This is a genomic window from Streptomyces venezuelae, assembly GCF_008642335.1.
GTDB classification, from domain to species: Bacteria; Actinomycetota; Actinomycetes; order Streptomycetales; family Streptomycetaceae; genus Streptomyces; species Streptomyces venezuelae_F.
In genome coordinates, this window is record NZ_CP029191.1 from 6,474,739 (window position 1) to 6,705,424 (window position 230,686).

The window sequence follows — 230,686 nt, forward strand, 5'->3', positions numbered from 1 at the left end:
GAGCGCTATCCGTTTCGGGTGGTCGGGTGCGCGGTTGAGCTTGGCTCGGACGTGGCGGAAATAATCGGTGGTGGGCCGGGCGGGGGTGTGGATAGGGTTCGGGTGTTCCCAGGCGGTCGTTCGGCCGTCGGGTCCGGCTGAGCAGATCAGCAGCAGTAGCGGTATCAGTAGCGGTATGGATCTGGAGGTGTTGACCGATGGCTGTCGTTGCGATGGGCGCTGCCCGCATCCGGAAGTTCATCAAGTCCACCTCCGTGGCCACCGGCTGATCCGACCTCTTTCTCTTTCCGTGCGCGCTGACGGCGTGCGCGGGTGCCGGGGCCGCCCTGTGAAGGGTTTCCCTTGTCTTCCTCTTCTCTCTCTCCGTTCTCTTCGGCTGCCTCCTCGCACCCCCTCGCCCCGTACGGCTGGGACGCGGACTGGGAAGCCGAGTTCGCGCCCTACGCGGCGCAAGGCCTCGTGGCCGGGCGCGTCGCCCGGGTCGACCGCGGGCAGTGCGACGTCATCACCGCCGAAGGCACCGTGCGCGCCGACACCGAGTTCGTCACCCCGCGCGACCCGCTGAAGGTCGTGTGCACCGGCGACTGGGTCGCCGTCGACGCGGACGGCGCCGACCCCCGGTACGTACAGACGTATCTGCCGCGGCGCACCTCCTTCGTGCGCTCCACCTCCTCCAAGCGGTCCGAGGGGCAGATCCTCGCGGCCAACGTCGACCACTCGATCATCGCGGTGTCGCTCGCCGCGGAGCTCGACCTCGCGCGGATCGAGCGGTTCCTCGCGCTCGGCTGGGAGTCCGGCGGGCAGCCGGTCGTCGTGCTCACCAAGGCCGACCTCGTGCCGGACGCCGCGACGCTCGGCCACCTCGTCGAGGACGTGGAGACCGCCGCGCCCGGCGTGCAGGTGCTGCCCGTCAGCGCCACGTCCGGGGACGGTGTCGACATCCTCGCCGCGGTCGTCTCCGGCGGTACGTCGGTGCTGCTCGGTCAGTCCGGCGCCGGCAAGTCGACGCTCGCCAACGCGCTCGCCGGGGCCGACGTCATGGAGGTCCAGGCCATCCGCGACGTCGACGGCAAGGGCCGGCACACGACGACCACGCGCAACCTCATCCCCCTCCCCGGGGGCGGGGTCCTCATCGATACGCCCGGGCTGCGCGGAGTGGGCCTGTGGGACGCCGAGAGCGGCGTCGGGCAGGTCTTCTCCGAGATCGAGGAACTGGCGGCGCGGTGCCGGTTCCACGACTGCGCGCACGGGGCGGAGCCGGGGTGTGCCGTGCTCGACGCGGTCGAGTCCGGCGTCCTTCCCGAGCGCCGCCTCGACAGCTACCGCAAGCTGATCCGCGAGAACCAGCGCATCGTCGCCAAGACGGACGCGCGGGCCCGCGCGGAGATGCGGCGGCAGTGGCGGTTGCGGGGGGCGGAGGGGCGGGCGGCGCTCGACATCAAGCGGGGGCGCGTGCGCTGAGCTTGGGGGGGTGGGGTGGGGGGCCCTCGGGGGTTGGTGGGGCCTCGGGGGTGTGGGGAGCTGCGGGTTCGTTGTGGCTGGGCGCGCAGTTCCCCGCGCCCCTGGGGCTGCGCCCCGCGCCCCCCTGGGGCTGCGCCCCGCGCCCCCTGGGGCTGCGCCCCTCGCCCCGCTGGGGCTGCGCCCCTCGCCCCGCTGGGGCTGCGCCCCTCGCCCCGCTGGGGCTGCGCCCCTCGCCCCGCTGGGGCTGCGCCCTCGCCCCGCTGGGGCTGCGCCCCTCGCCCCGGGGAGGTGGGGGGCACAGTCCCAGGGGGCCGGGACCTTCATGTCCGAATTCCGCCAGCCCCCGCCCTCCCCTCCACCCCACAATGGAGGCGTGATCGATGAAGAGACCAGGTACGAGGCCGTGCGCAGCCGGGACGCTCGGTTCGACGGTGCGTTCTTCTTCGCCGTCCGGACCACTGGCATCTACTGCCGTCCCAGCTGCCCCGCCGTCACCCCCAAGCGGCAGAACGTCCGCTTCTACACCACCGCTGCCGCCGCCCAGACCTCCGGCTTCCGTGCCTGTCGGCGGTGCAGGCCGGACGCCGTTCCCGGGTCCGCCGACTGGAACGTGCGCGCCGATGTCGTGGGCCGCGCCATGCGCATGATCGGGGACGGCGTCGTCGACCGCGAGGGCGTACCGGGGCTCGCCGTGCGGCTCGGGTACAGCGCCCGGCAGGTGCAGCGTCAGCTCACCGCCGAGCTCGGCGCGGGCCCCGTCGCCCTCGCGCGAGCGCAGCGCGCCCACACCGCCCGCGTACTGCTGCAGACCACGGACCTGCCCGTCACCGAGATCGCCTTCGCCGCCGGATTCGCCAGCGTGCGGCAGTTCAACGACACGATCAGGACGGTGTACGCGCTGACGCCGACCGCCCTGCGCGCCGCCGCCCCGCGCCGCGGCGCCGCCCGCGCCACTCCCGCCGCCGGCATCCCGCTCCGCCTCGCCCACCGTGGCCCCTACCGCGCCGACGCCGTCTTCGACCTGCTCGCCGAGGAGACCGTCACCGGCATCGAGGAGGTCACCGGCGAACGGGGTGCCCGCACCTACCGGCGTACGCTCCGGCTGCCGCACGGCACGGGCATCGTCGCCGTCGAGGAAACGCACCACGACACCACGACCGGCAGTGGCACCGGCACCGGCACCGGCGCGGGGTCGGCCGGCGAGGCCGTGCACCGGGGCGGCTGGCTCGACGCCCGGCTTCACCTCAGCGACCTGCGCGACCTCACCACGGCCGTGCAGCGCCTGCGGCGCCTCTTCGACCTGGACGCCGACCCGTACGCCGTGGACGCGCGGCTCGGCGCCGACCCCCGGCTCGCACCGCTCGTCACCGCCAGGCCCGGGCTGCGGTCGCCGGGCACCGCCGACCCCGACGAGTTCGCGGTGCGTGCGCTGGTGGGCAGGGAGGAGGCGGGACGCCTCGTCCGGGAGCACGGCACCGTGCTCGACGCGGCGTGCGGCGGACTCACCCACACGTTCCCGGCCCCCGCCGCGCTGGCCGCCGCACCGGGCACGCTCGGCGCGCTGGCCGCCGCACTCGCCGACGGTTCCCTGCGCCTGGACGCGGGCGCGGACCGCGACGACGCGGAGGCGGTGCTGCGGGCCCTCCCGGGCGTCGACGCACGAACGGCCGCGCTCATCCGAATGCGGGCACTGGGCGACCCGGACGTGGCGCTCCCGGGCGCCCCGGACCAGACCCTCGACGCGTGGCGTCCATGGCGGTCCTACGCGCTGCGCCACCTGGCCCTGGCAGGCGGCTCGTAGGCGGATGCTCGCGTGCGATCCGGGTGTGGCGCTGTCCGGTGGGCCGGACCGAACCCGCGACGGGTGGCGTCCGTGGCGGTCCTCATCACCGCCCCCGCTGAACCGCCCCTCACCCCCAGATCAACGCCCCCAACCACGCCCCCAGGATCAGCAGGCACGCGAACAGTTCCGTGAGCACGCTGCTTCCGCCCATGCGCAGGGCCGTCCGCGTCGCGGTCACCGCCTCGCCGTGGCCGCCCAGGCGCAGGCGTTCGCCGGTGTAGATCCCGGCGATGAAGCCGGGGATCGCGCCGATCACCGGCACGACGCAGAAGCCGAGCAGCGCGCCCGCCCCCGCGAAGACCGCCATGCGGCGTGTCGCGCCGCTCTCGCGCAGGCGGCGGGGCGGCAGCTGCCAGCGGACGGCCTGCGCCGCGAGGAGGACGAGCGTCGCGCCGACGAGGATGCCCCAGGCGAGCCCGTTCGGGTCCTGCAGCGTCCACCAGAGGACCGCGGCCCACACCAGCCACGCCCCCGGCACACCGGGCACCAAGACTCCGCACAGGCCGAGCAGCATGACCACGCCGACCAGCAGGAGTTCCCACGCTCCCATCTGTCCAGAGTGCCGCAGATCCGGTGAAACCGCAGGTCAGGTTAGTCCCGGGTGCGGAGTGAGGACACAGCGAGGACGCGGCGAGGACGCAGCAAGGGCACAGGGAGAGGGGGCAGGAAAGCGCTGGCGCTAGCGGCGTGCCACCCAGTTTCGTTCGTACGCGTGCCAGCCCAGCTGCAACCGCGTCGTCACCCCCGTCAGCTCCATCAGCCGCTTCACCCGGCGCTGCACCGTCCGCAGGCCCAGGTCCAGCTGTTTCGCGACGCTCGCGTCCGTCAGGCCGGCGAGCAGGAGGGACAGGATCTCCAGGTCCGTGCCGTCCGGGCCCTCCGGCGCGGCCTCGGACAGGGCGCCGCCGTTCTCGCCGATGCGCAGCGGCAACGCCTCCCGCCACACCGCCTCGAAGAGACCCGACAGGGACTCCAGCAGGCCGCTGGCGTGCACGACGAGTGCCGCGGGCTCCGCCGTGCGCGAGGTCAGCGGCACCATCGCGAGCGTGCCGTCGGCGATCACGAGTTTCGTGGGGACGCGGTCCACGACCCGTACCTGCTCGTCGCGTCCGATCGCCGCCGACAGCTCCGCGAGGCCCGTCGGGAGGTCGAGTACCGTGCGCTCGACCACGACGCGGTAGCGCACGCCGCGCCCCGTCGCCTGCTCCTCGGCGCTGTTCTCCGTACCCGTGATGGCGACGGGGCTGCCCGTGACGAGGGCGCACACCTCGTCACTCGCGCCCAGCTGCAGCTGGAGGAAGCGCTGGGAGACCGCGGCCGCGCCCGTGACCACCTCGACCAGGTCGTGGACGGTCGGCTCGGTGGCCTGCGCGCGGTACTCCTCCGCGAGCAGCGTCGCCGCCAGCTCGGCCTTCTCCAGCTCGTGCCGCTGCTGCGTGAGGAGCGCACCGAGCGCCACGCCGGGCGGTGCCGCCACCCAGCGGCCCGCCCTGCCGGACGCCTGCGCGGCTAGCCCGTGCCGCTCCAGGCGGCGCAGTGTCCGCTCGGTCTCCGGCTCGCCGAGGGTGAGCCTGCGCGCGAGGTCCGCGACGTCGGCGGCGCCCACCGACACCAGCGCCCGGTACGCCGACTCGTGCGTCTCGTCCAGACCTATCGCAGACAGCATGCGGCGACCGCCCCTCCCCAGTGCTCCGTTCCGGCGGCGCCGTGGCGGGAAACAGCCACGGCGTAAACCCGCCCGAGGACATCATCCCCGCACCGCGCGTCCCGATGACAAGGTGACGCCACCGCAGCACCAACCACGGTCACGTTCGCGGCCTTTGGGCCGTCTTGACCGCGGTCCAGTCCTGCGTGCCCGTCTGCATGCCCACCAACCCTGGGGAGAGCGATGCGCCTGATATCGCGTACGGCCTTGGGGGCGGCGTCCGCCGTCGCCCTCGCCGTCACCGCGGCCGTTCCGTCCGTGGCCGAGCCACGCGCGGACACGGCGGACGAGAGGCCACTGGTGGGCAGCGCCCTCCAGCGCGACGGCGGTGCCGTCGTCACCCTCGTCACCGGTGACCGCGTCCTGGTCAGATCCGACGGCAAGAGCGGGGGCGAGAGCCGCGGCAAAAGCAGCGCGGGGGCCGCCGCACTGCCCGGCGAGGACGGCACGACGCCGATGATCCAGACGCGGCAGTCCGGCAAGGACCTGTACGTCTACCCCGAAGGCGCCGTCCACGCCATCGCCGAGGGCCTCGTCGACGAGGAGCTCTTCAACGTCACCGGGCTCGTCCGCCAGGGCTACGACGACGCGCACTCCAAGAAGCTGCCGCTCATCGCCGTGTACGACACGTCCGTCGACGTCGCCCGCGCGGTGCCCGCCACCCCGCGCGGCGCCGAGCGCGGCCCCGTCCTCGAACCCGTCGACGGCGTCGCCCTGAAGGCCGACAAGAAGAAGGCCGGTGACTTCTGGGCGGACATCACCAACCCCCGGTCCCGTGCCGCGGGCGATCTGAAGAAACTGTGGCTCGACGCCAAGGTCGAGGCCACCCTCGAGAGGTCCACCAAGCAGGTGCACGCCCCCGAGGCCTGGGCCGCCGGATACGACGGCAAGGGCACCAAGGTCGCCGTCCTCGACACCGGCGCCGACGCCGGGCACCCCGACCTCAAGGGCCGCATCGGCGCGACGAGGAACTTCACCGACTCCCCGGACACCGAGGACCGGCAGGGCCACGGCACCCACACCACCTCCACCGTCGGCGGCTCCGGCGCGGCGAGCGGCGGCAAGAAGAAGGGCGTCGCACCCGGCACCGAGCTCCTGCACGGCAAGGTCCTGAACGACAGCGGGTCCGGCGCCACGTCCTGGATCATCGAGGGCATGCAGTGGGCCGTCGACCAGAAGGCCGACGTCGTCTCGATGAGCCTCGGCAACCCGGCGCGGACCGACTGCACCGACCCGATGAGCACGGCGACCGAGGAGCTCGCGCGGTCCGCGAAGGACACCCTCTTCGTCATCGCCGCCGGCAACACGGGGCCCTCCCTCAACTCCGTCTCCTCGCCCGGCTGCGCGCCCGGCGTCCTGACCGTCGGCGCCGTCGACCGCGACGACACCACGGCCCCCTTCTCCAGCCGCGGGCCCGCCTACGGCTCGCACACCCTCAAGCCGGAGATCGCCGCGCCCGGCGTCGGCATCTCCGCCGCGGCCGCGGGCGGCAGGGGCGTCCACGCGTACCGATCCATGAGCGGTACGTCGATGGCGACCCCGCACGTCGCGGGCGCCGCCGCCCTGGTCAAGCAGCGCCACCCCGACTGGAGCGCCCAGCGGATCAAGGCGGCCCTCGTGTCGTCCGCCGACAGCCGCGTGCCCGGCGACGCGCGCGAGACCGGCGGCGGACGCCTCGACGCCAAGGCGGCCGTCGACCAGAAGGTGCTCGGCTCACCCGCCGTGCAGGGCGGCAGCTTCGGCTGGCCGCAGGACTCCTCCGACCGCACCACGGTCGACGTGCCCTACACCAACACCACCGACAAGGCCGTCACGTTGCAGCTGGCCGTGGACGCGGTCACCGGCAACGACGGCTCCTCCGTCCGCTCCGGCGTCGCGCGGCTCGGCAAGCGCTCCGTGACCGTCCCGGCCGGGGCCACCGTACGGGTGCCGTTGAAGGTCACCCCGGACGCGGAGCTCAAGCGCGCCCAGTACGGCGACGTCACGGGACGCGTCCTCGCCACCGCGGCCGACGGCACCCGCGTCTCCACGCCCTTCTCCCTCTACGTCCAGCCGGAGACCGTCAGCCTCCGCGTGAAGCTGATCGACCGCCACGGCAGGGCCGCTGACGGAACGTCATCCGTCGACCTCATCGGCACCGACACCGCCACCGGCGAGCGGCGCTTCAACGAGGGCGCGAACGACCAGACGTACCAGGTCCGTCCCGGCTCCTACTTCCTGACCGGGTTCATCGACACGCGGGACACCGAAGGCGGCGGCGACAAGAAACTCACCGACTCCCTCACCCACATCGCCCGCCCGCAGGTCGAGGTCGAGAAGGACACCACGATCACGCTCGACGCCCGCAAGGCGCACCGCCTCACCGTCAGGACGGACAAGGCGTCCGAAGTGCGCGGCGCCACCCTCGCCTTCGCCCGCACCTGGGGCAAGGACAACTGGCTGCACGCCGGCACCGCCGCGGGACCGCGCACCATCCGCTCCTACTACCAGTCCGTCGAGGGCAGGCCGGCCGACGGCACCTTCGAATCCGGCAGCTACTGGCGTACCGCGGCACCCCAGATCACCGAACTCGCCGTGGTGGGCGACAAGAACCCGGACAAGAAGCTGCACCCTCTCACCGCCTCCCTCGGCTCCGCCAACCTCGACGGCACCGGCAAGGCCGCCGTCGTCGACGCCAAGTCCGGTACCGCGCAGGAGCTCGAAGCCGCGGGCGTCAAGGGCAGGATCGCACTGGTCGAGGCGCCTGACAGCGGTGACGTGGCGGCCGTGGCCGCCGAGGCGAAGAAGGCAGGCGCGGTCGCCGTCCTCGCCCACCGCGCGGCTCCCGGCCGCTGGTACCCGTCCGCCGGATTCACCGGATCGCCGCTGCCGGTCCTCGGCATCGAGCCGGACGACGCGGCGTACGTCCTGTCCCGACTGGCCTCGGGCCCCGTCGTCTTGCGGTGGAAGGCCACCGCGAACAGCCCCTACGTCTACAACCTCGCGTTCCCCGAGACCGGGCAGATCCGCGCCGACCGCACCTATCGCGTGCGGGACAAGGACCTCGCCGCGAACGAGGCGACGTACCGGGCGATGGGCCAGGCCACGGACTACGTGGACCTGCCCTCCGCGGTCCGTCCCACCGGCCTGGAGATCTACTTCGGCAACCTCGCGTCGGTCCCCGCCCCCGGCAAGCGCACCGAGTACTACTCGGCGGGCACGACCGGCTGGGGCCACCAGGTGTCCAGCAGCTTCCCGTACGGGGAGTTCATGATCGACCCGGTGCGCACGTACGAGAAGGGCGAGCGGCGCGAGGAGACCTGGTACGACGGGGTCCTCACGCCCGGCGCGCCCCGTGACGCCGCGGGCAGGCCCGCGCTCGCCGGTGAGCGGCAGGGGAACCTGATCGGGGTGGCCCCGGGCTTCTGGGCCGATGCCGAACACGGCGGGATCCAGGGCAGCTTCGGCGACATCGGTTCCGTGCGGCTCGAGCGGGACGGGGAGGTCGTGGGGGAGTCCGGCTGGCCGTCCGGGGTGTTCAGCGTCCCGGCGGAGGACTCCGCGTACGACCTCACCCTCTCCACGATGAAGCTCGGCTCCCGTGTGTGGCACCGGTCGACGTCGACGGAGACGACGTGGTCGTTCCGCTCGCACCTCGACGAGGACGCGGCCTCCCAGGGCATCCCGATGCTCTTCCCGAGGTACACCCTCGCCGAGGACGGCTTGAAAACCCTCCCCGCGAAGGACGGACAGCGGATTGAACTCGGCGTGACGGGGCACGCGGGGTACGAACCCGGCGCGCTCACCAAAGCGACGCTGTCGTACTCGTACGACGAGGGCCGGACGTGGACGGCGGCCAAGACCGCCGAACACGGCGGGAAGTGGAGTGCGACCGTGAACCACGCGGACGCCTCCGGCAAGCCGGTCCGGCTCAAAACCCGACTGACGGACGCTCACGGCAACTCCGTCACACAGACCGTGGCTCGCGCCTACGACGTGCGCTAGTCACACCGGTCCCGCCGGGCGGTCCTCCTGTGGGGGGTGGGCCCGCCCGGCGGCCCCTGTCGTCGCCGAGATGGCCGGAATTTCCGGATGCACCGTTTTCGTACGGCCGTCGCGGTGGAAAATTAGGGGCATGAGCCAGCAGGGGGACAGGCCCAGCGGTCGCGACGACGACTGGTGGGGACAGCTGTACGACGACGCCGCGCCGGACACGGGCCCGTCTTCGACGCCGGACACCCTGGACGACAGATACGCCTCGGCCTCGAACGCACTCCAGCCCCCCGTCCCACCCCAACGCCCACCCACGGACCCGTTTTCCACGGACCCCTCCGACGCCCACCCCGGCCCCCGCGACGACAACACCCCGCCCGCCGTGCCCGGCGAGCCGGGACCTCCTGGGCCTTTCGCCGCCCCCGGCCCCCGCGGAGCCGGGGCCCCGCCCGACGTGGCCGGCCGGCCGGGACGTCCAGGACCCTTCGCTGCCCACGACCCCCGCGACGACACCGACCCGCCCGACGCGGCAGGCCCGCCCTACGACCCGAGCGCCGGCCGCACCCCCGCCGGCCGGCCGGAACCCCCCGCGTCTCCCGCCCCCGAAGAACCCGCCGCGTCCCGCCCCCCGCGCACCCCGCCCACCTTCACCGCCCCGGCGCCCTGGGCGCCGCCTGCCGTGTCCGGTGGTCCTTCGACGTTTCCTGCCGGGGAGCGCGGGGGCGGTGGCGAGGGAGTCGGGTACTCCGGGGCGTCCACGGAAGGGCCCCGTGCCGGGGCGGCCGGTTCACGTCCGCCTGGCGTCCACGGTGCCTCTCCCCGTCCGCCCGGCGCCCACGGCGTGTCTCCGCGGTCGGCCGATGACGGAGTTCCCTACGTGGGGGACGGGCCGCCCACCTATGAAGCCGAGCCCAGCGCCTTGCCTGCCGCGGATCCCGATGATCTCGGGGAGCTCGTCGCCGACACCGTGCTGGACGGGGCCCGGTACGGGGCCAGTACGTTGCGGGCCGCCTCCGTGCGCGGGGATTCCGCCCGGTACCGGGGCGAGCCGCGCCGCGACGCGCTGCTCACCGCCCGCTTCGGGAGCGGCGAGGACGCCCTCGTGCTTGTCGCCATGGCCACCGGCGCCCGCGCCACGCCCGGCGCGCACCGCGCCGCCGCCGAGGCGTGCGACTGGATCGGGCGGGCCGTCGGACGCAGCCACGCGCGGCTCGCCGAGGACATCAGGGCCGCCCGGCGCGGCGACCTGAAGTCGGGCCTGCACCGCCTCACGGACCGCAGCCTCGGCAAGCTCCGCGCGCACGCCGCGGACCTGGGCATGGAACCGGACGAGTACGCCGCGTCCCTCAGGTGTCTTCTGCTGCCCGCCGACCCGTCGTGCCGTACGCGCGTGTTCTTCGGTGTCGGCGCGGGCGGCCTCTTCCGGCTGCGCGACGGCGCGTGGCAGGACATCGAACCGCGTGTCGCGGAGGCCACCGGTGAAGGAGTCGTCGGTTTCGGTTCGCCGCCTCCGCCGGGGCAGCCCGAGCAGGCGGAGGAGAGCGATCGGCTCACCATGGCGCTGGGGATCACCACGCCCCCGAGCCCGTACGAACCCGCCCCCGAGCCGCCCCGCGACCCCTTCCGCTTCCGCGCCTCCATCGCCCGCCCGGGTGACACGCTCGTCCTGTGCAGCGAAGGCCTCGCCGAGCCGCTGCGCGGTGAACCCGAGCTCGCCGAACACCTCACCCGCAGATGGGAGAAGGGCGGCCCCCCGGGGCTCGCCGCGTTCCTGGCCGACGTCCAGGTCCGGGTCAAGGGGTACGCCGACGACCGCACGGCCGCCGCCGTCTGGGAGGCATGACCGCCGCACCTGTGAATTCATGGACCAGAGGCGACCGGAAGGGCGACCAGAAGCTCCGGCTTCGTACGAGTGAAGTCCTGGTCCACGGGTCACACGGGGTGAATCACGGTTCACCAGCGTCGGAAGGTGCTACAGCATGGCCAAGCAGAACGTCGCCGAGCAGTTCGTCGACACCCTCGTCCGGGCGGGCGTCAAGCGCCTGTACGGAGTCGTCGGCGACAGTCTCAACCCGGTCGTGGACGCCATCCGACGCACCAAGGACATCGACTGGATCCAGGTGCGGCACGAGGAGACCGCCGCCTTCGCGGCCGGCGCCGAGGCCCAGATCACCGGGAACCTCGCCGCCTGCGCGGGCTCCTGCGGCCCCGGCAACCTCCACCTGATCAACGGCCTGTACGACGCGCACCGCTCCATGGCCCCGGTCCTCGCGCTCGCCGCGCAGATCCCGTCGAGCGAGATCGGCCTCGGGTACTTCCAGGAGACCCATCCGGACCAGCTGTTCCGCGAGTGCAGTCACTACAGCGAGCTGATCTCGACCCCGAAGCAGATGCCGCGGCTGCTGCAGACCGCGATCCAGAACGCCGTCGGGCAGGGCGGCGTGAGTGTGGTGTCCCTGCCCGGGGACATCGCGGGCGAGCCCGCGCCGGAGCAGGGCGGCGAGACCGCGCTGGTGACGTCGCGCCCCACCGTGCGGCCCGGCGACGCGGAGATCGAGCAGCTCGCCGCGATGATCGACGAGGCCGACAAGGTCACCCTGTTCTGCGGCAGCGGCACGGCAGGCGCACACGCCGAGGTGATGGAGTTCGCCGAGAAGGTGAAGTCCCCGGTGGGGCACGCGCTGCGCGGCAAGGAGTGGATCCAGTACGACAACCCGTACGACGTGGGCATGAGCGGCCTGCTGGGCTACGGCGCCGCCTATGAGGCCACACATGAATGCGACCTGCTGATCCTGCTCGGCACCGACTTCCCGTACAACGCCTTCCTGCCGGACGATGTCAAGATCGTCCAGGTCGATGTGCGTCCGGAGCGGCTCGGGCGCCGCTCGAAGCTCGACCTCGCCGTCTGGGGCGACGTGCGCGAGACGCTGCGCTGTCTGACCCCGCGCGTCTCACCGAAGTCGAACCGCAAGTTCCTCGACAAGATGCTCAAGAAGCACGCCGACGCGCTGGAAGGCGTGGTGAAGGCGTACACCCGCAAGGTCGAGAAGCACGTCCCGATCCACCCCGAGTACGTCGCGTCGGTCCTCGACGACCTCGCTGCCGACGACGCGGTGTTCACCGTCGACACCGGCATGTGCAACGTGTGGGCGGCCCGCTATCTCACCCCGAACGGCAAGCGCCGGATCATCGGCTCCTTCAGCCACGGCTCGATGGCGAACGCCCTGCCGCAGGCGATCGGCGCCCAGTTCGTCGACCGGAAGCGGCAGGTCGTGTCCATGTCGGGCGACGGCGGTTTCTCCATGCTGATGGGTGACTTCCTCACCCTCGTCCAGCACGATCTGCCCGTGAAGGTCGTGCTGTTCAACAACTCCTCGCTGGGCATGGTGGAGCTGGAGATGCTGGTCGCCGGGCTGCCCAACTACGGCACGGCCAACCACAACCCGGACTTCGCGGCCGTCGCCCGCGCGGCGGGTGCCTACGGCGTACGGGTGGAGAAGCCCAAGCAGCTCGCCGGTGCCCTCAAGGACGCCTTCGCGCACAAGGGCCCCGCCCTCGTCGACATCGTGACCGACCCGAACGCCCTCTCCATCCCGCCCAAGATCAGCTCGGACATGGTGACCGGCTTCGCCCTCTCCGCCAGCAAGATCGTCCTGGACGGCGGGGTGGGCCGGATGCTGCAGATGGCCCGCTCCAACCTGCGCAACGTGCCGAGGCCGTAGGAGCCTGCCCAGCCCCCCGGCCCCGGCACCGGAACGCGTCAGGCCGGGCGCAGCCGCAGCGTGACGATCTGGAACGGCCGCAGCGCGAGCGCGAGACCCGCCTCGCCCGTCCCCGCCTCGTGCAGCGGACGTTCCAGCAGGTCCGTCACCTCGGCCCGCGCGACGGGGAAAGACGTGCGGAGCGTGGCCGCCGCCCGGCCGCCGCGCGATTCGTAGAGCCGCACGATCACGTCGCCGCCGCGGTCGTCCGCGAGTTTCACCGACTCGACCGTGACCGCCGGGTGGTCGACGTCCACCAGGGAGGGGAGGACGGGGGAGTCGGTGACGCGCAGCGGCAGGTTGAGCGCGAGGCCCTCCGCCACCGCGTCGCCGGTCCCGGCCCCGGGCAGCAGCGCGTACGTGAAGCGGTGCCTGCCCTGGTCGGTCTCCGGGTCCGGGCTGTGCGGGGCCCGCAGCAGCGTGAGGCGGACCGTGGTGCCGAGCGTGTCGCCGTGCTCGGTGCGCGTCACGTCGTGGCCGTACGTCGCGTCGTTGAGCACCGCGACGCCGTACCCCTCCTCCGCCACCCGCAGCCAGCGGTGCGCGCAGATCTCGTAACGCGCCGCGTCCCAGCCCGTGTTGGCGTGCGTGGGCCGGTGCACATGGCCGAACTGGATCTCGGCGGCGGACCGCTCGGCGTGCACGTCGAGGGGGAAGGCCGCCTTGAGGACCTTCTCCGACTCCCGCCAGTCGACGTCCGTGACGACGTCCAGGCGCCTGCTGCCCGCCGCGAGCCGGATCTCCTGCGTGATCCGCGACGCCCCGAAGGTCCGCACGACCCGCACCGCGACCCGCAGCGGCCCGTCCTCGACGAGCTCGACGGAGTCGGCGTCCGTGAGGTCGGTGTGCCGGCGCCGGTAGTGCTTGTCGAGGTCCCACGCGTCGTAGTGCGTGGGATGGTCGGGGTGCAGCTGGAGGAGGTTGCCGGGGGCGGCGAGCACCTCGCGGCCCGCGTCCAGGTCCTTGACGGAGGCGAGAAGACCGGCGGCGTCGACGGTGACGCTCAGGTGCTCGTTGGTGAGCAGGATCGTCTCGCCGGTGGTGTGCGCGACCGCGCCCGTCCCGGCGTCCCGTGCCGCGTCGAGGCTCTGCGTGCCGAGCGCGGGCACGTCGACCCGCACCAGCATGCCGTCACCGGGGTCGACGACCTCGCTGCGCGCGTACGGCGAGGCGTTCAGCACCGCGGGCCCGCCCGCGCCGAGCGAACGCACGGCCGCCGAGGTGATCTCGTCGAGTTCGGCGAGGACCCGCTCGTAGGTGTCGCGGGCCTCCCGGTGCACCCAGGCGATCGACGAGCCGGGCAGGATGTCGTGGAACTGGTGCAGCAGCACCGTCTTCCACAGCCGGTCCAGCGTGTCGTACGGGTAGACGTACGCGGGATCGCGCACCGCGGCCGCCGTGCACCACAACTCGGCCTCACGCAAGGCGTGTTCGCTGCGGCGGTTGCCGCGCTTGGTGGCGGCCTGGGTGGTGTACGTGGCGCGGTGCAGCTCCAGGTAGAGCTCGCCGGACCAGACCGGGGCCTGCGCGCCGTACTCCTCCTCGGCCGCCGCGAAGAACGCCGAGGGCTTCTCGATCTCGACGCGCGGCGACCCCTCCAGAGAGCGCAGCCGCCGTGCCCGCTCCATCATCTCGCGGGTGGGACCGCCTCCTCCGTCGCCCCAGCCGAACGGCACCAGTGAGCGGGAGGCGCGCCCCTTGTCGGCGAAGTTCCGCTCGGCGTGCGCGAGTTCGGCGCCGTGGAGCTGCGAGTTGTACGTGTCCACGGGCGGGAAGTGGGTGAAGACGCGGGTCCCGTCGATGCCCTCCCACCAGAAGGTGTGGTGCGGCATCTTGTTGGACTGGTTCCAGCTCAGTTTCTGCGTGAGGAACCAGCGAACGCCCGCGAGCTTCGCCAGCTGCGGGAAGGCGGCGGTGTATCCGAAGGAGTCCGGCAGCCAGATCTCCTCCGTCTCGACGCCGAGCTCCTCGCGGAAGAACCGCATGCCGTGCGTGATCTGCCGGGCCAGCGCCTCGCCGCCCGGCATGTTGGCGTCCGACTCGACCCACATCGAGCCCACCGGCGCCCAGGTGCCGTCCGCGACCGCCTTCTTGATGCGCTCCCAGATGTGCGGCTGATGCTCCTTGACCCACGCGTACTGCTGGGCCTGCGAGCAGGCGAAGACCAGCTCCGGATACTCCTCGGCCAGCGCCGTCACGTTGGCAAAGGTCCGCGAGGCCTTGCGCACCGTCTCGCGCAGGGGCCACAGCCACGCCGAGTCGATATGCGCGTGTCCGGCTGCCGATACGCGGTGGGCGCTGGCGTGCGCGGGCCGCGCGAGGACGTCGGCGAGTTCGGCCCGCGCGGCGGCGGCCGTGCCCGGCACGTCGTGCAGATCGAGGGCGTCGAGCATGTCCTCCAGGGCGCGCAGGATCTCGTGCCGGCGCGGACGGTCGGCGTCCAGTTCCCGCATGAGCTCGGAGAGGACCTCGATGTCGAGGATCAGCTGCCAGACGTCCTCGTTCAGTACGGCGAGGTCGGCAGACGCGAATCGGTAGATCGGGGTATTGCCTGCGGTCAGTACGTCGCCCAACGGTGTCGGCACGAAGTCGTGCAGAACGGCCGGATTGGCCGCCGCTTCGAGAAGTAGGTGCACCGGTTCGCCGCCCTGAGCAGGGGAGGCCACCGGAATATGCCGATTGCGCGGGTGAACGCCTTTGAGGGGAACGCCCGCCGCGTCGTAGACGAGCCCCTCCGCCTGGAAGCCGGGCCCTTCACCGGTGAACCCGGGATCGATCACGGCCTCGACGCGGCGCCCCCGCCACTCGTCGGGCACCTGCCCTTGAATGCGGAACCAACTGGTCGACCAGGGATTTCCCCACTCGGTGCCGGTCTCGAAGGGCTCGTACTCCGCTTCGAGCGCGGTCCCGACGGGCACCGGCTCGCCCGGCGCGTGCCACACGGAGAGGGTCAGCGGCGTGCGCCGGGTGTACTGGGCGGGCCGGATGAACTGGCGCAGCGCCCGCTCCAGGCGGCCTTCCACCAGCAGTCTGTCGTCGTGCACTCGTGCTCCTCGGGACGCTCGACGGTGGGGTCCACCGCTTCACTTCCCCTGAACTCCCGGATGCACCCACCACCATTGATTGATGATTCGACAAGCGTGCCGTGACCCGCCCGGGGCATGCATCCCGTGAGGCTGTTCGAAAGGGAGGCAGAGACATCGCTTTGTGGGCGGGGGTCATGACGAGGCACTCACGAGGGGGCGGTCCCGGGAATCTCGGGGCCTCTTCACCGGAAATACAGGACGAGAGGACCGGTGAGACGCGGGGCGAGTCCGACAAGGGCCAACTCACGCGGCGGCTGGGGAGAGCGGATCTGCGCGCGGTGTCCGAGGTCAGGAAATCCCTGAGGGAACTTCTGCGGCACTGGGGAAAGCCGGGAAAGAGCGAGATAGCCGAACTCCTCACCAGTGAACTGGTCACGAACGCACTGGTGCACACCGATCACGAGGCGGTCGTCACGGCGACCGTCGGCCCGCACGGCCTGCGCGTGGAGGTGCGGGACTTCGTGGGCCACCGGCCCGAACCGCGGGTACCGAACGCCGACGACGGTACGAGCGGCAGGGGCCTGGTCCTGGTGCAGTCCCTCGCCGACGCCTGGGGAGTACGGGCGCACGGCGTGGGGAAGGCGGTCTGGTTCGAGCTGGACGGCGGCGGCGCGGCATGAGCACACCGCCGCCGTACGGCCCGTGGATCAGCCGAACTGCTGTTCCAGATCCTTCAGTTTCCGCTCCAGCGAGTCGAGCCGGGGCAGGGCCTGCGTGTCGTCCTCGGCCGTGAGGTCGACGGTGACGGGCGCGACGGGAGCCGCACCGTCAGGGCCGTTCCTGACGGCCTGGAGGGAGGGACGGGAGCGCACCGGCAGCTGTTCCTGCGCCGCTATGGCAGGGTCCGCGCCGACCTGCGCGGACCCGGCGGCCGGTGCGACGGCCTGTACGTCCACCTGACGGCCGCCGCCGCGGCCCTGCCAGTTGCGCTGGCCCCGGCTGAGGGCCTTGAGCTGGGCGCGCTCCAGCTTCTCCTGATCGCGCCTGCGCAGCCGCGTCTGCTCCTTCTCGCGGCGGTCCTCCCGGACCTCCTCGACGGCCTCGTCCAGGGTGCGTACGCCTTCGAGGAGCATCAGCGACCAGGCCCCGAAGGTCTCACGGGGCGCCCGCAGCCACCGCACGATGCGGATCTGCGGCAGCGGTCGCGGCACCAGACCCTGCTCGCGCAGCGCGGCCCTGCGGGTCTGCTTCAGCGCGCGGTCGAAGAGGACCGCCGCCGAGAGGGACATGCCCGCGAAGAACTGCGGGGCGCCCGCGTGGCCGAGACCCCGCGGCGCGTGCACCCAGTTGAACCAGGCGGCCGCGCCCGCGAACGTCCACACGAGCAGCCGCGAACCGAGGGCCGCGTCGCCGTGGCTCGCCTCGCGCACGGCGAGGACGGAGCAGAACATCGCCGCGCCGTCGAGGCCGAACGGGACCAGATACTCCCAGCCGCCGGAGAGGCTGAGGTTCTGCCGGCCGAAGCCGACCAGGCCGTGGAAGGAGAGCGCCGCGGCGACGGCCGCGCAGCAGAACAGGAGGACGTAGGACGCGGTTCCGTAGACGGCTTCCTTGCGTCTGCGGCGCTCCTCGCTGCGCTCCCACGACTCGTCGCTCGCGCTTCCCTTGGCTGCTTTGGCGTGGCCTCGCTTGCCGCGCGTGAGCACCGCAACCGCCACCAGCAGGCCCAGGAGCAGGACGCCACCCGGGAGCAGCCAGTCCAGCGATATGTCGGTCAGTCTCATCTGGGGGTCCCTTGCATTGCGGTAGGGCGTAACGGGCGCCATATTGACCCAACCCGGAGGGACCCCACGGGGTTTCGGCGCAAGAAGACGCCATGGGGGTGCGCGGGAGCACACACGGCGTACTTTTGCTCGAACTCGCGGTGCAATACCGGAAGTTGAGTTCGATTAAACGCGCTCGAAACGGTGGTTCGGACTGCGGCGGTGGTTCGGACCGAAGCGGTGGCTCAGGCGGAGGCGGTCGCCTCGGCGTCCGCGCTCAGCCGCGCGACGCGCTCCGCGTCGCAGGTGCGCGGGCAGGTGACGCAGGTGTCGTCGGGGCGCAGCGTGTAGAACATGCAGCAGCTCGCCCGGTCGCGGGTCGGCAGCGACTCGCCGTTCGGGCCCGTCAGCTCCCGGAAGCCGGCCGTGCCGACGTACGGCTTGGTGGCGCCGGGCAGCAGCCGCTCCAGCTCCGTCATCGCCCGCTGCTCCTCGCCGAGGAGGTGCGCCACGTACCAGAGACCCTCGACGATCTCGTCCGTGGCGACGCTCCACAGGGCGCGCGAGCGGCGTCGCATCCGCGGCCCGAAGCCGTCGAGCAGCGGACCCAGGTGTTCGGCGACCGAGGCCCGCACCTCCGCGCGCAGGGCCTCCTCGTCCGGTACGACGCGGGCGTCGGGCCGCGCCGCCGCCGGGTCGTCCGGCAGGCAGGCGAAGCCGTCCGCACGTACGGCCATGCGGCCGAGCGTGCGCTGGAAGGAGACGTCCGCGACCGGGAAGCGGGGGACGCGGCGCTGCAGGAACCAGGGGACCGTGATGAGCAGCGTGGCCGGCCAGGCGTAGCGGTGCAGGCCGAAGCTCGCGATCACGTCCGGGCGGGCCTGGGTGCCGTAGTCCTTGAGGACCTGTGCGTTGTCCCATGCCAGGAACGCGTCGAGGTCGGCCCCGCCCTCCGCGAGCCGGGCGGCGGTGACCCAGCCGCCGCCCTGTGGGGCCTGTTCCTCGTGACCGAGCTCGGTGATGTGCAGTCCGGAGTACACCTCGCCCAGACGGGCGTAGGAGTCCGCTACGGCACTGGGGGCGCCCTGGGCGGGTGCGGCCAACGTGGGTACGGACATGCGCGGGACCACCGAATCGCGATCGATAGCAGGTTAGCCTTACCTTACCCGACGTGATCGATGTTTCAACTCCGGCTCTGTCCGCCTAGGGTGCCTCTCGTACCTTTCAGAACGATCAGGGCGATCAGAGGCGGGCGGGACACGCGGTGGAGCAGACCGGAGCACGCGAGGGGAGTCCCCTCGCCGGGGCGCCGCGTGTCCGGGTGCCCGAACAGGCGGGAGCGCGTCAGGCCCGAGCGCGTCAGGCGGTCCGGCGCAGCTCCGTGCGCGGTCAGATCCTCGCCGCGCTGCGGGCCGCGCTCGTCGGCGGCGAGCTCGCGCCCGGCGAGGTCTACTCGGCACCGGCCCTCGCCGACCGCTTCGGCGTCTCCGCGACGCCCGTCCGCGAGGCGATGCAGCAGCTGGCCACCGAGGGCGCGGTGGAGGTCGTCCCCAACCGCGGCTTCCGCGTCGTCGAGCGCGGCGCGCGGGAACTGGCGGAGCTCGCCGAGGTGCGGGCCCTGATCGAGGTCCCGGTGATGCTGCGCCTTGCCCGCACGGTGCCCGCGGCGCGCTGGGCGGAACTGCGGCCGCTGGCCGAGGCGACCGCGACGGCGGCGGCGGGCGGCGACCTCGCCCGCTACGCCGAGTCCGACCGCGCCTTCCACGGCGCGGTCCTCTCCCTCTCCGGCAACCAGCAGCTGGTCCAGGTCGCGGAAGACCTGCACCGCCGCTCGCAGTGGCCCCTGTCGACCGGCCCCGTCGCGGCCCGCCGCGCCGACCTGATCGCCGACGCGGCCGAACACATGGCCCTCCTGGACGCCCTCACCACCCAGGACCTCCCGGTGGTCTCATCCCTGGTCCGCGAACACTTCACGGGGGCGTCGGGCTGAGGGTTCAGACCGCCGCGGCCGGTGGCTGCAGGTGCTGGGCCAGCCAGGACGGGACGCCGCCGAGGAGGCGGAAGAGGCGGGTGGCCTCGGCTCGGAGGCGGGTGGCTTCCGGTTCTGGTTCCGCGTCGGCCAGGGCGGCGAGCGCCGGGGCCGTGCCGACCAGGTAGCCGAGCTCCTCGCGGATGCGCAGGGACTCCGCGAAACCGTGCCGCGCCTCCGCCAACTCCCCGTCCCGCAGGGCGAGTCCGGCCAGATGGCGCCAGGTGAAGGAGAGGAGGAGCGGGTCGGAGTGGGCGGTGGCGCCCGCGTGGGCCCGCCGGTACGCCGCCTTCGCCGACTGCGGGGAGTCCGCGATGTGCTCCGCGATCAGACCGCGGCGGAAGTCGAGCAGCGGGCGCCCCGGTGCGTTCGGGGCGAGCAGCGCGGCCGCCCTGCCGAGCGCCGTACGCGCTTCGTCGGCCCGGTCGCGTACGTTCAAGACCGTGGAGGCGTACGCCAGTTGGCCCCGCTCGCAGGCCGCCGCGCCCCGGTCGTCGTCGTCCTCGGCGAGCGCCTCCGCGGTCCGCAGACCGTCCTCCGCCTCGCCCCAGCCGTCCCCGGTGAACAGGCACCGCTCGACGAGGAGCGCCGTCCTCTGAAGTGCCGCCGCAGCCCCCGCCCGTGAGGCGAGCAGCGCCGCAGCGTCGGTCCAGCAGCCGCGTGAGCGCAGCCGCCATACCGCGGTCTGGAGTGGATCGTGCTCTGCAGTCGTTCCGGTACCAGACATGGCGGTATGCGCCACGTTGCCCTCCCCGAGCACACCATTGAGCTGTTGAGTCGTGGGCGAATCTCAGCATGGATCGCGGCACCGGGCCAAGAGGCTGGGTGAAAGAATTCACAAAGGGCGGGCAAGGAAACGGGACGGGCCCGGCCGGCGGTTCGTCACCGCGGACCGGGCCCGTACCCGATGACCTCAGCTCATGCGCAGCGCGAGGAAGAAATCGAGCTTGTCCTCCAGGCGCGACAGGTCACGACCCGTCAACTGCTCGATACGGCCCACCCGGTAGCGCAGCGTGTTGACGTGGAGGTGCAGCCGCGCCGCGCAGCGCGTCCACGAGCCGTCGCTGTCGAGGAACGCCTCCAGGGTCGGGATGAGCTCCGCGCGGTGGCGCTGGTCGTACTCGCGCAGCGGGTCGAGGAGCCGCGCCGTGAACGCCCGGCGCACGTCGTCCGGCACGAACGGCAGCAGCAGCACGTGCGAGGCCAGCTCCTGGTGCCCGGCCGCGCAGACCCGCCCCGGGCGCGCCGCGGCGACCCGGCGGGCGTGCCGCGCCTCCTCCAGGGCGCCGCGCAGCCCCTCCGCCGAGTGAACGGACGCGCTGACGCCGAGCGTGAGGCGGCCGTCGCCGTCCAGGCCCGCCGCCAGCGGGTCGTGCACGGAGGCGAGGAGCGCGTCGGCGAGCAGGCCCGTCTCCGGGCCCTCGTGCTCGCCGGGGACCGCGGGCAGCGGCACGAGGGCGATCGCCTCGTCGCCGGTGTGGGCGACGGCGATCCGGTCGGACGGCTCGGGGCCCGACGCCGTCGGGTCGACGAGGATCTCCTCCAGGAGCGACTGGGCGACGGGACCGCCGTCGATCTCCCCGCCCTCCCACTCCACGCGCGCGACCACGACCTGCCAGTGCGGAGCCGTGCCGAGACCGGGCAGCAGCACCGGGGCGGCGACGCGCAGCCGGGCCGCGATCTCGGCGGGGGCGGCGCCGGTCTGCACCAGCTCCAGGACCTCCTGGGCCAGGCGGCGGCGCACCGTGCGGGCCGCGTCGCGCCGGTCGCGCTCCACCGCGATCAGCTGGGTCACGCCCTGGAGCAGGTCGAGCCGCTCCTCGGGCCAGTCGCCCGCGTCGGCCTCGACCGCGAGGACCCAGTCGGAGAGGACGGACTCGCGCACGTCGCGCGAGGCGCCGGCCGCTCCGCGCCCACTGGTCCGAATGGGGAACAGCGAGTACGTGACGGAGTCGACCGTCACGCGGTGCGGGCCGCGCCGCCCCGTCCTGACGGCCGCGAGGTGCTCCCCGGCGAGGCGGGCGCACAGCGGCGCGGGCAGGGCGTTTCCGGCCGCGGCCGATCCGGCGATCACGCGTCCCGCGGGGGACAGGACCCAGGCCCGCAGGTCCAGGTCGGTGCCGAGCAGGTCGAGGACGACGTCGGGGCCGCCGCCCGCGGGGCCCGAGGTCATCAGGCGGCGGTGCCGGTCGACGACGGCGGCCAGGTCCCCTGCGCGCTCGCCGGACACCTGGCGCACGACGTGTTCGGTGATCGTCGCGAAGGCCACGGACTCGTTGACCGCGAAGAGCGGAAGGCGGTGCCGGGCGCAGGCCTGCACGATGTCGTCGGGGATGTCGCCCAGCTCGGCCTCGCCGGCCGCCAGGGCGGCGACACCGGCGCTCGCGAGGATCCGTACGAAGGGCTCCGTGTCCGAGGCGTCGCGACGCCAGGCGAGGCCGGTGAGGACCAGCTCGCCGCCCGCCAGGTACCGGCTGGGGTCCCGCAGGTCCGTGGTCATCACACCGCGCACGGTGCGGTCCAGCTCGTCCTCACCGCCGAGCAGCCGCAGGCCCAGCGCGTCGGTGTCAAGGAGTGCGCGCAGCCGCATGGTGTCGTCGCCGCCGATCTGTCTCGAATGGTGTGTACAAACATGTGCGCTCTGTAGCGCCGGGGCCCCGCGCCTCCGTGAGTCCGGGGTTTCCGGGGGGAACCCGCGAGGTTACTGGGGCCCGTTCTTCATACGAATCTACAAGACGCGCGCCTTGGCCAGCCAACTCCTTCATGGTTTCGGTGACTGACCCCACCGGACGGGCGAGCGGTGTACTTGGCCCACTCCGCGTTAACAGCACATGAACGAGCAGTCGAGGGACCAACGGCCCGAGTGGCCGGAACGGAATGCTCCCGTCCCTCGAAGCGAAAGACCCTCGATACGAACAAGAAGAGAGCCTCATGGACTTCCTTCGCCCCGCCAGCTGGGAGGAGGCGCTCGCCGCCAAGGCCGAGCACCCCACGGCTGTGCCGATTGCGGGTGGCACCGACGTGATGGTCGAGATCAACTTCGACCACCGCCGTCCCGAGTACCTGCTTGACCTCAACCGCATCGGCGACCTGCGCGAGTGGGAGGTGGGCGAGGAGACCGTCCGGCTCGGTGCCTCCGTCCCGTACACCCAGATCATGGAGGAGCTCCGCACGGAGCTGCCCGGTCTGGCGCTCGCCTCGCACACGGTCGCCTCCCCGCAGATCCGCAACCGCGGCGGCGTCGGCGGCAACCTGGGCACGGCCTCCCCGGCCGGCGACGCCCACCCGGCCCTGCTGGCCGCCGACTGCGAGGTCGAGGTGGAGTCTGTGCGGGGCTCCCGCCTCATCCCGATCGACGAGTTCTACACCGGTGTGAAGCGCAACGCCCTCGCCCCGGACGAGCTCATCAAGTCCGTCCACATCAAGAAGGCGGAAGGACCGCAGCAGTACTCGAAGGTCGGCACGCGCAACGCGATGGTCATCGCCGTGTGCGCCTTCGGCATCGCGCTGCACCCCGAGACCCGGACCGTGCGGACCGGCATCGGCTCCGCCGCCCCCACGCCCATCCGGGCGAAGGCGGCCGAGGAGTTCCTGAACGCGGCGCTCGAAGAGGGCGGCTTCTGGGACAGCAAGAAGATCATCACCCCCTCGATCGCCAAGCAGTTCGCGGAGCTCGCCTCCGGAGCCGCCAACCCGATCGACGACGTGCGCGGAACGGCGAACTACCGCCGGCACGCCGTCGGGATCATGGCCCGCCGCACGCTCGGCTGGACCTGGGAGTCGTACCGCGGCGAGGGCCGCAGCACTGAGGGAGTCGCATGATGCGCGTGAACTTCACGGTCAACGGCCGCAAGCAGGAAGCCGACGACGTGTGGGAGGGCGAGTCCCTCCTGTACGTGCTGCGTGAGCGCATGGGGCTCCCGGGCTCCAAGAACGCCTGCGAGCAGGGCGAGTGCGGCTCCTGCACCGTCCGTCTCGACGGCGTGCCGGTCTGTGCGTGTCTCGTCGCGGCCGGACAGGTGGAGGGCCGCGAGGTCACCACCGTCGAGGGCCTCGCCGACTACGCCAAGCACCGCCAGGACGCCCACCCGGGCGGCGGCTGCGCCTCCGGCGCCTGCGGCACGTCCCTGCAGGACGCCCAGCAGTGGAAGGCTCATTCTGCCGGCGGGGCCACTGACTCCCAGACCGGCGAGGGCACCGAACTCTCCCCGATCCAGCAGGCGTTCATCGACGCGGGCGCCGTCCAGTGCGGCTTCTGCACCCCCGGTCTGCTCGTCGCCGCCGACGAGCTCCTGGAGCGCAACGACACCCCGTCGGACGCGGACATCCGCGAGGCGCTCTCGGGCAACCTGTGCCGCTGCACCGGTTACGAGAAGATCCTCGACGCGGTCCGCCTCGCGGCGGCCCGCCAGGGAGAGGTGGTCTGATCATGGCCGGCACCACCACAGGTATCCCCGCCAACGTCACCCAGGGTTCGCAGACGAAGGGCGGCGTCGGCGAGTCGATGCTCCGCCCCGACGGCACTCTGAAGGTCACCGGCGAGTTCGCGTACTCCTCGGACATGTGGCACGAGGAGATGCTCTGGGGCCAGGTCCTGCGCTCCACCGTCGCCCACGCCGAGATCGTGTCCATCGACACCTCCGAGGCCCTCGCCCTCTCCGGCGTCTACGCCGTCCTGACCGCCGACGACCTGCCGGCGGCGAAGAACTACGGCATGGAGTACCAGGACACCCCCGTCCTCGCGTACGGCAAGGTCCGCCACCACGGCGAGCCGGTGGCCCTCGTGGCCGCCGACCACCCGGAGACCGCGCGCCGCGCCGCCGCCAAGATCAAGGTCGAGTACAGGGAGCTGCCGGTCATCACGGACGAGGCGTCCGCGACCGCTCCCGACGCGATCCTGGTGCACGAGAACCGCGGCGACCACCACGCCGGGCACGTCCCGCACCCGAACATCGTGCACCGCCAGCCGATCATCCGCGGCAACGCCGACGAGGCCGCCAAGAAGGCCGACGTGATCGTCAAGGGCGAGTACACGTTCGGCATGCAGGACCAGGCCTTCCTCGGCCCGGAGTCCGGCCTCGCCGTGCCCTCCGAGGACGGCGGCGTCGACCTGTACGTGGCCACCCAGTGGCTGCACTCGGACCTCAAGCAGATCGCGCCCTGCCTCGGCCTGCCCGAGGAGAAGGTCCGCATGACGATGGCGGGCATCGGCGGCGCGTTCGGCGGCCGCGAGGACATCTCGATGCAGATCCTCGCCTCGGTCCTCGCCCTGCGCACCTCCAAGCCCGTCAAGATGGTCTACAACCGGTACGAGTCGTTCTTCGGCCACGTCCACCGGCACCCGGCGAAGCTCTACTACGAGCACGGCGCCACCAAGGACGGCAAGCTCACGCACATGAAGTGCAAGATCGTCCTGGACGGCGGCGCGTACATGTCCTCGACCCCCTCGGTCGTCGGCAACGCCTCGTCCCTCTCGGTCGGCCCGTACGTCGTCGACGACGTGGAGATCGAGGCGATCGGCCTCTACACCAACAACCCGCCCTGCGGCGCCATGCGCGGCTTCGGCGCGGTCCAGGCGTGCTTCGCCTACGAGGCCCAGATGGACAAGGTCGCCGCCAAGCTGGGCATGGACCCGGTGGCGTTCCGGCAGAAGAACGCGATGGAGCAGGGCACGATCATGCCGACCGGGCAGCCGGTCGACTCGCCCGCCCCCGTCGCCGAGCTGCTGCGCCGCGTCAAGGCCCGACCGCTGCCGCCCGTGCGCCAGTGGGAGTCCAGCGAGGGCGCCGACGTCCGCGCGCTGCCCGGCGGTCTGTCCAACACCACGCACGGCGAGGGCGTCGTCCGCGGTGTCGGCTACGCGGTCGGCATCAAGAACGTCGGCTTCTCCGAGGGCTTCGACGACTACTCGACCGCGAAGATCCGCATCGAGGTCATCAACGGCGAGGCCGTGGCCACCGTCCACACCGCCGCGGCCGAGGTCGGCCAGGGCGGCGTGACCATCCACGCGCAGATCGCCCGTACCGAGCTCGGTGTCCAGCAGGTCACCATCGCCCCCGCCGACACCCAGGTGGGCTCGGCAGGTTCGACCTCCGCGGGCCGCCAGACGTATATGACCGGCGGCGCCATCAAGAACTCCTGCGAGATCGTCCGCGAGAAGGTCCTGGAGATCGGCCGGCGCAAGTTCGGCTCGTACCACCCGGCGTGGGCCAACGCCGAGCTCCTCCTGGAGGGCGGCAAGGTCGTCACCGACGGCGGCGAGGTCCTCACCACCCTCGTGGAGGTCCTTGAGGACGAGGCCGTGGAGGTGGAGGAGGAGTTCAGGCACCGCCCCACCGAGGCCTTCGACCTGCGCACGGGACAGGGCAACGGCCACGTCCAGTACGCCTTCGCCGCGCACCGCGCGGTGGTCGAGGTCGACACCGAGCTCGGCCTCGTCAAGGTGATCGAGCTGGCCTGCGCCCAGGACGTCGGCAAGGCGGTCAACCCGCTCTCCGTCATCGGGCAGATCCAGGGCGGCACCACCCAGGGCCTCGGCGTCGCGGTGATGGAAGAGATCATCGTCGACCCGAAGACCGCGAAGGTGCGCAACCCCTCCTTCACGGACTACCTGCTCCCGACCATCCTCGACACGCCGACCATCCCGGTCGACTACCTCGAACTGGCCGACCCGAACGCGCCGTACGGCGTGCGCGGCATCGGCGAGGCACCGACCCTGTCGTCCACCCCGGCGGTCCTCGCGGCCATCAGGAACGCGACGGGTCTCGAGCTCAACAAGACGCCGGTACGTCCCGAACACCTCACCGGCACGTGATCCCTCACTGAGGGAGGGTCCCCCGCTCGGGGACCGGATCCCCCGCTCGGGGATCAGCAAGGTTCTCCGGGCGGTGCGCGGCTGCCAGGAACGTCACACTTCCGCCACCCGCACCGCCCGGAGCTCAACTCCCCGCTTCCTTCGAGGGAGATGTCGTTCGTCTCGGGCCGTCCCCCGGGTCGTGCAGCCAATGCACCATCCCAAATCCCGCGACTCCGCGGGTGCCCCTGTGAACCTTGGGAGTAGGCACCATGACCCAGTCGTCAGTGGAGCCCAAGACCACCGCAGAGGACGCGGGCCCCGGCTCGCGCGTCCCGGCCGGCAGGTCTTGGCTCGATCGGTACTTTCACATATCCCGGCGGGGATCCACGGTCGCGCGCGAGGTGCGCGGCGGTATCACCACCTTCATGGCGATGGCGTACATCGTCCTGCTCAACCCGCTGATCCTGTCCGGCAAGGACGCGGCGGGGGACACCATGGGCCAGAAGGCCCTGATCACGGCGACGGCGCTCGCCGCGGCGGTCACCACGCTCCTCATGGGCTTCGTCGGCAAGGTGCCGCTGGCCCTGGCCGCCGGACTCTCCGTGTCCGGTGTGATCTCCTCGCAGGTCGCGCCCGAGATGACCTGGCCGCAGGCCATGGGCATGTGCGTGATGTACGGCGTGGTGATCATGCTTCTGGTGGTCACCGGGCTCCGCGAGATGATCATGAACGCGATCCCGCTCGCCCTCAAGCACGGCATCACCATGGGCATCGGCCTGTTCATCGCCATCATCGGCCTGGTCAAGGGCGGCTTCGTGCACCCCGGCAAGGCCACCCCGCTCTCGCTCGGCCCCGCCGGTGAACTCTCCGGCTGGCCCGTGCTGCTCTTCGCGGGCACCCTGCTCCTCATCTTCATGCTCCAGGCGCGCAACACCCCCGGCGCGATCCTGATCGGCATCGTCACCGGCACCGTGATCGCCGTCGTGCTCAACGCGCTCGACGTGATCGACCCCAAGCAGTGGGCGAACGGCGCCCCCGAACTCCACGGCAGCGCGATCTCGTCGCCCGACTTCTCGCTCATCGGCGAGGTCGAGTTCGGCGGCTGGGGCGAGGTCGGCGCGATGACGGTCGGCATGATCGTCTTCACCCTGGTGCTCGCCGGGTTCTTCGACGCCATGGCCACCATCATCGGCGTCGGCACCGAGGCCAACCTCGCCGACGACAAGGGCCGCATGCCGGGCCTGTCCAAGGCGCTGTTCATCGACGGCGCGGGCGGTGCCATCGGCGGCGTGGCGGGCGGCTCCGGCCAGACCGTCTTCGTCGAGTCCGCCACCGGAGTCGGCGAGGGCGCCCGCACGGGCCTCGCCTCCGTCGTCACCGGCCTGTTCTTCGCGGCCTGCCTCTTCTTCACGCCGCTCACCGCGATCGTGCCGCAGGAGGTCGCCTCCGCCGCGCTCGTCGTCATCGGAGCGATGATGATGATGAACGCCCGGCACGTCGACTGGGCCGACCGCGCCACCGCCATCCCGGTCTTCCTGACCGTGGTGCTCATGCCCTTCACGTACACCATCACCACCGGTGTCGCGGCGGGCGTCATCTCCTGGGTCGCCATCAAGATCGCGCAGGGCAAGGCGCGCGAGATCGGCGCCTTCATGTGGGGGCTGACGGTGATCTTCATCGTCTACTTCGCCCTCAACCCCATCGAAGGATGGCTGGGCGTCCACTGAGGCGCTGAGCCCTCCGCACACCCGTAGCCCCGAAAGCCCCGAGGAGGCCGACATGCTGGACATCGCCGACGAGCTGAACCGGTGGGTCGAGCAGGGACGTGACTTCGCCGTCGCCACCGTGGTGGCGGTCGGCGGGAGCGCGCCCCGGCAGCCCGGCGCCGCGCTCGCCGTCGACAGCGAGGGCACGGCGATCGGCTCGGTCTCCGGCGGTTGTGTGGAGGGTGCTGTCTACGAACTGTGCCGGCAGTCCCTGGAGGACGGCGAGACCGTCCTCGAACGGTTCGGCTACAGCGACGACGACGCCTTCGCGGTGGGTCTGACCTGCGGCGGCATCATCGACATCCTCGTGACCCCGGTCCGCGCCGACTCCGTGTCCAGGCCGGTGTTCGCTGCCGCCCTGGCCGCGGCCTCCGCGGGGGAGGCGGCCGCCGTCGCCCGGGTCACGTCCGGGCCCGCCGAGCTCCTCGGCCGCGCTCTTCTCGTCCGTACGACGGACGGGGCAGGCGCGTACGAGGGCGGCCTCGGCGGCCACCCCGAGCTGGACCGCACGGTGGCGGGGGAGGCCCGCGCCCTGCTCGACGCCGGGCGCACCGCGACCGTGGAGATCGGCGCGGACGGCTCGCGGTGCGGTCAGCCGCTGGTGGTCCTCGTCGAGTCCAGCGTCCCGCCGCCCCGCATGATCGTGTTCGGCTCCATCGACTTCGCGTCCGCGCTGGTCCGCATGGGCAAGTTCCTCGGCTACCACGTCACCGTGTGCGACGCCCGGCCCGTCTTCGCCACCCCCACCCGCTTCCCCGACGCCGACGAGATCGTCGTCGAGTGGCCGCACCGCTACCTGGAGGGCACGGAGGTCGACGGCCGCACCGTGCTCTGCGTCCTCACCCACGACGCCAAGTTCGACGTGCCGCTCCTGGAGCTGGCCCTGCGCCTGCCCGTCGCCTACGTAGGGGCGATGGGCTCGCGCCGTACGCACGAGGACCGCAACGAGCGGCTTCGCGAGGTCGGGGTCACCGAGCTCGAGCTCGCGCGCCTGCGCTCGCCCATCGGCCTCGACCTGGGGGCCCGTACGCCCGAGGAGACCGCCGTGTCCATCGCGGCGGAGATCGTCGCCGCCCGCAGGGGCGGCAGCGGGGTCTCCCTCACCGGGGCGCACACCCCCATCCACCACGACGGCTCACGCGAGCTGTCCGGGCGTATCGGCTCGGTCGCCTGAGGGCCCTACGGCACCGGACTCATGCCGGACCGGCCGCGAGGAGCCGGTCCGCGGCCTGCCCGAACATCCGCCGCGCCACGGCCGACAGCGCCCCGTCGCAGAGCGCGGGCAGCCCCCGTACGCGCAGATCCTCGCGCCACACCATGGTGGAACCCGCGCCCGCGGTGGCCGGATAGACCTCGATCTCCGCCCAGCCCGTCACGAACGAGCCGCGCTTCTCCAGGCGGCACCGCCCCGGCGCGGCACCCTCCGGCGGACGCCACTCGACGACCTCCATCACGTCGTCGAAGCCGACGGGGCCCAGCGCGCTGCGCGCCACGAAGACCGTGCCCACGTGGGTGGGCGGGGGAGTGCCGACGGTGATGCGGGTGAGCGGGACGACGTCGCCGTGCCGCTCCCACGCGGTGAGCCTGCGCCACGCCTCGGCGGCGGGCAGGGCAGTGTCGCGGGTGATCTGGAAGTTGGCCACGCCTTCGAGCCTGCCAGAGGAACCCGCGACCGGCGGTATATGACTAGCGGTACACCTTGCCGGGTTCGGCCTTGCCGGGGGCGAGGAGCTGGGGGACCGTCACGAAGACGTAGCCGCGCTTCTTCAGGCCGTCGATGACGCCGGGGACGGCCGGCACGGTGCCCTTGTAGATGTCGTGCAGCAGGATGATGCCGTCCCGCTTCGTCTGGTCGAGGACGCGCTTCGTGATCAGCTTGGAGTCATTGGTCGTGTAGTCCTTCGCGGTGACGGACCACAGGATCTCCGAGAGGCCGAGCTCCTTGGAGAGCTTGTTGATGTCGTCGTTGGTGCGGCCCTGCGGCGGGCGCATCAGCGTCGGCTTCTTGCCTATGAGCTTCTCGATCGCCTTGTTGGGGCGCTCCAGCTCGCGGCGCGCCTCGTCCGCGTCGATCTTCGTCAGGATCTTGTGCGACCAGGTGTGGCTCGCGACCTCGTGGCCCTCGGCGTCCATCTGCTTCACGAGCTCGGGGTACTTCTCTATGTGGTTCTTGCCGAGCGTGAAGAACGTGGCCGGGACCTTCGCCTCCTTGAGGATCTTCAGGAGTCTCGGCGTGTTCTCGCTGGGGCCCGCGTCGAACGTCAGGGCCACGCACTTCGCCTTGCGGCAGTCGACGGTGCCGAACTTCCCCTGGTCCGCGGCCTTCGCCTCGGCCGCGTCCTTGCGCACGGTGCTGGGCGACGTGGTGTCGAGCTTGGTGCACCCGGTCAGCGCGAGGGTGAGGGCCGCCCCCGCCGCGAGGACGGGGGCGGTACGACGCAACCTCTTGGCCGCGTGCGTCGTCTTGCAGACAGATGGCGTGTTCATGGGGGGCATGCGCCCACTATACACAGGGCGTATACACCTTGTTCATAGCGCCATCTGTTAACGGAAACCGCAGGTCAGACCGGGATGACCCGGATCGAAGGGTGGATGGCCGTGTTCAGGTACAGCCGCTCCTTCTTGTTCTCCTGCTCCAGCTCCATCACGAGCCGGTACCGGTACAGGCCGGGCTTGGTCGTGCTCATCACCGTGCCCGCCCAGTAGTAGTAGACGGGCGTGAACTTGTCCCGCATCCGGTCGGGCATCCCGTAGATCTTCAGCTCGTTGAAGATGCGCCGCTCCGCCACGTCCTCCTCGTCACCCAGCTCGGTGTCGAGGAAGACGATGTTGTTGATCTTCGGCATGGGCGGCCACGTGCCGTCGAGCCGCTTCTCCATGTCGATCGGGCGCACGATCCAGTTGATGACCTGCCCCTGCTTGCACACCGTCTCCAGCGACGACGTGCCCTGCCCCTTGCCGCCGATGCTGTTGTCCATCATGTACATCGCGTCGCTCAGCGAACCCGTCGCCGTCGCCCGCTCCATGTTGATGAGCGTCACGATGTTGAGCTGGACCGAGTTCAGCTGACCGGGGTTCTGCTTCTCCGCGCTGTGCGCAGCAGTGCTCACCGTGCCTCCTTCGCGTACATCGTCATGACTGCCCGGTCCCTAGCCGACGAGGGACGACGACAGGGTGGTGGTGATCGGTTCGTCCCGCGTGCCGAGCTTGAACTTGATCTGGTACGTGATCGGGCCGGCGTCCTTCTTCACCGTCCCCGTCCAGTACGCGACGTCGGTGCCGGGATACACCTTCCGCACCGGCTCGCAGACGTCCCTGTCGATGATGATGTCGTCGATCGCGACGTACGCCTCGCACTCCAGCGCCAGACAGTTCCACAGGATCTGGTCCCCGCGCCGCGCCTTCGTCTGCAGCTCCTCGGTGCCGAACCCCGTGGACCCGCCCGACTTGTTCGTGTCGTACATGTACAGGTGGCCGTGCATGTTGCCGGCCGCGAGCGCGCCGACGGCGTCCACGACGGCGGTGATGGAGATCGGCCGCTTCACGGCGGCTTCCCGCCTCGGTTTGGTGGTCATCCGTTCCTCCTCGTCCGGGGGTGGCTCAGGCGCCGCGGCCGGGGCGCGCGGTCGACGGGATGGGCAGCGGGCCGATGCCGGCCTTGGTGAAGGCGTTGCGCCGCGGCTCGGAGGTGATCTTCAGCGCCGACGCGCACGTCAGGTTCACCGGGTCCCACCGGAGTTCACCGTTCGTCTGCACCAGCTTGTGCAGCTGGACGCGCATCATGTACGAGTACGTCCCCGGGCGCGACGTGTCGACCGTCGCCGACCAGTACCAGCCGTCGGTGACCATGTCGGGCGAGCCGTACTCCGCCGGATACATGATCTTCGACTCCACGGCCTCGCCGTAGATGTCGGTGATCACCGGCGCCGGGTAGCTCGCCGCGGCCGTCGCGTCCTCGGTGACGACCTGACCCGTGACGTCCACGATCTTCTGCCCGGACATCCGGCCCCGGGTGCGCCGCGTCGTCTTGACCCGGGTGCCCACGCTCCGCCGGATGCGGTTGAGTTCGGCCTCCGCGTCGGCGCTCGGCACGGTCGACTTGGCCGCGAGCTCCTGCAGCTCGGCGAGCGCCTGCTCGTCGGTCTGCCGGGCCCGCTCGACCTCGTAGCCGCGGGGCACGGTCGGCGGGATGGAACCGAGGCTGTACGGCAGCCAGTTGAGCACCTGCTCGCTGGCCTGGGAGCCGTCGCGCCAGTAGGAGCCGTTGATCGCGGTCACCAGCTCGCCGGTCCCCTGGTTCTCGGAGCCGTGCAGCTTCATGTTGTCGAACAGATAGGTGTTGCCTTCGAGCGTGCTGGACGCGAGCGCGTTGCCGACGTCCACGAGCACGATGATCGCCAACTGTTGGGGCATGATTCCGCCTTCGTCGTCGTTCCCGGCCTTGCCGTCGTCGTGCGGTCCGCTACTGGCACATCAACGCGGGTGAGTCGATGGACATGACGCTGTTGGACCCCTCGTACATCTGGAGTTCGAGGCGGTACTGGTACGGCACGCCCGGCGTCATCCAGTGCGGCACCACGCCGGTCCACACGTCGAGGTCGAGCTTGTCGCCCTCCGACTCCTCCTGGCCCTGACCGTGCGCCTGGCCCTGACCGTGCGCCTGGCCATGAGCCCCGCCGTTCGTGGTCCGGTGGGCACCGGGCGGGCTCATGGCGGGGCCCGACGCGGCCGCGCCGTTGTGCCCATTGGCCGGCTCGAACGAGATGTTCTTGATCTCGACCGGCGTCTGCAGGTCGAGGGCGAGCGCGGTCCAGGACACGACCTGGCCGGGCTTGACCACGGTGATGAGGTCCGCCGTGCCCTGGTGGGCGCTGTCGAACGCGCCGTCGTCGACCATGCAGAGGTTGCCGTCGAGCAGCGTCTTGACGGACAGCGCACCGATGACGTCCACGACGGCGATGATGTTCACCTGCGTTTTCATACCGCTCCTGTTCATTGCACTCCCTAGCCGCGGTCCCGGACCAGCGGGACCTTTCCGACGGCGGTCCGCTCGATCTCCGCGGACAGCCTGGGCACGAACTTGAGCTGGAGGGTGTATCCGGTCTTCTCGATCGACGCGGCGTTAGCCTCGCCGTGGTTGAAGAGCGAGAGGGCGCGCGGCAGCGCGTTCACGAACACCTGGTGGAGCCCGCACGGACCGAGCACGGTGTCCGCGCGATAGGTCAGCCCCATCACGTCGTCGACCGCCGCGTACAGGGTGATCGTCTTGCCCTCGCGGTGGTTGACGAACTGGACGTCGTGCGCCACCGCGTCCAGGTCCACCACCTCGGCCGCCTTCAGCTCGTCGCGCAGCGCCGCATAGGCCCGCGCCCCCGAGTACTGGCTGTCGTTGATGTGCAGTACGTCCCCGGTGCGGCCCGCGAACTCGAACTGCCGTGTCTTCAGGCCGGGGCCTTCCGTCCGGGGCCGGTGGATCATCCGGTCGCCCAGCTTCAGGCGCAGCAGCGGCGTCTCGTGCGCGTGCAGCCGCGTGACGACCAGCTCGCCCTCCTCGCCCTCGGGGACCTGGCGCCCCTCCTCGTCGACGATCTCGATGAAGTGCAGTCCCGGCACCGCCGACAGATACGGCGACGCGGCGTCCAGCTGCAGGCCGATCGTCTCCGCCTGGGTGGCGGCGAAGTAGCTGAGGATCGACAGGTTCGGATACAGCGCCTGGAGCTCCACCCGCTTGCGCTGCGGCAGCACACCGCTGCCGTACAGGGCGACACGGAAACTGTCGCGGTACTCCTGGCGCATGCCCGCGCCGAGCTCGGCCAGGATCGCGATGCCCGCCGAGATCCCCATCAGGGCCTTCGGGCCCCGGTAGGAGAACATGTGCTCAAGGACGGGAGCCGTGACGGGCCCCGCGCCGACATAGTTGACGCCCGGCACGTGCTGCAGCACGCCGCCGACCATGGTGCCGCTGCTCCACATCTGGTAGTCGGCCAACGTGGTGAACAGCCACTTCGGGTCGCTGCCCGCGAGGTGCCCCGCGAGCTGGTAGGCCCCCATGAAGCGGCCCGCGATCTCATAGGTGTCCTTCAACTCCCGCAAGGAGTACACGACTTCGAGCGGGCTGCCGCCGCTGGTGCCCCCGCTCGCGACGATCTCGAACTCGCCGCGGGTGAGGGGCACCACCATGCCGGGCCGGGCGTCCATGAAGAAGTCGCGCTGGACGTCCTTGTCCGACAGTGGAATGCGCTGCCACTCCTCGTACGTCTCGGGGGCGTGCCCGATGCCGGCGCCGCGCAGCCGCTCGCGCCACAGCGGGTTGAGCAGCACGGTGTTCACCATCTGCTGGAGACGGCGGAGCACGACCGCGTCCTGGATCTCGTGGGGGATCTCGCTGTACAGCGTCTGGCAGACCCGCTCGCACTCGCGCATCTTGCTCGCGAACGAGGGGAGCACGGTGACGGCTTCGACGGATTCCGGCTGCAGCTCCCAGTCGGGGATGAGCCAGTTGGCCAGTTCGCGGGCGCCGCCGGGGGCCGGGGCGGGCGATGGGATGTGAGGTGCCTGAGGTGGAACGTGCGGTGCTTGAGGTTGAACGTGAGGTGCCTGTGGAGCATGAGATGTACTCAACATCCGTCCCCTCTACGCTTTTTCTGTTCCCTCTTCTCCGTCGAGCAGGTCCTGCGCCGTCCTCTTGATTTCGGACAGCAGCATCCTGAAGTGCTCGCCGGTGATCTGGTGGTTCATCATGACCACGCGCAGTGCGGCCACCCCGTCGACGTTCACCTTCGAGATGAAGAAGTTCCCCTCGAATTTGATGCGGTTCCTGATGGCGATCTGCAGGTGATGCACGTCTTTCTTCTCGACCCGCCTGCCGAGTCTGCTTTCGAGGCCGGCCGGATGGTAGCGGAAGCAGAGAATGTTCGCTTCCGGGCGGTGCAGGGTCTCGAAGTCAGGATCGGCCCGCACCACGCCGTACGCTTCCTCTGTCAACTGACACAGATACTCGATTTTCTCCGCGAACAGGGCCCGCCCGTAAATGGCCCACAGTGCCCACAGCGTCATGATCATGGGGCGCTTCGTGCACTCGAAGTTCTTTCCGCCGCTGTCATAGGCGGTATAGACGTCCGGCTCCTCGTCGAAGACGTAGCTCGCCTTCTGCCGGAATGCCGAGAGCGCGGTCTCCTTGTTCCGGTAGAAGAGCATCGTGCAGGGCGCGGGCACGAACATCATCTTGTGCGCGTCCCAGGTCAGGGAGTCCGCCTTCTCGATGCCCCGCAGCCTGTCGCGGAGCACGTCCGACACGAGCAGGCTCGCGCCGTGCGCACCGTCGATGTGCAGCCAGACGCCCTTCTCCCGGGCCACCTCGGCGAGTTCGTCGATCGGGTCGAACGCGCCCACCGAGGTGCTGCCGGCCGAGGCCACCATGCAGAACACCTTGAGGTTCTGCCGTTCGGCCGCCTCCAGGGTGGCGCGCACCTCGCCGGGGCAGATCTGCTGCTGTCGGTTGAGCGGCAGCCGGACGAGCTGTGCGTCGCCGATGCCGAGCACACCGGCCGCTCGCGCCACGCTGTAGTGCACGTCCGCGCCGACCGCGATGGCGGGCCGGGGCTGGCCGCGCACCGCGGAACCGCCCTGTGACCAGTAGCCGGGCAGCTTCTCGTTCCTGGCCGCGAGCAGCGCGGTCAGATTGGCGAGCGAGCCGCCGGACGTGGTGATCATGGTGAAGCGCTCGGGGTCCCACCCGATGAAACGGTTCAGCTCGTCGGCCATGATCCGCTCGACGGCGTTGGGCAGCTGGCCCGCCTCGTAGAACGACGACGGCTGGTTGACCACGGAGCTCACGAAGTCGATGACGCCGGCGAGCGGTACGACCCCGGAGAACTGCCGCCCCATGTACCCGGGGGAGTGGACCTGGATCCCCGTGCGGACGTACAGGTCGATGATGCCCGCGAGGCGCTCCTCGTCGAACGCCGCGATCTTGTCGTGCTCGGTCGTCATGAGGTCCCTCGCGGCCTGGGTGAGCCTGAGCGGTTCGATCAGTTCGAGACCTCTGATCGAGATGTCCGACAGGTGTTTCTCCAGCTTGGCGAGAGCTGTTTCCGAGTTCTCCCTGAACTGCTGCGGATCAAAAGCCTCGAGCAGCAATCCGCTCCGATCCGACGCTGAGCCACTCCGTTCCGATCCGGGATCACTCGAGCGAGATTCCGTCACTAGGGTCCCCCCTTGGAAAGCCCCCGTGTACCCGACATGGATGGTCCGGTGCGCGCGACCGGGCAGAGGCAGGACTTTCCGCTGACGCCACAGCAAAGGCTTGCCGTCCGGCTGATCAAACCGGACGGCACTTCCTTTTCCGGCGGCGCGCGTTCAGCGCAGCCCGCACGGACTCCCCCCTCGAAGAGTTCTGCGCAGCGGTCATCCCCCCGGCATGGTCAGTGCCTGCCCCCACAGCGACCACCGTAGGCGTCGTCGATAAAACGAGAAATCGAAACCACGAGTTCTGTCCGAAAGGGAGCGCGGACCATCTGATGGTTTGTCACTCAACATTTGTCACACCCGCAACCGGAGCGTTCCACGGCTTCAGGGCGGCTCCCCGCTTTTCGGACACCATGCCGTGGGCATGTGCGCGGCGGATAGGCAAAGCGGCAGCACCGGGAGCGGCTGCGGGGTGATGCAAGGGGTTTTCTGCCAATCTGGCTGCTCATCGCGGGGATCTTCTCGTCCCTTCAGCGGGGTGCCGCGATCGAGGCGGATATTTCCCGCTCCGTCACGACGATCCGGCCACGATGGCGGTGCGGTCGGCGGCTGTTCGAATGAAGGGGGAAGGGTTACCGGGGGTACGGGGATCTGGTGTCCGGTGGGAGGTCTCGGGTACGGGGTGCGGTGGCCGCGCCGACGGTTGCCCGTCGGGACGGCCACCGCTCCTCCCCCGGTCGGTGGGTGCGTCGGTCCGCGCCGCTTCTCGCCGGTTCAGTGGCTCGTGGCGTCGGACGGTTCGCAGCGGTACAGGGTCTGTGCGGGCGCCTTGTCGCTGCCGCGGCCGGTCGCTCCGTACGCCCGCGGGTCGACCTCGGCGCAGGCGGACGCGACCCAGGAGCTGATCTTCGACGTCTGCCTCCCCGCCTCGGTGACCAGGGCGAAGCGGAGGTCGCCGGTGGCGACGAGGTGCCGGTACTCGGGGAGGGTGAGGGGGTCGGCGTGCAGTCCGGTGAGCGGCAGGACCGGCGCGCCCGTCGCGTAGACGTAGGGCGCCGACGTCTCCCACCCCTCGGTGGAAAAGGCGTACTTGGCGGACCCGTCGCGTTCGTCGACGTAGTCGAGGAGTCCGCTCTGGGCGGGTGTCGGCGTCGTGGGGACGCGGACGTCGCCCGCGCGCACGGTGCGGGTTCCCGTCGAGATCCGGGTGTCGTTGCCCGGTCCGGCGTACGCGTCCACGGCGGATCCCCTGTACCGCTCGTTCAGCACGGACAGCGACCAGGTCGTGGGCGCGGCGAACATCGCGACGCATCCGGCGAGCAGCCCGACGACGAGCACGGCCCTGCGGGAGGTCCCGAAGGGGGCCAGGGCCAGGACGGCGACGAGCGTGGCCGCCGCGAGGAGTGGGATGAGCCAGGGCGCGAAGTCGACGTGTTTGGAGGCCAGATGGATCGTCCAGGCCGCCTCGACCACGACGACCGCGGGCAGGAGCCAGGCGCGCGGCCCACCGGCCGCGGCGCGGTGGGCACGCCACAGGGTGACGGTCCCGGCGGCGGACAGCGCGGTGAGCGGCGGCGCGAGGATCGCGACGTATGCGGTGTGGGGCAGGTTGCCGAGCGCGCTGAGCACGGCGGCCGCCGTGACGAGCCAGGTGCCCCACATCAGGTGACCGGCCCGGCCCTGGTGCGTGCGAGGGGCCTTGCGGTGCCGTGCCGGACCGATCGCGAGGGAGATGAGCGCGAGCGGGTACAGCCAGGCGATCTGCGGGGTCAGGCGGGGGCTGCGGAGGAGCTTGAGCCACAGGGAGGTCCGGGACGGCGCCTCGGAACCGACCTGCCTCCCGGCGGGCGCGGCTCCGGCTCGCCCCTTCCGGCTCCCGTCCGTGGCGGGCGCGCGGGTGGACCCGTCGGGCTGCGCGCCGGGCGGGGCGGTGGCGGACCTGTCGGAGGGGGCCCCGGACGTCCCGCCCGATGGTCCGCTCGCCGAGCCGCCGGGTTGCCTGTCCGCCGGTCCGCTCGCCGTTCCGCCGGGTTGCCTGTTCGCGTGGCCGTTCGGTGTTCCGTCGGGTTGCCCGTTCGCTGTTCCGCCGGGCTGCTTGTTCGCCGGTCCGCTGGATGGCCCGTCGGGTTGCCTGTTCGCCGGTCCGCTCGCTGTTCCGCCGGGTTGCCTGTTCGCAGGTCCGTTCGCTGTTCCGCCGGGCTGCTTGTTCGCCGGTCCGCTCGGTGTTCCGTCGGGTTGCCTGTCCGCTTGGCCGTTCGCCGTTCCGCCGGGTTGCCTGTTCGCGTGGCCGTTCGGTGATCCGCCGGGTTGCTTGTTCGCAGGCCCGCTCGATGGCCCGCCGGGCTGCCTGGCCGCCGGTCCGTCCGACGGCCGCCGTGCCGTGTCGCCCGGATCGCGTCCGTCCGCGCCGGCCGTCCCCGCGCCGCTGCCCGTGGGCGGCGGTGTGCGCGACGCACCGCCGCGGCCCCAGAGTCCGTTGCTGCTGGCGGGGGCCGCCCCGTCGATCAGCCCCGCGTGCAGCCGGTTGAAGCCGTTGTAGCCGAAGACCATCGCCGCCGCACTGTTGTCGGTCGAGCCGTCCACGTACGGGCGGTCGCGATCCGGGGTGAACGTCATCAGCGCCACCCACGACAGCGACACGGCGAACATCAACGTGCCCGCCAGGGCCAGTTGGCCGAGCCGGCGCCGCAGCCGGACCGGCGCCGCCACGACGTAGCCGACGAACAGCGCCGGCACGATGACCCACGCCTCCATCATCTTCGCCTGGAAACCGAGCCCGATCCACAGCCCGCAGAGCAGCAGCGACCGCAGCCGTGCGCTCCGCACGGCCCGCTGGTACTGGTCGGCGGCGAGGACGAGACACATGGTGACCGAGCCGTCGAGCATCGCGTGGCCGAACATGGAGGCCGCCACGGGCGTCACCGTGAGCAGCCCCGCGGCGAGCAGCCCGGCGGCAGGACCCTGCCAGCGCCGCACCAGCCGGTACATCACCAGTACGGAGATCACGCCCATGACGCACTGCGGCAGCACCAGCGCCCAGTCGTGGAAGCCGAAGATCCGCGCCGACAGGGCCTGCGGCCACAGGAAGCCGCCGATCTTGTCCAGGGTGAGCGTGGCGGACGGGTCGAGGCTGGTGAAGAGGAACGCCTCCCAGCTCACCGACATGCTGCGCGCGGCCAGGGAGTAGTAGGGGGCGAAGCCGCTGCTCGTGATGTTCCACGTGTAGAGCAGCGCGGCGAGGGCGGCGATGCCGAGGAGCGCGGGCCTCGCCCACCGGGGCTGGCCGGCGGGGGAGCGCCAGAACCGCAACCGGCTCCGGGGCGACCGTTCCGGCGAGGTCCGGCTCGCGGGCGGCGCGCTGGTCAGGGACGTCATGTCTTCGCTTCTACCGGTACGCGGTTGTCCGGGGTCGGCCGCGACGTACCGGACAACAAGCGCCGGACAACAAGCGCCGCCACAACGGCATCGAACGATGCCCTGCTCATAGCCTCAGCGCTCGCAGGCCCGCCGCGGCCACTCGCCTTCGTCGGGCACGTTCAGATACCGGGCGCGTTCCTCCGGGCTGAGTTCCCGGCGCAGGGACCGGCAGATCCGGTCGACGGCCTCGCCCGCGCCGCGCAGCACACCCCACAGCCGCAGCGTGCCGTCCTCGCCGCCGCTGGCGACGGTGCGGCCGTCCGGGCCGAACGCCACGGACCACACGGCCCCCTCGTGCCCGGTCAGGGCAAGGTTCTGGAGCCCCGTGGCGGCGTCCCACAGCCGTACGGTCCCGTCCCGGTCCCCGCTCGCCACCGTCCGGCCGTCCGGGCTGAACGCCACCGACAGGGGTCCGCGGCGGTTGCCGGTCGTGGCGCGGAGCGCGCCCGTGGCCGTGTCCCAGAGCCGCAGCGTGCCGTCGTCGGCGCCTCCGGCGACCGTGCGCCCGTCCGGACTGAACGCCACGGTCCGCACGGGGGACTTGGTGCCGGTACGGAGGGAGCGGGACGTGCCGGTCGCGGCGTCCCACAGCCGAAGGGTTCCGCCGTCGCCCCCGACGGCGAGGGTATGGCCGTCGGCCCCGAACGCCACGGACCGGACATCCTCCCGCTGCCGCCCCGGCGCCCCGCGCGGCTCCCCGGTCACCGCGTTCCACAGCCATACGTTGCCACTGCCACTGCCACTGCCACTGCCACTGCCGCCCCGCGTACCGCCCGCCGCGACGGTGCGCCCGTCACGGCTGAAAGCGACTGACCGTACAGCCCCATGACGCCCCGTCAGTACCCTGCGGGCCCGACCGGTCGCCGCGTCCCACAGCCGCACCGTACCGTCGGCACCTCCGCTCGCGACGGTACGTCCATCAGGGCTGAACGCGACCGACCGCACGTCTCCCCGATGTCCCGTCAGCACCCGCCGTGTCCTGCCGTTGGCCGCGTCCCACAGCCGTACGGTTCCGTCGCGGGCGCCCCCGGCGACCGTGCTGCCGTCCGGACTGAACGCCACCGCTCGCACGGCGCCCTGCCGCCCGGGCACCGTGACGCGCTCCCTTCCGGTCGACACGACCCACAGCCGCACCGTGCCGTCACGCCCGCCGCTGGCCACCGTGCTCCCGTCCGGGCTGAAGGCCGCGGCGGGGACCGAGCCCCGGTGCCCGGCCAGTACCGCACGCAACGCCCCGGTCGCCGCGTCCCACAGCCGTACCGTGCCGTCGTGCTGGCCGCTGAGCACCGTACGGCGGTCCGGGCTGAAGGCCACCGACTCCGCGTCCCTGCGGCGCTCGGCGAGCGCCGCGCGCTCCTTGCCGGTGGCCGCGTCCCACGCCCGTACGGTGCCGTCGCGGGCGCCCCCGGTCACCGTACGGCCGTCGGGGCTGAACGCCACGGACGCCACGGCGCTCCCGCGCCGCCCGGCCCGCAGCACACGCGCCGTGCCGCTCGCGGTCGCCCTCAGCCGTACCGTCCCGTCGTCGCCACCGCTGGCCACCGAGCTCCCGTCCGGACTGAACGCCAGGGAGCGCACGGCACCCTGATGCCCCCTCAGAACCAGCCGCGACTTGCCCGTTGCCGCGTCCCACAGGCGTACGGTGCCGTCACTGCCCCCACCGGCGACCGTGCGCCCGTCCGGGCTGAGGGCCACCGCCCGGACGTCGCCCCGGAGGCCGGTCCTCATGGCCCGCGAGGACCCGGTGGCCGTGTCCCACAGCCGGACGGACCCGTCGGCGCCGCCCCCGGCCAAGGTGTGCCCGTCGGACCCGTAAGCGACCGCCGTGACCGCACCTTGATGGCCCGTCAGCACCTTCCTCGCCTTGCCGCTCACGGCGTTCCAGAGGCGTACGGTGCCGTCCTCGCCACCGCTGGCGACGGTCCGGGCGTCGGGGCTGAAGGCCACCGCCCTCACCTCGCCCCGGTGACCCGTCATGCGCAGCTGCAGGGGGAGCGAGGCCGTCCTGAAGAGGCCGGCGGTGGCCTCGGGGGTGGGGCGGATGCGGTACGCGTACAGGGCGAGGAGCGAGGCGAGGTCCGATTCGGACGGCAGGAGCGCGGCCGACTGCGCGGCGAGCTGCCGGGACAGTGCGCTGCGCTGCTCGGAGACGGCCTCGCGCCGGTTGCCCTCGCTGGTCCGGTACTGGTCCCAGGCGAGCAGCCCCGAGACCAGCGCGAGCAGCAGCAGGACGGACAGGGCGAGCGTGAAGCGGCGCAGCCGCCGCGTGGTGCGTGCTTCGGCGAGCCGCTCGCGCTCCCGGGCGGCGGTGCTGGCCGCGAGGAAGTCCCTTTCCAGTTCGGTGAGTTCACTTCCGGCGGAGCTGCCCGGACGTGGCGGTCCGTGGGTGGGGAAGGTGTCCTCGGCCGTGTCGAGACGTGTGCCGCGGTACAGCGCGCCCGGGTCGCGGTGCTCGCGGTCCCACGCGGTCGCCGCGTCGCTCAGCCGCTGGCGGAGCAGGAGTCCGGCGCGGTCCTCGTCGATCCAGTGCCGCAGCCGCGGCCAGGCCTGCAGCAGGGCCTCGTGGGTGAGCTCGACCGTGTCCGTGTCCAGGGTGATCAGGCGGGCCCCGGCGAGCGCGTCGAGGACCGTCCGTACGTCGCCGGGGCCGGTGTGCGGCCCGCCCAGGGAGTCGAGGTCGGCGCGGGCCGGCCGGCGTCGCGTGGCCTCGGTGCCCTCGCCGACCACGACGAGGCGCAGCAGGAGCGCGCGGGCCAGCTGCCGCTGACGGTCGTCGAAGGCGGCGTGGACGGTCTCCGCGGTCTGGCCGAGGGCGTGCCGGATGCCGCCCGCGGCCTCGTACCCGGCCAGGGTGAGCGTGTTCCCGCGGCGGCGGCGCCAGGTCTCGCGCAGGGCGTGGGAGACCAGGGGCAGCACGGTGGCGCGACCGGTGGCGTCGGCGATCACCCGGGCGAGCAGCGCCCCCTCGACGGTGCAGCCCGCGCGTGCGGCGGGCCGGCTGATCGCCCGGCGCAGCTCGTCCGTGGTCATCGGACCCACCAGCAACTGGGCGTCGCGCAGCGCCTCGACGAGCTCGGGGTGCTGCGCGCAGCGGGCGTAGAAGTCGGCGCGGACGCCGAGGACGACGCGTGTGCGGCTGTTGGGGGCCCGGGCGGCGGTGAGCAGGGCGGTGATGAACCGTGTACGTTCCCGTGCGTCGTCGCAGAGCGTGAACACCTCCTCGAACTGGTCGACGACCAGGAGGAGTTCGGCGTCGTCGGGGCGGCCTGCCAGCGCCTTGAGGGCGGTCAGGTGCAGGGCGCGCGGGTCCGCGGCGAGGTCGGCGTGGAGAGCGGTCGCGGAGTCACCGGACACATCGGCGAGCCGTGCGGCGCACGTCTCCAAGGGGTGGGCCCCGGGAGCGAAGAGAACGACGCCCCATCCCCGCGCGTCCTCTTCGCGCACGCGGGGCAGCAGCCCCGCCCGCAGCAGTGAGGACTTTCCCGAACCGGACGCGCCGAACACGGCGAGGAAGCGCCCGGAACGTACCCGTGCCACCAGGTCCTCGGTGAGCTGCTCGCGTCCGAAGAACCAGGCCACGTCCTCGGGCTGGAACGCGGCGAGACCCACGTAGGGTCCGCGTAGCCTTTCAACGCCCCCGTCGCCCCCGTCATCGACCCCGTCGTCACCCGCGCGGTCCTCCGTCGCCGCGAGCCGGGCGCCCAGCGCGCGCCACCTCGCCTCCCACGCCTCCGTGTCCCCGCCGCACGCCCGCACGTAGGCGAGCGTGACGGGCAGGCTGGGGAGCCTGCGGCCGCTCGCCGCGTCGGCGAGCGTCGTCGATGAGTAGTGGGCGTCGCGGGCCAGACGGCGGTACGGCGGACTGCCCGCCTTCTCCCTCAGCCGCCGCAACTCGGCCGCGAATGCGGTGAGTTCGCCACCGTCGTCCTCCAGCGGCCGCTCACCCCGTGGCACCGGAACCACCCCCCACCCGCCATTGTCCGGCCCGGCAGCCCACCGCCGGGCCACCGGAACCGGACAATCCACCGGCTCAGCGGGACCGGATCCACCAGTCGGTCAGGACGACCAGGAGCGGGCCCGGGGCGTCCGCCACGCTCAGGACGGCGCGGCGGCGGATCTCCGCCCAGGGGGACGGACCTCGCCCCTCGCACTGCGGCCTCTCGGGGCGGCGCCCCTCGCCCCGCCCCGCCTCGTCACCCTCGTACCGCATACGAACCTCCCAGCCTCGACCGCGCACCTTGCGCCGCCGGTGACGTCACCCTGCGGCCGGGAGGTCGCCGCGCCCCGTACTCCCGGGCGGAGCGGGCGGACCGGGCGCGCCCGGCGAACTATCCTGCTGGTCGACGCCCTGACGCCCCCGCGCCCGGAACACCCGTTCCGGGTGGAACGGGCAGCGGCGGCGAAGCGGAGGAGGGGGTGGCGGAGCGGTGGGAGCGGCGCGGCAGCGGCTGTGGGAGTACCTGCGCGAGTTGCGCGTGCGCGCGGAATCCGCCCGGCGCGCCCAGGGCCTCTCCGTCTCCCAGGCCACGGTCGCGCGCGAGCTCAACGGGTCGGGGCGGGCGGCCCTGCGCGGCTTCTCCGGTCAGCGGATCAACGACTGGACGCCCGGGGAGCCGGGCGCCATGAGCGTCCCCCAGTCCCGCAGCCACGACAAGGTCGTGGCGCTCGCCGGCCTCTGGGCCACGTGGGCGGGGGACCCCGCGCCGGGGCGTGAGTTGCGCGACCTGCTGGACGAGGCGTGCGACGAGTGGACCCACGAACGCAGGACCGCCACGCGCGGTGCGCCCGGGGGGCGGCGGGGGCGGGGCGAGGGGGCGGGGGCGGGGGCGCCCACCGGGGCCGGAGCGCCCACCGGGGCCGGAGCGCCCACCGGGGCCGGAGCGCCCACCGGGGCCGGGGCGCCCGCCGGGGCCGGGGCGGCGGCCGGGACCGGAGCGCCCGCCGGGACCGGGGCGGCGGCCGGGACCGGGGCGGCGGCCGGGACCGGGGCGGCGGCCGGGACCGGGGCGGCGGCCGGGACCGGAGCGCCCACCGGGGCCGGGGCGCCCACCGGGGCCGGGGCGGCGGCCGGGGCCGGGGCGGCGGCCGGGACCGGGGCGGCGGGCGGGGCGCCTGCCGACAGCACCGCCCCCACCGCACACGCCGCCTCCGCGCCCGCCTCGCACCCTGCACCGGCCTCGCACTCCGCCACCGCCCCGCACCCTGCACCGGCCGTGCACCCCACACCCACCCCACACCCCACGGCCCCTCCCCACCGGACCGTGCAGGACCTCGGCCCCTGGCTGTTGGAAGTAAGCGAAGCTCCGCCGCCAGGCCCGCCCTCGCCCGGAGAGGCGCTCGCTCCGCCGCCGGGCCGGCCCCCGCCCCCACCCCCGCCCGCAAGGTCCCCCGCCCCGCCGTTCGCCCTCACCCCCTACCTCCTCCGAGACCACGACCACGCCCTCCGTGCGTACCTCGAGTCCGCCTGTTTCGGCGGGGGGTCGGTTCTCGGTGTGCTTACCGGTGACTCCTCCACCGGCAAGACCCGTGCCCTGTACGAAGCCGTGGTGGCCGTCGCGCCGGGGCGGCGGCTGTTGCGGCCGGTTACCGCCCGTGCGCTGCTCGACCTCATCGCCGCAGGCGAGGTGGGCGACGGGTGCGTGTTGTGGCTGAACGAGGTGCAGCGGGTCCTGCTCGACCGGGAGGGGGACGACGCCGCGGTCGCGCTGACGAGCGTCCTCGAGGAACAGCCCGGCATCGTCGCCGTGGCCGCCCTCTGGGAGGACCCGTACTGGCGGCAGTTCACCGCGCAGGGCCAGCCCGGCGATCCCGCCAGGCACACCCGGGCCCTGCTCACCGGGCCCCACGCCCGGCGGTTCAGGGTCCCGCGCCGTTTCGGCGCCGAGGAACTCGGCAGGTGGCGGCGGCTCGCCCGGGAGCACGAGGACGCGCGGCTCGACTCCGCGGGGCGGGCCGGCGCCGCGGACGGCCAGGTCGTCCAGCACCTCAGCGGCGGGCCCGAACTCCTCGACGCGTATCTGAGCGGCCCCGACGGCCACTTCACCCCGCGCGAGCACGCCCTGCTCACCGCCGCCCTCGACGCCCGCAGGCTCGGCCATCAGACGCCGCCAGGCGCCGCCCTCCTCGCGGCGGCCGCCGACGGCTCCCTCGCCCCGCACGACCGCGCGCCCCACGCCGAGTGGGCGGGCGCCGACCTGGAAGCGCTGACGGACGGCGTACGCGCGGACGGCTCACGTGCCGACATCCGCCGCGCCCTCACCCCGCTGCGCGCGGTACGGGAGTCCGCGGGGGCGCCCGCCCGCTACGAACCCGCCGACTACCTCCTCCAGCACACCGCGCCGCCCCACACCGCCCCGGCCGGCACCGCCGCCCTGTGGGAAGCGCTCGTCCGGCACACGGACGACCCCGAGGACCTGCACCGGCTCCAGGCGGCGGCCTGGCGGCGCGGACTGTTCCCGTACGCCCTCCGGTTCGACCTGGGGGCCGCACTGGCAGGGAATGACGATGCGTACGTACGTATCGTCGAGCGCACCCGGCGGCTTCCCGACGGCGCGTCCGCCGCCGCCTGGGTCGCGGCGCACGCGGACCCGTCCGACGGCCGGGCCGCGGAGACGCTCCTCACGGCGCTGCGCGAAGCGGGCTGCCAGGAGGCCGTGGACACGCTCGCGCGGCGTCTCGTCGCCGCGGTCGACCCGGCGGACGTACGGGCCGTCGGCGAGCTCGCGAAACGGCTGACGGCGGTGGACACCAGCGCCGAGGTCGTCGACGTCCTCGTCGAATCCCTGGCGGCCCACGTCGACCGGACCGACCCGCGCCGCATCCTCTGGGAACTGGAGGACCTCGCGAAGGCGACCGCCGGGCGGGCCGCGCGGCGGGCCATCGGTCCGTTGGCGCACCGTGCGGTTCACCACGCGGACGTGACGAGCACGTGGCACACCACCCGGCTCCTGGGCGTCCTCCACACGATCGGCGAGCCCGACGCCGCGGCGGCCCTCGTCTCCCGCCTCGTGGCCCGCGCGCCGGACCTCGACCCCGACGAACTCCCCTGGCTGATCGGGGCGTTGCAACGGGTCGGGGCCGTGCGGGCCGTGCGCGCCCTGCTGGCGCAGGGCCCCGCTTCCCGGGCCTGCCTCACTGATGCCGGAACCGTCTCGCGGCTGCTCCAAGCGCTCAGGGAGGCAGGGGACGACGACGGCGTGCGCACCCTGCTCGGCCGCTCGCCCGCCCGGCACATCGACGTGGTCGGACACCCGGACTTCTTCGACATCGCGTCCGTGCTCTGCCAGTTCCTCACGGAGCTCCGGGAGCTGGGGGCGGAGGAGGAGTTCGCCGTGCTGGCCGCCCGGGTGGCGCGGGGGGCCGACCTGGAGGACCCGGGGGCGCTGGCGATGCTGCTCGACCTGTTCCACACCACCGGCGAGCCCGGGCTCGTACGCCTGCTGCTTGCACGGCAGCCGATGACCGAGTTCTTCTACGAGGATCCCGGCGAACTGCGCGCACTGCTGTGCGTGTTGCTGTCGGTCGGCGCGGAGGGCGAGTACGACGCGTTGGTGTCGGACGTCGCCTCCCATACGAACATCGCCGATCCGCACGCCCTCGGCGAGGTCGTGGAGCTGCTGTGGGAGACCGGCGGGGAGCGGGGCCTCGCCCCGCTGTTGGCGCGGGCGCACACGCACACGCCCCCGGACGAGCTGGTCTTCCTGGTCCAGGAGCTGTCCCTGGCCGGTGCGGACGACACCTCCGCACTGCTTGCGAAGCACATCGCCGAGCACCTCGACAGGCCGGACGTGGACACCCTGGAGTTCGTTCTCTGGGTCTTCCCGGTGATCGGCCACTCCGAGGCGGTGGAGACCGTCGTCGAGCGCGGCCTCCTTGACGAGGTCGACGCGGAGCGCCACCAAGGCAGGGAATCGTTCGCCGCCCTCGTCGACACGCTGTGCGCGACGGGGAGGAGGGAGGCGGCGGAGAAGCTCGCGGCCCGCGCGGCTGCCGAGGCCGACCTCACCCACCTCTACGCCATCGGAAGCCTCCTGAACACACTGAACGCCCACAGACTCACGGACGCGCGCGCCGTCCTGATCCGGCGGGCCGCCACGGGTGGCGAACTGACCCATGCGAACAGCGTCGCCCGTCTGATCGAGGCGTTCCTCGCGGCCGGGGCCACCGAGGCCGTCGAGGAAGTCCTGCGACGCGACCCGCTCGCGCACATCGACAGGGAATGGGCCACGGAAGCCTGTCACGAGGCGCTCGTGACCGCCCTCCGCAAAGCCGGTTCCCCGGAGGCGGACGCGTACGCCCGGTGGGCCCGCGCCGCCGGAAAGCTGCCCGTCGAACCCTGTCTGCCGCACGGCGTGCGGCCCGACGGCGGCGCTGCCGCGCCCTGGACCTGGGCGGCCGTCACGGAGCAGCCGTGACGCCCCTTCCACGAGGAGGAACATGTCCCCGTCCCCCCGGCCGACGGCCGCCCTCGCCATGTCGCGGAGAGCGGCCGAGGCCGTCCTGGAGCCTTCGGCCCTCGAAGTCCTCGCCGATGCCGTGTCCCTTCAACCCCCGCCCGTACTGGACGACTTCAGCACCGAACGCGCCCGATCCGTCCTGGCCGACACCGAACTCCTCGTCACGGGCTGGGGCTGCCCGCCGCTCACCGCCGAAGTCCTCGCGCACGCCCCCAGGTTGCGCGCCGTCGTCCACACGGCCGGTTCCGTCCGCGGGCACATCACCGACGCGTGCTGGGAGCGCGGCATCGACGTGTCGTCGGCCGCCGCCGCCAACGCGCTGCCCGTCGCCGAGTACACGGTCGCGATGATCCTGCTCACCGGCAAGCGCGTCCTGGAGAGCGCCCGCGACTTCCGCGCGGCGCGCGCGGAGGTGGACTGGTCGCGTACGCCGCGCGAGATCGGCAACTACCGCCGCACCGTGGGCATCCTCTCCGCCTCCCTCGTCGGCCGCCGCGTCATCGAGCTGCTGCGCCCCCACGACCTGCGGGTGCTGCTGCACGACCCGTACGTGACGGCGGACGAGGCCGCAGCGCTCGGCGCGGAGCCGGTGGCGCTCCCCGCACTCTTCGCGCGGAGCGACACCGTGAGCGTCCACACCCCGCTGCTGCCCGCCACCCGCGGCCTCGTCGGCCGTGCCCTCATCGACGCCATGCGCCCCGATGCCGTCCTCATCAACACCGCACGCGGCGCGGTCGTCGACCAGGACGCGCTCACCGAAGCGGTCACCGCCGGGCGCATCCGTGCCGTGCTCGACGTGACCGACCCCGACGTCCTGCCTCCGGACCATCCGCTGTGGTCCGCGGACAACGCCCTGCTCACCCCGCACCTCGCGGGCTCCCAGGGCAACGAGTGGCGGCGGCTCGCGGACGCCGCCGTGGACGAGGTCCGCCGTTGGGCCGCGGGCGACGGCTTCGCGCACCCCGTGGACCGCGACAGGCTGGCGTACCTCGCCTGAGCGCGGAGCGATCTGGCCGAATACCCGGTTGCGTCCATCGAGGGGCCCCGTTCCCACCGCCGCTTAGGTTAGGCTAACCTCTGCGGTGTGCATGTAGGTGAAGAGACCGCCGCGGCCCAGCGCCCCCCAGGTCATGAACTCATCGCCACGGGCGTCACCGTGGCGTACGAAGGCGTCGATGTCGTCCACGACGCCTCCATGACGCTGCGTCCGGGCGAAGTGACCGTCCTGGTCGGGCCGAACGGCAGCGGCAAGTCCACCCTGCTGCGCACCCTCGCGCGGCTCCAGCGCCCGCGCACCGCGAAGCTCGTCATCGACGGCGACACCGACGGACTCGCCCTGAGCCCCCGCGCGTTCTCCCGCCACGTCGCCCTGCTCACCCAGGGCCGCCCCACGCCCAGCGGTCTGACCGTGCGCGACGTCGTCGAGTTCGGCCGCTACCCGCACCGGGGCCGCTGGGGCAAGGCCGACCCCGGCGGACGGGCCGCCGTCGACCGCGCGCTCGCCATGACCGGCGTGACCGACCTCGCCGAGCGCGGCGCCGAACACCTGTCCGGCGGCCAGCTCCAGCGCGTCTGGCTCGCCGGCTGCCTCGCCCAGGAGACGGGCGTGCTCCTGCTCGACGAGCCCACGAACCACCTCGACCTCCGCTACCAGGTCGAACTCCTCGACCTCATGCGGGACCTGGCGGACGACCACGGCATCGCCGTCGGCGCCGTCCTGCACGACCTCGATCAGGCCGCGGCCATCGCCGACCGGATCCTCCTGCTCGACGAGGGGCGGGTCGTCGCGGACGGCGCCCCCGAGGAAGTCCTGACACCGCAGCGGCTCACCGACACGTACGGCATCCGCATCGACGTCGACTCCGACCCCCTCACCGGCCGCCTGCGCACCCGCGCCATCGGCCGCCACCACTCGCGAAGCGAAAGGCTCAGCACCACCTCATGAGACGCCACCTGATCACCGCGGCGGCCGCCACCGCCGCGGCCCTCGCCCTGTCGTCCTGCGGCACCACCGAGCCCGCCGCCGACGACGCGAAGAGCGCCGACTCCCTCACCCTCACCGACGGCACCGGCGCCAAGGTGACGCTGAAGAACGGCCCCGCCAAGAAGGTCGTCGGCACCGAGTGGAACGCCGTCGAGAGCCTGATATCGCTGGGCGTCGCCCCGACCGGCGTCGCCGACGTCAAGGGCTACAAGGCCTGGGACAGCGCCGTACCGCTGAAGAACGACGCGAAGGACATCGGCACGCGCGGCGAGCCGAGCATGGACACCATCGCGTCCCTGAAGCCCGACCTCATCATCGCGACCACCGACCTGCCGGCCGCCGCCGTCAAGCAGATGCGGAAGATCGCCCCGGTCCTCAACCTGCGCCCCGCCGACGCCGCGGACCCCATCGGGCAGATGACGAAGAACCTCGACCTGCTCGCCGAGGCCACCGGCACCACCGACCGGGCCGCGAAGCTGAAGAAGGACTTCGAGGCGAAGCTCGCCGAGGGCAGGAAGGCGCTCGCCGGCGCCGGCAAGGACGGCGCCAAGTACGCCTTCGCCGACGGCTACGTCACCGGCAACCAGACCTCCATCCGGCCGTACACCGACGGCTCGCTGATCGGCGCCGTCAACAAGAAGCTCGGCCTGAAGAACGACTGGAAGGTCAAGGGCGACAAGGCCTACGGCCTCGGCACCACCGACGTCGAGGGCCTGACCAAGCTCGACGACGACGTCCACTTCGCCTACATCGGCAACAAGGACGACAAGGGCAGCAACCCGTTCACCGGCGTCCTGAAGAAGGACAAGGTGTGGACGTCCCTGCCGTTCGTGAAGAAGGGCAACGTGCACCGGCTGCCCGACGGCATCTGGATGTTCGGCGGCACCGAGTCGATGAACCAGTACGTCGACTCCGTCGTCAAGGCGCTGAAGAAGTAACACCATGGCCGTCACCGCAACCGCTCCCGCCACCCGTCCGTCGGCCGCCGCGTCCCGCACGGGCGCGGTCGCGGTGACGGCCGCACTGCTCCTCCTCGTCGCCGCCCTCGCCGTCGTCGACATCACCCAGGGCACCGCCGCCGTCGGCGCGCCCGAGGTGTGGAAGGCCCTCACCGGCCGGGCCGACACGGCCGACAGCTCCGTCGTCATCGCCTCCCGGCTGCCCCGCATGACCGCCGCGCTCCTCGTCGGCTCCGTGCTCGGCATGGCGGGCGCCGCCCTCCAGGCCGTCAGCCGCAACGTCCTCGCCTCGCCCGACACCCTCGCCGTCAACGCCGGCTCCTACGCGGCGCTCGGCATCGCCGCCGCCACCGGCGTCACCCTGCCCTTCCTCGCCTCGTCCGGCGTCGCGTTCGCCGGCGGGCTCATCGCCGCGGCCGTCGTCCTCGGACTCTCCGGCCTCGGCGCGGGCACGGTCCGGCTCGTCCTCGCGGGCAGCGCCCTCACCCTCGGCCTCACCGCCGTCACCGAAGGCATGCTCCAGCTGTTCCCGCAGGAGACCGAGGGCCTCTACAAGTGGAACCAGGGCAGCGTGGCGCAGAACGGTTTCGACGGCGTGCTGCAGATGCTGCCCGTCGCCGTCGTCGGCCTCGTCGGGCTGCTGCTCCTCGCCCGCAAGGTCGACGCCCTGGCGCTCGGCGACGACGCGGCGCGCGGCGTGGGCGTACCCGTCCGCTCCACCCGCCTCACCGCCGTCGTCCTCGCCGCGCTCCTCTCCACCTCCGCCGTCACCCTCGCGGGCCCCATCGGCTTCGTCGGCCTGTGCGCCCCCGCTCTCGTACGCCCCCTCGCGCGCAAGATCCGCGCGTTCACCCGCTCCCGGGCGAGCCTCCCCGTCGCGGGCCTCACCGGCGCGGCCCTCGTCCTCGGCTCCGACGTGCTGCTCCGCGCCGTCGTGCCCTCGGACGTGGCGGTCGCCGTGCCGACGGGCGTCGTCACCAGCCTGCTCGGCGCCCTCTTCCTCGTCGTCATGGCCGCCCGGGTGCGAGACACGGCGGGCGCCGCCCAACCCGACCGGCTGCGCATCCGCAGCCGCGGCGTCTTCATCGGCACGACCGCCGTCCTCGTGGCCGCCCTCGTCGGCCTGGTCGTCGCTGCGGTCCTCGTCGGCGACAGCAAGCTGCTCCTCGGCGATGTCGTCAACTGGGCGCAGGGCAGGGCCGGCCAGACCGTCTCCTTCGTCCTCGACACCCGCGTGCCGCGCGTCCTCGCCGCGCTCTGCGCCGGGGCGGCGCTCGCGCTCGCGGGCACCCTCGTGCAGGCCGTCACGCGCAACCCCCTCGCCGAGCCGGGCGTCCTCGGCGTCACGAACGGCGCCGCGCTCGGCGCCGTGCTGCTCGTGACGACGGTGCCCGCCGCCGGGTCGTGGACCATCGCGGGCGGAGCGTTCGCGGGCGCGGCGGTCAGTGCCGTCCTCGTCTTCGGCCTCGCGGCGAAGGGCGGGTTCGGTCAGAACCGGCTCGTCCTCGTCGGATTCGGCGTGGCCACCGGCGCCACGGCCGTCATCAGCATGCTCATCATCCTCACCGACCCGTTCAACGCGACGAAGGCGCTCACCTGGCTCGGCGGCTCCACCTACGGCCGGACCCTGCCCGACGTGGTGCCCCTCGCCCTCGTCCTCGCCGCGGGCCTGACCGTCGCCGTCGCGCGGCGCACCGAACTGGACCTCGTCTCCCTCGACGAGGACACCCCCCGGCTGCTCGGCCTGAACCTGAGCCAGGGCCGCTTCGGCTTCCTCGTCCTCAGCGTGCTCCTGAGCGCCACCGCCGTGGCCGCCGCGGGCACCATCGGCTTCGTCGGACTCGTCGCCCCGCACGCGGCCCGCGCGCTCGTCGGCAGACAGCACGTGCGCGTGATCCCCGTCGCCGTGCTCCTCGGCGCCCTCCTCGTCTGCGGCGCCGACCTGGTCGGGCGGACGGTGATCGCACCGGCGCAGCTCGGCGCGGGCCTGATGACCGCGGTGATCGGCACGCCGTACTTCCTCTACCTGCTGGTACGCAGCCGACACAGGCCCTAGGCGCCGCTATAGAGTGGGCGGTCCTCTCCCACCCCCCTCCCCGCACCTCAGGTAGCCCTACTTGCCCACGCCCGCATTCTCCGCCCTGCGCCCCGACTGGCTGTCCGACCCGAAGGTCTGGCGCACCGAGATCCTCGCCGGTCTCGTCGTCGGGCTCGCCCTGATCCCCGAGGCGATCTCGTTCTCGATCATCGCCGGGGTCGACCCTGCGATCGGCCTGTTCGCGTCGTTCACCATGGCCGTCACGATCTCGGTCGTCGGCGGCCGCCGCGCGATGATCTCCGCGGCGACCGGCGCCGTCGCCCTGGTGATCGCGCCGCTCAACCGCGAGCACGGCTTCGGCTATCTGGTCGCCGCCGTCGTCCTCGCCGGTGCCTTCCAGATCGTGCTCGGCGTGCTCGGCGTCGCCAAGCTGATGCGGTTCGTGCCGCGCAGCGTGATGGTCGGTTTCGTCAACGCCCTCGCCATCCTCGTGTTCATGGCGCAGGTACCGGAGATGCACGACGTGCCGTGGGCGGTCTACCCGCTCATCCTCGGCGGGCTCGCGCTCATGGTGTTCTTCCCGAAGGTCACCAAGGCGGTCCCGGCGCCGCTGGTCTCCATCGTCGTCCTGACGGCCATCACGGTCGCCGCGGGCATCGCCGTGCCGACCGTCGGCGACAAGGGCGAGCTGCCCTCGTCCCTGCCGGCGCCCGGCCTGCCCGACGTGCCGTTCACGTGGGCCACCCTGACCACCATCGCCCCCTACGCGCTCGCCATGGCGCTGGTCGGCCTGATGGAGTCCCTGATGACGGCCAAGCTCGTCGACGAGATCACGGACACGCACTCCTCCAAGACCCGCGAGTCCGTCGGCCAGGGCATCGCCAACATCGTCACCGGGTTCTTCGGCGGCATGGGCGGCTGCGCCATGATCGGCCAGACGATGATCAACGTACGGGTGTCGGGCGCCCGCACCCGCCTCTCCACGTTTCTCGCGGGCGCGTTCCTGCTGGTGCTGTGCGTCGTCTTCGGACCCGTGGTCTCCGACATCCCGATGGCCGCGCTGGTCGCCGTGATGGTGATGGTGTGCTTCGCGACCTTCGACTGGCACTCCGTCGCCCCGAAGACGCTGAAGCGGATGCCCGCCGGCGAGATCGTCGTCATGGTCGTCACCGTGGTCTGCGTGGTCGCCACGCACAATCTCGCCATCGGCGTCGTCGTCGGCACGATCACCGCGATGGTCGTCTTCGCCCAGCGCGTCGCCCACTTCACGAACGTCACCTCCGTCACCGCCCCCGACGGCGGCAGCGTCGTGCACTCCGTGACCGGCGAGCTGTTCTTCGCCTCGTCGAACGACCTCGTCACGCAGTTCGACTACGCCAAGGACCCGGACCGGGTCGTCATCGACCTGTCGGCCGCGCACATCTGGGACGCCTCCACGGTGGCCGCGCTCGACGCCATCACCACCAAGTACCGGCAGCGCGGCAAGACCGTCGAGATCATCGGCCTCAACCGGCCGAGCGCCGAGCGGTACGAGAGGCTCAGCGGCGGACTCTCCTCGACCGACTGAGCGAGCTCAGTCGACCGGCTCGCCCGGCTGGTCGTGCGTGGAGCAGTGGATGCCCCCGCCGCCGGACGCGATCGTGTCGATCCGCACCGGGACGACGTCGCGCCCGGGGAAGTGTTCCCGCAGGATGCTCCGCGCCCGGCCATCCGCCTTCCGGTCCCCGAATCTCGGCATGAAGACGGAGTCGTTGGCGACGTAGAAGTTCGCGTACGTCGACACGAAGTCGTCGCCCTCGCCCGTGATCCTCGCCAGGTCGGGCTGCGGCAGGTCGACGATCTCGAAGCGGCGCCCCTTCGCGTCCTCGGCCCTGCTCAGTACGTCCCTGGCCTGGTCGGCGGCGCGTGACCAGACGTCGGCGGGCGTGTCCGGGTGCGCCCGGTCCAGCAGGACGACGCCCGGCCCGGTGAACCGTACGAGGCTGTCCACGTGCGCGTCGGTGATGTCCTGACCGCGCACCCCGGCCAGCCACACGACCTTCTCGATGCCCAGGGTCCGTTCGAGCTCGGCCTCGATGTCGTCCCGGCTCCTCCCGGGGTTGCGGTTGTCGTTGACGACGGAGCTCTCGGTGACCAGGAGCGTGCCCTCGCCGTCCGTCTCCAGGGACCCGCCCTCGGCGACCAGCGGCGCCTTCCTGCGGGGGATGCGGTACTCGGACAGGAGGGCGCGGCCCACCCGGGCGTCATGGGTATGGACCTGTTTGTCGCCCCACCCGTTGAAGTTGAGGTCGACTCCGGTGACCTTGTCCCCTTCCTCCACGAACACCGGCACCGTGTCGCGCGCCCACAGGTCGTCGACCGCCAGCGGAATGACCTCGACGTCGCGCCCGCAGGCCTTCTGTGCGGCCGCGCGCTGCTCGGGGCGAGCCAGCATCACGACGTACTCGTACGCGGCGACGGCCCGCGCGATCCGGGCGATGTCCTCGCGCACGGAGGCGAGGTCCTCGCCCCACACGGAGTCCAGCGCGGGCCACGACATGAAGGTCCGCGCGTGGCTCTCCCATTCGGCGCCCATCCGGGGCGCCGCTGCCGCCCCGGCCATGTGGCAGGCGGAGGCGCCGAAGGCCGCGGCGCCGATGCCGGCGAGTGCGCGCAGGGCGGAGCGTCGGGCGGGCGGGGGAGGGGACACGGGGGACTCCACTCTCGAAGGTTGTCCTGCGACTCTGACACGGACTGAAAATTCAGTCAAAGAGGCGGCGCGGGGTGGCCCACCCCGTCGGGGCGGCGGTCGGTAGGGTCTGGTCCATGGCGCCCCGCACCACCCAGATCCTCGAAGCGGCCGCACGGCTGATCGCCCGCCGCGGAGTCCGCGGCCTGCGCGTCGAGGAGCTCGCCGCCGAGGCGGGTGTCTCGACCGGGCTGATCTACTACCACTTCAAGGACCGCACCGGGATCCTGCGCCACACGCTCGAGTTCATCAGCGACCGCGCCGAGCGCTACACGACCGCGCGTGACGAGGGCGCCGCCCCGCCGGATCCGCGCGAGGAGCTCGTGGAGACCCTGCTCCTGGAGCTGCAGGACACCCCGGAGGTCAGGGAGAACAGCGCCGCCTGGGGCGAGTTGAGGGCGAGCGCCGTCTTCGACGACGCGCTCAGGGAGGACCTCGCGAGGGCGACCCAGGTGTGGGTGCAGGAGGTGTCCGCGCTCCTCGGCGCGGTCCGCCCGGCGGCTCCGGCGCACGCCCTCGCGGAGGCCGCCGAGCGCCTCACCGCCCACCTGGAAGGGCTCAGCATGCGCTGGCTCAGCGGCGGTCTGCGCATCGACCGGGCCCGTGACCTGATGCGGGGCGCGATCCGCGCGGAGCTGGCCGTGCTGGGCGCGGAGGGTTCGGAGGACGCCGGAGCAGTGGAGTAGACCTCTGGCGGAACTCCTGCACCGCGTGGTATAGACGTATGGAAGAAGTATGAAGAAGTACCTTTCGGCCCGTCTCGGCCGACAGGCGGCGCACCGCCGGAAGGTCTGTCCCGTGCAAGCTTCTGATCCCGTTCCGCTTCCTGACCGCATTGGTGAACGCATCCCCGCGCATACCCGCAAGACACCGTGGCTGCCCAGCCCCGGCACGGCCCGCAGGCTGCGCCGCGCGGGCATCGCGCGGGTGCTCGTCACCGGCTGTCTGGTCCGCGTGAGCCTGCGCGGCGAGATCACCGCCCGTGAGGCCGACTCGCTCGCCGCCCAGCTGCGCGACCTGGTCCAGGACGGCTGCCGTCATCTGATCGTGGACCTGTCCGAGGTCACCTACCTCGCGCGGGAGGGCGCGGGCGTCTTCTTCGGCACGCTGCGGGCCCTCAGGGCGGTGGGCGGCACCCTCGCCGTGCGCGGCGCCTGCCCCCGGTCCGCGGCCACGCTGCACTGCCTGGGCATGGGCCGTCTCGCCGAGTAGGCGGGCACGTACGCGGACGGAAGCGCGGACGGTCAGGCGTCGACCGCGTTCCGCCGCGTGAAGCGGTGCCACCAGTGCCGTCGGCGCGGGTGGATGGCGCGGCCCAGCCGCCGCCCCAGCAGGACGTAACCGATCAGCGCGCCCGCCGTGTTCAGGATGACGTCGTCGATGTCGAAGGTGCGGCCCGTCACGAACGCGCCCTGCGCCAGTTCGACCAGCACCATCGTCACCGCCGTCGCGATCCCGACGCGCACGAACCCGCGCGTGCGGGGGAGCACCACGGGCAGCAGCACACCGAACGGCACGCCCAGCAGGATGTTCCCGCCGAGTTGCTTGACGGTGTCGCGGAAGGCGGGCTGCGCGAGATACGCGTCGATGGAGTCGCCGGGGGTGAAGTTGCTGTGCGTCAGCGCCTCCGAACCCGCCGAAGGCTCCAGCGTCAGACGGGCGAGCACCAGGGCGAATCCGACCATGAAGGCGAAGGCCACCAGCATGGTCACCACCCGTGCCGCCGGTGACATGGGCGCCGCGCGCCGGTCCGCCTCGTAACGTCGTGTCCGTGCCATCAGCGCCTCCTGGTCCCTCGGTCCCTCACACCGGTTCCGTGCGGCCGAACAGTCCCGCGTGCCCCGGCGGGAGCTGCGTGAGGACGCGGCGCAGGAGCGCGTCGTCCGCCACGTCCGCGAGCGTGCCGAGCACCGAGGTGACGGCGCGGCGCGCCTCCGCCGTGTCCTGGGCGGTCCGTGCGGCCACCGCGTCGACGAACTCCACGGCGGACAGGGGCTCCGCGGCGGGTTCCGCGTCGGTGAGCAGGGCTCCGCACCCCTCGGGCAGCAGCCGGGCCAGATCGGTGCGGTCGTCGCCCACCAAGTGCGCGCCCAGGACGATCAGTACGTTCTCGACGGCGCCCGCGGCCTGCTGGCGGTCGGCGTAACCGCCGCGCTGCCGCACCCGGTCGAGGAGCGCTTCCAAGGATGTGTCCATCGTTGAGTCCCCGAGTCCCTGTCGTTGCAGTCCCTCTGGTGGCAGTCCGTGTGGTGACAGTCCCTCTGTGGCGTCAGCCGTTCATCCGGTTACCCGGAGAAAGCGTCGTGATGCCCCGTGCCTTCTCCACCTCGACCGTGAACTGCGCCCCCGCGAGCAGCGCGAGGTTGGACACCCACAGCCACACCAGGAAGACGACGATGCCCGCGAGGGAGCCGTACAACTTGCCGTAGGTGCCGAACACCGTGGCGTACAGCGTGAACAGGCCCGAGGAGAGCAGCCAGAGCAGCGCGGACAGGAGTCCGCCGGGCAGGATGTGGCGCCAGCCGCGCGCCTCGGGCGGCGCGTTGCGGAACAGGACGAGGACGAGCAGCGCCACCAGGCAGACCAGCGCGGGCCACTTCAGGACGGTCCAGGCGGTCTGGCCCGCGTCGCCGACACCGATGCGGTGCCCCACGCTCTCGGCGACCGAACCGCTGAGCACGATCAACAGCGCGCTGGCGACGAGCAGACCGAGCAGCGTGATGGCGGTCATCACCACGCGGTGGCCCTTCCGCCACAGGGGACGGCAGTCCTTCACCCCGTGCATCGCGTGCAGCGCGCGCCGGAACACGGCCGCGTAACTCGACGCGGACCACACCGCGCTGACGGCGCCCGCGATCACCACGGTGAGCGCGGCGGAGCGCGCGTCCGCCATGTCGCTGAGCGCCTTGTGCAGGGAGCGGCCCGACTCGGCGGGGGCCCAGTCGGTGACCTCGGCGATGAGCGCCTGGGTCGTGGCGGGGCTGACGAGGCTGATGAGGCTGACGGTGACGAGCAGCGCGGGGAGCAGTGCGAGGATCGCGTAGTACGTCAGTGCCGCCGCCCAGTCCGACACGTCGTCGTCCCACATCGACACGGGGGTGCGGCGCAGCGCGGTGCGCCGCAGGGCCCAGGTGGACGGGGCGCCGGAGCCGGAGTCCCCCTTGCGGCCGTGCGGTGCCAGAGCCGGCGTTCCGTGGACGGCGGACGGTGAACTGTCCATAGGGCTGCTCTTTCTTGCATGTCGGCGGCGCGGATGCCGCCAGGTGTTCCCTGGTTCGTTTGCCCTGCCCGCGCGGTTTCGTGCCCGGAGACGACAGAAGCCCTGGACTCCGGCATACGGAGTCCAGGGCTTCTTCTGGAGCGCTGGGCAGGCCTTGCACCTGCATTTCCCCGCAGGAAGCGGGGCGTCTTTCCTTGGACGACCAACGCCTGTCCCCCGACCGGAAGTCCGGCTTGAGGAGGCGATATTGATCTTATCCCATCAGAAGAGGTGCTCGGTACCGCCCCGGGCGGGGGAGTGGCCGAGCAGACGCGTCATCGACTCGGCGGCCCGCACGGCCGCGTCCGCGCAGCAGTTGTTGAACAGGACGTGCACCTCCTCTGTCCGTTCGGCGAGGGCGTGCAGGCGGGGGAGCCAGGAGCGGAGCTCGTCCTCGTCGTACGCGTACCGGAAGCGGTCCTCCTTGCTGCCCTGCCCCCATGAGGCGCTGCGGCCGTGGAACCGTACGACGGAGAGCGCGGGCACGGTGACCGGTGCGACGGGTGGCACGGCGGACGGCACCGACTGGTTCATGTCGACGGCGACCGCCGCCATGCCGTGCGAGGCGAGCAGCGCGCGCGTGGCCTCGGCGTTGCCGTCGCGCCACCAGTCGGGGTGGCGGAACTCCACCGCGACCGGCCAGCCGCGGGTGCGCCGCGCGGTGTCCGCTAGGAGTTCCCCGGCGCGCTCGCCCGGCCGCAGCCACGGCGGGAACTGGAACAGCACGCTCCCGAGCCGCCCGGCGTCGCGCAGCGGCGCGATCCCGGCGGTGAACCGTGCCCACACCTCGTCGAGGACACCCGCGTCCCGAGGACCGTCACGGAGGTCGGCGGGGAGCGCGGCGGGGCGCGTGGGGTGCCCGGTGAGTAGCGAGAACGCCTTCACGTCGAACGTGAAGCGGTCCGGCGTCCGCTCGGCCCAGAGCCGGCTGTTGCGCTCGCCGGGCAGCCCGTAATACGTCGAGTCCACCTCCACGACCGGGAACCGCTCGGCGTAGTACCGCAGCCGCCCCGCCGCGTCCCGCCGCCCGCGCGGGTACCAGCCGCTGCGGACCAGCGCCGGGTCGGTCCACGAACACGTGCCCACCAGGATGTCGCCCATGGAGGCCCGGTACCCGGATCCCGCACGGCGACAAGTGAGGGAGGCGATCACGCTCCGTTCCGCTCCGCATGCGCGATGCAGCGGCGCTCTACAGACTGGTGGGAAGTGCCCAGTCCCCGCACTGAGGAGTCGCCGTGCTCGAAGGAACGCCGCCGCCCCCCGCGTCCACCCGGGAGATCCGGGTCGCATCGGTGCCCGCGGGCCACGTGTACGTACGCCACTGCTCCCCGGCGGAGCCCGACGGCGTCCTGCGCCTCGCCGACCCCCGGCCCAACGGCGCCCCCAGCACCTCCGCGCGCTGGTGGCCGCCGGTCATGCTGCAACCGGAGTGGGTCGAGGCCCACCACCGGGACTTCGACGTCTTCCACCTGCACTTCGGGTTCGACGCGCAGAGTCCCGACCAGCTGACCGCCCTCGTGGACACCCTGCGCGCCCATGACAAGCCGCTCGTCTATACCGTGCACGACCTGCGCAACCCCCACCAGCCCCGCCCCTCCGCCCACGACGAGGCCCTGAACGTCGTCATCCCCGCCGCCGACCGGCTCATCACCCTCACCCATGGCGCGGCGGCCACCATCAGCCGGCGCTGGGGCCGCGCGGCGACCGTCCTGCCCCACCCCCATGTGGTGGAACTGCCGCTCCTCGACCGGACCAGACCGTCCCGCGACCGGTTCCGGGTCGGCGTACACGCCAAGAGCCTGCGGCCGAACATGGACGTGCTGCCCGTCGTGCGCGTCCTCGCGGACACCGTCGCCGGGCTTCCCGACGCCGAGCTCCAGGTCAACATCCACCGCGAGGTCGCGGACCCGTCCTCCCCGGCCCACGCCCCGCACCTGCTTGGCGAGCTCCGCGACCTCGACGAACGGGGCCGCCTCACGCTCGTCGTGCACGACTACTTCGACGACGAACAGCTCTGGGACTACCTCACCTCGCTCGACCTGTCCGTGCTGCCCTACCGGTTCGGCACGCACTCCGGGTGGCTGGAGGCCTGCCACGACCTGGGGACCGCCGTCGCCGCACCCGACTGCGGCTTCTACGCGCAACAGCGCCCCTGCCACACCTACGGGCACACCCAGGACAACGGCCTGGACGAGGAGTCCCTGCACAAGGCGGTCCTCGCCGCCCACGAGCAGCGACCGGCCCCGCGGGCCGCGGTGCGGCACCGGACACGGGAGCGCGCCGGCATCGCGGCGGCCCACCGAGCCCTCTACACCGACGTCCTCCGATGAGCGGCGTGCGGGTGGCGCTCATCGCGTCCGCGCGGCACCCCATCACCGAGCCGTTCGCGGGCGGCCTCGAAGCGCACACGTGGGGCCTCGCCCATGCGCTGACCCGGCGCGGACACGAGGTCGACCTGTTCGCGGCGCCCGGCTCCGACCCCGCGCTCGGCGCGTGCGAACTCCCCGTACGGCACGTCGTGCTGAGCGCGGCGGCCCGCTCGGACGCCTCCATGCCGAGCACCGCGTGGATAGAGGAGCACCACGCGTATCTGAGCCTGATGCTCGACCTGGCGCGGGACGGCGAACACCGGTTCGACGTCGTCCACAACAACAGCCTCCACTACCTGCCCGTCGCGATGGCCTCGGCCCTGCGGATCCCGGTCATCACCACGCTCCACACGCCCCCGACCCCGTGGCTCGAGTCCGCCATCCAGAGCCACGACGTGTGCCCGGTGGTGTTCACCGCCGTCAGCCAGTACACCGCGTCGGCCTGGCACCCCGTCGTCCCCGCGGCGCGCGTCGTGCGCAACGGCATCGACACGGACTTCTGGCGCTCCGGGCCCGGCGGCAGCGATCTCGTCTGGTCGGGCCGCCTCGTCCCCGAGAAGGGCCCCCACCTGGCGATCCGGGCCGCCCGCGCGGCCGGAGTGCCGCTGAAGCTCGCGGGGCCGGTCTCCGACGAGCGGTACTACGAGGAGGAGGTCGCGCCGCTGCTCGGCGACGGTGCGGAGTACGTCGGCCACCTCGACCGGCACGGGCTCGCCGAACTCCTCGCCCACTCGGCCGCCGCGCTGGTCACCCCCAGCTGGGACGAACCGTACGGGCTCGTCGTGGCCGAGGCGCTGGCGTGCGGCACGCCGGTCTGCGGCTTCGACCGCGGCGCCCTCGCGGAGATCCTCACGCCTGCCTGCGGGTTGCTCGCGCCGCCCGGGGACGTGGAAGCGCTCGCCGCGCTCATCCCGCGCGTCATGGAACTCGACCGCGCGGAGGCCAGGCGCCGCGCGGAACGGTTCTGTTCGCTGGGCCGCACCGCCGACGCGTACACGCGCCTGTACGAGGAGGTGGCGCGGTGATCGGCTACTACGTCCACCACCAGGGACGCGGACACCTGCACCGCGCGATTCGCATCGCGTCCCGCACGCCGGAACCGGTCACCCTCCTCTCCTCGCTGCCCCGGCCGGCCGCCTGGGCCGGTTCGTGGGTCTCCCTCCCCACGGACACCGCCGACGACCCGCTCGACCCCACGGCCCAGGGACGCCTGCACTGGGTGCCGCTGCACCACCCCGGGCACCGCGAACGCATGGGCATCATCGCGCAGTGGATCCGCCGCGAGAGCCCGTCCCTGTTCGTGAGCGACGTGTCCGTGGAGGCGGCGGCGCTGGCCCGCCTCATGGGGGTCCCCGTCGTCGTCACGGCCATGCGCGGCGACCGCAAGGACCCGGCCCACCGCCTCGGCTACGACCTCGCCGACGCGCTCCTGGCCCCCTGGCCGCACACGGTCCCGGAACCGGGCTGGCCACCCCACTGGCACGCCAAGACGATCCACACGGGCAGCATCTCCCGCTACGACGGACGACCTCGGCCACCGGCGGCCGCCGCCCCGGCCACCAAGGAGGTGGTGGTCATGCTCGGCGCAGGCGGCACGTACCTCACCGAGGACCACCTCCGCGAGGCACAACGGACGACGCCGGACTGGACGTGGACGGTCCTGGGTGGCCGGGCCCCCGAGAACCGCGCGGGGGGCGGACCGGCCCCCGACGGCGGCTCCCCCTCCACCTGGCTCGATGACCCCTGGCCCATCCTGTGCCGGGCCCAGGTCGTCGTCACGCACGCCGGGCAGAACGCCGTCGCCGAGTGTGCCGCCGCACGCGTGCCCGTCGTGGTCATCCCCGAGGAGCGGCCGCACGGGGAGCAGCACGCCACCGCTCGGGCGCTGCGGGCGGCCGGGCTCGCCACCGTGCGGGAGAGCTGGCCCGCCGCCGAGGAGTGGCCCGCCCTGCTCGCCGAGGCGGCCGCCCTCCCGGACCGGTGGGAGCAGTGGTCCCACGGCGACGGCGCCGACCGCGCCGCGCGACTCCTCACCGACCTGGCCGCCCGTCCGACGAGGAGGACCGCATGCGTACCGCGGTGATCACGCTCGCGGCGGGGCGGCACCGACATCTGCTGTTGCAGCAGGACGGGCTCGCCCGGGGAGAGCGCGTGCCCGACCATTACGTGATCGTCTCCATGGACGACCCCGACATCGAGCCGCTCACCACCGGCAGGGAGCCCGTCGCGGAAGTGGTCACGCTGCCCTTGGCCGACGGGCGGCTGCCGCTCGCCGCCGCCCGCAACGAGGGCGCGGCGCGGGCCGTGGCGCTCGGGGCGGATCTGTTGGTCTTCCTTGACGTGGACTGCGTGCCGGGGGCCACGCTCCTGGACCGTTACGTCAACGCCGCCCACGACTGGGCGCTGCTCTGCGGGACCGTCGCCTACCTGCCGCCCCCGCCGCGCGGCGGCTACCGGCTCGACGAGCTGCACAACCTCGCACAGCCCCACCCCGCACGGCCCGTCCCGGCCGACGGCGAGGTGCTGCGCGGGGGAGACCCGCACCTGTTCTGGTCCCTGTCGTTCGCCCTGACCGCCCGCACCTGGAAACACGTCGGCGGCTTCTGCGAGGACTACACCGGCTACGGCGGCGAGGACACCGACTTCGCCGCCACCGCGGCCCACCGGGGCGTCGACCTGTGGTGGGTGGGCGGCGCCCCCGCCTACCACCAGCACCACCCCACCCACCAGCCGCCCGTCCAGCACATCGACGACATCCTGCGCAACGGAGCGATCTACAAGCGCCGTTGGGGCAGCTGGCCGATGGAGGGCTGGCTGCGCGCGTTCGAGGCGCGGGGCCTCGCCGTGTACGACCACGCGGCGGACGCGTGGCGCAAGGCCGAACCGGAGACGCTGCTCAGGGCTCCGTCCGCTCCCTGACGACGTCGGCCGGGTCCTTGTCGTCGCGCAGCCCCTGGTAGCGGGGGTGACGGAGCATGCCGTCGCGCGTCCACTCCGAGAAGGCGATCTGCGCGACGAGCCGCGGCCGCACCCACCGGGCGGCGCGTTCCGCGACCCGTCCCTCGAACGGCGACGTGTCCACCAGGAGTCCGTCGAGTTCGCGGCGCAGGGCGAGCAGCGTCCTGTGGTCGAAGCCCGTGCCGACCTTGCCCGCGTACCGCAGCAGCCCGTCGGCGGCTTCGTCGTGGTAGCCGAGCAGCAGCGCGCCGATGCCGACCCGGCTGCCCGCGGGCTCGGTGAAGCCGCCCACCACGAACTCCTGCCCCCGGGAGCACTTCAGCTTGAGCCAGTCGTCCGAGCGGCGCCCCTGATAGGTGCTGTCGGCCCGCTTGGCGATCAGCCCCTCCCAGCCGCGCCGGCACGCGTCGGCGAGGAGTTCGGGGCCGCCCGCGTTGCGGTGGGCGCTGAAGCGCAGCGGCGCGGCGAACGTGACCGAGCGGCGCAGCAGGGACTTGCGGGTGCGCAGCGGCAGCCGCCGTACGTCCGTGCCGTCCAGGCGCAGCAGGTCGAAGACGTAGTAGGTCACGGCGACCTTGCTGGCCGCGACGTCGGCGGGCCGGGTGAGGCCCATGCGCTGCTGGAGCCGCGCGAAGTCGGTGCGCCCGTGCGCGTACGCGACGATCTCGCCGTCGACGGTGAAGTCCGCGCACTCCTGCGCGGCGAGCGCCTCGACGATCTCCGGGTACGTGGCGTCGAGCCGCCGCCCGGACCGGGACCGGAGCGTCACCCGCCCGTTCTCGCGGACGGCGAGGACGCGGATGCCGTCCAGCTTCCTCTCGAAGACCCAGCCCTGCGGGAAGTCACGCCGGTCGGTGAGCGTCGCCAGCATCGGCGACGCCGCGAGCTCTACGCCCGGCGCGGCCTCGCGCGTGCGGCCCGCCAAGTCCGGCGGCAGCGCCTCCAGCGCGCTCCGTGCCACGGCGGTCAGCCCTGCTCGGCGATCTGGCGCAGCGTACGTCCGCTGCGGGCCGAGCGGGCGCGCCGGGGATCGGGGGTGCCGCCGCCCGAGTGGTGCCCGGTCCGGACGAGCAGCCAGGTCGGCTTCGCGCCGCCGCCGGACGAGGCGTCCTGCTCCTCGCGCCCGTGGAAGCGGGTCAGCGCGTACTGCCCCCGCAGCTTCTCGCCGTGCAGCTCGAACGTGGCGTGCCCCTTCTCCAGGGCCTGCGCGAACGGCACGGGACGGTGCCGCTTGTCGTGGCTCGTGGGCCGGTACGTGCCGCGGTCCCAGACCATGACGGTCCCGCCGCCGTACTCGCCCTCGGGGATCACGCCCTCGTACTCCCGGTAGTCCAGGGGGTGGTCCTCGGTGGGGATGGCAAGCCGCTTGTCCTGCGGGTTTGTGGAGGGGCCCTTGGGGACCGACCACGACTTGAGGACGCCGTCGACCTCGAGACGGAAGTCGAAGTGCATCGTGCTCGCGTCGTGGATCTGCACGACGAACGAGGGCTCGTCTTCGGGGACCGGCCCGTCGGAGTCCCGGGCCGCGGGCTCGCCGCCGGGCTCGGCGGTTCTGTCGAAGTGCCGCTTGTCGCGGTAGGTCCGCAGAGCGTCCGGCTCGCTCTTCCCGCTCTTCCCGCTCTTCCCGTCCTTTTCGTTCTTCGCGTTCTTCTCGCTCACCTCGACTCCCTTCCGCGCCCTCTGTGCTCGGTTTCGGCCAGGTTATGCACGCCCCGCCCCACCCGCACGGCAAGCGCCCGCGGCTGTGGCACGGGCCATGGGCGGCTTTGTTCCACTTCAACTCGCCGTGGGTTCGAGCCACGTGGGGGATAATGGGCCACCCGCCCGCCGGAGCCGCTCCGGCCCGAGCCGCCGGCAAGCGAGGTGTCCGCCGCATGAGTGCCCCGACCCAGACCGAGTCCTTCGTCCACCCGGCGCTGTTCTACCGTGGCGCGGAGGAGTACCTGGCGGGCACCGTGCCGTTCGTCCGAAAGGGGCTCGACGCGGGCGAGGCGGTGGCCGTGGCGGTCCCCGCCGCCAATCTGGAACTCATCAGGGACGCGCTCGGGGAACGGGCGGGACAGGTGCGGCTGCTCGACATGGAGCAGGCGGGACGCAACCCCGGCCGGATCATCCCGCGCGTGCTGCGGGCCTTCGCCGACGCCCACCCCGGCCGGCGGGCCCGCATCATCGGCGAACCCATCTGGGCCGCGCGCACCCCCACGGAGTACCCCGCCTGCGCGCAGCACGAGGCACTGATCAACCTGGCGTTCCAGGGCCGTGAAGCAACGATTCTCTGCCCCTACGACGAGGCGGGCCTCGCGGAGACGGTCCTCGCCGACGCCCACGCCACCCACCCCACCGTCATCCGCGCGGGCCGGACGGACCCGAGCGCCGCCTACGCGCCCGACGCGGTCGTCTCCCGCTACAACCAGCCCCTGATGGCCCCCGACGACGTGCCGCAGGCGGCGTACGCGCGGCAGTCGCTGTCCGACGTACGGCATCTCGCCCTCCTGCGCGCCAGCGAGCTCGGCATGCCCGAGGCCCGGCTGCAGGACTTCGCCCTGGTCGTCTCCGAGCTGACGACCAACAGCGTGGTGCACGGCGGCGGCTCGGGCGCGCTGCGGGTCTGGGCCGAGGACGGCCACATCGTCTGCGAGGTGCGGGACGCGGGCGTCGTCACCGACCCGCTCGCGGGCCGCCGTTCCCCGGCCAAGGACCAGTTCGGGGGGCGCGGCCTCCTCATGGTGCACGTCCTCACCGACCTCGTCCGCGTCCACACCGACCCGGTCCTCGGCACGACCACCCACTGCTACTTCCAGTGCTCGTGATCGTCAGGACTCCGTCAGGAACGAGCACCGCGGCATGAAGGGTCCGTAAGGGACGCGCCGTGCGCGTCGCCCGGGGACGGACCCTGGGCGCATGTCCATCCTGACCACGAGGTCCGCCGCCGCCGAGAGCGCTGAGGCGCGCCCGGACCCCGGCGAGAAACACCGGCTCACCGCCCTGACCGGCCTCGCCGCACTCTCCCTCGACGCCCTGGCGTCCGTGGCGTACGGGCCCGAGGCGATCGTCCTCGTGCTCGCCGCGGCCGGCGGCCACGGCCTCGGCTTCACCCTCCCCGTCACCCTCGCCATCGCGGGCCTGCTTGCCGTGCTCGTCGCCTCCTACCGGCAGGTGATCGCCGCGTTCCCGGACGGCGGCGGCTCCTACGCCGTGGCCAAGCGGCATCTGGGACGCCGCACGAGCCTCGTCGCCGCGGCCTCCCTCGTCCTCGACTACGTCCTGAACGTCGCCGTCGCCGTCACCGCCGGGGTCGCCGCGCTGACGTCCGCGTTCCCCGGGCTGTACGGCGACCGGCTGGTGATCTGCCTCGCGGTGCTCGCCCTGATCACGGCGGTGAACCTGCGCGGCATCGTCGAGTCCGCGAAGGTGTTCATCGTCCCGACCGCCGTGTTCGTCGTCGCGATCTTCACCCTGATCGCGGTCGGCCTCTTCCGCGAAGGACCGGTCTCGACCGCCGCCGCCGACGGGCACGCCTCCGTCGTCGCCGACAACGCCACGACGGTCGGCGCCCTCCTCCTGCTCAAGGCCTTCGCGTCCGGCTGCTCGGCGCTGACCGGCGTCGAGGCCATCGCGAACGCCGTGCCCTCCTTCCGCGAACCGAGGGCGAGGCGCGCCCAGCACGCGGAGGCCGCCCTCGGCGCGCTGCTCGGCGCGATGCTCATCGGGCTCGCCGTGCTCATCTCCCGCTTCGCGCTGCGGCCCGCCGACGGCGTCACCGTCCTCGCCCAGCTCGCGGACGCCTCCCTCGGCCACAACTGGGCCTTCTACGTCGTCCAGTTCGCCACGATGGTGCTGCTGGCGCTCTCCGCCAACACCTCCTTCGGCGGCCTGCCCGTCCTGCTCGAACTGCTCGCCCGCGACAACTTCGTGCCGCACGTCTTCGCCCTGAAGGCCGACCGCCAGGTGCACCGGCACGGCGTGCTCGCGCTCGCCGCCGTCTCCGCCGCGCTGCTCCTCTTCTCCGGCGGCGACACCAACACCCTCGTGCCACTGTTCGCGATCGGCGTCTTCGTCGGCTTCACCGTCGCGCAGACCGGCATGGTGCTGCACTGGCGGCGCGAGCGCGGCACGAACTGGCGCGGCAGAGCACTGCTCAACGGCGCGGGCGCACTCCTCACCGGCGTCGGCGCGGTCGTCGTGACCGCCACCAAGTTCCACGACGGCGCCTGGCTGATCGTGATCGCGCTGCCGCTGCTCGTGCTCGCCTTCGAGACCGTCCACCGCGCCTACACGCGCATCGGGGAACGGCTCGGCATCGGACGCGTTCCCGAACCCCCGTGCCGCGCACGCTCGTTGGTGGTCGTCCCGGTCGTCGGCCTGTCGAGGCTGACCTGCGAGGCGCTGAACACGGCGGTCTCGCTCGGCGACGAGGTGCGCGCGGTGACCGTGACGTACGACGAGCCCGCCGACCGCGAGACGGCCGCCGCGCTGCGCCGCGACTGGGAGCTGTGGAACCCCGGCGTCGACCTCGTCGAGATCCCCTCCGCGCACCGCACCGTAGGCGGTCCCGTGGCGGCGTACGTCAGGAAGGTCCACGAGACCCACCCGGGCGTCCGGGTCACCGTCCTGATCCCCGAGACCGAACCGGCGCGCCGCTGGCAGCGGATCCTGCAGAACCGGCGCGGGGCGGTCGTCGCCCGTGCTGTGCGCAGAAACACGGACGCGGCGATCTGTCGCCTCAGGTTCCGTCTGACCTGATCTGCCCGGACCCCTCTGGGCCGGTCTGCGCCTTTTCGCCCCGACTGGCCTCCCTGATCGTCCTGTTGCCCCGGGCCGTGGGTCCCCGAGTAGGGTCGGGGACCCCCACATACAAAGAGCCGCGCGTGGCGCGGCCGCAGATCAGGAGCACCAGTGCAAGGCACCCCCCACATAGCCGGCACACCGCACACGGCGCGCGCGGCGCCGGTGACGCGACGTCCCGAAGCCGCCGCCGAGCCACAACTGCCCGTCTTCATCGACGAGTCGGGACTGCGCAGACGCGCGCTGCAGGGCATGGCGCTGCTCGTCGGCTGCGCCTGCCTCGGCTATCTGCTGTTCGTCGGATCGCTGGCCGACGGCCTCCGCGAGCCCGTCGGCACGCACCCGCCGAGCACGAACGGGACGAGTACGTCCACGGGCGCAGGGACGAGTGCGCGCCACGGCGACGGCGGCGACCGCCACCGGCCGCCCACCGGCAGATCCGGCGCAGTGCCGGCCGGAGGCGCGGCGCAGTGAGCCGGCGCGCCGCTGTCCGTCGCCCCCCACGCGGACACTGGCTCGTGCTCCTGCTCGTCCTCCTGGTCGTCGCCGTCGCCCTCCTCTTCGAGGGCTGGACGACCCACCAGGTCGACGCCGCGCGCGCCAAACCGCCGTGCACCCGCCCGATCCCGCGCACCGCCGACGACGGCAAGCCCCTGCTGCGGTTCTCCCCGGACGGCGTCACCACCGCGGCCATGCCGCCCGGCACCGCCGCGATCACCTTCGACGGCGGACCCGACCCGGTGTGGACACCGCGCCTGCTCGACCTCCTGCGCAGGCACCACGCACGGGCCACCTTCTTCGTGTACGGGAAGGACGCCGCCGAACATCCCGGGCTGATGCGGCGGATCCTGTACGAGGGCCACGAGATCGGCTCGTACACGTACAGCGGCGGTGACCTCGGTGTCGCGTCGCCGCTGCGCGCCCGCCTCGAACTGTCCCTCACCCAGACCGCGCTCGCGGGCACGACCGGCGTCAACACGACGCTGCTGCGGCTGCCGCACACCACGGCCGCCGACACGCTCTGCGGCCCCGAGTGGCCCGCCGCGAAGCGGGCGGCGGACCAGGGCTACCTGGTGGTCGCCTCCGACCACAAGGACCGCAAGCCGTGGCGGGGCGTGGTGACCCAGCACAGCCAGACCGACCTCGGCTACCACGAGGCCCAGGACCTGCTGCGGGACCACCGCGTGAAGCGGTTCACCACCATCAGCGGCGGCCTCGGCAGGGCCTCGTTCAACGCCGAGGTCCCCGTCGCGCAGGAGGTCAAGGGCGAGGGTCTGGTGTGGACGCAGCAGCTCGGGCACGCCTTCCTCACCGTGATGGTGTGGGCGCTCACCCTCACCGGCGTGCTCGGCGTCCTGCGGATGCTCCTGTTCGCGGTGTTCGCCCGGCTCCACGTGCGCAGGCTGCACCGGTACCGGCCCGGAGCGCCCCGGCTGCGCGAGGTGCGGGAGCCGGTGACGGTCCTGGTGCCCGCGTACAACGAGGAGGCGGGCATCGCCTCCACCGTGTACTCGCTGCTCGCCTCGACCTACCCGCACTTCCAGATCATCGTCGTCGACGACGGCTCCACCGACGCCACCGCCGACATCGCCGAGTCCATCGCCGACGCCGACCCGCGGGTGACGGTGATCCGGCAGCCCAACGGCGGCAAGCCGAGCGCCCTCAACACCGGCCTGGCGTACGCACGGCACGACATCGTCGTGATGGTCGACGCGGACACCATCTTCGAACCCGAGGCCCTGGCCCGCCTCGTGCAGCCGCTCGCCCACCCGGCGGTCGGCGCGGTCAGCGGCAACACCAAGGTCGGCAACCGGCGCCGCCTCCTCGGCAAGTGGCAGCACCTGGAGTACGTACTCGGCTTCAACCTGGACCGGCGGATGTTCGAGGTCCTGGAGTGCATGCCGACCGTGCCGGGGGCGATCGGCGCCTTCCGCAGGGACGCGCTGATGGGCGTCGGCGGTGTCAGTGACGAGACCCTCGCCGAGGACACCGACCTCACGATGGCGCTCTGGCGGGCGGGGTGGCGCGTCGTGTACGAGGAGTCGGCGGTCGCCTGGACCGAGGTGCCGACCACGATCAGGCAGCTGTGGCGCCAGCGCTACCGCTGGTGCTACGGCACCCTCCAGTCGATGTGGAAGCACCGCCGCGCGCTGACGGAGCTCGGCCCCGCGGGACGCTTCGGGCGCCGCGTGGCGCTCTACGTCACGCTGTTCCAGATCGTGCTGCCGCTGTGCGCACCCGTCGTCGACCTGTTCGCCCTGTTCGGCGCGGTGTTCCGCGACCCCGTGGAGGCGGCCCTCGTCTGGTTCGGGTTCCTCTCCGTGCAGCTGGTCACCGCCGCGTACGCGCTGCGGCTCGACCGCGAACGGCTGCGGGTCCTGTGGGCGCTGCCGCTGCAGCAGCTCGTCTACCGGCAGCTGATGTACCTGGTGGTCATCCACTCCGTGACGACGGCGCTGCTCGGCACCCGTCTGAAGTGGCACAGCATGAAACGGGCGGGCACGGCCGACCCCTATCTGGTCGAGGCACCGCCCCCGCCGCCCGAGGAGGAGCGGCCGAGTCTGCAAGGGAGCCGGACATGACACAGACGGACCCCACGGTCACGCGGGAGCGGTTCGCCGAGCGCCCCAGTTCCCGCTACGGGCCACGGCGCGCCCACGCCCGCAGACCGAGGAGGCGCAGGCGCCTGCGGCGGACGGTGCTCGTCCTGCTGGCCGCCGCGGTCGTCGCGGCGGGCGGCACGTACGGCTGGGCCGAGACCCGCCTCCAGCGCGACGTCGACCTCGGCGCGTACGGCGACCGACCGCCGCCCGGCGAGGGCACCAACTACCTCATCGTGGGCTCGGACAGCCGCGACGGGCTCTCCGAGGACGACGTGAAGGACCTGCACGCGGGCGGGGGCGGCGGACGGCGCACCGACTCGATGATGCTGCTGCACACCGGGGCCAACGGCGCGACGATGGTCAGCCTGCCGCGCGACTCCTGGGTCACCCTGCCCGGCCGCCTCGACACGACGACGGGCAAGACGAAGCGCTCGGAAGGGGACAAGCTGAACGCCGCCTTCTCCTACGGCGGCCCCGAGCTCCTCGCGCACACCGTCGAGCGGAACACCGGCCTGCGCGTCGATCACTACGCGGAGATCGGCTTCGCCGGGTTCGTGAACATCGTCGATGCCATCGGCGGCGTACGGATGTGCCTGGACCGCGACATCAAGGACGAGAAGTCGGGCGCCGACCTGCGCAAGGGCTGCCACACCCTGAACGGCAAGCAGGCGCTCGCCTACGTCCGCCAGCGCCACCAGGAGCGGGAGGGCGACCTGGGCAGGTCGAAGAACCAGCAGAAGCTCCTGTCGACCCTCGCCCACCAGGCGGCACGCCCCGACACGCTCTTCGACCCCACGCGGATCGGCCCGGCCGCGCAGGCCGGACTCGACACGCTCATCGTCGACGAGGACATGAGCCTGCGCGATCTGAGCCGGATGTTCCGCGCCGTGCAGAGCGTCTCGGGCGGACACGGCAGGCGGCTCAACGTGCCCGTCTCCGGCATCGGCATCCCCACGTCCAAGGGCAACGTCCTGAAGTGGGACCCGAAGAAGGCCCCCCGGCTCTTCGCCGACCTGCGCCACGACAGGCCGCCGACCGTGTGACTCACACGAGCTCGGGCGCGGGGTCCGCCTGCCGGGGCAGCCGCACCGGCTCGGGCCGCGCGTCCCACATGCGCGTGGTCCGCACGTACACGTAGATCACCGAGAGCATCGCGAGGACGACGAGGGGGCCGGCCACCCACGGGTGTTCGGCCATCTCCACCGGCAGGAAGCGGTACGAGGCGAGGAGCGCGGCGAACACGGCGGTGCCGTAGGCGACGAGGCGGACCCCGGACCGGTCCCAGCCGCGGTCGAACGTGCGCAGACCCGCCTCGACCGTGAGCGAGAACACCACGCCCGCGAGGAGGTCCACGCCGTAGTGGTAGCCGAAGCCCAGCGTCGCGGTGAGCGTCGCGACGAGCCAGAAGGTGCCCGCGTACCGGAGCCAGCGCGGCCCCTTGCGGGAGTGGATGAAGATCGCCGTGGCCCATGCCGTGTGCAGGCTGGGCATGCAGTTGCGCGGGGTGATCCCGTCGTACGGCACCGGGTGCGGGGCGGTGATCTGCGGCGGGGTGTGCGGCCACAGGTCGGCCACCGCCCACTGGAGGCCGCCCGTGCCCGAGGTGCCGGGGCCGTACGCGAAGATCGGGCCGACCACCGGGAAGATCATGTAGAAGGCGGGTCCGATGAGGCCGATCAGCAGGAACGTGCGCACCAGGTGGTGGCGCGGGAAGCGGCCCTCGATGGACACGTTGCGCAGCTGGTACAGGGCGACGACGACCGCGGCGACCGCGAGCTGCGCGTAGACGAGGTCCGTCACGTTCCTGACGACGGGACCGCCGGCGTCCAGGAGCCGGCCCGCGAGCCACGACGGGTTGCCCAGGGCGTGGTCGGCGACGGCCACGTACGGATCGAGGACGGTCGGGTGGGTCTTGGCCGTGATGAGCAGCCAGGTGTCACCGGTCTTGCGGCCGGCCACGAGGAGCAGCCCCAGGGCGACGCCCTTCAGGAGCAGGACGCGCTGCTCGCCGGTGCGGCGGGTGATCGCGAAGACCGCGCAGCCCAGCATGGCCCAGAGCGCGCCGTTGCCGAAGAACTGCCCTTCCGGCACGTCGGCGTCGACCGCCCACCGCACCAGCACGAAGACGGCGTCGATGCCGATCGCGGCACCGGCGGCGATGAACCTCTGCCGCCAGGTGAGCACCACCATCATCAGCGCGAGGCCGCCGTAGAGCGGCCCCGGTTTGGGCGGGAACAGCACTTCGCGCGCCTGGTTGGTTAGGGGGCCCGGCTCGCCGCCGTAGTGACGGGCGGCGACCTCCAGGGCGATGAGCAGCCCGAGGGCCACCACACCCGCCCCGGCCCACAGGAGCACCCGTGGCCGACGCCACGCGGCGCGCTCCATGCTGCGGTCTATTCGCGAATACACCCGGAAACTATAGGTTTCTTTCGGTCGTCCCGGTGCGGCGGGGGAGTCAGCTCCCCGGCTGCCCGGTGTAGTGCGCGTCGATCCGGGCCCGATAGCTCGGGTCGGTGACCCGCAGGTCCCTGTCGAATCGCGGGGCGTCCCTGACGTGGTCCTTCGTGTGGGGCACGTGGACGGTACGGGTCGCCTCGTCGACGTGCGAGACGACCCAGAGGGGCAGCAGGACCTTCTTGCTCAGGAGCGTCCCGCCGGTGTCGACGACGATGTGGTCGGGCGCCACTTCCTCCGAGACCGGGTCGACCTTGCCGATCGGTCCGTCGCTGCCCTCCACCGCGCAGTCCAGGAGGCGGGCGACGGAGACGGGGCTGTTCGGGCTCCCCGGGGCCGGGACTCTGTCGGTCATCGCGCGGTTCCTCTCCGCCGCAAGCGGCATCGGCATCAGTGCTCTGTGTAACGCGTGGTAGCCGCATGCTCGCGTCGGCGCGAATGAAACGTGGTCCGGCGCCCTCACCCCTGCCGGGTGGGGCCGGCCGGGGAGCGTTGCGGGACCTTCACATCTCGGGACCGGTGAAGATGCCCCGGAGGGGCAACCGGGAGGGGACGCCGCGGGGAGGTTGCCGCAGATGTTGATAGTTGCTCTCTTGTTGTTGCCGGTCATGGGACTGCTCCTGATCGGTATGGACCGGATCGAGAGCCGTCTCGAAGCAGAGGCTTCACCGCCCTCCGGCCGCCACCGGCGCCACCTGCGCCTGATCCCGGGACACGCCGGACGCACCCGGCAGTCCGGCCCCTCCGGCCAGCACCGCGGGGGACGCAGGGAAGCGGTGACGGCACGCCGCGAGGACAAGGCGGCCTGAGCCCGGCACAGGCCCTAGGCGGGCGGGTACCTGACGTCCTCCCGGTACTCCTGTGCCTGCTGCTTGACCGAGGGTGGCAGCTCGCCGGCCGCCAGGTCGGCGAGCGTCACCCGTTCCAGTACCTGGCGCAGGCTCACCCGGACCGCACGCCACACGTCCGGCAGCGCCGCCGCCGGGCCCGGGTAGTCGAGCTCGCTGAGCTTGAGGTCGCGGAAGTTCGCCAGCGAACCGTCGATGGCCCGGATGATGTCGGCGAGGGAGATCTCCTCGGGCGGCCTTGCGAGCCGGTATCCGCCGTCGGGGCCGCGACTGCTGTGCACGAGACGGTGCTGGCGCAGCTCGCGCAGGATCGCCAGCAGGAAACGCACCGGTATGCCCTGCGACTCGGACAGCTGCTCGGCCTTCTGCGGCGACTGCGGACTGCCGGCCAGTTCGGCCATCGCCCGTATCGCATAGTCCGTCCGGGCAGTGATCCGCATACGCATCAGCCTCCGTGGGTCGGTCGGGGCCACGCCAGGTCGCTTTCGGTCAACCTGCCGCTGCTTCCCGTCATTTGACGAACCGTCGGGAGCGCCGCGCCCACCCCCTGGCATATAACCTATCGAATTGGTGGACAATCCCTCGCGGAGGTGCAGATGCTCTCCAGCACACGCGCACAAGCCCCGCACAGACTCGTGGTGGTCGGCGCCGGCGCCGCCGGAACCATGGTCGTCATCCACGCCGCCGAAGAGGCGGTCCGGCGCCGCAGGCCGGTGCGGATCACCCTGGTCGACCCGGGCCCGCGGACCGGCGCGGGCGTGGCCTTCGCCACGGACGACCCGCGGCACCTCCTCAACGTGCCCGCCGGGAACATGAGTTGCCTCCCGGACCGGCCCGGCCACTTCGTCGACTGGCTCGTCCGGAACCGCGACGCCTCCGCGACCGCCCGCTCCTTCGTCCCCCGGCGCCACTACGGCGACTACCTCGCCGCCACCTCGGCCGCCGCCGTCGACCGGGCGGGCGGCCTGGTCACCTACCGGCGGCTGCACACCCGCGCGACGGCCTGCGCCTGGCACGGCGACCGCGCCCGGCTGACCCTCGCCGACGGCGACCGGCTCACCGCCGACAGCGTGGTTCTCGCCACCGGCCCCCTGACCGCCCGCTCCCCGTGGGCGTCGCCCGAACTCCGCGCGTCCAAAAGGTTCGTGAGCGACCCGTGGGCCCCCGACGCGCTTGCGGGACCGCTCGCCGACGACGCGGACGTCCTGCTCGTCGGCAGCGGCCTCACCGCCGTGGACGTCGCGATGACCCTCGCCCGCCCCGGCCGCACCATCCACCTGCTCTCCCGCCACGGCCTGCTGCCCCGGGCCCACGCCGTCGCACCGCTGCCACCCGTGCCACCCGCCGAACCCCTGGAGGGCCTGCCGCTGCGGCCGCTGCGTGCGGCGGTCCTGCGCCACATCCGGCAGGTGACGCGCGTACACGGCGACTGGCGTCCGGCCGTCGACGGCCTGCGGCCGCTGACCGCCCGCCTGTGGGGCGCGCTGGGGGAAGAGCAGCGGGCGCAGTTCCTGCGCACCGACCGGCCCCGGTGGAACGTGCTCCGGCACCGGATGGCCCCCGAGACGGCGGAGGCGGTGACCCGGCTCAGGACCGCCCGGCGGCTGCGCGTGCACGTGGGTGACGCCGCCGAGACCCGGATCGACCCGGACGCGCTGACCGTCACACCGGAGGGCTCGGCGCCCGTGCGGGTCGGCTGGGTGGTCGACTGTTCCGGGCCGGGCCTTCGCCCGGCCGAATCCGACGACCCCCTGCTGACCTGCCTGCTGTCGTCCGGGCTCGCCCTGCCGGGGCCGCTGGGCATGGGCTTCGCGGCCACCCCCGGCGGACAGCTGCGGTCCCGCGACGGATACCGCTCGTTGTGGACGCTCGGCGCGCACCGGCGCGGCGAACTGTGGGAGACCACCGCCGTCCCGGAGATCCGGCAGCAGGCCGCGGACATCGCACGGTCGATCCTCTGCGCCGCGCGGACCGAAAGCGCCCCGGCGGTCGGCGCCGAGACACCGGTCGTCGTCGCCTCCCCGCCGTCGTCGCGGGTGCGCCACCGCACCGGCTGCACCGTCTGGCTCACCGGACTGCCCAGCGCGGGAAAGAGCAGCGTCGCCCGGGAACTGGCCACCCGCCTGCGCGCCGAGGGCCACCGGGTCGAGGTCCTCGACGGGGACGAGACGCGCTCCCACCTCTCGGCGGGGCTCGGCTTCTCCCGCGAGGACCGCGACACGCACGTACGACGGATCGGCATGGTCGCCGAGGTGCTCGCCCGCAACGGCGTCATCGTGCTGGTGCCGGTCATCGCGCCCTACCGGGCCAACCGCGAGAGCGTCCGGCTCCGCCACGACCTCGCGCGCATCCCATACCTGGAGATCCACGTCGCGGCGCCCGTGGAGGTCTGCTCGGTACGGGACGTGAAGGGCCTGTACGCCAGACAGGCCGCCGGAGCCCTGCAGGGACTGACCGGCGTGGACGACCCCTACGAGGCGCCCGAGCGTCCCGACCTGCGCCTGCACACGCACCGCGAGCCGGTCTCGGTATCGGCGGACGGCGTCCACCTCATGCTCACCGAACGGGGGCTCATATGACCACGGTCGCGTCGACGACTGCCGGGCTGCCGACCGGCGGCACACCCCACCTCTCGCACCTGGACGTGCTGGAGTCGGAGGCCGTGCACATCCTGCGCGAGGTGGCGGGCGAGTTCGAGAACCCGGTGATCCTCTTCTCCGGCGGCAAGGACTCCATCGTCATGCTGCATCTGGCGCTGAAGGCGTTCACGCCGGCGCCGGTGCCGTTCGCGCTGCTGCACGTCGACACCGGGCACAACTTCCCCGAGGTCCTTGAGTACCGCGACCGGGCGGTGGCCCGGCATGGGCTGCGGCTGCACGTCGCCTCCGTGCAGGAGTACATCGACCGCGGCGTCCTGAAGGAGCGTCCTGACGGGACCCGCAACCCGCTCCAGACGCTGCCGTTGACGGAGAAGATCCAGAGCGAGCGGTTCGACGCGGTGTTCGGGGGCGGGCGGCGGGACGAGGAGAAGGCGCGCGCGAAGGAGCGCGTGTTCTCGCTGCGGGACGAGTTCTCGCAGTGGGACCCGCGCCGCCAGCGGCCGGAGCTGTGGAACCTGTACAACGGGCGGCACGCGCCCGGCGAGCACGTCCGCGTGTTTCCGCTCTCCAACTGGACCGAGCTGGACGTGTGGCAGTACATCGCCCGCGAGGAGATCGAGCTGCCCGGGATCTACTTCGCCCATGAGCGTGAGGTGTTCCAGCGCTCGGGGATGTGGCTGACGGCGGGCGAGTGGGGTGGGCCCAAGGAGGGGGAGACGGTCGAGAGGCGCCGGGTGCGCTACCGGACCGTCGGTGACATGTCCTGCACCGGCGCGGTGGACTCCGACGCCACCACGCTGGACGCCGTCATCACCGAGATCGCCGCGTCCCGCCTCACCGAGCGCGGCGCGACCCGCGCCGACGACAAGATGTCCGAGGCCGCGATGGAGGACCGGAAGCGCGAGGGGTACTTCTGATGAGCGTTCGCACTGGGACGGCGGGCACGGCCCGCACCACCGTCGACACGCTGTCCTTCGCCACCGCCGGTTCCGTCGACGACGGCAAGTCCACCCTCGTAGGACGGCTGTTGCACGACTCCAAGTCGGTCCTGGCCGACCAGCTTGAGGCCGTGGAGCGCGCCTCCGCGAGCCGGGGCGCCGACGCCCCCGACCTCGCCCTCCTCACGGACGGCCTGCGCGCCGAACGGGAGCAGGGCATCACGATCGACGTCGCGTACCGCTACTTCGCGACGGCGCGGCGCCGGTTCATCCTGGCCGACACGCCGGGCCACGTGCAGTACACGCGGAACATGGTCACCGGCGCCTCCACGGCCGAGCTCACGGTGATCCTGGTCGACGCCCGCAACGGCGTCGTCGAGCAGACCCGCCGCCACACCGCCATCGCCGCCCTCCTGCGCGTCCCGCACGTCGTCGTCGCCGTCAACAAGATGGACCTCGTCGGGTACGCGGAGTCCGTCTTCGCCGCGATCGCCGAGGAGTTCACCGCGTACGCGACCGGGCTCGGTGTTCCCGAGGTCACCGCGATCCCGATCTCCGCGCTGGCCGGGGACAACGTGGTGGAGCCGTCCGCGCACATGGACTGGTACGGCGGCCCGACCGTCCTGGAGCACCTGGAGACCGTGCCCGTCGGCCAGGACCCGGCGACCCGCGCCGGCCGCCTCCCCGTGCAGTACGTGATCCGCCCGCGGACCGCCGAGCACCCGGACTACCGCGGCTACGCGGGCAGGATCGACGCCGGTACGTTCCGCGTCGGCGACGACGTCACCGTCCTGCCGTCCGGCCGGACCACGCGGATCTCCGGCATCGACCTGCTGGGCGAGCCGGTCGACGCGGCGTGGCCGACGCAGTCGGTGACGGTCCTGCTCCAGGACGACGTGGACGTCTCGCGCGGCGACCTCATCGTGCCGAGCGCGGCCGCGCCCGCGCTGACGCAGGACGTGACGGCGACCGTCTGCCACGTGGCCGACGCGCCGCTGACCGTCGGCCACCGGGTACTGCTCAGACACGGCACCCGAACGGTCAAGGCCATCGTCAAGGACATCCCGTCCCTGCTCACTCTCGACGACCTGTCCCCGCATCCGCACCCCGGCCGGCTCGTCGCCAACGACATCGGACGGGTGCGGCTGCGCACCGCCGAGCCGCTGCCCCTCGACTCCTACGCCGACTCGCGCCGCACCGGTTCGTTCATCCTCGTCGACCCGGGAGACGGCACCACCCTGACCGCGGGCATGGTGGGCGACTCCGCGGCAGGCGCTACCGCTTGTGGCCGATGACCACGTGCTTCTCGCCGCCGGACCGGCGTACCTCGCAGTCCGCGAACCCGGCTCGTTCGAGGAGCGCGATGAACTCGGCGGCCGTACGGTGCCGTCCGGCCATCTCGACGTGCATCACGAGGTTCATCGCGGCGGTGGCCAGCGGGCCGGTGCGGTCGTCCTCGAAGAGCCGGTCCATGATGAGGACCCGGCCGGGCGCGACGCACGCGCGGTGCGCCTTCTCCAGCAGCTCGACGCAGGTGTCGTCGTCCCAGTCGGAGAGGATGTAGCCGAAGGCGAGGCAGTCGCCCCGCGGGAGCTCGTCCGCGAAGAAGTCGCCGCCCACGAAGTCGAGGCGGTCGGCGACCGGCCGTGCCTCGGCGTCCTCGCCGACCAGCGGGCCGACCGCGGGCATGTCGAAGACGGTGGCGCGCAGCGCGGGGTCGGTGAGCAGCGCCGCCACGGCGAACGGCCCCGTGGCCCCGCCGACGTCCACGAGGTGCTTCGTCCCCGCCATCCCGGCGAGCGGGGCGAGCTCCCTCGAGACGCCGAAGCTCAGGTCCCACATGGCGCGCATGAAGGCGCGCAGCGACTCGGCGTCCCGGTACACGTCGTCGAACGGGGACGCCTCCGTGGCCGGCTTCCCCTCGGTGAGGTAGGAGTCGAGGCGGCCGAGGCGGCCCTGGGTCTCCTCCGTGAGGTGCTTGATGAAGCCGCCCAAATAGCGGCTGTTGCGGGGGTCGAGGAACGGCTCGGCCTCGGCGGTCAGCGCGTACGCGCCATCCGCGGCGCGGGTGACGACGCCGAGGGACGTCAGGACGAGCAGCATGCGCTCCAAGGTGTCCTCGTCGACGTCGAGGCGCTCGGCGAGCCGCGCGACGGTGCCCGGACCGTCCTCGATGAGGGAGGTGAACACGCCGTGCTCGACGGCGGTGTGGAGCACCGGAGTGGAGAGCAGTCCGTAGACGGCGTTCTCGAGTGCGGTGGGCATCATCGGTGTTGCTCCTCGATCGTGTCGATGATCGTGTCGGTGTCGTGGACCAGGCGGGCCAGTTCCCGCGGGTGGCTGACGTGTGCGGCGTGCCCCGCGCCGGAGATCTCCTCGAACCGTCCGTGCGGCAGCAGCTCGGCGAGCCGCCGTGCCACCTCCACGTGGTGCGGGGCCGACCGCGATCCGGCCGCCACCACGGTGGGCAGGGGGAACGTCAGCGGATCGAGGGCCGGCACGTCGACCGTCGGGTCCGTCATCTCGGCGATGAGGGCGGCCCCGTCCGCGGCGAGGTCGGAGGGCCGCGCACGGGCGAGGTGCAACCGGCTTGCCGGGCCGAGCAGTTCGGTGAGCATGGCCCGCGTCGCCTGCTCCGGGCCGCCCTCGGCGGCGGCGCCGCGCACGGTCCGCTCCCACGGGTCGTCGACGGGCCACCACGGCAGCCAGCGCACCGGGGGTTCGACGGCGACGATGCCGGCGACGCGCGACGGGTCCGCGGCCGCGGCGGCCAGCGCCACGAGGGCGCCGTAACTGTGGCCGAGCACGACCGGCGGCCCGTCCAGGTCCGCCAGGACCGTGCGGAGGTCGTCCACGTGCACGCCGAAGTCGACGTCCGCGCCGCCGAGCGGTCGGGACGCGCCCCAGCCGCGCCGGTCGTAACCGAGCACGGCGCGGCCCGGCAGGTGGTCGACGACGCGGCGGAAGGTGTCGGCGCGGTCCACGGAGCCGTGCACGATGACGACGGTCCTCGCGGCCGTGCCCGTCCCGTCGCCCCACGCCTGGACCACCGGAGCTTGGACTGTCGACCGCACGTGCTCCGCGGTGCCGGTCTGTGTCGTTCCGTCGTTCACTGAGCCGTACGCCCCTCGCTCACCAGCTGCACCAGTCCGGCCAGGGTCGGCTCGTCGAGCAGTCGCTGTATGTCGATCACCATGCCGAAGCGGTCCTCGGCGGCCGCCATGAACTCCGCCATGGCCAGCGAGTCGCCGCCCGCGGAGAAGAAGTCGGTGTCCAGCTTCACCCGCACCTGCGGTACACGCAGACACGACGAGAACAGCCGGGCCAACTCCCAGGTGACACGGGTGGATCCGCCCGTGACAACGGGGGCGGGCACCGTGGTTACGGGGGCCGGAGCCGCCGGAACCGGGGCGGGCCCGGCCGTGCTCGTGGCGGCCGTCTCCTCCGCCTGCCCCACCTTGCCGTTCGAGGTGAGCGGCAGTTGGTCCGTGACGGTGAACGCCGTCGGGATCATGCCGCCGTGCAGGCGCTCGGCGAGATGACGGCGTACCGCCTGCTCGTCCCAGGAGCCCGGACTTTCGGGCACGACGAACGCGTGCAGCCGGCCGTCACGCTCCACGGCGTGGCAGGCGGAGACCCCCGGCGCCTTCTCCAACACCCGCTCGACTTCGTACAGTTCGACCCGCTGGCCCCGGATCTTGACCTGCCGGTCGCGGCGCCCGACGTACTCCAGGGAGCCGTCCTCCCGCCACACGCACAGGTCGCCGGTCCGGTACATCAAGCGTCCCGGCCGCCCCGCGAACGGGTCCGGCACGAACGAATCGGCCATCAGGTCGGGGCGCCCGAGATAGCGGCCGACACCGATCCCCGCGATGTACAGCTCGCCCGGACTTCCGGCGGGCAGCAGCCGCCGCTCCTCGTCCAGGACGTAGACCCGCTTGCCCGCGACCGGGCGGCCGATCGGCGGTTCGTCCTCCCCGGCGCACTCGTGCCAGGTCGACCAGACCGCCGCCTCGGCCGGACCGTACAGGTTGAGGAGCCTGCGGCCGGGCGCCGTCCAGCGGCGGACCAGCGCGCCGGGCAGCCGCTCGCCCGCGAAGGCCGCGATGCGCAGGTTGGGCAGCGCGTCGTCCGCGAGCACCGACCACACCGACGGCGTCATGATGGCGACGCTCACCCGCCGCTCGCGCAGCAGCCGCGACAGCGGCGGCCCGGGGGTCAGCTGCGCGGTCCGGGCGACGACGAGCGTCGCCCCGCACAGCAGCGCGAGGACGGCCTCGGAGACGATGCCGTCGAAATTCAGCGACAGGAACTGCAGCACCCGGTCCTGCGGCCGGATCCGGAACACCTCGCGCTGCGCCAGGTGCAGGTTCGTCAGCGCCTCATGGCTGTTGGCGATGGCCTTCGGCCGGCCCGTGGTGCCACTGGTGAACACGACGTAGGCGGTGTTGCCCGGCGCGACACCGGTGATCGGCGGCGTGGCGGCGCGTGCGGCGGGATCGAGCCGTACGACGTCGGCGGGCACCCCCAGCGCCGCGATCCGCTCCCCGGTGGCGTCGTCGGCGACGACGAGCCGCGCGGACGTCTGCTCCAGCATGGTCCGCAGCCGCTCGCCGGGGCAGTCGGCGGAGGCAAGCAGGAAGGCGCCCCCGGCCTTGGCGACCGCCAGGATGGCGACCACCAGCCGCACGGAGCGTTCCATGCTGATGGCGACGACCGTCTCGGGCTCGACGCCGAGATCGCGCAGCCGGTGCGCGGCGCCGTTGGCCAGGGCGTCGATGTCCGCGTACGAGTACACGACGCCCTCGTCCTCGACGGCCGTGGAGTCCGGCGCGAGGCGGGCCCGCTCCTCGAAGAGCAGCTGCCAGCAGATCTGGGCGGCGCCGTCGTCGGACCCGGTGTCGTTCCACTCGGCGACGATCTGGTGCCGTTCGAGATCGGTGACCGTCTTGGCCGCCGGTACGGCCTCGGGCTCCACGGGTTCCCGGCACACCTGGGCCTCGGTCCCGGCCGTACGGTCCACGCGCACCGCCGCCCGGCGCCGCGAACGCGTGTTGCAGTGCGGCCCCCACTCCACCGGGTCCGCCTCCACCGGTGAGAGCCCGAACCGCTCGTAGCGCTCGACGAAGCCGAGGATCGCCCAGCGGGCCAGGCGCTCGGCGAACGGCGCGCCCAGGCAGTAGTGCGGCCCGGAGCCGAAGCCGAGGTGGCGGCCCTCGCTGCGGGTGATGTCGAACGCGGTGGGGTCGGTGAACTTGCGCGCGTCGAGGTTGGCCGCGGCGAGCAGGACGAGGACTCCGTCCCCGGCCTTCATCCGAGCCCCGCCGATCTCGATGTCCCGCGCGGCATGCCGCCCCACGTACTGACTGGACCCGTCGAGCCGCAGCACCTCGGCCACGGCGGAGTCGGCGAGCGTGGGGTCCGCCCGCAGCCGCCGCAGCTGCTCCGGGTGCTCGGCGAGCAGCAGCAGCCCGCTGGAGACCAGGTGCGTGAGGGTCTGGTAGCCACCGGCGACCAGGACCAGCGCGTTGGCGGCGACGAGCTGCAGCAGCTCGGCGGACGGCTCGTCCGAACCGTTTGAGGTCTCGGCACCCTCTGGTGCGTCGGCACCGTCGTCCCGCAGTGCCGTCGCCAGCGTGGACACGAGGTCGTCACCGGGCGCGGCGAGGCGTTCGGCGGCCAGCCGGCGCAGCCCGGCGAGCGCCTTGTCGAGCAGCGGCACCGTCTCCAGGTCGGCACGGCTGGGGAACGTGGAGACGCTGCTGAGCAGGCGCTCGTACGCGTCGGCCCACGCGGTCAGTTCAGCGCCGCGGCCCGTCATGCCGAGCAGATGCGTCATCAGGTGCTCGGGCAGCCGCTCCGCGAAGTCCTTCACCAGGTCGATGGTCCCGGCGTCGGGCAGCGCGTCCAGGGCGCGGTCGGCGATGGCCCGCAGGTCCGGGTCGTGCCGTTGCAGTCCTGCCGGTGAGAACTCGGCGCGCAGGGCGTTCCTGATCCGGGTGTGGTCCGGCGGATCGTTGAAGAGGAACTGGGCGGACAACATCTCGGCGGTCGGCACGATGCCGCTCATGCCGCGCGCCGCCAGGTCGTCGGGGGAGTGGTGGCGCGCGGACGAGAACGCCCGGTGGTTGGCGAGGATCTCGACCGACTCGGCGTACCCGGAGCAGACCCAGACGCCTCCCACCTCGTCGTAGAAGACGGGCGGAAGCTCGGCTATCGCCCTCCAGTAGAGCCCGGGATCGGCTATGACCTCGGCACGGCGCAGATGGTGGATGCCGTGCCGCGCACGGTCGTAGCCGGTGCGCGCACGGTCGTGGCCGGCGGCGGGACGGGCGGTCGGGGACCCCACGCTCTTCCCTCTCTCCTTGCTTGTCGCTGCTCGTCGCTACTTGTCGGCCATGCGCTGCGCGAGGCTGCGCGGGCGCATGTCGGTCCAGTTCTCCTCGATGAACCGCAGGCAGGCCTCGCGCGTGTCGCTCGGGTGCGCGGTGGTCCAGCCCGCGGGCACGTCCACGGTGACCGGCCAGAGCGAGTGCTGGTTCTCGTCGTTGACGAGCACCACGTACGTGCCGTCCGGGTTCTCGAAGGGGTTCGTCATGTCGGCTCCTTAAGGGGGACTTGGTCAGGGTGTGTGGTTCTGGAGGGCGCGGGAGAGGATCTCGCCCACGGGCTTCAGGACGTCCGGCAGCAGCATGTCGTCGTGACTGCACGGGACGTGGTGCTCGTCGACCCGTCCGGTGACGTGGGGCGTCCAGGCGTCCCGTCCCTTGCCGGGGACGGTCGGGGCCCCGTCGCGCCCCAGCCCGGCGGTCAGTACGAGCAGGTCGCCCCGGTACGTGCCGGGCGTGAACGCGGCGCCGATGCCCGCGTTGTGCCGCAGCGTGTGCGCGAACGTCCGCAGGTCGTCCGCCGTCAGGTTGGCCATCACCGCGCCGACCTGCCGGAAGAACGCGCTCAACGCGGCCGGTGTGAGCGGCTCGTCGGCGCCGACGGTCGTGATGGCGGCCGGGTCGTAACCGGCGTTGGCGGCGATCATCCGCAGCATGCTGTCCTCGTCCGCGGGCACCGGCTCGTCGCCGTCCTTCGCCGCGGCGGGAAAGGCGTCCAGGAGCGCGAGGAGCGCGACCTCCTCGCCCTGCTCCTGGAGCTGCGTCGCCATCTCGAAGGCGACGAGACCGCCGAACGACCAGCCGACGAGGTGGTACGGCCCACCGGGCCGCACGGACCTCAGCTGCTCCACGTAGTCCGCCGCCATCGCCGCGAGCGTGGCCGGGGGCTCGGCGCCCTGCAGCAGCGTGCGGGCCTGGAGGCCGTACAGCGGGTGGCCGGGTGGCAGATGGTCCTTGAGGTGGTAGTAGCCCCAGCTGTGCCCGCCGGCGGGGTGGACGCAGAAGACGGGCGCGCGGTCCCCTTCCACGTGCAGCGGCAGCAGGACGTCGCCCTGTGCCCTCTCCGCCCCGTGCACCCGCTCGGCGAGCCCGGCGACGGTGGGCGCCTCGAAGAAGTCCCTGGGCCGCAGCTGCGCGCCGAGGGCGGCACGGATCCGCCCGATGAGACGCATGGCGAGCAGGGAGTGCCCGCCGAGGGCGAAGAAACTCGTGTCGCCGCCGATCCGGCCGACGTCCACGCCGAGCACCTCGGCGAAGAGGCCGGCGATGATCCGCTCGTGCGGGGTGGCGGGGGCGCGGCCGGGGGCGGCCGTGTCGCCGGTGTGGTCGGGGGCGGGAAGTGCCTTGCGGTCCAGTTTCCCGTTGGGGGTCAGGGGGAGGGCGTCGAGGGGGACGAGGGCGGTGGGGACCATGTACGCGGGGAGGGCGCGACGGAGCCGGTCCTGGAGGCCGTCCGCGTCGAACGGTGTCCCATCCTCGGGCACCACGTAGCCCGCCAGGCGGTGGTCGCCGGGCCGGTCCTCTCGGATGACGACGGCGGCGGCGACGACGGCAGGGTCCGCGGTCAACGCGGCCTCGACCTCGCCGAGTTCGATGCGGTGGCCGCGCAGCTTCACCTGGTCGTCGGTGCGTCCGAGGTAGCGCAGGGTGCCGTCGTGGTTCCAGGCCGCCAGGTCGCCCGTGCGGTACATGCGTGTCCCGGCCGGACCGTGGGGGTCGGCGACGAAGCGTCCGGCGGTGAGTCCGGGCCGGTTCAGATAGCCCCGCGCGAGTCCGGCCCCCGCGATGTACAGCTCGCCCGCGACGCCGGGCGGGACCGGGCGCAGGGAGGCGTCCAGGACGTACACCCGTGTGTTGGAGATCGGACGGCCGATGGACGGAGCGGTTCCGCCACCGTCACCGCCCTCGTCACCGCGACCGCCACCGCCGCCGCTCAGCTCGGCAGCCGTCGACCAGATGGTGGTCTCGGTGGGCCCGTACACGTTCGTCACCGCCCGGCCGAGCCCGCGAAGGGTCTCCGCCAGAGCCGCAGGGACGGCCTCGCCGCCCACCAGCACCCGGCGCAGGTCGAGGTCCGAGGCGCCGGGCGCGGCCGCCAGCTCCCGCCACAGCGAGGGCGTCGCCTGCACGACGGTGACCTCGGCGTCGGCGATCAGCCGGACCATGGCCGACGGATCGCCCGCCACGGTCGCGTCGGGCAGTACGACCCCGGCACCGCACAGGAGCGGCAGGTAGATCTCGAGCCCGGCGATGTCGAACGCGACCGTCGTCACGGAAAGGAACCGATCGCCCTCCCGGCCCCCGACCCGGCCCCGCATGTCGTCCATGAAGTTGGCGAGGCCGCGGTGCGGGACGGTGACGCCCTTGGGGGTGCCGGTGGAGCCGGAGGTGTAGATGACGTAGGCGGGGTGGGCGGGGTCGGGCGCCGTGGCCGGGTCGCCGGGGTCCAGGGAGGCCGTCCGCTCCTGGAGGGCGGGATCGTCGAGGAGGACGGTCGGAGTGCCCTCGGGCCACAGGCCGGTGGTGCTCGCCTCGGTCAGGACGAGGGTGGGGCGGGCGTCCCGGATCATGTGGCGGATGCGGTCCGCCGGGTAGGCGGTGTCGATGGGCAGGTAGGCGGCGCCCGCCTTGAGCACGGCGAGCAGCGCGATGACCAGCTCGGGCGACCGTGGCAGGGTGAGGCCGACGATGTGCTCGGGGCCGACGCCGTGCTCGGCCAGGAGGTGCGCCAACCGGTTGGCGCGGGCGTTGAGTTCGCCGTACGTGAGGTGCGTGCCGTGGGCGACGAGGGCGACGGCGTCGGGCATGGCGGCGGCCCGCGCCTGGAACAGCTCGGGCACGGTGGCGGCCGGCACCGTGGTGACCGTGTCGTTCCACTCCTCGAGGACCCGGTGCCGTTCGTCCTCGGTCAGGACGTCGACGGTGGCGACGCCCCGGCCGGGATCGGCGACGACGGTACGCAGCACGCGCAGCAGCCGTTCCACCAGCGCGGCCGTCGTGCGCTGCTCGAACAGGTCGGTGCGGTACGTGAGGGAGCCGAGGATTCCGTCGGGGGAACCGTCCTCGCCGTGCCGTTCGGCCAGGCTCAGCGCCAGGTCCGTGCGCGCCGCGTGGAAGTCCGCGGGCCGCACGGAGGCGTCGAGCCCACCGAACTTCAGGTCGGCACGGGGGGTGTTGTTGAAGGCCAGCATGACCTGGAAGAGCGGGTGGTGGGCGAGGGACCGGGTGGGGTTGAGGGCCTCAACGAGGCCTTCGAAGGGGACGTCCTGGTGGGCGTAGGCGTTGAGGTCGGCTTCGCGGACGCGGTCGAGGAGTTCGGTGAAGGTGGGGTCGCCGGACAGGTCGGTGCGCAGGACGAGAGTGTTCACGAAGAAGCCGACGAGGTCGTCGAGTTCTTCCTCGCCGCGCCCTGCGACCGGCGTCCCGATGGGGATGTCCGTGCCCGCGCCGAGCCGGTGCAGGAGTACGCCGAGCGCGGCCTGCAGCACCATGAACACGGTGGTCTGCCGCGACCGTGCGAGGTCCGAGAGGCCCTGGTGCAGTTCGGCGTCGATGCGTACCGGGACCACCCCGCCCTCGGCTCCCGCCTGATCCGGGTAGGGGTGGTCGGTGGGCAGGTCGATGCGGTCGGGGAGTCCGGCCAACGCATCTGTCCAGTAGCCGAGTTGTCCGGACAAGACGCTGTCGGGGTCATCGGCTTCGCCGAGGAGTTCGTGCTGCCACCGCGTGTAGTCGGCGTACTGGACCGGCAGCGGCTCCCACACCGGTCTTTCGCCCGCGCACCGGGCGGCGTAGGCGGTGCTCAGGTCGCGGGTCAGCGGCCCCATGGACCAGCCGTCGCCGGCGATGTGATGGATCACGAGTGCGAGCACGTGCTCGTCCGCAACGTCCTCGACCGTGAACAACGCGGCACGGAGCGGCAGTTCGGATGCGAGGTCGAAGGGATGGCGCACCGCACGGTTCACGGCACCGGCCAGTTCCGCCTCGCTCACCGTCTCGACGTCCACCACCGGCCGCGCGTCGGCGGCCGGGCGGATGTCCTGGTACGGCTGCCCGTCGACGTCCGGGAAGACGGTGCGCAGCGCCTCGTGCCGCCCGACCACGTCGCCCAGCGCGGCGAGCAAAGCCTTTGTGTCCAGGGCGCCGGAAAGTCGCAGCACGACCGGCACGTTGTACGTCGGGCTCGGCCCGTCAAGCCGGTACAGGAACCACAGCCGGCGCTGCGCGAAGGACAGAGGCGTCCGCTCCGGACGCGCGGCGGGCGCCAGAACGGGGCGTACGGCCGAATTCGCCGGTACGTCGACCGTACGGGCGAGGGCGGCGACCGTCGGCGCCGCGAACAGGTCGCGTATCGCCAGGTCCACGCCCATCACCGCGCGGACGCGGCCGGTGAGGCGCATGGCGAGGAGGGAGTGTCCGCCTAGGTCGAAGAAGTTGTCGTCGACGCCGATCCGGTCGAGGCCGAGGACTTCGGTGAAGAGTCCGGCCAGGATTTCCTCGCGTGCGTCGCGCGGGGCGCGGGAGGGCGCGGATGTGCCGCTGTAGTCGGGTGCGGGCAGCGCCTTGCGGTCCAGCTTCCCGTTCGGCATGAGCGGAAGGGCGTCCAGGACCACCACGGCGGACGGGACCATGTGCTCGGGCAGACGGGCGGTGACGGCTTGCTTCACCTGGTCGACGTCCGGGCTCTGACCGGCGACGACGTAGCCGACGAGGCGGCGGTCGCCGGGGCGGTCCTCGCGGATGAGGGCAGCGGCAGCGGTGACGCCGGGGCCGGCGGACAGTGCCGCCTCGACCTCGCCGAGCTCGATGCGGAAGCCACGCAGTTTGACCTGGTCGTCGGTGCGGCCGAGGTAGCGGAGGGTGCCGTCGTCGTTCCAGGAGGCGAGGTCGCCGGTGCGGTACATGCGTGATCCGGCGGGCCCGTAAGGGTCGGCGACGAAACGTTCCGCGGTGAGGCCGGGCCGGTTCAGGTAGCCGCGTGCGACGCCCGCTCCGGCCACGTACAGCTCACCGGGCATGCCGGGCGGCACAGGACGCAGGCTCTCGTCGAGGACGTACGTGCGTACGTTGCCGACGGGGCGTCCGATCGGCGGTACCCCGGCGCCGGACAGTGGGTCGCTCAGGGTTGCACAGACGGTGGCTTCGGTGGGCCCGTACGCGTTGAACAGCTTGCGTCCTGCGGACCAGCGTTCGGCGGTGTCGGGTGGGCAGGCCTCGCCGCCCACGACGACGGTCATGGTCTCGGGGACCTGTGTCAGGTCGAGGATGCTCAGGGCGGAGGGCGGCACCATGCAGTACGTGACGCCTGCGGTGTTCACGAGGCGGGCGAGTGGGGTGCCGGGGGCGAGTTCGTGGGTGTCGGCCACGACCAGGGCGGCGCCGGTCAGCAGGGCCAGGCTCCAGTCCCAGGTGGCGGCGTCGAAGCTGGGGGAGGCGAACTGGAGGACGCGGCTGCCGGGGCCGAGACCGAGGTGGGGTGCGGAGGACGCGACCAGGTTCACCAGGCCTTCGTGCGTGACGACGACGCCCTTGGGGGTGCCGGTCGAGCCGGAGGTGTAGATGACGTAGGCGGGATGTTCAGGGGCGGGGACGCTCGCGGCCGGATTCGTGGTGTCCAGTGCCGCCAACTCCGCCTGTAGGGAGGGCTCGTCGAGGCGTACGACTGCCGTGTCCTGTGTCCACAGGGCGGTGGTCGTCGCATCGGTCAGGACGAGCGTCGGTCGGGCGTCTTCGACCATGAAGCGGATCCGGTCCACCGGGTAGCCGGTGTCGATCGGCAGGTAGGCGGCTCCGGCCTTCCACACGGCGAGGACGGCGACGACGAGTTCCGGTGACCGGGGCAGTGCGAGCGCGACCACCTGCTCCGGGCCCACGCCCCGGTCGACCAGCAGGCGTGCGAGCCGGTCCGCCCGTGCGTCCAGCTCGGCGTACGAGTAAGCACTGCTGCCGTCGGCCGCCACCACCGCCGGGGCGTCCGGGGCTTGGGCGACCCGCGCCGCGAACATGGCGGGCGCCGTTTCCTCCGGTACCTCCACGACCGGCCCGGAAGCCCATCCGTCCAGAACGCTCCCGCGTTCGTCGGCCGAGAGCAGTTCCACCGCTCCGACCCGCTGCCCCGCGTCCTCCGCCATCGCCGTCAGGATCCGCACGAGACGGCCGAGGACGGCGTCCGCGTCCGAGGAGGTGTAGCTGTCGGTGCGGTGGTCGAGGCGCAGCCGCAGTTCGGGGCCGGGGACGACGACGAGGGTCAGGGGGTAGTGGGCGCCGTCGTAACCCGTGGCTCCGGTGACCCGCAGGCCACCTTCCCCGTCCCCGTCCCCGTCCCCGTCGGCGGAGTGCGCCGTGCGGGGCGACAGATAGTTCTCGAAGGCGACGACGGTGTCGAAGAGCCCGCCCACACCGCCCGAACCACCCGCCCCGGCCACCCGCTGGATCTCCGTCAGGGACACGTGCTGGTGCGGCAGCAACGCGCCCTGCTCCTCCTGGACGCGTCCCGCCAGACCCGCCCACGTGTCCTGGGAGTCCAGTCGCACGCGGACCGGCACCGTGTTGATGAACAGGCCGATCATGCCCTCGACGCCGGGGATCTCCGGCGAGCGTCCCGACACCACCGCGCCGAAGACCACGTCGTCCTGACCGGTCATCCGGCCGAGCAGCACCCCCCACGCGCACTGCACCAGCGTGTTGAGGGTCACGCCGGATCGGCGGGCCTGCGCCTCGAGCGCCGTCGTCGTGGCCGCGTCCAGGTGGGACACCAGCCGCTCCGACAGGGACACGGACCCCGGGGCGGCCGAGGACGTGGCGGCCGATGCCGCGTACGTCGGTTCGGCCCCCGCCAGCGCCTCGGCCCACGCGTCGTGCGCGGCGGTCCGGTCGCGCTCCACGAGCCAGGACAGGTAGTCGCGGTAGGGCGTCGTCCTCGGCAGGGCGGAGTCGTCGCCCCCGGCCGCGTACAGCCGGTACAGGGCGAGGAGTTCGTTGATGTGGAGGCTCGACGACCAGCCGTCGGTGAGGATGTGATGCTGGGTGATGACCAGGCAGTGCCGGTCCTCGCCGAGACGCACCAGCGCGAACCGCATCAGCGGCGGCCGGGTCAGGTCGAAGCGTCGCGCCCGCTCCTCGCTGAGGAACGCGTCCAGGATTCCTTCGGCTTCGGCGGCATCGGCACGGTCGCTGAAGTCCACGTCCTGCCACGGCAGCCGCGTGCCGTTCTCGATGATCTGGACCGGCCGGTCCAGGCCCTCGTGGTGGAACGCGGCACGCAGGTTCGGGTGGCGTTCCAGCATGCGCTGTGCCGCCGCCCGCAGGGACGCGCCGTCCACGGGGCCGTCGAGGCGGAGCGCCATCTGGACGGTGTAGACGTCGTGGGCGTCGGGTTCCGCGCCGTCGGCCAGGGCGTGGAAGAGCATGCCCTCCTGCAGCGGGGACAGCGGCCAGACGTCGGCCAGCTCCGGGTAACACTGCTCCAGGCGGGCGATCTGCTGTTGGGTGAGGTCGACGAGGTCGAGGTCGCTGGGGGTGCGACCGGCGGGCGCGGAGCCCTGGGCGTGGGCGCCGAGCGCGGCGAGAGCGGCCAGCCAGGCGTCGGCGAGCTCCTGGACACGGTGGCGCGGGAACAGCGCCTCGGGCCACTTGAAGGTCGCGCTCAGCTCGGAGCCGTCGGCGGAGTCCACGGTGACCGCGTTGATCATCAGCGGGTGCGGGGCCCGCATCCGCGGGTCGAGGCCGCCGAGCGAGGGGCTGCCGGGGACCTGCTGCCAGTCCGCGGCCGAGGTGTCGGCGCCGGGGGCCGGTACCGCGAACCGGCCGAGGTAGTTGAAGGAGACCTGCGGCTCGGCGAGCCGGGCGAGGGCGGGGGCCGTCTCCGGGTTGAGGTGGCGCAGCAGTCCGTACGCGAACCCGTTGTCGGGCACGGCCCGCAGCTGCTCCTTGACCCGCTGGAGCGCGCGGCCGACCGCGGGCCCGCCGGTCCGCAGCTCGGCGGCCGGTACGGCGCCCGGGTCGAGGCGCACCGGCGCCATGCCGGTGAACCAGCCGACCGTGCGGGTGGTGTCGGCCCCGGCGAGGTCGTCCTGGCGGCCGTGGCCCTCCAGGTCGACGAGCGTGCCCGTGTGCCGGGGGTCGTCGCGCCAGGCGGCGAGGGCGACCGCGAGCCCGGTCAGGAGCACTTCGTTGGTCGTGGCGTGCAGGGTGGCGGGCGCGCCGGCCAGGAGCGCCCCGGTCAGCCCGGCCGGTACGGTCACGCGCAGCGAGGCCAGCGTGCCGGCGGTGCCGCGCGCGGAACGGTCCCCGCCGCCCGTGTCCCCGTCCACACCCGTTCCGAGGCGTGGTTCGGGCGCGGACAGCATCTCGGTCCACTGCGGCAGCGTCGCCGTGGTCCGCGGCTCGTGGGCCAGCTCGGTGAGCCGGTGCGCCCACTGCCGGAACGATGTGCCGACCGGCGCCAACTCGGGTGCGCGCCCCGCGAGTACGGCCGTGCCCGCGAGGGCGAGGTCGGGCAGCAGGATCCGCCAGGAGACGCCGTCGATCACCAGGTGATGGATCGTCAGCAGGAGTCGTCCCGGCTCCTCGGGTCCGTTGTCGAACCAGACGGCCTGCAGCATGACGCCGTCGTGCGGGGCGAGCCGTGCGCGTGCCTCTTCCGCGTGCCGTACGAGGAGTTCACGCCGCCGCTCGTCGTCGAGGCCGGCGGTGACCACCTGGACGAGGTGCGGCTCGACCGGCACCGTCCCGGCCGGCGGGACCACCAGCACAGGGTGCGTCTCGTCCCGCCGCACGAGCCGCGCCCGCAGCACGTCGTGGTGGTCGACGAGCGCCTGCAGCACGGCGCCGAGCCGACCGCGGTCGATGCCCGCGGGCACCTGCACGAAGACGGACTGGTTGAACTCGTCGAAGGGGTGGCCGGGTTCGAGGAGCCAGTGCATGACGGGCGTCAGCGGCACCTCGCCCACTCCGGCACGATCGGAGCGATCGGCGCGATCGGCGTGGGCGTTGCCCGTGCCGGGCCCGCCGTTCCCCTCGACCGGCCGCGCCCTGCGGGCCAGCGCCCCGGGCGTCTGGTCCTTGAAGACGTCGCGCGGGGTGAGGTCGAGGCCGCGTTCGCGGGCGCGGGTGACCAGGACGATGGAGCTGATGCTGTCGCCGCCGAGGGCGAAGAAGCCGTCGTCGACGCCGACCTGGTCGGCGTCGAGCCCGAGGACGTCGGCGAAGAGTGCGGCGATGGTCCGTTCCCGCTCGGTGCCGGGGGCTCGGGCGGGGGTGGCGCGGGCGTAGTCGGGCACGGGCAGCGCCCGGTGGTCCAGCTTTCCGTGCGCGCTCAGGGGCAGCGTGTCCATGAGCACCAGGGCCGTCGGCACCATGTACTCGGGCAGCCGCGCGCCCACGGCCTTCTTCACCCGCTCGACGTCGACATCGGCCCCGTCGTCGGCCACGAGGTAGCCGACCAGACGGCGGTCGCCCGGCCGGTCCTCCCGGATGACGGCGGCGGCGGCCCGGACACCGTGGCAGGCGGTCAACGCGGCGTCGATCTCGCCCAGTTCGATGCGGAAGCCGCGCAGTTTCACCTGGTCGTCCGCGCGGCCCAGGAACTGCAGCGTGCCGTCGCGGTTCCACCGCACGAGGTCCCCGGTGCGGTACATGCGCGACCCGGCGGGCCCGTACGGATCCGCGACGAACCGTTCCGCGGTCATGCCCGGCCGGTCCAGGTAGCCGCGCGCGACCCCGGCCCCTGCCACGTACAGCTCACCGGGCACACCGGGCGGCACGGGGGACAGGCCCCCGTCCAGGACGTACGTCCGTACGTTCGCGATCGGCCGGCCGATCGGCGGCACCACCGCGCCCGACAGCGCCTCGCTCAGCGTCGCGCAGACCGTGATCTCCGTCGGCCCGTACGCGTTGAACATCTTGCGGCCCGCGGACCAGCGCTCCACGATCTCGGGACCGCAGGCCTCACCGCCGACGATCAGCGTCAGCGAGCCCGGCAGCGTCTTCTCGGAGAGCACCCGCAGCACCGACGGCACCAGCGTGCAGTGCGTGATCTCCTCGGTGCGCAGCAGCTCGATGAGGTCGGGTCCCGGCGTGAGCCGGTCCGCGTCGGCGAGCATAAGCGTGCCGCCCGTGAGCAGCGCCGTGAAGAACTCGGACGCGGCGGCGTCGAAGCTCGGCGACAGGAACTGCAGCACCCGCGAGCCGACACCGATGCCCCACTGCTCGGCCTGCGCGAGCGCGAAGTTGGCGAGTCCCCGGTGCGGCACGGTCACACCCTTGGGGGTGCCGGACGACCCGGAGGTGTAGATGACGTACGCCGGGTGGGCGACGTCCAGGGCGCACACGCGGTCGGCGTCGGTGAGGTCGGACGCGTCCAGGCCCGCCAGGTGCTCCCGCACCGCGGGGTCGTCGAGGACGACGACGTCCGTGCCGTCCTGCTCCGACAGGAGGCCGCGGGCACCGGCATGGGCCAGGACGAGGCCAGGGCGGGCGTCCCGCAGCATGAAGCGGATGCGGTCGACCGGGTAGGTGGTGTCCAGCGGCAGATAGGCGGCGCCCGCCTTCAGCACCGCGAGGAGGGCGGTGATCAGCTCGGGGGAGCGGGGGATCGCCAGGGCCACGATGTCCTCGGGGCCCACACCCCGCTCGACGAGGAGCCGCGCCAACCGGTTGGCGCGGGCGTTGAGGTCCGCGTACGACACGGGGACGCCGTCGGCGACGAGCGCGCTCACCTCGGGCACGGCCAGCGCACGCTCCTGGAACAGCTCGGCGGCCGTACCGGCGAGCTCCGGCGTGGCCGTGTCGTTCCACTCCCCGAGCACCCGGCGCCGCTCGTCGTCCGACAGCACGTCGAACGACGACACGCGCCGCTCCGGTGCGGCGACACAGCTCTCAAGCACGCGGACGAGCCGCCCGGCGAGGGCGGTGACCGTGGCGTGGTCGAACAGGTCGGTGCGGTACGAGATCACACCGCTGATCCCGTCGGCGGCCCCGTCGCCGTCGTGTTGCTCGGCGAAGCTGACGGACAACTCCATCCGGGCGGACTGGAGACGCACGGCCTGCGGGGACGCCTCGATCCCGCCGAACTCCACCGCCGCGCGCGGGGTGTTGTTGAAGGCCAGCATGACCTGGAAGAGCGGGTGGTGGGCGAGGGACCGGGTGGGGTTGAGGGCCTCCACCAGGCTTTCGAAGGGGACGTCCTGGTGGGCGTAGGCGTCGAGGTCGGTCTCGCGGACGCGGTCGAGGAGTTCGGTGAAGGTCGGGTCGCCGGACAGGTCGGTGCGCAGCACCAACGTGTTCACGAAGAAGCCGACCAGGTCGTCGAGCTCCTCCTCGCCGCGCCCCGCGACGGGCGTCCCGATGGGGATGTCCGTGCCCGCGCCGAGCCGGTGCAGGAGTACGCCGAGCGCGGCCTGCAGCACCATGAACACGGTGGTCTGCCGCGACCGCGCCAGCTCGACCAGGTCCTGGTGCAGTCCGGCGTCGATGCGCACCGGGACCGCACCGCCCTCGGCCCCCGCCTGTTCCGGGTAGGGGTGGTCGGTGGGCAGCTCGATGCGCTCGGGCAGCCCGGCCAGCGCGCCCTTCCAGTGGTTCAGCTGAGCGGACAGCAGACTGTCGGGGTCGTCGGCCTCGCCGAGGAGCTCGTGCTGCCACAGCGTGTAGTCGGCGTACTGGACCGGCAGCGGCTCCCACGACGGCGCGCCCCCGGTGCGACGGGCCGCGTAGGCGGTGCTCAGGTCGCGGATCAGCGGCCCCATCGACCAGCCGTCACCGGCGATGTGGTGGATCACGAGGGCGAGCACATGCTCGTCCACGGCGTCCTCGACCGTGAACAGCGAGGCGCGCAAGGGCAGTTCGGTCGCCAGGTCGAACGCGTACCGCAGCGCGGCGTCCATCGCGCCGGTCAGCTCCGTCTCGGCGACCGACGCGACGTCGAGGACCGGCCGCGCCTCGTCGGCCGGGCGGATGTCCTGGTACGGCCGGCCGTCGACGTCCGGGAAGACCGTGCGCAGCGCTTCGTGCCGCGCCACCACGTCGTGCAGCGCGGCACGCAGCGCGTCGACGTCCAGTGCGCCGGACAGGCGCAGCACCACCGGCACGTTGTAGGTCGCACTCGGACCCTCGTACCGGTACAGGAACCACAACCGACGCTGCGCATACGACAACGGCACCATGTGTTCTTGCGTTCCCCTCATGTCATGACAGCGGCTCGGGTCGTCGGGTTCGGGTCACCCGGACATGGCCACCAGGACGCGGCGCGGTCCGGTGTACGGGCGGCGGCCGTGCGCGACGGCCACGTTGTCGATCAGCAGCAGGTCGCCGTCGTACCAGTCGACGTCCACGGCGGCGTCGAGACCGTTGTCCCGCACGTGCGCCACGTACGCGTCGGGGATGGGGCTGCCGTCGGCGAACGTCACCGACTGCGGCAGCTCGTCCTCCGGCATCAGCTCGGAGAGCATCATCGCGGTGTCGGCGTCGAGACCGGCGAGGTGCCACTGGTCGAACTGGTTGAACCAGACCTCGTCGCCCGTCACCGGATGCCGCACGGTGGCCGGGCGCACCTGTGTGACGCGGAGACCGCCGTCCGCCTTCCACTCCCAGGACACGTCGGCGTCGGCGAGGTGCGCCTCCACCTCGTCCTTGTCGGACGTCTCGAACGTGTCCTGCCAGCTCTTGCCGAAGCCCGCCCCGCTCTGCAGGTTCTGCGTGTAGCGGATGCCCTTGCTGAAGGCCGCCCTGACCTCCTCGTCGAGGGAGCCGAGCCACACGGTGCCGTCGACGATGGGCGTCGCGCCGCCGGTCGCCGGCTGCCGCTCGCAGTAGAAGGCGAGCCGGGACGGCCACTTGCGGGCGTAGGACAGCTCGTTGTGCATGGAGATGGTGAACTCGGACGGGTACTCGGTCGAGGTGTAGACGTTGCTGCCGACCTTCGTGCGGGGCGAGTTGCCGTGCACGTAGGCGAGGCGGTTGGGCAGGAGCAGGTCGAGCGCCGAGTCGACCTGCTCCTTGGACGTGCCGAAGCCGCGGTAGACCAGGGCCTTCTTCGCGAGGAGCAGGTCGGCCGTCCGCGCGGTGTCGCTGATCGCCGCCAGCAGACCTTCGTGGTCCGCGGGCACCCCCGCCGTCTCCGGCGTCACCACGTGGGGCGTCCAGTCGCTCGACTTGCTCACGTCACTTCTCCTCTGATCCCTCGGGCTGCTTCTGTGGTCGGTCGTCTGCTCTGCGGGCGCGGGGCTCACGTCGTCCCGCGCGGCCGCGGCCGCAGCTTGGGCCTCGGCCTCGCCGCGGGCGCGCCCGGAGCGCCGAGGCTCCCGGCCAGCTCCGCCGGCGTCGGTCTGGTGAAGACCGTCCGCAGGTCGACCTCCGCGCCGAGGACGGTGCGGATGCGGCCGATGAGGCGCGTGGCGAGCAGGGAGTGCCCGCCGAGGTCGAAGAAGTTGTCGTCGACGCCGACCGGCTTCTCCAACCCCAGGACCTCGGAGAACAGCGCGACGAGCGCCTCTTCCCGGCTGTCGCGCGGGGGCCGGGAGGGGGCGGTGGCGGTGACGCTGGTGTGGTCGGGCGCCGGGAGCGCCTTGCGGTCCAGCTTCCCGTTGGGCGTCAACGGCAGGGCGTCGAGGGGGACGAGGGCGCCGGGCACCATGTGCTCGGGGAGGGCGCGGCGCAGCCGGTCCTGGATGCCGGGCCGGTCGAGCGGTGTCCCGTCCTCCGCCACGACGTAGCCCACCAGACGGTGGTCGCCCGGCCGGTCCTCCCGGATCACGACGGCCGCGGCTGCGACCGAGGGACAGCCGGTCAACACGGCGGCGACCTCGCCGAGTTCGATGCGGAAGCCGCGCAGCTTCACCTGGTCGTCGGTGCGTCCGAGGTAGCGCAGCGTGCCGTCGTTGTTCCAGGCCACCAGGTCACCGGTGCGGTACATGCGTGTCCCGGCCGACCCGTAGGGATCGGCGACGAACCGCTCCGCCGTGAGTCCGGGCCGGTTCAGGTAGCCCCGCGCGAGTCCCGCCCCCGCGAGGTACAGCTCGCCCGCGACACCCGGCGCGACCGGGCGCAGCGCGGCGTCCAGGACGTACACCCGCGTGTTCGCGATCGGGCGCCCGATCGGCGGCGCGACCTCGGAGTCACCGTCGGCGGCACACGGGTGGTACGTGACGTCGACCGTCGCCTCCGTCGGCCCGTACAGATTGTGGAGCCGCGCGGCGGGCAGTACGGCGCGGCAGCGCGACACCGTGTGGGCGTGCAGCGCCTCGCCGCTGCTGAACACGCGGTGCAGGGACACGCAGCGCCCGGCGGTCGGCTCGTTGAGGAACGCGTCGAGCATGGACGGCACGAAGTGCAGCGTGGTGACACCCTCCCTCGCCACGAGTCCGGCCAGGTACGCGGCGTCGTTGTGCCCGCCGGGCTTCGCCAGGACCATGGACGCGCCCTGGAACAGCGGCCAGAAGAACTCCCACACGGACACGTCGAACCCGGCGGGGGTCTTCTGCAGCACCCGGTCGCCTGCCCCGAGCCCGTACTCCGACTGCATCCACGCCAGCCGGTTCACCACACCGGAGTGCGGCACGGCGACGCCCTTCGGGGTGCCGGTGGAGCCGGAGGTGTAGATGACGTAGGCGGGGTGGGCGGGATCGGGCGCGATGGCCGGGTCGCCCGGATCCGATGCCGCCGTACGGCTCCGGAGGGCCGGGTCGTCGAGCAGGACGGCCGGGATGCCCTCGGCCCACGGGCCGGTGGTGCCGGTGTCGGTCAGGACAAGGGTGGGGCGGGCGTCCTCGACCATGTGACGGAGGCGTTCCGCCGGGTAGGACGTGTCGAGGGGCAGATACGCGGCGCCCGCCTTGAGGACGGCGAGCAGCGCGACGACCAGCTCCGGCGATCGGGGCAGGGCGACGGCGACGATGTGCTCGGGGCCGACGCCGCGCCCGGTCAGGAGCTGCGCCAACGCGTTGGCGCGGGCGTTGAGTTCGCCGTACGTGAGACGGGTGCCGTCAGCGTTGTCGATGCCGTCGCTGATCAGGGCGACGGCGTCCGGTGTGGCGGCGGCCTGCGCCTGGAACAGCTCGGGCACGGTGGCCGCGGGCACGGAGGTGACCGTGTCGTTCCACTCCTCGAGGACCCGGTGCCGCTCGCCCTCGGACAGCACGTCGACGGAGCCGACACGCTGCTCCGGGTCGTCCGCGACGGCCCGCAGCACCCGCAGCAGCCGTTCGACCAGCGCGGTCACCGTGGCCTGCTCGAACAGGTCGGTGCGGTACGCCACCGATCCGGTGATCCCGTCCGGCGCGTCACCCCCGCCCTGGCGCTCGGCCAGGTGCACCGTCAGGTCCATCCGCGCGGCCCGGATGCGCGCCTCCTGCGGAGTCGCCTTCGCCCCGGCGAAGGTCAGCTCGCCCCGCGGGTTGCCGTTGAGGCCGAGCATGACCTGGAAGAGCGGGTGGTGGGCAAGTGACCGGGTGGGGTTCAGCGCCTCCACCAGGCCCTCGAAGGGCACGTCCTGGTGGGCGTAGGCATTGAGGTCGGTCTCGCGGACGCGGTCGAGGAGTTCGGTGAAGGTGGGGTCGCCGGACAGGTCGGTGCGCAGCACCAACGTATTCACGAAGAAGCCGACCAGGTCGTCCAGCTCCTCCTCGCCACGCCCCGCGACCGGCGTCCCGATGGGGATGTCCGTGCCCGCGCCGAGCCGGTGCAGGAGCACGGCCAGCGCGGCCTGCAGCACCATGAACACGGTCGTCTGCCGCGACCGCGCCAGCTCGACCAGGGCCTGGTGCAGTCCGGCGTCGATCCGTACCGGCACGACACCGCCCTCGAACCCGGCCTGCTCCGGATACGGGCGGTCCGTCGGCAGGGCGATGCGCTCCGGCAGCCCGGCCAGCGCGTCACGCCAGTGGCCGACCTGCGCGGCGAGCAGGCTCTCCGGGTCGCTCTCGGCGCCGAGGAGATCGCGCTGCCACAGGGTGTAGTCCGCGTACTGCACCGGCAGCGGTGTCCATGCCGGGGCACGGCCGGAACGACGAGCGGCGTAGGCCGCGCTCAGGTCGCGGGAGAGCGGCCCCACCGACCAGCCGTCCCCGGCGATGTGGTGGATGACGAGGACGAGCACGTGCTCGTCTGCCGCGTCGTCGACGGTGAACAGCGCCGCGCGGAAGGGCAGTTCCGTCGCGAGGTCGAACGCGTGCCGCACCGCGCGGTCCACCGCACCGGACAGCTCCGTCTCGGGCACCGACGCGACGTCGAGCACCGGCCGCGCCTCGTCGACAGGGCGTACGTCCTGATACGGCTCGCCGTCCGTCTCCGGGAACACGGTGCGCAGCGCCTCGTGCCGCGCCACCACATCGCCGAGCGCCGCCCGCAGCGCCGCCGCGTCCATCGCACCGGAGATCCGGAGCACCGCGGCGCCGTTGTACGTCGCGCTGGGCCCCTCGAACCGGTACAGGAACCACAACCGGCGCTGCGCGAACGACAGCGGCATCCGCTCGGGACGCGCCACCGGCACGATCGGAGGCCGCGCCTCCGGGCTGCCGCCGAGCTGCCGGGTCAGACCGGCCACCGTCGGGGAGTCGAAGAACGCCTTGATGCCGAGCTGCGCGCCCATGGCACGCCGGATGCGGCCGATCACGCGCGCGGCCAGCAGCGAGTGCCCGCCCAGGTCGAAGAAGCTGTCGTCGACGCCGACCCGCTCGGGATCGATGCCGAGCACCTCGGCGAACAGGGCGGTGAGGATCTCCTCGTGCGGGCTGCGCGGCGGCCTCTCCTGCCGCCCCTCGGCTCCGGTGCCGGTGTCGGTGCCGGTGCCTGCGGTGTAGTCGGGTTCGGGCAGCGCTCTGCGGTCCAGCTTCCCGTGCGCGGTCAGGGGCAGCGCGTCGAGGACGACGACGGCGGTCGGCACCATGTACTCCGGCAGCCGCGCCGCGAGCCGCTCCCGCACCTCGGCGGGGTCGACGTTCCCTTCGGCGTCCGGGACGACGTAGCCGACCAGGCGCCGGTCGCCCTCCTGCTCCTCGCGCACCACCGCGGCCGCCCGCGCGACATGCTCGCAGCGCGTCAACTCGGCCTCGACCTCCCCGAGTTCGATGCGGTAACCGCGGAGCTTGACCTGGTCGTCCGCGCGGCCCACGAAGACGAGGGTGCCGTCACCGTTCCACCGCGCCAGGTCGCCGGTGCGGTACATCCGCGATCCCGCGGGCCCGTACGGGTCGGCGACGAAGCGCCCCGCGGTCAGACCGGGCCGCCGCAGATAGCCCCGGGCGAGCCCCGCGCCCGCCACGTACAGCTCACCGGGCACGCCGGGCGGCACCGGACGCAGGCCCGCGTCCAGCACGTACACCTGGGTGTTGGCCATCGGACGGCCGATCGGCACCGGCCCGTCCGGCAGCTCGTCGCCGGGCTCGATCCTGAACTCCGTGCAGTTCACCGAGGCCTCGGTCGGCCCGTACACGTTCATGACGGTCACGTCCGGGTGCCCCTGGCGCCACGTGCGCAGCGCCTCGCCGAGCAGCGCCTCACCGCCGAGCAGCAGCTCCTCGCGCGGCGAGACCTCGTCGGGGAGGCCTTCGAGGAGCGCCAGGTGACTGGGCGTGGCCTTGAGGAAGTCGCAGCCGAGCGAACGTACCTCCGCGTCGTCCGCGAGGCCGTCCCGCAGCTCGGTGAGGACCACGCGGCCGCCCGAGACGAGCGGGGTGAGGAGCGCGGTGATCGACAGGTCGAAGGAGAGGGACGTGTGCAGCAGCGCCACGCCCTTGGCGCCCGTGTAGCGCCGGCTCGTGTCCCGCAGGTAGTCGGTCACGGCCGCGTGCGGCACGACGACGCCCTTGGGGGTGCCGGTGGAGCCGGAGGTGTAGATGACGTAGGCGGGGTGGGAGGGATCCGGCGCGGTGCCCGGATCGCTCGGGTCGAGCGCCGCGGTCCGGCTCTGTAGCGCCGGGTCGTCGAGGAGGACGACCGGGGTGTCGTCGCTCCAGAGGCCGGTGGTGCTCGTGGCGGCCAGGACGAGGGTGGGGCGGGCGTCCCGGACCATGTGGCGGATGCGGTCCGCCGGGTACGTCGTGTCGACGGGCAGATACGCGGCGCCCGCCTTGAGCACCCCGAGGAGCGCGGCGACCGTCCCCGGCGACCGGGGCAGGGCGAGGGCGACGATGTGCTCGGGCCCGACGCCGTGCTCGGTGAGGAGCCGCGCCAACCGGTTGGCGCGGGCGTCGAGTTCGCCGTACGTGAGCTGCGTGCCGTCGCCCACGAGGGCGACCGCGTCCGGTGTGGCCGCGACCTGTGCCCGGAACAGCTCGACGAGCGTGCCGGGCGGGGCGGGCACGGCGGTGTCGTTCCACGTCCGCAGCATCTCGTGCCGCTCGGCGGCCGACAGCAGGTCCACCGACCCCACGTGCTGCTCGGGGTCGTCGAGGAGGCTCGCGAGGGCCTGGACGAACCAGCGGCCGACGGCTTCGACGCGCTCACGGGAGAACCGTCCCGCGTCGAACTGCAGGGCGCCGTCGATCCCCAGCGGCGCGCCGTCCGGGCCGAACCGCTCCCGCAATGTCAGCGTCAGGTCCCGGCGCGCGGCCCGCGTGTTCCAGGAGGATGCCGTGAGGCTCAGGCCGGGGATGTCGAGCTGCTGCGCCTCGTGGTTCTGCAGCGTGAGCATCACCTGGTACAGCGGCTGGTGGTCCGTGGTCCGGGTCGGGTTGAGGGCCTCCACCAGGCTTTCGAAGGGCACGTCCTGGTGGGCGTAGGCGTTGAGGTCGGCTTCGCGGACGCGGTCGAGGAGTTCGGTGAAGGTGGGGTCGCCGGACAGGTCGGTGCGCAGCACGAGGGTGTTGACGAAGTTGCCGATGAGGGTGTCCAGCTCCTGCTGGGCACGGCCCGCCGTCGGCGTGCCGATCGGGATGTCCGTCCCGGCGCCGAGCCGGTGCAGGAGCACGGCGAGAGCGGACTGCAGCACCATGAACACGGTGCTGCGCTGCCCCTTCGCGACCCGCACGAGGTCCTCGTGCAGCTCGGCCGGCAGGGACAGCTCCGCCACCTCGCCCCGCCGGTCGTCCGCCGCCCGCTCGGGCAGGTCGGTGGGGAGGTCGATGCGGTCGGGCAGCCCGGCCAGCGCGTCCTTCCAGTGGTCGAGCTGGCGGGCGAGGAGGCTGTCCGGGTCGCTCTCGTCGCCGAGGAGCTCGTGCTGCCACAGGGTGTAGTCGGCGTACTGGACCGGCAGCGGCTCCCACACCGGGCTTTCGCCCGCGCAGCGGGCGGCGTAGGCGGTCCCCAGGTCGCGGGCGAGGGGCCCCATGGACCAGCCGTCGCCGGCGATGTGGTGGATGACCAGGACGAGCACGTGCTCGTCGGCGGCGTCCTCCATGCTGAACAGGGCGCCACGGAACGGAAGTTCGGCGGCGAGGTCGAAGGGGTGGCGGACGGCGCGGTCCACGGCTTCGGCCAGCTCGGCCTCGGTGACCGACGAGACGCTCACCTCGGGCCGCGCGTCGGTGGCCGGGCGGATGTCCTGGTACGGCTGCCCGTCGACGTCCGGGAAGACGGTGCGCAGCGCCTCGTGCCGCCCGACCACGTCGCCCAGCGCGGCGAGCAAAGCCTTGGCGTCCAGGGCACCGGAGAGCCGCAGCACGACCGGCACGTTGTACGTCGCGCTGGGCCCCTCAAGGCGGTACAGGAACCACAGCCTGCGCTGCGCGAACGACAACGGCATGCGGTCGGGGCGCGCGGCGGGCACCAGCGCCGGGCGGTCGGCGGGGTTCGTCGTCGCTGCCACCGTACGGGCGAGGGCGGCGACGGTCGGCGCCGCGAAGAGGTCACGGACGACCAGGTCCACACCCATCACCGCGCGGACGCGGCCGGTGAGGCGCATGGCGAGGAGGGAGTGTCCGCCGAGGTCGAAGAAGTTGTCGTCGACGCCGATCCGGTCGAGGCCGAGGACTTCGGTGAAGAGTCCGGCCAGGATTTCCTCGCGTGCGTCGCGCGGGGCGCGGGTCGGCGTCGTCGTACCGCTGTAGTCGGGTGCGGGCAGCGCCTTGCGGTCCAGCTTCCCGTTCGGCATGAGGGGCAGTTCGCCGACGGTGACGACGGCGGCGGGGACCATGTGGTCGGGCAGGCGTGCGGCGACGGCCTGCTTCACCTGGTCGACGTCCAGGGTCTGACCGGCGACGACGTAGCCGACGAGGCGGCGGTCGCCGGGGCGGTCCTCGCGGATGACGGCAGCGGCGGCCCGTACACCGGGAGCGGCGGCCAACGCGGCCTCGACCTCGCCGAGTTCGATGCGGAAGCCACGCAGCTTCACCTGGTCGTCGGCGCGCCCCAGGAAGTGCAGGGTGCCGTCCTGGTTCCACCGCGCCAGGTCGCCGGTGCGGTACATCCGTGACCCGGAGGGCCCGTAGGGGTCGGCGACGAAACGTTCCGCGGTCAGCCCCGGTCGGTTCAGGTAGCCGCGTGCGACACCGGCCCCGGCCACGTACAGCTCACCGGGTACGCCGGGTGGGACGGGGGACAGACCCTTGTCCAGGACGTATGTGCGTACGTTGCCGACGGGGCGTCCGATCGGCGGTACCCCGGCGCCGGACAGTGGGTCGCTCAGGGTGGCGCAGACGGTGGCTTCGGTGGGCCCGTAGGCGTTGATCATCCGTCGGCCGGTGGACCAGCGTTCGGCAATGTCGGGTGGGCAGGCCTCGCCGCCCACGACGACCGTCAGGGTTTCCGGAACCTGTGTCAGGTCGAGGACGCTCAGGGCGGAGGGCGGCACCATGCAGTACGTGACGCCTGCGGTGTTCACGACGCGCGCGAGAGCGTCGCCGGGGGCGAGTTCGTGGGCATCGGCCACGACCAGGGCGGCGCCGGTCAGCAGGGCCAGGCTCCAGTCCCAGGTCGCGGCGTCGAAGCTGGGGGAGGCGAACTGGAGGACGCGGCTGCCGGGGCCCAGGCCGAGGTGGGGCGTGGAGGACGCGACGAGGTTCACCAGGCCTTCGTGCGTGACGACGACGCCCTTGGGGGTGCCGGTCGAGCCGGAGGTGTAGATGACATAGGCGGGGTGCGTTGGCCCAGGTGCGGAGAGGTCGGCGGGGATGCCTGCGGCCAACTCGGTTTGCACGGCGCGGTCGTCGAGGCGTACGACTGCCGTGTCCTGTGTCCACAGTGCGGTGGTCGTCGCATCGGTCAGGACGAGTGACGGGCGGGCGTCTTCGACCATGAAGCGGATCCGGTCCACCGGGTAGCCGGTGTCGATCGGCAGGTAGGCGGCTCCGGCCTTCCACACGGCGAGGACGGCGACGACGAGTTCCGGCGAGCGGGGCAGTGCGAGCGCGACCACCTGCTCGGGTCCGACGCCCCGGTCGACCAGCAGGCGTGCGAGCCGGTCCGCCCGTGCGTCCAGCTCGGCGTACGAGTAAGCAATGCTGCCGTCCGCCGTTACGATCGCCGGGGCGTCCGGGGCTTGGGCGACCCGCGCCGCGAACATGGCCGACGCCGTCTCCTCCGGTACCTCCACGACCGGCCCGGAACCCCATCCGTCCAGAACACGCCCGCGCTCATCGTTCGACAGCAGCTGCACATCCCCCACCCGCTGCCCCGCGTCCTCGGCAACGGACCCCAGCAGCCGCATGAAGCGGTCGGCGATGGCGGCGACCGTCGGGCGGTCGAAGCGGTCGGCACGGAAGTCCAGCCGCAGCTTGAGCACGTCGCCGGGTGAGACGGCGAGGCTCAGCGGGTAGTGGGTGGCGTCGCGGCCTTGGGTGGCGGTGGCCGTGAGGCGCGACGCGTGGTCACCGGCGGAGGTGTCCGGCGCGGCGGAGCCCTTGCGATTCGCGGGGAAGTTCTCCACGGCCATGACCGTGTCGAAGGCGTCGCCGATGCCGGCCGTCCGCTGAATGTCGGTCAGGGACAGGTGCTGGTGCGGAAGCAGCGCGGCCTGCTCGTCCTGTACGCGCACCGCCAGGTCGGCCCACGTGTCCAGGGAGTGCAGCCGTACGCGGACGGGCACCGTGTTGATGAACAGCCCAATCATGCTCTCGACGCCGGGGATCTCCGGTGAACGGCCCGACACCACCGCGCCGAAGACCACGTCGTCCTGACCGGACATCCGGCCGAGGAGCACACCCCACACGGACTGGACGAGCGTGCTCAGCGTGACGCCGAGACCGCGGGCCCGGGCCTGAAGCGCGGCGGTGGTGTCCTGCGGAAGATGCGCGACGAAACTCTCGGGGAACACAGGTGCCGCGTCGTCAGCGGGGCCTGTGGTGACTGGAGTTGCAAGGTGAGTGGGTTCCGCTCCTGCCAGCGCACGCGTCCACGCCTCACGCGCACCCTCGCGGTCCTGCTCGGAGAGCCAGACGAGGTAGTCGCGGTAGGGCGTAACGGGCGGGAGGGCACTGTCGTCGCCCTTGGAGTCGTACAGGGCGAGCAGTTCGCGCACCATCAGGGACGAGGACCAGCCGTCGACGAGCACATGGTGCTGGGTGACGACCAGTCGGCTGCCGCCCTCCTGCGGCGAGTTGTCGCCGCCGGAGTGCCTGAGGAGCGCCATGCGCAGCAGCGGCGGGCGGTCGAGCTCGAACCGGCGGGCCCGCTCGGCGTCCGCGAACGCGCGCAGTTCGGCCTCGGTCCGCGCGGGCGAAAGGTGGGTGAGGTCGATCTCCTCCCACGGCAACTCCACGTCGCGCGCGACGACTTGGACGGGCTCGTCGAGGTCGTCCACCCAGAACGCCGCCCGCAGGTTGGCGTGCCGGTCGAGCAGGGCCTGACCGGCCGCGCGCATGGCTCCGGCGTCCAGGGCGCCCTCGAAGTCGAGGATCAGCTGCACGACATAGGCGTCAGGCCCTTCGCGGTCGGCGAGGGCGTGGTAGACCAGCCCCTCCTGTAGCGGCGACAGCGGCCAGACGTCCTCGAGCTCATGCGACAAGGTTGATCCACTCTCCGTACCAGGCGCCGCAACGTGCCGAGGAAGCCCATTGCCAGTGCGCGCGACCACTTCACCGGAACCGGAATGCGGCCGTCCGCCCGCTGATTCCCGCGCCGGACCGATAGAGCGGGGGGAAACTGGGCGTCGGTGTGCCGCACACACCGGTCAAGAATGTCTTGGGCAAGCGCGCACGGACAGGAAACGGCGCGTGTCGTCAAGGTGGCCCAAGAAGTTGGGAAAGAACGTCAGCTCGGCTTGTTCACCCGATTCGCCGGGCAATGACCCGCCGATGGGCCAGATGTGCCTGCCGCGCCCCACTGAGGAATGTCTGCACAGCCCCCTCCTCCGCTCATAGAGCTCCCCCCGTATCGGAGCCATGACTTAAAAGGACAGTACAACCGGCACTGCGAGCTGTACATGTGACCCCCGTCACAAGAGTGCGCGGGGCGGGTCGGAGCGCCGGTTGTGGTGCAATCAATGCGACCGGGACCTGTCGGCGTGATGTGTGATTATGTGGACCGCCCGGCGAGTGCCGGGGTGGACGCACGTCACTGCGGGGGACTTGGATGACTGGTCCGGTCGATGAGCAATGGCCCTTGACGGCAGCCCAGTCAGGGGTGTGGTTTTCTGCTTCCCTCGGGCCCGATTCCTCGGTCTACAACGTCGGTGAACGCGTAGAAATCCACGGACCGATCGATCCGGAAATTCTCGGAAAGGCGTACGAGGCGGCTCTCGCGGAAGCCGACACTTTGCGGCTGGCCGTCGTGGAGGGACCGGAAGGACCGGTTCAGATTTTCGACCGCGCCGACCCGGTGCCTGTTCGGCGACTCGATTTCGCCGGTCGGGAGGGGGCGGCAGCGGCGGCCGAAGCGTGGATCGCGTCGGACGTGCGGTCCGCGTTCGATCTCGCACAGGGACCGTTGTACGCGCCGGCGCTGCTCACCGTCGGACCGGACTTCCATATCCTCTACAGCCGTTACCACCACGTCGTCATGGACGCCTGGAGTTCCGCGCTGATCACCCGGCGCACCGCCCGGCTCTACTCGGACGCGGTGGCGGGTCGGCCGGACAGCGGCACTCCGCTCTCCCCGTTCCGTGACCTGGTGGAACGTGAGGCGTCCTATCGGGGCTCGGAAGAGTACGAGGACGACCGGCGCTATTGGCTGAAACGGATGCGGGACGCACCCGACCCGGTCACGCTCTCCGGCCGCCCGTACCGCGCACCCCAGAACATTCTCCGCAGGCGGACCACGCTCGACGCGGGCGTTTCGGAGCGTTTGCGTTCCGCCGCCGCCGAATTGGGCGTCAGCCTTTCGGTATGGGCGGTGACAGCGACCTCCGCATACGTGAGCGCTGTCACCGGAGAAAGCGCCATAACCGTCGGACTTCCCCTTTCCGGCCGCCTCGACGAGATCGAGCGGAATACGCCGGGAATGACGGTCAACGTCGTTCCCCTGCACATCACGGTGCGCCCGGAGATTTCCCTGCAAAAGCTCGCGAGGAAAGTCTGGGCGCAGACGACGAGAGCGTCACGGCACAGCCGTTTCCGCATGGAAGATCTGCGCCGCGAACGCATGGGTGTGTCCGGGGACAACCTTCCTTACGGCCCCGTGGTCAATGTCATGGCATTCGATTACGGAATCCTCTTCGACGGCCACCCCGCAAAGGCGAGCAGCCTCTCGCAGCGTCACACGGACGACTTCTCCTTCGCCTTCTACGAAGGCGAGCACGAGGGCCCCATCGAGCTGTACTTCGACGCGAACGACCAGATGTACAGCCGGGCGGAAATGGACGCCCATGTCGAGCGTTTCCTGCTTTTCCTGGAACGCATGGCGGAAACTCTCCCGGACCGGCCGATCGGCTCGATCAGCCTCCTCGGCGCCGGTGAGCGCGAGCGCGTCCTGGAGGTGTGGGGCAGCGGTCGCGCGGCGCAGGTGCCGGACGTCACGGCGTCGGCCGCGTTCGAGGCACAGGTCGCGCGGACACCGGACGCCGCGGCGCTGGTGTCGGCGGACGGCGGCACGGTGTACTCGTACGCCGAACTGAACGCCCATGCGAACCGTGTCGCGCGCCTTCTGGTGGAACAGGGCGTAGGCCCCGAGCAGTTGGTGGCTCTCGCGCTGCCGCGGTCCCCCGATCTGATCGTGGGCGCGCTGGCCGTGCTCAAGGCGGGCGCGGCCTACTTGCCGCTGGACGTGGAGTATCCGGCGGAGCGGCTTCGCTTCATGGTCGGAGACGCCCGCCCGAGCGTGCTGCTCGTGAACTCCGACGCGGTCCCTGCCGGGTTGGCCGACGACGGCTCCGTGCTCTCCTTGAGCGATCCGGTGGTTGTGGAGCGGCTGGCGGCTATGCCGGTGGCTTCAGCCACAGATCTGACGGACGCGGACCGTCTGGCGCCGTTGGACGCGGATCATCCCGCGTATGTCGTCTATACGTCGGGTTCGACCGGTACCCCTAAGGGTGTGGTGGCGCAGCATGCGGGGTTGGTGAACCTTGCGCTTGCGCAGAGCGCTCTGTGGGGGATCGGCGCGGGCAGCCGCGTGTTGCAGTTCGCGTCGCCGAGTTTCGATGCGGCCGCGTCGGAGGTGTTCACGGCGTTGCTGACGGGGGGCGCCCTGGTGGTGGCGGACGCCGATCGGCTCATGCCCGGGGACTCGCTGTCGTCCACCTTCGTCGAGGCGGGCGTTACTCATTGCACGCTTCCGCCGTCCGCGCTGGGCGTTCTGGATCCGGCGAAGGTGCCGGGTGCGTTGACGTTGGTCGTGGCGGGTGAGGCCTGCGATCCGGGTGCGGTGGGGCGTTGGTCTGTTGGGCGGCGGATGTTCAATGCGTACGGGCCGTCGGAGGCGACGGTGTGTGCGACGGTGAGTGATCCGTTGGCGGGGGCGGTGGTGCCGCCGATTGGCGGGCCGATCGCGAACGTACGGACGTATGTGCTGGATGCGGGGCTGGCGCCGGTGCCGCCCGGGGTGCCGGGTGAGTTGTACGTGGCCGGGGCGGGTGTCGCGCGTGGGTATCTGAACCGGCCGGGGCTGACCGGGGAGCGGTTCGTCGCCGACCCCTTCGGGCCCGCCGGATCACGGATGTATCGCACGGGCGACCTGGCGGCCTGGAACGACGACGGTTCCCTGCGTTTTCTGGGGCGTACGGATGACCAGGTGAAACTGCGCGGTTTCCGTATCGAACTGGGGGAGGTCGAGGCGGCGTTGGACGCCGCCCCCGGTGTCGCGAGTGCCGCGGCGGTCATCCGCGAGGACCGCCCCGGCGACCGCCGTCTCGTCGGCTATGTCGTCCCCGACGGGGCTCATGGCGCTGACGGCGTCGTTGGCGTCGACGTCGATCAGGTGAAGAAGGCGGTTGCCGCGCGGCTGCCCGACTTCATGGTCCCCGCGGCCGTCGTCGCCATCGACGCACTGCCCCTTACACCGAGCGGAAAGGTGGACCGCAAGGCGCTGCCCGCCCCCGACTACATCGGTACGGGGACGTCGTCGTCGCGGGCGCCCCGCGACGCACGCGAGGAAATCCTGGCCGCACTCTTCGCGGACGTCCTCGGCGTCGGCCGAGTCGGAGTGGAGGACAGCTTCTTCGAGCTCGGCGGGCATTCGCTGCTTGCCATGCGCCTCCTCGGTCGCATACGCGCCGTCATGGGCGTGGACCTGGCGATCCGTGACCTGTTCGCGGCGCCGACGATCTCCGCCCTGGCCCGCACGGTCGACGCGACGACGCACCCGGTGGACCGACCGGCCCTGGCCCCGGCCACGCGCCCCGACCGCATGCCGTTGTCGTTCGCGCAGCGCAGGCTGTGGTTCCTGTACCGCCTTGAGGGGCCCAGCGCGACGTACAACGTGCCCATGGTGCTGCGCCTGTCCGGCGCCCTGGACGTCGATGCTCTGCGCGCCGCGCTGAACGACGTGGTGGCGCGGCACGAGGCGCTGCGCACCGTCTTCCCGGAGGTGGACGGGCAGCCGTACCAGGACATCCGGCCGGCCGCCGACGCGCGGACGCCGATGGATGTAGGGGCGGTCACCGAGGCGGAGCTGTCCGGCGCCGTGGAACGGGCGGTCCGCCGGCCCATCGACCTCGCGACCGAACTGCCGCTGCACGTCTCGCTGTTCACCGTCACGGACGCCGTCGACGAGCACGTGCTCGTTCTGGTTCTCCACCACATCGCCGGAGACGGCTGGTCGATGAGTCCCCTGGCCGGCGACCTCGGCGCGGCCTACGCCGCGCGGTGTGCGGGACGGGTGCCGACGTGGGCACCTCTGCCGGTCCAGTACGCCGACTACACCCTGTGGCAGCGCCAAGTGCTCGGGGACGAGAGCGACCCGTCGAGTGTGTTGACCGCTCAACTGGGCTACTGGAAGCAGGCGTTGGCCGGGCTGCCGGAACGCCTGGAGCTCCCCACCGACCACCCGTACCCCGAACAGGCCGGGTACGAGGGCGCGACCGTGCCCGTGTCGGTGGACGCCGATGTCCACCGGGCACTGGTCGAACTCGCGCGGTCACGGCAGACGACCGTGTTCATGGTGCTGCAGTCCGCGCTGGCCGTGCTGCTGCACCGGCTCGGCGCGGGCACGGACATCCCCCTGGGGACGCCGGTGGCGGGCCGCGGCGAGGAAGAGCTCGACGACCTGGTCGGCTTCTTCGTGAACACGCTCGTGCTGCGCACCGACCTGTCCGGCGACCCCACCTTCACCGAACTCCTCGACCGGGTCTGCGCGACGAACCTGGGTGCCTACGCTCACCAGGACGTGCCCTTCGAGGGCCTGGTGGAGGCCCTGAACCCGAACCGGTCCCTCGCCCACCACCCGCTCTTCCAGGTCATGCTGGCCTTCAACAACGTGCCGCGCACGACGCCGGACCTCGTCGGGGTCGAGGTGACGCCCCGGACCGTGCGCGTCCAGGCCGCCCGGATGGACCTGTCCGTCAGCCTCGCCGAACAGCACGATGCCGACGGAGTCGCCGACGGGATCAGCGGTGTGATCTCGTACCGCACCGACCTGTTCGAGCACGGCACGGTCACCGCGATGGCCGAGCGGCTCGTCCGCGTGCTCGCGAGCGTCGCCATCGACGCGGAGCGGCGTGTGGGCTCGATCGAGGTGCTGTCGGGCGAGGAGCGGCACCGGCTCCTGGAGGGGCGGAACGACACGGCGGTGCCGGTGCCCCGCGCCACCGTGCCGGAACTCGTCGAGGCCCGGGCGCAGGCCGCGCCGGACGCGGTCGCCTTGATCGCCGGCGGAGCCGGTAGTGCTGACAGCGGCAGCCTCACGTACGGCGAACTCAACACCCCCGCCAACCGGTTGGCGCACCATCTGATCGGGCAGGGCGTCGGCCCCGAGCACATCGTCGCCCTCGCCCTGCCCCGCTCGCCGGAACTGATCACCGCTCTCGTCGCGGTGCTGAAGACCGGCGCCGCCTACCTGCCCATCGACACGGCCTACCCGCCCGACCGCGTCCGCTTCATGCTGGAGGACTCCCGTCCCGCCCTCGTCCTGACCCGCACCACCACCAGCGCGCTGTGGCCCGAGGACACCCGTACGGTCTTCCTCGACGACCCCGCCCTCCAGGATCGGTTGTCCATCCGGCCGGGCACCGACCCGACGGACGCGGACCGTCTGGCCCCACTGGATCCCGATCATCCCGCGTATGTCGTCTATACGTCGGGTTCGACCGGTACCCCTAAGGGTGTGGTGGCGCAGCATGCGGGGTTGGTGAACCTTGCGCTTGCGCAGAGCGCTCTGTGGGGCATCGGCGCGGGCAGTCGTGTGTTGCAGTTCGCGTCGCCGAGTTTCGATGCGGCCGCGTCGGAGGTGTTCACGGCGCTGCTGACGGGGGGCGCGCTGGTGGTGTCGGAGGCCGATCGGCTCATGCCTGGGGACGCGCTGTCGTCCACCTTCGTCGGGGCGGGCGTCACCCACTGCACGCTCCCTCCCTCCGCGCTGGGCGTCCTGGATCCGGCGAAGGTGCCGACCGCGATGACGTTGGTCGTGGCAGGCGAGGCCTGTGACCCGGGCACCGTGGGGCGTTGGTCCGCGGGGCGGCGGATGTTCAATGCGTACGGGCCGTCGGAGGCGACGGTGTGTGCGACGGTGAGTGATCCGTTGGCGGGGGCCGGGGTGCCGCCCATTGGCGGGCCGATCGCGAACGTACGGACGTATGTGCTGGATGCGGGGCTGGCGCCGGTGCCGCCCGGGGTGCCGGGTGAGTTGTACGTGGCCGGGGCCGGTGTCGCACGCGGTTACCTGAACCGACCGGTGCTGACCGCGGAACGGTTCGTCGCCGACCCCTACGGGCCCGCCGGATCACGGATGTACCGCACGGGCGACCTGGCGGCCTGGAACGACGACGGCACCCTTCGCTACCTAGGACGCACCGACGACCAGGTCAAACTGCGCGGCTTCCGCATCGAGCTCGGCGAGGTCGAGGCGGCACTGTCCGCCGGCCCCGGCGTCACCGCCGCCGCTGCCGTCATCCGCGAGGACCGCCCCGGCGACCGCCGTCTCGTCGGCTACGTCATCGCCGAAGGCGCTGATGGCGCTGACGGCGCCGTGGGCATCGACATCGACCAGGTCAAGAAGACCGTCGCCGTGCGGCTGCCCGACCACATGGTCCCCGCAGCCGTCGTCGCCATCGACGCACTGCCCCTTACACCGAACGGAAAGGTGGACCGCAAGGCGCTGCCCGCTCCCGACTACGCGCCCACCACCCGTACCCGCGCCCCGGGCACCCCGCAGGAGAAGGCCCTGACCGACCTCTTCGCGGACGTCCTGGGGCTCGACCCCGACCGGGTCGGCGTCGACGACAGCTTCTTCGCGCTCGGCGGCGACAGCATCAGCTCCATCGTCCTGGTCAGCCGCGCCCGCGAACACGGGCTCGACCTGTCGCCGCGTGACGTCTTCCGGCACCAGACGGCGCGCCAACTCGCGCATACGACGCGCAGGTTGGCGGGCGCAGGACACGCTCCGGAGGGCGACGACGGAACCGGCACCGTACCGTTGACGCCCATCATGCGGTGGCTCGTCGAGCCGGAGCACACGTACGAGGAGTTCTTCCAGGCGCGGCTCGTCCAGGTCCCGGCAGATGTCGGACATGAGCAGCTCGTCGAGGTGCTTCAGGCCCTCGTCGACCGTCACGACCTGCTGCGGGCACGTCTGACGCGCGAGGGAGACATCGGCGACGGCGACTTGGTCCTGTCCGTCCCCCCGGCACGGAGCCCCCACGCGCTCACCGCCGACTCGGCCCTTACGCGGGTGGACTGCGCCGACGTGACGGACAGCGAGCGCGAGCGGCTGCTCGCCGAGCACGCCACGCTCGCGCGGGGCCGTCTGGCGCCGCGCGATGGGGTCATGCTCCAGGCCGTCTGGTTCGACCACGGACCTGAGGTGCCGGGCCGTCTGCTCCTGACGGTCCACCACCTGGTCGTCGACGGGGTCTCCTGGCGCATCCTGCTGCCCGACCTGGCCGCCGCGGGCGCGGCGGTGCTCGACGGTCGTACACCGGACCTCGCCCCCGTTCCCACCTCCTTCAAGCGCTGGGCGGAGCAGCTCCACGTGCTGGCGGCCGAACCGCGCACCACGGATGCCCTGGGGCACTGGACGGAGAGTCTGACCGGGTCCGAACCCGTCCTCGGCCGTCGTCCGCCGAGCCCGGACGAGGACACCGCGGCACGGCTCGACACGTTGCGCGTGACGGTTCCGGCGGACTTGTCGGAGGCGCTGCTCACCCGGGTGCCCGACACGCTGCACGCGGGTGTCGAGGACGTGCTGGTGACGGCGTTCGTGCTGGCGGTGAACCAGTGGCGGACCGCGTACGGCGTGCCGGGCGGCGCGTCCAGCGCGACGTCTCTCCTGGTCGACGTCGAGGGGCACGGGCGGGAGGACCTGTTCCCGGGCGCCGACACGTCACGGACGGTGGGCTGGTTCACGGCGGTCGCGCCGGTGCGGCTCGATCCCGGCAGGGTGTCCTGGGGCGAGGTCCGGCGCGGCGGCCCGGCCGCCGGGCGGGTCCTGCAGCGCGTCAAGGAGCAGCTGAGTGCCGCGTCGGAGCAGCGCATCGCGTACGGCCTGCTCCGCCACCTCAACCCGGAGACCGCGCCGGGCCTCGCCGCGCTTCCCGGCGCGCAGGTGGCGTTCAACTACTTCGGGCGGACCGGCCGGAACCGGTCGAACCCCGAGGGCGACTGGCTGCAGGTGGACGGGTTTACGCCCACGGGCGGCCTCGACCCCCGGATGCGTCTGACGCACGCGCTGATGGTCAACGCGGCCGCGACGGAGGGTCCGTCGGGGCCGGAACTGTCCGCGACCTGGTCGTGGCCGCGCGACGTGCTGACGCGCGGGGACGTGGCACAGCTCGGCGAGGGCTGGGTCACCCACCTCAAGGCGCTGGCCGCCCACGCGGACGGGCCCGACGCCGTCGGCCGGACGCCGTCGGACCTGTCCCTCGTCAACCTCAGCCAGAGCCAGATCAGCCGACTTGAGAAGAAGTGGCGCGGCAGGCGGTGACGCCACGCGCGTCGACGCCACGCCACCGCCCCGTAAGAACATGTGAGTTGGAGTGTGATGTTGCAGTGACTGCCGTCTACGAGGACGCAGCCGTCCGGTCCCGCGTGCTCGACTTCCTGTCGCGGTACGTGGACGACCCCGCCGAGCTGGAGGGCATCCAGCTGATCACCGGCGGGGTGCTCAGCTCGCTGGCGACCGTCGCGCTCGTCAGCCACCTGGAGAAGGAGTTCGGCGTCGACATCGACGACGACGACCTGGAGATCGAGAACTTCGACACGCTGGACAGCATCGTCGGGTTCGTGCAGGGGAAACAGGCATGAGCGGACCGCCGACGGCCACGGGCGAGCTGGGGCGCCTGCTGCTGCCGCTGGCCGACGAGATCGAGGCGGCGAAGACGGTCCCCGCGCACGTCTTCGAGGCGGTCGCCGCGTCCGGCGCGCTGGCCGCGATGGTGCCCGAGGCGTACGGGGGACGGCCGCTCGGCCATCTCGAGTACGGCGAGCTGAACCGGGCGGTGGCCCGTACGTCGGCGTCGCTGCAGAGCCTGCTGACCGTGCACGGAATGGTGTGCGCGAGCCTGAGCCGCTGGGGATCGCAGGGCCTGCGGCAGCGTCTGCTGCCGCGCCTCGCTTCCGGGGAGCTGGTCGGGGCGTTCGGCCTCACCGAGGACGGCGCGGGCAGCGACGCGCAGGCGGTCGGGACGACGGCGACACCGGAGGAGCCCTCGACGACGGCGCCGAAGGGCGCCGACACCACCGAAACCGTCTGGCGGCTGGACGGCACGAAGCGCTGGCTGTCCTTCGGGCAGCTCGCCCACTGCTTCCTGGTCTTCGCCAAGCACGGCGACCGCAGCGTGGCCTTCCTCGTCCAGCGGGACGACCCGGGCGTCACGGTCGTCCCGAGCCGGCCCACCAGCGGCTTCCGCAGCGCCATGCTCGCCGACCTCCACCTGGAGGACTGCCGCGTGCCCGCCGACCGCATGGTGGGCAGGCCCGGCTTCGGCGTGTCCCAAGTGGCGGGCGGCGCCCTGTCGTTGGGGCGGCTCTGCGTGGCGTACGGTTCACTCGGCCTCGCCGAGGCGTGCTGCGACGCGATCCTCGCCCACACCAGCAGCCGCAAGCAGTTCGGCGGGCGCCTCATCGACCTGCAGCTCGTCCGCGGTCTGATCAGCGACGCCGTGCTGGACACCGAGGCGGCGCTGCTCCTGTGCGAGCAGGCGGCCCGGGCCATGGACACCCAGGACGACTGGCTGATCCAGCACGTCCTCACCGCCAAGCTGGCCGCGTCCCGCGCCGCGGACCGCGCGTCGGCCGCCGCGGCCCAACTGCACGGCGCCGCGGGCATGGTGGAGGGCGGGCCCGTCGACCGCTGGGTGCGGGACGCGCGGGTGATGCAGATCATCGAGGGCAGCACGCAGCTGCTCCAGGACCTTCTGGCCGACGAGAGCCTGCAACGCTTCCGGGTACGCAGGCGCCACCCGCAATATCCGTTCGAAGCAGGCAGGAGCTGACGTGCCTAGTGAGCTGGTCAAGTGTGTCGTCTGGGACCTGGATGACACCGTGTGGGAGGGCATACTCTCCGAAGGCCCCGGGGTGAAGCTGCGCCCCGGCATCCGTGAGCTGATCGAGACGCTCGACGAGCGCGGCATCCTGCAGTCGATCGCCAGCAAGAACGACGAGAAGGCCGCCCTCGACGAGCTCGAACGGCTCGGCATCCGCGAATACTTCCTCGTCCCGCACGTCTCGTGGCAGCCGAAGTCGGCGCTGATCCAGAGCATCGCCGAGCGGCTCAACATCGGCATCGACACGCTGATGTTCGTGGACGACTCCGCCTTCGAGCGCGCCGAGGTCGAGTTCGTGCACCCGCAGGTGCGGTGCGTGGACGCCGCCGAGACAGCGGACCTGCTGGACCGCCCCGAGCTGACGAGGCCGGTGACCGAGGACGGGCGCGCCCGCCGCATGCTCTACCTGCAGGCGGAGGAACGCAAGGCCTACGAGACGTCGTTCGCGGGGCCGCAGGTCGAGTTCCTCAGGTCGCTCGACATGCGGCTCACGATCGCGGTGGCCACACCCGAGGACCTGGAACGCGCCGCCGAACTCACGGAACGCACCCACCAGTTGAACACGACCGGCCTGACGTTCTCCAAGGCGGAGCTGCGCGAACTGATGGAGCGCCCCGACCAGACCCTCCTGGTCGCCCGCCTCACCGACCGCTTCGGAACGTACGGCACGATCGGTCTCACGCTGGTGGGCAGGACGCCCGACGAGTGGCGGATTCGCCTGTTCCTGATGTCCTGCCGCGTGATGGGCCGCAACGTCGGAGGCGCGATCCTGCGCTACCTGGCACAGTCGGCCGAGGCCGAACAGGTGCGCCTGACGGCGGACTTCAGGCCCACGGACGTCAACAAGGCGATGTACACGGTGTACCGCCTGGCAGGCTTCAAAAAGACCGCAGTCGAGGACCCGGGGGCGGAGGGCTCAGGGCACGACGCCTCCGTGAAGGTACTGAGAATGGCCACCGGCCTGCCACACACCTACCCCGACTACCTCACCCTGTCGCTGCCCGAGGACCACGCGTTGAGGAGTGCGCCGTGACCCTGCTGATCACGTGGCCGGAGTCCGGCCCCGAAACCGTCGTACGCCGCACTGTCGACCCCGGTGAGATCGCCGCCGCGCTGGCCCCCGCGGGCGTGCGCTACGAACAGTGGCCGCTCCGCGACGGCCTCCCCGAGGACCCGGACCCCGAGATGGTGCTGAGCGCGTACCGGAGCGAGGTGGACGAGCTCGCAGCCACCGAAGCCTTCAAGACCATCGACGTCGTGGGACTGCGCCCTCGGCGGGAACTGGGGTGGCGCCTGACCGCCAAGGCCGAGCGGAAGAAGTTCCTCAGCGAGCACACGCACGACGACGACGATGAGGTGCGGTTCTTCGTCGCGGGCGCCGGCGCGTTCTACCTGCACGTCGGACATGAGGTGCACGCCGTGCTGTGCGAGGCGGGGGACCTGCTGGGGGTGCCGCGGGGGACCAGGCACTGGTTCGACATGGGGGCCACACCGTCGTACACCGTCATTCGCTTCTTCCACGACGAGGACGGCTGGATCGGCAACTTCACCGGCAGCGACATCGCCCTGAGGTTCCCCGACTTCGACGGGCTCATGGCGGCGCGCAAGCCCGGCTGAGCCCGGCGCCCCCGCGCCGACGCCCTGCCCCGGCTACAACCAGTCCCGCCGCTTGAAGATGAAGTACAGACTCACGCACACCACCGCCATCAGCAGGATCGCGAAGGGATACCCCGCCGCCCACTTCAGTTCCGGCATCGTCTCGAAGTTCATGCCGTAGATCGTGCCGACCAGGGTGGGGGCGAACAGGATGGCCGCCCACGATGAGATCTTCTTGATCTCCTCGTTCTGTTCGAAACCTGCTTCCGCCAGTGCCCGCATTTCCGCGTTCTGCTGTTGGGTCACCAGGGTCGCGTTGACCGTGAGGATGTCCGCCAGGGCCTGGCGGAAGCTGTCGACGCGTTCGCTGGTGTGGGTGACGTGGTCGGCCACGTCCCGTAGGTAGCGCTGGAGTTCCTCGTCCGTGCCGTACTTCGCGAAGCCGGCCATCAAGGAGTGCAGCATGCTGACCAGGGGGCGGGTCGCGCGTTGGAACTCGACCATTTCGCGGGAGAGTTCGTAGATGCGGCGGGAGACCTCCGGGTCGCCGCGGAAGACCTCGGTCTCGATCTCGTCGATGTCGTTCTGGACGCCGGCGACCACGGGGACGTAGCCGTCGACCACCGCGTCGAGGATCGCGTAGAGCACCGCCTCCGGGCCCAGTTTGAGGAGGTCGGGGGTTTCTTCGAGGCGGCGGCGGACGCCGGACAGGTCGGGGGCGGCGCTGTGGCGGACCGTGATGACGAAGTCGGGGCCCACGAACACGTGCAGTTCGCCGAAGTCGACCTCTTCGGGGGCGTCGAGGTAGCGGGCGGCGCGGAGGACGACGAAGAGCGTGTCGCCGTAGCGCTCCAGCTTCGGGCGTTGGTGGGCCTCCATCGCGTCTTCCAGGGCCAGCTCGTGGAGGTCGAATTCCGCGGCCAGGGAGAGGAGCTCCGCCTCCGTCGGGCGTGCCAGGCCGATCCACGCCATGCCGTCCGGCTGCTCGCGCAGCTCGCGGAACGTGTCCGCCAGGGAGGCCGGCGTCGCCACACGGACGCCGTCGCGGTACAGGGCCGCCTCGACGATGCCGGCCGCGGGGGGATGCGGGGGCCGGGGTGCGTCCGGTGCCGGTTGCTGGGAGTGGGGTGTCGGGGGTGGGGGAGCGGTGGGGCGTGTCGCGCGGCGCCATGTGTGCTTTCTGGCGTTCGCGTTCGCGTTCGGGTCGGGGCGGGCTCGGCGTTCCGTCATGGCGGGCGGCCACCTTCGATCGGCGAGGTCCCGCGTTCCGCGGACCGGACCCGAGCAGGATATGCGGCCCTTGTCCTGTGGAGCGGGAGCGGCACCCACGGGTGCTGATGGGCGGCGACGGATGGCGACCGGCGGTGACGGGTGGCGAACAGGGCTGTGGCGCACGGGTGCCCTCGTCGCGGACCGTACCTGTCCGCAACCACCGTTAGCGTTCCGTCCATGACGAACACGTCGGCCTCGCGCCCGGCAAGCCCTGTCCTGGGAGCCCGTGCCCTCAACCGTGCCACCCTCGACCGGCAGCTCCTCCTGCGCCGGTCCCACGATCTGTCGGTCCGTGAAGCCGTCAGCCATCTCGTCGGCCTCCAGGCGCAGAACGTCAAGCCGCCTTATTACGCCCTCGCCGCGCGCCTCGCGGATTTCCGTCCCGGCGAGCTCTCCGCGCTCCTCGACACACGCGAACTCGTACGTATCGTCACCCTGCGCTCCACCATCCACCTGCACACCGCCGCCGACGCACTCACTCTGCGGCCCCTTGTCCAGGACGCGCGTGAGGCGGAGTTGTCCGGGTTCCGGAAAGGGCTCGGCGGCGTCGATCTGGCGGAGCTCGCGGAGATCGCGCGTACGGCCGTCGAGGCCGAGCCGCGCACGATGAAGCAGCTGCGCGAGGTGCTGCTCGTGCGGTGGCCCGATGCCGACCCGCAGTCCCTCGCCGTCGCCGCCCGCTGTCTCCTGCCGCTCGTCCAGGTCACCCCGCGCGGGCTGTGGCGGCGCAGCGGGCAGGTCGCGCTCACCACGATCGGGACGTGGGTCGGGGAGCGGGTCGAGGGTGACGGTTCCTTGGACGCCGCGTCCGGTGGCGGGGCCCTCGACGACGCCGTCCTGCGCTACCTCGGCGCCTTCGGGCCCGCCTCCGTCAAGGACATGCAGACCTGGGCGCGGCTCACCCGGCTCCGGGACGTGTTCGAGCGGCTGCGGCCCCGGCTGCGTACGTTCCGCGACGAGAACGGCGTCGAGCTGTTCGACCTGCCCGACGCGCCTCGCCCCGACCCCGACACCCCCGCCCCGCCCCGCTTCCTCCCCGAGTACGACAACCTTCTCCTGTCGCACGCCGACCGGTCCCGTATCATCCCCGCCGCCTACAAAGGACGTACGTGGAAGGGGAATGTCCCTTACTGCGTCTTCCTGCTCGACGGGGTCCTCGCCGGAGTGTGGCGGCTTGAAGAGGACCGCAAGTCCGGGGCCGCCGTGCTCACCATGGAGCCGTTCGGGCGGGCGCCCGGACGCGCGCAGCGGGAGGAGTTGGTGCGGGAGGCGGAGTGGATGCTGACGCGTATCGCGGAGACGTCGTCCTCGTACGACATTCGTTTCGGGAGTGTCATCGATGGTGACGGGTGACGGGTGACGGGTGACGGGTGACGGGTGACGGGTGACGGGTGATGCGTGACGGGTGATCGGTGATGGCTGAGGGCTTACGTCACGCCCGCAAGTACGTCAGCACCGCGAGCACCCGCCGGTGCGTCTCGTCCGTCTGCGGCAGGTCCAGCTTCGTCAGGATGTTGCCGATGTGCTTGCCGACCGCCGCGTCGGACACCACCAGCTCCCTGGCTATCGCACCGTTCGACTTGCCCTCGGCGATCAGCGCGAGCACCTCTCGCTCGCGCGGGGTGAGCTGTTCCAGCGGGTCGCGGCGGCGGCGCAGCAGCTGACGGACCACCTCCGGGTCGACCACCGTCCCGCCGTCCGCCACCTTGCGCAGCGCCTCCACGAACTCCTCGACCTGGCCGACGCGGTCCTTGAGGAGGTAGCCGATGCCCGTTCCGTCGCCGGAGTCCAGGAGTTCGGCGGCGTACGACCGCTGCACGTACTGGCTGAGGACCAGGACCGGGAGCGCGGGGCGGCGCTCGCGCAGCCGTACCGCCGCGTGCAGGCCCTCGTCCTGGAAGCCGGGCGGCATGCGTACGTCCGTGACCACGATGTCGGGGGCGTGCTCCTCGACCGCGGTGACCAGCGCCCGCGCGTCCCCGACGGCCGCCACCACCTCGTGGCCGCAGCGGGCGAGCAGACCGATGAGGCCCTCGCGCAGCAGCACGCTGTCCTCGGCAAGTACTACGCGGAGCGGTCGGCCGCCCTGGTCAACTCGCAAGGAAACTCCACACGCAACAGGGTCGGGCCGCCCGGCGGGCTGGTCAGGGCAAGTCTGCCATCCAGGACCGACACGCGGTCCGCGAGGCCCGTGAGGCCGCTGCCCGCCGCCGGGTCCGCGCCGCCGCGACCGTCGTCGTGCAGCTCCAAGTGGAGGCGTCCGGCGCGATGCCCGCCGGATATCCGCGCGCGCGTCGCCCCGCTGTGTTTCTCGATGTTGGCGAGCGCCTCGCAGACCACGAAGTACGCCGCCGATTCGACCGACCGGGGTGCCCGGTCCGGCAGTCGCAGAGCTACGTCGACGGGGACCGTGCAGCGGTCGGCGGCGTCGGCGACGGCGGCTTCGAGGCCGTAGTCGGTGAGGACCTTCGGGTAGATGTCCTGGATGAGTTCGCGCAGTTCCGCGAGCGCTGCCCCCGCCTCGCCGTGCGCCTTGGCCAGCTGGTCGGCCAGCGGGCCCGGCGGGGCGTCGAGCCGGGCCAGGCCCAGGGTCATGGACAGGGCCACGAGGCGTTGCTGGGCGCCGTCGTGCAGATCGCGCTCGATGCGGCGCCGCTCGGACTCGAAGGCGTCCACCAACCGGGCGCGGGAGCGGGCCAGTTCGACGACCTTGGCGTCGAGCTCGCCCTCGGGCGGGGCGAGCAGGAGCCGGGTCAGGCCGGCGCGGGCACCCGCCGCGGCGCCGAGCACGTACGCGCAGAGGGCCAGCAGGAGCAGGCCGAGGACAGCGACGGCGTACGCGGTCGGCCACGAGGTCACCGTCCACTGCTTCAGGACCTTCGCCTCGTGGCCCCCGCCGACCGTGGCCATCAGCAACGGCGTCGCGACCACCGACAGCGGCAGGAACAGGGCGACCACGACCGCCGCGGCGTCGACCGGCCACAGGAGCACGGCGAACAGCAGGGCGTACCCGAGCTCCCGCCACGTCATGTGTTCGCGCAGCCGCGTCGTCAGCCATGAGCGCAGACCCGGCTCGGGCGGCACCTGGTGGCGTCCCGCCGCCGGGGCGCGGTGCATCAGGCGGAGCCTGCGCCGTTCCATGCCCGCCACCGGGATTCCGCCCAGCGCGGCCACGACGAGCAGCGGCAGCCCCACCACGACGAGGGTGAGCGCGCCGCAGACCGCCGCCACCACCACGATCACCACCAGGGTGAGGACGCCGGCCACCGCGCCGGTGAGCAGATACGCGGCGGAGCGCCAGGGCCAGGCCGACAGGACGAAGCCGGGCCGGGACATGGCCTGCCACACGGTCCCACGCGTCACGTCGGGCCGCCTCACGTTCGGCTGCCTCACGTTGCCCTGCCTGACGTTCCCTTGCCTCACGTTCCGAGCGTGCATGCGCAGACTGTACGGGGACGGCATCCGCCGCTGCCATCGGGCCGGGACCCGTGTCCGGGGTATGCCTGGCCCTACCTCAGGTCTCGTTCCTGGCGTACTGCGCACCGAGTGGCCGCGGGGGTTGGGTTGGGGCACCGACGACGAGCCGAGGAGCGAGCGATGCCGGTGGAGAGACGTATGAGGAACGACGATGCCGTCCGATTGCGGGCCGTGTCACGGCGGTTCGGCTCCGGCGGTACGGCCGTCACCGCCCTCGACGACGTATCGCTCACGTTTCCCAGGGGGACGTTCACCGCCGTGATGGGACCGTCCGGGTCCGGCAAGTCGACCCTGCTGCAGTGCGCCGCGGGCCTGGACCGGCCCACGTCCGGGTCGGTCACCGTGGGCGGTACGGAGCTGGCCGGGCTGAGCGAGACCCGGCTGACGCTGCTGCGCCGCGAGCGCATCGGCTTCGTGTTCCAGGCGTTCAACCTGCTGCCCTCGCTGACCGCCGAGCAGAACGTGGCCCTGCCGCTGCGTCTCGCGGGGCGCCGGCCGAAGAAGGCGCAGGTGCGCGAGGTGCTCCGGCAGGTCGGACTCGGTGACCGGGCGCGGCACCGGCCGACGGAGCTGTCCGGCGGCCAGCAGCAGCGGGTGGCCCTCGCCCGCGCGCTGATCACCCGGCCCGACGTGCTGTTCGGCGACGAGCCGACCGGCGCGCTCGACTCACGGACCGGCCGCGAGGTGCTGGCCCTGCTGCGCGGCCTGGTCGACCGCGAGGGCCAGACGGTCGTCATGGTCACGCACGACCCGGTGGCCGAGGCCCACGCGGACCGTGTGATCTTCCTCGTCGACGGACGGGTGAACGGTGAGCTGAGCGGGGTCGATGACTCTCGCCTCGGCGAACACTCGCGCCGCGCCGCCTTCGCCGAACTCATCGCCGCCCGTATGACCAACCTGGAGGCGGCACCGTGCTGAGCGCCATGCCGGGCACCACGCTCCGTAGCCTTCGCCACCGCTGGCCCACCTTCGTCGGCAGCTTCGTCGCCCTCTCCCTGGGCGTCGCTCTCATCGCCGCCATGGGACTGGCCCTGGCCTCCTCGCGGGACGCACCGGCACGCGGCCCCGAGCGGTTCGCCGCGGCGCCCGTCGTCGTGAAGGGACAGGACACCCTCACGGTGCCCACCTCGCCGGACGGCCGCACCCGCACCCGCACCCACGAGCTCGCGCAGCCGCGCCCCGTCCCGGACGCCCTGGTCGCGAAGTTGCGCCACCTCGGGACCGTCGTCCAGGACCGGTCGTACGCCGTGCGGGCGGAGCGCGGCCCCGCCGACCTGGTGGGCCACCCCTGGTCGACCGCGGCCTTCGCGCCGTACGAACTGGACGCGGGACGCGCACCCCGCGCCGCGGACGAAGTCGTCGTCAGCGGGGACTGGGCCCGCCCCGGCACGCGGCTGCGGACCGGCGACGGCACGGTGCGCGTCGTCGGCACCGTGGCGGGACTCGGCTTCGAGAACGCCATGTTCCACACCGACGCGCGCGCGGCCCAACTGGCGCCGCGCAGCCTCCAACTCGTGGTGGACGCCGACCCGGCAGCCGTGCGGAAGACGCTACGTGGCAGTGGCAGTGGCAGTGGCAGTGGCAGTGGCAGCGACCGCGGCGGAAGCGGCGTACAGGTTCTCACCGGTGACGCGCGCCGTCACGCCGACGCCGACCCCGACCGGGACAGCGAGGCGCTCACCGCCCTGAACGCCATGTTCGGCACGGCGGGCGGCGTCTCCGGATTCGTGTCGGTGTTCGTCGTGGCGTCCACCTTCGCCTTCGCGGTGGCCCAGCGGCGCCGCGAGTTCGGACTGCTGCGCACGGCGGGGGCGAGCCCGGGGCAGATCCGCCGCATGGTCGCGTCCGAGGCGCTCGTGGTCGGCGTGCTCGCGTCGGCCACGGGGTGCGTGCTCGGCTCCTACGGCGCGCCGAAGCTCGCCGCCTGGGCGGTCCAGGAGGGCCTCGCGCCCCGCTGGTTCACCATCGGCGACCACACCTGGCCCTACCACGCGGCGTTCTGGACCGGCCTGCTCGTGGCCCTGTGCGGTGCGCTTGCCGCGTCCTGGCGTGGGGGGCGCACCGGCCCCACCGAAGCGCTGCGCGAGGCGTCCGTCGACACCCGGCCCATGACGTGGGGCCGTTGGCCGACCGGCTCGGTACTCCTGGCCGCCGCCGCGGTGACCCTGGTCCTGGCCCTGGTGACGGCTCCGGGCGAGCTGCTGCACCGCAAGACCTACGTGAGCCGACCCATGCTGCTGATCGCCGCGGTCGCGCTGCTCGCGCCGGTCCTTGTACGGCCGCTGGCCCGGCTGGTCGCCTGGCTGCCCGCCCGGCTGCCGGGCGCGGGCGGGATGCTCGTACGGGAGAACGCCGCCGCCGGGGTGCGCCGTACCGCCGCCGTCGCCGCTCCCGTGCTGGTCACGGTCGCGCTGGCCGGGTCGCTGCTGGGCGCGACGGCGACCCTCGGCGGGGCGAGGACGACCGAGATGCGGGAGCGGACGTCCGCCGACTTCGTGGTCACCCCGACGGGCGACGCGGGAGACGCAAGTGGTGCGGGCGATGCCGCCGCGCGCCACGCGGGCTTCGACGAGGTGACGCTGAAGCGGCTTCGCGCGGCCGTCCCCGACGGCACCGACGTCTCGGCGAGCTCGTCGGGCGCCGTGTACGTCCTGGAGGACGGCGTGGCGCTCATCAAGTCCGGTGCCAGAGCCGTCGAACCGGGACCGTTCGCCGCGACATCCCGCCTCCCGCTGGCCGCGGGGAAGGTGAGCGACCTGGACGACGACTCAATCATCGTCAACGAGGAGTGGGCGCGGCACACCGTGGGTGAGCGGGTGGACGTGTGGCTCGGCGACGGGACGAGGAAGTCCCTGCGGATCGCCGCCGTCATGACCACGGGCACGGGCGACAACGGCGCCTACGTCACCCCGCGCAACGCCTCCACGGCCCCCGTGGACCGCGTCGACGTACGCCTCTCGGCAGGTGCGGACCGGGCCGCCGTGGCCTCGGGTCTGCGCGAGGCGGTGCGGGCGTCGGGCGGCAAGGTGTTCACGAAGGAGTCGTGGGTGCGGGCGACGTCCCCCGAGACCAACCGGACGACCCGAATGGGCCTCTTCATGGTCCTCGGGATCGCCCTCCTCTACACGGGCATCTCCCTGGCCAACACGATGGTCATGGCGACCTCCGACCGGATCCGTGAACTGTCGGTGCTGCGTCTGGCCGGCGCCACCGGGTGGCAGGTGCTGCGCCTCGTGGCGGGGGAGGCCCTGATGGTGGTCGTGGTCGGCGGACTGCTCGGCGCGCTGGTCGCCGGGCTCAACCTGGTGGGCATGTGGGGCGCGCTGGGGCTGCTCTCGGTGTGGACGCCCGTCGTCATCCCTTGGCCGACGCTCGGAGGCATCCTGTGCGCCTGCGCGGTGCTCGCCGTGGTCGCGTCGGTCGCCCCGGCCGGTCTGGCGCTGCGGGGCGGGGCGCTGTCGAGGCCGGGCATACGTAAGTGAAGTGCTGGAACGTCACGTGCCGTCACGTCGGGGCGGGCCTCCCGGCACGGGGCCCTAGGGCAGCAGCCCCGCCCGGCGCGCGGCCACCACCGCTTCCCAGCGCGTGTGCGCGCCCAGCTTCCGCATGGCCGAGCGCAGGTAGCCCTTCACCGTCTCGGGGCGCAGGCCGAGGCGTTCCGCGGCCGTCGCGTTCGTCACGCCGCCGGCCACGCAGGACAGCACGTCGACCTCGCGGGGAGCGAGGGCCACCGGGCGGTCCCGGGCGTGGTCGGGGAGCAGCGTCGCCGATTCCAGGCGGCCGCACACCGCGAGGAGTTCCGCCCGCAGGGACGCGTCGGTGACCCGCGGAGCCAGCGCCCGCAGCGCCCCGTGCGCCTCCCGCACCTGCTCCCACGCCTCCGGCCCCGGCCCCGAACCCGAAGCCGCGCCCGCACGCGCCCCCGCACCCCGAGCCCCCTCCGGCCCCGCCACCGCCTCCCGCGCCGCCGCCAGCAGCGACCGCACCTCGTCCCGTACGACCAGCGCCTGCTCCACGTCGCGCGCCGCGGCCACCGCCGCCGACAGCGTCCGGTCGCCGAGCGGCTGGGCCGCGCGCAGCGCGCCGTACAGGACTCCGCGCACCCGGCGACGTACCACCACCGGTACCGCGAGCACGGACCGCAGGCCCTCCGCCGCGACCGCCGCGTCGTACTCGTGGCTGATGTGCCGCGACACGTGGTAGTCGGTGACAGCGCAGGGCCGGGACAGGGCGACCGCCTTGCCGCCGAGGCCGTTCCCGGACGAGATGGCGAGGCCCTGCAGCGCGCGCGTGCCCGTGCCGACGAGTTCGCCGATGCGGACCTGGCGCGGCCCGTCGAGAAGACCGCCGAACGCCACCGGCAGCCCCGTGCCGCGGCGCAGCCGCAGCAGAGCGGCCCGCATCTCCACCGTCTCGCCGCCGTCAGCCGACACGCGCCCGCCCTTTCACCTCGCGACACCCCCGTCCGGGGGTAGTGAGATCCGCCCCACGAATTACACGATGTTCCGTAGCGTCCGGCAATGAGTACGGCAGCACGAGCGACGGTACGAGCTTCAGCACAACTAGGGGTGCACATGACGACTGACGGCACGAGCGCCACGGAGCAGTTCCGTACCGCACGGGATTTCCTCCTGCGCAACAGAGAGGACTACGCAGCCGCGTACGAAGGCTTCGCCTGGCCGCGGCCCGAACGGTTCAACTGGGCGCTCGACTGGTTCGACGTCATCGCGGAGAACAACGACCGCACGGCCCTGCACATCGTCGAGGAGGACGGCACGGAGTCGCGCTTCTCCTTCGCGCAGCTGTCCGCACGCTCGAACCGCGTCGCCAACTGGCTGCGCGCGCGGGGCGTCCGCGCCGGTGACCGCATCGTCGTCATGCTCGGCAACCAGGCCGAGCTCTGGGAGATCGCGCTCGCGGCGATGAAGCTGCGCGCCGTCGTCATCCCGGCGACGCCGCTGCTCGGCCCCGTCGACCTGCGCGACCGCATCGACCGCGGCCGCGCCCGGCACGTCGTCGTACGCCCGGAGGACACCGCGAAGTTCGACGACGTACCCGGTGACTACACACGGATCGTCGTCGGCGGGGAGGGAGGGGCAGGGGGCGAGGGGCCGGGCGCGCGCGACGGCTGGGTCGCGTACGCCGGTGTCGACGACGACGCCGCCCACACCACGCCCGCCCCCGACGTCTTCGAGCCCGACGGCATCACCCTCGCCGACGACCCCCTGATGCTCTACTTCACCTCGGGCACCACGGCACAGCCCAAGCTCGTCGAGCACACCCACGTCTCGTACCCCGTGGGCCACCTCGCCACGATGTACTGGATCGGGCTCAAGCCGGGCGACGTCCACCTGAACATCTCCTCGCCCGGCTGGGCCAAGCACGCCTGGTCGAACCTCTTCGCCCCGTGGAACGCCGAGGCGACGGTCTTCATCCACAATTACGCCCGCTTCGACGCCGGACGGCTCATGGCGGAGATGGACCGGGCCGGTGTCACGTCGTTCTGCGCGCCGCCCACCGTGTGGCGCATGCTCATCCAGGCCGACCTGACCCAGCTGCGCACCCCGCCGCGTGAGGTCGTCGCGGCCGGTGAGCCGCTCAACCCCGAGGTCATCGAGCAGGTGCGGCGCGACTGGGGCGTCACCATCCGCGACGGCTTCGGGCAGACCGAGACCGCCGTGCAGGTCGCCAACTCGCCGGGGCAGAAGCTGAAGCCGGGTTCCATGGGCCGACCCACCCCCGGCTTCGCCGTCGAGCTCCTCGACCCGGTGACCGGCGCGCCCGGCGCCGCGGAAGGGGAGATCTCCCTCGACCTCGGTCCGGACCCGGTGGGCCTCATGGCCGGCTACCACGGCGACCCCGAGCGCACCGCGCAGGCGATGGCCGGCGGTTACTACCGCACCGGTGACATCGGCTCGCGCGACGCCGACGGCTACATCACCTACGTCGGGCGCGCCGACGACGTCTTCAAGGCGTCCGACTACAAGATCTCCCCGTTCGAGCTGGAGAGCGCGCTCCTGGAGCACGAGGCGGTCGCCGAGGCCGCGGTGGTGCCCGCGCCCGACGCGGTGCGGCTCGCCGTGCCCAAGGCGTACGTCGTGCTCGCCGAGGGGTTCGAACCCGGGCCGGGAACGGCCAAGTTGCTGTTCGAGCACTCGCGTGCGGTGCTCGCCCCGTACAAGCGCCTGCGCCGCATCGAGTTCGGCGCGCTGCCCAAGACCGTGTCGGGCAAGATCCGCCGGATCGAGCTGCGCGAGGCGACCGCCGCGGGTTCGGACGCGGAGTACCGCGAGGAGGACTTCCGGTGAGCGAGCGGACCAGCGCACTTTCCTACGCCCATGGCACGAGCGGCACGCCGCTCCTCGGCGACACCATCGGGCAGAACCTCGACCGCGCCGTAGCGGCCTGGCCCGACCGGGACGCGCTCGTGGACGTCGCCGCGGGCACGCGGTGGACGTACGCCGAATTCGGCGCCGCTGTACGGCAGTTGGCGCGGGCCTTTCTCGGGGCGGGTGTCGCCAAGGGGGACCGCGTCGGGATCTGGGCGGTGAACTGCGCCGAGTGGGTCCTCGTGCAGTACGCCACCGCCCGTATCGGCGCCATCATGGTGAACATCAACCCGGCGTACCGAGCGCATGAGTTGGAGTACGTGCTCAACCAGTCCGGCGTCTCCGTCCTGGTCGCCACGCAGGCCCACAAGAGCAGCGACTACCGCGCGCTCGTCGACGAGGTGCGGCCCCGCTGCCCCGAACTGCGTGCCGTCCACTACATCGGGGACGGCGAGTCGTGGGGTGCGCTGCTGGCGGCGGCCGACGCGGTGGAGGAGGGGGAACTCGACGCGCGCGAGGCCGAGTTGAGCTGTGACGACCCCGTCAACATCCAGTACACCTCCGGCACCACCGGCTTCGCCAAGGGCGCCACGCTCTCCCACCACAACATCCTCAACAACGGCTACTGGGTGGGGCGTACCGTCGGCTACACCGAGCAGGATCGCGTCTGCCTGCCCGTGCCCTTCTACCACTGCTTCGGCATGGTGATGGGCAACCTCGGCGCCACCTCGCACGGCGCGTGCATCGTCATCCCCGCGCCGTCCTTCGACCCGGTCGCCACGCTGCACGCCGTCGAGCGGGAGCGCTGCACCTCGCTGTACGGCGTGCCGACGATGTTCATCGCCGAGCTGAACCTCGCCGACTTCGCGACGTACGACCTGAGTTCGCTGCGTACCGGGATCATGGCGGGCTCGCCGTGCCCGGTCGAGGTGATGAAGCGCGTGGTCGCCGAGATGCACATGGAGGAGGTCTCCATCTGCTACGGCATGACCGAGACCTCACCCGTCTCCACGCAGACCCGCCGTGACGACGACCTGGAGCGCCGCACGGGTACGGTCGGCCGGGTCCTGCCGCACATCGAGGTCAAGGTCGTCGACCCCGCGACCGGCGTGACGCTGCCGCGCGGCGCCTCCGGCGAGCTGTGCACGCGCGGATACAGCGTGATGCTCGGCTACTGGGACGAGCCGGAGCGGACCGCCGAGGTCATCGACTCCGGGCGCTGGATGCACACGGGGGACCTCGCGGTCATGCGCGAGGACGGCTACGTGCAGATCGTCGGCCGCATCAAGGACATGATCATCAAGGGCGGCGAGAACATCTACCCCCGGGAGATCGAGGAGTTCCTGTACGGCCACCCGAAGGTCGCGGACGTACAGGTGGTGGGCGTCCCCGACGAGCGGTACGGAGAGGTGCCGCTGGCCTGCGTGATCATGCGGGACCCCGACGACGCCCTGACACTGGAGGAGCTCCAGGCCTACTGCAAGGGGCAGTTGGCGCACTACAAGATCCCGGCCGCCCTGCGCATCCTGGAGGCGTTCCCCATGACGGTCTCGGGGAAGGTCCGCAAGATCGAGCTCAGGGAGCGGTACGGGGAGTGAGGTCGCGGCGCATGCAGAGGCGGGGCCAGCGGTCGAGACCGAGCTCCGCCTCGTGCGCGCGGATGGTCCGCAGGGCCGGAGTGAGTTCGGCGTCCGCGAGCGGGCGGAAACCGATGCGGGCGTAATACGGGGCGTTCCACGGCACGTCGGCGAACGTCGTCAGCGTCAGCGCGGTCACGCCCTCCTCGCGGGCACGGTCCGCGGCGTACGGCGCGGGGGTGCACGGTGACCTGCTCGATGTGGAGCGACGGAGCGGATCAGCATGGGGGCGAGTATGCCGCGCTTCAATCCTGTTGTGCGGCAGGGGGCCGACCGGGGATCGTTGGCCGGTCCGTCAAGAGAACCATCGCGTCGATCCGTGAGGTGAGTGTGCGCCTGTCCAAGGCCGGTGACCGTGACGCCGAGAGCGTATCCGCCGCTGCCGCGCGACCGCCCGGCCTCAGTCGGGGCATGGTGTTGCTGCTCGCCGTCACCTGTGGCGTGGCCGTCGGCAATGTCTACTTTCCGCAGGCCGTCAGTCCGCTGGTCGCCGATGGGCTGAACGTCTCGGCCGACACCGCGGCGCTCGTCGTGACCGCCACGCAGTTCGGGTACGCGGGCGGCATCTTCCTCCTCGTACCGCTCGGCGACCGTGTCCCGTACCGGACGCTCATCGTCACGCTCCTCTCCCTCTCCGGCCTCGGTCTCCTCGGCGCGGCCGCGGCGCCCGGGATATCGCCGCTGATCGCCGCGAGCGTCCTCGTCGGCGTGACGACCGTCGTGGCGCAGGTCATCGCGCCGACGGCGGCGGGTCTCGTACCGGAGGAGCGGCGCGGCGCCGTCGCGGGCACGCTCCTGAGCGGGTCGATCGGCGGGATGCTGCTGTCGCGTGTCTTCGGCGGGACGGTGGGGGAGTGGCTGGGCTGGCGTGCCCCGTATTTGCTGACGTCCGTGGTCGCGCTGCTCATCGCGTGCGTACTGGCCCGCGCTGCCCCGCTGGACGGCGCCCTCCCGGCAGCGCTACCCCGCCCTGCTCGCCGCCTCCCTGCGGCTCCTGCGCACCGAGCCCGACCTGCGCCGCTCCGGCTTCTACCAGGCGATGATCTTCGGCGGCTTCTCCGCCCTGTGGACCGGCGTCGCGCTGCTCCTGACCGGGCCCGAGTACGGGCTCGGCGCGTCCGCGGTCGGCGTGCTCGCGCTGGTCAACGCGGCGACGATGCTCTGCATGCCGATCGCGGGGCGGCAGGTGGACCGCCGGGGCTCCGACGCGGTCAATCTCGTCTGCATGGTCGCGGTCCTGGTGGCCGCCGCCGTCCTCTTCGCGGGCGACCTCGGCGGGGCGGCCGGGCTCGCCGCCCTCGCGGTGGGGTCGCTGCTGCTCGACGTCGCGATGCAGTCCGGCACGGTCGCCAATCAGGTACGGATATTCGGGCTCAGCGACGAGGCGCGGGCCCGCCTCAACACGGCGTACATGACCTGCGCGTATCTGGGCGGAAGCGTCGGCTCCTGGCTGTCGGTGCACGCGTACGGAGCCTTCGGCTGGCCGGGCGTGTGCGGCCTGGTCGCCCTCCTGGCGACGCTGGCCCTGCTCCGTCACCTGGCCCACATGCGTGGCGCCGGGTCCCTCACGCGCCCGTAGCCGCCAGTTCGTACGCCGCTCCGTTGACCGGCTGGGGCGTGCCCGTCGCGTCCATCGTGAAGAGGGGCACGCCCAAGGAGTCGGCGCGCGTGCGGGCCCCCGACGTGTATCCGGAGAGGGAGAAGAACGCGCACGCCACGGGGGTGTCGCCCGCCTCCGTCAGCGCGGTCAGCCACAGGCACTCGACGTCCCGCGACGTGGTGGGGCGCAGCGCGGGCTCGACCTGCGCCAGCATGCCGCGCGCGGCGATCCGGGACCCGGAGGGTGGGCGGCGGGCGGCGCTGCGGGTGTCCAGATACCCGAGCCACCGCAGGTAGAGCGCGGCCACGGTGACGGCGTCACGGGCGTCGCGAATCGTGACGGGCCGGAAGGCGGGGCGGGGGCGTGGGGCGGTGCGCGGCAGGGGGATGTGGGAGGGGTGCCCGGGCGGCACCCCACTCCTCGCGGCGTCGCCGGCCCCGCCCTCTCGCCCGCCCCCCTCGTCCGCCGTTGCCTCCGCCCCGGCGCCGACCACCGGTACCCCCAGCACCGTCCCGCACGAGCAGTCCAGCTCCGGCCGGGGCCAGTGCCCCTCGTGCCCGCACGCCGCACAGCGTGCCGTGATCCATGCCTCCGCCCAGGTGCGGTCCGTGACCGGCTCAGGAGTCGCGTCCCGGCACACCGCCGGGGCCACGGGGGCGCCGCACGCGCAGGGATAGGACGGCGGGGCGTACGCATGCTCGCGCCCGCACTTCGGGCACCGAATCGACACTGTCGGGCCCATCGGTACGCCGCTCTCCGTCACCGCAACCGTCACCCCCCCTCGGCCGCTCCCCATCCTCCACCCAAGCGTTGCCGGGCGGCTGCCAGTTGAGGGATCTCTCTTGACGCTGTCCGGCGCACCCGCTTACATTGCTTCCATATAGCAGAACTAAATTTCCACAATGCGGAAACAGAAGCTCACCGCGGGGCGCGACGGGAGCCGGATCCGCCAGCCGAGAAGCTGTCGAAGCAGGAGAACCCCATGGCTCGTATGACCGCTGCCCGCGCGGCAGTTGAGATCCTCAAGCGCGAAGGTGTCGTCAACGCGTTCGGTGTGCCGGGCGCCGCGATCAACCCCTTCTACAAGGCGCTCAAGGAGGGCGGTGGCATCGACCACACCCTCGCCCGCCACGTCGAGGGCGCCTCGCACATGGCCGAGGGCTACACCCGGACCAACCCGGGCAACATCGGTGTCTGCATCGGTACGTCGGGGCCCGCGGGCACCGACATGATCACCGGCCTGTACTCCGCGACCGGCGACTCGATCCCGATCCTCTGCATCACGGGCCAGGCGCCGACGCACCTGCTCCACAAGGAGGACTTCCAGGCCGTCGACATCGCGACGATCGCCAAGCCGGTGACCAAGATGGCCGTCACCGTCCTGGAGGCCGCGCAGGTGCCCGGCATCTTCCAGCAGGCGTTCCACCTGATGCGCTCCGGCCGTCCGGGCCCGGTCCTCATCGACCTGCCGATCGACGTCCAGCAGACGGAGATCGAGTTCGACCCGGAGACGTACGAGCCGCTGCCGGTCTACAAGCCGTCCGCGACCCGCGCCCAGATCGAGAAGGCGATCACCTTCCTGGTCGAGTCCGAGCGCCCGCTGATCGTCGCGGGCGGCGGCATCATCAACGCCGACGCCTCCGACCTGCTGGTCGAGTTCGCGGAGATCACCAACACGCCGGTCGTGCCGACGCTGATGGGCTGGGGCACGATCCCCGACGACCACGACCTGAACGCGGGCATGGTCGGCCAGCAGACCGGCCACCGCTACGGCAACGCGACGTTCCTGGAGTCGGACTTCGTCCTCGGCATCGGCAACCGCTGGGCCAACCGTCACACCGGCTACAACCTCGACGTGTACACCAAGGGCCGCAAGTTCGTGCACGTCGACATCGAGCCGACGCAGCTGGGCAAGATCTTCGCCCCGGACTACGGGATCGCGTCGGACGCCAAGGTCGCGCTGGAGCTGTTCGTCGAGGTGGCGAAGGAGCTCAAGGCCGCGGGCAAGCTGCCGGACCGCTCCGCGTGGGTCGCCTCCCACCTGGAGCGCAAGGAGACGCTGCAGCGCCGTACGCACTTCGACGACATCCCCATGAAGCCGCAGCGCGTCTACGAGGAGATGAACAAGGCCTTCGGCAAGGACACGCGCTACGTCACGACGATCGGCCTCTCGCAGATCGCCGGCGCGCAGATGCTGCACGTCTACAAGCCGCGCCACTGGATCAACTGCGGCCAGGCGGGCCCGCTCGGCTGGACCATCCCGGCCGCGCTCGGCGTCGCGAAGGCCGACCCGGACACGCAGGTCGTCGCCCTCTCCGGTGACTACGACTTCCAGTTCATGATCGAGGAGCTGGCGGTCGGCGCGCAGCACCGCATCCCGTACGTCCACGTCCTGGTCAACAACGCCTACCTGGGCCTGATCCGTCAGGCGCAGATCGGCCTGGACATCAACTTCCAGGTCAACCTGGAGTTCGAGAACCAGAACAGCCCCGAGCTCGGCGTGTACGGCGTCGACCACGTCAAGGTCGCCGAGGGCCTCGGCTGCAAGGCGATCCGCGTGACCGACCCGAACGAGCTGGGCACGGCCCTGGAGCAGGCCAAGAAGCTGGCCCAGGAGTACCGGGTCCCGGTCGTCGTCGAGGCGATCCTGGAGCGCATCACGAACATCTCGATGAGCCCGACGGCCGACATCAGCGCCGTCAAGGAGTTCGAGGAGCTCGCGACGGAGCCGGCCCACGCGCCGACGGCGATCCGCCCGCTGAAGGTCTGACGGTCACCACAGCGCTCTGAGGGGCGGTCCACCCGTGGGGGGTGGGCCGCCCCTTCTGTGTGCTCGGTGCGCGTACGTGCGACATCTCAGGACGGCCCGGAGTGGCCCCGGGGAGGCGCGCGGAAGTGCCGGCGGTACTCCTCCACCCGGCGCGCCCGCGACAGCGCCACAGGCGCCCGGTGCGCGCGTGACAGAGCCGCGTGGCAGAGCCGCGGGGCAGAGACATGTGTCAGCAGAGGGACCGCGCGCACACGAAAGAGCGGCGAGTACGGGGACCGTCCCGTGCTCGCCGCTCTGGCTGAAGTGCCCCGCAGGGCTGTGGAGTTGTAGCCGTCCGACCGCGCGCGACTGGCGGAACATGCATACGCGCTGCCGGACGGAGTCTGTGGGCCCCCTGGGAGGGGGCGTCGGCGGGGACCGCGGCGGCTGCGATGGACCGGGGGTTCCCCTCCCTCAGGTCGAGAAGGGAACCCGTCGGACCTTTACCACCGCACTGGCTCGCAGAGCCGCCGCGGACCCGTGCCTGTCCGCCGGAGCGGACTGCCCGCGGTGCGCACGGGACCACCCCTCATCCGGGTCCGTGGCGGTGCGGGCTCAGCGCCGGCGGGTCGACCTCCCGTCAACCCGCCGGCGCAGCCTGGGTGTTGCAGCAGAACTCGCTCAGTCCTCGCGCAGGGCGCGGACCGCCTCCTCGACGCGCTTGCCGTAGTCGGCGTCGGCGGCGTGGAAGTGGGCGAGGTTCTTCTCGATGACGTCGTCGCGGGAGACCTGCGAGAGGCCGCCGGCGATGTTCGCCACCAGACGGGACTTCTCGTCCTCGGACATCAGGCGGTAGAGCTCACCGGCCTGGAAGAAGTCGTCGTCCTTGGTGTGGGTCGCGGCCTCGTGCGTGCCGGTGTAGCCCGCGATCGCGAGCGGCGCCGACAGCGGCTGACCCGTCTCGACGGGACCGTCGTACGAGTTGGGCTCGTAGTTCTTGCGGTCGCGGCCGTAGGCGTTGGACGCCATCAGGCCGTCGCGGCCGTAGTTGTCGGCCTTCGTCGCCTTGGGCGCGTTCACCGCGAGCTGCGTGTGGTTGACGCCCAGGCGGTAGCGGTGCGCGTCCGCGTACGCGAACAGGCGGCCCTGGAGCATCTTGTCGGGGGAGGGGCCGATGCCCGGCACGAAGTTGTTCGGGGAGAAGGCGGCCTGCTCCACCTCGGCGAACACGTTGTCGGGGTTGCGGTCCAGGACCAGGCGGCCCACACGCTGCAGCGGGTAGTCCTTGTGCGGCCACACCTTGGTGAGGTCGAACGGGTTGAAGCGGTAGTCGGCCGCCTCCGCCGCGGGCATGATCTGCACGTGCAGCGTCCAGGACGGGTTCACACCGCGCTCGATGGCCTGCAGCAGGTCCGTCTGGTGCGAGTTGGGGTCCTTGCCCGCGGTCTCGGCGCCCTGCTCGGCGGAGAGGCAGCGGATGCCCTGGTTCGTCTTGAAGTGGTACTTGACGAAGAAGGCCTCGCCCTTGGCGTTCGTCCACTGGTAGGTGTGCGAGCCGTAGCCGTTCATGTGACGGTACGAGGCGGGGATGCCGCGGTCGCCCATGAGCCAGGTGATCTGGTGCGTCGCCTCGGGGGCGTGCGCCCAGAAGTCCCAGACGTTGTCCGGCTCCTGCTTGCCCGTGAACGGGTCACGCTTCTGGGAGTGGATGAAGTCGGGGAACTTCAGCGGGTCCTTGATGAAGAAGACCGGCGTGTTGTTGCCGACGAGGTCGTAGTTGCCCTCTTCGGTGTAGAACTTCAGCGCGAAGCCACGGGGGTCACGGACGGCGTCCGCGCCACCCAGGTTGTCCGCCACGGTCGAGAAGCGCAGGAAGACCTCCGTGCGCTTGCCGATCTCGCTGAGGAAGTCGGCGTGGGTGAAACCGGTGACGTCGTCGGTCACCTCGAAGTAGCCGTACGCACCGGAGCCGCGGGCGTGCACGACACGCTCCGGGATGCGCTCACGGTTGAAGCGGGCGAGCTTCTCCAGCAGGTGCTGGTCCTGCAGGAGGATCGGGCCACCGACGCCGGCGGTGGCGGAGTTCTGGTTGTCGGCGACGGGGGCGCCGGACTCGGTCGTAAGCACGCGCTTCGACATCGTGACCTTCCGTGCTGTGACTGCTGAGGTGTTCGGAGCGTAAGGACCCCTGAACTGCTACGTCAACAGTTTGTTGAAGTTGATGATGGAGTTCCGGGCCGCGGCGACGCCTGGGCGCGACAGGACAGGTGTCAGCGCCGCCACGGCCCGGAAGTTGGAGGGGAGCTCTCTCCGGCGGTGCGGTTAGAGCTCGGCGCCCGAGAGGCGCTCGACGGCGCGCAGCAGGGCGGAGTGGTCGAGGCCGCCGTCACCCTGCGTGCGCAGCGAGGCGACGAGCTGGGCGACGACCGCGCCGACGGGCAGGGCCGCACCGACATTGCGGGCGGCGTCGGTGACGATGCCCATGTCCTTGTGGTGCAGGTCGATCCGGAAGCCGGGCTTGAAGTCCCGGTTCAGGAAGTTGTCCTTCTTGCGGGTCAGCACGGTCGAGCCCGCAAGCCCCCCGTTCAGGACGTCGAGCGCGGCCTTCAGGTCCACACCGGACTTCTCCAGGAAGACCACGGCCTCGGCGCACGCCTGGATGTTGACGGCGACGATGAGCTGGTTGGCGGCCTTCACGGTCTGGCCCGAGCCGTGCGGACCGCACAGCACGATGGTCTTGCCCAGGGCCTCGAGGAGCGGCTTGGCCTCGTCGAAGTCGGCCTGCTCGCCGCCGACCATGATGGAGAGCACGGCCTCGATCGCACCGGCCTCGCCACCGGAGACGGGGGCGTCCAGGACGCGCAGGCCCTTCTCCTTGGCAGCCTTGGCCAGGTCCACGGAGGTCTGCGGGGTGATCGACGACATGTCGACGATCAGCGCGCCCGACTTCGCGTTCTCCAGGATGCCGTCAGGACCGTACGCGATGGCCTCGACCTGCGGGGAGGCGGGCACCATCGTCACGACGACGTCGGCGTCCTTGACGGCCTCCGCGATGGACTTGGCGGCGGTGCCGCCGGCGGCGGCGAGGCGGTCCAGCTTGTCCTGCTCGAGGGTGAAGCCGGTGACGGAGTAACCCGCCTTGATCAGGTTCTCGGACATGGGCGAGCCCATGATGCCGAGGCCGATCCACGCGATCTTGGGAAGGTTGCTCATGAGGGTGTCTCTCCTACTGCTCTCAAGCGGTCGTACGTCGATGAGGGAGCGCGTCGATGAGGGGAGCGCTCAGCGCGCGGCGCGGGCCTCGGCGGGCAGCCAGCCGAAGGCCTCGGCGCTCGGGGCGTCGCCCGGCTTGTACTCCAGGCCGACCCAGCCCTCGTAACCCGCCTTCTTGAGCTGGTCGAGAAGGGCTTCGAGGGGGAGCGAGCCGGTGCCGGGGGCGCCGCGCCCGGGGTTGTCCGCGATCTGCACGTGGCCGGTCTTCGACACGTACTGCTCGATGACCGACGGCAGGTCCTCGCCGTTCATGGACAGGTGGTACAGGTCCATGAGGAACTTCGCGTTGCCGAGCCCCGTGGCCGCGTTCACCTTGTCCACGATCTCGATCGCCTTGGGGGCGCTCACGATCGGGCAGAGCGGCGACTCCGGCTTGTTGAGCGCCTCGATCAGGAGGATCGCGCCGACGCGGTCGGCCTCACGGGCCGCGAGCACCAGGTTCTCCAGGGCGAGCTCGTCCTGGACGGCCGGGTCCACACCGTCGACGCGGTTGCCGTACAGCGCGTTCAGTGCCGTGCAGCCGAGCGACTTCGCGAAGTCCGCCGCCACCGCGAGGTTGGCGCGGAACTTCTCGCTCTCCTCGCCGGGGATCGACAGGGCGCCGCGGTCCGGGCCCGGCAGCTGACCGGCGTAGAAGTTCAGGCCCACCAGCCGCACGCCCGCGTCCTCGATCGCCTTCTTCAGGGCGTCGAGCTCGGACTGCTCGGGGGTGGGGGCGTCGACCCAGGGCCACCACAGCTCGACCGCGCCGAAGCCCGCCTTCGCGGCGGCCGCGGGGCGCTCCAGGAGCGGGAGCTCGGTGAAGAGGATCGACAGGTTCACATTGAAGCGCTGGTCGGAGTATCCCATGGGGCTTCCGCGCTCCTTCCGTATTGCGGAAGTTCATTTCTGTCTGGTGGAAGACTGCCTCCGATCTGCGGAAGCTGTCAAGAGGGGGCTGCCGAAAATTCCGACGGCGGCACTAGGTTGTGGAGCGTGCGATTGAGAGTGGAGTTCACGACCGAACCCTTCGATCTCGACGAGGCCCCCGCCCATGCGGTGGTGGCCCGTGAGGTCATTCAGGGGGCCCCGCTGGACACCGTGGACGTAGGCCCGTTCGGCAATACGGCCGAGGGTGACGTCGACGCGGTGCTGAATGCCGTCGACGCGATGCTGCGCCGGTCCCTGGGGGCGGGCGCCACCCGCGTCTCGCTCCAGGTCAACGTGATCGGCGAGCCGGAAGAGCCGGCGGACCCGGGGGAGGCGGATAAGTGACCGGCTTCGGGGACGACCCCTTCGTCACCGCGGTGAAACCGCTGGTGGACGCCATGGGCGGCGAGATGGTGCCGCCCGACCAGGCGGGGACCGACGACGTCGTGCTCGCCTGGGAGGGCGAGGACGTGGTGGCCGTACGGCTGCCGCAGCTCGCCGACTCGCTGGACCACATTCTGCTCGCCCTGGAGCGGAAGCAGGGCCGGCCCCTGTCCGAGCTGGACCGCAAGGCGAAACAGGAGGTCGTACGGATACTGGAGGCGCGCGGCGCCTTCTCCGTCCGGCACGGCGTCGAGACGGTGGCGGGCGCGCTCGGCGTCAGCCGTTTCACCGTTTACAACTACCTGAACAGGGAGAACGCCGCGAAAGGCGAGTGAACTCCCTCACGGTACGCAGTCGAGCCGTCACCCGTTCCGCGGGTGGCGGTTTCTTTGTTCAAGTTATTTCAACAAAGTGTTGACGCTGCGTTGTTCAAGGTCTTAGCTGTTCCGCAGCCCGTCCAGCACAAGGCCACGGAGGCTCCCCGTGACTTCGAGTACGACACCGGGTCTCACCCGGTTCAACGCCTTGGAAGAGGCCGCGGCCACCGCCGCCCTCCACGAGGCCTGCGCCTCTTCGGCCTGGGGAAGCAAGCTGCTTGCCCAGCGCCCCTACGCCACCGCCGAAGACCTCTTCGCCGCCAGCGACGCCGCCATGGCCGAGCTCACCGCGGACGACCTGGCCGAGGCGATGGCGGGGCACCCGCCGATCGGGCGCCCGAAGCCCGGGGACCCGACCTCGTCCCGCGAACAGCGGGGCATGGCGGGCGCCTCCGAGGAACTCAAGACCGAAATGCTCGAACTGAACCTGGCCTACCAGGAGAAGTTCGGTCACGTCTTCCTGATCTGCGCCACCGGACGCACCGGTGAGCAGATGCGGGACGCGGTCAAGGAACGGATCGGCAACTCGCCCGAACAGGAGCGGGAGATCGTCCGCGCCGAACTGGGCAAGATCAACCGCATCCGCCTGACCCGCCTCCTGGAGGAGCAGACCGCATGAGCACGGAAACCACCGCTTCGGTGTCCACGCACATCCTGGACACCAGCGTCGGCCGCCCCGCCGAGGGCGTCGCCATCTCCCTGTCCGCCCGCAGTGGTGCGGGGGATGAGTGGAAGGCGCTCGGCGGCAGCGCGACCGACGCGGACGGGCGCTGCAAGGACCTGCCGGCCCTGCCGGAAGGCACCAGCCATGTACGTCTCGACTTCGAGACCGAGGCGTACTTCCTGAGCAAGAACAACCAGCAAGCCGAGGCGCAGCAGGACGCCCCCGCGAATCGGGACAGCGGTGCGACCGGAGCGTTCTTCCCGGAGGTGGCGATCACGTTCGCCGTCACGCCGGGCGAGCACTACCACGTACCGCTGCTGCTCAACCCGTTCGGCTACTCCGTTTACCGAGGGAGCTAGCAGACATGCCCACCATTCTGGGACAGAACCAGTACGGCAAGGCTGAGAACCGGGTCGTAAAGATCACGCGGGACGGCGACACCCATCACATCAAGGACCTGAACGTCTCCGTCGCCCTCTCCGGCGACCTGGACGACGTCCACTACAACGGCTCGAACGCCAACTGCCTGCCGACGGACACGACGAAGAACACCTGCTTCGCGTTCGCCAAGGAGTACGGCATCGAGTCCGCCGAGCAGTACGGCATCCACCTCGCCCGGCACTTCGTGGACAGCCAGCCCTCGATCCACCGCGCGCGCATCCGGATCGAGGAGTACTCCTGGGAGCGCATCGGCGGCTCCGACAGCAACGCCAAGTTCATCGGCGCCGACGAGGTCAACCACTCCTTCGTCCGCAAGGGCCAGGAGACGCGGCTCGCCCAGATCACCTACGACGGCGAGAACTTCGAGGTCCTCTCGGGTCTGAAGGACCTGACCGTGATGAACTCCACGAACTCCGAGTTCTGGGGCTTCATCAAGGACAAGTACACGACCCTCCAGGAAGACTACGACCGCATCCTCGCCACCTCCCTGTCCACCTGGTGGCGGCACAACTGGACCAACGACGAGCAGCGCATGCCGAGTTGGGAGCGGTCGTACGAGCAGGCGAAGAAGCACATCCTGCACGCCTTCGTGGAGACCTACTCCCTCTCCCTGCAGCAGACGCTGTACCAGATGGGCTCGCGGGTCATCAACAACCGCAGCGAGATCGACGAGATCCGCTTCTCCGCGCCCAACAAGCACCACTTCCGTCAGGACCTCTCGCCCTTCGGCCTCGACAACGAAGCCAAGGACGGAGCCGTCTACTACGCCGCCGACCGCCCGTACGGCCTCATCGAGGCCACGATCCTGCGGGACGGCGTCGAGCCGAAGATCCCGGTCGACATGACCAACCTCTGACGCGGGATGCGCGCCCCCGTCCCGCCCGCAGTGGGCGGGGGCGCGCCACACCGGAGGGAACATCCGCAATGGCACAGCCTGCACAGGGGCCGGCAGCAGCCGAAGGCCCGTGTTCCACCCCACCGGACACAGCTGACAGCGCGGCAACTCCCGACTGTCATCCGGTGGACGAGAAGCTCCACCCCTCGCGGCTCGTCCCCGCCGCGCTCCAGCACATCGCCGCCATGTACGCGGGCGTGGTCACCCCTCCGCTCATCATCGGCCAGGCCTGCGGTCTCGACACCGTGGCCCAGACCCGGCTCATCGCCGCCGGGCTCCTGATCGCCGGTCTCGCCACCATCCTGCAGACCCTCGGCGTCAAAGGCTTCGTGGGCAACCGCCTGCCGTTCGTGAACGCCGCCTCCTCGGCCGGTATCGCACCCATCCTCGCGATCGCCGAGACCAACGCCAAGGGCGACCAACTCCCCGCGATCTACGGCGCGGTGATGGTCGCGGGCGTCTTCTGCCTCGCCGTCGGACCCTTCTTCGGCAAGCTGCTCCGCTTCTTCCCGCCGCTCGTCACCGGCGTCGTCATCACCCTCATCGGCGTCACGCTGATGCCCGTGCCCGTGAAGTGGGCGCAGGGCGGCGACGACACCGACCCGACGTTCGGCGACATGAAGTACCTGGCGCTCGCCGCCTTCACGCTCGTCGTGATCCTGCTCTTCCAGCGGTTCGGACGCGGCTTCCTCAAGCAAGTCGCCCTGCTGGCAGGCATGTTCATCGGCACGCTCGCCGCGATCCCGTTCGGCATGGCCGACTTCACGTCGGTGCAGACGGCCCCGCTCGCCGCCCTGCCCACGCCGTTCGCCTCCGGTGCCCCCGTCTTCCAGCCCGCCGCGATCCTGTCGCTCTGCATCGTCATGCTGGTCCTGATGACCGAGTCCGCGGCCGGCATGCTCGCCCTCGGCGAGATCTGCGAGCGCAAGACCGACGGGAAGACCATCACCCGCGGCCTGCGCACCGACGGCATCGCCACCCTGGTGGGCCCCGTCTTCGGCGGCTTCCCCACCTCGGCCTTCGCGCAGAACGTCGGCGTGGTCTCACTGACCCGCGTACGCAGCCGCTACGTCGTCGCGGTCGCGGGCGGCGCGCTCATCGTGCTCGGCGCCTTCCCGGTGCTCGGCGCCGTCGTGAACGTCGTCCCGATGCCGGTCCTCGGCGGTGCGGGCATCGTCCTCTTCGGCTCCATCGCGGTCAGCGGCATCCGTACGCTCTCCGAGGCGGGTCTCGACGACAGCTCCAACATCATCCTGGTGGCCGTGGCGCTCGGTGCGGGCATCATCCCGCTCGCCGCCCCCACCTTCTACGCGGAGTTCCCCGCCTGGGCGCAGACCGTGCTCGGCTCCGGCATCAGCGCCGGCGCGCTCGTCGCGGTCACGCTCAACCTGTTCTTTCACCATCTCGGCACCCGTGGCTCCACCGCCGCGGCACTCAAATCTTCCTAGGGTCATGCCGTGCCCTCCCCCAAGCTCTTAAGGAGCAGGGGGGACCCCCATTGCCACACACAGTAAGGAAGCACCATGGCAGCATCGGCAACCCCTGAAGGCGCCGTCGAGCGCATCGTCATCGAGAACGCCGCGATCGCGACGGTCGACGCCAACGACACCGAGTACGCCTCGGGATACGTGGTCGTCGCCGGGAACAAGATCGAGTCGATCGGCGCCGGCAAGGCCCCCGAGGGCCTGGCGAACGTCGTGCGCCGTGTCGACGCCACCGGCCACCTCGTCACCCCCGGCCTGGTCAACACGCACCACCACTTCTACCAGTGGATCACCCGCGGCCTGGCCACGGACCACAACCTGTTCAACTGGCTGGTGGCGCTGTACCCGACGTGGGCGCGCATCGACGAGCAGATGACGTACGCGGCGGCGCAGGGTTCCCTCGGCATGATGGCCCGCGGCGGCGTCACCACCGCCATGGACCACCACTACGTGTTCCCGCGGGGCTCCGGCGACCTCTCCGGGTCCATCATCCGTGCCGCCTCCGAGATGGGCGTCCGCTTCACCCTGGCCCGCGGTTCCATGGACCGCAGCGAGAAGGACGGCGGCCTGCCGCCGGACTTCGCCGTCGAGACCCTCGAGGGCGCGCTCGCCGCCACCGAGGAGACCGTCAAGAAGCACCACGACGCGTCCTTCGACGCGATGACGCAGGTCGCCGTCGCGCCGTGCTCGCCGTTCTCCGTCTCCACCGAACTCCTCAAGCAGGGCGCCGAGTTGGCCCGCCGCCTGGGCGTGCGTCTGCACACCCACGGCAGCGAGACGGTCGAGGAGGAGAAGTTCTGCCACGAGCTGTTCGGCATGGGTCCGACGGACTACTTCGAGTCCACCGGCTGGCTCGGCGAGGACGTGTGGATGGCGCACTGCGTCCACATGAACGACTCCGACATCGAGGCGTTCGCCCGGACGAAGACCGGTGTCGCCCACTGCCCGTCGTCCAACGCCCGCCTCGCCGCCGGCATCGCCCGCGTCCCCGACATGCTCAAGGCGGGCGTCCCCGTCGGCCTCGGCGTCGACGGCACCGCGTCCAACGAGTCCGGCGAACTCCACACCGAGCTGCGCAACGCCCTGCTGATCAACCGCCTCGGCGCCCACAAGGAAGCCGCCCTCAACGCCCGCCAGGCCCTGCGCCTCGGCACGTACGGCGGCGCGCAGGTCCTCGGCCGCGCCACGCAGATCGGCTCCCTGGAGGCCGGCAAGCTCGCCGACCTGGTCCTGTGGAAGATCGACGGCATCGGGCACGCCTCGATCGCCGACCCGGTGACCGCCATCGTCTTCGGTGCCGCCGCCCCCGTCACGCTCTCCCTCGTCAACGGCAAGCCGGTCGTCGAGAACGGCACCCTGCTGCACGCCGACGAGGACGCCATCGCCCGCTCCACCCGCGAGCAGGCGCAGCGCCTCGCGCGGATCGCCGCCGAGAGCTGAACCCGAGAACTCCGGTCGGGGGGGACGGCCCTCGACCGGACTTGAGCAGCCGAGCGGGCTGCTCAAGTGCCGCCCCGGAACGCGGCCCAACACTTCGCGTTCCCGGGGCGGTCAGCACTACCTGGGCGCATTCCCCACAACTGCATACCGAGCAAGTCCTTGCACCATGCACCACCTCCCAGAAGCGAAAAGTGCCGGCGGCCCCGCCGGGACCGGAAAACAACCGGAGGAGCCACAGTGGCCACTCAGCCCAGGTTCACCAAGCAAGGCACCACCCCGGACCCAGAGACCGACGACGGGTCCATACGCGGCGACGGACCGATACACCCCGTCGACGAGAAACTCCCCGCCCTCAAGATGGCGACGACCGGCCTCCAGCACGTCGCCGCCATGTACGCCGGAGTCGTCGCGCCGCCGCTGATCGTCGGCGCCGCCATCGGCCTCTCGGCCAAGGACCTCACCTTCCTGACCGGCGCCTGCCTCTTCACCGCGGGCCTCGCCACCTTCCTCCAGACCCTCGGCTTCTGGAAGATCGGCGCGCGGCTGCCCTTCGTCAACGGCGTCACGTTCGCCGGTGTCGCCCCGATGATCGCGGTCGTCGAGTCGACCGACAACAAGGACGACGCGCTGCCCATCATCTTCGGCGCGGTGATCGTGGCGGGCATCCTCGGCTTCATCGCCGCCCCGTTCTTCTCGAAGATGATCCGCTTCTTCCCGCCGGTCGTGACCGGCACGGTCATCACCCTCATCGGCATCTCGCTGATGCCGGTCGCCTTCGGCTGGGCACAGGGACCCGTCCCCGGCGCCGACGACTACGGCTCGATGAAGAACCTGGGCCTCGCCGGCATCACCCTCGTCATCGTCCTGCTGCTGCGCCGCTTCACCACCGGGTTCGTGAAGCAGATCGCCGTCCTGCTCGGCCTCGTCCTCGGCACGCTCGTCGCCATCCCGTTCGGCGTCACGGACTTCGGCCCGGTCGGCGACGCGGACGTCGTGGGCTTCCCGACGCCGTTCCACTTCGGCGCCCCGCAGTTCGCGGCCGCCGCGATCGTCTCGCTCTGCGTCGTCATGGTCGTCTCGATGACCGAGTCGACGGCCGACATGCTCGCCCTCGGCGAGATCGTGGACCGTCCCGCCGACGAGAAGACCATCGCCGCCGGTCTGCGCGCCGACACCCTCGGCTCCGCGGTCAGCCCGCTCTTCAACGGCTTCATGTGCAGCGCCTTCGCGCAGAACATCGGCCTGGTCGCGATGACGAAGATCCGCAGCCGGTACGTGGTCGCCGTCGGCGGCGGCTTCCTCGTCCTGATGGGTCTCTGCCCGATGGCCGCCTCGCTCATCGCGGTCGTGCCGCGCCCCGTGCTCGGCGGTGCCGGTGTCGTCCTCTTCGGCTCGGTCGCGGCGAGCGGCATCCAGACGCTGGTCAAGGCGAACCTGGAGAAGGACAACAACGTCCTGATCGTCGCCGTCTCGCTCGCCGTCGGCCTCATCCCGATCGCGGCGCCGGAGTTCTACCACGCGTTCCCGGAGACCGCGAAGATCATCCTCGACTCGGGCATCTCGACGGGCTGTGTGGCCGCCGTGCTCCTGAACCTGGTCTTCAACCACATCGGCAAGGGCCGCGACGAGGACGACGTGACGGCACCGATGGAGCCGGGCGGTGAGATCGCGCAGACGCGCGTGCCGGGCCAGGGCCACGGCCAGAGTGAGGCGGTAGCGCACTGAGGCCCCGGTTACAGCCCCCCCCGCACAGCTACACCGTTCCCTCGCGCGGTCAGGTCCCGCGCGAGGGAACACCCATGTGGTGGCGGAGCCTCAGTCGATGTCCATCGCGTCCTCGCCGCCGCTCTTGACGACCTTGATGACGTTGCCGCCCGCGTCGCACAGCTCGGCGCGGACGACGTACCCCGCCTGGATGCCCTTCCAGAAGATGACTTCCTGCTGTTGGGCGAAGGACGTGGTCCCCAGCGTGTCCACCAGGTCGATCCCACCGGGCGCGTGGATCACGTAACGCCAGCCGCTGCCGTCCGGCTGCCGCGCCCAGTCGGGCACGTACCCGCCCGGCGAACGGGTGGTGCTGACGAACCCCGTCCTCTGCAGCAGCTTCTGATAGTGCCGCAGGCTCGCCGGCAGCTTCTCGTTCCAGGGCTTGAACCCCTTGCCGAGGATCTGGTCCGGCGTCCTGCCGTCCCAGCGGTACAGGGGTTCGTTGTCCTTGCGGTACCGCAGCGGCGGCACCTCGCGGCCCTGCTTCCTGTCCTCGCGCATCGTCTTCACCTTGGCCGGGTCGATGCCGTAGGTGCTCTCACCGAATCCCGCCGCTTCCTGGGGAGTCGGTGTGGTGGAGCGGGGGTGCTTGCCGCGCTCGGCCATGAACGACGGGTAGTCGTACTCGCCGGCCTCCGAGTCGGTGCCCCCGTCCGACAGCTCCTCCGCGTCGGAGAAGTCCAGCCGGTCGATGTCCATGGCGTTCGGGTCCTGCCCGCCCGCGCGCTGCACCACGGCCTCTTCGGTCTGCTGGTGGCCGCAGCCCGCACCGTGCTGGTGCTGCTCCTGCCCCGCGGCCTGCCCGCCCCGGCGGAGCATCTGGACGACTGCGGCGTTGCCCGCCGCGCCCTGCAGTCCGAGAAGCCCCGGGAGCGGGGCGTCCGCGGGGGCGGCGGCTCTGCGGGCCGCGGCCCGCGCTTTCGCGGCGGCGTGCTTTCCGGCGTGGTCGTGGTCGCGCAACGGGACTCCTCCAGGTACAGAGCGACCCACTCTTCCCGTACGACCCCCACCGGCACCAGGGACCGAAGGGCAGCACCGCGTGCAGTCTTCGTGGTCCGCGGGGTCTTCCGCCGCCGGGGCGCACTCCTGATCACTTGACCTCAAGTGCCCTTGAGGTATGAGGATGTGGATCAGGGAAGCCCGCACGGGGCGTCCCACTCCAGACCTCCACGGGGAGCCGTCATGCGTACCGAGTCGTCCACTGTTCAGGCTGCCGACATCGCCGCGATCCGCCGAGTCGTCGCGGACGCGAGCGAGTTCCAGAACGACGTCGAGCGTTTCCTTCCCCTGTTCACCGCCGACACCACCGTCGTGAACTTCGGCGGGCGCCGCGTCGTCGGGCGGGACACGCTGGAGGAGGCGATGCGGCAGGCGCTGGCTTCGCCGCTCGCCGACGTCGTCACCACGGTCGAGGAGGAGGACATCCGCTTCGTCCGGGACGACGTGGCGATCGTGGCGAGCATCAAGCGGGTCTCCGACGGGCGGCGGCCGGGGGCCGACGGTGAGGCGGTCACCCCGCTGCCGGCCTCCGCGGGACGCCTCACGCACGTGCTGGTGAAGGAGGACGGGACCTGGCGGATCACGTCCTCCCAGACCACCCCGATCCTCGGCTGAGAGTGGGGCGGGTGGCCGTCGTCAGGGGTGGCCGCCGTCAGGGGTGGTCGTACCAGGAGAACGCGGCGATCCGCCAGCCCTCCGGCGTGCGGACGAACTGCATCGTCTTCGTGCCGCCGCCCTCGAACGGCTCGCCGTCCATGACGCCCGCCTTCGCGTACTCGCCGAACCGGCACGCGATGTCGCCGACGACGTCGGTGCGTTCCGAGACCTCCCACTCGGCGAACTCGACGAGGCGCCCGTCGGCGAGCAGCCGCTCGCGGGGCTCGATGAACTCCTCCACGGTGTAGGCCGCGTACTGCGGGCCCGTCACGACGATCACGCCGCCGGGCAGCATGAGCCGACGGATCCTGGCGACGTCCGCGGCCTTGCCGCCGCGATTGTCGAAGGCCCCGAAGAACTCGGCGGTCAGTGCGTCGATTTCGGCCTTGGAGTGCTCGGCGGAGTGCTCGGCCGCGGGTATCTCGATCTCGGACATGCCGGGACCGTAACACCGCCTACCGCCCGCAGACCGAAGCGGAGTTGACCGAGCCGCCCGCGTTCTCGTCGTCCGTGCCGAGCAGGGCCTTGCCACCGGAGCCCGGCAGGCACTCGACCGCCTCGATCTTGACGCCCTTGAACTTACGCACCACCGCAGGTGACTTGGAGACGGACAGCCGCACCTTGCCGGACCGGCTCACCGTGAGCTCGCCCGCGTTCAGGACCGCCGAGGCGAAGGGGCCGTCGTCGCCCGCGTCGGACGCCGAGCTGATCACGAGGCGGCCCGACGGGGTGACGGAGATGTCCGAGGCGTGCCGGACGTCACCGGTCGGCCAGGGGGCGCGGAGCCGGGCCGTGGTGACCGGGCCGAAGTCGGCCTCGCCGTACTCGTTGAAGGAGAACGGCGCGGCGCGCAGCGTCGCCGGACGCTTCTCGCCGGCTCCCCGGTCCGCCCAGACCGCCGCGAGCTTTCCGTGCCGCGAGGTCAGCGCGAAGCTCTCGTAGTCGTCGCCGTCGGCGATCGCGGGGAGCGGGGAGGTGTCGAGGACCTGGATGTCGGGGCCGGTCACCTTCAGGTGGTAGACGAGCCCGCGGCTGGACAGCGCCATGTACTCGTCGCGGGCGCCCGGCACCGCCTCTATCGCCTCCAGGTCGATGGGTTCGGCGGTTCCCTTCCAGGTGAGCGGTTCGACGGAGGCGGGGGCCGAGCGGTCGGCGCCGGGCGCGTGCGTCAGCCGCGCCAAGCGGTTCTCGCCGGGCTTCTTGTTGTCGCGCACGACGACGGCGTCCGTCCCTCCCTGCCGCCGGCCGCCACTCGTGACGGCGAGCCCGCTGATGCCCGACTTGATGTCGTCGCCGACCTTCTGCCAGCCGCCGCCCGGGGCGTGCGCCGCGGACGCCGTGAGGCCACCGGCCGACAGGAGGGCGGCGGTAGCGGTCAGCACGGTCGTGGTCGTACGGAGGAACATGGGGATCTCTCACCTCGGTGCAGGTAGACGCGCGTAGACGGGGAGTTGGCCGGGACCGTACCCAGGTCGACGCGCAAGAGGCAAGAGGTGAGGAAGGTGCGCGGGACGCCTTGGGCGTCCCGCGCGTCCGGCCTAGCCGATGTGGTACGGGTCGCCGTAGACCTTCCAGTCCAGCGGCGGGTCCAGATTCAGGTTCCGCTTCTTCAGGAAGACGCGTTGTGCCGTGTCGACCCGGCTGGTGTCCTCGTGGGCCTCCTCCTGCTTCATCGCCCAGACGCGCGCGTCGAGGAAGGCGTTCAGGTACGTCACCTCGTCGCCGCCCTGGGCCGGCGGCTTGGCCGAACGCAGGGCGCGCTTGCGGATGTTGCGGAAGCTGGTGGAGTCGCCGCCGTCACCGTGCATGACGATGGCGTCGTAGTAACAGAACTGGCCGAGCGTGCCGATGCCGTCCGCCTTGCCCTGCTTGACGGCGGGGTTGAAGTAGACCCGGTCGCGCTCGTCGTTCTGCGCCTTGCGGAACTCCGCGTCCGTGTCGGCGGCCCGCTCCCAGTCGCGCTTGAAGTTCGGGTCGAGCCCGTCGTGCGAGTCGGTGCCGTCGACCCGGCGCAGCGCGGGCAGGTACTTGGCGAGGATGTTGCCCGGCTTGCGCTGCGTGTAGAGCTCGACGAGGTCGAGCATGTCGCCGGTGCCGGAGCAGAACCCGATGATGCCCGCGGTGTAGCCGCGGCCGTCGTCGATGTCCTCGCAGTACCGGTACTGCTTCTTCCATTCGAGCGAGGAGTTCTCCGCGCTGCAGACGATCTGCATCGCGATCTCCTTCTTCGCCGGGTCGTCGAGGCCGCCCGCCGTGATGAGGGAGGAGAACGGCGTGGCCGCGCCCGCCGACTGCGTGGCGAGGAGCGGACCCGCGACGGCCGCCGCGCCGATGAAGGCGAGCAGCGTGCGACGGGAGGTTTCGGTGGTGCGCGGGCGTATGGGGCGGTGGGGGGTTTCCACGGGGGCCTCCAGATGGGGGAGTTCACGTGCCGCGTACTGTTAGGAAGGTTTCCTACCAGAGATCTGGGGTGACGTATACCCGTCAAGACACGATGAGCCGAGGATTCCGAATGGCCGGACATCGCTCTGTGCGCCGGGCCCATTGGTCCATACGATCCCCTCGCTCACGCATTCCGCTCCAGGCACCCGCACCGCGTTCCACGCACACAGGCACTTCTCCAACCCCCCTCCTCAGTAAAGGAACGGAGAACCATGGCCGGTGCACTGCTGCTGGGCGGCGCCGTCGCGGCGCTGTTCGGTTCGACTCTCCCCGCGCAGGACACGATGTCGATCCTCGATCCGCCCCCGGACAAGATCGTGATCGAGATCGCCACGGTGAACGGTTCCGGCTGCCCCAGGGGCACCGCGGCCGTCGCCGTCTCCCAGGACAACACGGCCTTCACCGTGACCTACAGCGACTACCTCGCCAAGGCGGGCGCGGGCGCGGACCCCACCGCGTTCCGCCGCAACTGCCAGCTCAACCTGATCGTGCACGTCCCCTCGGGCTTCACGTACGCGATCGCGAGCGCGGACTACCGCGGCTACGCCTCGCTCCAGCCCGGCGCCAAGGGCACGGAGAAGGCGTCGTACTACTTCCAGGGCTCGCCCCAGACGGCCGCGATCAGCCATGAGTTCAAGGGCGTCTACAACGACAACTGGCAGGCGACCGACACGACGGACTGGGCGCAGCTCGTGTGGGCGCCGTGCGGCGTGAAACGGAACTTCAACATCAACACGGAGCTGCGGGTCGATCTGGGGACGTCCGACCCCGCGAAGTCGAGCTTCATGACGATGGACTCGACGGACGGCGACATCAGCACGATCTACCACATGGCGTGGAAGGAGTGCCCTCGCGCCTGAGGGCCTGTCACCGGGTCAGGGCGGCGTCCCCGCGCCGGACGCCCTTGCCGGCCGGTGCCCCCTCCGGGGTGAACGGCCGGTGGAAGGTGAAGGCGTGCGGCGCGGGGTCGCCGTCGCGGAGGTACTCCAGCGCGGACACCCCGTCCTGCCAGGTGGGCGCCGCGTCGTCGGAGACCCACCAGAGCACGTGGTTCGGGTGGCCCGTCCGCTCGAACCAGTCGTACCGCCGGTTCAGCGCCGTGCGGTGCAGGCCGGTGTAGAGGGCGTCGAAGGCGGGGCGCAGCCCGGTCCAGAGCGACAGGGTCGCCGCCAGGGCGGTGGTCTCCGGCGTGCGGCCCTTGTCGTACCAGGCGGGTACGGCGAACTCGCCCCACGCGCCCCAGTCCGCCCCGAAGAGCTTGCCCCGGTCGTCGCCCGCCGGCTCGGCGTGCGCGAGGTAACCGGGGTGCCGGGCGATCTGCTGGTAGACGGTCCCGCCGATGTCGTAGAACTCGCGCGTCCGGGGTGACGTGTCGGCGAGCGGGGTCTTCAGGACGCCGAAGGTGTACAGAGCAAGCTGGGGCACGCATCTCTCCCTGGTTGAGGACCAGGTGAAGGTAGCCGTCTGCGCGGGCAAAGTCGACGTTGCGTTTCACCGCCGCAAATGCCCTCAGTTGCCTTCGAGATGGGCCCGTACCTTTGCTGCGATTTTGTACGTGTTTCCCTTCGGCCGGGTCGCCAGGCGTCCCGGGTCCTTGATCCAGGCCTCCTCCACCGCGAACCAGTCGATCTCTTCCGGCGCACGGCCCTCCGCGAGGGCGGCCCGCAGCGCTGTGAAGTACCGCTCCCAGCGCAGCCGGTACAGCCCGCCCACGAGCCCCGCCCACTCGCGGTTCGCGTAGTCGCGCAGTCCGGCGTCGGCGCCGGAGCGCGTGCCCCACACGGTGAGCAGGGTCAGCTGGTCGTACGCGAGCCGGTCCCGTTCCGCCGCGTCGGCACCCCACGCGCGGGCGTCCGCGACCCAACGCCCGAGCAGATGCCGGGAGTCGGTGGCCACCAGCCGTTCGAGCAGGTCCATCAGGGTGAGCCACTCGCGGGTGAGGCGGTCGAAACGGGCGGCGTCCCCGGCGTCGTACGCCTCCTTGACGCGCGGCAGCAGGACACGGCTGCGGTTGGAGAGGGCCTGCCGGGCGACGTCGAGCAGGTCGCGGCGGTACGCGGACGAGTCCCGCAACTCAGGGCGCACCGTCAGGAGTTCGCCGAGCGCGGGCTCGAAGTCCGCCGCCTCGTACCGCAGCTTCTTCGGCGACCAGGCAGCCGCCGACTTCGCGGAGAGGTCGGGCCGGGCCCCGAAGAGCCCGTCGGCGCCCTCGGCCCACTCGTCGGCGCGGGTCGTTCCGTAGGCCGTACGGCGAAGGGTGTCCCAGGCGGCCTCGGCGTGCGGGTCGGCGGCACCGTATCGCGAAGTGGACCACTCCTTGAACCATGACGTCAGGTCCAAGTCGCCGTCGCTCCAGGCCAGTTCCGAGAAGAGTTCGAAGGCGGCCGGGTTGTTGTCGGCGGCCTCCGGCATCAGGGAGATGCCGCGCAGCGTGCTGCCCTTCCTGGTGCGCCACTTCTCGTACAGGGCGGCCCAGTCGGGAGTGTTGGCGCCCAGGGTCGTGTGGCCGCCGAAGTTCCAGATGGAGCCGAAGGTGTAGGGCGTCGAGCCCCAGTCGGACTCGCGGTCGGTGATGTGCGGGAAGCGGTCGGAGAGACCGTCGACGACGAGCATCCGCTCCTTGTCGACGGCGTCGGTGATGGCCTTCGGCGGATTGTGCTGCCAGCCGAGGATCACCCAGGTGGCGCCCGGGTGGGCGGCCCGCAACGCCTTCTCGACGCCCTTCGCCGCGTCGCCGACGGGGACGTCGCCGGGCTTGCCGCCCTCGTGGAGCAGGTCCATCTTGTACATCGTGGTCGGTCCGTACAGCTCGTCCTGCGCGCGGTAGAACGCGGCGGCGACGCGCGCGAAATGGCCGGTGCGCGGATCCAGCCACTCCGGCCGCGCGAACCCCACCCAGTCGCCCTGCGGAACGGTCCGCGCGCCCGGGTTCTTCTTCTCGAAGTCCGGCGGCACGGTCCCGAACCAGCCCGGAAGCACCGGCGTCATGCCGAGGTCCCGCAGCCGGTCGCAGATGCGGCGCCCCAGCCTGGCGCGGGCGTCGAGCAGCTGCCGGGAGACCGGGTGCGGGAACGACGACATGTTCTGCAGGAGCCACCACGGCTGGTGGGCGGGCCCCGGTATCCACGCCCGCAGTTCGGCGTCCGTGTACCCGAACTCCTGGAAGGCGCGGTGATGGACGGCGTCCGCGCCCGCGTACACGAGGACTTCGTTGTAGCCGTGGAGCGCGAGCACGTCGATCTCGTGCTCCCAGTACTCCCAGTCGGCATACGCGCCCGTGTACCCGTCGTTGGTGTCGTTGAGGACGAAGCGGTGCGGGGTGTTGGCCGCCCCGGCGAGGGGTGCGGCGGGCGCGGGGAGCCGGTCCGGGAGGTGATCGGTGCGGCTGCCCGCCCAGGTGATGTTGGCGTGTGTGACGTGTTTCAAGTAGTGGCGCAGGCCCGTGAGCTGGGTGCTTGGGGTGGTCCCTGTGACGGTGATGCGACCGCGGCGGCCGGTGACCCGGAAGGAGTCCTCGGCGCCCGCCTTCTCGGACGCGGTTCTGAACTCGATCTGGCCCCAGTGGCGGGGGAGCAGACGCCGGGCGGCCTCGGCGGCGGCGGTGCGGCTCGGGGCGCGGGCCGCGCCGGACGCGGGGGAGTGAGGGGTGACGCCGTCGGCCGGTGTGCCGGAACAGGAGACGGCCGCGACGCCGGCGGTCCCGGCGAGGCCGGTGAGGAAGGTGCGGCGGGGCAGGGGCATACGGGCTCCGTCGGTCGGGTGATGCCGCCGGAGCAACTCCTGCCCGGAGAGTTTGTGGCGAAACGGGTCTCAAGTCCCTCGGATCAGGGACTTCAGGCCACGTTCGTAAGGACCAACAGCGGGCACGTTGCCTCACCGGGGTTGGCAATGTTGATCGACGACGTCCACCCCGACGGACCCGTGTGCCGAGAGAGAGTGACTGACCGAGTGAGCGCGCCCGAAGCACCTGAAACACCGGCACCGCCGGCTCCCGAAGCCGTGGCACGGCACCGGGCGCTCTTCCGGGCGATCCACCGCCGCAAGAACCCGCGCCTGCGCCAGACGGACATCACCGTCACCGAGGAAGCCCAGGTCAAGCGCGCGGTGAAGGCGACCGCGCTGGGCAACGCGATGGAGTGGTACGACTTCGGTGTCTACGCGTACCTCGCCGTCATCATCGGCAAGGAGTTCTTCCCGTCCGGGAACGACACCGCGCAGACCCTCTCCTCCCTCGCGACCTTCGCCGCGGCGTTCCTCGTGCGCCCCATCGGCGGCATGTTCTTCGGCCCGCTCGGCGACCGCGTGGGCCGCAAGAAGATCCTCGCCCTCACCATGATCATGATGTCGACGGCGACGCTGGCGATCGGCCTGATCCCGAGCTACGCGTCGATCGGGGTCTGGGCGCCGGTCCTCCTCGTCCTCTGCCGCATGGTGCAGGGCTTCTCGACGGGCGGCGAGTACGGGGGTGCCGCGACGTTCATCGCGGAGTACGCGCCCGACAAGCGCCGCGGCTTCTGGGGTTCGTTCCTGGAGTTCGGCACGCTGATCGGCTACACGGTCGCCGCGGTCCTCGTCACCGCGCTCACCGCGGGGCTCAGCGACGACGCCATGCAGTCGTGGGGCTGGCGCATCCCGTTCCTGGTGGCGGCGCCGCTCGGCCTCATCGGCCTCTACCTGCGGATGAAGCTCGACGAGTCGCCCGCGTTCCAGAAGATGGAGGAGGGCGGACCGGCCGCCGAGCGCGACAAGAAGTCGTTCAAGGAGTCCTTCTTCGGCCAGTGGCGCGCGATGCTGCTGTGCATCGCGCTGGTCGCGGCGTTCAACATCACCGACTACATGCTCCTGTCGTACATGCCGACGTACCTCACGCAGCTGGGCTTCGGCGAGACCGGCGGTCTGATGTCGATCGTCATCGTCATGCTGATCCTGATGGCGCTGATCAACTCCGTCGGCCGCCTCTCCGACCGCATCGGCCGCAAGCCGGTCCTCATGGCGGGCTCGATCGGCTTCTTCGTCCTCGCGTTCCCCGCGTTCCTCCTCATCAAGCAGGGCGGAACGGTCGCGGTCTTCGCGGGCCTGCTGATCCTCGGCCTCTCTCTGGTCTGCTACCTGGGCGTCATGTCCTCGTCGCTGCCGGCCCTCTTCCCGACGGACGTGCGCTACGGCTCGCTCTCCATCGGCTTCAACATCTCCGTCTCGCTCTTCGGCGGTACGACTCCGCTGGTCGTGGCCGCGCTGATCGGCGCGACCGGCAACGACCTGATGCCCGCGTTCTACACGATGCTCGCCGGACTCGTCGGCATCATCGCGGTCGCCGCGATGAAGGAGACCGCCCGCAAGCCGCTGGAGGGCTCGCCTCCGTCGGTGGCGACGGACGAGGAGGCGCGGGAGCTGGTGGAGACGCAGCGGGTGTCCTGACGTACGTACGTCAGCTCTTCACCTCCAGGGTGGCGATGGCCTCGGCCAGCCACGCCTTCTCCTCCGTGCCGGTGGCGCGCGCGATGCGCAGCATCCCCTGGCGGAAGAGGTCCGGTGCCTCTTCCGCCCGCACGGGTTTCCCGTCGCGGTAGAAGAAGCTGGCGGGGGTGGACAGGAACGCCTGCCGACGGCGGAGGACGGCGGCCTGTTCGGCCGGGTCCGGAAGGTGGCGCAGAAACGCGAGGAGCGTGAAGAAGCGCTGCCCGTCCGTGATCTCCACGTCCTTGGGTTCGCGCAGCCGGGCTAGCAGCCGCGTGCGCCCGGCGTCGGTGAGGGAGAGGACCCGGCGGGGCGCGGCGCTGCTGCCGGGTTCGATGCGTTGGTCGATGTACCCCGCCGCCGTGAGCCGGCTGATCGCCGGATAGAGCGCGCCGTCGCTCACGGGCCGGATGTGCCCGTTCAGGTCCTGGATACGAGCCTTCAGCTCATACCCGTGCAGGGGCTCCTCGCGCAGGAACCCGAGAATCGCCAACTCCAGCATGAGCGATGCCCTTTCACCCTTGTACGTTCCGTGCCGGTGATGCTATCTCTTTTCGCGGTACCTCGTTTCGAGGTTCGGGGGAGGGGATGGGGCATGGGCCCGACGGAACATCGACGCCGACTGGTGTCGCTCGCGCTGCCGGTCTACGGCGAGCTGCTCGCGGGAGTGGCGGCCGGGATCATCAACATGGTCTGGGTGGCCGGGCTCGGCGGGGACGCGGTGGCCGCGGTGGCCGTCGCGACGAACATCGAGAACGTGCTGCTCGGCGTGATCCTCATGGCGGGCTCCGGTACGACCGTGCGGTTGGCGCGTGCGCGGGGGGCGGGGGACGTGGTGGCGGAGCGCTCGGCCGTGCGGGGCGGCTGGGTGCTGTGGGCGCTGATCACGCCGGTCGTCGCGGTCGGCGGCTACGTCTGCCGGGAGCGACTGGCCGGGTGGGTCCTCGGCGAGGACGGCGGCGCCTCCGTGCGCCTCGCCACGGAGTACTTCGCGATCGCGCTGCCGGGCATGGCGGTCTACTTCGCCACGAACGTGGTCGACGGAATCCTGAAGGGGTCGGGGGACACGCGTACCCCGATGCGGCTCGCGTTGCTGTCCAATGGGCTGATCCTCGTCCTGGACCCGGTCCTGATCCTCGGCTGCGACCTGGGCGTGCGGGGCGCGGCGATCGCCACGGTGACCGGCCGCTCGGCGGCGCTGATCTGCGGTCTGCTGGTGCTGCGGCCGTCGCTGCGGCCGTCAGGTCTGCGGGTCCGCGCCCTCGCCGGGGACGCGCGTCGGACGGCGGCGATCGGTCTGCCCATGTCCGCCGACTTCGTCGTCCGCATGACGGGCACGTTGGCGCTGGTCGCGGTCGTGGCCCGGATCGGCGTGGACGAGGTCGCCGCGTACGGCATCGCGACGAAGGCGACGTACGTCGCGACGATGGCGTTCTACTCCGTGCGCCAGGCGGCCGCGATCCACACGGCCCACCTGCTGGGCGCGGGCCGGGACGAACGGAGGGCCGTTGCCCGTGAGGCGCTGCGCATCGCCGGTGCGGCCGGTTCGACTGCGGCGGTGGTGCTGCTCGCCGCCGCGCCCTGGGTCATGCGGGGGTTCGGGGCGGAGGGCGCGGTGGCGGATGCGGGCGTGTTGTACCTGCGATGCCTCGGTCCGTACCTGGTGCTGCTCGCCTGCTTCATCGGCGTGGCCGGGGTCTACGAGGGGAGCGGCAGCAGCCCGGCGCTGGCCCGCATCACGACGGGCGGTGTCGTGGTCCAACTGGGCTTGGCGTACGCCCTGTTGGACCACGGCCTTCCCGGCATCTGTGCGGCGATGGCATTCGCGGTGGCTCTGCAATGCGCGGCGCTGACGCGCGTCAGCGGAGGGAGGCGTACGCGACGAACTCCGTCCAGGCGCGGGGGGAAAGGGCGAGTTGGGGGCCGTCGGGGTTCTTGGAGTCGCGTACGTGGAGGGTAGTGGGGCAGGGGGCGATCTCTACGCAGTCGTCTCCCGAACCGCTGCTGTAACTGGATTTGCGCCAATCCGGCGCCACTTCCACGCAGTTGTCACCATCGCCGCTGCTGTAGCTGCTCTTGAACCAGGCCAGTTCGGGGGTGCTCATGCCGCTCCTCGCATTCGCTTCAGCAGGCTCACCGAGTCCTCGAACGTGAGAGCCTGTGCGCGCATCCTGGCATACCGCATCTGGAGAACGCTGACCTCATGCGGATTGGAGATGAATTGGCCGAAGCGCTGTCCCTCGGAGTACGCGCACCACTTATGCTCCGGGGTCTCAAGTAGGCAGATGGGGCCGTGCAGCCCAGCGTGGCTTTCCCTCACCACCGGCATGACCTGAACCTCGATGTTGCGGCGCTCGGCAAGACCAAGAACGTGGTCGATGAGTTCCATGGTGACTTCATGCCCGCCCACGCGACGCAGGAACAAATGTTCCTCAAGGATGAAGCTGTACGCCGTGTTCGGCCGCTCCGTGAGAAGCTGTTGGCGCTCGATACGCGCCTCAAGTTGCGCCTCGACCTGATCGTCCCCCAGCGGTGGAAGTTGATTGACGAATAGCGTCCGTGCGTATGCCCTGGTCTGCAACAAGCCGGGCAGCGACCGGCACTCATACGTCGACAGCGCCACTGCCTCCTTTTCCAGCCGTGCCCACTGGCGGAACCAGGACGCCAACCCCCGTTGCCGCGACAGCTGGTTCGCCGCCAGCCTCAGCGTCCCGAACGCGTCCAGCGCCATCTCGCACTGGTCGACGAAGCGGGGCGGCGGAAAGCGGCGGCCTTGCTCGACGGAGGCGATGAAATGGGCCGAGTAGCCGATTTCGGGGGCCAGGGACTCCTGCGTGTACCCGGCGCGCTTGCGGAAGCTCTTCAGGACGGCACCGAAGGCCTTGAGGCCATCGGTCGGTTCGGGCTCATTACTGCTCGTCGTACTTGACGACATCACGGGTATCCCCTGACGCTCGGCTATCGGTCTGCGCCAACGCGCCCATGCTCACGTTCCGTCACCCGTACTGTCCACCCTTCGCACTCGTACAATTACGCAGCGTACGAGTTTCGTGCCTGGTGTACTCGCCCGCGTACGGCCACCGTTGCCGCCATGTCGACGCAAGCGCGCCCCGCCGCCGCACCCCGCACCTTCGCGCAACGCTTCAGTCCCACGCCTCGGGGCGCCCGCCTCGCAAGGAGGTTGACCAGGTACCACCTGGACGGCTGGGGCATCGCGTACGACACCGAACTCTCCGACGCCGCCGAGGCGATCGTCGCCGAGCTCGCGGCGAACGCCGTGACCCACGGTCGCGTACCGGGCCGCGACTTCGAGCTCGGATTGACGCTGCGCGCCGACACGCTGCGTATCGAGGTCGCCGACGCGCGCGCGGACGTCGTCTCGCACGTCGCGCGCAAGTCCGCGGGCGTCGAAGGGGAGTCGGGGCGGGGACTCGTGATCGTCGCCGCGCTCGCCACCGAGTGGGGCGTGGCCGGACGCAAGGTCGGCAAGACGGTGTGGGCGGAGCTCAACACGCAGGGCCACGAACGGAGTTAACCGCGCGTACATTCGGGCGGGGTGTTACCCGATGTGCTGCGTACGCCACGCGGTCACCATCGCGCCCCAGTCTCACGCAAGATCCATCCGTTCCCGGAGCGAGGAGACACCGCGTGACCAGACACTGTCCGACCCGTCGAACAATCGGTTCGGTCGTGCTCGCCATGACCACCGCCTTCGTGGCGGCCACCACCACCGCATCCGCCACCGCGACGGCCGCCGAGCAGCTGCCCGGCATAACCCCGCGAGCCGAGACCCCCGTCCTGCACGACGACGACGCGGGCGGCAACGCCGACGCCGACGACCCGGCGATCTGGCGCAACACCGCCGACCCGGCGCGCAGCCTCGTGATCGCCACCGCCAAGGAAGGGGGTCTCAGGGCCTACGACTTGGACGCCCGGCCCGTCCAGTCCGTCGCCGCCCCGCCCGCCGAAGGGCCCGACGACGCGCCGGGCCGCTTCAACAACGTCGACCTCGTCCACGGCCTCAAACTGTCCTCCGGGGTCGCCGACCTCGCCGTCACCAGCGACCGGGGTCACGACACGCTGCGCTTCTACCGCATCGACCGCGACCGCTCCGGCGGCCCCCTGACCGACGTCACCGACCCCGCCGCGCCGCCCGTCTTCTCCGCCGACCAGGCCGAGGTCAACGAGCAGCGGACCGCGTACGGCCTCGCGACCTGGCAGGACAAGGCGAGCGGCCGCTCGTACGCCCTGGTCAGCCAGCGTGAGCGCACCGGCGTCGCGCTCCTCGAACTGCTCCCGGCGGGCGGCGGCAAGGTCACGTACCGCAAGGTCCGCACGCTGGACCTGCCGTCCTCGTTCCGGCTGCCGGACGGCACGTCGTGGAGCCCGTGCGCGGAGCCCGGCGAACTCCCGCAGGTGGAGGGCATGGTCGTCGATCCGGACAACGGCACGCTGTACGCCGGGCAGGAGGACGTCGGCATCTGGCGCATGCGCGCCGACCTCACCGGCAAGCCCGAACTCGTCGACAAGGTGCGCGAGTACGGCGTTCCGGGCGTCTACGACGAGGAGACGGAGGAGTGCGAGGCGGGCGCCGATCCCGGGTACGGCGGCAAGCGGATCACCGCCGACGTCGAGGGGCTCACGCTCGTCCATGAGAAGGACGGGGACGGGTACCTTCTCGCCTCCAGCCAGGGCGACAACACCTTCGCCGCGTACGACCGCGAACTGAGCGACCGGAATGAGTACGAGGGTGGCTTCAGGGTCACCCCGGCGGGCGGCGCGCTCGACGGGTCCGAGGAGTGCGACGGTGCCGCCGCGCTCAACGAGCCGCTCGGCTCGAAGTACCCGCACGGCCTCCTCGTCGTCCAGGACGGCCACGAGGCGCCCGGCGACGGCGACCGCCCCGCCACGAACTTCAAGTTCGTCGACCTCGGCAAGGTCATGAAGACGCTGGACGACTGAACCGGCGCCGGAAGACGGATTCCCCGCCGGATGCGGACGGCCGTGCGGGGCCTGCGAGCGCGGCCCGCTGCTCGGGCGTGAGCCTGAGTCCCGGGTCGTGCCCGGCCGCCTGCACGGCGCTGATGACCCGTGCCGTCGGCCAGCCGAGGGCGGCGGCGAGCTCACCCGTGGTGAGGGGGCGGGCCGCGTGGAAGAGCGCGGCCAGTACCGTCAGCGCGTCCTCGACGGTCGCGGAGGTCGGCGGTCCCGTCATGCTCCGGTGGATCCCGGCGAAGAACGCGTGCATCGCGTTGAGCCGCGCCCCCGTGGGGGTGTCGGGCCCGAACAGGTCCGCACCCTCCCGGGCGGTCGCCGCGCATGCCGCGTTCTTGTGCGCACTGGTCAGCCAGGCGCGCAGCCAGACCTCCTCGTCGATGACGTAGCGGTCGCGGCGCCGGCCGGGCTCGTGCTCGCGGGAGAGGACGTCGAGCCCTTCCAGATACCCGACCGCCTTGGACACCGAGGCCGGACTCACCTTCAGGCGGCGTGTGAGCTCCGCGGAGGTCTCGGCGCCGGTCGGGGCCGTCACCAGGCACGCCAGTACCCTCGCGGCGGTGCGGGGCAGCCCGACGGCGATCAGCAGAGAGGCGAACTTGTCCACGTACGCCTGGACGGCGGCGGGGTGGGGATCGTGATCCACCTCGGGCTCGGGCTCGGGCGCCGCGGGCCGTCGGGACGGGGGCCGGTTGCGCCTGCGCCACGCGTCGGCGCGGTCGGCGTGCTCCGCGCGGTAGGCGTCGGGGCCGCCGTTGCGGGCGACCTCCCTGCTCACGGACGAGGTCGCCCGGCCAAGCCGCCGCGCGATGGCGGCGTACGACAACTCCTCGGCCAGCCCCGCCTCGATGGCTCTCCGGTCCTCCGCCGACAGTCTTCCGCCGCCCATGTCCCCCCTTTGCGTTGCGTTAGCCCTCATGGGCAACGCTACGCGACCCCAAAAACCCGTCTGTTGCACGAAGTTGTCCGTCGTGTGGCGCTGCAGACGGACGCATGTGCAACGTAGCTTTCAGTTGTCGCGAAAGAAAGCAGAAGACCAACCGCGGCTGAAGAAGCAGGACAGCACCAGGGGGTTCACATGGAAGACGCCACTCCCGTGGCGCCCGGCCGAGGCGGCCACGAAGCCGCGCAGCGCGTCCTCGACCGGGCCGTGCGGGAAGGGGGAGTGCCGGGCATCGTCGCCCAAGTCCGTGACCGGGGCGGGAACTGGTGCGGCACGGCGGGGGTCGCCGACACGCGGACGCGGCGGTCGCGGGGGCACGAGGACAGGTTCCGGATCGGCAGCATCACGAAGACGTTCGCCGCCGCGGTGCTGCTGCAACTCGTGGGCGAGCGCAAGCTGACGCCGCGGGACACCGTGGACCAGTGGCTGCCAGGCGTGCTCCGGGGGAACGGGCACGACGGCACCACGACCACCGTCCGGCAACTCCTCGACCACACCAGCGGGATCTACAGCTACACGCACGACCAGGCGGCGCTGAGCACGCAGGAGACCTACACGCCCGCGGACCTCGTCGGGATCGCCCTGTCGCACCCGGCGGACTTCGCTGCGGGCACGGGCTGGACGTACTCCAACACCAACTACATCGTCCTCGGCATGATCATCGAGCGGGTGACGGGGCGGACGCTCGCGGAGGAGATCGCGGACCGCGTCGTGCGCCCGCTCGGCCTGAAGGGAACGTCCCTGCCGCCGACGGCGGACGCATCGCTCCCGCAGCCGCACGCACGCCACTACACCAAGCTGTTCTCGCCCGACCCGGACGCGCCGGTCCACGACGTCACGGACCTGGAGGCGAGCCCGTACTGGGCGGCGGGCGGCATGATCTCCACCGTCGACGACCTGACCAGGTTCTTCTCGGCCCTCCTCGGCGGACGGCTGCTCCGCCCCGAGCAGCAACGGGAACTCCTCACGATGGTGCCGACCAGGGACTGGCTCCCCCGCACCACGTACGGTGCCGGAATCTCCCGCCTGCTCCTGCCCTCCGGCACGGCGGTCTGGGGAATGGGCGGAGCCCTCTTCGGCTCCTGGTCGTACGTCTACGGCACCCGCGACGGCACGCACATGCTCGCGGTGAACATCAACGCCGACTGGGCGACGGGCCACTGGGAGGACCCGATCGGCATCTTCAACGACCTCCTGGAGACGGAGTTCAGCTACGGCTGCGCGTTAGGCTTCGCGTCGACCTGACGCGACCGCTCCGCCGTCGGGCATGGACGGCGGAGCGGCCGCGTGGCATCGCGTGTCGTGTCAGTCGAAGGGGACGGCGTCCGCCGCGTTGGCGTGCCAGTTCGTGCTCTTCGGCTTGTCGATCAGGGTCGTGCTGGGGAGGCGGAGGTCGGTGGCGTTCCCCTCGTCGCCCATCACGGCGATGGCCATCCAGTCGAACTCCGCGCCCGAGTTGCCGTTGGTCGACTTGGGGTTGATGCCGGCGTACGCGGCCTTGGTGCCCGACACCTTGACGTCGTCGGTGACGGCCTGTTCGGCGGGGGTGACCTGCCGGTCGGGGTGCGAACCGAAGCCGGCGGAGGGGAACGTGCCCTCCAGGTAGCAGGTGATGCCGGGCCTGGCCTTGGCCGTCACGAGCAGGTAGCCGCCGGCCTGCGTCTTCTCGGTGACCTTGAAGGTCAGGTCGTCGGTCCCGCAGACCTGTTCGACGGGGGCCTTGGACTGTCCGCCGACGGCGAGCGCGGTACCGGCGGCGGTGGTGGTGAGGGCCGCGGCGGCCACGGCGGTCAGGACCAGACGGGCGGGGCGGGCGGTGAGACGCGAACGCATCGGTTGCTCCATGGGTGCGGTGAAGGGCGGCTCGTGAGCGGTTCGTCCGGCGAGCCGCTCGGACGGTCCACAGCCTGGGGCGTGATCCGTCCCGGCCGCCAGCACCCACCGGCGAAACGGGACGCCGGAACGCCGAAACGGCCGCTGACCAGTGCAAACACCGTCACCCTGGAACGGGTGGCTGGGACGCCACGTGCACGCGTTCGCCCTGCTGCCCGTAGAGGGCGATCGTCTCCGCCGGGACGTCGTCCCGCGCGTTGCCGATCCAGTGCGGCGTCGCCGTGTCGAACTCCGCCGCCTCACCCGCCGTCAGCTCCGTCCGGGTGTCGGTCAGGACGAGCTGAACCGTCCCGTGAAGCACGTAGAACCACTCCCGGCCGGGGTGCACATGGAAGCGCGGCGGCGGGAGCTGCGAGGCCGGAGGGTAGATCACCTTGTACGCGCGCATGCCGCCCGTCTTCACGCCGAGCGGCACGAACGTCAGCCCGTCCTTGCGGAAGGGACGCAGGTGGACCCGCGGGTCGCCGGTGGCCGGCGCGGCGACGAGTTCGTCGAGCGGCACGGCGTAGGCGCGGGCGAGCGGGAGGAGCTGTTCCAGGGTGGGGCGGATCTGACCGCGTTCGAGCCGCGAGAGGGTGCTCGGCGTGAGGCCCGTGCGCTCGGCGAGCGTCGCGAGGGTGAGGCCGAGCGCCTTGCGGAAGCCCCGCAGCCGCGGCCCGACGTTCTCCAGTACGGCCTGATCATCGGTCACAGCAGCCGCCTCCCTTCGTCCCCCAGTCCAACTCGCGGGCCCGCAGCCCCGCCTGGAAACGGGACGTCGCACCGAGCGCCGTCATGAGGTCGGCCACGCGCCTGCGGTACGTGCGCAGCGACATGCCCAGCTCGCGCGCCGTCACCTCGTCGGTGTGCCCGGCGCTCAGTGCCCGCAGGACCCGGCGCGCTTCCTCGCTCAGCGCGGGCGGGCGCGTCCGGCGGTACTCGTCGAGGTCGACGGCCGTCTCCCACGCCGCGTGCAGCAGCGTCCTGACGCCTTCGACCGCGACCGGCGTCCGGATCACCGTGAACGTACGCACCCCCTGGACCGGCGCCCCGGCCAGGATCGCCGCGCGCCGGTCGATGACGATCGCCTCGTGGGCGAGCGGCGCCGCCGAAATGCGCACCTGCGCGCCGGATTCGGCGATCCGGACGAGCCGCGCCTCCGACCGCGCGTCCGCCAGTGCGCGCGGCGTGTACAGCTTGCGCATCGTCAGGCCGCCCGGCACGAGCGGCGGGCGCCGGCCCCCGGCGAACGCGGCGTTCACGCCCGGCGAGAAGGTCACCAGGTCCGCCGCCGCGCACAGGAACTCCTCGCGGGCCCCGGTGATGAGCTCACCGGCCCGGCGCACCAGTTCCCGCTCGCCCCGCAGCGACACGATCTGATCTGTGTGGGATGTGCTCGGCATGGTGGGGACAGTCTGGCAGCAAGTGGCCACGTGATCGCGTGCGCGGGACGCACATCGCAGGATCTGCGCATGGCGACCACGGAGAACACGAGCAGCACCCATTGTTCGGATACGGCCCCCGCCACTGCGGCCGGCTCCCACCTCATCGGCGGCGACCGTCTCGTCCACCGCATGGGCTTCGGCGCCATGCGGCTGCCCTCCGCCGGCTGGGACGGCCCCGCGCACGACCCCGAGCGCGGCATCGCCGTGCTGCGCCGCGCCGTCGAGCTCGGCGTGAACCACATCGACACGGCCGCCTTCTACTTCTACGAGGACATCGCGGCCAACGACCTCATCCGCAAGGCACTCCACCCGTACCCCGACGACCTGGTCATCGCCACCAAGGTCGGCCCTGGCCGCCTCCCGGACGGCAGCTGGATGGACCCCGCCGACCCGACCGAACTGCGCGCGGCCGTCCACCGCAACCTGCGCGAGCTGGGCCGGGACCACCTCGACCTCGTCTACCTCCGCTTCCTGCGGACCGACGGGCCCGGCGAGGACCGCTTCGCCACGCTGGCGGCCCTGCGCGACGAAGGCCTCATCCGCCACCTCGGCGTCAGCAACGCGACGCCCGGACAGCTCGCGGAGGCGCAGGAGATCGCACCCGTCGCCGCCGTGCAGAACAGGTTCAGCCCGCTGACGCGCGACCATGCCGAACTGGTCGACCTGTGCGCCGCGCGGGACATCGCGTACGTCCCGTACTTCCCCTTCGGGGGCGCCGGAGCACCCGACCTCGCGGCGCTCCGACGCGTGGCCGACCGGCATGGCGCCACCCCCGCCCAGGTCACCCTGGCGTGGCTGCTCGCCGTCTCCCCGTCGATGCTCGCGATCCCCGGCACCTCGTCGCCGGACCACCTGACGGAGAACGTGGCGGCGGCCGCACTCCGGCTCGACGCCGAAGACCTCGCGGAACTGGACGCGCTCCGGGACACTGGCATGTAGCGCAACTCGGTGGCGGGGGGCAGCGGTTGAGGTCACGTAGGACGCTGTTCGCGTGCGTGCTCACGCTGTGCGGGTTCGTGCTGTGCGCACTGCTGGGGCCAGGGCGGGCGGCGGCCGCCGGGGATCCGGCCGACTGGTGCGACACCGCGGGGCTCGACAAGGCGAAGGCCAGTGCCTCCGTACGGCTCGCGCACGGCGGACGCGTCCACACCAAGGTGACCGCCGGACTGACCGTGCACGTGCCGTCGTCCTGGGAGCACGCGAAGTCGCTCCTGATGAGCGAGGACACCGACGCGTACCGCGAGGCCATGGGCTGCCTGGCCCGCCCCTACGAATCCCAGCACCGCTGGTGGGGCGAGTGGCGTCCGGACGGAAGCCCCGCCGTGCGGCCGGAGAAGGGCGGCTTCGGCGTCACCTTCGACACCTTCTCCTGGATCGACGAGGCCACGGGGTGGTTCCGCCTCGGCCCCTGGAAGGTGGAACTGGGCGCGGCACGCTGGCGGTTGCTCTTCGAACCGGCGCCCGGACTCGGCCGCGTCGACTGGACGGAGATCCTCGTCGACCCCGGCGCCCCGGGAGCCCTGTCCGCCGTACCCGCGCCCACGACGCGTGAGGGCGCCACCGCGTTGGTGTGGCGGCCCAAGGGCGAGAAGGCCCCACCGGCCGTCGCGGTACGGCTCGCACCGGGGTGGCCGCGGTCCTTCGCGGCGCGGGACGACCGGCTGCTGTTCGCCAACGTGAGCATCGCGGGCGGTGTGACCTGGACGTTCGTGGCCTGCGGGATCCTGCTGTACGGGGCGGGGAAGGTACGCCGCCGCAGCGGGGCCACCGGGGCGGAACGGCGGGCCGCGCGGACGGTGAGCGACTGGGCCTGGGTCTCGGCCGGTCTCGTGATCGCCGTCAACGGCGACGAAGTGCTCTACCGCGTCGCGCGTGCCGTGGCGGACGACGAGGACTGGTACGACCGCGAGCAGCGCCTCGGTCTGCCCGGCACCCTCGGCGCGGCCGTGCTCCTGCTCGCCTTCGGGCGCCCGCGACGGCCCGTCCTGTGGGCGGGAGCGGTCCTGGCCGCACCCGTGCTCGCCGTGTCCGGCGTGCCGCACCGGTTCGGGCTGCCCACGTCGTTGGAGCTGCCCGCCGACGCGCCGGACCGGGCCGTGTACGCGCTGTTCACCGCCCAGGGCTCGCTGGCCGCCCTCAGCCTCCTCGGCTTCGCCGCCGCCGTCTGGCGCGTGGCCCGCGACTGCGGTCTCGTCCGCCCGAGCCGCGAGGCCCCGCACGGCCCGCGCGACCTCCAGGTCCGGTACGCCGTCCCGGTGATCGTCCTCTGCACGGCGGCCATCGGAGCCTGCTACGCCATGGCGGCCGAACGGGAGTGGCGGCGCATCTCGTGGCTCAGCGACCGGAGGGACGGCGCGTACGACGCCCAGCACCTGGAGAAGCTCCGGGAGGATCTCACCTGGTTCAGCGTGAACTTCCAGAACTGGTGGTTCTGGTACCACTGGCTGATCACGGGTCTCGTCATCCTGGCCGCGCTGCGGGCCGCCGCCGCGCGGGACACCGAGTCGCCGGTCGCGGAACCGGCGGACCGGTGGCTGTTCCTGCTGTTCTTCCCCGTCATGGTCGGCCTGGCCCTCGGCTCCTTCGGCAACAACGCCCTCCTCGAACCCCTCTGGCTCGTCCTGAACATGGCGGCACTGCACCTGGTCACGGTCGTGGCCGGGAGCCGGACCGTCCTCGACCGCACCCTGGAAGTGTCCGGCGAACGGCTCGGCGCCACCGTCACCGCCGCCCGGCGCGGCGACGTCCTCGGCCGCGCCCGCCGCTACCGCGAGATCCACGCGATGATGCGCCGCCTGGAGGCGGGCCAGTCGGACGACGACATCCTCCAGCGCCGCCTGCTGGAACGGGAGGTGCGCGGACTCCACACCTGGACCGGCAAGGGCGGCACCGCGGACCGGCTGCCCTCGCAGGTCTCGGTCGTCGACGTGGCGCTCGCGATGGGACCGCGCGACACCTGGTGGGGCAACGGCTGCCGGGGCGCCCTCATCGCCTGCCTCTTCGGCCTCCCGGCGACCGCGGTGGTGGTCTGGTCCGGATGGATCCGCGGTGACAACTGGCGCGCCGGCATCCACTACGTCCTGGGGCTGCCCGACCTGGTCTGCGGACTCGTGGTCTGGCAGGCGTGCTGGGTGGGCGCGGGCTTCGTGCTGGGCGCGCTCTGGCGGCGGCTGCCGGGGCGGCGCGGGCCCGTGAAGGCGCTGGCGGTGGCCGTGGCCTTCGCCCTGCCCGCCGGGATCGACGCGCTGGGGAACCTGCTCATGGACCAGGGGTACGGGGACACCGGCCTGCACGTGCTGACCATGCTCTTCGTCCTCACCCTCACCGGCATCGCCCTGGACCTCGACATCTTCCGGGGCGAACGCCGGTTCTGGCAGAGCCGGTTCGGGCTGCTCCTCTCGGTCTACCAGATGCGGTACCTCTCACTGCAGCTCGCCTACCTCGTCGCGCAGGCCGTGGCCATGGTCACGCTCTGGCAGTTCTTCTCCGACACCGGTGGGGGGCCGCCGCCCAAGGAGTTCGAGGGCGGCGGCGGTGCCGGAGGTGGCGGCGGCAGCGGTCACGGCTGAGCCGTCAGGACGAGGTCACCAGACCTCCTCCACCCACTCCGGGTGGTCGATGAACGGGTTCCTGTTGTGCTGGAACTTGTCGAAGATGACCTGGTTGCGGTTCTTCTCGAACGCGTCCGGCGGGTCCTCGTCGCTCCACTTCTTCAGGACGGAGAGGCGGCCGATGGCGGGCGCGCTGCCGTTGTCCACCTGGTCGTTGGGCTCCAGGTCGGGGAAGCCGCCCTCGCCGTCGTAGCGGACCGCCATGTAGAGGATCATGCGGGCCACATCGCCCTTGACCGCGTCGCGGGGCTCGAAGGAGTCACCGTCGGTGAGGTTGCCGGGGGCTCCCGCGACCGCGCCGCCGCCGTTGTCGAAGTCCTTGTTGCCGCGGATGCTGTTGACCGTGACGTCCTCGGGACGCAGGTGGTGGACGTCGGTGCCGGGACCGGTCGCCGTGCCGAAGTCGCCGTGGGACTTCGCCCAGACGTGCTCGCGGTTCCAGTCGCCCTGGTCGCCGCCGCTGCTGCTCTTGCTCCGCGAGGTGCCGGAGTAGAGCAGGATCACGTTCGAGCTGTTGGCCGGGTCCTCGTCCGTGGTCTTGAGGGCGTCCCAGACCTGGCTGTACGAGAGCTTCGTCTGCTTGCTGACGATCGTGTGCAGCGCGGACTTCAACTCGGGGCCTGTCTTGCCGAGCGCGTCCTTGTAGTACGTGTCGTCGTAGGCGCCGACGGCCGCGGGGGCCGGGGCGGTCGTGGGGGAGGGGGTGGCCGTGGCGGTGGCCGGCACGGTGATGCCGGCGAGTACCGCGGCGGCGGTCAGGGCGAGGGGTTTCCAGCGGCGTACGCGCGGGACGGGCATGTGGGGGTGTGTCCTTTCCCGTGGGCCTCGCGAGCCGCCCGCCCGAACCCGACGGGCGTGCGGTCTACGCGAGTTGACTACTCAACCATCGGGAGAGTGGCACGGATGTGCGTACGACCGTGTGAACGTATCGAGGTGGTTGGGTGACGATGTCATGTACACGGAGGGCTAGAGCCCCATCACCGTCGCGTCCGTCGCCAGCGCCCTGAAGTACTCGCGCGGATCCGCCACAAGCCGCCGCTCCTTGAGGTCGAGCAGGCCCCCGACGGAGGAGATCGTCGCGGCGACCGTCCCGTCCGCCTTCGTGATCGTCTGCTCGACGCCGAACGTCTTGCGCTCGCCCCACACGAACGCGCAGCTCACCGACGTCTCGTCGCCCGCGAGGAGTTCGCTCCGGTAGCGGACCGTCGTCTCAAGGACCACCGGGCCGACGCCCTTGTCCAGCAGGTCCGTCTGCGCGATGCCGGCCGCGCGCAGCAGCGACCAGCGGGCGTGCTCGGCGTACTGGAGGTAGACGGCCTGGTTCAGGTGCCCCTGCGTGTCCGTCTCGTATCCACGGACGGCGACGCTCACGGAGTACGGCTCTGTCACGGTGTTCCCTTCGCTGGGCTGGTCTTCGTCGGGCTCGCTCGATGCGTTCAACCCGGCCGCCGCGTACGGCATTCCACCGCTCACACCCTGCGCGGCGACGCCAGCACATAGCGTCCGCCCCCGCGCGGCTCCGCGTGTTCACCGGCCTGCCAGCCCGCCCGCTCCAGCGCGGCCGCACACGCCCGTATCCCCTCCGGCGTCGGCTCGCGGACGGCGACGGCCTCCGGCTGCGGGGTGGGGGACACCTGGTAGCCCTCGCGGTCCGGGCCGGGGCCCGCGGGGCGGCAGCCCGCCGCCTCCAGGGCCAGGGCCGCCGCCTGCACCAGGTGCGTGCGCTCCCAGGCGCAGGGGCGGTCCCGCGCACCGTCCGGGTTCGTCATGCGGCGCAGCTCGACCAGGCCCTCCCAGGCGCTGCGGACCTCACGCGCGCGGGCGGGGCCATCGGAGCCGGTCCGCAGCGTCTCCGTGGTCTCCGTGCCGGTGCGCGCGGCGAAGACACCGGAGGGGGCGGGGGCCGGGGGTGGTGGCTCCGGGGCGGACGACGCGGGAGCGGGTGGAGCAGGGGCGGTGCCCTCCTCCCGTACGCGGTGACCCGCCGGCGTCAGGAAACACGCGTGCGGCGGCCGGGGGTGGCGGAAGGCCAGGCGCGCCCGCACCAGCGCCTGGAGCTGGGCCTCGGTGCCGGACAGGCGGCCCGTCTGCGGGTCAGCGGCCTCGATGATCCGTCGCTGAGCAGCTGTCGGAGGCTTCACCGCGCACACCCCTTCCCGGGCCGGTTCCGTCGACCGGTCAGGTCAACTGCTACCGATGGTGCCCTGCGCCACTGACATCAGGAGTTCGAGGACGCGACGGTCCTCGTCCGCGTCCGCCCGCTCCCCGGGGCTGCCGGGATACGTGTCCAGGAGGACGTCCGTCGCACCGAGACCGGCCAGCGTCTCCAGGTCGCCGCGGATCTGGTCGACGCTGCCGTGGCCCAGCGGACGCTCCGGCGTGTCCTGCCGCTCGCCGACGCGGATCTGCAGGCGCGGCGCCAGGTCCGGCGCGGGACGGCCCGCGGCCTCGGCCTCCGCGGCGATGCGGGGAAGCGCCTCGTCGAGGAGGGCGCGGCTCGGCATGAACGGGTGCCAGCCCTCGCCGAGGCGGGCCGCGCGGCGCTGGGCCGCGGGGGAGTTGCCGCCGACCCAGACCGGCAGCGGGCTGCTCGCGGGGGCCGGTGCGGTGCGCACACCGTCGTACGAGACGTACGTGCCGTGGAAGGACGTCGGGTCCTCGCGCCACGCGGCGCGGATCGCCGTCAGGTACTCGTCGGTGATCGCGCCGCGCTCGCGGAAGGGGACGCCGAGCACCTCGTACTCGGCGGCGGACCAGCCGACTCCGGCGCCGAGGATGAACCCGGCGTCGTTCAGCCGGTCGATGTTGGCGGCCATGCGGGCGGTCTGCAGGGGGTGACGGTACGGGACGACGGTGATGGTCGTCCCGAGCCGCAGCCCCGGCACCCGGCCCGCGAGGTACGCGGCGAGCACGAACTGGTCGTAGAACGGCGCGGGATAGACCTCGTGGACGTCAGGTGTCACCGCTATGTGATCGGAGATCATCGCGAACTCGAACCCGAGGTCGCGCGCGTCGGTCGCCTGCCGCAGCAGGGAGTCGGGGGTCGTGCCGGAGCCGAAGTTGAGGAGGTTGACGCCGTATCGCATGACCGCAGTCTTGATGATCACCGATACGTGTGTCGAATGCCGTCACCTCGGCGGTGAACGGCGTCACTTCACCAGTTGCGGGCGGAGATTCCAGCTCGCCACCACGTGCCGCCGGTGCTCGGTGCTCAGCCGGCTCACCGTGCCGGTGGCGAGCAGGAACATCGAGCCGCCCGACGCGGGCAGACCAAGACGGCGGGCCGCGAGGACGCGCAGGAAGTGGCTGTGGGCGAAGAGGACGACGCTGCCCTCGTTGTCGGCGAGCGCCGCGTCGACCTTCGCCAGCATGCGGTCGGCGCGCTCGCCCACCTGCTCCGGGCTCTCCCCGGGGTGCTCGGGCGGGCCGAGCGCGACCCCGTCCGTGAAGAGGTACCAGTCCGGCCGGGTGCGGTGGATCTCGACGGTCGTGACGCCTTCGTACGCGCCGTACTCCCACTCGGCCAGGTCCGGGTCCACGCGCGCGTCACCGAACCCGGCGAGCTCCGCGGTCTCCCGCGCGCGCTGGCGCGGGCTGCAGAACGCCGCCCCGATCCGGAACCTGCCGATGAGCGGGGCCAGCGAGCGGGCCTGCTCGCGGCCGTTGTCGGTGAGGGGGATGTCCGTCCAGCTGGTGTGCTGCCCCGACAGGGACCACTCCGTCTCGCCGTGCCGGACGAGGAGCAGATCACCCATGATCGCGCCGTTCCTGTTCTCCCGGTGGTGGCGGGCCGTCCGGCACCGCCACCACCGAGCCTGCCACGCCCCCCGGGACCCGCGCCCGGCGGGACCCGGCAAGCGAGGCGTCACCCTTGGGGGGCTTTCCCGCTACATCCCCTGCGGCACCCGCGCGGGCCGCCCCGACCCGCGCGTCAGCGCGTAGCCGCCGACGCCCGCGAGCGCCGCGAGGACACCGCCCACCGCCGTCCAGATCCAGCGCGAGGACCACCAGCCACCCGACCAGCCGTCCTCCGGCTCGACGGCGGCCGCGGTCCGCTGCTTGTCCGAGCCCGCGCCCGGCACCAGCGGCTCACCGAGCGACCCGTCGACGGCCTGCGCGCCGCCCGCGTCGGTCGCGGTGACCTTCGCCTCGGCCCGCACCGGGAGACCCAGGTCGTCCGCCTTGAGGTCGGTGACCGTGAGCCGCAGGTAGTACGTGCCGGGCAGCGGGTCGTTCGCCCACTGCTCCGACCAGGACCTGACGGTCCGCAACGAGCAGGACAGCGACACCGACGAGGCGTCCTGCGCGGCCTTCTTCGTGGGCGTGCCGAGGCGGCAGGCCTGACGGCGCCGCAGCCCGTCGTACACGTCGACCTGCCAGGTGGACGCGGCGTGCCGGGCCGCCGCGTCGGGCAGCTTCACCGTCGCGTGCACGGTGGCGCGCTGCCCGGTGTCCACGGGGAACGCCCAGTACAGGTAGTCACCCGTGGACGCCTCCGCCGTCGCCTCCTGGTCGATGCGGAGCGCGGTGGCGGTACGGAAGGACGTACCCGCCTCCGTCACCTTCTCCGGCGTGTCGTCGTCGGCCGCGGCCGGTCCCGCGGCCGCCCCGGTCAGCGCCAGCAGGGCGGCGCCGGCCGTCACGGCGAAGCGCCGCACCACACGTGTCGTACGCATCAGTTGGTCCTCCAGACCGCGAAGCGCCAGCGCGAGAGCCAGCCCCAGAGCAGACCGGCGACGAAGCCGACCAGGACGAGCACGCCGAGCAGCCACCAGCCGTGGCCGAGCCCGAAGAAGGCGACGTCGGACGCGTCGTCGGGGGAGTCCACGAGATCCACGGCCAGCTCTACGGGGAGGCCGGGCGACGTCTTCACGGAAGCGGGCGCGGAGAAGGAGTTGCTGACGCGCAGGCACACGGTCTCGCTCGCGCCGTACTTGGCGTCCTCGTCGTCATCGTCCGCCTCGGGCCGCGGATAGCGCAGGCCGGTCGAGATGACGTCGGTGCGTCCGTCGCCGGACTCCTGGCCGCGCACGATCTCACGGCCGCCCTGCGTCTCGGCGCGCAGCAGCACGCCGTAGTCCGGGTTCACGGCCCGGTCGGCGGCGACGCTCACGGAGGCCCGCAGCTCCTTGCCCGCGGGGACGTCCACGCGGTACCAGCGATGCTCGCCGAACTTCTCGCGGTCGGTGTAGAGCCCCGACTTCAGCTCGGGCGCGTCGGTGCACCGCGCGGCGCCCTTCGCCTCCACGGGCGTGACGACCGGGTCGGCCGCGCGGTCCACCAGCTGCTTGACGCGGCCCGCCAGCTCGTCGGTGTGCCGGACCGACGTGTACGTGCCGCCGGTGGCCTCCGCGATGCAGCTCAGCTGGTCGCGGGTTTTGGCGTCGGGGACGAGGCCGAGCGTGTCGATGGTGAGGTGGATGCCCTTGGCGGAGATGTCACGGGCGACCACGCACGGGTCGAGCGGCTGGCAGGTGTCCTCGCCGTCGGAGATCAGCACGATCCGACGGCTGCGCTCGGCGTCGTCGTCCTTCGTCAGGTCGTCGGCGGCCTTGAGGAGCGTCGGGCCGATCGGGGTCCAGCCGGTGGGCGCGAGCGTCGCCACGGCGGTCTTCGCGTCGGTGCGGCCCGCCTTGTCGAGCTGCTCCACGGGGTAGAGCAGCTCGGTGTCCTTGCAGCCGGTCTTCCGGTCGTCGCCGCGGTAGTTGGCGCCCAGGGTGCGGATGCCGAGCGCGACCTCGTCGGGGGTCGCGTCGAGGACCTCGTTGAAGGCCTGCTTCGCGGCGGCCATGCGGGACTTGCCGTCGATGTCGCGGGCGCGCATGGAGCCGCTGACGTCGAGGACGAGCTCGACCTTGGGGTTGGGCCGTGCCGGTTCGTCGTCGTCATCGGCGGCGGCGGGGCCTGCCGTGACGAGCCCGGCGGTCAGGGCGGCGAGCAGGGCGATGGCCCAGGCCGCCGGCCGTTGTCTTGTGATCATCGCCGGATACTATTGATCAAGCGTGTGCATCCCCAAAACGGCGTCAGAACGGCACGGGGAGCGACGGCCTGACCACGCACCACACGACACCCTTCGGTGTCACGTCAGCGCTTGAGCCCCCGCCCCCCGAACGCCCCCGACCCGTCGGCCCGCCGCCACCACGTCTCCATCGCCGCCTGGTCCATCGCGCCCCAGTCCGGCGTCGCCTGGACGAGCGCCCCGCCGAGCCGCCGCCCCAGATCCACCATCGCGCGCCCGGAGACGGTGCGGTCGGTGTCGTACGTGTCCAGGGCGTCCGCCCAGGTGTCCGCCGTGGCGAGGGCGGACTCCAGGACCGTGGCGTCCTGCAGCGCCTTGACCGCGCCCGCGCCGGTGTGCGGCCGGGCCACCGCCGCCGCGTCGCCGACGAGCAGGACGCGGTCCGCCGTGCAGCGCGGCGCGGTGAAGTCGTACATGGGCTGCAGGAAGAGCTCGTCGGGCGCCGTCTCGCGCAACAGTGCGCCCCAGTAGGGCGGCAGGAGCTCGTCGGCCACGAAGCCGAGGTGGGCGGTGAGCGCTTCGGTGAGGCCGCCGGGCGGCAGGCTCGTGGGACCGGTGAGCCGCAGGTCGAGGCCGAGCCCGAGGTCGAGACCGGGAGGCGGCGCGGTGTACAGGACCCAGTTGACGCGGTGGCCGCCCGCACCGTCCGGGATGCGGTAGATGATCACGTGGCCGCCCGGGAAGACGGCGTACACGCAGTCGTCCTCGGCCCACAGGTCCGGGTCGTTCAGCCGGGCCTCGGGGAAGGCGCCGCGCCAGGCGAGATAGCCCGCGTAGGCGGGGCGTACGTCTCCGAAGCGGGCGGCGCGGACCGCGGAGCGGTAGCCGTCGGCGCCGATCACGAGGTCGTGGCGGCCGCTGCCGCTGTCCGTGGTCACCTCGACGCCGTCGGGCCCGGGACGCACGTGCCGCACCGGGGATCCGGCGCGGAACTCCACGTCTCCCGGAATGCGGGCGCGCAACTCCCGCCACAGTGGCCCCCAGTTGTACGTGCGGAAGGGGAACGGCATCACGGCGATCTCCCGGCCCACCGGGGCGCCGGACGCGTCGTCCCGCACGTACCAGCGCCGCCGCACGAGCTGCACCCACGGCATGTCCGCGTCCAGGTAGCCCGCCGACTCCAGCTCGGCGTAGCGCCCGTCGTGCACGGCGAGTCCCACGCCGCGGTCCGCGAGGTCCCCGGCGGCCCGTTCGTACACGGTGATCTCGTCCGCGCCGCCGCGGTGCGCGGCCAGGGCCGCGGCGCATCCGGCGATGCTGCCGCCCACGACGGCGACCTTGCCTCCACGCATCATGGCGCCATCCTGGCAGCCGCGGTGACCGCCTGTCAGCGCAGTGACACCCCACGCCCGGCGAAGAACGGCTCGAACGCTTCGGGCGTGAGCGCCGCCGTGCGGGTCGCCGCGTCGATGCCGGACGGATTGTGGAAGTGCAGGCGCCCGTCGGCCGTGCGCCCGGTGAGCAGGACCAGGTGGCCGCCCCTGCCGGGGGACGGGAGGTGCGGGCGGCGGATCTCGAAGTGCACGGAGGCGATGACCTTCCGTCCCTCGTCGAGGAGCGCGCCGATCTCGGCGACGGAGAGGTGCCGGTGGACCTCGGCGTCGACGCCGCACGCGTCGCGGGCGTACTCGGCGAACGGGGCGTAGATCATGCCCTTGATGACGCCGTCCACATCCGTGTACGCGCCGTACTTGAGCGCGCCGTCCCGCAGCTCGAACAGGGGCGGCGCGGACGGGCCGAGGGCCATCCGGAAGCACGTCAGACCGCACAGATGGCCGCACCAGCGCGCGTAGTCGTCGAGGGTGGCGGCGCCCGAGGTGCGCCAGGCCGGGTCGGCGGCGCGGTCGAAGCCCTCGTACACGATGGGCGCGACGAGGTCGGGCGAGGCGAACTGCGTGAGGACGGGCTGTCCGCAGTCGGAACAGGGCGGCACGGTGCTCCCGGCGGTCGGCGCCGTCACCGGCGGCACTGGCGGTAGCCGCTCAGGAAGCGGCCGATGCGGCTGATCGCCGCGTCCAGGTCGTCAGCGTACGGAAGCGTGAGGATGCGGAAGTGGTCGGGGCGGGCCCAGTTGAAGCCCGTGCCCTGGACGACCTGGATCTTCTCCTGGAGGAGGAGGTCCAGCACGAACTTCTCGTCGTCGTGGATGGGGTGGACCTTCGGGTCCAGGCGCGGGAACGCGTACAGGGCGCCCTTCGGCTTCACGCACGAGACACCGGGGATCTCGTTCAGCTTCTCCCAGGCCCGGTCGCGCTGCTCGTGCAGCCGACCGCCGGGCGCGGTGAGTTCGCGGATGGACTGGCGGCCGCCGAGCGCGGCCTGGATGGCGTACTGAGCGGGGGCGTTGGGGCACAGCCGCATGGAGGCGAGCATCGTCAGCCCCTCCAGGTAGCTCTTGGCGTGCTGCTGCGGCCCGGTGACGACCATCCACCCGGACCGGAAACCGGCCACCCTGTACGTCTTCGAAAGGCCGCAGAAGGTGAGGACGACGAGGTCGGGGGCGAGGGCGGCGACACTGTGGTGCACGGCGTCGTCGTACAGGATCTGGTCGTAGATCTCGTCGGCGAAGACCATCAGGCCGTGCCGCCGCGCCAGGTCGAGGATGCCCTCCAGGATCTCCTTCGGATAAACCGCGCCCGTGGGGTTGTTGGGGTTGATGATCACGACGGCCTTGGTGCGGTCGGTGATCTTCGAGGCCATGTCGTCGAGGTCGGGGTACCAGTCGGCGGACTCGTCGCACACGTAGTGGACGGCCTTGCCTCCGGAGAGGGTCGTCACGGCGGTCCACAGGGGGAAGTCGGGGGCCGGGATGAGGACTTCGTCGCCGTCCTCCAGGAGGGCCTGCACCGCCATCGTGACCAGCTCGGACACGCCGTTGCCGAGGAAAACGTCGTCTACGGAGACGTCGTCCAGGCCGAGCGCCTGGTAGCGCTGGGCGACGGCGCGACGGGCGGAGAGGACGCCGCGCGAGTCCGTGTAGCCGTGCGCCTGGGGGAGCATCCGGATCATGTCCTGGACGATCTCCTCGGGCGCCTCGAAGCCGAAGAGAGCGGGGTTGCCGGTGTTGAGGCGCAGGACGCTGTGGCCCGCCTCCTCCAGCGCGTTGGCGTGCTCGATGACGGGGCCCCGGATCTCGTAACAGACCTCACTGAGCTTGCTCGACTGCCGGAACTCCATGCGCTGCGCCTCCCATGACGAGTACTGCCCGTGACACGTACTGCTCGTGACGAGTACTGCTCGGTGTTGCTTGGTTTTACCAAGTCCCCGCTTGGAAAGTCCAACAACTTGCATAGACTATGCCGCATGCCACCTCAGCCGCCCCGGGCGAACACCACCGCCCGGCCCCGCCGAAGCTACGACCAGTACTGCGCCGCGGCCCGAGGCCTCGACGCCGTGGGCGACCGCTGGACCCTGCTGATCGTCCGGGAACTCCTCGCGGGCCCGCGCCGCTACACCGACCTGCACGCCGACCTGCCCGGCGTCAGCACGGACGTCCTGGCGTCGCGCCTGAAGGACATGGAGCAGCATGGGCTGAGCACCCGCCGCAAGCTGCCCCCGCCCGCGGCGGCGTACGTCTACGAACTGACCGACCGGGGCCGCGCGTTGCTGCCGGTCCTCCAGGCCCTCGCCGCGTGGGGCGCCCCCGCCCTCGCGGAGCGCAGGCCCACGGACGCGGTGCGGGCGCACTGGCTCGCGCTGCCGCTGCTCGGGTCCCTGGCGGCGCTGGACGTCGAAGGGGTGCTGGAAGTGCGGCTCGACGAGGGCGTGTTCCACGTGCGGACGGGTGCGGGCGGCGAGGGGTACGGCGAGGGCGAGGCACCGGAGGAGCCGGACGCCCGCGTGGCTCTGGACGCCGTGACGTGCGCGGCCGTCGTCCGGGGCGAACTCACCCTCGGCGAGGGCGTACGGGACGGCCGGATCGAGCTCACCGGCGAGGGCGTCCTGGCGAAGACCCTGCGCGAAACCTGACGGCGAGGATATTCGGTTCCGTTCCTAGGGCCCCTAGGTTTAACCTAGGGGCCCTAGGAACGACTGGAGGGTGTCCATGGTGCGGCGGGCCGGACTGACGGCGGAGCGGGTGACGATCGCGGGCGCCGAGCTGGCGGACGAGGTCGGACTCGACCGGCTGACCATGTCGCAGGTGGCGCGGCGGCTCGGCGTGAAGGACGCGAGCCTCTACGCGCACGTCCGCGGCCTCGACGACCTGCGGGGGCGCATCGCCCTGCTGGCGGCGGACGAGAAGACGATCCGCATCGCGGAGGCGACGGCGGGCCGGTCCGGCAAGGACGCGCTCATCGCGTACGCCGACGCCTGGCGCGACTACGCCCGCCGGTACCCCGGCCGCTACACGGCCACGCAGACCCCGATCGAGATCGACCCCGCGCCGGCCGCGGACGCGCCCGGCCCGCGGCGCGCGGTCGACCTGACGTACGGCATGCTGCGCGCCTACGGCCTGGCCGAACCCGACCTGACCGACGCGGTCCGCCTGCTGCGCAGCACCTTCCACGGCTTCGTCGCGCTGGAGGCGGCGGGCGGCTTCGCGCACCGGCGCCCGGCGCAGGCCTCCTGGAACCGCGCACTCGACGCCCTGCACACCCTCCTTGAGCACTGGCCCTCGTCCGAGGACGAAGAGAGAGAAAAGGAAGCGGAGAAAGCATGAGCGAGCCGACCGTCGGAACCCTGCGCGTGAACGGCGCGACCCTGCACTATGAGGTGCGCGGCCAGGGCCCGCTCCTGCTCCTGATCCCGGGCGGCACGGGCGGCGCGGCCTCCCTCGCCGCGGTGGCCGCCGACCTGGCCGACACGTACACCGTGGCGACGTACGACCCACGGGGGATGGCCGGGAGCGCGCTGGACGACCCCGCGGCCGAGCAGCGGGTGGAGGAGCACGCCGAGGACGCGCTCCGACTGCTCGACCTGCTCTCGCCCGACGCCCCCGCCCGGGTGTTCGGCTCCAGTTCTGGAGCGATCGCCGCCCTGCACCTGCTCCTCGCCCACCCGGAACGCGTGGCACGGGTCGTGGCGCACGAACCGCCGGTCGTGGAAGTCCTCCCGGACGCCGCCGCACACCGCGCGCTGCTCGCGCGGGTCCAGGAAACACTCCGCGACGAGGGGCTGATGCCGGCGATGGCCGTGTTCGCGGCGGGCCTGCGCGGGGACGGTGCCCCCGCCGAGCCCGCACCCGCGGCGGAACTCCCGCCGCAGGCGGCGGCACGGGCCGAGCAGACCTTGGCCGGTCTGCCGTACTTCATCGGGCGCATCGTGCCGAGCTTCATGGCCTACGCGCCCGACGTCGCCCGGCTCGACGCCCTGTCGGACCGGCTCGTGCTCGCCTGCGGCGAGGACTCGCGCGGCGAGCTCCCGTACCGCCCCGCCGCCTTCCTGGCCGAACGCCTCGGCACGGAACTCCGGCACTTCCCCGGCGGCCACATCGGCCTGACCACCCACCCGACCGAGTTCGCCGAACACCTCCGCAAGGCCTTGCACGCCTAGGCGCAGGAACCGTGCTCGCGGACGCCTACCGGAGAGAGCGGTGACTTTCCGGTCCCGCCGCGGTCCTACATACGTCGAGACCATGTCGAGACCATATGGACAGGCGGTACCAGTGATGGACAAGAAGTTCACCGCGACCCTGCGGAAGAGCCCGGCCGTAGGCGGCTGGACGTACGTCGTGTGGCCCGAGTCGGCCGAGTTCTTCGGCACCCGCGGCCTGGTGAAGGTGCGGGGCACGATCGACGGTCATCCGTTCCGGAGCTCGTTCATGGCTCTGGGAGACGGCACGCACAAGCTGCCGGTGAAGGCGGAGGTGCGCAAGGCGATCGGCAAGGAGGAGGGAGACACGGTGACCGTCCACTTGGAGGAGCGACTGAGCGCCTGACGCGCCCCGGGGCGTGGCCGATGTATCGCGGGCCTATCGAAAAACGCATACGCCCCCGCAACATCCCCGCGTCTTGAGTGGAGTCACGGGCGGCCCCGGATCCACGGACGGCCGGTCCGTCGACCAGGGAGGGGCGTGGCATGGGCTCGGATTCCGTACGGGGTGTGGGGCGGCGGAGGTTGCTCGGGTGGGGCGGGTGGGGCGGTCTCGCGGCGGTGGGAGGCGCGCCGTTGGTGGGGGCCCGGCCCGCCCACGCCGCTCCGGCGGCGACCGATCCCCGCGCGATCCCCCGGGACACCCGACCCGGCGGAGCCTACGACCGCTACGTGGCGAAGCTCGCCGCCGAGGACAGGTTCTCCGGCGTCGTGCTGCTCTCGCACAGGGGCCGGACGGTGTTGTCCCGCAGCTACGGGATGGCGGACAGGGAGAAGGGCGTCCACAACCACGAGGGCGTCGCGTTCAACCTCTCCTCGGCGGGCAAGCCGTTCGGCGCCGTGGCCGTCCTGCAGCTGGCGCAGCGCGGCAGGCTGCGGCTCTCGGACACCGTGGGCACCCATCTGAAGGGCTTCCCCGCGGCGATCGCCGACAAGGTGACCATCCACCACCTCCTCTCCGGCATCTCCGGGCTCAACACCCCGGAGGAAGACCTGCGACGCGTCTTCCACAGCCGGGAGGAGGTGCGCGAGTTCTACGAGAAGTGGGCCCGGCAGGCGGAACCGGTGGGCCCACCCGGCACGCCCACCGACCACGCCGGCGCCGAGGTCGCCATCCCGGCGCTGATCGTGGAGGCGGTGACCGGCACGACGTACTGGGACTACGTGGAGGAGCACATCTTCAAGCGGTGCGGCATGACCGGCACGGGGTTCTACACCAGACCGCAGTGGCTCACCGACCCGCACATCGCGCACTCGTACATGCGCCAGGCCGACGGCACCCGCGTGGACGCCGTCCGCAACCTGGACAAGGGCAGCCCGGACCCGCTCCAGCTGGGCAAGAACCCGGCCCGCGGCTTCATCGACTTCCCCGGGGACGGCGGCTTCGCCACCGCGCCGGACCTGGTCCGGTTCGCGCACGCGCTGAGCGACGGCACGGTACTGGACCGCCCCTACGCCGAACTCCTCACCGCCGCGAAGATCCCCCTCGCCCCGCAGGGAGGCGGCCTGCGAGCAGCCCGGTCCACGACCGCCGACGCGGCGTTCACGACGTACATGATGCCGGTGAGCCTGATCGACGGTCAGTGGCTGAACGGCCGCGCGGGCGTCAACCCCGGCAGCCTCGCCAGCTGGAACATCTACCCGGACAGCGGGTGGGTCGGCGTCGTCCTCGGCAACCACGACGACGCCCCGTTCCAGGAGATCATCGAGCAGGAGATACGGGCCATCCTCGGCACAACCTGAGCGTGCCCGCGAAAACCTGATCGTGCCCGCACCGGCCCCGGCATACAGTGGCCGGTGTGCTGCGTGAAGTGACTGCTGTCCGGTATGTGAACCCGCTGCGGACCGGCGGGTCCGTGCCCGGGGTCGTCGAGGCCGACGACCTCGGGACATACGTCGTCAAGTTCACCGGATCCGCCCAGGGGCGCAAGGCGCTCGTCGCCGAGATCATCGTCGGCGAGCTCGCACGCCGCCTCGGCCTGCGCTTCCCCGAGCTCGTCCTGGTCCACTTCGACCCCGCGGTCGGCGCCGACGAACCGCACCAGGAGGTCCAGGACCTGCTGCACGCGAGCGCCGGCCTCAACCTCGGCATGGACCTGCTGCCGGGCGCCGCGGACTTCACGCCCGAGGCGATCGACGTCGACCCGCTGGAGGCCGGCAAGGTCGTCTGGCTCGACGCCCTCACCGCGAACGTCGACCGCACGGTGCACAGTTCGAACCTGATGATCTGGCCCACGTTCGGCGTGCACGAGCCGAAGCTGTGGCTCATCGACCACGGCGCCGCGCTCGTCTTCCACCACCGCTGGGGCGCCTCCGCCCCGGACAAGGAGTACGACTTCCGGCACCACGCCCTCGGTTCGTACGGCCCGGACATGACGGCCGCCGACGCCGAACTGGCGCCCCTCGTCACCGAGGACGTCCTCCGCGAGATCGTCGCCCTCGTGCCCGACGCGTGGCTCGCCGACGAGCCGGGCTTCGACTCGCCGGACGCGGTCCGCGAGGCGTACGTGAAGCACCTCCTGGCCCGCGCCCGCGCCTCGGCGGCCTGGCTGCCCACGTGCTTCCCGTCCCGCGACGAACTGGCCGCCGCCGACGCACGGCGCGCCGCCGCCACCGAGAAGGGCCGGCCCGCCTGGCTGAAGCGCGTCCCCGATCTGCACGGGAAGCCCGCGGCCCAGCAGGACTGGTCGACCCACCTCGGCTGACGGTCAGCTCTTCGGCATCAGGACCGTGTCGATGATGTGCACCTCGGCGTTGGCCGTCTTGACGTTGCCGCAGACGACGTTCGCCGAGTCGTTCACCTTGTACGACTCTCCCGAACCGGACGTCGTGAGCTTCGACTTCTCCAGCGTCTCGTAGGAGCCGCTCTTCAGGTCCTCGGCCGTCAGCCGCTGGCCGACCACGTGGTACGTGAGGATCTTGGTGAGCTGCGCCTTGTCGTTGAGGACCTTGTCCAGGTCGGCCTTGGGGATCTTCGCGAAGGCGTCGTTCGTCGGGGCGAAGACGGTGATGTCCTTTGCGTTGTTCAGCGTGTCGACGAGACCGGCCTTCTTGACCGCGGTCACCAGCGTGGACAGGGCCGGGTTGTTCGACGCGGCCGTGGCCACGGGGTCCTTCGCCATGCCGTCGAAGCTGCCCTTGCCGTCCTTCGGCACGGACGAACAGGCGGGCCCGAACGGCTCCGTCATGGATCCCATCGCCTTGGACGGTTCAGCCGACGCGCTCTTGGAGGGGCTGTCGGCGGCGCTGTCCGAGCTGTCGTCCGAGCAGGCCGTCAGGGCGAGGGGGAGGAAGGCGGCCGAGACGACGGCGACGGCGGCGCGACGGACACGGCGGGGGGTGGTGTTCATGACTTCTCCAGGGGGGTGAGTGAACTTGCGTACTGGTGCGGAAGGGGAGGGATACGAGGGTCAGGTGACGGTGACCACCACCGAATGCCGGCCGCTCGCCCCGTCAGGGCTCGTGCGGGTTCGTTCCGCCGTCTGGACGGCACCCGTTCGGTCGGTCGCCCGCACCGTCAGGGTGTGACCGCCCGGAGCGGCCTGCCACGGGAAGGACCACTGGCGCCAGGTGTCGCGGGTGTCCTCGGCGGCCAGGTCGGCGCTCCGCCACGGGCCGTCGTCGACGCGCACCTCGACCTTGTCGATGCCGCGGTGCTGCGCCCACGCCACCCCGGCGACCATCACCGTTCCCGCCTTCGGCCGGGCGAACGGCTTGGGGGTGTCGATACGGGACTGGGTCTTGATCGGAGCCTTCGCGGCCCAGTCGCGCCGCACCCAGTAGGGGTCGTACGCGTCGAACGTCGTGAGCTCGATGTCCTCGATCCACTTGCAGGCGGAGACGTATCCGTACAGCCCCGGCACCACCATGCGCACGGGGAACCCGTGCGCGAACGGCAGCGGTTCGCCGTTCATGCCGAGCGCCAGCAGCGCGTCGCGGCCGTCCATCACGTCGTCGACGGGCGTGCCGATGGTCATGCCGTCCACGGACCGCGCGACCAGCTGGTCCGCGGGGCCGCCGCGGGCCGGGGGCACGACACCGCACTCGGCGAGCACGTCGGCGAGGCGTACGCCGATCCAGCGGGCGTTGCCCACGTACGGGCCGCCCACCTCGTTGGACACGCACGTCAACGTGATGTCCCGCTCGACCAGTTCGCGCCGCAGCAGGTCCCGGAAGGACACGGTCGTCTCGCGCGCGACGCCCTTGCCGTGGATCCGCAGCCGCCAGGCGTCGGCGTCGACCCGGGGCACGATCAGCGCGGTGTCCACCCGGTAGAAGTCCTTCGAGGAGGTGACGAAGGGGCTGATGCCGGGCACGCGCAGCCGTGCGCCCTTGGGGACGGGGGAGGCGGGCGAGGCGGGGGCGGGCAGCACGATGCCTTCGCGGGAGGCGATGGCGTCCTTGCCGCGCGAGGCGTTGAACGACCTGCCGAGAGCGCCGACGCCCGCCGAGGCGGCCGCGGCGGCGGTGGCGGCGATCAGGAAGCCGCGCCGGTCCCACCCGGCGGTCTCCGTGCCCCCTTCTGACGCGGGGCGGGGGACCAGACGACCGGCGAGCGCATACAGCAGCGCCGCACCGGCCACGGAACCCACCAGGGAGGGAAGCGCGTCCGCGAGACCGGTCGAGTCCGGCCGGGAGACGGCGGCCAGGGCGCCGACCACCCCGAAGAGCAGCACGCCCGCCGCGCCGAGGCGGCGGTGGCGCAGGGCGAGGAGCCCCAGCGCGACCGCCAGGAGCGCGAGCACCACGACGATGCCGGACTGCAGGACGAGCTTGTCGTCGGTGCCGAACTCCCGGATCGCCCAGTCCTTGACGGACGCGGGCGTACGGTCGATCGCCGCACCGCCGACCGCCACGACGGGCCCCGCCTCGGGGCGCACGGCGGAGGACAGCAGCTCGGCCGCGGCGAGGGCGGCGAACCCGGCCAGCGCCCCACTCAGGGCACCGGCCGCGGCGCGCCCCGGGTCGATGCGCGGTTTCCGGCGGTTCCGTTCTGTCGTCACATGGGGTATCCGAGGCCGAGGGCCGCGCGGATTGGTGAATTCCCCTATCGGATGACAATGATCCGCGTGTTGACGCCGGGCGGGGTCAGACGGGCAACTCCATCAACGCCACGGGGGAGGAGGTCGGCGCGTCCGAACCGCCCGCGGGCTCCACCGTGATGCCCATGCCGGTCGCCTTGCCGACCCCGCCCCGCATCAGGACCGTCGACGCGGACCGGTCGGGGTCCATGAGACCGGCCGAGCGCATGGAACCGCCGTCGTCGAACCAGAGTTGGTAGACCTTGCCCTTGGGCGGCCGTGCCATGCCGTCGGCGACGAACACGGCCTTGTCGAGGCTCTTGGACACGACGACCGTGCCGCGTGCCCCGTCCGTGAGCCCGCCGGTACGGGTCCTGGCGTCCGGGGCGGCGAGCACGGCGGCGAGCTCCTGCGACTGCTCCCGGGTCTGCTCCTGGACCTGCCGGGCCTGTTCCCGCGCGTCCTCCGCTCGCTGGTGCTGCCAGACCGCGGTGCCGCCGAGACCGACGGCGGCGAGACAGGCGGCGAGGGCCCACCGGTAGATGCCACGCGCCCGACGCGGCCGAGGCCCGGGGCCGGTCTCCGTCACCTGCGGGACGCTCGGCACGTCCTGCCGGACGGTGCCGATCCGTCGCAGCACCTCATCCTTGAGAGCGGGCCGGGGTGCGACGGCCGAGGCGAGGGCCAGGCGGGCGACGGTCGCGGTCAGCTCCCGCACTTCCTGGTCGCAGGAAGGGCAGAGCGCGAGGTGCTCCTCGAACTGGGCGCGTTCGGCGTCGTCGAGGGCGTCGGCGGCGTAGGCCCCGGTCAGCGTGTGCAGGTCGGCCGCGCTGTTCACGCGCTCACCCCCAGGCAGTCGCGCAGCCGGATGAGTCCGTCGCGCAGGCGGGTCTTGACGGTGCCCAAGGGGAGGGCGAGGAGCTCGGCGACCTGGCGGTAAGTCAGGCCGCGGTAGTAGGCGAGGGTCACGGACTGCCGCTGGACCTCGGTGAGCCCGCGCAGACACCTGCGCACCTGCTCGCGCTCCAGATGCGCCTCGACCTCTTCGCTGACCTCGTCGAAGGCGGGGGTGGCCGCGAGCTGCGCGGCCTTGCGGTCGCGGGCCGCGGCCGCCTCGACGGAGCGGACCCGGTCCACCGCACGCCGGTGGGCGAGCGTCAGCACCCAGGTCATCGCGGTACCGCGGTCGGCCCGGTACCGGGGCGCCGTGCGCCACACCTCGACCAGGACGTCCTGGGTGACCTCCTCGGACTGGGCGTGGTCGCGCAGCACTCCCCGCACGACCCCGAGGACGGGCCCCGCCACGGCGTCGTAGACACCGGTGAACGCCTGCTGGTCACCGCGGGCGACCCGCGCGAGCAACTCCTGCAGATCGGGCCCGGGCGCGGACCGTGACCCGATACGGACGACTTCATTCACGCGCAGACCCTCCAGGGCACAGACCGACGTACACCTCTGATACGTAGCCGCCGGCGCTCCGGATTGGTCGGAGTTCCACGCACATCACCCCCGGCGCTGTGCGGTGCCGGGGGTGATGTGCGTGGCCGTACTACTGCGGATGTGTGACGTCTCAGCGGAGCTGTTCGTACGCCGGGAGGGTCAGGAAGTCCGCGTAGTCCGCGTCCAGGGAGACCTGGAGGAGGAGGTCGTGGGCCTGCTGCCACTTGCCGGAGGCGAAGGCCTCGTCGCCGATCTCCTCGCGGATCGCGGCGAGTTCCTCGGCGGCGACCTTGCGGGCCAGGTCGGCGGTGGCCGTCTCGCCGTTCTCGAAGACGACGCCCGCGTTGATCCACTGCCAGATCTGGGAGCGGGAGATCTCCGCGGTGGCGGCGTCCTCCATCAGGTTGAAGATGGCGACGGCGCCGAGACCGCGCAGCCACGCCTCGATGTAGCGGATGCCGACCTGGACGGCGTTGACCAGGCCGTCGTAGGTGGGCTTCGCGTCGAGGGAGTCGATGGCGATCAGGTCGCCGGGCGCGACGGAGACGTCCTCGCGCAGGCGGTCCTTCTGGTTGGGCTTGTCGCCGAGGACCGCGTCGAAGGACTTCATGGCGATCGGGACCAGGTCGGGGTGGGCCACCCACGAGCCGTCGAAGCCGTCGTTCGCCTCGCGGTCCTTGTCGTTCTTGACCTTCTCGAACGCGACCTTGTTGACCTCCGCGTCCTTGCGGGACGGGATGAACGCGGCCATGCCGCCGATGGCGTGCGCGCCGCGCTTGTGGCAGGTGCGGACGAGGAGTTCGGTGTACGCCCGCATGAACGGGGCGGTCATCGTCACCAGGTTGCGGTCCGGCAGGACGAACTTCGAGCCGCCGTCACGGAAGTTCTTGACGATGGAGAAGAGGTAGTCCCAGCGGCCCGCGTTCAGGCCGGAGGCGTGGTCGCGCAGTTCGTAGAGGATCTCCTCCATCTGGTACGCGGCCGTGATCGTCTCGATGAGGACCGTGGCGCGGACCGTGCCCTGCGGGATGCCGACGTAGTCCTGCGCGAAGACGAAGATGTCGTTCCAGAGGCGGGCCTCCAGGTACGACTCCGTCTTCGGGAGGTAGAGGTACGGGCCCTTGCCGAGCTCGATGAGGCGCTTGGCGTTGTGGAAGAAGTACAGGCCGAAGTCGACGAGCGCGCCGGGGACGGCCTTGCCGTCGACCTGGAGGTGGCGCTCGTCCAGGTGCCAGCCGCGCGGGCGCATGACGACGGTCGCGAGCTCGTCGGCGCCCTTCAGCGCGTACGACTTGCCGGTGCGCTCGTCCGTGAAGTCGATGCGGCGCTCGTAGGCGTCGGTGAGGTTGAGCTGGCCGAGGACGACGTTCTCCCAGGTGGGAGCGGAGGCGTCCTCGAAGTCGGCGAGCCAGACCTTCGCGCCCGAGTTGAGGGCGTTGATGGTCATCTTGCGGTCGGTCGGACCCGTGATCTCCACGCGGCGGTCGTTCAGCGCGGCGGGGGCCGGCGCGACCTTCCAGGAGTCGTCCTCGCGGACCGCGGCGGTCTCCGGGAGGAAGTCCAGGGTGGAGGTGCGGGCGATCTCCGCGCGGCGCTCGGCGCGCCGGGCGAGGAGCTCGTCACGCCGGGGCGTGAACTGCCGGTGCAGCTCGGCCACGAACGCGAGGGCCGCGTCGGTGAGCACCTCTTCCTGCCGGGGCAGGGGCTCTGCGTCGACGATGGCCAGCGGCGACGGCGCTAGTGCGGACATGTCCTGTCACTTCCTTCAGAGAGCTGCACGGACGGTGCCGGGCGAGCCGCCGGGCAGACGCGGTGGCACTGGGTGCCACAGGGGCCGAGGTACGGCTTGGGGCCCCGTCCGAGGTAACGGGCCTTCTGGTCAGTGGATACTAGTTTCCTCATGGTGGAAGTTCAATGGTTTGTTGACGTCGAGATTCTTCTCGTCGACACAACGTGTCGCTGAGTGCCATGCCGGTCACTCCATGTGCGCCGGGCCTCCGGCGTCGAGGCGCGTCAGGTCCTCCGCCGTGTCGATGTCGTACGCCTCCGCCACATCCCCACACTCCACGAGCGTGATCTCGCCCACGTGCTCCCGCAAGTAATCGCGTGCCCCGCGGTCGCCGACCGCACTCGCCCCGATCCCCGCCCAGTGCGCGCTCCCGAACAGGACCGGGTGACCCCGCACCCCGTCGTACGCGGCCGCGGCCAGCGTCGTCGGCGCGTCGTACGCGGCACGGACCCGCGCCGTCGCCGCCGCGCCGATCCCCGGCTGGTCGACCAGCGAGACCAGCGCGGCGGCGGCGCCCGTGCCCGCGAGCGAGGCGAGACCGGCGCGCAGCGACGAGCCCATGCCCTCCTCCCACTCCGGGTTGTCGACCAGTACACAGCCGGGGAGCGAGGCACGCGCGCGCACGGCGTCGGCGGACGCGCCCAGGACCACGTGCACCCGAGTGCAGCCCGCCTCGCGCAGCACCCGTACGGCGTGCTCCACGAGCGGCCTGCCCTTGTGTTCGAGCAGCGCTTTCGGGCGCCCGCCGAGGCGCCGTCCGCCCCCCGCGGCGAGCAGCAGCCCGACGACCTCGCCCGCCGCGTCAACCTGCGTGTTCATCGGTTCTGTCGTCATGGCTCCTGGATACACGAGATGTCCGCGACACCCGCGTGTGACGGCGTACGCGAAAGCGGCGCACCCCGTCCCGGGAACGGTTTACTGACCCGCGGCCCCCAGGTGCCCGACCAGCAACCGGGGCGGGCGAGGGATTGTGGTGCGGAGCGTGGAGCAGAGGCAAGGGCAAGGGCACGTGTCAGGGAGCGACGAAGACCCGCGGGTGGCGGAGCTGCGCGCCGCCGTGGCCCGGCTGCGCCGTGAGCTCGCCGCGCACCCGGCCGAGTTCACCGACCGCGGCATCGCCGAGGACGAACTGGCGGCGCTCGCGGAGATGGCGTACGGGGGTGCGCCCGAGATCCCCAGGATGCGCAGGTCCCTCCTGCTGGTGGCCGGCGCGATCGGCTCGGTCAGCGCGCTGGCGACGGGCCTGGCGGCGGTGCGGATGGCCGTGGAGATCTTCGGGGAACCGGACGGGCGGTAGGGCGGGGGAATCGATTCTGCGGCTGGGTCGTGCTTGCCCGCGCAGGTCCCCGCCCCCCCCTGAAAACCCCGCCCCGGGGCGGGGTCAGGCCACCCAGTGGTGGTGGGGGGTGCTGGTCGCCGTGCCGGGGCGCAGGTCGGTGGACAGGGCTGTGGCCAGACGGCGTACCGCTTGTTCCGAGAGGTCCGCGGGGAGCGTGTACGGGATGCGGAGCCGGTGTTCGTGCGTTCCCGGATCCGCCCCGAACCGTGAACCGCCCTCGATCCGCACGCCCTGCGCGAGCACCGCGCGGGCCAGCGCGGACGCGATCGGACGGCCCACGTCCACCCAGAGCGAGAGCCCGCCCGGCGGCACGCGCCAGCGCCACTCCGGCACGTGGCGCGCCAGCGACGCCGCGAGCGCGTCCCGCTGCGCCCGCAGCCGCGGCAGCCGCTCGCGCAGGACGTCGTCCATGCCGCGCAGCAGGTGCAGCGCCACGAGCTGTTCGATGACGGGTGTCGACATGTCGCTCGGCACCCGCTTCATCGCCAGCTCGGTGATCAGCCGGGACCCGGCCCGCACCCACCCGATCCGCAGCCCGCCCCAGTGCGTCTTGCTCAACGATCCGACGGTGACGACCTGTTCGCCCGCCCCGTGCGGCGCGAGCGAGGCGAACGGGGCGGGCGGCGGCACGTCCAGCGCGATGTCCGCGATGGTCTCGTCGATCAGCAGCCAGGTGCCGGTGGCGCGGGCGGTCTCCAGGATGCGCACGCGCTGCTCGCGCGGCATCAGCGCACCCGTCGGGTTCTGGAAGTCCGGTACGAGGTACGCGACTCTGGGCGCCGCCTGCCGCAGCGACGACTCGACGAGGCCGGCGTCCCACCCGTCCTCCGTCACGGGGACGGGGACGGCGCGCAGGCCCGCGCCGCGGATCGCGTCCAGTGCGTTCGGGTACGAGGGGTTCTCGACGAGGACGCGGTCGCCGGGCCGCCCGAGCAGGGCGAGGGTCAGGGACAGCGCGTGCTGGGCGCCGGTGGTGATCAGGATCTGGTCGGGGAGAGTGGGCAGGCCGCGCCGGGTGAAGCGCTCGGCGACGGCGGCCCTCAACTCCGGTATGCCGTACGGGTGGTAGCCGGGCGTCGGCGCGTGCTCGGCCAGCATCGCGCCCGCCGCGGCGAGGGCGGCGCCGAGCTCGGCCTCCGGGGCGCCCGGCGCGGCGACGGCCAGGTCCAGGACACCGTCGCCCGCGGGGAAGGCGGCGACGCCGGCCGGCCGCTGCCCCTGCGGCAGCTCGGTCCAGGTGCCGGCGCCGCGCCGGCTCATGGCGTACCCGCCCTCGCGCAGCACGTCGTACGCCGCCGTGACCGTGGCCCGGCTGACGCCCAGCGCGGACGCCAGTTCGCGCTCGGCGGGGAGCCGGGTGCGCAGGGGGATGCGGCCGTCGAGGAGCAGCGTGCACACGCCGCTCGCCAGCGCGCGGTAGCCGGGGCGTTCGCCGACGGCGCCGGTCAGGAGCTGGGCGAGCTGACGGCTGCCGAGCCTCCTGTCCACCGTGTGGACCACGCGTGCGTCTGCCATGCCAACTCCCGCCGATTGGCCCTGCTCTCCAGGCCAATCAGCGTACAGACTCCGGTTCTGAGCACTTCGGTCGGCGTTTGGCCTGGGAAGGAGCATGGCGATGTCTGGAGGGGAAGTGGCGGAAGCGGGGGAAGCGGTGGTGGTCGGGGTCAGCGGTTCGCTCGCGAGCCTTGCGGCGCTGCGGGTGGGGGCGGAGCAGGCACGGCGCGGGGGGCGTGTGCTGGTCGCCGTCCTGGCGTGGGAGCCGCCCGAGGGCGAGGGGTTGTACCTGCGCCACCCCGACCCGGCGTGGGCGCGGCACTGGTATGTGGAGGCGCGGGGGCGGTTGGACCGGGCCTTCGACGAGGTCTTCGGCGGGTCGCCGCGGGGCGTCGTTGTCGAGCGTCGTGTGGTCCGGGGGCGACCGGGGCGAGTTCTCTGCGACGTGGCGGCGGTGCACGCGGACGCCCTCCTGGTCATCGGTGCGCGGTCCCACCGGCACCGGGCCTCGCGGACGCACCGCTATGTCCACACGCACGCGCCGTGCGCGGTCCTCACGGCGCCGGCGTCGCGCCCCCCGAGGGGCATGCGCCGCACCCTGCGGCGGATGACCCCCGCGGACTTCGCCCTGGCCAACCACTGAAGCGACCGCATCGCCGCGGCACCCCGTCGCTCCGCGACGGCCTTTCCCACCCGCCCACCCGGCACCCCGCGACCGCCGGGACCCACTCACCCCGTCGCTCCGCGACGGCTTTACCCGCCCGCCCACCCGGCGCGCCCCGCGACCGCCGGGGGTCGATTGCTCCGTCGCTTCGCGACGGCCCCCCGCCCGTTTCCCTACGGGGAGTCGGTGGTGCTGGGGGTTGGGTGGGTGGGTGGGTGGGGAAAGATCCGCCGCGGAGCGGCGGGACAGGGGAACCCCCAGGGCTCAGGAGCCAGGTGTCGCGTTGGTCAACGCAGCCGACAACTCCACCGCCACCTGCTGCAGCACCGGCACGATCTTGTCCGTGGCCGCCTCCGTCACCCGGCCCGCCGGGCCGGAGATGGAGATCGCCGCGGCCGTGGGGGAGTCGGGCACCGGCACGGCCAGGCACCGGACGCCGATCTCCTGCTCGTTGTCGTCCACCGCGTACCCCGTGCGGCGCACGTCGTCGAGGGCGGCGAGGAAGCCTTCCGGCGTGGTGATCGTCTTCTCCGTGGCCGCCGGCATCCCCGTGCGGGCGAGCAGCGCGCGGACCTCGTCCGGTGACGCGTGCGCGAGCAGCGCCTTGCCGACGCCCGTGGAGTGCGGCAGGACCCGCCGGCCGACCTCGGTGAACATGCGCATGGAGTGCTTGGACGGCACCTGTGCGACGTACACGATCTCGTCGCCGTCGAGGAGCGCCATGTTCGCCGTCTCGCCGGTCTCCTCGACGAGCCGGGCGAGGTAGGGGCGGGCCCATGTGCCGAGCAGCCGGGACGCGGATTCGCCGAGGCGGATCAGGCGCGGGCCGAGCGAGTAGCGGCGGTTGGCCTGCTGACGCACGTACCCGCAGGCGACCAGCGTGCGCATGAGGCGGTGGATGGTGGGGAGCGGAAGGCCGCTGCTGGCGGAGAGTTCGCTGAGACCGACCTCGCCCCCTGCGTCCGCCATCCGCTCGAGCAGGTCGAAGGCGCGCTCGAGGGACTGGACGCCGCCGCTCGCGGCGGGGGTCTTGGAGGCGGCGGTTTCCGCAGGGGCGTCGCTGGCGCTTGACGTCGGCACGGCGCGTTCCTTTCGGTGCTGGCGGGCAAGGAAGCAGCCTACCGTTCGGTTCTTCACGAGGGTCCGTGCTCGGCATGCCGTCGTCGCCGGTCAGGGGGCCTTTGTCCGTGTCTTCGCGGGGTTGTCCCGCGCACCCCGACGCTCGCGTTGTGCGTAGCTACGTTCTGTTCAGCGGAATTCTAATTCCACGTTGTGGAAACGTCCAGTCCGAACCGGAACGTCTCCGGAACCTCGCGACCGTGAACAAGACCGTGAACAAGCACACCCTTGACGTCGCGAGAGCAAGCGTGAAAACTCCTTCAACAGAACGTTGAATTCCGTTAAGCGGAAGCAAATGGTCTGTGTAGCGGAACAGAAGAAAGCAGAAAGGGGACGCGGGTGTCCGAAAAGGACGTGCACGTGGACGCGACGGCCGGCGCGGGTGCGGCGGATGCGGCGGGTGCGGCGGGTGTCGACGTGCAGCTGGTGCTCCGCTCGACCCGCGTCATCACCCCGGAGGGCACCCGGGCCGCCTCGGTCGCCGTGTCCGGCGGAAAGATCGTGGCCGTCGACGCGTACGACGCCGAAGTACCGGACGGCGCCCGCCTGGAGGACCTCGGCGACGACACCCTGCTCCCCGGCCTCGTCGACACGCACGTCCACGTGAACGACCCGGGCCGCACGGAGTGGGAGGGCTTCTGGACCGCCACCCGCGCCGCGGCCGCCGGCGGGATCACCACCCTCGTCGACATGCCCCTCAACTCCCTGCCGCCGACGACGACCGTCGACAACCTGCGCACCAAGCAGGACGTCGCCCGCACCAAGGCGCACATCGACGTCGGCTTCTGGGGCGGCGCGCTGCCCGACAACGTCCAGGACCTCAAGCCGCTGCACGACGCCGGTGTCTACGGCTTCAAGTGCTTCCTGTCGCCCTCGGGCGTGGACGAGTTCCCCGAGCTGAACCAGGACCAGCTCACCGCCTCCATGGCCGAGATCGCCGGGTTCGGCGGGCTCCTGATCGTGCACGCGGAGGACCCGCACGAGCTGGACGCCGCCCCGCACAAGAGCGGCCCCAAGTACGCGGACTACCTCCAGACCCGGCCCCGTATCTCCGAGGACACCGCGATCGAGGGGCTCATCGCCGTCGCCAAGCGGCTCGGCGCCCGCGTGCACGTCCTGCACCTGTCCTCCTCCGACGCACTGCCGCTGATCGCCGCCGCCAAGCGCGAGGGCGTACGGCTGACCGTCGAGACCTGCCCGCACTACCTCACCCTGACCGCCGAGGAAGTTCCCGACGGCGCCAGCGAGTTCAAGTGCTGCCCGCCCATCCGTGAGGCCGGCAACCAGGACCTGCTGTGGGAGGCGCTCGCGGACGGCACCATCGACTGCGTCGTCACGGACCACTCGCCCTCCACCGCGGACCTCAAGACCGACGACTTCGCCACCGCGTGGGGCGGCATCTCCGGGCTCCAGCTGAGCCTGCCCGCCGTCTGGACCGAGGCGAGGAAGCGCGGTCACTCCCTCGAGGACGTGGTGCGCTGGATGTCCACGCGCACCGCACACCTGGTCGGACTCGACCAGAAGGGCGCCATCGAGGCCGGCCGCGACGCCGACTTCGCGGTCCTCGCGCCCGACGAGACCTTCACCGTGGACCCCGCGGAGCTGCAGCACAGGAACCGGGTCACGGCGTACGCGGGCAAGACCCTCAGCGGCGTCGTGAAGTCCACCTGGCTGCGCGGCGAACGCATCCTGCACGGCGGCGAGTTCAGCGAACCCGCAGGCCGACTTCTGGAAAGGAACAACTGATCACCGTGACGGCGCAGCACATATCCCCTTTGGCTTCCTTCACCGGCGACGCCAGTCCCTACGGCGGCGGTGAGCCCTACGCCGACTACCGCACGGCCGACTTCCCCTTCACCCAGTACGCCAACCTCGCCGACCGGCAGCTCGGCGCCGGTGTGATCGCCGCCAACGACGAGTTCTTCGCGATGCGCGAGAACCTGCTGCTCGCCCACCCGGCCGTGTTCGACCCCGAACACTTCGGCCACAAGGGCAAGGTCATGGACGGCTGGGAGACCCGCCGCCGGCGCGGTGTCTCGGGCGAGCACCCGTGGCCCACCGAGGACGACCACGACTGGGCGCTCGTACGGCTCGGCGCGCCCGGCATCGTACGCGGCATCGTCATCGACACCGCCCACTTCCGCGGCAACTACCCGCAGGCCGTCTCCGTGGAGGGCACCAGCGTCGACGGTTCGCCGACGCCCGAGGAGCTCTGCGCCGACGACGTGAAGTGGACGACCCTCGTCCCGCGCACCCCTGTCGGCGGTCACGCCGCCAACGGCTTCGCCGTCGACATCGAGCAGCGCTTCACGCACCTGCGCGTCAACCAGCACCCGGACGGCGGCATCGCCCGCCTGCGCGTGTACGGCGAGGTCGTCGCCGACCCCAAGTGGCTCGCCGCGCTCGGCACGTTCGACGTCGTGGCCCTGGAGAACGGCGGCCAGGTCGAGGACGCGTCCGACCGCTTCTACTCCCCGGCCACCAACACCATCCAGCCGGGCCGCTCCCGCAAGATGGACGACGGCTGGGAGACCCGTCGCCGCCGCGACACCGGCAACGACTGGATCCGCTACCAGCTCGTCCAGCAGTCCGAGATCCGCGCGGTCGAGATCGACACGGCCTACCTCAAGGGCAACTCGGCCGGCTGGGCCTCCCTTTCGGTGCGCGACGGCGCGTCGGGCGAGTGGGTCGAGGCGCTGCCCCGCACCCGCCTGCAGCCCGACACCAACCACCGCTTCGTCCTGGACGCCCCGGTCGTCGGCACGCACGTGCGCGTCGACATCTTCCCGGACGGCGGCATCTCCCGCCTGCGCCTGTTCGGCACGCTGACCGAGGACGGCGCGGCCAAGCTGGCCGCCCGCCACCAGGAGCTGGGCGGCTGATCCGCCCCCACTGAACGTGGGGCGCGCCGGGTGGACAGCCCCGGCGCGCCCCACACCCATGTCCTGCCCCCGGCGCGCGGGCCTCAGGCGGCGTGACCGCCGTCCACCGACAGCTCGGTGCCGGTGATGTACGCCGCGTCGTCCCCGGCGAGATACCCGACCAGGGACGCCACCTCGGCGGCGGAACCGAAGCGGCCCAGCGCGGTCATGGCGCTCTGGCCGTCGGCGAAGGGGCCGTTCGCCGGGTTCATGTCGGTGTCGATCGGGCCCGGCTGCACCAGGTTCGCCGTGATCCTCCGGCCGCCCAACTCCCGCGCCAGCGCCTTGTTGAGACCGATCAGCGCGGCCTTGCTGGTCGCGTACAGCGTGCCGCCGGGGCCCGGGACGCGCTGCGCGATGCAGCTGCCGATCGTGATGATGCGCCCGCCGTCGCGGAGCCGGGCGGCCGCCGTCTGCGAGGCCAGGAAGACCCCTCGTACGTTCACGGCCATCACCCGGTCGATGTCGGCGAGCGTCAGGTCGCCGATGGGGCCGAGGACACCGATGCCCGCGTTGTTCACCAGGATGTCCAGGCCGCCGAGGTCGTCGGCGGCGCGGTCGACCGCCCCCGCCGCGTCCCCGGCGTCCGCCGCGTCCGCCCGGATGGCGAAGCCGCGCTGCCCCATGGCCCGGATCTTCGTGACCACCTCGTCGGCGGCCGCCTCGTCGTGGACGTAGGTGAGGGCCACGTCCGCGCCCTCCTGGGCGAGCCGCAGCGCGATCGCCGCGCCCATGCCGCGGCTGCCGCCGGTGACCAGGGCCGTCCTGCCGGTGAGGGGAGTCGTCGTGCCGGTGGGAGTAGACATGTCGGAACCTTCCGTTTGAAGCGCCAAGTGCTTGTGGGTTCAATGAAAGGCGTTCGCGCGGGAGTCGGCTGGCGGCAATCGGACACGTAGCTGTACGGCCGCCTCCGGTCGGTTAACTCCCGGAAAATTCCCCTCACTTGTCGTTGACACGACAACCTCTACGCGCGTCACACTGGTCCCATGCGAATCCCCCCACGAATCGTCAGCGTCACTGCCCTTGCCGCCGCCCTGTTCATCGGCGGCCCCGTCACGGCGAACGCGGCCCCGGTCACCCACACCGCCCCCGTCTCGCACTCCGTCACCGCGGTCGGCGACATCTGTCTCTCCGCGCTGCCCTCCCAGGCGCACGACACCCTCGACCTGATCGAGGCGGGCGGCCCCTACCCGTACCCGCAGGACGGCACCGTCTTCCAGAACCGCGAGGGCGAGCTGCCGAAGCAGAGCTCCGGCTACTACCACGAGTACACGGTCGTCACGCCGGGCTCCGACAACCGCGGCGCCCGCCGCATCGTCACCGGCGAGAAGAACCAGGAGGACTACTACACGTCCGACCACTACGCGTCGTTCGACCTGGTCGACCACGGCTGCTGAGTCAGTTCTGCGGGAAACTCCGCAGCGCGGCGAACAGGGCGCAGGCCAGCACGATGAGGGCCCCGCTCGCGTACGTCTCGTAACCGTCGAGGAAGCCGAGGCGCTGGACGAGACCCCAGCCGCGCAGCTCGCCGGTGAAGCTGTGGACCAGGCCGACCGCGCCCTGCAACAACAGGGCCACACCGAGGAACTCCAGTAGCTGCTTCATACAAAGATCCTCGTCCCGCACCTTCCGCGCGGGCATCCGCCGCGGGGCGAGGATCTTCACGTCGAGCGGGTCCGAAAGTCGCGGACCTGCGCGACTTTGGTAGACGATCACGCACGATCACGCGTGAGGAACGTGCACGGGCACCCGCGGTGCGTAGATTTATCGACCATGAGCGGCACTGATCCCACGCGACCCGCCGAGGGCGAGCGGCCCCTGACCAGGAGACCCTGGACGCTGCCCTCCGCCATCGCGCGGGAGTTCGACCCGAGCCGCGCCGGACGCAAGGCGCGGCGGACCGTCCGCGACTGGATCGCCGACTTCACCTGCTTCTTCGCCGCCGTCGTCATCGGGATGCTCGGCGCCGACGCGGTCACCGGCAACCCGCACATCTCCCCGGGCTGGGCGGAGTTCGACCAGGTGCTCGGCGCGCTGGCCTGCGCCGCGGTCTGGCTGCGCAGACGGTGGCCCGTCGGCCTCGCCCTCGCGATGGTGCCGGTCTCGGTGGCCTCCGACACGGCGGGCGGCGCCGCGGCCATCGCGCTCTTCACCCTCGCCGTGCACCGGCCGTTCCGGTACGTCGCCTGGATCGGCGGAGCCTCGGTCGCCGTCGTCCCCCTCACCTACTGGCTGCGCCCCGACGCCACCATGTCGTACGGCATCACCATCGCCTTCGGCGTGCTGCTGACCATCACCGTCATCGGCTGGGGCATGTTCGTGCGCTCCCGCCGCGAACTCCTGCTCAGCCTCCGCGACCGGGCCGTCCGCGCCGAGAACGAGGCCGCGCTCCGCGCCGAACAGGCCCAACGGCTCGCCCGCGAGGACATCGCGCGCGAGATGCACGACGTCCTCGCCCACCGCCTCACCCTGCTCAGCGTCCACGCGGGCGCCCTCGAGTTCCGCCCGGACGCACCCCGCGAGGAGATCGTCAGGGCGGCCGGTGTCATCAGGGAGAGCTCCCACGAGGCCCTCCAGGACCTGCGCCAGGTCATCGGCGTCCTGCGCGGCGGCGATGCGGACGCCTCCGGCCGCCCGCAGCCCACCCTCGCCGCCCTCGACACTCTGATCGCCGAGTCCCGCGACGCGGACATGAAGGTCGTCCTCCACAACCGCGTCGCCGACCCGGCCTCCGTGCCCACGGCCCTCGGCCGCACCGCCTACCGCATCGCCCAGGAAGGTCTGACCAACGCCCGCAAACACGCCCCCGGCGCCGAAGTGACCGTCACCGTCACGGGCGCGCCCGGCAAGGGCCTGACCCTGTCCGTCCACAACCCCGCGCCGCCCGGCCCCGTGCCCGCGGTGCCCGGCTCGGGACAGGGCCTCATCGGGCTCGCCGAGCGGGCCTCGCTCGCGGGCGGCAGGCTCGGCCACGAGGCCGGGACCGACGGCGGATTCCACCTGGAGGCCTGGCTACCGTGGGCGTCATGAAACCGATCAAGCTGCTCCTCGTCGACGACGATCCGCTCGTGCGGGCCGGGCTCTCCTTCATGCTCGGCGGCGCGGACGACATCCAGATCGTCGGCGAGGCGGGCGACGGCACCGAAGTCGCCCCGCTGGTCGGCGAACTCGAGCCCGATGTCGTCCTGATGGACATCCGCATGCCCACGATGGACGGCCTCGCCGCCACCGAGGCGCTGCGCAGGCGTCCCGGCGCGCCCGAAGTCATCGTCCTCACCACCTTCCACGCCGACGAACAGGTGCTGCGCGCCCTGCGCGCGGGCGCGGCAGGGTTCGTCCTGAAGGACACGGCGCCGGCCGAGATCGTCGCGGCGGTGCGCGCGGTGGCCGCGGGGGAGCCCGTGCTCTCGCCGACGGTGACCCAGCAGCTGATCACGCAGGTCACCGGCGTCGACCCGCAGCTCGACCGCAGGCGCCGGGCGTTGGACCGGCTCGCGACGCTGGGGGAGCGGGAGCGCGAGGTGGCCGTCGCGGTCGGGCGCGGCGGGTCGAACGCGGACATCGCGGCGCAGCTGTACCTGAGCGTCGCCACGGTCAAGGCCCACGTGTCGCGGATCCTGACCAAGCTCGACCTCAACAACCGTGTGCAGATCGCGCTGCTGGCGCACGACGCGGGGCTCCTGGACGAGGACGGCTGAGCAGGGCGGATCACCGGAACGGATGAACGGGACGCGGGCGGGAACAGAGCGCCGCGTCCGGCACGTTGGCCACATGAGCACCTGGGAGGGGACCCACATGGCGGAGAGCATCGATCTTGATACGTACGGCCCGCGGTTCCGAGAGGACCCGCACTCCGTCTACGCGGAACTCCGCACGCTGGGACCGGTCCACCGCGTCCGTCTGCCACCTCCGGAGGACATGGACGACACGTACCTGGTGGTGGGGTACGAAGAGGGCAGAACCGCCCTCCGCGACCCGCGCTTCGCCAAGTCCGCCGCGGCGGCGGGCTTCGCCTTCCACGAGGAAGAGCTGATCGGCACCCACCTGCTGATAGCCGACCCGCCCCAGCACACCCGCCTGCGTGCTCTCATCACCCGGGAGTTCACCGCACGCCGTGTCGAGGCCATGCGCCCGCGCATCCAGCGCATCACCGACGACCTCCTCGACGAGATGCTGGTCCACGGCGAGTCGGCCACGACCCGGCGCGCCGACCTCTTCGAAGCGCTCGCCTTCCACCTTCCGATCACCGTGATCTGTGAGCTGCTCGGCGTCCCCGACATCGACCGCGCCACGTTCCGCCGCCTGTCCAACGGAGTCGTGGCCTCGCCCGACCAGGAGGCGGAACGCGCCGCCTTCGAGGAACTCGCAGCGTTCCTCGCCGAACTGGTCGAGGAGAAGCGGCGTTCGGGCGGTGGCGAAGACCTGCTGAGCGCGCTGATCCGCACGACGGACGACGAGGGCGGCGACCGCCTCTCCACCTCCGAGCTGCGCGGAATGGCCTTCCTGCTGCTGATCGCGGGACACGAGACGACGGTCAACCTGATCGGCAATGCCGTGCACGCCCTGTTCACCCATCCCGACCAACTGGCCGCTCTGCGCGCCGACATGACCCTCCTCGACGGCGCGATCGAGGAGGCCCTGCGCTATGAGGGCCCGCTGGAGAGCGCGACGTACCGCTTCGCGACCGAGCCCACCGAGCTGGGTGGCGTGGTGATACCGAGGGGCGCGATCGTCCGGATCGGCCTCGCCGCGGCCAACCGGGACCCCGCCCGCTTCTCCGGGCCAGACCGCTTCGACATCCGCCGCGCCCCGCAGGGCCACATGGCCTTCGGGCACGGCCTGCACCACTGCCTGGGTGCCCCGCTGGCCCGGGTCGAGGCGCAGATCGCGCTGGGGTCGCTCCTGGAGCGCTGCCCCGGCCTCGCGCCGGACGGGCCGCCGGGGGAGTGGCTGCCCGGGACTCTGATCAGGGGGATGCGGCGGCTTCCCGTCCGGTGGTAGTAGTCGGTCATGACCGAGCCCACGGCCGCGCAGCCGGTTTCCGACCCCCTCGACCTCGCCATGGCCCAGAAGGTCCTGGAGGCCCAGCCGTTCAGCCGCCTCGTGCGGGCCCGCATCACGCGGTTCGGTGAGGGCGCGGCGACGCTGGAGATCGGGGTGCGCGACGAGCTCCGGCAGCAGAACGGCTTCCTGCACGGCGGCGTGCTGGCGTACGCGGCGGACAACAGCATCACGTTCGCCGCGGGCACGACGCTCGGCCCGGCCGTCCTGACGTCCGGGTTCTCCATCCAGTACGTACGTCCGGCGACCGGCGTGACCCTCATCGCGCACGCCGCCGTGGTGCACTCGGGCCGGCGTCAGGCGACGGTGCGCTGTGAGCTGGTCGCGGTGGGGGAGGAGGGCACGGAGACGCTGTGCGCGATCGCGCAGGGGACGGTGCTCTCCACGGCCTGAGGTCTCGGGCGCAGGCTCTCAGCCGGCGGGGATCTCCTGGGGGAACTCCTCGGGGATCTCCGCCATCCGCACCGGCCGCCGCTCCCGCCGCGACAGCTCGCACGCCTCCGCGATCCGCAGGGCGTGCAGCGCCTCGCGGCCGTCGCAGGGGTTCGTGCGTGCGCCGCGGACCACCTCGACGAAGGCGGCGAGCTCCGCCTCGTACGCGGGGGCGAAGCGCTCCAGGAAACCTGGCCAGGGCTTGACCGGAGCGGGCGGGCCCGCCGGTTCCAGGGACGTGAGCGGCGTGCGCTCGTCCATACCGACGGCCAACTGGTCGTGCTCGCCCGCCAGTTCCATGCGGACGTCGTACCCCGCGCCGTTGCAGCGCGTGGCGGTGGCCGTGGCGAGGGTGCCGTCGTCGAGGGTGAGTATCGCGGCCGCCGTGTCGACGTCGCCCGCGTCGCGGAACATCGCGGGTCCCGCGTCGGACCCCGTCGCGTACACCACCGTGACCTCGCGGCCCGTCACCCACCGCAGGATGTCGAAGTCGTGGACGAGGCAGTCGCGGTAGAGGCCGCCGGAGAGCGGCAGGTACGCGGCCGGGGGCGGCGCGGGGTCCGAGGTGATCGCCCGCACGGTGTGCAGTCTCCCCAGCCGGCCCGCGCGGACCGCCTCGCGCGCCGCGGTGTACCCCGCATCGAAGCGCCGCTGGAAGCCGAGTTGCAGCACGGTCCCTGCGGCCTCGACCTCGGCGAGAGCGGCGAGCGTGCCCGGCAGGTCGAGGGCGATGGGCTTCTCGCAGAACACGGGGAGGCCCGCGCGCGCCGCTCTGCCGATGAGCTCCGCGTGCGCGGAGGTCGCCGCCGTGATCACCACGGCGTCCGCCCCCGCGGCGAAGACGTCGTCCGCCGACGGCACCGCCGTCGCCCCGGTCCGCGCCGCGAGGGCGGTGGCCCGGGCGGGGTCGGCGTCGGCGATCACCAGGGACGACACGTCGGGGTGCTGGCTGAGGGCGGCCGCGTGGAAGGAGCCGATGCGGCCCGTTCCGATCAGTCCGATGCGCATGCACCCACCCTCGCGACGCCGGACGGCCCTGTCAATCCTTTGTCCTGACAACAGAACTTACGCGGTTCCCACCGTGGGGTGGCGTAGGTTCGGCGGGGACACCGAAGTCCGGTGGGAACACGGAGAATTGGAGCGGCCCATGCACGGCGCGGGCGATCGGATCGACACCTCGACGGCGCATTCGGCGCGGGTGTACGACTACATCCTGGGCGGCAAGGACCACTACCCCGTGGATGCCGCGGCGGGCGACACGATGTGCGAGCACTGGCCCGCGCTGCCGGTGCACATGCTGGAGAACCGCCGCTTCATGCACCGCGCCGGACGCTACCTGGCCGAGGAGCGGGGCATCCGCCAATTCCTCGACATAGGCACCGGGTTGCCCACGGCGCCCAACCTCCACGAGGTGGCGCAGGAGGTGGCGCCGGAGTCGCACGTGGTCTACGTGGACAACGACCCCATCGTCCTGGCCCACGCCCGCGCCCTCCTGCAGAGCACGCCCGAGGGCGCGACGGCGTACATCGACGCGGACATGCACGACCCGGACGCCATCCTGGACAGCGCGGAGTTCCGCGAGCTGATCGACCTGAAGGAGCCGGTCGGCCTGATGGTGATCGGCATTCTCCACTTCATCCTGCCCCCGGACGACCGCCGCCTGGTCCAGCGTCTCCTGGAACCGCTGCCGTCGGGCAGCTTCCTCGCCATGACCATCGGCACCGCGGACTTCGCCCCCGGCGAGGTGGGCCGGGTGGCCGACGAGTACGCCGCGCAGGGCATGCCCATGGCCCTGCGCGACCTGCCGACGGCCACGTCGTTCTTCGACGGCATGGAACTGGTCGACCCGGGCGTCACCCAGGTCCACAAGTGGCGCCCGGGCCCCGAGCAGGACGGCATCGACGACAGCGCGATCGCGATGTACGGGGCGGTGGCCCGCAAGGTCTGACGGAGAGCATCACGCCGGGCGGCCGAATTTGTCCGGACAACAGAACTTAAGAACTTCCCGTCATCATCTCCTGGGACTACGCTCGCCACGTGTCCAAACCAGTCGCCAAAGCAGCCCAGGACAAGCCGGTCCAGGACCCCACCGTGGACCTCCGGCTCGGCGTCGACCGCAGCAGTCCCGTCCCGCTCTACTTCCAGCTGGCCCAGCAGCTGGAAGCGGCGATCGAGCGCGGCGCCCTCACGCCCGGCAGCCTCCTCGGCAACGAGATCGAGCTCGCCGGGCGGCTCGGCCTGTCGCGGCCCACGGTGCGGCAGGCCATCCAGTCCCTCGTCGACAAGGGGCTGCTCGTGCGGCGGCGGGGCGTCGGCACCCAGGTCGTGCACAGCCAGGTCAAGCGGCCCCTGGAGCTCAGCAGCCTCTACGACGACCTCGAAGCCGCGGGCCAGCGCCCCGAGACCCGAGTCCTGCGCGCCGCCCTCGAACCCGCCACGGCCGAGGTCGCGGCGGCGCTCGGGGTCGCCGAGGGCGACGAGGTGCACCTCGTCGAGCGGCTCCGGCTCGCGCACGGAGAGCCCATGGCCCACCTGCGCAACCACCTGCCCACCGGCCTCCTCGACCTCGACCCGGCGCGTCTTGAGGCCACCGGGCTGTACCGCCTGATGCGCGCGGCGGGCCTCACCCTGCACAGCGCCCGCCAGTCGGTCGGCGCCCGCGCCGCCACCGCCGACGAGGCGGAGCTGCTCGCCGAGCCGGCGGGCGCCCCGCTGCTCACGATGCGGCGCACCACGTTCGACGACACGGGACGCGCCGTCGAGTTCGGCTCGCACGTCTACCGGGCCTCGCGGTACTCCTTCGAGTTCCAGCTCCTCGTACGGCCGTAGTCAGAATGTTCTGACAAACTTATTGACGGTGCCGCGCGCCCCCCGCTAGAACTCCTCCAGCCGCACCGAGGCGGCCGGGAGACGAGGGGTGGTCCACCATGCGTACATCCCGCACAGTCATGCGTACGTCCCGCACAGTCATGCGTACGTCCCGCACGGCCCGTACGGCGAAGGGCGTCGTCGCCTGTCTGGCGGTGATCGCGCTTGCCGCGGGCTGCAGCAGCTCCGGCGGCAAGGACGACGAGGACAAGTCCGGGGACGGCGGCGGGGGCGGCGGCACGGGTGTGAACACGCCCCGGCTCAAGATCGCGATGGTCACGCACTCGGGCGAGGGCGACACCTTCTGGGACATCGTCCGCAGCGGCGCCAAGCAGGCCGCCCGCAAGGACAACGTCCAGTTCCTCTACGCCAACGACAAAGAGGCCAAGGGCCAGGCCGAGCTCGTCCAGTCCTTCGTCGACAAGAAGGTCGACGGGATCATCGTGACCCTGGCCAAGCCCGAGGCGATGCGGTCCGTGCTCGGCAAGGCGAAGGCCGCGGGTATCCCGGTCGTCACCATCAACTCGGGCGGCGAGTTCTCCGAGGAGTTCGGCGCGCTCAGCCACATTGGGCAGGACGAGTCGGTGGCCGGCGAGGCCGTCGGCGACGAGCTCGACAAGCGCGGCAAGAAGAAGGCGCTCTGCGTCATCCACGAACAGGGCAACGTCTCGCTCGAACAGCGCTGCGCCGGAGTGAAGAAAAGCTTCGGCGGCTCCGTCGAGAACCTGAACGTCGAGGGCACCAACGCGCCCGCCTCCCAGTCCTCCATCAGCGCGAAGCTCCAGGCCACCAAGGACATCGACGCGGTCGTCACCCTCGGCGCGCCCATCGCCGCGTACTCGGTGAAGGCCAAGGAGGATACGGGCAGCAAGGCCGAGATCGACACGTTCGACCTGAACGCCGAGGTCGTGAAGAGGCTCAAGGCGAAGGAGGTCGGTTTCGCCGTCGACCAGCAGCCCTACCTCCAGGGCTACCTGTCGGTGGACGAGCTGTGGCTCTACAAGACCAACGCCAACGTCCTGGGAGGCGGCAAGCCCGTCCTCACCGGGCCCGCCCTCGTCACCGGGAAGGACGTGCCGAAGCTGGAGAAGTACACCGCACGCGGTACGCGATGAACACTCGCGGCACCCGATGGACACACACGTGATCCGCGTGGTCGATACTTGGGCGGCTGGGGCCGGGGATCCGGACCGGCCGCACAGAGCAGCAGAGCAAGAAGGGCACGGCGTCGTGGCAAGGGTGAAGACAGGGGTACGTACGGTGGGCGCCGTGCTGGTGGCGGTGCTCGGGGTCACCGCGGGACTCACCGGATGCAGCAGCACCGGCGGGAAACGCGCGGAGGACGCCCGCAAGGCGGCGACCGCCCAGGGCAAGGCGGCGGTGAACACGCCGCGCTGGACCTTCGGCATGGTGACCCACTCGGGCGACGGCGACACCTTCTGGGACATCGTCCAGAGCGGTGCCAAGCAGGCCGCCCGCAAGGACAACATCAATTTCCTCTACGCCCATGACGACGAGGCCCAGCAGCAGGCCCAGCTCGTGGACTCCTACATCGACAAGAAGGTCGACGGGATCATCGTCACGCTGGCCAAGCCGGACGCGATGAAGGGCGCCCTGGCCCGCGCGGAGAAGGCCGGCATCCCGGTGATCACCGTGAACTCCGGCTCGGCCGAGTCCAAGGACTTCGGCGCGCTCACCCACATCGGGCAGGACGAGACGATCGCGGGCGAGGCCGTCGGCGAGGAGCTCAACAAGCGCGGCAAGAAGAAGGCGCTCTGCATCCTGCACGAGCAGGGCAACGTCGGTCATGAGCAGCGCTGCGAGGGTGCCAAGAAGACCTTCGACGGCAAGATCCAGAACCTGTACGTGACCGGCACCAACATGCCCGACGTGCAGTCCTCCATCGAGGCCCGGCTGCAGACCGACAAGTCCATCGACGCCGTCGTCACGCTCGGCGCGCCCTTCGCGGACACCGCGGTGAAGGCCGCGGACAGCGCGGGCAGCAAGGCCGAGGTCGACACGTTCGACCTGAACGAGAAGGTCGCGGCGGGCCTGAAGTCCGGCGACCTCGGCTTCGCGGTCGACCAGCAGCCCTACCTCCAGGGCTACCAGGCCGTCGACCTGCTGTGGCTGTACAAGTACAACGCCGACGTCCTCGGCGGTGGCCGGCCCGTCCTCACGGGCCCGCAGATCATCACCAAGGACCAGGCAGCCGAGCTGGAGGAATACGCGAAGCGAGGGACCCGATGACCGCGACAGCACCGGCGCCCGCGCCGGACGCCAAGACCGACGAGCGGCTGGTCAAGACCTCGCCGCTGAAGAAGCTGATGGGCCGTCCCGAGCTCGGCTCGGTGGTCGGCGCCGTCGCCGTCTTCCTCTTCTTCTCGTTCGTCGCGGACAGCTTCCTCCAGGCCACCAGCCTCGCGACGGTCCTGTACGCCGCGTCGACCCTCGGCATCATGGCGGTGCCGGTCGCCCTGCTGATGATCGGCGGCGAGTTCGACCTGTCGGCGGGCGTCCTGGTGACGTCTTCCGCCCTGATCTCCTCGATGTTCAGCTACCAGATGACGGCGAACGTCTGGGTCGGCGTCGGCGTCTCGCTGCTCGTCACCCTCGCCATCGGCGTCTTCAACGGCGTCATGCTGACCCGCACGGACCCGCCGAGCTTCATCATCACGCTCGGCACGTTCCTGATGCTGACCGGCATGAACCTCGGCTTCACGAAGCTGATCAGCGGCACGGTCTCCACCAAGTCGATCTCCGACATGGAGGGCTTCTCCTCCGCGAAGGACGTCTTCGCCTCGACCATCACGATCGGCGGCGTCGACTTCAAGATCACGATCCTCTGGTGGCTCGCCCTGATCGTGGTCGCCACCTGGATCCTGCTGCGCACCCGCGTCGGCAACTGGATCTTCGCGGTCGGCGGCGGCGAGGAAGCGGCCCGCGCGGTCGGCGTCCCGGTCGCCAAGACGAAGATCGGCCTCTACATGGGCGTCGCGTTCGGCGCCTGGATCTCCGGCCAGCACCTGCTGTTCTCGTACGACACCGTGCAGTCCGGCGAGGGTGTCGGCAACGAACTGATCTACATCGTCGCGGCCGTCATCGGCGGCTGCCTCATCACCGGTGGGTACGGGTCCGCGGTCGGCGCGGCCGTCGGTGCGCTGATCTTCGGCATGGTCAGCAAGGGCATCGTGTTCGCCGAGTGGAACTCGGACTGGTTCAAGTTCTTCCTCGGCGTGATGCTGCTCCTGGCGACCCTCCTGAACCACTGGGTCCGCAAGCGCGCGGAGGCGACGAAGTGACCACGGACATGACGAAGACCGACGCGGTCCCCGAGGACGGGGGCGGGCGTACGCCGCTCGTCGAGCTCGACGACGTCAGCAAGTACTACGGCAACATCCGCGCGCTCGAAGGCGTCTCCCTCGAAGTGCACGCGGGGGAAATCTCCTGCGTGCTGGGCGACAACGGCGCGGGCAAGTCCACCCTCATCAAGATCATCGCAGGGCTGCACAGGAACGACGCGGGCTCCTTCACGATCGAGGGCGAGGAGGCGCGGTTCTCCAACCCGCGCGAGGCGCTGGACCGGGGCATCGCCACGGTCTACCAGGACCTCGCCGTGGTGCCCCTCATGCCGGTCTGGCGGAACTTCTTCCTCGGCTCCGAGCCGACGAAGGGCGTCGGTCCCTTCCGCCGCATGGACGTCGACTTCATGCGGACGACGACGCATGCGGAGCTGCTCCGCATGGGCATCGACCTGCGGGACGTGGACCAGCCGATCGGCACGCTCTCGGGCGGCGAGCGGCAGTGCGTGGCGATCGCCCGCGCCGTCTACTTCGGCGCGAAGGTCCTCGTCCTGGACGAGCCGACCGCGGCGCTCGGCGTGAAGCAGTCCGGTGTCGTCCTCAAGTATGTGGCCGCGGCGCGGGACGCGGGCCTGGGCGTGGTCCTCATCACCCACAACCCGCACCACGCGTACCTGGTCGGCGACCGCTTCGTCCTCCTCAAGCGCGGCGCGATGTCCGGCAGCTACACCCGCGACGACATCACCCTCGACGAACTGACCCGCCAGATGGCGGGCGGCAGCGAACTCGACGACCTCCGCCACGAACTGGAGGGCCGCTAGGCCCCTCGGGGGGCGCGGGGAACTGCGCGCTCAGCCACGACGGAGCCGCAGCCGCATCTGCTCGGCACTCAGCAGACGCGTCTGCGGCTTTTCGCGGGTTGCTCGCGCAGTTCCCCGCGCCCCTGGGCCACCCGGGGCCCGGCCCCGCCGATACGCTCCCCGCGCCGGGGTCCCGTTGTGCGCGCCCCGGCAGGGGTGAGGCAGAATCGCCGCAATGAGCACCTACCGCGACCTCGCGCACCGCGGCTCCGCACGAGCCACCGTTCTGCGGACCGTGGGCACCCGCGAACGCCGATCGCATCTGACGGCGCCCCGCGTCAACACCGTCGGCATCGACATCGGCGGCACCAAGGTGATGGCGGGCGTCGTCGACCCCGACGGCAACATCCTGGAGACCCTCCGCACGGAGACCCCGGACAAGTCCAAGAGTCCGAAGGTCGTCGAGGACACCATCGTCGAGCTGGTCCTCGACCTGTCCGACCGCCACGACGTGCACGCCGTCGGCATCGGCGCCGCGGGCTGGGTCGACGCGGACCGCAACCGCGTGCTCTTCGCCCCGCACCTGTCCTGGCGGAACGAGCCTCTGCGCGACCGGATCTCCGGGCGTCTGGCCGTGCCCGTCATGGTCGACAACGACGCGAACACCGCCGCCTGGGCGGAGTGGCGCTTCGGCGCGGGCCGCGGCGAGGACCACCTCGTCATGATCACCCTCGGCACCGGCATCGGCGGCGCGATCCTGGAGGACGGCGCCGTCAAGCGCGGCAAGTTCGGCGTGGCCGGCGAGTTCGGGCACATGCAGGTCGTCCCGGGCGGCCACCGCTGCCCGTGCGGCAACCGCGGCTGCTGGGAGCAGTACAGCTCGGGGAACGCCCTGGTCAGGGAGGCCCGCGAGCTCGCCGCCGCCGACTCCCCGGTCGCGTACGGCATCATCGAGCGCGTGAAGGGCAACGTCCCGGACATCACGGGCCCCCTCATCACCGAGCTGGCCCGTGAGGGCGACGCCATGTGTGTCGAGCTCCTCCAGGACATCGGCCAGTGGCTCGGCGTCGGCATCGCCAACCTCGCCGCCGCCCTCGACCCCTCCTGCTTCGTGATCGGCGGCGGCGTCAGCGCCGCCGACGACCTCCTGATCGGCCCGGCCCGCGACGCCTTCCGCCGCCACCTGACCGGCCGCGGCTACCGCCCCGAGGCCCGCATCGCCCGCGCCCAGCTCGGCCCCGAGGCCGGCATGGTGGGCGCCGCCGACCTGGCCCGCCTGGTCGCCCGCCGCTTCCGCCGCGCCAACCGGCGCCGCGTGGAGCGCTACGAACGCTACGAGCGCTACGCAGAGGCGCGCCGCACCGACGACCGCACATCCCAGGGAACCCAGTAGATGACCGTGCCACGCCAGCCCTCGTCCCCGGACCGATCCGGCGCACCCGAGCCGCCGGACGGGGAGGGGGGCCCGGCCCGCAAGACCGAGGCCCGCAGCCACATGATCCGCCGCCGCTGGTTCACGGCGATCATCATCGTGCTGCTCATCGGCGTGCCCGCCGGCTACCTGGTGATCTCCGCGAACCAGAGCCGGAACAGCGGCCGCGACAAGGAGGACAAGTACTCCGCGACGGGCCTCACCGCGGGCTGGCCCTCCCGGGTGCAGCGACGCCTGTACGACGTACCGGTCCAGCCGTACTCCGAAGAGGTCGCCTACTACGAGACGAACAACTGGCGCACCAGCCGTCTCTACGTCCAGTTCCTCACCAGCAACGCGGGCCTGACCCGGTTCCTCCAGCAGATCGGCAGCAAGGAGAGCGCCTTCAAGGCCGACGACATCACCATCAGCGAGCGCGATCGGAACGTCGTCGGCTGGGAGTTCACGGGCCCCGGCCCCTGGTACGGCCTCACCCACCGGCAGAAGGACCCGGCGCCGACCCTGGACGTCGTCGTGGACCGCTCCAACGCGCAGCATCCGATGGTCTACGTGGTCTCCACGACGACGCCCTGAAACAAACGGCGCCGATTGTGAAGATCAAGGCGATCTCCGGTGCGCCGCGGTCGCCCTTTCCTACCGTGTCGCCATGAGCAGACACACGGAGTCAACGGACGCGACGGGCACAACGGGCGCCCCGGAGTCGGAGGCGTCGTACGATCGCCGCCGACTGCACCAGTGGTGGGCGGGACAGGCCCGCGCGGGTGGCGTGGCGCGCCGCGACATGCTGCGGCTGGTCGCCGCCGCCGGGCTGGCCTCGACGGTGCCGGTGACCCTGTCGGCGCCCCGCGCCACGGCGGCTGAGCCGGGCATCGTCAAGCCCCTGCCGCCGGAGTGGTTCATCGTCCACGGCACGAACGCCGAGGCCCGCTTCGAGTCGTTCGCCGACACCGGCTTCACCACCCCGGTCTCCCGCTTCTTCGTCCGCAACCACACGTCGACCCCGCGTCTCGACGCGGCGTCCTGGAAGCTGAACGTCTGGGGCGACGGGCTGACCGGCCGTGCGCGGGAGTTCACCCTCGCGGACCTCAGGCGCTTCAAGCCGGTGACGCGCACGGCGTTCGTCGAGTGCGCGGGCAACGCAAGGAACTTCTTCAAGACGCAGCAGGGCCGGGCGGGCTCGGGCACTCCCTGGACGACGGGCGCGATCGGCGTGGCCCACTGGCGCGGCGTACGCCTCTCCGACGTCCTGCAGAAGGCCGGTCTCTCCCGCCGTGCGGTGGACATCATGCCGCGCGGCCTCGACGACGAGTACGTCACGTCGAACGGTACGAACTACGGCCGGGTGCGCCGCCCCATGCCGATCTCCAAGGCGCTGGACGACGTCATCCTCGCGTATGAGATGAATGGCGCCCCTCTGCCGCCCGACCACGGCTACCCGGTGCGTCTCCTGGCCCCGTCCTGGGTGGGCATCTCCTCGATCAAGTGGCTCGGCGACATCGAGGTCTCCACCCAGCCCCTGTACTCGCCCTGGAACACGGACTTCTACCGGCTGTTCGGCGACGCGTACCCGCCCGAGGGCAGCGCACCGCTCACCCGGCAGACCATCAAGTCGGCCTTCGAGCTCCCCTGGAACGCGGACCTGTCCGCGCACACCCGGCACCGCCTCACGGGCCGCGCCTGGTCGGCCGACGGCGCGATCACCCGGGTCGACGTGAGCACGGACGGCGGCGCGTCCTGGCGGGCCGCGCGGCTGCACGACCGAGGGCAGGAGGGTTCCTGGACCCGCTGGTCCGTCCCGTGGAAGCCCGACAGGCCCGGCCCGGCCGAACTCCTCTCCCGCGCGACGGACTCCACGGGCCGCACCCAGCCGGAGACGACGGTGCACAACACCCAGGGGTATCTCTTCGGCGCAATGATCCGGCACGCGGTGACGGTCAGCGCCTGAAGGCCCGTCCTGCCGGCACGGAACCCGTAACCGCTCACCGGGCGGCCGCCCACCGTTCATACGCGGCGGCCGCCACGGCCAGGTCCTCCCAGGCCATCCCCGCCGACTTGAAAAGGCGCGGGCGTCCCTCGTCGATCTCCACCTCGCCCCGGACCAGGGCGTCCAGTGTGTGCAGCCGCGTCGGGTCGAAGGCGCCGTCGGCGGCGGCGAGGACCAGGTCGCCGCACTCGCGCGCCGCCACCGCGCGGGACTCCGCCACCACCGAGGCGCGGCCCACGAGACGGGCGTCGACCTCGCGGGCGTCCGGCTCGTGGGAGCCGACCGCGGCGACCGCGGCGTGGTCGCGGAGCAGGGCGCTGTCGAAGAGGGGTTCGCGCGCCGTGGTGCAGCAGCAGACCACGTCGGCGTGGGCCACGGCGTCCGCCGTCGCCGCGGACGCCGAGAGGCCGACGGCGCGGCAGCGCGCGACGAAGTCCGCCACGCGGCCGGCGTTCCGCGCGACCACGTCGACGTGGCGCAGCCCCGGACGCACGGCCCGCACCGCCTCCACGTGCCCCCACGCCTGCGGCCCGGTCCCGAAGACGACGAGCCGCCCGGCGTCCGGCACCGCCAGCCTCCGGACGGCCACGCCGGACACGGCCGGGGTGCGCAGCGACGTCAGCGCGATGCCGTCCAGAAGGGCCAGCGGGGTGTGGGTCCCGCCGTCCAGGAGGACGTACAGGCCCTGGACGCGGGGGAGACCGCGGTCCGCGTTGCCCGGCGTCACCGTGGCGACTTTCACGCCCGCGTACGACGCCGTGGCCGACGGCATCAGGAGCAGCTGCCCGCCGGGCACGTCCACGACTCCGCGGTCCGGCTCCGCCTCCGGGTCGAGCCCGGCGACGAGGACGGCCTCCAGCGCGTCGATCGCGGCGGACATGGGGACGAGGCGTTCAATGGCTCCGGCATCGATGTGCATATCAGGACAATCTCCCACGTAAGCGTTAAATTGCACAGGCACCTGCGTAGACGGAAAGGCACTCCGTGACGAGTGTGACGAGCAGCAACACCTCCGGTCCGGGCTACGGCGTCCACTCCGAGGTCGGCAGACTCCGCAAGGTCCTGGTCTGCGCGCCCGCCCTCGCACACCGCCGCCTGACCCCTACCAACTCCGCCGACCTCCTCTTCGACGACGTGATGTGGGTGGAGAACGCGCAGCGCGACCACGCCGACTTCGTCGCCGAGCTGCGGCGCCGCGGGGTCGAGGTCGTCGAGCTGCACGACCTGCTCGCGCAGACCCTGGGCGTCCCCGGCGCCAGGGACTGGCTCCTGGAACGGAAGATCACCGCGAACCAGGTCGGGATCGGCCTGATGGACGACACCCGCGCCTACCTGGAGACGCTGGAACCGCGACGACTCGCCGAGTACCTGATCGGCGGCCTCGCGACCACGGACCTGCCGGACGAGTACCGCTCCGCGTACGTCTCGCTCGTCCGCGAGTCCACCGGGGTCGGCGAGTACCTGATGCCGCCGCTCCCGAACACCCTCTACACCCGCGACACCACGTGCTGGCTGTACGGCGGCGTGACCCTCAACCCGCTCTACTGGCCCGCCCGGCACGACGAGACGCTGCTCATGAAGGCGGTCTATCAGTTCCACCCCGACTTCACCGGCGCCACCGTCTGGTGGGGCGACCCCGAACTCGACTGGGGCCAGGCGACGTTCGAGGGCGGCGACATCATGCCCGTAGGCAACGGCGTCGTCCTCATGGGCATGAGCGAACGCACCTCCCGCCAGGCCATCACGCAGGTCGCCGCCGCCCTGTTCGCCAACGGCGCCGCCGAACGGGTCGTCGTCGCAGGCATGCCGAAGCTCCGCTCCGCGATGCATCTCGACACCGTCTTCACCTTCGCCGACCGCGACATCGTCACCCTCTACCCCAAGATCATGGACGACGTCCACGCGTTCACGCTCCGCCCCGGCGAAGGACCGGCCGGCGTCTCCATCACCGACGAGGGCTCCCGCACCTTCGTCGACGTCGTCACCGAGGCGCTCGGGCTCCCCTCGATAAAAGTGATCGAGACGGGCGGAGACGCCTACGCGTCGGAACGCCAGCAGTGGGACAGTGGCAACAACGCCGTCGCCCTGGAACCGGGCGTGGTCTTCACGTACGACCGCAACACCCAGACCAACGCGCTGCTGCGCAAGGCGGGCGTCGAGGTCATCGAGATCGTCGGCGCCGAACTGGGCCGCGGCCGCGGCGGCGGCCACTGCATGACCTGCCCACTGATCCGGGACGCGGTCGGTTTCTGACGTTCCGGCCCGTTGTACGCGGAAAGTCTGCGTGCGAGGGAAGTCTGCGGCGGTTTGGTGGAGGCCAACACCCGTGTCGTCCGGGCCCCGCGAGATGTGGGAGCGTGAGCGGGTGAGCAAGACGACGACTGAAACCCTGCAATACCGCTTCGACGGGCCGGAAGACGCCCCGGTTCTGATCCTGGGCTCTTCCCTCGGTACGACCTGGCACATGTGGGACCGGCAGATACCCGAGCTGGTCCGGCAGTGGCGGGTGTTCCGTTTCGACATGCCGGGGCACGGCGGGGCGCCCGCGCACCCGTGCGGGTCCGTCGGGGAGCTCGCCGACCGGCTGCTCGCCACCCTCGACGAGCTCGGCGTGCACCGCTTCGGGTACGCGGGCTGCGCCTTCGGCGGTGCCATCGGGGCCGAGCTCGCGCTGCGGCACCCGCACCGCGTCGCCTCGCTCGCGCTGATCGCCGCGTCGCCGCGGTTCGGCACCGCCGACGAGTTCCGCCAGCGCGGCGTCATCGTGCGCAGCAACGGCCTCGACCCCATCGCGCGCTCCGCCCCCGACCGCTGGTTCACGCCCGGTTTCGCCGCCGCGCAGCCCGCGATCACCGACTGGGCCGTGCAGATGGTGCGCACCACCGACCCCGGCTGCTACATCGCCGCCTGCGAGGCCCTCGCCGCCTTCGACGTGCGCGCCGAGCTCGGCAGGATAGGGGTGCCCACCCTCGTGCTCGTCGGGTCCGAGGACCAGGTCACCGGGCAGGGTGAGGCCCGTACGCTCGTCGCCGGGATTCCGGACGCGCGGCTCGCCGTCGTGCCCGGTGCCTCGCACCTCGCCCCCGTCGAGCAGCCGGCCGCCGTCACGGACCTGCTCGTACGGCACTTCTCGACCGCCTGGCAGGCCGCACCCGACGCCACCATGGGCGGCCAGTCGGCGATCGCCGCCGTGCCGCCGAAGCCCGTACTCGGCCCGTCGCCCGCGCCCGTCTCGCCCGTCGCCGAGATCGGCCCCGTGGAGCAGCCCGAGGCCGTGCCGGGGAACGCGGCCCCCGATCTGTACGACGCCGGGATGAAGGTGCGGCGCGAGGTGCTCGGCGACGCGCACGTCGACCGCGTGCTCGCCGCCGCCGACGACTTCTCGGAGGACTTCCAGGAGCTCGTCACCCGCTATGCGTGGGGTGAGATCTGGAACCGGCCCGGCCTGGACCGCCGCTCCCGCAGCTGCGTCACGCTCACCGCGCTCGTCGCGGGCGGCCACCTGGACGAGCTGGCCTTCCACACCAGGGCGGCGCTGCGGAACGGTCTGACCCCTGCCGAGATCAAGGAGGTCCTGCTGCAGGCCGCCGTGTACTGCGGTGTCCCCGCGGCGAACTCCGCCTTCAAGGTCGCGCAGGCCGTGATCCGTGAGGAAACCACGCCGCAGGAGTAGCAGGATGGGAGGCATGACGACATCTCCCGAATCTCCCGACAGCAGGGCCGGGCGCGCGCCCCGCATGACGTTCACGAAGAAGTCCCACGCGTGCGTGCGTCTCGAAAAGGACGGGCGCACGCTCGTCGTCGACCCCGGCGGCTTCAGCGAGGAGGACGCCGCGCTCGGCGCCGACGCCATCCTCGTCACGCACGAGCACCCGGACCACTTCAACGAGGACCGGCTGCGGGCCGCCATGGAGGCCCGCCCCGGAGCCGAGATCTGGACCCTCAAGTCGGTCGCGGACCAGATCTCGGCGGCCTTCCCCGGCCGCGTGCACACCGTCGGACACGGCGACACGTTCACGGCCGCCGGGTTCGACGTCCAGGTCCACGGCGAACTGCACGCCGTCATCCACCCGGACATCCCGCGCATCACCAACGTCGGCTACCTCGTCGACGGCTCCGTGTTCCACCCGGGCGACGCCCTCACCGTCCCCGACCAGCCCGTCGAGACGCTGATGCTGCCCGTCATGGCCCCCTGGAACAAGATCTCCGAAGTGATCGACTACGTACGCGAGGTCAAGCCGCAGCGCGCCTACGACATCCACGACGCGCTCCTCACCGACCTCGCCCGGCCGATCTACGACAACCAGATCGGCTCCCTCGGCGGGGCCGAGCACGTGCGTCTGACGCCGGGGGAGTCGGCGGCTCTGTGAGTGTCAGTGCCGCCCGGTAGGTTGTGAGGCATGCGCATTGCGACCTGGAACGTGAACTCGATCACCGCCCGTCTGCCGAGGCTCCTGGCCTGGCTGGAGGCCACCGGCACGGACGTGCTGTGCATCCAGGAGACCAAGACGACGGCCGAGCAGTTCCCCGCCGAAGCGCTCCGCGAGCTGGGGTACGAATCGGCGGTGAACGCGACGGGCCGGTGGAACGGTGTCGCGCTGGTCTCCAAGGTCGGCCTCGACGACGTGGTCAAGGGCCTCCCGGGCGGGCCGGGGTACGACGGCGCGGAGGAGCCCCGCGCGATCTCCGCGACCTGCGGCCCCGTCCGCCTCTGGTCGGTGTACGTGCCGAACGGCCGCGAGGTGGACCACGCCCACTACGCGTACAAGCTGCAGTGGTTCGAGGCCCTGAAGGCGGCGGTCGCCGAGGACGCGGCGGGCCCCCGCCCCTTCGCCGTCCTCGGCGACTTCAACGTGGCACCGACCGACGACGACGTCTGGGACCCGGCGCTCTTCGTCGGTGCCACGCACGTCTCCGAGCCGGAGCGCGCCGCCCTCGCGGCCCTGCGCGAGACGGGCCTCACCGACGTCGTGCCCCGCCCCCTGAAGTACGCCCACCCGTTCACGTACTGGGACTACCGCCAGCTCGGCTTCCCCAAGAACAGGGGCATGCGCATCGACCTCGTCTACGGGAACGAGCCGTTCGCGAAGGCCGTCTCCGACTCGTACGTGGACCGCGAGGAGCGCAAGGGCAAGGGCGCGTCCGACCACGCCCCCGTCGTGGTCGACCTCGACGTCTGAGCCCCACGGACACGCGTCACGGCACGAGCAGCCGCAGGTCCACCGACTCCGCCAGTGCCGCGAGGCCCGTGTCGCCCGGGTGCAGATGGTCCCCGCTGTCGTAGGCGGGGAGGATCCGCGCCGGGTGCGCGGGGTCCCGCAGCACGGCGTCGAAGTCGAGCACGGCGTCGAAGTCGTCACCGCCCCGCAGGTAGGCGTTGACGGCCTCCCGCTGCTGGTTCGCGGCGGCCGTGCACAGGGATTCGCCCTCGCACGGCGCGATCGTCGCCGCCACGGTCCGCAGCCCCCGCGCCCGCGCGCGGTCGGCGATCTCGCGGAGCCCCGCGATCACCTGGTCCGCCGAGGCGCCCCAGCGCACGTCGTTGATGCCCTCGAAGACGACGACGGTACGCGCGGACGTCTGGGCGAGGACGTCGCGGTCCAGGCGGTGCAGGGCGCTCACGCCGCCCGTGTCGGTGGAGACGCCGTCCCCGGGATAGCGGTCGGCGACCACGCGGTTCGCGGAGATCCCCTGGTTCAGGACGCCGTAGGCCGGTACGTCGGACTGGTTCAGGAGCCGCGTCGCCAGGACGTTCGGCCAGCGCCGGTTGGCGTCCTGCGTCGACTTCACGCCGTCGGTGATCGAGTCGCCGAGCAGCACGACCGAGCCGGGCCCGCCGCCGACGTCGACCCCCGTGAGCAGCGGCCAGGACGTGATCGTCGAGGTGTACGCCGCCGGGGAGCCGTCCGCCGTGTGGTCGCCGGGACCGCTGACGTACGAGCGCTGGATGGCCTGGCTGTGCACGGGCGCCGCCGCGACGGGGCCCGGCAGGTGGAAGCTGACCAGGAGGTTCGCGTCGGCCGGCACATCGAAGTCGAGCGGGTCGCTGTACGCCTGGGCGCCCGCCGGAAGCTCCGTGCCCGGCGCGCCGCGGAACGACAGCGGCCGCGGCGCGCCCCGCGCCCCCGCCCCGGCCTCCTGCACCGCCACCGTCGCGCTGCCGATCCGCACCGGACCCGCCGCGAACGTGTTGTCGAGCCGGATGCGCACCCGCGGCCCGCCCGCACTCGTGTGGACGACGAGCCGCACGGTCCGGTCGGCCCATGGCCCCACCGCCGTGTAGCCCGCGGTCGCCGCCGACCACGTGCCCGTCCAGCCCCGGGTCTCCGCCCGCACCGACAGGGCGAACACGTGCAGGTCCGGGGCGCCAGGGTCGCGCGGCAGGTGCACCGAGGCGACCTCGCGTCCGCGGGCCAGCGGCACCGTCACCACGTACAGCCGTGCCCTTTCGGCGAGTTGGCCGCCGGGCGTGTTGATGTGCGGCAGGGCGACGGACTTCGTGGCGAGCGGTCCCGAGCGCCAGTCCGGCGCGGTGAGCCGGTAGGTGCCCCGCGAGCCGTCCCGGTAGCGGACCGTCCCCGTGCCGCTCGCCTCGCCGCCCGTCCCGGCGACCAGGAAGGCGAGGGCGTCGCCGCGCCCGCGCACCCGTACCGACTGGCCGTCGGCGCGCACGTTGTCCGGCCTGCCCGGCGCGGTCCGCGGCCAGGTGAGCCGGGCCCCCTCGATGCCGAGGGTCCGCCCGGGAGTCCAGCCCGCGGCCGTCAGGTCCCGCGCGGACAGGGAGCCGCCCGAACCGTCGAAGTCCGCGGCGGCGGGACGCGCGTCGTCGCTGACCGCGCGGTTGTCGAAGAGCCGCTCCAAGGGGAGCGGCACGGGTCTGTGCGGTGCCGCGGCCCGCGCCGACGTCACCGGCACGAGGCCCGTGAACAAGGCGAGCACGGCGGCCGTTCCCCAGATACGTCGGCGCACGACAGTCCCCTCCCGCGGTGGCAGATGCGCCATGAAGCTAAGGAGGCACGGGAGGCGAGTCAATGAGGGGCGCCTGAACACGACGCGAACTCACCGGACCGGGCCGCACCACTCGGAGCCTGTGTCAGGACGCCGTCGACACGAGCCCCTTCTCGTACGCGATGATCACCAGCTGCACCCGGTCCCTCGCGTCGAGCTTCGCCAGGAGGCGGGTCAGGTACGTCTTCGCCGTGGCGACGCTCAGACAGAGCTCCGCGGCTATCTCGGAGTTCGAGAGGCCGCGCCCCACCAGGGTGAGCACCTCGCGCTCGCGGTCCGTGATGCCGGAGATCGACACCTCGCGCGGCGGTACCGACTCGGGGCGGCCCGCGAACTCCTTGATCAGGCGGCGGGTGACGCCCGGCGCGAGCAGACCGTCGCCGGTCGCGACCGTGCGCACCGCCGCGAGGATGTCGTCCAGCGCCATGTCCTTGACGAGGAATCCGGCTGCGCCCGCGCGCAGCGCCCCGTACACGTATTCGTCGTCGTCGAACGTGGTCAGGACGACGACGTGCGCGGGCGTGGCGCCCGACGTGATCAGGCGCGTCGCCTCGATGCCGTCCATGCCGGGCATCCGGATGTCCATCACCACGACGTCGGGGCGCAGTTCGGCGCAGAGCCGGACCGCCTCGTCGCCGTTGGCGGCCTCACCGGCGACCTCGATGTCCGGGGCCTCGGTGATGACCATGCTCAGCGCGGTGCGGATCAGGGGCTGGTCGTCGACCAGCAGCACGCGGACCGTCACCGGGCACCCGCCGCGGCCGGCACGGGCAGCGTGGCGCTGACCAGGAAGCCGCCGCCGGGGCGCGGTGCGGCATTGAACTCGCCGTGCAGCAGGGCGACCCGCTCGCCCATGCCGACCAGGCCGAATCCTGCGCCGTGCCCCGAACCGCGGGACGGTCCGGTGCCGCCTCTTCCCGCATCCTCGATCTCGATGGTGAGCTCCTCCTCGCGATAGTCCACGGACACCGTGCAGGACGCCGTGCCCGCGTGCCGCACCACGTTGGTGACGGACTCCTGGATGATGCGGAACGCCGACAGGTCGATGTCCGCGGGCAACGGCCGCCGCTCGCCCCGCCACACCACGTCGACGCGCACCCCCGCGGCCGTCGTCGACGCGGCCATCCTGTCGACGTCCGCGAGGCCTTCGGCGGGCCCGCGCGGCGCGGGTTCCCGCTGCGGATTTCGCTCCCGGTCCTCGCCCGGCTCGCTCTCGCGCAGCGCCACCACCATCCGGCGCAGCCCGGCCAGCGTCTCCCGGCCGGCCTTCTCCACGGCGGTCATCGCCTCGCGCGCCCCGGCGGGCTGGGTCTCGACGACCCGGGCCGCCGCGCCCGCCTGCAGCGCGATGATGCCGATGCTGTGGGCCACCGTGTCGTGCATCTCCCGCGCGATGCGCAGCCGTTCCGCGGTGACGGCCTGCGCGGCGGCCTGCGCGCCGAGCCGCTCCGTATAGGCGCGGGTCCGGCGCACCGAGTCGCCGACCAGCCAGGCGACGACGGCCAGCAGGACGGCGGTCTGCCAGTCGGACCAGCTGGACGTGAGGTTGTGCTCAAGGCGCGTGGGGAGTCCGAGCAGCTGCCGGAGGAGGGCGTGCAGGGGGTGGGCGCAGAGGGCCATGACGACGGCGGCGACGCGGGTGCCGCGGGCGGCGGTCGCCACGACGGAACCCATGGCGATGTCCACCGCCGCGTACTGCAGGAAACCCAGGTTCGTCGCGCCGATCGCATGCGTCGCGACGTACGAGGCGCCGATCAGCAGCGCCAGGGACAGCAGCGGGCGTCGGCTCAGCAGGCGGCTCGCCCCCAGCACCGCCCCGGCGGCGACGGCCACCAGCAGCCACTGCCACGGGCCGGGCGCCGGCACCGTGCTCGTCGGCAGCCACGAGATCCCGTAGTACGCCCGCGCCCCGAACAGGGTGCCCGAGCACCAGGACACGGCCACGCAGACGCTCGGCGGGGCGTACTTGAGCAGCGGGAGGGACGGGGTGGCTGACATGCGGAGAGCGTAGCCAGGGGGAGTGGCGCGGGGCATCGGTCCACGGGTGTACGACCACGGTCGACAGCGGCCCCACCGCGTTCCGTGGCCGACGCTCCGTCAGACGCGCACGACCACGGCGTACGAGCCGACGCCGAGCAGGTGCCGCCCCGGGATGCGTTCGCCGCGGGACGTGTGGAGGGTGTGTATGCGGCCCGACTCGGGGTCGAAGGCGACGTCGGCGAGGGTGCCTGCGGCGTCGCCCAGCTCCGTCAGGAGCCGTTTCCCGAGGAGGTCCTGGCTCCCGGACGAGTCCGTGGACGCGAACCGGGCCGCCGACGCCGTGTTGACGACCACCGCGTCCGGCCCCACCGCGTGCACGTCCGTCCACGCCACCACGTCGGCGCCGTCCTTGGCCCCGTCCAGCCGGACCGCGGTGATCCGGGCCTCCTCCGGGGCGAGGACGAGACCCGCGACCGTGCCGACCTGCGCGGCGTCCGACGAGCTCACGACGGGGCGGCCCACGGTCCGGCTCAGCAGCATCACGAGGTCCGCTCCTCACCGGTCATGGGGAGATCCGTCCCGCCCGGACCCGTCGTGCCGGGACGGGCGAGCCGCTTGCGCCACAACGCCGTGGCCAGTTCGCCGAGTTCCTCGACGGCGTGCTCGGTGTCCTGCGCCGGTACCAGCAGTGTGTCGCCGGTCATGGCGGGGTGGTCGCCGAGCGGCAGGAACACCGTGCGCCCGTGCCGGCCGAGCGCCTCCGTGGACGACATCTCCACGCCGACGATCCGGCCTTCGCGGCCCGCCTCGACCACCACGTCCAGGACGGTGCCCACCTGCACCCCCTGGTCCGTCAGCACGCGCGCCCCGCGGACGAGGCCGCCGGACTCCTTCTCCCAGGAGGCGACGGCCGACTTGTCCTCCAGGGCCTCGGCCGAGGTGATCATCACGGCGTCCACGCCCAGCGCGTGCACCGCCGCCCACGGCAGGCTCTTGCGCAGCGGACCGGAGAGCAGCCCCCGGCCGGCCAGCGTGAACCCGGCTATGCGGCCGCCCGCGCCGTCGAGCACGACGTCCTTGACCTGGGCGACCGCCTCGCCGCCCAGCGTGACCACCGGACGCTTGGTCAGATCGCTCGCCGACATCAGCGCCGCGGGGACGGACGACGTCATCGTGTCCTCCCCCGACCGGGCCCGCGGCCGCGCCGCACCACGATCACGCCCCCGCTGCGCCGCCGGGCCTGCACGCCGACCACCGCGGCGCCCAGCAGACCCACCACGACGACCACGGCGATCACCCACGCCCACCACACCATCGTCCACCTCCCGGCGGCTACCGAGCCAGTTCCGCCCGTATCGTCTTGCTGGACGCGTCCAGGGTGACGGTCACCACGCGCGCCAGGCGCCGCACCATCGGCCAGCCGAACCCGCCCGTATTGCCCATGAGATCGGGCGTGCGCTCCCGCGGGGGCCGCGGGTCCGCGTCGGAGACGGCGACCGTGACGACGTCCTTGCGGGCCTGGAGCCGCAGGGAGCACAGGGTGCCGCGGGCGTGCCGGACCACGTTGGTGACGAGTTCGGAGACGACGAGCTCGATGCTCGACGCCTTGCGCTCCTCCACCGCCGGGGACAGTCCGGCGACGAAGGCCCGGGTGAGGTCCCGTGCGTCGGCGACCGCTTCGGGTCTCTTGTCGAAGGTGGCCGTTTCCGGCGGTCGGGTGAGCGGTGCGCGCTGCGTCCGCATGAGACTCCTCCTCCCTGGGGACGGCCGTCCCGTCCGGAAAGAACATCTGCCCGGGGAACAGCGGTATCAACGCCTCCGTTCCGGCCGATGTGCGCGGCCGCGATTCAGGGGCGGCCCCGCCAGTCCAGACAGAGGATCATCGCGTCGTCGTCGGCGGCGGCGGGGCCGCGGTGCCAGGACAGCTCGTGGAGCACCGCGCGCGGGACCTGCGAGGGCGGCAGGAGGCGGGTGCTGGTCATCGCCCGGGTGAGGGCGCGCTCGCTGTAGCGCTCACCCGTCGGGGACGCCACGTCGTAGACACCGTCGCTGACGAACAGCAGCCGGTCGCCGGGCTCGGCGCGGAAGCGCTCCGCGCTGTAGGGCGTGTCCTCGGCCATGCCGAGCGGAAGCTGTGCGTCCAGCTCTATGGGCTCGGCCTTGCCGCCGCGTACGCGCCACATCCGCGGGGAGCCCGCGTCGATGATCTCCGTCTCGCCCGTGGCCAGATCGAAGCGCAGGAGGAGCATGGAGAGGTGCACGGCGCCTTGGTAGTGGCCGTACACGGCCTGGTCGGCCAGGCAGGCCTGGTCGGTCAGGGACAGTCCGGCCCGGCGCGCGTTGCGCAGGGCGTTGATGGCCAGGCTGGTGAGGAGCGCGGCCTCGATGCCCTCGCCCATGCCGTTGGTGACGGTGAGGGTGAGGTCCTCGGCGGACGCCGACCAGTCGAAGTTGTCGCCGTGGATCGCGTACGCCGGTTCGAGCTGGGCGCCGATGTCGTACTCGGGACGGGAGCAGGAGCGGCCGGGCAGCAGTTCCCACTGCATCTCGGCGGCGAGGGTGAGTCGGTCGGCGCGGCGTGCCTGGAGGTAGAGGTCGGTGTCCCGTTCCGCGACGACGATCTCGTGCCCGAGGACCTCGGCGATGTCGCAGAGCTCGCGCACGGTCCCCGCGTCGCAGGCCTTCGCGGGGAGGCGGACGCTGAGGATGCCGGTGCGGTCGCCGCGCACGCTCACCGGCAGGTGGACGGTGACGGGGTCTCCGTCGGCGCCGGTCTCGATGTACGGTTCCTGCGCGCCGAAGGCGCGTCCCGCCGGGCTGCCGTCGACCGGCACGGGCGACGCCGTGTGCGGCAGCGCGTCGACCGGTTGGAGTATGGTCATCGCGTAGTCGGCCATGAGCAGGTCGACCGAGCAGGCTGTGTAGCGGCCGATGAGCGCGTTCCGCACTGTTTCGAGGAGAGCGTGCGGTGCTGAGGTGCGCAGGGCTCGCTCCACAGCCATGAATCTGTCCACGTGTCGGGTACCACCTGTTCCGGGTTCGGGTCGGGAGTGCGGGAAGGGGCCGAGTGTCCGCCGTGTCTCAGCGACTGACAGGGCCATTGCGAAGTGTCACAGTTGAGGCCATGGACTCCGAAACTTCCGTCAGGGGCGGTCAGGATGCGGCCACGCATGCTGCCCGGGAAGTCATCGAACTGCTCGAGGTGCTGTGGAGCAGGGGCAGGGACATCGCCCCGACAGCACCCGTTTCGTCGTCACAGCTGCGTGTGCTGTACGTCCTGGACGGCGCGCAGGGCATCAACCTGCGGACGCTCGGCGAGTGTCTGGGGTCGGCGCCGTCTTCGGTGAGTCGTATGTGTGACCGCCTTCATGCCCTGGGCTTCATCGAGCGCTCCCTCAGTTCAGCCAGCCGCCGTGAGCTCGAACTGCGCTTGTCGAGCCGGGGCAAAAATTACCTCAACGAACTGCGGGCCCGCCGGGAGAGTGCGTTGCTTGACGCCATTTCGGCGATGCACCCCGCGGAGCGCTCCGCGCTGGTGCGCGGCCTGAGCGGCTTCCAGCGGTCGGTGGAGGACACCGCCCCCGGGACCGTCTCCGGGACTGTCCCCGGGCGAAGGCCCCCCGCGCGGGACGGTACCGCCGAGTCCGCTTGAGACGGGGCGAGGTCGGGGCGCGGAGCGTGCCGTAACGGTTCGCCCGATCACGTGAGTTTACTCCTGGCGCTTCCAGGTACTCGCGTACGTCCGGCAGTGACGTACCCGACTTCCGCCTTCCAAGATCGCATACCTCGGCTAACATTTGCCGTGCGACAACAATTGCTAAGGTGGATGGAATGAACTCCAGTGAGTCCGAAGCCCGGTTGCGCGTCATCGCCGCTCTGCGCGAGCAGGGGGAGAAGGTCGCCGACCGCTGGGTCGAGCTCCAGTCGGAACTGGCGGTCCTGGAGACCGGCGTCACCGAGGCGGAGCTGAACGAAGAGGCCGACTCCTTGGTCGAGGCGCTGCTCGCCGGCCTGGAGACCGAGCTGCCCGCGCGGGACGTGGTGGGCTCCCACCCCGGTCTCCGCCAGTGCGTCACCGACCTCTCGCTGCGCCGCGCCAGAGGCGGCGCCACCCCCACGGCGACCTCGCAGGCCGTACTGGCGCTCAAGGAAGCGCTGTTGGAGGCGGTGCAGCAGGAGACGCGGGACGTGACCGCGCTCTACCACGCGGCGCTCTTCATCAACCGCCTGCTCGACACCGCGGGCGCCATGTCCTTCGACATCTACGTGGAAGGACGCGAGGAGATCATCCGGCGGCAGAGCCGCCAGCTCCTCGAGGTGTCCACCCCGGTGGTGCGCCTGTGGGACCACGTGCTCGCCGTACCGCTGATCGGGACGCTCGACACGACCCGTACGCAGGTCGTGATGGAGAACCTCCTCGAGGCCATCGAGCGGGACGAGGCGCAGGTCGCGATCATCGACATCACCGGTGTGCCCACCGTGGACACGGCCGTGGCGCACCACCTGATGCAGACGGTCAACGCCGTACGGCTGATGGGCGCCGACTGCGTGATCAGCGGCATCCGGCCGCCGATCGCCCAGATCATCGCTCAGCTCGGCATCGACCTGTCGGCCATCCTGACGCGGTCGACGCTGGCCGACGCACTCGCCGCGGCCATCCCCATGCTCACGGACCAGCCGATGCAGCGGGCCTCTCTAGCGGATGCGCGGTGAGTGGCGACTTGAGCGGAGTCCCGATCCTGCGCCTGGGCGATGTGCTGGTCACCGGCCTGCTCAATGAACTCGACGACAAGGCGGCCGTCGCCGTCACCGAGGAGCTGACCGAGCGCATCGTCGCCGACCGTGCGCGCGCGATCCTCATCGACATCTCGCGGCTCGAGATCATCGACTCGTTCGTGGCCCGTACGCTGATGGAACTGACCACCACGGCCCGGCTGCTCGGCGCCCGGGTGATAGTGGCCGGCATGCGGCCGGCCGTCGCCATCACCCTGGTGGAACTCGGCCTGGAGCTGTCCGGTGTGGAGACGACCCTCAACGCGGAGCAGGGCATGATCGCGTTGGGCTGGCAACCGGCTCCTCGACCCCCAAAGGGGGCCCCCGTTGTCCCTCTACGGTGATCTCGACAAGGTGACCGCCCTGCCTGCCCCGACGCGCTCCGCGAGCGGACAGGACGGCGACGTCCGGACCGTCCACGCCATCCGCTCGGAGGAGGACCTCCTCACCGTGCGGCACGCGGTGCGGGACGCGACGCAGCGCGCCGGCTTCGGGCTCGTCGACCAGACGCGCATCGTCACCGCCGCCAGCGAACTCGCCCGCAACGCCTATGTGCACGGCGGGGGCGGCACCCTGTCCCTGGAGACCGTCGGACAGGGCGACCGGTGCGGGCTGCGCCTGGAGGTGAGCGACGAGGGCCCCGGCATCGCCGACCTCGACCAGGCGTTCACCGACGGGTACACGACCGGTGCCGGACTCGGGCACGGCCTGGGCGGCGCCCGCCGTCTCATGCACGAGTTCCACGTGGACTCGTCGCCGGGCCTCGGCACCACCATCACGGCCGTGCGCTGGAACGAACGACGATGAACACCGGCTCGACCGTACGCACTCTGCACATCGCCATAGATCATCCGAGCGCCGTGCAGAGCGCGGCCGACCAGGCCCGCTCGCTCGCGACCGCCTGCGAGATGCCGGGCGCGCTGCCCGACCAGGCGGCGGTCCTCGCGAGCGAGCTGGCCAGCAACATCATCAAGCACGCGCGCAACGGCGCCCTGTTCGTCCAGCGCTCGCCGCTCGTCGGCGGCATGGACGTGATCGCCGTCGACAGCGGCCCCGGCATGCGCGACATCGGACTGAGCCTCAGGGACGGGTACAGCACCACCAAGACGATGGGCGCGGGTCTCGGTGCCGCACGCCGCATCGCCACCGACTTCGCCATCCGCTCCACCACGGAGCTCGGCACGCTCGCCCACGCCCGCATCGCCCCGCCCGGCGCCGCACGGTCCGCGGGCGCCACCGGAGCGCTGTGCCTGCCCGCCGACGGGGAGGACGCCAGCGGCGACGGATACGCCGTCGCCGAACAGGACGGCATACGCACCGCTTTGGTCATCGACGGCCTCGGCCACGGACCCGAGGCGGCCGCCGCGACCCAGCGGGCCGAGCGCACCTTCCTCGCCCACCCCCACGCCCCGCTGGCCGAGATCATGACAGCGCTGCACAAAGCACTGCGACACACCCGCGGCGCCGCCGTCGCCGCCCTGCGCGTCGCCCCCGGACGCGCCGAATACTGTGGCGTGGGCAATGTCCGCGCCGTGACGCTGACCTCGGAAGGCGTCAACCACCAGCTCACCGGGCAGGCGGGCATTGTCGGATACACCCTGCCCACCCCGAGGAGCCGGTTCGTGGACCTGACCCCGCACACCAGCGTCGTCCTGCACACCGACGGCATCGACCACCGCTGGGCCTACGCCGCCACGGCCGCGCGCCTCACCCTGCCCCCGGCACTCCTCGCGGCCTCGCTGGCCCACACGCACCGACGTCGCCGCGACGATGCCACCGTCCTCGCTCTTGGCCCCCACCTGGGAATGAGATGACCCGCGAAACCGTCCGTACGCTCGCGGCGCTGCGGCACACCGTACGAAGCATCGCCCTCGGACACCGCCTGCCCGCCGACGAGCGGGCCCGCCTGGTCCAGTCCCTCAGCGAAGTCGCCGCCCCCGTCCTCGGCGGCGGCCGCCCCGTCACGCTCCTGAGCGGACGCGGCACCGACGAGGACGGCGAACGCCGGCTGACCCTCGCCCTGCGCCTGCCCCACCAGGCCTCCGGCGCGGACCCGGTGACGGACCCCCTGCCGCACGGCGCACAGGCCCGCCCCGACGGGACCGTCGTGTGGAACCTCCCCCTGCCCGACGGACGGTCCGCGAGCCGCCCCGCGGCCCTGCGCGCGGCGACGGTACGGCACGACGACGCCGACGTCGCGCTCCTGGAGGAGGAGCTGCGCGCGGCGCTGGCCCGCGCCGACGCCCTCGCCGACGAGCACCGCAGGCTCAAGGACGAACTGGCCGAGACCAACAGCGGGGTCCTGGCCCTCTATGTACAGCTCGAAGAGCGCGACGAGCAGCTGCGCACGGCGCACGGCCGCACCCTGCGCGCCCTGGAGGACGCCCTGCGCCCCAGGCCCCTGCACGTCGCGGGACTCGAACTGGCGGTGCACTACGCGCCCGCCAGCGACGACGCCCCGACCGGCGGCGACCTGTACGACTGGTTCACCCTCCCGGACGGCACCGTCCACATCACCGTCGTCGACGCGCTCGGGCACGGCATCGCGAGCACGCGCACCGCCCTCACCGTCACCCACGCGGTGCGCACCCTCGCCCTCGAAGGCCATCCGCTGGAGAGCATCGTGGCCCGCACCGACAGCATCCTGGCGCCCTTCGACCAGAGCGTCATGGCGACCCTGCAGCTGGCCCGCCTCAACCCGGCCGACGGCCGCCTCGACCTCGCCAACGGCAGCCACCCGCCGGCCCTCCTCTGCCACGGCGACGGCACCACCACGTACCTGGAGGTGCGCGGGCGTGGCGTCGGCTTCCCGATGCCCGGCAGCGAGCGCGTCCTGACCACCCACCTCGGCCCCGACGACGTGCTGCTCCTCTACACCGACGGCCTCACCGAGAGCCGCAGGGACCCGTGCGAGGGCGAGGCCCGCCTCAAGGACGCCCTGTGCCGCCACCGCGTCGAGCC

Annotated in this window: 184 protein-coding genes and 2 pseudogenes (2 of these 186 running past the window's edge); 99 read left to right on the plus strand and 87 right to left on the minus strand. The window is 72.0% G+C overall.

Features of this window, described 5'->3' with window-relative positions:
* The 3 genes from DEJ49_RS29085 to DEJ49_RS29095 all read left to right on the plus strand — a co-directional run.
* Position 1, plus strand: partial view of a class I SAM-dependent methyltransferase gene (locus DEJ49_RS29085; protein WP_223833241.1) — a 1-nt sliver only. It extends 788 nt beyond the left edge of the window; a 1-nt sliver of its 789-nt coding sequence is all that appears in the window; the start codon falls outside the window, past its left edge; its stop codon straddles the left edge of the window (only 1 of its three bases is visible, at position 1).
* Between the two features lie 341 nt (positions 2 to 342).
* Positions 343 to 1,461 (plus strand): ribosome small subunit-dependent GTPase A, encoded by a 1,119-nt coding sequence (rsgA, locus tag DEJ49_RS29090; protein ID WP_150186848.1) that lies wholly within the window; start codon positions 343 to 345, stop codon positions 1,459 to 1,461.
* Between the two features lie 376 nt (positions 1,462 to 1,837).
* Complete coding sequence (locus tag DEJ49_RS29095; RefSeq protein ID WP_190329656.1) at positions 1,838 to 3,262, plus strand: DNA-3-methyladenine glycosylase 2 family protein; 1,425 nt, start codon at positions 1,838 to 1,840, stop codon at positions 3,260 to 3,262.
* Between the two features lie 109 nt (positions 3,263 to 3,371).
* Here the strand turns inward: DEJ49_RS29095 and DEJ49_RS29100 are convergent, their stop codons facing one another.
* Positions 3,372 to 3,854 carry a DUF456 domain-containing protein gene (locus tag DEJ49_RS29100; protein WP_150186850.1) on the minus strand — a complete coding sequence of 161 codons (483 nt, stop codon included), beginning with the start codon at positions 3,852 to 3,854 and terminating at the stop codon, positions 3,372 to 3,374.
* 129 nt (positions 3,855 to 3,983) lie between these two features.
* Positions 3,984 to 4,970, minus strand: a complete 987-nt coding sequence (locus DEJ49_RS29105; RefSeq protein WP_150186851.1) for a helix-turn-helix transcriptional regulator — start codon at positions 4,968 to 4,970, stop codon at positions 3,984 to 3,986.
* 222 nt (positions 4,971 to 5,192) lie between these two features.
* Between DEJ49_RS29105 and DEJ49_RS29110 the strand changes: the two genes are divergently transcribed.
* From DEJ49_RS29110 to DEJ49_RS29120, 3 genes are all read left to right on the plus strand, one after another.
* Entirely contained in the window at positions 5,193 to 8,993 is a 3,801-nt protein-coding gene (locus DEJ49_RS29110) for a S8 family peptidase (RefSeq protein WP_150186852.1), read from the plus strand.
* Positions 8,994 to 9,858: 865 nt separating this feature from the next.
* Positions 9,859 to 10,824 carry a protein phosphatase 2C domain-containing protein gene (locus tag DEJ49_RS37025; RefSeq protein ID WP_411757208.1) on the plus strand — a complete coding sequence of 322 codons (966 nt, stop codon included), beginning with the start codon at positions 9,859 to 9,861 and terminating at the stop codon, positions 10,822 to 10,824.
* 136 nt (positions 10,825 to 10,960) lie between these two features.
* Complete coding sequence (locus tag DEJ49_RS29120) at positions 10,961 to 12,703, plus strand: pyruvate dehydrogenase (protein ID WP_150186854.1); 1,743 nt, start codon at positions 10,961 to 10,963, stop codon at positions 12,701 to 12,703.
* Positions 12,704 to 12,741: 38 nt separating this feature from the next.
* On the opposite strand, the gene DEJ49_RS29125 is transcribed toward DEJ49_RS29120, so the two are convergent.
* Positions 12,742 to 15,786: an alpha-mannosidase gene (locus DEJ49_RS29125; protein WP_150186855.1), complete on the minus strand. Its 3,045-nt coding sequence runs from the start codon at positions 15,784 to 15,786 to the stop codon at positions 12,742 to 12,744.
* Between the two features lie 176 nt (positions 15,787 to 15,962).
* Between DEJ49_RS29125 and DEJ49_RS29130 the strand changes: the two genes are divergently transcribed.
* Entirely contained in the window at positions 15,963 to 16,448 is a 486-nt protein-coding gene (locus DEJ49_RS29130; protein ID WP_190329478.1) for an ATP-binding protein, read from the plus strand.
* Positions 16,449 to 16,475: 27 nt separating this feature from the next.
* Here DEJ49_RS29130 and DEJ49_RS29135 read toward each other — a convergent pair whose 3' ends face one another.
* Positions 16,476 to 17,552 (minus strand): DUF2637 domain-containing protein, encoded by a 1,077-nt coding sequence (locus tag DEJ49_RS29135; protein WP_150186856.1) that lies wholly within the window; start codon positions 17,550 to 17,552, stop codon positions 16,476 to 16,478.
* 224 nt (positions 17,553 to 17,776) lie between these two features.
* On the minus strand, positions 17,777 to 18,649 hold the full coding sequence (locus tag DEJ49_RS29140) for a (2Fe-2S)-binding protein (protein ID WP_150186857.1): 873 nt from the start codon (positions 18,647 to 18,649) through the stop codon (positions 17,777 to 17,779).
* A gap of 146 nt (positions 18,650 to 18,795) precedes the next feature.
* On the opposite strand from DEJ49_RS29140, the gene DEJ49_RS29145 reads away from it, so the two are divergent.
* A complete protein-coding gene (locus tag DEJ49_RS29145; RefSeq protein ID WP_150186858.1) occupies positions 18,796 to 19,521 on the plus strand; it encodes a GntR family transcriptional regulator in 726 nt (241 codons plus the stop codon).
* Between the two features lie 4 nt (positions 19,522 to 19,525).
* Here the strand turns inward: DEJ49_RS29145 and DEJ49_RS29150 are convergent, their stop codons facing one another.
* On the minus strand, positions 19,526 to 20,287 hold the full coding sequence (locus DEJ49_RS29150) for a hypothetical protein (protein WP_223833034.1): 762 nt from the start codon (positions 20,285 to 20,287) through the stop codon (positions 19,526 to 19,528).
* Between the two features lie 186 nt (positions 20,288 to 20,473).
* The gene (locus DEJ49_RS29155) at positions 20,474 to 22,150 is read right to left on the minus strand and encodes a PucR family transcriptional regulator (RefSeq protein WP_150186860.1); all 1,677 of its coding nucleotides are present in this window, start codon (positions 22,148 to 22,150) and stop codon (positions 20,474 to 20,476) included.
* Positions 22,151 to 22,491: 341 nt separating this feature from the next.
* Between DEJ49_RS29155 and DEJ49_RS29160 the strand changes: the two genes are divergently transcribed.
* The 5 genes from DEJ49_RS29160 (at position 22,492) to DEJ49_RS29180 (ending at position 29,296) form a co-directional block, all read left to right on the plus strand.
* Positions 22,492 to 23,382 carry an FAD binding domain-containing protein gene (locus tag DEJ49_RS29160; RefSeq protein ID WP_150186861.1) on the plus strand — a complete coding sequence of 297 codons (891 nt, stop codon included), beginning with the start codon at positions 22,492 to 22,494 and terminating at the stop codon, positions 23,380 to 23,382.
* A complete protein-coding gene (locus DEJ49_RS29165; RefSeq protein WP_150188543.1) occupies positions 23,382 to 23,987 on the plus strand; it encodes a (2Fe-2S)-binding protein in 606 nt (201 codons plus the stop codon). The genes DEJ49_RS29160 and DEJ49_RS29165 overlap by 1 nt, the downstream gene beginning before the upstream one ends.
* Before the next feature lie 2 nt (positions 23,988 to 23,989).
* Positions 23,990 to 26,374: a xanthine dehydrogenase family protein molybdopterin-binding subunit gene (locus DEJ49_RS29170; RefSeq protein ID WP_150186862.1), complete on the plus strand. Its 2,385-nt coding sequence runs from the start codon at positions 23,990 to 23,992 to the stop codon at positions 26,372 to 26,374.
* A 251-nt stretch (positions 26,375 to 26,625) separates the two neighbouring features.
* Positions 26,626 to 28,083: an NCS2 family permease gene (locus DEJ49_RS29175; RefSeq protein ID WP_150186863.1), complete on the plus strand. Its 1,458-nt coding sequence runs from the start codon at positions 26,626 to 26,628 to the stop codon at positions 28,081 to 28,083.
* Positions 28,084 to 28,135: 52 nt separating this feature from the next.
* On the plus strand, positions 28,136 to 29,296 hold the full coding sequence (locus DEJ49_RS29180) for an XdhC family protein (protein WP_150186864.1): 1,161 nt from the start codon (positions 28,136 to 28,138) through the stop codon (positions 29,294 to 29,296).
* A 19-nt stretch (positions 29,297 to 29,315) separates the two neighbouring features.
* On the opposite strand, the gene DEJ49_RS29185 is transcribed toward DEJ49_RS29180, so the two are convergent.
* The 11 genes from DEJ49_RS29185 to DEJ49_RS29235 form a co-directional block, all read right to left on the minus strand.
* Positions 29,316 to 29,765, minus strand: coding sequence for an SRPBCC family protein (locus DEJ49_RS29185; protein ID WP_150186865.1), 450 nt, complete (start codon positions 29,763 to 29,765; stop codon positions 29,316 to 29,318).
* Between the two features lie 43 nt (positions 29,766 to 29,808).
* On the minus strand, positions 29,809 to 30,618 hold the full coding sequence (locus tag DEJ49_RS29190) for a polysaccharide deacetylase family protein (protein ID WP_317850472.1): 810 nt from the start codon (positions 30,616 to 30,618) through the stop codon (positions 29,809 to 29,811).
* 65 nt (positions 30,619 to 30,683) lie between these two features.
* The gene (locus DEJ49_RS29195; RefSeq protein WP_150186866.1) at positions 30,684 to 31,232 is read right to left on the minus strand and encodes a hypothetical protein; all 549 of its coding nucleotides are present in this window, start codon (positions 31,230 to 31,232) and stop codon (positions 30,684 to 30,686) included.
* A 39-nt stretch (positions 31,233 to 31,271) separates the two neighbouring features.
* On the minus strand, positions 31,272 to 31,697 hold the full coding sequence (locus DEJ49_RS29200) for a hypothetical protein (RefSeq protein WP_150186867.1): 426 nt from the start codon (positions 31,695 to 31,697) through the stop codon (positions 31,272 to 31,274).
* Positions 31,698 to 31,722: 25 nt separating this feature from the next.
* A complete protein-coding gene (locus DEJ49_RS29205) occupies positions 31,723 to 32,535 on the minus strand; it encodes a hypothetical protein (RefSeq protein ID WP_150186868.1) in 813 nt (270 codons plus the stop codon).
* Positions 32,536 to 32,584: 49 nt separating this feature from the next.
* Positions 32,585 to 33,103: a hypothetical protein gene (locus DEJ49_RS29210; RefSeq protein ID WP_150186869.1), complete on the minus strand. Its 519-nt coding sequence runs from the start codon at positions 33,101 to 33,103 to the stop codon at positions 32,585 to 32,587.
* A gap of 23 nt (positions 33,104 to 33,126) precedes the next feature.
* Positions 33,127 to 34,569, minus strand: coding sequence for a hypothetical protein (locus DEJ49_RS29215; protein ID WP_150186870.1), 1,443 nt, complete (start codon positions 34,567 to 34,569; stop codon positions 33,127 to 33,129).
* 186 nt (positions 34,570 to 34,755) lie between these two features.
* Positions 34,756 to 36,261, minus strand: a complete 1,506-nt coding sequence (locus tag DEJ49_RS29220) for a pyridoxal phosphate-dependent decarboxylase family protein (RefSeq protein WP_150186871.1) — start codon at positions 36,259 to 36,261, stop codon at positions 34,756 to 34,758.
* 822 nt (positions 36,262 to 37,083) lie between these two features.
* Positions 37,084 to 39,684: a glycosyltransferase family 39 protein gene (locus DEJ49_RS36550; protein ID WP_223833035.1), complete on the minus strand. Its 2,601-nt coding sequence runs from the start codon at positions 39,682 to 39,684 to the stop codon at positions 37,084 to 37,086.
* Between the two features lie 114 nt (positions 39,685 to 39,798).
* Positions 39,799 to 43,680 (minus strand): AAA family ATPase, encoded by a 3,882-nt coding sequence (locus DEJ49_RS29230; protein WP_223833036.1) that lies wholly within the window; start codon positions 43,678 to 43,680, stop codon positions 39,799 to 39,801.
* A 76-nt stretch (positions 43,681 to 43,756) separates the two neighbouring features.
* Positions 43,757 to 43,936, minus strand: coding sequence for a hypothetical protein (locus tag DEJ49_RS29235; protein WP_150186872.1), 180 nt, complete (start codon positions 43,934 to 43,936; stop codon positions 43,757 to 43,759).
* Positions 43,937 to 44,153: 217 nt separating this feature from the next.
* On the opposite strand from DEJ49_RS29235, the gene DEJ49_RS29245 reads away from it, so the two are divergent.
* From DEJ49_RS29245 to DEJ49_RS29270, 6 genes are all read left to right on the plus strand, one after another.
* Positions 44,154 to 48,140, plus strand: a complete 3,987-nt coding sequence (locus DEJ49_RS29245; protein ID WP_190329479.1) for a hypothetical protein — start codon at positions 44,154 to 44,156, stop codon at positions 48,138 to 48,140.
* Positions 48,141 to 48,162: 22 nt separating this feature from the next.
* On the plus strand, positions 48,163 to 49,179 hold the full coding sequence (locus DEJ49_RS29250; protein WP_150186874.1) for a hydroxyacid dehydrogenase: 1,017 nt from the start codon (positions 48,163 to 48,165) through the stop codon (positions 49,177 to 49,179).
* An 87-nt stretch (positions 49,180 to 49,266) separates the two neighbouring features.
* Positions 49,267 to 50,127, plus strand: coding sequence for an ABC transporter ATP-binding protein (locus DEJ49_RS29255; RefSeq protein ID WP_150186875.1), 861 nt, complete (start codon positions 49,267 to 49,269; stop codon positions 50,125 to 50,127).
* Positions 50,124 to 51,104 carry an iron-siderophore ABC transporter substrate-binding protein gene (locus tag DEJ49_RS29260; RefSeq protein WP_150186876.1) on the plus strand — a complete coding sequence of 327 codons (981 nt, stop codon included), beginning with the start codon at positions 50,124 to 50,126 and terminating at the stop codon, positions 51,102 to 51,104. Before DEJ49_RS29255 ends, DEJ49_RS29260 begins: the two co-directional genes overlap by 4 nt.
* A gap of 4 nt (positions 51,105 to 51,108) precedes the next feature.
* The gene (locus tag DEJ49_RS29265) at positions 51,109 to 53,181 is read left to right on the plus strand and encodes an iron ABC transporter permease (RefSeq protein WP_150186877.1); all 2,073 of its coding nucleotides are present in this window, start codon (positions 51,109 to 51,111) and stop codon (positions 53,179 to 53,181) included.
* 61 nt (positions 53,182 to 53,242) lie between these two features.
* Positions 53,243 to 54,730, plus strand: coding sequence for a SulP family inorganic anion transporter (locus tag DEJ49_RS29270; protein ID WP_150186878.1), 1,488 nt, complete (start codon positions 53,243 to 53,245; stop codon positions 54,728 to 54,730).
* A gap of 6 nt (positions 54,731 to 54,736) precedes the next feature.
* Here DEJ49_RS29270 and DEJ49_RS29275 read toward each other — a convergent pair whose 3' ends face one another.
* The gene (locus DEJ49_RS29275) at positions 54,737 to 55,852 is read right to left on the minus strand and encodes an agmatine deiminase family protein (RefSeq protein ID WP_150186879.1); all 1,116 of its coding nucleotides are present in this window, start codon (positions 55,850 to 55,852) and stop codon (positions 54,737 to 54,739) included.
* A 116-nt stretch (positions 55,853 to 55,968) separates the two neighbouring features.
* Here DEJ49_RS29275 and DEJ49_RS29280 point away from each other — a divergent pair, with 116 nt between their 5' ends.
* The gene (locus DEJ49_RS29280) at positions 55,969 to 56,577 is read left to right on the plus strand and encodes a TetR/AcrR family transcriptional regulator (protein WP_150186880.1); all 609 of its coding nucleotides are present in this window, start codon (positions 55,969 to 55,971) and stop codon (positions 56,575 to 56,577) included.
* A gap of 112 nt (positions 56,578 to 56,689) precedes the next feature.
* Positions 56,690 to 57,103 carry an STAS domain-containing protein gene (locus tag DEJ49_RS29285; protein ID WP_190329480.1) on the plus strand — a complete coding sequence of 138 codons (414 nt, stop codon included), beginning with the start codon at positions 56,690 to 56,692 and terminating at the stop codon, positions 57,101 to 57,103.
* Positions 57,104 to 57,135: 32 nt separating this feature from the next.
* Here the strand turns inward: DEJ49_RS29285 and DEJ49_RS29290 are convergent, their stop codons facing one another.
* The 4 genes from DEJ49_RS29290 to DEJ49_RS29305 all read right to left on the minus strand — a co-directional run bounded on the left by DEJ49_RS29290 (position 57,136) and on the right by DEJ49_RS29305 (position 60,251).
* Complete coding sequence (locus DEJ49_RS29290) at positions 57,136 to 57,624, minus strand: VanZ family protein (RefSeq protein WP_223833243.1); 489 nt, start codon at positions 57,622 to 57,624, stop codon at positions 57,136 to 57,138.
* Between the two features lie 70 nt (positions 57,625 to 57,694).
* Positions 57,695 to 58,087 carry a DUF2267 domain-containing protein gene (locus DEJ49_RS29295; protein ID WP_150186882.1) on the minus strand — a complete coding sequence of 131 codons (393 nt, stop codon included), beginning with the start codon at positions 58,085 to 58,087 and terminating at the stop codon, positions 57,695 to 57,697.
* A gap of 73 nt (positions 58,088 to 58,160) precedes the next feature.
* A complete protein-coding gene (locus tag DEJ49_RS29300) occupies positions 58,161 to 59,111 on the minus strand; it encodes a YihY/virulence factor BrkB family protein (protein ID WP_150186883.1) in 951 nt (316 codons plus the stop codon).
* Between the two features lie 261 nt (positions 59,112 to 59,372).
* Entirely contained in the window at positions 59,373 to 60,251 is an 879-nt protein-coding gene (locus DEJ49_RS29305) for a DUF72 domain-containing protein (RefSeq protein ID WP_150186884.1), read from the minus strand.
* 134 nt (positions 60,252 to 60,385) lie between these two features.
* Here DEJ49_RS29305 and DEJ49_RS29310 point away from each other — a divergent pair, with 134 nt between their 5' ends.
* The 4 genes from DEJ49_RS29310 to DEJ49_RS29325 are packed head-to-tail and all read left to right on the plus strand — an operon-like array spanning position 60,386 to position 64,438.
* Positions 60,386 to 61,480 carry a glycosyltransferase gene (locus tag DEJ49_RS29310; RefSeq protein WP_150186885.1) on the plus strand — a complete coding sequence of 365 codons (1,095 nt, stop codon included), beginning with the start codon at positions 60,386 to 60,388 and terminating at the stop codon, positions 61,478 to 61,480.
* Positions 61,477 to 62,544 carry a glycosyltransferase gene (locus DEJ49_RS29315; protein WP_150186886.1) on the plus strand — a complete coding sequence of 356 codons (1,068 nt, stop codon included), beginning with the start codon at positions 61,477 to 61,479 and terminating at the stop codon, positions 62,542 to 62,544. Before DEJ49_RS29310 ends, DEJ49_RS29315 begins: the two co-directional genes overlap by 4 nt.
* Positions 62,541 to 63,602 (plus strand): glycosyltransferase, encoded by a 1,062-nt coding sequence (locus DEJ49_RS29320; protein WP_150186887.1) that lies wholly within the window; start codon positions 62,541 to 62,543, stop codon positions 63,600 to 63,602. Before DEJ49_RS29315 ends, DEJ49_RS29320 begins: the two co-directional genes overlap by 4 nt.
* The gene (locus tag DEJ49_RS29325; protein ID WP_150186888.1) at positions 63,587 to 64,438 is read left to right on the plus strand and encodes a glycosyltransferase family 2 protein; all 852 of its coding nucleotides are present in this window, start codon (positions 63,587 to 63,589) and stop codon (positions 64,436 to 64,438) included. Before DEJ49_RS29320 ends, DEJ49_RS29325 begins: the two co-directional genes overlap by 16 nt.
* Here DEJ49_RS29325 and ligD read toward each other — a convergent pair.
* Both ligD and DEJ49_RS29335 read right to left on the minus strand, forming a co-directional pair.
* A complete protein-coding gene (gene ligD / locus DEJ49_RS29330) occupies positions 64,416 to 65,438 on the minus strand; it encodes a non-homologous end-joining DNA ligase (RefSeq protein ID WP_411757209.1) in 1,023 nt (340 codons plus the stop codon). The genes DEJ49_RS29325 and ligD overlap by 23 nt on opposite strands.
* 5 nt (positions 65,439 to 65,443) lie before the next feature.
* Complete coding sequence (locus tag DEJ49_RS29335; RefSeq protein WP_150188547.1) at positions 65,444 to 66,064, minus strand: DNA polymerase ligase N-terminal domain-containing protein; 621 nt, start codon at positions 66,062 to 66,064, stop codon at positions 65,444 to 65,446.
* A 287-nt stretch (positions 66,065 to 66,351) separates the two neighbouring features.
* Between DEJ49_RS29335 and DEJ49_RS29340 the strand changes: the two genes are divergently transcribed.
* The 5 genes from DEJ49_RS29340 (at position 66,352) to DEJ49_RS29360 (ending at position 72,908) form a co-directional block, all read left to right on the plus strand.
* Positions 66,352 to 67,287 carry an anti-sigma factor RsbA family regulatory protein gene (locus DEJ49_RS29340; protein ID WP_150186889.1) on the plus strand — a complete coding sequence of 312 codons (936 nt, stop codon included), beginning with the start codon at positions 66,352 to 66,354 and terminating at the stop codon, positions 67,285 to 67,287.
* A gap of 91 nt (positions 67,288 to 67,378) precedes the next feature.
* A complete protein-coding gene (locus DEJ49_RS29345; RefSeq protein ID WP_150186890.1) occupies positions 67,379 to 69,220 on the plus strand; it encodes an APC family permease in 1,842 nt (613 codons plus the stop codon).
* Positions 69,221 to 69,373: 153 nt separating this feature from the next.
* Positions 69,374 to 69,736 (plus strand): hypothetical protein, encoded by a 363-nt coding sequence (locus DEJ49_RS29350; RefSeq protein WP_150186891.1) that lies wholly within the window; start codon positions 69,374 to 69,376, stop codon positions 69,734 to 69,736.
* Positions 69,733 to 71,844: a bifunctional polysaccharide deacetylase/glycosyltransferase family 2 protein gene (locus tag DEJ49_RS29355; protein WP_150186892.1), complete on the plus strand. Its 2,112-nt coding sequence runs from the start codon at positions 69,733 to 69,735 to the stop codon at positions 71,842 to 71,844. Before DEJ49_RS29350 ends, DEJ49_RS29355 begins: the two co-directional genes overlap by 4 nt.
* Entirely contained in the window at positions 71,841 to 72,908 is a 1,068-nt protein-coding gene (locus DEJ49_RS29360) for an LCP family protein (RefSeq protein WP_150186893.1), read from the plus strand. The genes DEJ49_RS29355 and DEJ49_RS29360 overlap by 4 nt, the downstream gene beginning before the upstream one ends.
* Position 72,909: 1 nt before the next feature.
* Here the strand turns inward: DEJ49_RS29360 and DEJ49_RS29365 are convergent, their stop codons facing one another.
* Positions 72,910 to 74,250, minus strand: coding sequence for a phosphatase PAP2 family protein (locus DEJ49_RS29365; RefSeq protein ID WP_150188549.1), 1,341 nt, complete (start codon positions 74,248 to 74,250; stop codon positions 72,910 to 72,912).
* Positions 74,251 to 74,320: 70 nt separating this feature from the next.
* Positions 74,321 to 74,674, minus strand: coding sequence for a PRC-barrel domain containing protein (locus tag DEJ49_RS29370; RefSeq protein WP_150186894.1), 354 nt, complete (start codon positions 74,672 to 74,674; stop codon positions 74,321 to 74,323).
* Between the two features lie 220 nt (positions 74,675 to 74,894).
* Here DEJ49_RS29370 and DEJ49_RS29375 point away from each other — a divergent pair, with 220 nt between their 5' ends.
* Positions 74,895 to 75,128 (plus strand): hypothetical protein, encoded by a 234-nt coding sequence (locus DEJ49_RS29375; RefSeq protein ID WP_150186895.1) that lies wholly within the window; start codon positions 74,895 to 74,897, stop codon positions 75,126 to 75,128.
* A gap of 14 nt (positions 75,129 to 75,142) precedes the next feature.
* On the opposite strand, the gene DEJ49_RS29380 is transcribed toward DEJ49_RS29375, so the two are convergent.
* Positions 75,143 to 75,607 carry an RrF2 family transcriptional regulator gene (locus tag DEJ49_RS29380; protein ID WP_150186896.1) on the minus strand — a complete coding sequence of 155 codons (465 nt, stop codon included), beginning with the start codon at positions 75,605 to 75,607 and terminating at the stop codon, positions 75,143 to 75,145.
* Between the two features lie 156 nt (positions 75,608 to 75,763).
* Between DEJ49_RS29380 and DEJ49_RS36560 the strand changes: the two are divergent.
* The 4 genes and pseudogenes from DEJ49_RS36560 to DEJ49_RS29395 form a co-directional block, all read left to right on the plus strand.
* A pseudogene (locus tag DEJ49_RS36560) lies at positions 75,764 to 76,444 on the plus strand (FAD/NAD(P)-binding protein); the annotation flags it as partial.
* A 759-nt stretch (positions 76,445 to 77,203) separates the two neighbouring features.
* Entirely contained in the window at positions 77,204 to 77,746 is a 543-nt protein-coding gene (gene cysC / locus DEJ49_RS36565; protein WP_223833244.1) for an adenylyl-sulfate kinase, read from the plus strand.
* Positions 77,743 to 78,684: a sulfate adenylyltransferase subunit CysD gene (cysD, locus tag DEJ49_RS29390; protein ID WP_150186898.1), complete on the plus strand. Its 942-nt coding sequence runs from the start codon at positions 77,743 to 77,745 to the stop codon at positions 78,682 to 78,684. The genes cysC and cysD overlap by 4 nt, the downstream gene beginning before the upstream one ends.
* A complete protein-coding gene (locus DEJ49_RS29395; RefSeq protein WP_150186899.1) occupies positions 78,684 to 80,000 on the plus strand; it encodes a sulfate adenylyltransferase subunit 1 in 1,317 nt (438 codons plus the stop codon). Before cysD ends, DEJ49_RS29395 begins: the two co-directional genes overlap by 1 nt.
* On the opposite strand, the gene DEJ49_RS29400 is transcribed toward DEJ49_RS29395, so the two are convergent.
* From DEJ49_RS29400 to DEJ49_RS29430, 7 genes are all read right to left on the minus strand, one after another.
* The gene (locus DEJ49_RS29400) at positions 79,981 to 80,970 is read right to left on the minus strand and encodes an acetylserotonin O-methyltransferase (RefSeq protein WP_223833037.1); all 990 of its coding nucleotides are present in this window, start codon (positions 80,968 to 80,970) and stop codon (positions 79,981 to 79,983) included. The genes DEJ49_RS29395 and DEJ49_RS29400 overlap by 20 nt on opposite strands.
* On the minus strand, positions 80,970 to 81,779 hold the full coding sequence (locus DEJ49_RS29405) for an alpha/beta fold hydrolase (RefSeq protein ID WP_190329481.1): 810 nt from the start codon (positions 81,777 to 81,779) through the stop codon (positions 80,970 to 80,972). The genes DEJ49_RS29400 and DEJ49_RS29405 overlap by 1 nt, the downstream gene beginning before the upstream one ends.
* A gap of 35 nt (positions 81,780 to 81,814) precedes the next feature.
* On the minus strand, positions 81,815 to 85,054 hold the full coding sequence (locus DEJ49_RS29410; RefSeq protein ID WP_150186902.1) for an amino acid adenylation domain-containing protein: 3,240 nt from the start codon (positions 85,052 to 85,054) through the stop codon (positions 81,815 to 81,817).
* 36 nt (positions 85,055 to 85,090) lie between these two features.
* Positions 85,091 to 85,303 carry an MbtH family protein gene (locus DEJ49_RS29415; RefSeq protein ID WP_150186903.1) on the minus strand — a complete coding sequence of 71 codons (213 nt, stop codon included), beginning with the start codon at positions 85,301 to 85,303 and terminating at the stop codon, positions 85,091 to 85,093.
* A gap of 24 nt (positions 85,304 to 85,327) precedes the next feature.
* Entirely contained in the window at positions 85,328 to 97,279 is an 11,952-nt protein-coding gene (locus DEJ49_RS29420) for an amino acid adenylation domain-containing protein (protein WP_150186904.1), read from the minus strand.
* Between the two features lie 33 nt (positions 97,280 to 97,312).
* Positions 97,313 to 98,254 carry a TauD/TfdA family dioxygenase gene (locus DEJ49_RS29425; protein ID WP_150186905.1) on the minus strand — a complete coding sequence of 314 codons (942 nt, stop codon included), beginning with the start codon at positions 98,252 to 98,254 and terminating at the stop codon, positions 97,313 to 97,315.
* A gap of 65 nt (positions 98,255 to 98,319) precedes the next feature.
* Positions 98,320 to 107,970: a non-ribosomal peptide synthetase gene (locus DEJ49_RS29430; protein ID WP_190329482.1), complete on the minus strand. Its 9,651-nt coding sequence runs from the start codon at positions 107,968 to 107,970 to the stop codon at positions 98,320 to 98,322.
* A gap of 566 nt (positions 107,971 to 108,536) precedes the next feature.
* Between DEJ49_RS29430 and DEJ49_RS29435 the strand changes: the two genes are divergently transcribed.
* From DEJ49_RS29435 to DEJ49_RS29455, 5 genes are all read left to right on the plus strand, one after another.
* Positions 108,537 to 116,471: a non-ribosomal peptide synthetase gene (locus tag DEJ49_RS29435; RefSeq protein WP_150186907.1), complete on the plus strand. Its 7,935-nt coding sequence runs from the start codon at positions 108,537 to 108,539 to the stop codon at positions 116,469 to 116,471.
* Positions 116,472 to 116,536: 65 nt separating this feature from the next.
* Positions 116,537 to 116,791, plus strand: coding sequence for a phosphopantetheine-binding protein (locus DEJ49_RS29440; RefSeq protein WP_190329484.1), 255 nt, complete (start codon positions 116,537 to 116,539; stop codon positions 116,789 to 116,791).
* The gene (locus tag DEJ49_RS29445) at positions 116,788 to 117,981 is read left to right on the plus strand and encodes an acyl-CoA dehydrogenase family protein (RefSeq protein WP_150186909.1); all 1,194 of its coding nucleotides are present in this window, start codon (positions 116,788 to 116,790) and stop codon (positions 117,979 to 117,981) included. Before DEJ49_RS29440 ends, DEJ49_RS29445 begins: the two co-directional genes overlap by 4 nt.
* Before the next feature lies 1 nt (position 117,982).
* Complete coding sequence (locus DEJ49_RS29450; protein WP_190329485.1) at positions 117,983 to 119,065, plus strand: HAD-IIIC family phosphatase; 1,083 nt, start codon at positions 117,983 to 117,985, stop codon at positions 119,063 to 119,065.
* Positions 119,062 to 119,649, plus strand: coding sequence for a 1,2-dihydroxy-3-keto-5-methylthiopentene dioxygenase (locus tag DEJ49_RS29455; RefSeq protein ID WP_150186911.1), 588 nt, complete (start codon positions 119,062 to 119,064; stop codon positions 119,647 to 119,649). Before DEJ49_RS29450 ends, DEJ49_RS29455 begins: the two co-directional genes overlap by 4 nt.
* Before the next feature lie 33 nt (positions 119,650 to 119,682).
* Here the strand turns inward: DEJ49_RS29455 and DEJ49_RS29460 are convergent, their stop codons facing one another.
* The gene (locus DEJ49_RS29460) at positions 119,683 to 120,858 is read right to left on the minus strand and encodes a magnesium and cobalt transport protein CorA (RefSeq protein WP_150186912.1); all 1,176 of its coding nucleotides are present in this window, start codon (positions 120,856 to 120,858) and stop codon (positions 119,683 to 119,685) included.
* 219 nt (positions 120,859 to 121,077) lie between these two features.
* Between DEJ49_RS29460 and DEJ49_RS29465 the strand changes: the two genes are divergently transcribed.
* Positions 121,078 to 122,253: a winged helix DNA-binding domain-containing protein gene (locus tag DEJ49_RS29465; protein ID WP_150186913.1), complete on the plus strand. Its 1,176-nt coding sequence runs from the start codon at positions 121,078 to 121,080 to the stop codon at positions 122,251 to 122,253.
* Between the two features lie 79 nt (positions 122,254 to 122,332).
* On the opposite strand, the gene DEJ49_RS29470 is transcribed toward DEJ49_RS29465, so the two are convergent.
* Both DEJ49_RS29470 and DEJ49_RS29475 read right to left on the minus strand, forming a co-directional pair.
* A complete protein-coding gene (locus DEJ49_RS29470; protein WP_150186914.1) occupies positions 122,333 to 123,001 on the minus strand; it encodes a response regulator in 669 nt (222 codons plus the stop codon).
* A complete protein-coding gene (locus DEJ49_RS29475) occupies positions 122,965 to 124,236 on the minus strand; it encodes a sensor histidine kinase (RefSeq protein WP_150188550.1) in 1,272 nt (423 codons plus the stop codon). Before DEJ49_RS29475 ends, DEJ49_RS29470 begins: the two co-directional genes overlap by 37 nt.
* Positions 124,237 to 124,515: 279 nt before the next feature.
* Here DEJ49_RS29475 and DEJ49_RS29480 point away from each other — a divergent pair, with 279 nt between their 5' ends.
* Entirely contained in the window at positions 124,516 to 125,295 is a 780-nt protein-coding gene (locus tag DEJ49_RS29480) for an ABC transporter ATP-binding protein (RefSeq protein WP_150186915.1), read from the plus strand.
* A 5-nt stretch (positions 125,296 to 125,300) separates the two neighbouring features.
* Positions 125,301 to 127,859: an ABC transporter permease gene (locus DEJ49_RS29485; protein WP_150188551.1), complete on the plus strand. Its 2,559-nt coding sequence runs from the start codon at positions 125,301 to 125,303 to the stop codon at positions 127,857 to 127,859.
* A 54-nt stretch (positions 127,860 to 127,913) separates the two neighbouring features.
* Here DEJ49_RS29485 and DEJ49_RS29490 read toward each other — a convergent pair whose 3' ends face one another.
* Positions 127,914 to 128,780 (minus strand): helix-turn-helix transcriptional regulator, encoded by an 867-nt coding sequence (locus tag DEJ49_RS29490; RefSeq protein WP_150188552.1) that lies wholly within the window; start codon positions 128,778 to 128,780, stop codon positions 127,914 to 127,916.
* Between the two features lie 171 nt (positions 128,781 to 128,951).
* Here DEJ49_RS29490 and DEJ49_RS29495 point away from each other — a divergent pair, with 171 nt between their 5' ends.
* Both DEJ49_RS29495 and DEJ49_RS29500 read left to right on the plus strand, forming a co-directional pair.
* Positions 128,952 to 130,685: an AMP-binding protein gene (locus tag DEJ49_RS29495; protein WP_150186916.1), complete on the plus strand. Its 1,734-nt coding sequence runs from the start codon at positions 128,952 to 128,954 to the stop codon at positions 130,683 to 130,685.
* Complete coding sequence (locus DEJ49_RS29500) at positions 130,682 to 132,304, plus strand: AMP-binding protein (protein WP_150186917.1); 1,623 nt, start codon at positions 130,682 to 130,684, stop codon at positions 132,302 to 132,304. Before DEJ49_RS29495 ends, DEJ49_RS29500 begins: the two co-directional genes overlap by 4 nt.
* Here the strand turns inward: DEJ49_RS29500 and DEJ49_RS29505 are convergent.
* Complete coding sequence (locus DEJ49_RS29505; RefSeq protein ID WP_411757210.1) at positions 132,282 to 132,482, minus strand: hypothetical protein; 201 nt, start codon at positions 132,480 to 132,482, stop codon at positions 132,282 to 132,284. The two genes, DEJ49_RS29500 and DEJ49_RS29505, sit on opposite strands and share 23 nt — an antisense overlap.
* Positions 132,483 to 132,754: 272 nt before the next feature.
* On the opposite strand from DEJ49_RS29505, the pseudogene DEJ49_RS36895 reads away from it, so the two are divergent.
* Together DEJ49_RS36895 and DEJ49_RS36900 are read left to right on the plus strand one after the other, a co-directional pair.
* Positions 132,755 to 133,249 (plus strand): annotated as a pseudogene (locus tag DEJ49_RS36895) (MFS transporter); the annotation flags it as partial.
* A gap of 133 nt (positions 133,250 to 133,382) precedes the next feature.
* Positions 133,383 to 133,922 carry a hypothetical protein gene (locus tag DEJ49_RS36900; RefSeq protein WP_223833038.1) on the plus strand — a complete coding sequence of 180 codons (540 nt, stop codon included), beginning with the start codon at positions 133,383 to 133,385 and terminating at the stop codon, positions 133,920 to 133,922.
* Here DEJ49_RS36900 and DEJ49_RS36905 read toward each other — a convergent pair.
* Complete coding sequence (locus DEJ49_RS36905; RefSeq protein ID WP_317850473.1) at positions 133,909 to 134,355, minus strand: hypothetical protein; 447 nt, start codon at positions 134,353 to 134,355, stop codon at positions 133,909 to 133,911. The two genes, DEJ49_RS36900 and DEJ49_RS36905, sit on opposite strands and share 14 nt — an antisense overlap.
* A 570-nt stretch (positions 134,356 to 134,925) precedes the next feature.
* On the opposite strand from DEJ49_RS36905, the gene gcl reads away from it, so the two are divergent.
* Complete coding sequence (gene gcl, locus DEJ49_RS29520) at positions 134,926 to 136,713, plus strand: glyoxylate carboligase (RefSeq protein ID WP_150186919.1); 1,788 nt, start codon at positions 134,926 to 134,928, stop codon at positions 136,711 to 136,713.
* A gap of 660 nt (positions 136,714 to 137,373) precedes the next feature.
* Here gcl and DEJ49_RS29525 read toward each other — a convergent pair.
* From DEJ49_RS29525 to DEJ49_RS29535, 3 genes are all read right to left on the minus strand, one after another.
* The gene (locus tag DEJ49_RS29525; protein ID WP_150186920.1) at positions 137,374 to 138,831 is read right to left on the minus strand and encodes a catalase; all 1,458 of its coding nucleotides are present in this window, start codon (positions 138,829 to 138,831) and stop codon (positions 137,374 to 137,376) included.
* A 183-nt stretch (positions 138,832 to 139,014) separates the two neighbouring features.
* Positions 139,015 to 139,905 carry a 2-hydroxy-3-oxopropionate reductase gene (locus DEJ49_RS29530; RefSeq protein ID WP_150186921.1) on the minus strand — a complete coding sequence of 297 codons (891 nt, stop codon included), beginning with the start codon at positions 139,903 to 139,905 and terminating at the stop codon, positions 139,015 to 139,017.
* A 69-nt stretch (positions 139,906 to 139,974) separates the two neighbouring features.
* Positions 139,975 to 140,814 carry a TIM barrel protein gene (locus DEJ49_RS29535; RefSeq protein ID WP_150186922.1) on the minus strand — a complete coding sequence of 280 codons (840 nt, stop codon included), beginning with the start codon at positions 140,812 to 140,814 and terminating at the stop codon, positions 139,975 to 139,977.
* A gap of 126 nt (positions 140,815 to 140,940) precedes the next feature.
* Here DEJ49_RS29535 and DEJ49_RS29540 point away from each other — a divergent pair, with 126 nt between their 5' ends.
* The 8 genes from DEJ49_RS29540 (at position 140,941) to DEJ49_RS29575 (ending at position 148,284) form a co-directional block, all read left to right on the plus strand.
* Positions 140,941 to 141,219: a thiamine-binding protein gene (locus DEJ49_RS29540; RefSeq protein WP_150186923.1), complete on the plus strand. Its 279-nt coding sequence runs from the start codon at positions 140,941 to 140,943 to the stop codon at positions 141,217 to 141,219.
* Positions 141,216 to 141,593: a helix-turn-helix domain-containing protein gene (locus DEJ49_RS29545; protein WP_150186924.1), complete on the plus strand. Its 378-nt coding sequence runs from the start codon at positions 141,216 to 141,218 to the stop codon at positions 141,591 to 141,593. Before DEJ49_RS29540 ends, DEJ49_RS29545 begins: the two co-directional genes overlap by 4 nt.
* Positions 141,594 to 141,741: 148 nt before the next feature.
* The gene (gene uraD / locus DEJ49_RS29550) at positions 141,742 to 142,254 is read left to right on the plus strand and encodes a 2-oxo-4-hydroxy-4-carboxy-5-ureidoimidazoline decarboxylase (RefSeq protein ID WP_150173745.1); all 513 of its coding nucleotides are present in this window, start codon (positions 141,742 to 141,744) and stop codon (positions 142,252 to 142,254) included.
* Positions 142,251 to 142,658 (plus strand): hydroxyisourate hydrolase, encoded by a 408-nt coding sequence (uraH, locus tag DEJ49_RS29555; protein WP_150186925.1) that lies wholly within the window; start codon positions 142,251 to 142,253, stop codon positions 142,656 to 142,658. Before uraD ends, uraH begins: the two co-directional genes overlap by 4 nt.
* A gap of 5 nt (positions 142,659 to 142,663) precedes the next feature.
* Positions 142,664 to 143,596, plus strand: coding sequence for a factor-independent urate hydroxylase (gene pucL, locus DEJ49_RS29560; RefSeq protein WP_150186926.1), 933 nt, complete (start codon positions 142,664 to 142,666; stop codon positions 143,594 to 143,596).
* A gap of 68 nt (positions 143,597 to 143,664) precedes the next feature.
* The gene (locus tag DEJ49_RS29565; protein WP_150186927.1) at positions 143,665 to 145,083 is read left to right on the plus strand and encodes a nucleobase:cation symporter-2 family protein; all 1,419 of its coding nucleotides are present in this window, start codon (positions 143,665 to 143,667) and stop codon (positions 145,081 to 145,083) included.
* Between the two features lie 75 nt (positions 145,084 to 145,158).
* On the plus strand, positions 145,159 to 146,559 hold the full coding sequence (locus DEJ49_RS29570) for an 8-oxoguanine deaminase (RefSeq protein ID WP_150186928.1): 1,401 nt from the start codon (positions 145,159 to 145,161) through the stop codon (positions 146,557 to 146,559).
* 357 nt (positions 146,560 to 146,916) lie between these two features.
* Positions 146,917 to 148,284, plus strand: coding sequence for a nucleobase:cation symporter-2 family protein (locus tag DEJ49_RS29575; RefSeq protein WP_150188553.1), 1,368 nt, complete (start codon positions 146,917 to 146,919; stop codon positions 148,282 to 148,284).
* A 90-nt stretch (positions 148,285 to 148,374) separates the two neighbouring features.
* On the opposite strand, the gene DEJ49_RS36580 is transcribed toward DEJ49_RS29575, so the two are convergent.
* Positions 148,375 to 149,286, minus strand: coding sequence for a hypothetical protein (locus DEJ49_RS36580; RefSeq protein WP_223833039.1), 912 nt, complete (start codon positions 149,284 to 149,286; stop codon positions 148,375 to 148,377).
* 222 nt (positions 149,287 to 149,508) lie between these two features.
* Between DEJ49_RS36580 and DEJ49_RS29585 the strand changes: the two genes are divergently transcribed.
* Entirely contained in the window at positions 149,509 to 149,940 is a 432-nt protein-coding gene (locus tag DEJ49_RS29585; RefSeq protein ID WP_150186929.1) for an SgcJ/EcaC family oxidoreductase, read from the plus strand.
* Positions 149,941 to 149,977: 37 nt separating this feature from the next.
* Here DEJ49_RS29585 and DEJ49_RS29590 read toward each other — a convergent pair whose 3' ends face one another.
* From DEJ49_RS29590 to DEJ49_RS29600, 3 genes are all read right to left on the minus strand, one after another.
* Entirely contained in the window at positions 149,978 to 150,418 is a 441-nt protein-coding gene (locus DEJ49_RS29590; RefSeq protein ID WP_150186930.1) for a nuclear transport factor 2 family protein, read from the minus strand.
* A 19-nt stretch (positions 150,419 to 150,437) separates the two neighbouring features.
* A complete protein-coding gene (locus DEJ49_RS29595) occupies positions 150,438 to 151,388 on the minus strand; it encodes a hypothetical protein (RefSeq protein WP_150186931.1) in 951 nt (316 codons plus the stop codon).
* 132 nt (positions 151,389 to 151,520) lie between these two features.
* On the minus strand, positions 151,521 to 152,384 hold the full coding sequence (locus DEJ49_RS29600) for a chitosanase (protein ID WP_223833040.1): 864 nt from the start codon (positions 152,382 to 152,384) through the stop codon (positions 151,521 to 151,523).
* A gap of 252 nt (positions 152,385 to 152,636) precedes the next feature.
* Here DEJ49_RS29600 and DEJ49_RS29605 point away from each other — a divergent pair, with 252 nt between their 5' ends.
* Complete coding sequence (locus DEJ49_RS29605; RefSeq protein ID WP_150186933.1) at positions 152,637 to 153,284, plus strand: DUF4360 domain-containing protein; 648 nt, start codon at positions 152,637 to 152,639, stop codon at positions 153,282 to 153,284.
* 7 nt (positions 153,285 to 153,291) lie between these two features.
* Here the strand turns inward: DEJ49_RS29605 and DEJ49_RS29610 are convergent, their stop codons facing one another.
* Together DEJ49_RS29610 and DEJ49_RS29615 are read right to left on the minus strand one after the other, a co-directional pair.
* The gene (locus tag DEJ49_RS29610) at positions 153,292 to 153,849 is read right to left on the minus strand and encodes a DUF3291 domain-containing protein (protein WP_150186934.1); all 558 of its coding nucleotides are present in this window, start codon (positions 153,847 to 153,849) and stop codon (positions 153,292 to 153,294) included.
* 84 nt (positions 153,850 to 153,933) lie between these two features.
* Entirely contained in the window at positions 153,934 to 156,165 is a 2,232-nt protein-coding gene (locus DEJ49_RS29615; protein WP_150186935.1) for an alpha-N-acetylglucosaminidase, read from the minus strand.
* A 147-nt stretch (positions 156,166 to 156,312) separates the two neighbouring features.
* Between DEJ49_RS29615 and proP the strand changes: the two genes are divergently transcribed.
* Entirely contained in the window at positions 156,313 to 157,842 is a 1,530-nt protein-coding gene (gene proP, locus DEJ49_RS29620; protein WP_150186936.1) for a glycine betaine/L-proline transporter ProP, read from the plus strand.
* A gap of 10 nt (positions 157,843 to 157,852) precedes the next feature.
* On the opposite strand, the gene DEJ49_RS29625 is transcribed toward proP, so the two are convergent.
* Entirely contained in the window at positions 157,853 to 158,383 is a 531-nt protein-coding gene (locus DEJ49_RS29625) for a PadR family transcriptional regulator (RefSeq protein ID WP_150186937.1), read from the minus strand.
* Between the two features lie 93 nt (positions 158,384 to 158,476).
* Here DEJ49_RS29625 and DEJ49_RS29630 point away from each other — a divergent pair, with 93 nt between their 5' ends.
* Positions 158,477 to 159,841, plus strand: a complete 1,365-nt coding sequence (locus tag DEJ49_RS29630) for an MATE family efflux transporter (protein WP_150186938.1) — start codon at positions 158,477 to 158,479, stop codon at positions 159,839 to 159,841.
* Here the strand turns inward: DEJ49_RS29630 and DEJ49_RS29635 are convergent.
* Positions 159,741 to 159,986: a DUF397 domain-containing protein gene (locus DEJ49_RS29635; protein WP_150186939.1), complete on the minus strand. Its 246-nt coding sequence runs from the start codon at positions 159,984 to 159,986 to the stop codon at positions 159,741 to 159,743. The two genes, DEJ49_RS29630 and DEJ49_RS29635, sit on opposite strands and share 101 nt — an antisense overlap.
* On the minus strand, positions 159,983 to 160,816 hold the full coding sequence (locus DEJ49_RS29640; protein ID WP_150186940.1) for a helix-turn-helix domain-containing protein: 834 nt from the start codon (positions 160,814 to 160,816) through the stop codon (positions 159,983 to 159,985). The genes DEJ49_RS29635 and DEJ49_RS29640 overlap by 4 nt, the downstream gene beginning before the upstream one ends.
* A 156-nt stretch (positions 160,817 to 160,972) precedes the next feature.
* Here DEJ49_RS29640 and DEJ49_RS29645 point away from each other — a divergent pair, with 156 nt between their 5' ends.
* Both DEJ49_RS29645 and DEJ49_RS29650 read left to right on the plus strand, forming a co-directional pair.
* Positions 160,973 to 161,416 carry an ATP-binding protein gene (locus DEJ49_RS29645; RefSeq protein ID WP_150186941.1) on the plus strand — a complete coding sequence of 148 codons (444 nt, stop codon included), beginning with the start codon at positions 160,973 to 160,975 and terminating at the stop codon, positions 161,414 to 161,416.
* A gap of 164 nt (positions 161,417 to 161,580) precedes the next feature.
* The gene (locus DEJ49_RS29650; RefSeq protein ID WP_150188554.1) at positions 161,581 to 162,843 is read left to right on the plus strand and encodes a phytase; all 1,263 of its coding nucleotides are present in this window, start codon (positions 161,581 to 161,583) and stop codon (positions 162,841 to 162,843) included.
* Here the strand turns inward: DEJ49_RS29650 and DEJ49_RS36800 are convergent.
* Positions 162,821 to 163,765, minus strand: a complete 945-nt coding sequence (locus DEJ49_RS36800) for a GbsR/MarR family transcriptional regulator (protein WP_150186942.1) — start codon at positions 163,763 to 163,765, stop codon at positions 162,821 to 162,823. The two genes, DEJ49_RS29650 and DEJ49_RS36800, sit on opposite strands and share 23 nt — an antisense overlap.
* A 189-nt stretch (positions 163,766 to 163,954) precedes the next feature.
* Between DEJ49_RS36800 and DEJ49_RS29660 the strand changes: the two genes are divergently transcribed.
* The gene (locus tag DEJ49_RS29660; RefSeq protein WP_150186943.1) at positions 163,955 to 165,064 is read left to right on the plus strand and encodes a serine hydrolase domain-containing protein; all 1,110 of its coding nucleotides are present in this window, start codon (positions 163,955 to 163,957) and stop codon (positions 165,062 to 165,064) included.
* 60 nt (positions 165,065 to 165,124) lie between these two features.
* On the opposite strand, the gene DEJ49_RS29665 is transcribed toward DEJ49_RS29660, so the two are convergent.
* The 3 genes from DEJ49_RS29665 to DEJ49_RS29675 all read right to left on the minus strand — a co-directional run bounded on the left by DEJ49_RS29665 (position 165,125) and on the right by DEJ49_RS29675 (position 167,094).
* Complete coding sequence (locus tag DEJ49_RS29665) at positions 165,125 to 165,652, minus strand: hypothetical protein (protein WP_150186944.1); 528 nt, start codon at positions 165,650 to 165,652, stop codon at positions 165,125 to 165,127.
* A gap of 163 nt (positions 165,653 to 165,815) precedes the next feature.
* Positions 165,816 to 166,403, minus strand: coding sequence for a helix-turn-helix domain-containing protein (locus DEJ49_RS29670; protein WP_150186945.1), 588 nt, complete (start codon positions 166,401 to 166,403; stop codon positions 165,816 to 165,818).
* Positions 166,393 to 167,094, minus strand: coding sequence for a helix-turn-helix transcriptional regulator (locus tag DEJ49_RS29675; RefSeq protein WP_150186946.1), 702 nt, complete (start codon positions 167,092 to 167,094; stop codon positions 166,393 to 166,395). The genes DEJ49_RS29670 and DEJ49_RS29675 overlap by 11 nt, the downstream gene beginning before the upstream one ends.
* Before the next feature lie 69 nt (positions 167,095 to 167,163).
* On the opposite strand from DEJ49_RS29675, the gene DEJ49_RS29680 reads away from it, so the two are divergent.
* Both DEJ49_RS29680 and DEJ49_RS29685 read left to right on the plus strand, forming a co-directional pair.
* On the plus strand, positions 167,164 to 168,075 hold the full coding sequence (locus DEJ49_RS29680) for an aldo/keto reductase (RefSeq protein WP_150186947.1): 912 nt from the start codon (positions 167,164 to 167,166) through the stop codon (positions 168,073 to 168,075).
* A 26-nt stretch (positions 168,076 to 168,101) separates the two neighbouring features.
* Entirely contained in the window at positions 168,102 to 170,705 is a 2,604-nt protein-coding gene (locus DEJ49_RS29685) for a DUF6185 family protein (protein ID WP_150186948.1), read from the plus strand.
* A 15-nt stretch (positions 170,706 to 170,720) separates the two neighbouring features.
* On the opposite strand, the gene DEJ49_RS29690 is transcribed toward DEJ49_RS29685, so the two are convergent.
* From DEJ49_RS29690 to DEJ49_RS29735, 10 genes are all read right to left on the minus strand, one after another.
* The gene (locus DEJ49_RS29690; protein ID WP_150186949.1) at positions 170,721 to 171,545 is read right to left on the minus strand and encodes an endonuclease I family protein; all 825 of its coding nucleotides are present in this window, start codon (positions 171,543 to 171,545) and stop codon (positions 170,721 to 170,723) included.
* A gap of 168 nt (positions 171,546 to 171,713) precedes the next feature.
* Positions 171,714 to 172,136, minus strand: a complete 423-nt coding sequence (locus DEJ49_RS29695) for an acyl-CoA thioesterase (protein WP_150186950.1) — start codon at positions 172,134 to 172,136, stop codon at positions 171,714 to 171,716.
* An 80-nt stretch (positions 172,137 to 172,216) separates the two neighbouring features.
* Complete coding sequence (locus DEJ49_RS29700) at positions 172,217 to 172,888, minus strand: hypothetical protein (protein WP_150186951.1); 672 nt, start codon at positions 172,886 to 172,888, stop codon at positions 172,217 to 172,219.
* A 42-nt stretch (positions 172,889 to 172,930) separates the two neighbouring features.
* On the minus strand, positions 172,931 to 173,833 hold the full coding sequence (locus tag DEJ49_RS29705; protein WP_150186952.1) for a TIGR03619 family F420-dependent LLM class oxidoreductase: 903 nt from the start codon (positions 173,831 to 173,833) through the stop codon (positions 172,931 to 172,933).
* Positions 173,834 to 173,896: 63 nt separating this feature from the next.
* Complete coding sequence (locus DEJ49_RS29710) at positions 173,897 to 174,502, minus strand: histidine phosphatase family protein (RefSeq protein WP_150186953.1); 606 nt, start codon at positions 174,500 to 174,502, stop codon at positions 173,897 to 173,899.
* 132 nt (positions 174,503 to 174,634) lie between these two features.
* Positions 174,635 to 175,423, minus strand: coding sequence for a hypothetical protein (locus tag DEJ49_RS29715; RefSeq protein WP_150186954.1), 789 nt, complete (start codon positions 175,421 to 175,423; stop codon positions 174,635 to 174,637).
* Positions 175,423 to 176,727 carry a VWA domain-containing protein gene (locus DEJ49_RS29720; RefSeq protein ID WP_150186955.1) on the minus strand — a complete coding sequence of 435 codons (1,305 nt, stop codon included), beginning with the start codon at positions 176,725 to 176,727 and terminating at the stop codon, positions 175,423 to 175,425. The genes DEJ49_RS29715 and DEJ49_RS29720 overlap by 1 nt, the downstream gene beginning before the upstream one ends.
* A gap of 104 nt (positions 176,728 to 176,831) precedes the next feature.
* Complete coding sequence (locus DEJ49_RS29725; protein WP_150188555.1) at positions 176,832 to 178,058, minus strand: FAD-dependent monooxygenase; 1,227 nt, start codon at positions 178,056 to 178,058, stop codon at positions 176,832 to 176,834.
* Positions 178,059 to 178,093: 35 nt separating this feature from the next.
* Positions 178,094 to 178,726 carry a peptidase gene (locus tag DEJ49_RS29730; RefSeq protein ID WP_223833042.1) on the minus strand — a complete coding sequence of 211 codons (633 nt, stop codon included), beginning with the start codon at positions 178,724 to 178,726 and terminating at the stop codon, positions 178,094 to 178,096.
* Positions 178,723 to 179,943, minus strand: a complete 1,221-nt coding sequence (locus tag DEJ49_RS29735; RefSeq protein WP_150186956.1) for a pyridoxal phosphate-dependent aminotransferase — start codon at positions 179,941 to 179,943, stop codon at positions 178,723 to 178,725. The genes DEJ49_RS29730 and DEJ49_RS29735 overlap by 4 nt, the downstream gene beginning before the upstream one ends.
* A gap of 126 nt (positions 179,944 to 180,069) precedes the next feature.
* Between DEJ49_RS29735 and DEJ49_RS29740 the strand changes: the two genes are divergently transcribed.
* The 6 genes from DEJ49_RS29740 to DEJ49_RS29765 all read left to right on the plus strand — a co-directional run bounded on the left by DEJ49_RS29740 (position 180,070) and on the right by DEJ49_RS29765 (position 185,003).
* Positions 180,070 to 180,735 carry a winged helix-turn-helix transcriptional regulator gene (locus DEJ49_RS29740; protein ID WP_150186957.1) on the plus strand — a complete coding sequence of 222 codons (666 nt, stop codon included), beginning with the start codon at positions 180,070 to 180,072 and terminating at the stop codon, positions 180,733 to 180,735.
* Between the two features lie 76 nt (positions 180,736 to 180,811).
* Positions 180,812 to 181,426 carry a TetR/AcrR family transcriptional regulator gene (locus DEJ49_RS29745; RefSeq protein WP_411757255.1) on the plus strand — a complete coding sequence of 205 codons (615 nt, stop codon included), beginning with the start codon at positions 180,812 to 180,814 and terminating at the stop codon, positions 181,424 to 181,426.
* Complete coding sequence (locus DEJ49_RS29750; protein WP_150186958.1) at positions 181,423 to 182,259, plus strand: alpha/beta fold hydrolase; 837 nt, start codon at positions 181,423 to 181,425, stop codon at positions 182,257 to 182,259. Before DEJ49_RS29745 ends, DEJ49_RS29750 begins: the two co-directional genes overlap by 4 nt.
* A 115-nt stretch (positions 182,260 to 182,374) precedes the next feature.
* The gene (locus DEJ49_RS29755) at positions 182,375 to 182,644 is read left to right on the plus strand and encodes a DUF1905 domain-containing protein (protein WP_150186959.1); all 270 of its coding nucleotides are present in this window, start codon (positions 182,375 to 182,377) and stop codon (positions 182,642 to 182,644) included.
* A gap of 140 nt (positions 182,645 to 182,784) precedes the next feature.
* Complete coding sequence (locus DEJ49_RS29760; protein WP_150186960.1) at positions 182,785 to 184,041, plus strand: serine hydrolase domain-containing protein; 1,257 nt, start codon at positions 182,785 to 182,787, stop codon at positions 184,039 to 184,041.
* Between the two features lie 56 nt (positions 184,042 to 184,097).
* Entirely contained in the window at positions 184,098 to 185,003 is a 906-nt protein-coding gene (locus DEJ49_RS29765; protein ID WP_150186961.1) for a HipA family kinase, read from the plus strand.
* A gap of 3 nt (positions 185,004 to 185,006) precedes the next feature.
* Here DEJ49_RS29765 and DEJ49_RS29770 read toward each other — a convergent pair whose 3' ends face one another.
* The 6 genes from DEJ49_RS29770 to DEJ49_RS29795 all read right to left on the minus strand — a co-directional run bounded on the left by DEJ49_RS29770 (position 185,007) and on the right by DEJ49_RS29795 (position 191,382).
* Complete coding sequence (locus tag DEJ49_RS29770; RefSeq protein WP_150186962.1) at positions 185,007 to 185,648, minus strand: fasciclin domain-containing protein; 642 nt, start codon at positions 185,646 to 185,648, stop codon at positions 185,007 to 185,009.
* 60 nt (positions 185,649 to 185,708) lie between these two features.
* Positions 185,709 to 187,301 (minus strand): molybdopterin-dependent oxidoreductase, encoded by a 1,593-nt coding sequence (locus tag DEJ49_RS29775; protein WP_223833043.1) that lies wholly within the window; start codon positions 187,299 to 187,301, stop codon positions 185,709 to 185,711.
* 85 nt (positions 187,302 to 187,386) lie between these two features.
* A complete protein-coding gene (locus tag DEJ49_RS29780) occupies positions 187,387 to 188,157 on the minus strand; it encodes an anti-sigma factor domain-containing protein (protein ID WP_150186964.1) in 771 nt (256 codons plus the stop codon).
* On the minus strand, positions 188,154 to 188,738 hold the full coding sequence (locus tag DEJ49_RS29785; protein WP_150186965.1) for a sigma-70 family RNA polymerase sigma factor: 585 nt from the start codon (positions 188,736 to 188,738) through the stop codon (positions 188,154 to 188,156). Before DEJ49_RS29785 ends, DEJ49_RS29780 begins: the two co-directional genes overlap by 4 nt.
* 151 nt (positions 188,739 to 188,889) lie before the next feature.
* Positions 188,890 to 190,509, minus strand: a complete 1,620-nt coding sequence (aceB, locus tag DEJ49_RS29790; RefSeq protein ID WP_150186966.1) for a malate synthase A — start codon at positions 190,507 to 190,509, stop codon at positions 188,890 to 188,892.
* A 225-nt stretch (positions 190,510 to 190,734) separates the two neighbouring features.
* Entirely contained in the window at positions 190,735 to 191,382 is a 648-nt protein-coding gene (locus DEJ49_RS29795) for an NTP transferase domain-containing protein (RefSeq protein WP_150186967.1), read from the minus strand.
* A gap of 175 nt (positions 191,383 to 191,557) precedes the next feature.
* Between DEJ49_RS29795 and DEJ49_RS29800 the strand changes: the two genes are divergently transcribed.
* On the plus strand, positions 191,558 to 191,845 hold the full coding sequence (locus DEJ49_RS29800; protein WP_190329487.1) for a DUF5955 family protein: 288 nt from the start codon (positions 191,558 to 191,560) through the stop codon (positions 191,843 to 191,845).
* Between the two features lie 84 nt (positions 191,846 to 191,929).
* On the opposite strand, the gene DEJ49_RS29805 is transcribed toward DEJ49_RS29800, so the two are convergent.
* Entirely contained in the window at positions 191,930 to 193,402 is a 1,473-nt protein-coding gene (locus DEJ49_RS29805; protein WP_150186969.1) for a PLP-dependent aminotransferase family protein, read from the minus strand.
* 100 nt (positions 193,403 to 193,502) lie between these two features.
* Between DEJ49_RS29805 and DEJ49_RS29810 the strand changes: the two genes are divergently transcribed.
* Positions 193,503 to 194,024 carry a universal stress protein gene (locus DEJ49_RS29810; RefSeq protein WP_190329488.1) on the plus strand — a complete coding sequence of 174 codons (522 nt, stop codon included), beginning with the start codon at positions 193,503 to 193,505 and terminating at the stop codon, positions 194,022 to 194,024.
* 285 nt (positions 194,025 to 194,309) lie between these two features.
* Here the strand turns inward: DEJ49_RS29810 and DEJ49_RS29815 are convergent, their stop codons facing one another.
* Positions 194,310 to 195,125 carry an IclR family transcriptional regulator gene (locus tag DEJ49_RS29815; RefSeq protein WP_150186971.1) on the minus strand — a complete coding sequence of 272 codons (816 nt, stop codon included), beginning with the start codon at positions 195,123 to 195,125 and terminating at the stop codon, positions 194,310 to 194,312.
* Between the two features lie 399 nt (positions 195,126 to 195,524).
* Between DEJ49_RS29815 and allB the strand changes: the two genes are divergently transcribed.
* Together allB and alc are read left to right on the plus strand one after the other, a co-directional pair.
* On the plus strand, positions 195,525 to 196,910 hold the full coding sequence (gene allB, locus DEJ49_RS29820) for an allantoinase AllB (protein WP_150188558.1): 1,386 nt from the start codon (positions 195,525 to 195,527) through the stop codon (positions 196,908 to 196,910).
* A gap of 5 nt (positions 196,911 to 196,915) precedes the next feature.
* Positions 196,916 to 198,046, plus strand: coding sequence for an allantoicase (gene alc / locus DEJ49_RS29825; RefSeq protein ID WP_150186972.1), 1,131 nt, complete (start codon positions 196,916 to 196,918; stop codon positions 198,044 to 198,046).
* Between the two features lie 83 nt (positions 198,047 to 198,129).
* Here alc and DEJ49_RS29830 read toward each other — a convergent pair whose 3' ends face one another.
* Positions 198,130 to 198,891: an SDR family oxidoreductase gene (locus DEJ49_RS29830; RefSeq protein ID WP_150186973.1), complete on the minus strand. Its 762-nt coding sequence runs from the start codon at positions 198,889 to 198,891 to the stop codon at positions 198,130 to 198,132.
* A 180-nt stretch (positions 198,892 to 199,071) separates the two neighbouring features.
* Between DEJ49_RS29830 and DEJ49_RS29835 the strand changes: the two genes are divergently transcribed.
* Complete coding sequence (locus tag DEJ49_RS29835) at positions 199,072 to 199,482, plus strand: ribonuclease domain-containing protein (RefSeq protein WP_150186974.1); 411 nt, start codon at positions 199,072 to 199,074, stop codon at positions 199,480 to 199,482.
* Position 199,483: 1 nt separating this feature from the next.
* On the opposite strand, the gene DEJ49_RS29840 is transcribed toward DEJ49_RS29835, so the two are convergent.
* Positions 199,484 to 199,690: a hypothetical protein gene (locus tag DEJ49_RS29840; RefSeq protein WP_150186975.1), complete on the minus strand. Its 207-nt coding sequence runs from the start codon at positions 199,688 to 199,690 to the stop codon at positions 199,484 to 199,486.
* A gap of 168 nt (positions 199,691 to 199,858) precedes the next feature.
* Here DEJ49_RS29840 and DEJ49_RS29845 point away from each other — a divergent pair, with 168 nt between their 5' ends.
* The 4 genes from DEJ49_RS29845 (at position 199,859) to DEJ49_RS29860 (ending at position 203,539) form a co-directional block, all read left to right on the plus strand.
* Complete coding sequence (locus tag DEJ49_RS29845; RefSeq protein WP_150186976.1) at positions 199,859 to 201,115, plus strand: sensor histidine kinase; 1,257 nt, start codon at positions 199,859 to 199,861, stop codon at positions 201,113 to 201,115.
* Positions 201,112 to 201,783 (plus strand): response regulator, encoded by a 672-nt coding sequence (locus tag DEJ49_RS29850; protein WP_150186977.1) that lies wholly within the window; start codon positions 201,112 to 201,114, stop codon positions 201,781 to 201,783. The genes DEJ49_RS29845 and DEJ49_RS29850 overlap by 4 nt, the downstream gene beginning before the upstream one ends.
* Before the next feature lie 97 nt (positions 201,784 to 201,880).
* Positions 201,881 to 203,086 carry a cytochrome P450 family protein gene (locus DEJ49_RS29855; RefSeq protein WP_150188559.1) on the plus strand — a complete coding sequence of 402 codons (1,206 nt, stop codon included), beginning with the start codon at positions 201,881 to 201,883 and terminating at the stop codon, positions 203,084 to 203,086.
* A gap of 9 nt (positions 203,087 to 203,095) precedes the next feature.
* The gene (locus DEJ49_RS29860) at positions 203,096 to 203,539 is read left to right on the plus strand and encodes a PaaI family thioesterase (RefSeq protein ID WP_150186978.1); all 444 of its coding nucleotides are present in this window, start codon (positions 203,096 to 203,098) and stop codon (positions 203,537 to 203,539) included.
* Positions 203,540 to 203,557: 18 nt separating this feature from the next.
* Here DEJ49_RS29860 and DEJ49_RS29865 read toward each other — a convergent pair whose 3' ends face one another.
* Positions 203,558 to 204,586 carry a Gfo/Idh/MocA family oxidoreductase gene (locus DEJ49_RS29865; protein WP_150186979.1) on the minus strand — a complete coding sequence of 343 codons (1,029 nt, stop codon included), beginning with the start codon at positions 204,584 to 204,586 and terminating at the stop codon, positions 203,558 to 203,560.
* A 139-nt stretch (positions 204,587 to 204,725) separates the two neighbouring features.
* Between DEJ49_RS29865 and DEJ49_RS29870 the strand changes: the two genes are divergently transcribed.
* The 9 genes from DEJ49_RS29870 to DEJ49_RS29910 all read left to right on the plus strand — a co-directional run bounded on the left by DEJ49_RS29870 (position 204,726) and on the right by DEJ49_RS29910 (position 213,925).
* Positions 204,726 to 205,526 carry an SAM-dependent methyltransferase gene (locus tag DEJ49_RS29870; protein WP_150186980.1) on the plus strand — a complete coding sequence of 267 codons (801 nt, stop codon included), beginning with the start codon at positions 204,726 to 204,728 and terminating at the stop codon, positions 205,524 to 205,526.
* Positions 205,527 to 205,669: 143 nt separating this feature from the next.
* Positions 205,670 to 206,407, plus strand: a complete 738-nt coding sequence (locus DEJ49_RS29875) for a GntR family transcriptional regulator (protein ID WP_150188560.1) — start codon at positions 205,670 to 205,672, stop codon at positions 206,405 to 206,407.
* A 140-nt stretch (positions 206,408 to 206,547) separates the two neighbouring features.
* The gene (locus DEJ49_RS29880; RefSeq protein WP_150186981.1) at positions 206,548 to 207,561 is read left to right on the plus strand and encodes a sugar ABC transporter substrate-binding protein; all 1,014 of its coding nucleotides are present in this window, start codon (positions 206,548 to 206,550) and stop codon (positions 207,559 to 207,561) included.
* A 115-nt stretch (positions 207,562 to 207,676) separates the two neighbouring features.
* The gene (locus DEJ49_RS29885; protein WP_190329489.1) at positions 207,677 to 208,696 is read left to right on the plus strand and encodes a sugar ABC transporter substrate-binding protein; all 1,020 of its coding nucleotides are present in this window, start codon (positions 207,677 to 207,679) and stop codon (positions 208,694 to 208,696) included.
* A complete protein-coding gene (locus DEJ49_RS29890) occupies positions 208,693 to 209,748 on the plus strand; it encodes an ABC transporter permease (protein ID WP_150186982.1) in 1,056 nt (351 codons plus the stop codon). Before DEJ49_RS29885 ends, DEJ49_RS29890 begins: the two co-directional genes overlap by 4 nt.
* An 8-nt stretch (positions 209,749 to 209,756) precedes the next feature.
* A complete protein-coding gene (locus DEJ49_RS29895; RefSeq protein WP_150186983.1) occupies positions 209,757 to 210,569 on the plus strand; it encodes an ATP-binding cassette domain-containing protein in 813 nt (270 codons plus the stop codon).
* Positions 210,570 to 210,783: 214 nt separating this feature from the next.
* The gene (locus tag DEJ49_RS29900) at positions 210,784 to 211,941 is read left to right on the plus strand and encodes an ROK family glucokinase (RefSeq protein WP_150173868.1); all 1,158 of its coding nucleotides are present in this window, start codon (positions 210,784 to 210,786) and stop codon (positions 211,939 to 211,941) included.
* Positions 211,942 to 212,553, plus strand: coding sequence for a sugar kinase (locus DEJ49_RS29905; protein WP_150186984.1), 612 nt, complete (start codon positions 211,942 to 211,944; stop codon positions 212,551 to 212,553).
* A 73-nt stretch (positions 212,554 to 212,626) separates the two neighbouring features.
* Positions 212,627 to 213,925 (plus strand): sulfite oxidase, encoded by a 1,299-nt coding sequence (locus tag DEJ49_RS29910; RefSeq protein WP_150186985.1) that lies wholly within the window; start codon positions 212,627 to 212,629, stop codon positions 213,923 to 213,925.
* Positions 213,926 to 213,959: 34 nt separating this feature from the next.
* On the opposite strand, the gene DEJ49_RS29915 is transcribed toward DEJ49_RS29910, so the two are convergent.
* On the minus strand, positions 213,960 to 214,883 hold the full coding sequence (locus DEJ49_RS29915; protein WP_150186986.1) for an ornithine cyclodeaminase family protein: 924 nt from the start codon (positions 214,881 to 214,883) through the stop codon (positions 213,960 to 213,962).
* 74 nt (positions 214,884 to 214,957) lie between these two features.
* Between DEJ49_RS29915 and DEJ49_RS29920 the strand changes: the two genes are divergently transcribed.
* From DEJ49_RS29920 to DEJ49_RS29935, 4 genes are all read left to right on the plus strand, one after another.
* A complete protein-coding gene (locus DEJ49_RS29920) occupies positions 214,958 to 216,217 on the plus strand; it encodes an arginine deiminase (protein ID WP_150188562.1) in 1,260 nt (419 codons plus the stop codon).
* A 94-nt stretch (positions 216,218 to 216,311) separates the two neighbouring features.
* The gene (gene pcaC / locus DEJ49_RS29925) at positions 216,312 to 217,637 is read left to right on the plus strand and encodes a 4-carboxymuconolactone decarboxylase (RefSeq protein ID WP_411757256.1); all 1,326 of its coding nucleotides are present in this window, start codon (positions 216,312 to 216,314) and stop codon (positions 217,635 to 217,637) included.
* A 64-nt stretch (positions 217,638 to 217,701) separates the two neighbouring features.
* Entirely contained in the window at positions 217,702 to 218,334 is a 633-nt protein-coding gene (locus DEJ49_RS29930) for an MBL fold metallo-hydrolase (RefSeq protein ID WP_150188564.1), read from the plus strand.
* A gap of 30 nt (positions 218,335 to 218,364) precedes the next feature.
* Entirely contained in the window at positions 218,365 to 219,144 is a 780-nt protein-coding gene (locus DEJ49_RS29935) for an exodeoxyribonuclease III (RefSeq protein WP_150186987.1), read from the plus strand.
* 16 nt (positions 219,145 to 219,160) lie between these two features.
* On the opposite strand, the gene DEJ49_RS29940 is transcribed toward DEJ49_RS29935, so the two are convergent.
* From DEJ49_RS29940 to DEJ49_RS29970, 8 genes are all read right to left on the minus strand, one after another.
* Positions 219,161 to 220,966: an SGNH/GDSL hydrolase family protein gene (locus DEJ49_RS29940; RefSeq protein ID WP_150186988.1), complete on the minus strand. Its 1,806-nt coding sequence runs from the start codon at positions 220,964 to 220,966 to the stop codon at positions 219,161 to 219,163.
* A gap of 91 nt (positions 220,967 to 221,057) precedes the next feature.
* Entirely contained in the window at positions 221,058 to 221,717 is a 660-nt protein-coding gene (locus DEJ49_RS29945) for a response regulator (protein ID WP_150186989.1), read from the minus strand.
* Positions 221,714 to 222,970, minus strand: a complete 1,257-nt coding sequence (locus tag DEJ49_RS29950) for a sensor histidine kinase (RefSeq protein ID WP_150186990.1) — start codon at positions 222,968 to 222,970, stop codon at positions 221,714 to 221,716. The genes DEJ49_RS29945 and DEJ49_RS29950 overlap by 4 nt, the downstream gene beginning before the upstream one ends.
* Before the next feature lie 99 nt (positions 222,971 to 223,069).
* Positions 223,070 to 223,495, minus strand: coding sequence for a hypothetical protein (locus DEJ49_RS29955; RefSeq protein WP_150186991.1), 426 nt, complete (start codon positions 223,493 to 223,495; stop codon positions 223,070 to 223,072).
* Positions 223,492 to 224,124, minus strand: coding sequence for a PRC-barrel domain-containing protein (locus DEJ49_RS29960; RefSeq protein ID WP_150186992.1), 633 nt, complete (start codon positions 224,122 to 224,124; stop codon positions 223,492 to 223,494). The genes DEJ49_RS29955 and DEJ49_RS29960 overlap by 4 nt, the downstream gene beginning before the upstream one ends.
* Complete coding sequence (locus DEJ49_RS36085; RefSeq protein WP_190329490.1) at positions 224,121 to 224,267, minus strand: hypothetical protein; 147 nt, start codon at positions 224,265 to 224,267, stop codon at positions 224,121 to 224,123. Before DEJ49_RS36085 ends, DEJ49_RS29960 begins: the two co-directional genes overlap by 4 nt.
* 17 nt (positions 224,268 to 224,284) lie before the next feature.
* Positions 224,285 to 224,695, minus strand: coding sequence for an ATP-binding protein (locus DEJ49_RS29965; protein ID WP_150186993.1), 411 nt, complete (start codon positions 224,693 to 224,695; stop codon positions 224,285 to 224,287).
* 104 nt (positions 224,696 to 224,799) lie between these two features.
* Positions 224,800 to 225,954, minus strand: coding sequence for a PP2C family protein-serine/threonine phosphatase (locus DEJ49_RS29970; RefSeq protein WP_190329491.1), 1,155 nt, complete (start codon positions 225,952 to 225,954; stop codon positions 224,800 to 224,802).
* Between the two features lie 122 nt (positions 225,955 to 226,076).
* Here DEJ49_RS29970 and DEJ49_RS29975 point away from each other — a divergent pair, with 122 nt between their 5' ends.
* From DEJ49_RS29975 to DEJ49_RS30000, 6 genes are all read left to right on the plus strand, one after another.
* Entirely contained in the window at positions 226,077 to 226,604 is a 528-nt protein-coding gene (locus DEJ49_RS29975) for a MarR family winged helix-turn-helix transcriptional regulator (protein ID WP_150186995.1), read from the plus strand.
* 179 nt (positions 226,605 to 226,783) lie between these two features.
* Complete coding sequence (locus DEJ49_RS29980) at positions 226,784 to 227,665, plus strand: STAS domain-containing protein (protein WP_150186996.1); 882 nt, start codon at positions 226,784 to 226,786, stop codon at positions 227,663 to 227,665.
* Positions 227,666 to 227,673: 8 nt separating this feature from the next.
* A complete protein-coding gene (locus DEJ49_RS29985; protein WP_409238429.1) occupies positions 227,674 to 228,069 on the plus strand; it encodes an STAS domain-containing protein in 396 nt (131 codons plus the stop codon).
* A complete protein-coding gene (locus DEJ49_RS29990) occupies positions 228,053 to 228,532 on the plus strand; it encodes an anti-sigma regulatory factor (RefSeq protein WP_411757211.1) in 480 nt (159 codons plus the stop codon). Before DEJ49_RS29985 ends, DEJ49_RS29990 begins: the two co-directional genes overlap by 17 nt.
* Positions 228,529 to 229,539, plus strand: coding sequence for a SpoIIE family protein phosphatase (locus tag DEJ49_RS29995; protein ID WP_150186998.1), 1,011 nt, complete (start codon positions 228,529 to 228,531; stop codon positions 229,537 to 229,539). The genes DEJ49_RS29990 and DEJ49_RS29995 overlap by 4 nt, the downstream gene beginning before the upstream one ends.
* Positions 229,536 to 230,686: the 5' portion of a PP2C family protein-serine/threonine phosphatase gene (locus DEJ49_RS30000; protein ID WP_150186999.1), read on the plus strand. It continues 97 nt past the right edge of the window; 1,151 of the gene's 1,248 nt are visible here — the first part of the coding sequence; its start codon is at positions 229,536 to 229,538; the stop codon falls past the right edge of the window. Before DEJ49_RS29995 ends, DEJ49_RS30000 begins: the two co-directional genes overlap by 4 nt.

What these genes read in the sequence shown, in the direction of transcription:
- DEJ49_RS29770 (WP_150186962.1), bottom strand. Translation starts at nt 185,648, where the DNA reads ATGAACACCACCCCCCGCCGTGTCCGTCGCGCCGCCGTCGCCGTCGTC.
- DEJ49_RS29170 (WP_150186862.1), top strand. Translation starts at nt 23,990, where the DNA reads ATGGCCGGCACCACCACAGGTATCCCCGCCAACGTCACCCAGGGTTCG.
- DEJ49_RS29705 (WP_150186952.1), bottom strand. Translation starts at nt 173,833, where the DNA reads ATGCGATACGGCGTCAACCTCCTCAACTTCGGCTCCGGCACGACCCCC.
- DEJ49_RS29855 (WP_150188559.1), top strand. Translation starts at nt 201,881, where the DNA reads ATGGCGGAGAGCATCGATCTTGATACGTACGGCCCGCGGTTCCGAGAG.
- DEJ49_RS29490 (WP_150188552.1), bottom strand. Translation starts at nt 128,780, where the DNA reads ATGCGGGCCGCTCTGCTGCGGCTGCGCCGCGGCACGGGGCTGCCGGTG.
- DEJ49_RS29165 (WP_150188543.1), top strand. Translation starts at nt 23,382, where the DNA reads ATGCGCGTGAACTTCACGGTCAACGGCCGCAAGCAGGAAGCCGACGAC.
- DEJ49_RS29260 (WP_150186876.1), top strand. Translation starts at nt 50,124, where the DNA reads ATGAGACGCCACCTGATCACCGCGGCGGCCGCCACCGCCGCGGCCCTC.
- DEJ49_RS29720 (WP_150186955.1), bottom strand. Translation starts at nt 176,727, where the DNA reads ATGATCACAAGACAACGGCCGGCGGCCTGGGCCATCGCCCTGCTCGCC.
- DEJ49_RS29965 (WP_150186993.1), bottom strand. Translation starts at nt 224,695, where the DNA reads ATGCGGACGCAGCGCGCACCGCTCACCCGACCGCCGGAAACGGCCACC.
- DEJ49_RS29625 (WP_150186937.1), bottom strand. Translation starts at nt 158,383, where the DNA reads ATGCTGGAGTTGGCGATTCTCGGGTTCCTGCGCGAGGAGCCCCTGCAC.
- DEJ49_RS29890 (WP_150186982.1), top strand. Translation starts at nt 208,693, where the DNA reads ATGACCGCGACAGCACCGGCGCCCGCGCCGGACGCCAAGACCGACGAG.
- DEJ49_RS29590 (WP_150186930.1), bottom strand. Translation starts at nt 150,418, where the DNA reads ATGTCCGAGATCGAGATACCCGCGGCCGAGCACTCCGCCGAGCACTCC.
- DEJ49_RS29475 (WP_150188550.1), bottom strand. Translation starts at nt 124,236, where the DNA reads ATGTCCCGGCCCGGCTTCGTCCTGTCGGCCTGGCCCTGGCGCTCCGCC.
- aceB (WP_150186966.1), bottom strand. Translation starts at nt 190,509, where the DNA reads ATGTCCGCACTAGCGCCGTCGCCGCTGGCCATCGTCGACGCAGAGCCC.
- DEJ49_RS29100 (WP_150186850.1), bottom strand. Translation starts at nt 3,854, where the DNA reads ATGGGAGCGTGGGAACTCCTGCTGGTCGGCGTGGTCATGCTGCTCGGC.
- DEJ49_RS29930 (WP_150188564.1), top strand. Translation starts at nt 217,702, where the DNA reads ATGACGTTCACGAAGAAGTCCCACGCGTGCGTGCGTCTCGAAAAGGAC.
- DEJ49_RS29895 (WP_150186983.1), top strand. Translation starts at nt 209,757, where the DNA reads ATGACGAAGACCGACGCGGTCCCCGAGGACGGGGGCGGGCGTACGCCG.
- DEJ49_RS29595 (WP_150186931.1), bottom strand. Translation starts at nt 151,388, where the DNA reads ATGTTCCTCCGTACGACCACGACCGTGCTGACCGCTACCGCCGCCCTC.
- DEJ49_RS29395 (WP_150186899.1), top strand. Translation starts at nt 78,684, where the DNA reads ATGAGCGTTCGCACTGGGACGGCGGGCACGGCCCGCACCACCGTCGAC.
- DEJ49_RS29290 (WP_223833243.1), bottom strand. Translation starts at nt 57,624, where the DNA reads ATGTCACCGGCGGCACGGGTGGTGACCATGCTGGTGGCCTTCGCCTTC.
- DEJ49_RS29345 (WP_150186890.1), top strand. Translation starts at nt 67,379, where the DNA reads ATGTCCATCCTGACCACGAGGTCCGCCGCCGCCGAGAGCGCTGAGGCG.
- DEJ49_RS29565 (WP_150186927.1), top strand. Translation starts at nt 143,665, where the DNA reads ATGGCACAGCCTGCACAGGGGCCGGCAGCAGCCGAAGGCCCGTGTTCC.
- DEJ49_RS29735 (WP_150186956.1), bottom strand. Translation starts at nt 179,943, where the DNA reads ATGGAGTTCCGGCAGTCGAGCAAGCTCAGTGAGGTCTGTTACGAGATC.
- DEJ49_RS29305 (WP_150186884.1), bottom strand. Translation starts at nt 60,251, where the DNA reads ATGGGCGACATCCTGGTGGGCACGTGTTCGTGGACCGACCCGGCGCTG.
- DEJ49_RS29200 (WP_150186867.1), bottom strand. Translation starts at nt 31,697, where the DNA reads ATGACCACCAAACCGAGGCGGGAAGCCGCCGTGAAGCGGCCGATCTCC.
- DEJ49_RS29650 (WP_150188554.1), top strand. Translation starts at nt 161,581, where the DNA reads ATGACCACCGCCTTCGTGGCGGCCACCACCACCGCATCCGCCACCGCG.
- DEJ49_RS29960 (WP_150186992.1), bottom strand. Translation starts at nt 224,124, where the DNA reads ATGACGTCGTCCGTCCCCGCGGCGCTGATGTCGGCGAGCGATCTGACC.
- DEJ49_RS29860 (WP_150186978.1), top strand. Translation starts at nt 203,096, where the DNA reads ATGACCGAGCCCACGGCCGCGCAGCCGGTTTCCGACCCCCTCGACCTC.
- DEJ49_RS29970 (WP_190329491.1), bottom strand. Translation starts at nt 225,954, where the DNA reads ATGGCTGTGGAGCGAGCCCTGCGCACCTCAGCACCGCACGCTCTCCTC.
- DEJ49_RS29525 (WP_150186920.1), bottom strand. Translation starts at nt 138,831, where the DNA reads ATGTCGAAGCGCGTGCTTACGACCGAGTCCGGCGCCCCCGTCGCCGAC.
- DEJ49_RS29635 (WP_150186939.1), bottom strand. Translation starts at nt 159,986, where the DNA reads ATGAGCACCCCCGAACTGGCCTGGTTCAAGAGCAGCTACAGCAGCGGC.
- DEJ49_RS36900 (WP_223833038.1), top strand. Translation starts at nt 133,383, where the DNA reads ATGATCTTCGGCGGCTTCTCCGCCCTGTGGACCGGCGTCGCGCTGCTC.
- DEJ49_RS36800 (WP_150186942.1), bottom strand. Translation starts at nt 163,765, where the DNA reads ATGGGCGGCGGAAGACTGTCGGCGGAGGACCGGAGAGCCATCGAGGCG.
- DEJ49_RS29280 (WP_150186880.1), top strand. Translation starts at nt 55,969, where the DNA reads ATGGCGCCCCGCACCACCCAGATCCTCGAAGCGGCCGCACGGCTGATC.
- DEJ49_RS29900 (WP_150173868.1), top strand. Translation starts at nt 210,784, where the DNA reads ATGAGCACCTACCGCGACCTCGCGCACCGCGGCTCCGCACGAGCCACC.
- DEJ49_RS29645 (WP_150186941.1), top strand. Translation starts at nt 160,973, where the DNA reads ATGTCGACGCAAGCGCGCCCCGCCGCCGCACCCCGCACCTTCGCGCAA.
- DEJ49_RS29865 (WP_150186979.1), bottom strand. Translation starts at nt 204,586, where the DNA reads ATGCGCATCGGACTGATCGGAACGGGCCGCATCGGCTCCTTCCACGCG.
- DEJ49_RS29415 (WP_150186903.1), bottom strand. Translation starts at nt 85,303, where the DNA reads ATGACGAACCCCTTCGAGAACCCGGACGGCACGTACGTGGTGCTCGTC.
- DEJ49_RS29435 (WP_150186907.1), top strand. Translation starts at nt 108,537, where the DNA reads ATGACTGGTCCGGTCGATGAGCAATGGCCCTTGACGGCAGCCCAGTCA.
- DEJ49_RS29870 (WP_150186980.1), top strand. Translation starts at nt 204,726, where the DNA reads ATGCACGGCGCGGGCGATCGGATCGACACCTCGACGGCGCATTCGGCG.
- DEJ49_RS29640 (WP_150186940.1), bottom strand. Translation starts at nt 160,816, where the DNA reads ATGTCGTCAAGTACGACGAGCAGTAATGAGCCCGAACCGACCGATGGC.
- DEJ49_RS29830 (WP_150186973.1), bottom strand. Translation starts at nt 198,891, where the DNA reads ATGTCTACTCCCACCGGCACGACGACTCCCCTCACCGGCAGGACGGCC.
- DEJ49_RS29480 (WP_150186915.1), top strand. Translation starts at nt 124,516, where the DNA reads ATGAGGAACGACGATGCCGTCCGATTGCGGGCCGTGTCACGGCGGTTC.
- DEJ49_RS29250 (WP_150186874.1), top strand. Translation starts at nt 48,163, where the DNA reads ATGTCCCCGTCCCCCCGGCCGACGGCCGCCCTCGCCATGTCGCGGAGA.
- DEJ49_RS29910 (WP_150186985.1), top strand. Translation starts at nt 212,627, where the DNA reads ATGAGCAGACACACGGAGTCAACGGACGCGACGGGCACAACGGGCGCC.
- DEJ49_RS36550 (WP_223833035.1), bottom strand. Translation starts at nt 39,684, where the DNA reads ATGACGTCCCTGACCAGCGCGCCGCCCGCGAGCCGGACCTCGCCGGAA.
- DEJ49_RS29835 (WP_150186974.1), top strand. Translation starts at nt 199,072, where the DNA reads ATGCGAATCCCCCCACGAATCGTCAGCGTCACTGCCCTTGCCGCCGCC.
- DEJ49_RS29400 (WP_223833037.1), bottom strand. Translation starts at nt 80,970, where the DNA reads ATGCCCACCGCACTCGAGAACGCCGTCTACGGACTGCTCTCCACTCCG.
- DEJ49_RS29460 (WP_150186912.1), bottom strand. Translation starts at nt 120,858, where the DNA reads ATGACGGAACGCCGAGCCCGCCCCGACCCGAACGCGAACGCGAACGCC.
- DEJ49_RS29585 (WP_150186929.1), top strand. Translation starts at nt 149,509, where the DNA reads ATGCGTACCGAGTCGTCCACTGTTCAGGCTGCCGACATCGCCGCGATC.
- DEJ49_RS29630 (WP_150186938.1), top strand. Translation starts at nt 158,477, where the DNA reads ATGGGCCCGACGGAACATCGACGCCGACTGGTGTCGCTCGCGCTGCCG.
- DEJ49_RS29950 (WP_150186990.1), bottom strand. Translation starts at nt 222,970, where the DNA reads ATGTCAGCCACCCCGTCCCTCCCGCTGCTCAAGTACGCCCCGCCGAGC.
- cysD (WP_150186898.1), top strand. Translation starts at nt 77,743, where the DNA reads ATGACCACGGTCGCGTCGACGACTGCCGGGCTGCCGACCGGCGGCACA.
- DEJ49_RS29575 (WP_150188553.1), top strand. Translation starts at nt 146,917, where the DNA reads ATGGCGACGACCGGCCTCCAGCACGTCGCCGCCATGTACGCCGGAGTC.
- DEJ49_RS29665 (WP_150186944.1), bottom strand. Translation starts at nt 165,652, where the DNA reads ATGCGTTCGCGTCTCACCGCCCGCCCCGCCCGTCTGGTCCTGACCGCC.
- pcaC (WP_411757256.1), top strand. Translation starts at nt 216,312, where the DNA reads ATGTGGGAGCGTGAGCGGGTGAGCAAGACGACGACTGAAACCCTGCAA.
- DEJ49_RS29135 (WP_150186856.1), bottom strand. Translation starts at nt 17,552, where the DNA reads ATGAGACTGACCGACATATCGCTGGACTGGCTGCTCCCGGGTGGCGTC.
- DEJ49_RS29325 (WP_150186888.1), top strand. Translation starts at nt 63,587, where the DNA reads ATGCGTACCGCGGTGATCACGCTCGCGGCGGGGCGGCACCGACATCTG.
- DEJ49_RS29445 (WP_150186909.1), top strand. Translation starts at nt 116,788, where the DNA reads ATGAGCGGACCGCCGACGGCCACGGGCGAGCTGGGGCGCCTGCTGCTG.
- DEJ49_RS29740 (WP_150186957.1), top strand. Translation starts at nt 180,070, where the DNA reads ATGCCACCTCAGCCGCCCCGGGCGAACACCACCGCCCGGCCCCGCCGA.
- DEJ49_RS29805 (WP_150186969.1), bottom strand. Translation starts at nt 193,402, where the DNA reads ATGGCAGACGCACGCGTGGTCCACACGGTGGACAGGAGGCTCGGCAGC.
- DEJ49_RS29615 (WP_150186935.1), bottom strand. Translation starts at nt 156,165, where the DNA reads ATGCCCCTGCCCCGCCGCACCTTCCTCACCGGCCTCGCCGGGACCGCC.
- DEJ49_RS29745 (WP_411757255.1), top strand. Translation starts at nt 180,812, where the DNA reads ATGGTGCGGCGGGCCGGACTGACGGCGGAGCGGGTGACGATCGCGGGC.
- DEJ49_RS29605 (WP_150186933.1), top strand. Translation starts at nt 152,637, where the DNA reads ATGGCCGGTGCACTGCTGCTGGGCGGCGCCGTCGCGGCGCTGTTCGGT.
- DEJ49_RS29975 (WP_150186995.1), top strand. Translation starts at nt 226,077, where the DNA reads ATGGACTCCGAAACTTCCGTCAGGGGCGGTCAGGATGCGGCCACGCAT.
- DEJ49_RS29980 (WP_150186996.1), top strand. Translation starts at nt 226,784, where the DNA reads ATGAACTCCAGTGAGTCCGAAGCCCGGTTGCGCGTCATCGCCGCTCTG.
- DEJ49_RS29265 (WP_150186877.1), top strand. Translation starts at nt 51,109, where the DNA reads ATGGCCGTCACCGCAACCGCTCCCGCCACCCGTCCGTCGGCCGCCGCG.
- DEJ49_RS29365 (WP_150188549.1), bottom strand. Translation starts at nt 74,250, where the DNA reads ATGGAGCGCGCCGCGTGGCGTCGGCCACGGGTGCTCCTGTGGGCCGGG.
- DEJ49_RS29755 (WP_150186959.1), top strand. Translation starts at nt 182,375, where the DNA reads ATGGACAAGAAGTTCACCGCGACCCTGCGGAAGAGCCCGGCCGTAGGC.
- DEJ49_RS29675 (WP_150186946.1), bottom strand. Translation starts at nt 167,094, where the DNA reads ATGCCGAGCACATCCCACACAGATCAGATCGTGTCGCTGCGGGGCGAG.
- DEJ49_RS29680 (WP_150186947.1), top strand. Translation starts at nt 167,164, where the DNA reads ATGGCGACCACGGAGAACACGAGCAGCACCCATTGTTCGGATACGGCC.
- DEJ49_RS29905 (WP_150186984.1), top strand. Translation starts at nt 211,942, where the DNA reads ATGACCGTGCCACGCCAGCCCTCGTCCCCGGACCGATCCGGCGCACCC.
- DEJ49_RS29235 (WP_150186872.1), bottom strand. Translation starts at nt 43,936, where the DNA reads ATGCGGTACGAGGGTGACGAGGCGGGGCGGGGCGAGGGGCGCCGCCCC.
- DEJ49_RS36085 (WP_190329490.1), bottom strand. Translation starts at nt 224,267, where the DNA reads ATGGTGTGGTGGGCGTGGGTGATCGCCGTGGTCGTCGTGGTGGGTCTG.
- DEJ49_RS29110 (WP_150186852.1), top strand. Translation starts at nt 5,193, where the DNA reads ATGCGCCTGATATCGCGTACGGCCTTGGGGGCGGCGTCCGCCGTCGCC.
- DEJ49_RS29710 (WP_150186953.1), bottom strand. Translation starts at nt 174,502, where the DNA reads ATGGGTGATCTGCTCCTCGTCCGGCACGGCGAGACGGAGTGGTCCCTG.
- DEJ49_RS29140 (WP_150186857.1), bottom strand. Translation starts at nt 18,649, where the DNA reads ATGTCCGTACCCACGTTGGCCGCACCCGCCCAGGGCGCCCCCAGTGCC.
- DEJ49_RS29750 (WP_150186958.1), top strand. Translation starts at nt 181,423, where the DNA reads ATGAGCGAGCCGACCGTCGGAACCCTGCGCGTGAACGGCGCGACCCTG.
- DEJ49_RS29995 (WP_150186998.1), top strand. Translation starts at nt 228,529, where the DNA reads ATGAACACCGGCTCGACCGTACGCACTCTGCACATCGCCATAGATCAT.
- DEJ49_RS29845 (WP_150186976.1), top strand. Translation starts at nt 199,859, where the DNA reads ATGAGCGGCACTGATCCCACGCGACCCGCCGAGGGCGAGCGGCCCCTG.
- DEJ49_RS29205 (WP_150186868.1), bottom strand. Translation starts at nt 32,535, where the DNA reads ATGCCCCAACAGTTGGCGATCATCGTGCTCGTGGACGTCGGCAACGCG.
- DEJ49_RS29465 (WP_150186913.1), top strand. Translation starts at nt 121,078, where the DNA reads ATGACGAACACGTCGGCCTCGCGCCCGGCAAGCCCTGTCCTGGGAGCC.
- DEJ49_RS29850 (WP_150186977.1), top strand. Translation starts at nt 201,112, where the DNA reads ATGAAACCGATCAAGCTGCTCCTCGTCGACGACGATCCGCTCGTGCGG.
- DEJ49_RS29530 (WP_150186921.1), bottom strand. Translation starts at nt 139,905, where the DNA reads ATGAGCAACCTTCCCAAGATCGCGTGGATCGGCCTCGGCATCATGGGC.
- DEJ49_RS29360 (WP_150186893.1), top strand. Translation starts at nt 71,841, where the DNA reads ATGACACAGACGGACCCCACGGTCACGCGGGAGCGGTTCGCCGAGCGC.
- DEJ49_RS29155 (WP_150186860.1), bottom strand. Translation starts at nt 22,150, where the DNA reads ATGCGGCTGCGCGCACTCCTTGACACCGACGCGCTGGGCCTGCGGCTG.
- DEJ49_RS29760 (WP_150186960.1), top strand. Translation starts at nt 182,785, where the DNA reads ATGGGCTCGGATTCCGTACGGGGTGTGGGGCGGCGGAGGTTGCTCGGG.
- DEJ49_RS29535 (WP_150186922.1), bottom strand. Translation starts at nt 140,814, where the DNA reads ATGGGATACTCCGACCAGCGCTTCAATGTGAACCTGTCGATCCTCTTC.
- uraH (WP_150186925.1), top strand. Translation starts at nt 142,251, where the DNA reads ATGAGCACGGAAACCACCGCTTCGGTGTCCACGCACATCCTGGACACC.
- DEJ49_RS29150 (WP_223833034.1), bottom strand. Translation starts at nt 20,287, where the DNA reads ATGTCTGGTACCGGAACGACTGCAGAGCACGATCCACTCCAGACCGCG.
- DEJ49_RS29180 (WP_150186864.1), top strand. Translation starts at nt 28,136, where the DNA reads ATGCTGGACATCGCCGACGAGCTGAACCGGTGGGTCGAGCAGGGACGT.
- DEJ49_RS29160 (WP_150186861.1), top strand. Translation starts at nt 22,492, where the DNA reads ATGGACTTCCTTCGCCCCGCCAGCTGGGAGGAGGCGCTCGCCGCCAAG.
- DEJ49_RS29795 (WP_150186967.1), bottom strand. Translation starts at nt 191,382, where the DNA reads ATGACGACAGAACCGATGAACACGCAGGTTGACGCGGCGGGCGAGGTC.
- DEJ49_RS29175 (WP_150186863.1), top strand. Translation starts at nt 26,626, where the DNA reads ATGACCCAGTCGTCAGTGGAGCCCAAGACCACCGCAGAGGACGCGGGC.
- DEJ49_RS29120 (WP_150186854.1), top strand. Translation starts at nt 10,961, where the DNA reads ATGGCCAAGCAGAACGTCGCCGAGCAGTTCGTCGACACCCTCGTCCGG.
- DEJ49_RS29915 (WP_150186986.1), bottom strand. Translation starts at nt 214,883, where the DNA reads ATGCACATCGATGCCGGAGCCATTGAACGCCTCGTCCCCATGTCCGCC.
- DEJ49_RS29315 (WP_150186886.1), top strand. Translation starts at nt 61,477, where the DNA reads ATGAGCGGCGTGCGGGTGGCGCTCATCGCGTCCGCGCGGCACCCCATC.
- DEJ49_RS29570 (WP_150186928.1), top strand. Translation starts at nt 145,159, where the DNA reads ATGGCAGCATCGGCAACCCCTGAAGGCGCCGTCGAGCGCATCGTCATC.
- gcl (WP_150186919.1), top strand. Translation starts at nt 134,926, where the DNA reads ATGGCTCGTATGACCGCTGCCCGCGCGGCAGTTGAGATCCTCAAGCGC.
- proP (WP_150186936.1), top strand. Translation starts at nt 156,313, where the DNA reads ATGTTGATCGACGACGTCCACCCCGACGGACCCGTGTGCCGAGAGAGA.
- DEJ49_RS29210 (WP_150186869.1), bottom strand. Translation starts at nt 33,103, where the DNA reads ATGAAAACGCAGGTGAACATCATCGCCGTCGTGGACGTCATCGGTGCG.
- DEJ49_RS29380 (WP_150186896.1), bottom strand. Translation starts at nt 75,607, where the DNA reads ATGCGGATCACTGCCCGGACGGACTATGCGATACGGGCGATGGCCGAA.
- DEJ49_RS29295 (WP_150186882.1), bottom strand. Translation starts at nt 58,087, where the DNA reads ATGGACACATCCTTGGAAGCGCTCCTCGACCGGGTGCGGCAGCGCGGC.
- DEJ49_RS29940 (WP_150186988.1), bottom strand. Translation starts at nt 220,966, where the DNA reads ATGGCGCATCTGCCACCGCGGGAGGGGACTGTCGTGCGCCGACGTATC.
- DEJ49_RS29420 (WP_150186904.1), bottom strand. Translation starts at nt 97,279, where the DNA reads ATGAGGGGAACGCAAGAACACATGGTGCCGTTGTCGTATGCGCAGCGT.
- DEJ49_RS29190 (WP_317850472.1), bottom strand. Translation starts at nt 30,618, where the DNA reads ATGCCCCCCATGAACACGCCATCTGTCTGCAAGACGACGCACGCGGCC.
- pucL (WP_150186926.1), top strand. Translation starts at nt 142,664, where the DNA reads ATGCCCACCATTCTGGGACAGAACCAGTACGGCAAGGCTGAGAACCGG.
- DEJ49_RS29105 (WP_150186851.1), bottom strand. Translation starts at nt 4,970, where the DNA reads ATGCTGTCTGCGATAGGTCTGGACGAGACGCACGAGTCGGCGTACCGG.
- DEJ49_RS29715 (WP_150186954.1), bottom strand. Translation starts at nt 175,423, where the DNA reads ATGCGTACGACACGTGTGGTGCGGCGCTTCGCCGTGACGGCCGGCGCC.
- DEJ49_RS29690 (WP_150186949.1), bottom strand. Translation starts at nt 171,545, where the DNA reads ATGCCCGTCCCGCGCGTACGCCGCTGGAAACCCCTCGCCCTGACCGCC.
- DEJ49_RS29370 (WP_150186894.1), bottom strand. Translation starts at nt 74,674, where the DNA reads ATGACCGACAGAGTCCCGGCCCCGGGGAGCCCGAACAGCCCCGTCTCC.
- DEJ49_RS29880 (WP_150186981.1), top strand. Translation starts at nt 206,548, where the DNA reads ATGCGTACGTCCCGCACGGCCCGTACGGCGAAGGGCGTCGTCGCCTGT.
- DEJ49_RS29495 (WP_150186916.1), top strand. Translation starts at nt 128,952, where the DNA reads ATGACGACTGACGGCACGAGCGCCACGGAGCAGTTCCGTACCGCACGG.
- DEJ49_RS29810 (WP_190329488.1), top strand. Translation starts at nt 193,503, where the DNA reads ATGTCTGGAGGGGAAGTGGCGGAAGCGGGGGAAGCGGTGGTGGTCGGG.
- DEJ49_RS29340 (WP_150186889.1), top strand. Translation starts at nt 66,352, where the DNA reads ATGAGTGCCCCGACCCAGACCGAGTCCTTCGTCCACCCGGCGCTGTTC.
- DEJ49_RS29375 (WP_150186895.1), top strand. Translation starts at nt 74,895, where the DNA reads ATGTTGATAGTTGCTCTCTTGTTGTTGCCGGTCATGGGACTGCTCCTG.
- DEJ49_RS29840 (WP_150186975.1), bottom strand. Translation starts at nt 199,690, where the DNA reads ATGAAGCAGCTACTGGAGTTCCTCGGTGTGGCCCTGTTGTTGCAGGGC.
- DEJ49_RS29935 (WP_150186987.1), top strand. Translation starts at nt 218,365, where the DNA reads ATGCGCATTGCGACCTGGAACGTGAACTCGATCACCGCCCGTCTGCCG.
- DEJ49_RS29660 (WP_150186943.1), top strand. Translation starts at nt 163,955, where the DNA reads ATGGAAGACGCCACTCCCGTGGCGCCCGGCCGAGGCGGCCACGAAGCC.
- DEJ49_RS29485 (WP_150188551.1), top strand. Translation starts at nt 125,301, where the DNA reads ATGCCGGGCACCACGCTCCGTAGCCTTCGCCACCGCTGGCCCACCTTC.
- DEJ49_RS29300 (WP_150186883.1), bottom strand. Translation starts at nt 59,111, where the DNA reads ATGGACAGTTCACCGTCCGCCGTCCACGGAACGCCGGCTCTGGCACCG.
- DEJ49_RS29725 (WP_150188555.1), bottom strand. Translation starts at nt 178,058, where the DNA reads ATGCGTGGAGGCAAGGTCGCCGTCGTGGGCGGCAGCATCGCCGGATGC.
- DEJ49_RS29130 (WP_190329478.1), top strand. Translation starts at nt 15,963, where the DNA reads ATGACGAGGCACTCACGAGGGGGCGGTCCCGGGAATCTCGGGGCCTCT.